General features: G+C 52.8%; 193 protein-coding genes and 2 tRNA genes. 124 read left to right on the top strand and 71 right to left on the bottom strand.

Annotated features, from left to right (window positions below; genetic code table 11):
* The 6 genes from HOJ08_01540 to hemC all read right to left on the bottom strand — a co-directional run.
* Positions 1 to 410, bottom strand: a 410-nt coding sequence (locus tag HOJ08_01540; protein ID MBT5672120.1) for a histone, incomplete at its 3' end; no start/stop codon positions are given.
* A 294-nt stretch (positions 411 to 704) separates the two neighbouring features.
* Positions 705 to 780 (bottom strand) — tRNA-Thr (locus HOJ08_01535).
* A gap of 56 nt (positions 781 to 836) precedes the next feature.
* Entirely contained in the window at positions 837 to 2,255 is a 1,419-nt protein-coding gene (locus tag HOJ08_01530) for a heme biosynthesis protein HemY (protein MBT5672119.1), read from the bottom strand.
* A 9-nt stretch (positions 2,256 to 2,264) separates the two neighbouring features.
* Positions 2,265 to 3,344, bottom strand: a complete 1,080-nt coding sequence (locus HOJ08_01525; GenBank protein MBT5672118.1) for a hypothetical protein — start codon at positions 3,342 to 3,344, stop codon at positions 2,265 to 2,267.
* Positions 3,344 to 4,126 carry a uroporphyrinogen-III synthase gene (locus tag HOJ08_01520; protein ID MBT5672117.1) on the bottom strand — a complete coding sequence of 261 codons (783 nt, stop codon included), beginning with the start codon at positions 4,124 to 4,126 and terminating at the stop codon, positions 3,344 to 3,346. Before HOJ08_01520 ends, HOJ08_01525 begins: the two co-directional genes overlap by 1 nt.
* Complete coding sequence (gene hemC, locus HOJ08_01515; protein ID MBT5672116.1) at positions 4,126 to 5,082, bottom strand: hydroxymethylbilane synthase; 957 nt, start codon at positions 5,080 to 5,082, stop codon at positions 4,126 to 4,128. Before hemC ends, HOJ08_01520 begins: the two co-directional genes overlap by 1 nt.
* 163 nt (positions 5,083 to 5,245) lie before the next feature.
* Here hemC and tsaD point away from each other — a divergent pair, with 163 nt between their 5' ends.
* From tsaD to HOJ08_01475, 8 genes are all read left to right on the top strand, one after another.
* Positions 5,246 to 6,286: a tRNA (adenosine(37)-N6)-threonylcarbamoyltransferase complex transferase subunit TsaD gene (gene tsaD, locus HOJ08_01510; protein ID MBT5672115.1), complete on the top strand. Its 1,041-nt coding sequence runs from the start codon at positions 5,246 to 5,248 to the stop codon at positions 6,284 to 6,286.
* The gene (locus HOJ08_01505) at positions 6,276 to 7,190 is read left to right on the top strand and encodes a DMT family transporter (protein MBT5672114.1); all 915 of its coding nucleotides are present in this window, start codon (positions 6,276 to 6,278) and stop codon (positions 7,188 to 7,190) included. The genes tsaD and HOJ08_01505 overlap by 11 nt, the downstream gene beginning before the upstream one ends.
* An 87-nt stretch (positions 7,191 to 7,277) precedes the next feature.
* Positions 7,278 to 7,958, top strand: a complete 681-nt coding sequence (locus HOJ08_01500) for a hypothetical protein (protein MBT5672113.1) — start codon at positions 7,278 to 7,280, stop codon at positions 7,956 to 7,958.
* Complete coding sequence (locus HOJ08_01495) at positions 7,958 to 8,953, top strand: NAD(P)-dependent glycerol-3-phosphate dehydrogenase (GenBank protein ID MBT5672112.1); 996 nt, start codon at positions 7,958 to 7,960, stop codon at positions 8,951 to 8,953. Before HOJ08_01500 ends, HOJ08_01495 begins: the two co-directional genes overlap by 1 nt.
* 67 nt (positions 8,954 to 9,020) lie before the next feature.
* A complete protein-coding gene (locus HOJ08_01490; GenBank protein MBT5672111.1) occupies positions 9,021 to 9,305 on the top strand; it encodes a YciI family protein in 285 nt (94 codons plus the stop codon).
* A 122-nt stretch (positions 9,306 to 9,427) separates the two neighbouring features.
* Positions 9,428 to 9,835, top strand: coding sequence for a Rieske 2Fe-2S domain-containing protein (locus tag HOJ08_01485; GenBank protein MBT5672110.1), 408 nt, complete (start codon positions 9,428 to 9,430; stop codon positions 9,833 to 9,835).
* A gap of 179 nt (positions 9,836 to 10,014) precedes the next feature.
* On the top strand, positions 10,015 to 11,949 hold the full coding sequence (gene acs / locus HOJ08_01480; protein MBT5672109.1) for an acetate--CoA ligase: 1,935 nt from the start codon (positions 10,015 to 10,017) through the stop codon (positions 11,947 to 11,949).
* A gap of 14 nt (positions 11,950 to 11,963) precedes the next feature.
* Entirely contained in the window at positions 11,964 to 12,233 is a 270-nt protein-coding gene (locus tag HOJ08_01475; protein MBT5672108.1) for a hypothetical protein, read from the top strand.
* A 13-nt stretch (positions 12,234 to 12,246) separates the two neighbouring features.
* Here the strand turns inward: HOJ08_01475 and HOJ08_01470 are convergent, their stop codons facing one another.
* From HOJ08_01470 to HOJ08_01460, 3 genes are all read right to left on the bottom strand, one after another.
* The gene (locus HOJ08_01470) at positions 12,247 to 13,584 is read right to left on the bottom strand and encodes a ferredoxin reductase family protein (GenBank protein MBT5672107.1); all 1,338 of its coding nucleotides are present in this window, start codon (positions 13,582 to 13,584) and stop codon (positions 12,247 to 12,249) included.
* 99 nt (positions 13,585 to 13,683) lie between these two features.
* A complete protein-coding gene (locus tag HOJ08_01465) occupies positions 13,684 to 14,205 on the bottom strand; it encodes a hypothetical protein (GenBank protein ID MBT5672106.1) in 522 nt (173 codons plus the stop codon).
* Between the two features lie 150 nt (positions 14,206 to 14,355).
* Positions 14,356 to 14,526 (bottom strand): DUF1674 domain-containing protein, encoded by a 171-nt coding sequence (locus HOJ08_01460; GenBank protein MBT5672105.1) that lies wholly within the window; start codon positions 14,524 to 14,526, stop codon positions 14,356 to 14,358.
* A gap of 111 nt (positions 14,527 to 14,637) precedes the next feature.
* On the opposite strand from HOJ08_01460, the gene htpX reads away from it, so the two are divergent.
* From htpX to purH, 7 genes are all read left to right on the top strand, one after another.
* A complete protein-coding gene (gene htpX / locus HOJ08_01455; protein ID MBT5672104.1) occupies positions 14,638 to 15,507 on the top strand; it encodes a zinc metalloprotease HtpX in 870 nt (289 codons plus the stop codon).
* Positions 15,508 to 15,576: 69 nt separating this feature from the next.
* Entirely contained in the window at positions 15,577 to 16,926 is a 1,350-nt protein-coding gene (locus HOJ08_01450; GenBank protein ID MBT5672103.1) for an MFS transporter, read from the top strand.
* A gap of 5 nt (positions 16,927 to 16,931) precedes the next feature.
* Positions 16,932 to 17,597, top strand: coding sequence for a ribulose-phosphate 3-epimerase (locus tag HOJ08_01445; protein MBT5672102.1), 666 nt, complete (start codon positions 16,932 to 16,934; stop codon positions 17,595 to 17,597).
* 15 nt (positions 17,598 to 17,612) lie between these two features.
* The gene (locus HOJ08_01440; protein ID MBT5672101.1) at positions 17,613 to 19,481 is read left to right on the top strand and encodes a hypothetical protein; all 1,869 of its coding nucleotides are present in this window, start codon (positions 17,613 to 17,615) and stop codon (positions 19,479 to 19,481) included.
* Between the two features lie 23 nt (positions 19,482 to 19,504).
* Positions 19,505 to 20,539, top strand: a complete 1,035-nt coding sequence (locus tag HOJ08_01435) for a glycosyltransferase family 4 protein (protein ID MBT5672100.1) — start codon at positions 19,505 to 19,507, stop codon at positions 20,537 to 20,539.
* A gap of 159 nt (positions 20,540 to 20,698) precedes the next feature.
* Positions 20,699 to 22,645: a polysaccharide biosynthesis protein gene (locus HOJ08_01430; protein ID MBT5672099.1), complete on the top strand. Its 1,947-nt coding sequence runs from the start codon at positions 20,699 to 20,701 to the stop codon at positions 22,643 to 22,645.
* A gap of 38 nt (positions 22,646 to 22,683) precedes the next feature.
* Positions 22,684 to 24,297 (top strand): bifunctional phosphoribosylaminoimidazolecarboxamide formyltransferase/IMP cyclohydrolase, encoded by a 1,614-nt coding sequence (gene purH, locus HOJ08_01425; protein ID MBT5672098.1) that lies wholly within the window; start codon positions 22,684 to 22,686, stop codon positions 24,295 to 24,297.
* On the opposite strand, the gene HOJ08_01420 is transcribed toward purH, so the two are convergent.
* Complete coding sequence (locus HOJ08_01420; protein ID MBT5672097.1) at positions 24,298 to 25,560, bottom strand: MFS transporter; 1,263 nt, start codon at positions 25,558 to 25,560, stop codon at positions 24,298 to 24,300. It abuts the gene before it with no gap.
* Between the two features lie 51 nt (positions 25,561 to 25,611).
* Positions 25,612 to 30,465, bottom strand: a complete 4,854-nt coding sequence (locus tag HOJ08_01415) for an NAD-glutamate dehydrogenase (protein MBT5672096.1) — start codon at positions 30,463 to 30,465, stop codon at positions 25,612 to 25,614.
* A 224-nt stretch (positions 30,466 to 30,689) separates the two neighbouring features.
* Between HOJ08_01415 and HOJ08_01410 the strand changes: the two genes are divergently transcribed.
* The 10 genes from HOJ08_01410 to HOJ08_01365 all read left to right on the top strand — a co-directional run bounded on the left by HOJ08_01410 (position 30,690) and on the right by HOJ08_01365 (position 40,868).
* Positions 30,690 to 31,691 carry a DMT family transporter gene (locus tag HOJ08_01410; protein ID MBT5672095.1) on the top strand — a complete coding sequence of 334 codons (1,002 nt, stop codon included), beginning with the start codon at positions 30,690 to 30,692 and terminating at the stop codon, positions 31,689 to 31,691.
* The gene (locus HOJ08_01405; protein MBT5672094.1) at positions 31,676 to 32,632 is read left to right on the top strand and encodes a flippase-like domain-containing protein; all 957 of its coding nucleotides are present in this window, start codon (positions 31,676 to 31,678) and stop codon (positions 32,630 to 32,632) included. Before HOJ08_01410 ends, HOJ08_01405 begins: the two co-directional genes overlap by 16 nt.
* A gap of 91 nt (positions 32,633 to 32,723) precedes the next feature.
* Complete coding sequence (locus HOJ08_01400) at positions 32,724 to 34,274, top strand: hypothetical protein (GenBank protein ID MBT5672093.1); 1,551 nt, start codon at positions 32,724 to 32,726, stop codon at positions 34,272 to 34,274.
* Between the two features lie 75 nt (positions 34,275 to 34,349).
* A complete protein-coding gene (gene rfbB, locus HOJ08_01395; protein MBT5672092.1) occupies positions 34,350 to 35,405 on the top strand; it encodes a dTDP-glucose 4,6-dehydratase in 1,056 nt (351 codons plus the stop codon).
* A gap of 33 nt (positions 35,406 to 35,438) precedes the next feature.
* A complete protein-coding gene (gene rfbA / locus HOJ08_01390; protein ID MBT5672091.1) occupies positions 35,439 to 36,314 on the top strand; it encodes a glucose-1-phosphate thymidylyltransferase RfbA in 876 nt (291 codons plus the stop codon).
* Positions 36,315 to 36,370: 56 nt separating this feature from the next.
* Positions 36,371 to 37,111 (top strand): class I SAM-dependent methyltransferase, encoded by a 741-nt coding sequence (locus HOJ08_01385; protein MBT5672090.1) that lies wholly within the window; start codon positions 36,371 to 36,373, stop codon positions 37,109 to 37,111.
* Positions 37,104 to 38,093, top strand: a complete 990-nt coding sequence (locus HOJ08_01380; protein MBT5672089.1) for a glycosyltransferase family 2 protein — start codon at positions 37,104 to 37,106, stop codon at positions 38,091 to 38,093. The genes HOJ08_01385 and HOJ08_01380 overlap by 8 nt, the downstream gene beginning before the upstream one ends.
* Positions 38,094 to 38,098: 5 nt before the next feature.
* Positions 38,099 to 39,055 (top strand): Gfo/Idh/MocA family oxidoreductase, encoded by a 957-nt coding sequence (locus HOJ08_01375; GenBank protein ID MBT5672088.1) that lies wholly within the window; start codon positions 38,099 to 38,101, stop codon positions 39,053 to 39,055.
* A complete protein-coding gene (locus HOJ08_01370; GenBank protein ID MBT5672087.1) occupies positions 39,055 to 40,167 on the top strand; it encodes a DegT/DnrJ/EryC1/StrS family aminotransferase in 1,113 nt (370 codons plus the stop codon). The genes HOJ08_01375 and HOJ08_01370 overlap by 1 nt, the downstream gene beginning before the upstream one ends.
* Positions 40,164 to 40,868, top strand: a complete 705-nt coding sequence (locus HOJ08_01365) for a hypothetical protein (protein ID MBT5672086.1) — start codon at positions 40,164 to 40,166, stop codon at positions 40,866 to 40,868. Before HOJ08_01370 ends, HOJ08_01365 begins: the two co-directional genes overlap by 4 nt.
* 20 nt (positions 40,869 to 40,888) lie before the next feature.
* Here HOJ08_01365 and HOJ08_01360 read toward each other — a convergent pair whose 3' ends face one another.
* The 3 genes from HOJ08_01360 to HOJ08_01350 form a co-directional block, all read right to left on the bottom strand.
* A complete protein-coding gene (locus HOJ08_01360) occupies positions 40,889 to 41,317 on the bottom strand; it encodes a CBS domain-containing protein (protein ID MBT5672085.1) in 429 nt (142 codons plus the stop codon).
* 105 nt (positions 41,318 to 41,422) lie between these two features.
* Complete coding sequence (locus HOJ08_01355; protein ID MBT5672084.1) at positions 41,423 to 41,968, bottom strand: hypothetical protein; 546 nt, start codon at positions 41,966 to 41,968, stop codon at positions 41,423 to 41,425.
* Positions 41,969 to 42,037: 69 nt separating this feature from the next.
* Positions 42,038 to 42,112, bottom strand: a tRNA-Gly gene (locus HOJ08_01350).
* 286 nt (positions 42,113 to 42,398) lie between these two features.
* Here HOJ08_01350 and HOJ08_01345 point away from each other — a divergent pair.
* From HOJ08_01345 to HOJ08_01335, 3 genes are read left to right on the top strand one after another with little or no spacing between them, the layout of a single operon-like run.
* The gene (locus HOJ08_01345; protein ID MBT5672083.1) at positions 42,399 to 43,355 is read left to right on the top strand and encodes a co-chaperone YbbN; all 957 of its coding nucleotides are present in this window, start codon (positions 42,399 to 42,401) and stop codon (positions 43,353 to 43,355) included.
* A 53-nt stretch (positions 43,356 to 43,408) separates the two neighbouring features.
* Positions 43,409 to 44,062 carry a peptidase S16 gene (locus HOJ08_01340; protein ID MBT5672082.1) on the top strand — a complete coding sequence of 218 codons (654 nt, stop codon included), beginning with the start codon at positions 43,409 to 43,411 and terminating at the stop codon, positions 44,060 to 44,062.
* Positions 44,063 to 44,083: 21 nt separating this feature from the next.
* A complete protein-coding gene (locus HOJ08_01335) occupies positions 44,084 to 44,281 on the top strand; it encodes a Trm112 family protein (GenBank protein ID MBT5672081.1) in 198 nt (65 codons plus the stop codon).
* Between the two features lie 12 nt (positions 44,282 to 44,293).
* On the opposite strand, the gene HOJ08_01330 is transcribed toward HOJ08_01335, so the two are convergent.
* Entirely contained in the window at positions 44,294 to 45,589 is a 1,296-nt protein-coding gene (locus HOJ08_01330; GenBank protein ID MBT5672080.1) for a UbiH/UbiF/VisC/COQ6 family ubiquinone biosynthesis hydroxylase, read from the bottom strand.
* Between the two features lie 294 nt (positions 45,590 to 45,883).
* On the opposite strand from HOJ08_01330, the gene HOJ08_01325 reads away from it, so the two are divergent.
* From HOJ08_01325 to HOJ08_01300, 6 genes are all read left to right on the top strand, one after another.
* Positions 45,884 to 46,222 carry a P-II family nitrogen regulator gene (locus HOJ08_01325; protein ID MBT5672079.1) on the top strand — a complete coding sequence of 113 codons (339 nt, stop codon included), beginning with the start codon at positions 45,884 to 45,886 and terminating at the stop codon, positions 46,220 to 46,222.
* A gap of 27 nt (positions 46,223 to 46,249) precedes the next feature.
* Positions 46,250 to 47,548, top strand: a complete 1,299-nt coding sequence (locus tag HOJ08_01320) for an ammonium transporter (protein MBT5672078.1) — start codon at positions 46,250 to 46,252, stop codon at positions 47,546 to 47,548.
* 509 nt (positions 47,549 to 48,057) lie between these two features.
* Entirely contained in the window at positions 48,058 to 49,335 is a 1,278-nt protein-coding gene (locus HOJ08_01315; protein MBT5672077.1) for an ammonium transporter, read from the top strand.
* Between the two features lie 239 nt (positions 49,336 to 49,574).
* Positions 49,575 to 52,016, top strand: coding sequence for a cell division protein FtsK (locus tag HOJ08_01310; protein MBT5672076.1), 2,442 nt, complete (start codon positions 49,575 to 49,577; stop codon positions 52,014 to 52,016).
* Between the two features lie 13 nt (positions 52,017 to 52,029).
* Entirely contained in the window at positions 52,030 to 52,692 is a 663-nt protein-coding gene (locus tag HOJ08_01305; GenBank protein ID MBT5672075.1) for an outer membrane lipoprotein carrier protein LolA, read from the top strand.
* A 30-nt stretch (positions 52,693 to 52,722) separates the two neighbouring features.
* On the top strand, positions 52,723 to 53,532 hold the full coding sequence (locus HOJ08_01300) for an exodeoxyribonuclease III (GenBank protein ID MBT5672074.1): 810 nt from the start codon (positions 52,723 to 52,725) through the stop codon (positions 53,530 to 53,532).
* Positions 53,533 to 53,542: 10 nt separating this feature from the next.
* Here the strand turns inward: HOJ08_01300 and HOJ08_01295 are convergent, their stop codons facing one another.
* Entirely contained in the window at positions 53,543 to 54,226 is a 684-nt protein-coding gene (locus HOJ08_01295) for a response regulator transcription factor (protein ID MBT5672073.1), read from the bottom strand.
* A 195-nt stretch (positions 54,227 to 54,421) separates the two neighbouring features.
* On the opposite strand from HOJ08_01295, the gene ribA reads away from it, so the two are divergent.
* The 3 genes from ribA to HOJ08_01280 all read left to right on the top strand — a co-directional run bounded on the left by ribA (position 54,422) and on the right by HOJ08_01280 (position 57,328).
* Positions 54,422 to 55,591 carry a GTP cyclohydrolase II gene (ribA, locus tag HOJ08_01290; protein ID MBT5672072.1) on the top strand — a complete coding sequence of 390 codons (1,170 nt, stop codon included), beginning with the start codon at positions 54,422 to 54,424 and terminating at the stop codon, positions 55,589 to 55,591.
* 173 nt (positions 55,592 to 55,764) lie between these two features.
* Positions 55,765 to 56,751: a hypothetical protein gene (locus HOJ08_01285; protein ID MBT5672071.1), complete on the top strand. Its 987-nt coding sequence runs from the start codon at positions 55,765 to 55,767 to the stop codon at positions 56,749 to 56,751.
* 40 nt (positions 56,752 to 56,791) lie between these two features.
* Positions 56,792 to 57,328 carry a L,D-transpeptidase family protein gene (locus HOJ08_01280; GenBank protein MBT5672070.1) on the top strand — a complete coding sequence of 179 codons (537 nt, stop codon included), beginning with the start codon at positions 56,792 to 56,794 and terminating at the stop codon, positions 57,326 to 57,328.
* Here HOJ08_01280 and HOJ08_01275 read toward each other — a convergent pair.
* The gene (locus HOJ08_01275; protein ID MBT5672069.1) at positions 57,325 to 58,044 is read right to left on the bottom strand and encodes a YggS family pyridoxal phosphate-dependent enzyme; all 720 of its coding nucleotides are present in this window, start codon (positions 58,042 to 58,044) and stop codon (positions 57,325 to 57,327) included. The genes HOJ08_01280 and HOJ08_01275 overlap by 4 nt on opposite strands.
* A 29-nt stretch (positions 58,045 to 58,073) precedes the next feature.
* On the opposite strand from HOJ08_01275, the gene HOJ08_01270 reads away from it, so the two are divergent.
* From HOJ08_01270 to HOJ08_01255, 4 genes are all read left to right on the top strand, one after another.
* Complete coding sequence (locus tag HOJ08_01270) at positions 58,074 to 58,703, top strand: thiamine phosphate synthase (GenBank protein MBT5672068.1); 630 nt, start codon at positions 58,074 to 58,076, stop codon at positions 58,701 to 58,703.
* A gap of 119 nt (positions 58,704 to 58,822) precedes the next feature.
* Positions 58,823 to 59,674 carry a hypothetical protein gene (locus tag HOJ08_01265; GenBank protein ID MBT5672067.1) on the top strand — a complete coding sequence of 284 codons (852 nt, stop codon included), beginning with the start codon at positions 58,823 to 58,825 and terminating at the stop codon, positions 59,672 to 59,674.
* Complete coding sequence (locus HOJ08_01260) at positions 59,655 to 60,233, top strand: 2OG-Fe(II) oxygenase (GenBank protein ID MBT5672066.1); 579 nt, start codon at positions 59,655 to 59,657, stop codon at positions 60,231 to 60,233. The genes HOJ08_01265 and HOJ08_01260 overlap by 20 nt, the downstream gene beginning before the upstream one ends.
* 7 nt (positions 60,234 to 60,240) lie before the next feature.
* Positions 60,241 to 60,894 carry a hypothetical protein gene (locus HOJ08_01255; GenBank protein MBT5672065.1) on the top strand — a complete coding sequence of 218 codons (654 nt, stop codon included), beginning with the start codon at positions 60,241 to 60,243 and terminating at the stop codon, positions 60,892 to 60,894.
* Positions 60,895 to 60,900: 6 nt separating this feature from the next.
* Here HOJ08_01255 and HOJ08_01250 read toward each other — a convergent pair whose 3' ends face one another.
* Both HOJ08_01250 and HOJ08_01245 read right to left on the bottom strand, forming a co-directional pair.
* A complete protein-coding gene (locus tag HOJ08_01250) occupies positions 60,901 to 62,751 on the bottom strand; it encodes a tetratricopeptide repeat protein (protein MBT5672064.1) in 1,851 nt (616 codons plus the stop codon).
* 49 nt (positions 62,752 to 62,800) lie between these two features.
* The gene (locus HOJ08_01245) at positions 62,801 to 64,372 is read right to left on the bottom strand and encodes a tetratricopeptide repeat protein (protein ID MBT5672063.1); all 1,572 of its coding nucleotides are present in this window, start codon (positions 64,370 to 64,372) and stop codon (positions 62,801 to 62,803) included.
* A 461-nt stretch (positions 64,373 to 64,833) separates the two neighbouring features.
* Between HOJ08_01245 and HOJ08_01240 the strand changes: the two genes are divergently transcribed.
* The 3 genes from HOJ08_01240 to HOJ08_01230 all read left to right on the top strand — a co-directional run bounded on the left by HOJ08_01240 (position 64,834) and on the right by HOJ08_01230 (position 68,848).
* A complete protein-coding gene (locus HOJ08_01240) occupies positions 64,834 to 66,000 on the top strand; it encodes a porin (protein MBT5672062.1) in 1,167 nt (388 codons plus the stop codon).
* 92 nt (positions 66,001 to 66,092) lie between these two features.
* The gene (locus HOJ08_01235) at positions 66,093 to 66,683 is read left to right on the top strand and encodes a DUF3576 domain-containing protein (GenBank protein ID MBT5672061.1); all 591 of its coding nucleotides are present in this window, start codon (positions 66,093 to 66,095) and stop codon (positions 66,681 to 66,683) included.
* Between the two features lie 92 nt (positions 66,684 to 66,775).
* On the top strand, positions 66,776 to 68,848 hold the full coding sequence (locus HOJ08_01230) for a tetratricopeptide repeat protein (protein ID MBT5672060.1): 2,073 nt from the start codon (positions 66,776 to 66,778) through the stop codon (positions 68,846 to 68,848).
* Here HOJ08_01230 and HOJ08_01225 read toward each other — a convergent pair whose 3' ends face one another.
* The gene (locus HOJ08_01225; protein ID MBT5672059.1) at positions 68,849 to 69,874 is read right to left on the bottom strand and encodes a glycosyltransferase; all 1,026 of its coding nucleotides are present in this window, start codon (positions 69,872 to 69,874) and stop codon (positions 68,849 to 68,851) included. It lies immediately after the preceding gene.
* 70 nt (positions 69,875 to 69,944) lie between these two features.
* On the opposite strand from HOJ08_01225, the gene HOJ08_01220 reads away from it, so the two are divergent.
* The 4 genes from HOJ08_01220 to HOJ08_01205 are packed head-to-tail and all read left to right on the top strand — an operon-like array spanning position 69,945 to position 74,343.
* Positions 69,945 to 70,094 carry a hypothetical protein gene (locus HOJ08_01220; protein ID MBT5672058.1) on the top strand — a complete coding sequence of 50 codons (150 nt, stop codon included), beginning with the start codon at positions 69,945 to 69,947 and terminating at the stop codon, positions 70,092 to 70,094.
* On the top strand, positions 70,081 to 72,654 hold the full coding sequence (locus HOJ08_01215; protein MBT5672057.1) for a leucine--tRNA ligase: 2,574 nt from the start codon (positions 70,081 to 70,083) through the stop codon (positions 72,652 to 72,654). Before HOJ08_01220 ends, HOJ08_01215 begins: the two co-directional genes overlap by 14 nt.
* On the top strand, positions 72,641 to 73,300 hold the full coding sequence (locus tag HOJ08_01210; protein ID MBT5672056.1) for a hypothetical protein: 660 nt from the start codon (positions 72,641 to 72,643) through the stop codon (positions 73,298 to 73,300). The genes HOJ08_01215 and HOJ08_01210 overlap by 14 nt, the downstream gene beginning before the upstream one ends.
* On the top strand, positions 73,297 to 74,343 hold the full coding sequence (locus HOJ08_01205) for a DNA polymerase III subunit delta (GenBank protein MBT5672055.1): 1,047 nt from the start codon (positions 73,297 to 73,299) through the stop codon (positions 74,341 to 74,343). Before HOJ08_01210 ends, HOJ08_01205 begins: the two co-directional genes overlap by 4 nt.
* A 32-nt stretch (positions 74,344 to 74,375) precedes the next feature.
* On the opposite strand, the gene HOJ08_01200 is transcribed toward HOJ08_01205, so the two are convergent.
* The 5 genes from HOJ08_01200 to mnmE form a co-directional block, all read right to left on the bottom strand.
* Entirely contained in the window at positions 74,376 to 75,347 is a 972-nt protein-coding gene (locus HOJ08_01200; GenBank protein MBT5672054.1) for a ParB/RepB/Spo0J family partition protein, read from the bottom strand.
* Positions 75,344 to 76,108 (bottom strand): ParA family protein, encoded by a 765-nt coding sequence (locus HOJ08_01195; protein ID MBT5672053.1) that lies wholly within the window; start codon positions 76,106 to 76,108, stop codon positions 75,344 to 75,346. Before HOJ08_01195 ends, HOJ08_01200 begins: the two co-directional genes overlap by 4 nt.
* Before the next feature lie 106 nt (positions 76,109 to 76,214).
* Positions 76,215 to 76,871: a 16S rRNA (guanine(527)-N(7))-methyltransferase RsmG gene (gene rsmG, locus HOJ08_01190; protein MBT5672052.1), complete on the bottom strand. Its 657-nt coding sequence runs from the start codon at positions 76,869 to 76,871 to the stop codon at positions 76,215 to 76,217.
* Positions 76,872 to 76,886: 15 nt separating this feature from the next.
* Positions 76,887 to 78,794 (bottom strand): tRNA uridine-5-carboxymethylaminomethyl(34) synthesis enzyme MnmG, encoded by a 1,908-nt coding sequence (gene mnmG / locus HOJ08_01185; GenBank protein ID MBT5672051.1) that lies wholly within the window; start codon positions 78,792 to 78,794, stop codon positions 76,887 to 76,889.
* Positions 78,795 to 78,894: 100 nt separating this feature from the next.
* Complete coding sequence (mnmE, locus tag HOJ08_01180; protein MBT5672050.1) at positions 78,895 to 80,280, bottom strand: tRNA uridine-5-carboxymethylaminomethyl(34) synthesis GTPase MnmE; 1,386 nt, start codon at positions 80,278 to 80,280, stop codon at positions 78,895 to 78,897.
* Positions 80,281 to 80,424: 144 nt separating this feature from the next.
* Here mnmE and HOJ08_01175 point away from each other — a divergent pair, with 144 nt between their 5' ends.
* From HOJ08_01175 to HOJ08_01160, 4 genes are read left to right on the top strand one after another with little or no spacing between them, the layout of a single operon-like run.
* Positions 80,425 to 82,446 carry a thioredoxin domain-containing protein gene (locus tag HOJ08_01175; protein ID MBT5672049.1) on the top strand — a complete coding sequence of 674 codons (2,022 nt, stop codon included), beginning with the start codon at positions 80,425 to 80,427 and terminating at the stop codon, positions 82,444 to 82,446.
* Positions 82,430 to 82,936, top strand: a complete 507-nt coding sequence (locus HOJ08_01170) for a methylated-DNA--[protein]-cysteine S-methyltransferase (protein ID MBT5672048.1) — start codon at positions 82,430 to 82,432, stop codon at positions 82,934 to 82,936. Before HOJ08_01175 ends, HOJ08_01170 begins: the two co-directional genes overlap by 17 nt.
* Positions 82,937 to 82,983: 47 nt before the next feature.
* Positions 82,984 to 83,679: a dienelactone hydrolase family protein gene (locus tag HOJ08_01165; protein ID MBT5672047.1), complete on the top strand. Its 696-nt coding sequence runs from the start codon at positions 82,984 to 82,986 to the stop codon at positions 83,677 to 83,679.
* 41 nt (positions 83,680 to 83,720) lie between these two features.
* Positions 83,721 to 84,695, top strand: a complete 975-nt coding sequence (locus HOJ08_01160) for a quinone oxidoreductase (GenBank protein MBT5672046.1) — start codon at positions 83,721 to 83,723, stop codon at positions 84,693 to 84,695.
* Between the two features lie 52 nt (positions 84,696 to 84,747).
* Here HOJ08_01160 and rho read toward each other — a convergent pair whose 3' ends face one another.
* From rho to HOJ08_01140, 4 genes are all read right to left on the bottom strand, one after another.
* Positions 84,748 to 86,004 carry a transcription termination factor Rho gene (rho, locus tag HOJ08_01155; GenBank protein ID MBT5672045.1) on the bottom strand — a complete coding sequence of 419 codons (1,257 nt, stop codon included), beginning with the start codon at positions 86,002 to 86,004 and terminating at the stop codon, positions 84,748 to 84,750.
* 226 nt (positions 86,005 to 86,230) lie between these two features.
* Entirely contained in the window at positions 86,231 to 86,686 is a 456-nt protein-coding gene (hemJ, locus tag HOJ08_01150) for a protoporphyrinogen oxidase HemJ (GenBank protein ID MBT5672044.1), read from the bottom strand.
* 30 nt (positions 86,687 to 86,716) lie between these two features.
* A complete protein-coding gene (hemH, locus tag HOJ08_01145; protein ID MBT5672043.1) occupies positions 86,717 to 87,805 on the bottom strand; it encodes a ferrochelatase in 1,089 nt (362 codons plus the stop codon).
* Positions 87,793 to 88,833 (bottom strand): uroporphyrinogen decarboxylase, encoded by a 1,041-nt coding sequence (locus HOJ08_01140; GenBank protein MBT5672042.1) that lies wholly within the window; start codon positions 88,831 to 88,833, stop codon positions 87,793 to 87,795. Before HOJ08_01140 ends, hemH begins: the two co-directional genes overlap by 13 nt.
* A gap of 452 nt (positions 88,834 to 89,285) precedes the next feature.
* Between HOJ08_01140 and maf the strand changes: the two genes are divergently transcribed.
* The 4 genes from maf to dnaQ are packed head-to-tail and all read left to right on the top strand — an operon-like array spanning position 89,286 to position 92,086.
* Entirely contained in the window at positions 89,286 to 89,897 is a 612-nt protein-coding gene (maf, locus tag HOJ08_01135; GenBank protein MBT5672041.1) for a septum formation protein Maf, read from the top strand.
* Positions 89,894 to 90,748, top strand: coding sequence for a shikimate dehydrogenase (locus HOJ08_01130; protein ID MBT5672040.1), 855 nt, complete (start codon positions 89,894 to 89,896; stop codon positions 90,746 to 90,748). The genes maf and HOJ08_01130 overlap by 4 nt, the downstream gene beginning before the upstream one ends.
* Before the next feature lie 28 nt (positions 90,749 to 90,776).
* Complete coding sequence (gene coaE, locus HOJ08_01125; GenBank protein ID MBT5672039.1) at positions 90,777 to 91,406, top strand: dephospho-CoA kinase; 630 nt, start codon at positions 90,777 to 90,779, stop codon at positions 91,404 to 91,406.
* Positions 91,407 to 91,411: 5 nt separating this feature from the next.
* Entirely contained in the window at positions 91,412 to 92,086 is a 675-nt protein-coding gene (gene dnaQ, locus HOJ08_01120; protein MBT5672038.1) for a DNA polymerase III subunit epsilon, read from the top strand.
* A 21-nt stretch (positions 92,087 to 92,107) separates the two neighbouring features.
* Here dnaQ and secB read toward each other — a convergent pair whose 3' ends face one another.
* Together secB and HOJ08_01110 are read right to left on the bottom strand one after the other, a co-directional pair.
* Positions 92,108 to 92,632 (bottom strand): protein-export chaperone SecB, encoded by a 525-nt coding sequence (gene secB / locus HOJ08_01115; GenBank protein MBT5672037.1) that lies wholly within the window; start codon positions 92,630 to 92,632, stop codon positions 92,108 to 92,110.
* 117 nt (positions 92,633 to 92,749) lie between these two features.
* Complete coding sequence (locus tag HOJ08_01110) at positions 92,750 to 93,259, bottom strand: FxsA family protein (GenBank protein MBT5672036.1); 510 nt, start codon at positions 93,257 to 93,259, stop codon at positions 92,750 to 92,752.
* A 186-nt stretch (positions 93,260 to 93,445) separates the two neighbouring features.
* Between HOJ08_01110 and HOJ08_01105 the strand changes: the two genes are divergently transcribed.
* From HOJ08_01105 to HOJ08_01055, 11 genes are all read left to right on the top strand, one after another.
* The gene (locus HOJ08_01105; protein MBT5672035.1) at positions 93,446 to 94,141 is read left to right on the top strand and encodes a Tim44 domain-containing protein; all 696 of its coding nucleotides are present in this window, start codon (positions 93,446 to 93,448) and stop codon (positions 94,139 to 94,141) included.
* A gap of 16 nt (positions 94,142 to 94,157) precedes the next feature.
* The gene (locus HOJ08_01100; protein MBT5672034.1) at positions 94,158 to 95,354 is read left to right on the top strand and encodes a murein transglycosylase A; all 1,197 of its coding nucleotides are present in this window, start codon (positions 94,158 to 94,160) and stop codon (positions 95,352 to 95,354) included.
* Between the two features lie 2 nt (positions 95,355 to 95,356).
* Complete coding sequence (locus tag HOJ08_01095; GenBank protein MBT5672033.1) at positions 95,357 to 95,935, top strand: DNA mismatch repair protein MutS; 579 nt, start codon at positions 95,357 to 95,359, stop codon at positions 95,933 to 95,935.
* On the top strand, positions 95,932 to 96,282 hold the full coding sequence (locus HOJ08_01090) for a helix-turn-helix transcriptional regulator (GenBank protein ID MBT5672032.1): 351 nt from the start codon (positions 95,932 to 95,934) through the stop codon (positions 96,280 to 96,282). The genes HOJ08_01095 and HOJ08_01090 overlap by 4 nt, the downstream gene beginning before the upstream one ends.
* 130 nt (positions 96,283 to 96,412) lie before the next feature.
* Positions 96,413 to 97,012, top strand: coding sequence for an imidazoleglycerol-phosphate dehydratase HisB (hisB, locus tag HOJ08_01085; GenBank protein MBT5672031.1), 600 nt, complete (start codon positions 96,413 to 96,415; stop codon positions 97,010 to 97,012).
* Between the two features lie 12 nt (positions 97,013 to 97,024).
* Positions 97,025 to 97,411: a DUF2628 domain-containing protein gene (locus HOJ08_01080; GenBank protein ID MBT5672030.1), complete on the top strand. Its 387-nt coding sequence runs from the start codon at positions 97,025 to 97,027 to the stop codon at positions 97,409 to 97,411.
* Between the two features lie 24 nt (positions 97,412 to 97,435).
* On the top strand, positions 97,436 to 98,065 hold the full coding sequence (gene hisH, locus HOJ08_01075) for an imidazole glycerol phosphate synthase subunit HisH (protein ID MBT5672029.1): 630 nt from the start codon (positions 97,436 to 97,438) through the stop codon (positions 98,063 to 98,065).
* Between the two features lie 27 nt (positions 98,066 to 98,092).
* Positions 98,093 to 98,839, top strand: a complete 747-nt coding sequence (gene hisA / locus HOJ08_01070) for a 1-(5-phosphoribosyl)-5-[(5-phosphoribosylamino)methylideneamino]imidazole-4-carboxamide isomerase (GenBank protein MBT5672028.1) — start codon at positions 98,093 to 98,095, stop codon at positions 98,837 to 98,839.
* A complete protein-coding gene (gene hisF, locus HOJ08_01065; GenBank protein ID MBT5672027.1) occupies positions 98,840 to 99,604 on the top strand; it encodes an imidazole glycerol phosphate synthase subunit HisF in 765 nt (254 codons plus the stop codon).
* 45 nt (positions 99,605 to 99,649) lie between these two features.
* On the top strand, positions 99,650 to 99,976 hold the full coding sequence (locus tag HOJ08_01060) for a phosphoribosyl-ATP diphosphatase (protein ID MBT5672026.1): 327 nt from the start codon (positions 99,650 to 99,652) through the stop codon (positions 99,974 to 99,976).
* Positions 99,977 to 99,989: 13 nt separating this feature from the next.
* Positions 99,990 to 100,355: a histidine triad nucleotide-binding protein gene (locus tag HOJ08_01055; protein ID MBT5672025.1), complete on the top strand. Its 366-nt coding sequence runs from the start codon at positions 99,990 to 99,992 to the stop codon at positions 100,353 to 100,355.
* 3 nt (positions 100,356 to 100,358) lie between these two features.
* Here the strand turns inward: HOJ08_01055 and HOJ08_01050 are convergent, their stop codons facing one another.
* A complete protein-coding gene (locus HOJ08_01050; GenBank protein ID MBT5672024.1) occupies positions 100,359 to 101,888 on the bottom strand; it encodes a YifB family Mg chelatase-like AAA ATPase in 1,530 nt (509 codons plus the stop codon).
* Positions 101,889 to 102,066: 178 nt separating this feature from the next.
* Between HOJ08_01050 and HOJ08_01045 the strand changes: the two genes are divergently transcribed.
* The gene (locus HOJ08_01045; protein ID MBT5672023.1) at positions 102,067 to 102,570 is read left to right on the top strand and encodes a hypothetical protein; all 504 of its coding nucleotides are present in this window, start codon (positions 102,067 to 102,069) and stop codon (positions 102,568 to 102,570) included.
* A gap of 3 nt (positions 102,571 to 102,573) precedes the next feature.
* On the opposite strand, the gene gshB is transcribed toward HOJ08_01045, so the two are convergent.
* The 5 genes from gshB to rsmI form a co-directional block, all read right to left on the bottom strand.
* A complete protein-coding gene (gene gshB, locus HOJ08_01040) occupies positions 102,574 to 103,527 on the bottom strand; it encodes a glutathione synthase (GenBank protein MBT5672022.1) in 954 nt (317 codons plus the stop codon).
* A gap of 114 nt (positions 103,528 to 103,641) precedes the next feature.
* Entirely contained in the window at positions 103,642 to 104,556 is a 915-nt protein-coding gene (locus HOJ08_01035; protein MBT5672021.1) for a tetratricopeptide repeat protein, read from the bottom strand.
* A 14-nt stretch (positions 104,557 to 104,570) separates the two neighbouring features.
* Positions 104,571 to 105,176 (bottom strand): BON domain-containing protein, encoded by a 606-nt coding sequence (locus HOJ08_01030; protein MBT5672020.1) that lies wholly within the window; start codon positions 105,174 to 105,176, stop codon positions 104,571 to 104,573.
* 73 nt (positions 105,177 to 105,249) lie between these two features.
* Positions 105,250 to 105,615, bottom strand: a complete 366-nt coding sequence (locus tag HOJ08_01025; protein ID MBT5672019.1) for a YraN family protein — start codon at positions 105,613 to 105,615, stop codon at positions 105,250 to 105,252.
* Positions 105,612 to 106,466 carry a 16S rRNA (cytidine(1402)-2'-O)-methyltransferase gene (gene rsmI / locus HOJ08_01020; protein MBT5672018.1) on the bottom strand — a complete coding sequence of 285 codons (855 nt, stop codon included), beginning with the start codon at positions 106,464 to 106,466 and terminating at the stop codon, positions 105,612 to 105,614. Before rsmI ends, HOJ08_01025 begins: the two co-directional genes overlap by 4 nt.
* A gap of 214 nt (positions 106,467 to 106,680) precedes the next feature.
* Between rsmI and HOJ08_01015 the strand changes: the two genes are divergently transcribed.
* Positions 106,681 to 108,171, top strand: a complete 1,491-nt coding sequence (locus HOJ08_01015; protein ID MBT5672017.1) for a penicillin-binding protein activator — start codon at positions 106,681 to 106,683, stop codon at positions 108,169 to 108,171.
* 3 nt (positions 108,172 to 108,174) lie between these two features.
* Here the strand turns inward: HOJ08_01015 and HOJ08_01010 are convergent, their stop codons facing one another.
* Genes HOJ08_01010 through rph form a run of 3 tightly spaced genes read right to left on the bottom strand, consistent with a single transcriptional unit; the run spans position 108,175 to position 110,734 of the window.
* On the bottom strand, positions 108,175 to 109,359 hold the full coding sequence (locus HOJ08_01010) for a coproporphyrinogen III oxidase (protein MBT5672016.1): 1,185 nt from the start codon (positions 109,357 to 109,359) through the stop codon (positions 108,175 to 108,177).
* Positions 109,360 to 109,362: 3 nt separating this feature from the next.
* Positions 109,363 to 109,983 carry an RdgB/HAM1 family non-canonical purine NTP pyrophosphatase gene (gene rdgB / locus HOJ08_01005; protein MBT5672015.1) on the bottom strand — a complete coding sequence of 207 codons (621 nt, stop codon included), beginning with the start codon at positions 109,981 to 109,983 and terminating at the stop codon, positions 109,363 to 109,365.
* Positions 109,984 to 109,999: 16 nt separating this feature from the next.
* On the bottom strand, positions 110,000 to 110,734 hold the full coding sequence (rph, locus tag HOJ08_01000; protein MBT5672014.1) for a ribonuclease PH: 735 nt from the start codon (positions 110,732 to 110,734) through the stop codon (positions 110,000 to 110,002).
* A gap of 210 nt (positions 110,735 to 110,944) precedes the next feature.
* On the opposite strand from rph, the gene hrcA reads away from it, so the two are divergent.
* The 5 genes from hrcA (at position 110,945) to HOJ08_00975 (ending at position 117,061) form a co-directional block, all read left to right on the top strand.
* On the top strand, positions 110,945 to 112,000 hold the full coding sequence (gene hrcA, locus HOJ08_00995; protein MBT5672013.1) for a heat-inducible transcriptional repressor HrcA: 1,056 nt from the start codon (positions 110,945 to 110,947) through the stop codon (positions 111,998 to 112,000).
* Positions 112,001 to 112,037: 37 nt separating this feature from the next.
* Positions 112,038 to 112,676 (top strand): nucleotide exchange factor GrpE, encoded by a 639-nt coding sequence (grpE, locus tag HOJ08_00990; protein MBT5672012.1) that lies wholly within the window; start codon positions 112,038 to 112,040, stop codon positions 112,674 to 112,676.
* 252 nt (positions 112,677 to 112,928) lie between these two features.
* Positions 112,929 to 114,920, top strand: a complete 1,992-nt coding sequence (gene dnaK, locus HOJ08_00985; protein ID MBT5672011.1) for a molecular chaperone DnaK — start codon at positions 112,929 to 112,931, stop codon at positions 114,918 to 114,920.
* A gap of 83 nt (positions 114,921 to 115,003) precedes the next feature.
* The gene (dnaJ, locus tag HOJ08_00980; protein ID MBT5672010.1) at positions 115,004 to 116,161 is read left to right on the top strand and encodes a molecular chaperone DnaJ; all 1,158 of its coding nucleotides are present in this window, start codon (positions 115,004 to 115,006) and stop codon (positions 116,159 to 116,161) included.
* 87 nt (positions 116,162 to 116,248) lie between these two features.
* Positions 116,249 to 117,061 carry a 4-hydroxy-tetrahydrodipicolinate reductase gene (locus tag HOJ08_00975; GenBank protein ID MBT5672009.1) on the top strand — a complete coding sequence of 271 codons (813 nt, stop codon included), beginning with the start codon at positions 116,249 to 116,251 and terminating at the stop codon, positions 117,059 to 117,061.
* Between the two features lie 46 nt (positions 117,062 to 117,107).
* On the opposite strand, the gene HOJ08_00970 is transcribed toward HOJ08_00975, so the two are convergent.
* Positions 117,108 to 118,004 (bottom strand): EamA family transporter, encoded by an 897-nt coding sequence (locus HOJ08_00970; GenBank protein MBT5672008.1) that lies wholly within the window; start codon positions 118,002 to 118,004, stop codon positions 117,108 to 117,110.
* A gap of 141 nt (positions 118,005 to 118,145) precedes the next feature.
* On the opposite strand from HOJ08_00970, the gene nth reads away from it, so the two are divergent.
* On the top strand, positions 118,146 to 118,781 hold the full coding sequence (nth, locus tag HOJ08_00965; GenBank protein MBT5672007.1) for an endonuclease III: 636 nt from the start codon (positions 118,146 to 118,148) through the stop codon (positions 118,779 to 118,781).
* A 48-nt stretch (positions 118,782 to 118,829) separates the two neighbouring features.
* On the opposite strand, the gene HOJ08_00960 is transcribed toward nth, so the two are convergent.
* Together HOJ08_00960 and HOJ08_00955 are read right to left on the bottom strand one after the other, a co-directional pair.
* Complete coding sequence (locus tag HOJ08_00960; GenBank protein MBT5672006.1) at positions 118,830 to 119,117, bottom strand: hypothetical protein; 288 nt, start codon at positions 119,115 to 119,117, stop codon at positions 118,830 to 118,832.
* A gap of 208 nt (positions 119,118 to 119,325) precedes the next feature.
* The gene (locus tag HOJ08_00955) at positions 119,326 to 119,874 is read right to left on the bottom strand and encodes a polymer-forming cytoskeletal protein (GenBank protein MBT5672005.1); all 549 of its coding nucleotides are present in this window, start codon (positions 119,872 to 119,874) and stop codon (positions 119,326 to 119,328) included.
* A 238-nt stretch (positions 119,875 to 120,112) separates the two neighbouring features.
* Here HOJ08_00955 and HOJ08_00950 point away from each other — a divergent pair, with 238 nt between their 5' ends.
* Positions 120,113 to 121,111: an adenosine kinase gene (locus HOJ08_00950; GenBank protein ID MBT5672004.1), complete on the top strand. Its 999-nt coding sequence runs from the start codon at positions 120,113 to 120,115 to the stop codon at positions 121,109 to 121,111.
* A 45-nt stretch (positions 121,112 to 121,156) separates the two neighbouring features.
* On the top strand, positions 121,157 to 122,443 hold the full coding sequence (locus tag HOJ08_00945) for an AmpG family muropeptide MFS transporter (GenBank protein ID MBT5672003.1): 1,287 nt from the start codon (positions 121,157 to 121,159) through the stop codon (positions 122,441 to 122,443).
* A gap of 12 nt (positions 122,444 to 122,455) precedes the next feature.
* Here HOJ08_00945 and phoB read toward each other — a convergent pair whose 3' ends face one another.
* From phoB to HOJ08_00905, 8 genes are all read right to left on the bottom strand, one after another.
* Positions 122,456 to 123,178, bottom strand: coding sequence for a phosphate regulon transcriptional regulator PhoB (phoB, locus tag HOJ08_00940; protein ID MBT5672002.1), 723 nt, complete (start codon positions 123,176 to 123,178; stop codon positions 122,456 to 122,458).
* A 4-nt stretch (positions 123,179 to 123,182) separates the two neighbouring features.
* Positions 123,183 to 123,914 carry a phosphate signaling complex protein PhoU gene (gene phoU, locus HOJ08_00935; protein ID MBT5672001.1) on the bottom strand — a complete coding sequence of 244 codons (732 nt, stop codon included), beginning with the start codon at positions 123,912 to 123,914 and terminating at the stop codon, positions 123,183 to 123,185.
* Positions 123,915 to 123,936: 22 nt separating this feature from the next.
* A complete protein-coding gene (locus HOJ08_00930; GenBank protein ID MBT5672000.1) occupies positions 123,937 to 124,737 on the bottom strand; it encodes a phosphate ABC transporter ATP-binding protein in 801 nt (266 codons plus the stop codon).
* A 41-nt stretch (positions 124,738 to 124,778) separates the two neighbouring features.
* The gene (gene pstA / locus HOJ08_00925) at positions 124,779 to 126,032 is read right to left on the bottom strand and encodes a phosphate ABC transporter permease PstA (GenBank protein MBT5671999.1); all 1,254 of its coding nucleotides are present in this window, start codon (positions 126,030 to 126,032) and stop codon (positions 124,779 to 124,781) included.
* On the bottom strand, positions 126,029 to 127,408 hold the full coding sequence (pstC, locus tag HOJ08_00920; GenBank protein MBT5671998.1) for a phosphate ABC transporter permease subunit PstC: 1,380 nt from the start codon (positions 127,406 to 127,408) through the stop codon (positions 126,029 to 126,031). Before pstC ends, pstA begins: the two co-directional genes overlap by 4 nt.
* A gap of 16 nt (positions 127,409 to 127,424) precedes the next feature.
* On the bottom strand, positions 127,425 to 128,486 hold the full coding sequence (locus tag HOJ08_00915; protein MBT5671997.1) for a PstS family phosphate ABC transporter substrate-binding protein: 1,062 nt from the start codon (positions 128,484 to 128,486) through the stop codon (positions 127,425 to 127,427).
* Positions 128,487 to 128,559: 73 nt separating this feature from the next.
* Positions 128,560 to 129,966: a PAS domain-containing protein gene (locus tag HOJ08_00910; GenBank protein MBT5671996.1), complete on the bottom strand. Its 1,407-nt coding sequence runs from the start codon at positions 129,964 to 129,966 to the stop codon at positions 128,560 to 128,562.
* Positions 129,967 to 130,002: 36 nt separating this feature from the next.
* Positions 130,003 to 132,276: an NADP-dependent malic enzyme gene (locus HOJ08_00905; protein MBT5671995.1), complete on the bottom strand. Its 2,274-nt coding sequence runs from the start codon at positions 132,274 to 132,276 to the stop codon at positions 130,003 to 130,005.
* 311 nt (positions 132,277 to 132,587) lie between these two features.
* Here HOJ08_00905 and mutS point away from each other — a divergent pair, with 311 nt between their 5' ends.
* Positions 132,588 to 135,326, top strand: coding sequence for a DNA mismatch repair protein MutS (gene mutS, locus HOJ08_00900; protein MBT5671994.1), 2,739 nt, complete (start codon positions 132,588 to 132,590; stop codon positions 135,324 to 135,326).
* Here the strand turns inward: mutS and HOJ08_00895 are convergent, their stop codons facing one another.
* Positions 135,327 to 136,172, bottom strand: a complete 846-nt coding sequence (locus tag HOJ08_00895) for an SDR family oxidoreductase (GenBank protein MBT5671993.1) — start codon at positions 136,170 to 136,172, stop codon at positions 135,327 to 135,329.
* A gap of 40 nt (positions 136,173 to 136,212) precedes the next feature.
* Complete coding sequence (locus HOJ08_00890; GenBank protein MBT5671992.1) at positions 136,213 to 136,998, bottom strand: hypothetical protein; 786 nt, start codon at positions 136,996 to 136,998, stop codon at positions 136,213 to 136,215.
* Between the two features lie 141 nt (positions 136,999 to 137,139).
* On the opposite strand from HOJ08_00890, the gene HOJ08_00885 reads away from it, so the two are divergent.
* The 9 genes from HOJ08_00885 to HOJ08_00845 all read left to right on the top strand — a co-directional run bounded on the left by HOJ08_00885 (position 137,140) and on the right by HOJ08_00845 (position 148,230).
* On the top strand, positions 137,140 to 138,270 hold the full coding sequence (locus HOJ08_00885; protein MBT5671991.1) for an alpha-hydroxy-acid oxidizing protein: 1,131 nt from the start codon (positions 137,140 to 137,142) through the stop codon (positions 138,268 to 138,270).
* Positions 138,271 to 138,300: 30 nt separating this feature from the next.
* Positions 138,301 to 141,198, top strand: a complete 2,898-nt coding sequence (locus HOJ08_00880; GenBank protein MBT5671990.1) for a [protein-PII] uridylyltransferase — start codon at positions 138,301 to 138,303, stop codon at positions 141,196 to 141,198.
* A 57-nt stretch (positions 141,199 to 141,255) separates the two neighbouring features.
* Positions 141,256 to 142,821 (top strand): murein biosynthesis integral membrane protein MurJ, encoded by a 1,566-nt coding sequence (murJ, locus tag HOJ08_00875; GenBank protein ID MBT5671989.1) that lies wholly within the window; start codon positions 141,256 to 141,258, stop codon positions 142,819 to 142,821.
* Between the two features lie 108 nt (positions 142,822 to 142,929).
* Positions 142,930 to 143,928 (top strand): tryptophan--tRNA ligase, encoded by a 999-nt coding sequence (gene trpS, locus HOJ08_00870; protein ID MBT5671988.1) that lies wholly within the window; start codon positions 142,930 to 142,932, stop codon positions 143,926 to 143,928.
* A 97-nt stretch (positions 143,929 to 144,025) separates the two neighbouring features.
* A complete protein-coding gene (locus tag HOJ08_00865) occupies positions 144,026 to 144,946 on the top strand; it encodes a sulfite exporter TauE/SafE family protein (protein ID MBT5671987.1) in 921 nt (306 codons plus the stop codon).
* Positions 144,943 to 145,695: a TIGR02186 family protein gene (locus tag HOJ08_00860; GenBank protein MBT5671986.1), complete on the top strand. Its 753-nt coding sequence runs from the start codon at positions 144,943 to 144,945 to the stop codon at positions 145,693 to 145,695. Before HOJ08_00865 ends, HOJ08_00860 begins: the two co-directional genes overlap by 4 nt.
* A gap of 2 nt (positions 145,696 to 145,697) precedes the next feature.
* Positions 145,698 to 146,213 carry a universal stress protein gene (locus tag HOJ08_00855; GenBank protein ID MBT5671985.1) on the top strand — a complete coding sequence of 172 codons (516 nt, stop codon included), beginning with the start codon at positions 145,698 to 145,700 and terminating at the stop codon, positions 146,211 to 146,213.
* A gap of 252 nt (positions 146,214 to 146,465) precedes the next feature.
* Positions 146,466 to 147,029: a NifU family protein gene (locus HOJ08_00850; GenBank protein ID MBT5671984.1), complete on the top strand. Its 564-nt coding sequence runs from the start codon at positions 146,466 to 146,468 to the stop codon at positions 147,027 to 147,029.
* A 100-nt stretch (positions 147,030 to 147,129) separates the two neighbouring features.
* Positions 147,130 to 148,230 (top strand): hypothetical protein, encoded by a 1,101-nt coding sequence (locus tag HOJ08_00845; GenBank protein MBT5671983.1) that lies wholly within the window; start codon positions 147,130 to 147,132, stop codon positions 148,228 to 148,230.
* 59 nt (positions 148,231 to 148,289) lie between these two features.
* Here HOJ08_00845 and HOJ08_00840 read toward each other — a convergent pair whose 3' ends face one another.
* Both HOJ08_00840 and ddpX read right to left on the bottom strand, forming a co-directional pair.
* Positions 148,290 to 149,357 (bottom strand): polysaccharide deacetylase family protein, encoded by a 1,068-nt coding sequence (locus HOJ08_00840; protein ID MBT5671982.1) that lies wholly within the window; start codon positions 149,355 to 149,357, stop codon positions 148,290 to 148,292.
* Positions 149,358 to 149,461: 104 nt separating this feature from the next.
* The gene (gene ddpX, locus HOJ08_00835) at positions 149,462 to 150,043 is read right to left on the bottom strand and encodes a D-alanyl-D-alanine dipeptidase (GenBank protein ID MBT5671981.1); all 582 of its coding nucleotides are present in this window, start codon (positions 150,041 to 150,043) and stop codon (positions 149,462 to 149,464) included.
* Between the two features lie 108 nt (positions 150,044 to 150,151).
* Between ddpX and tsaB the strand changes: the two genes are divergently transcribed.
* Positions 150,152 to 150,871, top strand: coding sequence for a tRNA (adenosine(37)-N6)-threonylcarbamoyltransferase complex dimerization subunit type 1 TsaB (gene tsaB, locus HOJ08_00830; GenBank protein MBT5671980.1), 720 nt, complete (start codon positions 150,152 to 150,154; stop codon positions 150,869 to 150,871).
* Positions 150,868 to 151,434: a GNAT family N-acetyltransferase gene (locus tag HOJ08_00825; GenBank protein MBT5671979.1), complete on the top strand. Its 567-nt coding sequence runs from the start codon at positions 150,868 to 150,870 to the stop codon at positions 151,432 to 151,434. The genes tsaB and HOJ08_00825 overlap by 4 nt, the downstream gene beginning before the upstream one ends.
* 43 nt (positions 151,435 to 151,477) lie before the next feature.
* Here the strand turns inward: HOJ08_00825 and HOJ08_00820 are convergent, their stop codons facing one another.
* The gene (locus HOJ08_00820) at positions 151,478 to 151,729 is read right to left on the bottom strand and encodes a sulfurtransferase TusA family protein (GenBank protein ID MBT5671978.1); all 252 of its coding nucleotides are present in this window, start codon (positions 151,727 to 151,729) and stop codon (positions 151,478 to 151,480) included.
* 98 nt (positions 151,730 to 151,827) lie between these two features.
* Between HOJ08_00820 and HOJ08_00815 the strand changes: the two genes are divergently transcribed.
* The 25 genes from HOJ08_00815 to HOJ08_00695 all read left to right on the top strand — a co-directional run bounded on the left by HOJ08_00815 (position 151,828) and on the right by HOJ08_00695 (position 177,461).
* Positions 151,828 to 152,241 (top strand): MucR family transcriptional regulator, encoded by a 414-nt coding sequence (locus tag HOJ08_00815; GenBank protein ID MBT5671977.1) that lies wholly within the window; start codon positions 151,828 to 151,830, stop codon positions 152,239 to 152,241.
* A gap of 139 nt (positions 152,242 to 152,380) precedes the next feature.
* Positions 152,381 to 152,794 (top strand): transcriptional repressor, encoded by a 414-nt coding sequence (locus HOJ08_00810; protein MBT5671976.1) that lies wholly within the window; start codon positions 152,381 to 152,383, stop codon positions 152,792 to 152,794.
* Positions 152,795 to 152,863: 69 nt separating this feature from the next.
* A complete protein-coding gene (locus HOJ08_00805; GenBank protein ID MBT5671975.1) occupies positions 152,864 to 153,766 on the top strand; it encodes a GNAT family N-acetyltransferase in 903 nt (300 codons plus the stop codon).
* Positions 153,763 to 154,593, top strand: coding sequence for a 1-acyl-sn-glycerol-3-phosphate acyltransferase (locus HOJ08_00800; GenBank protein ID MBT5671974.1), 831 nt, complete (start codon positions 153,763 to 153,765; stop codon positions 154,591 to 154,593). The genes HOJ08_00805 and HOJ08_00800 overlap by 4 nt, the downstream gene beginning before the upstream one ends.
* 87 nt (positions 154,594 to 154,680) lie before the next feature.
* Positions 154,681 to 156,126, top strand: coding sequence for a tRNA (N6-isopentenyl adenosine(37)-C2)-methylthiotransferase MiaB (gene miaB, locus HOJ08_00795; GenBank protein ID MBT5671973.1), 1,446 nt, complete (start codon positions 154,681 to 154,683; stop codon positions 156,124 to 156,126).
* A gap of 176 nt (positions 156,127 to 156,302) precedes the next feature.
* A complete protein-coding gene (locus HOJ08_00790; protein MBT5671972.1) occupies positions 156,303 to 157,307 on the top strand; it encodes a PhoH family protein in 1,005 nt (334 codons plus the stop codon).
* A 15-nt stretch (positions 157,308 to 157,322) separates the two neighbouring features.
* Complete coding sequence (gene ybeY / locus HOJ08_00785) at positions 157,323 to 157,856, top strand: rRNA maturation RNase YbeY (protein ID MBT5671971.1); 534 nt, start codon at positions 157,323 to 157,325, stop codon at positions 157,854 to 157,856.
* The gene (locus HOJ08_00780) at positions 157,849 to 158,763 is read left to right on the top strand and encodes an HlyC/CorC family transporter (GenBank protein MBT5671970.1); all 915 of its coding nucleotides are present in this window, start codon (positions 157,849 to 157,851) and stop codon (positions 158,761 to 158,763) included. The genes ybeY and HOJ08_00780 overlap by 8 nt, the downstream gene beginning before the upstream one ends.
* Entirely contained in the window at positions 158,763 to 160,364 is a 1,602-nt protein-coding gene (gene lnt / locus HOJ08_00775) for an apolipoprotein N-acyltransferase (protein MBT5671969.1), read from the top strand. Before HOJ08_00780 ends, lnt begins: the two co-directional genes overlap by 1 nt.
* 160 nt (positions 160,365 to 160,524) lie before the next feature.
* Complete coding sequence (locus HOJ08_00770) at positions 160,525 to 160,980, top strand: helix-turn-helix transcriptional regulator (protein MBT5671968.1); 456 nt, start codon at positions 160,525 to 160,527, stop codon at positions 160,978 to 160,980.
* Between the two features lie 217 nt (positions 160,981 to 161,197).
* Positions 161,198 to 162,364 carry a methionine adenosyltransferase gene (locus HOJ08_00765; GenBank protein ID MBT5671967.1) on the top strand — a complete coding sequence of 389 codons (1,167 nt, stop codon included), beginning with the start codon at positions 161,198 to 161,200 and terminating at the stop codon, positions 162,362 to 162,364.
* A 42-nt stretch (positions 162,365 to 162,406) separates the two neighbouring features.
* Entirely contained in the window at positions 162,407 to 163,132 is a 726-nt protein-coding gene (gene trmB / locus HOJ08_00760) for a tRNA (guanosine(46)-N7)-methyltransferase TrmB (GenBank protein MBT5671966.1), read from the top strand.
* 231 nt (positions 163,133 to 163,363) lie between these two features.
* Positions 163,364 to 163,852 carry a ribosome maturation factor RimP gene (gene rimP / locus HOJ08_00755; GenBank protein MBT5671965.1) on the top strand — a complete coding sequence of 163 codons (489 nt, stop codon included), beginning with the start codon at positions 163,364 to 163,366 and terminating at the stop codon, positions 163,850 to 163,852.
* An 84-nt stretch (positions 163,853 to 163,936) separates the two neighbouring features.
* Entirely contained in the window at positions 163,937 to 165,598 is a 1,662-nt protein-coding gene (nusA, locus tag HOJ08_00750) for a transcription termination/antitermination protein NusA (protein ID MBT5671964.1), read from the top strand.
* A 16-nt stretch (positions 165,599 to 165,614) separates the two neighbouring features.
* The gene (locus HOJ08_00745) at positions 165,615 to 166,367 is read left to right on the top strand and encodes an RNA-binding protein (protein ID MBT5671963.1); all 753 of its coding nucleotides are present in this window, start codon (positions 165,615 to 165,617) and stop codon (positions 166,365 to 166,367) included.
* The gene (gene infB / locus HOJ08_00740) at positions 166,364 to 168,886 is read left to right on the top strand and encodes a translation initiation factor IF-2 (protein ID MBT5671962.1); all 2,523 of its coding nucleotides are present in this window, start codon (positions 166,364 to 166,366) and stop codon (positions 168,884 to 168,886) included. The genes HOJ08_00745 and infB overlap by 4 nt, the downstream gene beginning before the upstream one ends.
* A 33-nt stretch (positions 168,887 to 168,919) precedes the next feature.
* The gene (gene rbfA / locus HOJ08_00735) at positions 168,920 to 169,375 is read left to right on the top strand and encodes a 30S ribosome-binding factor RbfA (protein ID MBT5671961.1); all 456 of its coding nucleotides are present in this window, start codon (positions 168,920 to 168,922) and stop codon (positions 169,373 to 169,375) included.
* Positions 169,365 to 170,300 (top strand): tRNA pseudouridine(55) synthase TruB, encoded by a 936-nt coding sequence (truB, locus tag HOJ08_00730; protein ID MBT5671960.1) that lies wholly within the window; start codon positions 169,365 to 169,367, stop codon positions 170,298 to 170,300. Before rbfA ends, truB begins: the two co-directional genes overlap by 11 nt.
* Before the next feature lie 13 nt (positions 170,301 to 170,313).
* Positions 170,314 to 170,583 carry a 30S ribosomal protein S15 gene (rpsO, locus tag HOJ08_00725; protein ID MBT5671959.1) on the top strand — a complete coding sequence of 90 codons (270 nt, stop codon included), beginning with the start codon at positions 170,314 to 170,316 and terminating at the stop codon, positions 170,581 to 170,583.
* Between the two features lie 92 nt (positions 170,584 to 170,675).
* Positions 170,676 to 172,811 carry a polyribonucleotide nucleotidyltransferase gene (gene pnp, locus HOJ08_00720; GenBank protein ID MBT5671958.1) on the top strand — a complete coding sequence of 712 codons (2,136 nt, stop codon included), beginning with the start codon at positions 170,676 to 170,678 and terminating at the stop codon, positions 172,809 to 172,811.
* 104 nt (positions 172,812 to 172,915) lie between these two features.
* Positions 172,916 to 174,313: a nitronate monooxygenase gene (locus tag HOJ08_00715; GenBank protein MBT5671957.1), complete on the top strand. Its 1,398-nt coding sequence runs from the start codon at positions 172,916 to 172,918 to the stop codon at positions 174,311 to 174,313.
* Positions 174,314 to 174,398: 85 nt separating this feature from the next.
* Positions 174,399 to 174,824: a transcriptional repressor gene (locus HOJ08_00710; protein MBT5671956.1), complete on the top strand. Its 426-nt coding sequence runs from the start codon at positions 174,399 to 174,401 to the stop codon at positions 174,822 to 174,824.
* 160 nt (positions 174,825 to 174,984) lie between these two features.
* Complete coding sequence (locus HOJ08_00705; GenBank protein ID MBT5671955.1) at positions 174,985 to 175,404, top strand: rubrerythrin; 420 nt, start codon at positions 174,985 to 174,987, stop codon at positions 175,402 to 175,404.
* A 90-nt stretch (positions 175,405 to 175,494) separates the two neighbouring features.
* Positions 175,495 to 176,859 carry a glycerol-3-phosphate dehydrogenase gene (locus HOJ08_00700; GenBank protein ID MBT5671954.1) on the top strand — a complete coding sequence of 455 codons (1,365 nt, stop codon included), beginning with the start codon at positions 175,495 to 175,497 and terminating at the stop codon, positions 176,857 to 176,859.
* Positions 176,860 to 176,861: 2 nt separating this feature from the next.
* Complete coding sequence (locus HOJ08_00695) at positions 176,862 to 177,461, top strand: DUF3501 family protein (protein ID MBT5671953.1); 600 nt, start codon at positions 176,862 to 176,864, stop codon at positions 177,459 to 177,461.
* A 23-nt stretch (positions 177,462 to 177,484) separates the two neighbouring features.
* On the opposite strand, the gene HOJ08_00690 is transcribed toward HOJ08_00695, so the two are convergent.
* The 8 genes from HOJ08_00690 to ubiE all read right to left on the bottom strand — a co-directional run bounded on the left by HOJ08_00690 (position 177,485) and on the right by ubiE (position 184,565).
* Positions 177,485 to 177,979, bottom strand: a complete 495-nt coding sequence (locus HOJ08_00690; GenBank protein MBT5671952.1) for a hypothetical protein — start codon at positions 177,977 to 177,979, stop codon at positions 177,485 to 177,487.
* Positions 177,980 to 178,051: 72 nt separating this feature from the next.
* Positions 178,052 to 178,846: a molybdopterin-synthase adenylyltransferase MoeB gene (gene moeB, locus HOJ08_00685; GenBank protein MBT5671951.1), complete on the bottom strand. Its 795-nt coding sequence runs from the start codon at positions 178,844 to 178,846 to the stop codon at positions 178,052 to 178,054.
* Positions 178,847 to 178,863: 17 nt separating this feature from the next.
* Positions 178,864 to 179,838, bottom strand: coding sequence for a cysteine synthase A (cysK, locus tag HOJ08_00680; protein ID MBT5671950.1), 975 nt, complete (start codon positions 179,836 to 179,838; stop codon positions 178,864 to 178,866).
* A gap of 60 nt (positions 179,839 to 179,898) precedes the next feature.
* Complete coding sequence (locus HOJ08_00675; GenBank protein MBT5671949.1) at positions 179,899 to 180,360, bottom strand: Rrf2 family transcriptional regulator; 462 nt, start codon at positions 180,358 to 180,360, stop codon at positions 179,899 to 179,901.
* A complete protein-coding gene (gene dut / locus HOJ08_00670) occupies positions 180,357 to 180,845 on the bottom strand; it encodes a dUTP diphosphatase (protein ID MBT5671948.1) in 489 nt (162 codons plus the stop codon). Before dut ends, HOJ08_00675 begins: the two co-directional genes overlap by 4 nt.
* Positions 180,842 to 182,062, bottom strand: a complete 1,221-nt coding sequence (gene coaBC, locus HOJ08_00665; GenBank protein MBT5671947.1) for a bifunctional phosphopantothenoylcysteine decarboxylase/phosphopantothenate--cysteine ligase CoaBC — start codon at positions 182,060 to 182,062, stop codon at positions 180,842 to 180,844. The genes dut and coaBC overlap by 4 nt, the downstream gene beginning before the upstream one ends.
* Positions 182,063 to 182,185: 123 nt before the next feature.
* On the bottom strand, positions 182,186 to 183,748 hold the full coding sequence (gene ubiB, locus HOJ08_00660) for a 2-polyprenylphenol 6-hydroxylase (GenBank protein ID MBT5671946.1): 1,563 nt from the start codon (positions 183,746 to 183,748) through the stop codon (positions 182,186 to 182,188).
* A gap of 7 nt (positions 183,749 to 183,755) precedes the next feature.
* Entirely contained in the window at positions 183,756 to 184,565 is an 810-nt protein-coding gene (gene ubiE / locus HOJ08_00655) for a bifunctional demethylmenaquinone methyltransferase/2-methoxy-6-polyprenyl-1,4-benzoquinol methylase UbiE (protein ID MBT5671945.1), read from the bottom strand.
* Positions 184,566 to 184,610: 45 nt separating this feature from the next.
* Between ubiE and mutM the strand changes: the two genes are divergently transcribed.
* The 9 genes from mutM to HOJ08_00610 all read left to right on the top strand — a co-directional run bounded on the left by mutM (position 184,611) and on the right by HOJ08_00610 (position 195,823).
* On the top strand, positions 184,611 to 185,468 hold the full coding sequence (gene mutM / locus HOJ08_00650; protein ID MBT5671944.1) for a bifunctional DNA-formamidopyrimidine glycosylase/DNA-(apurinic or apyrimidinic site) lyase: 858 nt from the start codon (positions 184,611 to 184,613) through the stop codon (positions 185,466 to 185,468).
* A gap of 156 nt (positions 185,469 to 185,624) precedes the next feature.
* Complete coding sequence (locus HOJ08_00645; protein MBT5671943.1) at positions 185,625 to 185,933, top strand: hypothetical protein; 309 nt, start codon at positions 185,625 to 185,627, stop codon at positions 185,931 to 185,933.
* A gap of 164 nt (positions 185,934 to 186,097) precedes the next feature.
* A complete protein-coding gene (gene rpsT / locus HOJ08_00640) occupies positions 186,098 to 186,361 on the top strand; it encodes a 30S ribosomal protein S20 (protein MBT5671942.1) in 264 nt (87 codons plus the stop codon).
* A 448-nt stretch (positions 186,362 to 186,809) separates the two neighbouring features.
* A complete protein-coding gene (locus tag HOJ08_00635; protein MBT5671941.1) occupies positions 186,810 to 187,277 on the top strand; it encodes a rhodanese-like domain-containing protein in 468 nt (155 codons plus the stop codon).
* 9 nt (positions 187,278 to 187,286) lie between these two features.
* Positions 187,287 to 188,720, top strand: a complete 1,434-nt coding sequence (dnaA, locus tag HOJ08_00630) for a chromosomal replication initiator protein DnaA (protein ID MBT5671940.1) — start codon at positions 187,287 to 187,289, stop codon at positions 188,718 to 188,720.
* Between the two features lie 228 nt (positions 188,721 to 188,948).
* Positions 188,949 to 190,061: a DNA polymerase III subunit beta gene (locus tag HOJ08_00625; GenBank protein MBT5671939.1), complete on the top strand. Its 1,113-nt coding sequence runs from the start codon at positions 188,949 to 188,951 to the stop codon at positions 190,059 to 190,061.
* 95 nt (positions 190,062 to 190,156) lie between these two features.
* Positions 190,157 to 191,311, top strand: a complete 1,155-nt coding sequence (gene recF, locus HOJ08_00620; protein ID MBT5671938.1) for a DNA replication/repair protein RecF — start codon at positions 190,157 to 190,159, stop codon at positions 191,309 to 191,311.
* A 53-nt stretch (positions 191,312 to 191,364) separates the two neighbouring features.
* On the top strand, positions 191,365 to 193,845 hold the full coding sequence (gene gyrB / locus HOJ08_00615; protein ID MBT5671937.1) for a DNA topoisomerase (ATP-hydrolyzing) subunit B: 2,481 nt from the start codon (positions 191,365 to 191,367) through the stop codon (positions 193,843 to 193,845).
* A 130-nt stretch (positions 193,846 to 193,975) separates the two neighbouring features.
* Entirely contained in the window at positions 193,976 to 195,823 is a 1,848-nt protein-coding gene (locus HOJ08_00610; GenBank protein MBT5671936.1) for a PBP1A family penicillin-binding protein, read from the top strand.
* On the opposite strand, the gene HOJ08_00605 is transcribed toward HOJ08_00610, so the two are convergent.
* The 5 genes from HOJ08_00605 to cobA form a co-directional block, all read right to left on the bottom strand.
* Entirely contained in the window at positions 195,820 to 197,019 is a 1,200-nt protein-coding gene (locus tag HOJ08_00605; protein MBT5671935.1) for a multidrug effflux MFS transporter, read from the bottom strand. The two genes, HOJ08_00610 and HOJ08_00605, sit on opposite strands and share 4 nt — an antisense overlap.
* 85 nt (positions 197,020 to 197,104) lie before the next feature.
* Entirely contained in the window at positions 197,105 to 197,815 is a 711-nt protein-coding gene (locus tag HOJ08_00600) for a M48 family metallopeptidase (GenBank protein MBT5671934.1), read from the bottom strand.
* A complete protein-coding gene (locus HOJ08_00595; GenBank protein MBT5671933.1) occupies positions 197,812 to 198,735 on the bottom strand; it encodes a dihydrodipicolinate synthase family protein in 924 nt (307 codons plus the stop codon). The genes HOJ08_00600 and HOJ08_00595 overlap by 4 nt, the downstream gene beginning before the upstream one ends.
* A 50-nt stretch (positions 198,736 to 198,785) precedes the next feature.
* Positions 198,786 to 199,235, bottom strand: a complete 450-nt coding sequence (locus tag HOJ08_00590) for a YcgN family cysteine cluster protein (GenBank protein ID MBT5671932.1) — start codon at positions 199,233 to 199,235, stop codon at positions 198,786 to 198,788.
* A complete protein-coding gene (gene cobA / locus HOJ08_00585; protein MBT5671931.1) occupies positions 199,232 to 200,041 on the bottom strand; it encodes a uroporphyrinogen-III C-methyltransferase in 810 nt (269 codons plus the stop codon). Before cobA ends, HOJ08_00590 begins: the two co-directional genes overlap by 4 nt.
* 181 nt (positions 200,042 to 200,222) lie before the next feature.
* On the opposite strand from cobA, the gene HOJ08_00580 reads away from it, so the two are divergent.
* Positions 200,223 to 201,233, top strand: a complete 1,011-nt coding sequence (locus tag HOJ08_00580; GenBank protein MBT5671930.1) for a hypothetical protein — start codon at positions 200,223 to 200,225, stop codon at positions 201,231 to 201,233.
* A gap of 39 nt (positions 201,234 to 201,272) precedes the next feature.
* Here the strand turns inward: HOJ08_00580 and HOJ08_00575 are convergent, their stop codons facing one another.
* Together HOJ08_00575 and HOJ08_00570 are read right to left on the bottom strand one after the other, a co-directional pair.
* A complete protein-coding gene (locus HOJ08_00575) occupies positions 201,273 to 201,974 on the bottom strand; it encodes a histidine phosphatase family protein (protein ID MBT5671929.1) in 702 nt (233 codons plus the stop codon).
* 10 nt (positions 201,975 to 201,984) lie between these two features.
* Positions 201,985 to 202,863 carry a hypothetical protein gene (locus tag HOJ08_00570; protein MBT5671928.1) on the bottom strand — a complete coding sequence of 293 codons (879 nt, stop codon included), beginning with the start codon at positions 202,861 to 202,863 and terminating at the stop codon, positions 201,985 to 201,987.
* Between the last annotated feature and the right edge of the window lie 316 nt (positions 202,864 to 203,179).

The following is a 203,179-nucleotide window of genomic DNA, read 5'->3' as shown; positions in this document are numbered from 1 at the left end:
GGCCGCTTCTTGGCTGCAACTTTCTTCTTGGCTGCTGGCTTCTTCTTAGCCGCAACTTTTTTCTTCGCTGCGGGCCGCTTCTTGGCTGCAACTTTCTTCTTGGCTGCTGGCTTCTTCTTCGCTGCAACCTTTTTCTTCGCTGCGGGCCTTTTCTTGGCTGCAACCTTCTTCTTCGCTGCAACCTTCTTCTTGGCTGCGGGCTTTTTCTTCGCTGCTACCTTCTTTTTGGCTGCGGGCTTTTTCTTCGCTGCTACCTTCTTTTTGGCGACAACTTTTTTCTTCGCAACAACTTTTTTCTTCGCTGCGGGCCGCTTCTTAGCGACAACTTTTTTTCTAGCGACAACTTTTTTCTTCGCGACAGATTTTTTCTTCGCGGCAGGCTTTTTCTTCGTGGTCGTCTTAGCAGCCATCATCTGACTCCTCTGTAATTCAAAGATCAAGAATTTCCCAAATTTGTGGGCACTAATACTAAACCGTGCTGAGCATTAGTCAGTTAAGGTTAACAAAAAGTAATCGTCAATGAATTTAATTGCACCATTACATCATCAAAAAATCAAATATCGTCATGCGCAAAAAATTTATTTAGAAAATTACGCGTCTATTTTGATGGCCAATTAATTGGCGCCGCCGTTTTTTGCGTGCATCGTTCGTGAAAAAAATTAAGAATTTCTCTGATTTTTATACGCTGGCATGCGAATAAAAAATGGTGCCGCCTGCAGGATTCGAACCTGCGACCCCCGCATTACGAATGCGATGCTCTACCAACTGAGCTAAGGCGGCAACAATTTTGGCACTAACGCGCGCACACTAGCGCGAAATGAATAAGACGGAAATCCCTAATCTTCATCCCCGCCTTTAAAGGACGGTTTCGTTAATTTGATACTATTATCATCCACGCCAATATGAGCACCATCTGTTCCGCTGATATCAGAAATAACCGAAACAGATTCTGGTGTATCCCAATGAAGACAATCAAACGATTGGCATTGCGGACAAGGCGCCGTCCAGGCTACAAACCCTGCCCCACAAGAACTGCAAATCCATCGATGATCCAATGCTGCATCTCCTGCGCGCATCAACCAACGACCGGCCGCATCACGGTCCCCTTTTTCATCTTCTTCGATGCTGGCAAGCAACCGGTATAGGCGCGCTGGTGGGGTGCCAGAATTCAAAAAATGTTTTTCCGCTGCCGCTGCATGCGCGCGCGCTTCATCCCACAAACCAGCATTATGGGCAGCGTTAGCAACGCCAAAATGGCTTTCTGGGTGATCTGGGTTAAGTTTGAGCAACCGTTCCATTAACCGCAGCCGGGCGCGCAAAAGATCATCGCCGTCGCCTTCTGCCAATTTGCCATACGTGCTGGCAATATCTGGATGGGGCTGGGTTTTGAAGGCGCGTTCCAAAATTCTTTTGGCCGAGCGTTTATTGCCCCTATCAATGTCCAGGGTGGCCAACCGCAGCACTGCGGGAACAAATGAAGGCGCGGCGCGACGCGCCCGTTTGGCGAGTTCCCGCGCTTCAACAATAAATTTTCTGTCTTCTGCTTCATGGCTTTGCTGGAGCAAAATTGCCCCACGATGCTGTGCCCCCGTGACACGATCAATCCCGCCGCGACGAACCGCCTGCTTCAGCGCATCTTCGGCTTCCCCCCAAAGTCCCGCCTTAACCGCCAATTCGAACAATGCGGTTTGAACCCATGGGGCATCAGGCTTGATTTCCGCTGCCCGTTCCGCATACGCCAGGGCACGGGCATTATCGCCGCAACGGCCCGCCTGAATTAAAAGGCCGCGCAACCCTAAAAATTCCATATCGGGACGATCAAGCATGGCGTTGAAATATTTTTCGGCGGCCTTTTCATCCCCCTCTAGCTGGGCGGCCTGGGCAGACAACAAAAGCGTCAGCGGCACCGCATCAAGAAGCCTTTCTGCACGCTGTGCTGCACGGTGTGCGCTCAACGCATCCCCTGCTGCAACGGCCACCATCCCACGGGAAAGATACCGCAATCCCTTTTCACGGCGTTTTTCCAAACGCCATTTTTTTAACCGCTGCGGTGCAGACAGGATTGTGGAAACTACACTGTAGATAAGGATGGCACTGATAACGACCGCAATCATGGCGCCCGCCATAAGCCCCACAGAGGTTTCTATCTGCCAGCCCCGAAATTCAAGAACCATCCTGCCCGGATCACCGGCAAACCAGCCCACGGCGGGGATCACAAGGACGGCCAGAATAAGAAACCAGATCACCCGAGACATGGCATTGCCCTATGGCTGCGGTGTTGAAGGCGTTGTTGGATGCTGGGATTTTTTGAGCATCATTAAAGCCCCGCCCAGTTCTTCTGCCAACGATGCCGCGTTAATCCTTGCCCGGGCCGCGGATCGCCACTGATCAAATGCACCACCATCTTTCAGGCTGCTGATATCCACGCTATCGGCCAAATGCAAAGCGCGCGCCAGATCACCAACCGTGCCACCGGGGCCGCTGGGGCCAAAGCGCTGCAAAATGGCATCAAGAGAACCATGAATTCCGGGCGCATCAGAGGGTTTAGCCGTATTTCCGGGCTTTTTTATTTCTCCAATTCGGCGCACGTTCACCATGCCCTTAAGGCGCGCCTTAATCCGCCCCCAAAGCCCGGTAGGGGTGCCCTCAGCCATAGATGCAGCCGGTTTATGAGCCGGTTTTGCGGGTGTCTTTGCCAAATCATCCTTCAATTCGTTTGCTGCCAGTGTGCCAAGGTTTCGCCACAACATCAGGACCCCGGGAATGCCTTTTTCTGCAAACGGCATCAGCGCATCCAGACGCGACACAAAATCTGGCGCAATCACGGTGCGAACCTGTGGTTCAAGGGCCCCAAAGGGGCGTCCCTGATCCAGAGCATAGATAAACGCAAAAAGGATCATGTCAGCATTTGATGTCGCCGAAACCGGAGCGGGCGTTGCAGCGGGCGTTAAAGCGCGCTGTTGGATTGCCGCCAATGCTGTCTCCAGCGCCGCAATGCGGGCATTCAATGCAGGGGAAACAGGTGGCATGACGGCCACAGGTAGCGCAATGGGCGCAGGGGGCGTGACAGGGGGCGAAGTGGCAATCGGGACCACCTGAATACCCGCCAATGCCATCAACGCATGGGCTTTGTCACGGATTGCAGGCACCCCAATCACACCCCCGATCACGACAGCAATAAGGATGAATGCACTGACGAGACCCGCCATAAAACCGAAAGAGGAAGGCGCATTCTTTTCGGCGTCTGTGTTTTTTGCAGAGCGTTTTTTTTGCGCCTGATCCGCTTTTGGGGCCTTGGCTTTTGTCGCCGGCCTACTTTTGCCACCCTCTCCACTTGATGCCATCAGGTTTTTCCTTTTTCCGAAAAACGCTTGATCGTCTCTAACAACGCAGCCTCATTGGGTTCATCGGCCATCCTGATTTCACCCCATGGAAGGCCAGCCGCGCCAACCGCAACCCCCTTGCTTAAGGCCGCAAGGCACATTGACGATGCATTGGAAACAATACCCGCCTGTTTCATGAGACTAACAAATTGACGCCCGGTTCGTGGGGAGAAAATCAACACGGTGCAAATTTCCCCGCCCTTGATCAGGGCCAAGGTGTCATCGGAAAATGTTGTCGCTAAATCGGCCTCATAAAATGTGACCCGCTGAGCTTCAAACCCGGCATCCTCCAGGACACCGGCCAAATCACCGCGGCGGTTGCGCCCGGCCACATGTAAAATGGCGCCCTTTGTCGGATCACAGGTTTCTGTGATCTGGCGCGCAAGATCATCCACATCCCCATCCGCACTTGTCACATGCTTAAACCCCGCCGCACGCGCCGCATGCGCCGTTGCGGCACCAACAGCAAAGACCGGAAGATCAAGGGGGACAGCATATTTCGGTGCATCAGACAAAGCAGCGGGAAAGCCTGAACAGCCAAAGCGAACCAATGCGCGAACCCCATTGGCCGACGTAAAAGCAAATGCCTGAACATTTTCAAAATCAACTTCCACATCATCGAGAAACCGGATTTTAAGCAGGGGTTCCACAACAGGTTCAAACCCCATAGCAGATAGTTTTTCTGCCAACGGCGATGCGTCATCAAGGGGACGCGTCACCAATGCGCGCGGGCGATCTGCCATTACAAATCCTTTAACGACTCAAAAAATGCTGTTCCGGCAAGGGCGCGCAATTCCTGGCCCGCATCACGGCCCATAGCTTCACCATCACCAATATTGCCTGTGCGCATCGCATCAAACCGGGCACCGCCATCGGGGGCAAAGACACGGGCAACAAGTGAAAGCCCGCCCCCATCATCGATCAATGCCAAAGCCGCAATCGGCGTGCGGCAAGAACCATCCAGTTCTGCCAAAAGGGCACGCTCCGCGGCCACAACGGTGCCCGTGGGCACATCATTCAAGGGGCCAAGCAAATCGCGCACCCGGGCGTCATCTTCACGACATTCAATGCCAACCGCCCCCTGGGCAACAGCTGGCAACATGTCATCGGTAGAGAGAATCACACTGGCCGCAGACGCCATGCCCAAACGATTGAGCCCGGCCATTGCCAGCAACGTCGCGTCCGCCTCACCGGCTTCCAGTTTTCTCATGCGGGTGCCAACATTGCCCCGGAAAGAAATAACATCAAGATCAGGGCGCACCGATAGCAATTGTGCGCGCCGCCGAAGCGAAGCCGTGCCCACCCGTGCACCTTGGGGCAAATTTTCAATGGCATTAATCGATGCATCTCGGACCAATAGCGCATCGCGGGGGTCTTCACGGACCAACATGCAAAATATGCCAAGGCCCAAAGGCAGCGCCGTTGGAACATCCTTCATGGAATGGACGGCAATATCAATTTCGCCTGCAAGAAGGGCATCTTCAATTTCTTTGGTGAACAATCCTTTGCCGCCAATATCGGCAAGGGGACGATCCAGAAATTGATCACCCGACGTTTTAATGATGGAAAGATCGACCGCCATACCCGGGTGTGCCGCCATCAAAAGGTCCCGAACCATATTGGCCTGAGCCAATGCCAACGGGCTTCCCCGCGTTCCGATTTTAATGATCCCGTTGAAATTTTCTGCGTTCGTGGCCATGACATCGTGTTTAATCGTCTGAACCACACTGTGCAAGGCAAACTGGACGTTGGCGCGCTTGTAGTGTTGGTCATCGTGACCATGCGGTGTAAGGTGCGCCCCTGAATTGAGGGCTTGTTGGTCGCCCCCTGAACTTTTAAAACCGACGGAACCCACACACACAATGATTATTCTTGGCATTGAATCGAGCTGCGATGAAACCGCCGCCGCCGTGGTGAATGACGCACGCGAAATTCTTTCCAATCGTGTTCTCAGCCAGTTGGAAGAACACGCGCCCTATGGCGGCGTGGTGCCAGAAATTGCAGCGCGTGCCCATCTTGATCATATTGATCGTCTGGTGCGCGAAGCGATCGAAGAATCAGCCATCACTCTGGCCGATATCGATGGCATTGCCGCCACCGGCGGCCCGGGCCTGATTGGTGGCGTCATTGTCGGGGTTATGACCGCCAAAACCCTGGCCCAGGTTCTGGATAAGCCATTGATCAACGTCAACCATCTGGAAGCCCATGCCCTGAGCGTGCGCCTTTGCAGCGATGTCGCCTTTCCGTACCTGCTTTTGCTGGCAACGGGGGGGCACTGCCAATTGGTCAGCGTTGAAGGGGTTGGCCAGTATCATTTACTGGGCACCACCATTGACGATGCCGTCGGAGAAGCCTTTGATAAAACGGCAAAAATGCTGGATCTCCCCTATCCCGGCGGGCCATCGGTTGAGGCGGCAGCAAAATCTGGCAATGGGGCCGCCTTCAAGCTTCCCCGCCCCATGAAAGGCCGGCCTGGGTGCGATTTTTCCTTTTCGGGCCTAAAAACGGCTGTCAGCAGGACCATTGATGCTTTGCCGCCGGGTGCGCTTTCCAACACAGATGTCGCCAACGTGGCCGCATCCTTTCAATGTGCCGTAACCGACATCATGGTAGAGCGCACAAAAGCTGCCCTTGATGTGTTTCGCGCCACCCATCCCGGTGCCCGCAATCTGGTTGTCGCAGGCGGCGTTGCCGCCAATCAAGCATTGCAGGCCGGGCTAGATGATATGGCCACCAGCATCGGCTTTGCCCTTTCAGCGCCGCCCCATGAACTTTGCACCGACAATGGGGCCATGGTGGCTTGGGCTGGCATTGAACGGTTACAATTGGGCCTGACCGATAAACTGGATTTCGCACCACGCCCGCGCTGGCCTTTAGAAGAAGTGCGCAGCAATGTCGTCTGAACCCGGGGTGAAGCCCCCCTTAAATGCCAATATGCGCGGCATATTGTGGGCTTTGCTGGCCATGTGTGCCTTTGCCACCGTTCCCGTTGGCGTGCGCATCCTGACCCCCTACCTGCCATCGACTGAAATTGTTGTTTTGCGCAATCTGATTGCTGTGGCGTTTCTGGTGCCATGGGCGTTAAAGGTCGGCTGGGTTGGTGTAAAGCCCAAACGGGTTGGCCTTCATGTCATGCGGGGCGGATTAAACGGCATGGGCATGATCCTTTGGTTTTGGGGCCTTGGCCTTGTTCCTCTGGCCAATGCCGTTGCCTTGCAATTCACCTTGCCCCTTTTTGCACTGTTGCTTGCGGTCTTGTTTCTGGGCGAACGGGTGGGCATACGCCGCACGACTGCCATGGCCGTTGGCTTTATGGGCGCATTGGTCATCATTCGACCGGGGTTTATCGACGTTAGCTTGGCTACCAGCGCGATTTTGCTATCGGCGGTTTTTTATGCGGCCACCCTGGTGGTGATGAAAACCCAATCGCTCAATGAAAAGCCCATGGTGATTATGTTCTGGTCAAACCTGTTTATTGCCCTGTTTACGCTGCCCCCGGCACTCTTTAACTGGGTATCGGTGCCCATGGAGGCCTGGCCATGGCTGGTGTTTCTCGCACTCGGCGGCTGGCTTGCCCATTATGCATTGACCAAATCCCTGGTAACGGCCGAAACCAAGGTGGTGGCATCACTGGATTTTCTGCGCCTGCCCGTTGTTGCGTTTGTTGCCTATCCCTTGTTTGGAGAATTCCCCGATGCCTTGACCTGGGTGGGGGCCGCCATCATTGCCGCAGCGACAACCTATATTGCCCGCCGTGATGCCGCATTGATTGATGAGGGTGCGAATACAAAAAACAAAGAAAAATAATAAAACTTAAATTTTTTGGCCCCTTGCGTCCAAGGCGGGGGACAGGAACAATACACACATAATTCTTTGAGATAGATAACAGGCGCCATGACCGACAAAACCGAAACCGCAGCCCAACCAGAAGCCGATGGCATAGAAGTCAAAGGCTGCTTTCCAACGCCTGTGATCATTGCCCAGACCCCCATGGATGGGGAAGAAAATTCACGGCTGGCAAAAACCATTTTGGCCCATGAAAAGGAAACCCCCGGTGTTACATTTTCCAATCTATCGGGATGGCAATCGGCCGACGATTTTGATCAATGGGGTGGCAAAGAAGGTATGAAAGTTCTGGGCATTGCCCATTCCATTGCAGATCGCCTGACCGGGGATCGGACCGGAAAACCGGTGAAGGTGAACTGGCGGATCAACGCCTGGGCCAACGTCAATCGCACAGGCCATGCCAACGATTTCCATGCCCACCCGGGGAGTTTTCTATCGGGATGTTATTATGTTGATGACGGTGGCATCGGTGATGACCCAGCCCTTGGCGGGGCCTTCCAGATCATGGACCCACGCGGCGTGATGCCGGCGATGTATTTGCCAGAATTGGCAATATCCCTTGCTGGATGCCAATCCGCCGGAGCGGCAGAAACCATCACGCCAAAGGTGGGTAAAATGATTCTCTTTCCGGCATGGTTAAGCCATGGGGTCAGGCCCTATCTGGGCAAAGGCACACGTATTTCGATCGCCTTTAATTTCTTCATCCCGCCCCAAATGGAATCTAAATAATGGCCAACCACCGTATCAATGTTATCGGCGGTGGTGCCTGGGGCACAGCACTGGCGGCAGTCGGCGCAGAAAATGGCGCCGATGTTTTGATCTGGGCACGGGAACCAGAGACCGTTGAGAGCATCAATAAAACAAGCGAAAATAAATTATACCTTCCGGGCATTGTCTTGCCGGGTGGCATAAAAGCGACCGATGATATTTCCAAAATGGGTGCGGGGGATGCCGTGCTTTTGGTTGCCCCGGCCCAACATATGCGAAGCGTCACAACCGCCCTTGCCCCCCATATAGATGAAGGCGTTCCCGCCGTTATCTGTGCCAAAGGGATTGAGGCTGAGACCAGCATGCTGTTATCAGATGTCGTTCAAATAACCCTGCCGAAAACACCGCTGGCCGTCTTGTCCGGGCCCACCCTTGCCGGAGAAGTCGCGCGCGGAAAGCCCACCGCCGTCACCATTGCCGCCAATGATAGCGCCCTTGGGGAACGGCTTGCTGGTCTGCTTGGATCGAACCGGTTGCGGCCCTATATCAGCCAGGATGTAATTGGTGCCGAAATCGGTGGGGCGGTCAAAAATGTGATTGCTATCGCGTGTGGCATTGTTGCCGGGCTGGACCTTGGTCAAAATGCCAGAAGCGCATTGATCACCCGTGGTCTGGCAGAGATGACGCGTCTTGCTGTCGCCCTTGGCGGTGACGTGCAGACACTCATGGGCTTGTCCGGACTAGGTGATCTGGTCCTGACCTGCACGGCGACCGATTCACGAAATTATTCTTTGGGTCTGGAAATTGGCAAGGGTGGCCGGGCCGCAGATATTTTGTTTTCGCGCCACACCGTCGCCGAAGGGGCCCACACTGCCGGGCCTGTCACCGCGTTGGCCAAACAGCTTTCCATAGACATGCCCATTGCCAATGCGGTGCGCCGGATCATCAACGAAGATGCACAAATCGAGCAAATTATTTCAGAGCTTTTATCACGGCCCTTTAAACACGAAATTTAACTAAACACTAAATTTAACGTGTTGTTTTCTGACAACGCACACCACTGAATTAAGACGGAGATCGAAAATGTATTTTGCCATCATCAACATTGATAAGCCCAAATCTTTGGACCTGCGCATGAGCACCCGCGAAGAACATCTTCAATACCTGCGTGATGCCGGGGATGCGCTTTATATTGCAGGGCCCGTTTTGATGGACGATGGCGAAACCCCCATGGGCAGTCTTGTCATAATTGATGCCGAAAATCTGGATGCCGCAAAAGAATTTTCCAAAAACGATCCCTATGCCAAAGCCGGTCTGTTTATATCCAGCACCGTAACCACGTGGCGCAAAGTTTTTCCAGAATCTTAAACCCCAAACATTTTGCCATTGAAGGCAGCCATTCGGTTTTTCAAAAAACGGTTGTCGAAATTGTCGAGGTGGTGAAGGAACATTATTTCGTCCACATGGTCGATACCAAGGCTTAAAATTTTATGTCTACACAGTTGCCTAGAAATGTGCGCCCAGGGGATGCGCTATGTACCCTTGATGATCTGGAAGACCCCGGCACAAAAGCGTTTAACATTGTTTATGACAATGGCCGTGAGGTTGAAATTTTTGTCGTCCGCAAGGCAGGCCACGCCTATTCCTACGTCAATGACTGCCCCCACCAGCACCTGCCGCTCAATTGGAAAACCGATATTTTCCTGAACCGGCCCAAGACCCATATTTTTTGTGTCATGCATGCGGCGGAATTTATCATTGAAACCGGCGAAATGATCTATGGCCCCATTTGCCCGGGGTGTCATTTGATTCCCGTGACCATTACCATGGTCGAAGGCGAAATCAGCCTGCCCGTTGATGGGCTGCCCGGGCAAACCATTCCCCACGGCCCCCAGTAAATCCCGTATTATTTCTAGGTTTAATCGCGTTTTTTTGCCAAAATTAGTGCCAATCGGCTGATTTTGGCCAAACCTGCGTTCTGGGGGTTGTTTCAAAGGCCCCCATGGATCAATACTTCTATCATCATTCAATCCCCCCAGCCTCAGGGCAAAACGGGGGAAAAGGGGGAGCGGAAACCATGACAGAGGAAATTATTCCTGTACCAAACCGTGTTGCCGAGGCGGCATGGGTGGACGATGCCAAATACAAAGAAATGTACGCACGCTCTATTGCGGACCCGGAAGGGTTTTGGGGCGATGAGGGCAAACGCCTCGATTGGATCACCCCTTATTCCAAAATCAAGGACACAAGCTTTGAGGGCGACGTCAATATTCGCTGGTATTCCGACGGCGAATTAAATGCGTCTGCCAATTGCATTGACCGCCACCTTGAAAGCCGGGGCGATCAAACCGCGATTATCTGGGAAGGGGATAACCCCGATGATGATGCCCATATCACCTACCGGGAACTCCATCGCGAAGTCTGCAAATTTTCCAACGTCCTGAAAGCCCAAGGCGTCAAAAAAGGCGACCGGGTTACCATTTATATGCCCATGATCCCCGAAGCCGCCTATGCCATGCTTGCTTGTACGCGGATTGGGGCCGTGCACTCGGTTGTGTTTGGCGGGTTTTCGCCCGAAGCATTGGCCGGTCGGATTACAGATTGCGAATCCACCTGCATCATCACGGCCGATGAAGGCGTGCGGGGCGGCAAAGCCATCCCGCTTAAAGCCAATACAGATGCCGCCATCGAAAAATGTGACGGCGTTGAAACCTGCGTTGTCATCCGGCGCACCGGGGGCGATATCAACTGGGTTGAGGGTCGCGATGTCTGGTACCACGAAGCAATGGAAGCCGCATCAGAAGATTGTCCGCCTGAAAAGATGAATGCCGAAGACCCGATGTTTATCCTCTACACCTCCGGGTCCACCGGAAAACCCAAGGGCGTGTTGCACACCACCGGTGGCTACATGGTCTATGCGGCCATGACCCACCAATATGTTTTCGATTATCATGACGGCGACATTTATTGGTGCACCGCCGATGTCGGGTGGGTCACGGGACACAGCTATATTGTTTACGGGCCGTTAGCCAATGGAGCCACAACGTTGATGTTCGAAGGGGTGCCTAATTATCCTGATGCATCGCGTTTTTGGCAGGTGGTCGATAAGCACAAGGTCAATATTTTCTATACCGCGCCCACGGCGATCCGTGCCCTGATGCAGGGCGGCGATGAACCGGTTACCAAAACATCGCGCAAAAGCCTGCGGCTGCTTGGCAGTGTCGGAGAACCCATTAATCCCGAAGCCTGGCGGTGGTATTTCGAAGTGGTTGGTAGTGGGCAATGCCCCATCGTTGATACCTGGTGGCAAACCGAAACCGGCGGCATTGCAATCACGCCACTGGCAGGTGCCACGGCGCTTAAACCCGGGTCTGCGACGCGGCCCTTCTTTGGCATCACGCCTGTTTTGTGCCACCAGGATGGGTCTGAAATTATTGGTGAAGGCGTTGGCAACCTGTGCCTTGGCGATTCATGGCCCGGACAGATGCGGTCCCTTTATGGGGATCATGAACGGTTCAAGGAAACTTATTTCAGCCAATTCCCCGGAAAATATTTTTCAGGCGATGGCTGCCGGCGCGACGCAGATGGTTACTACTGGATCACTGGCCGGGTCGATGATGTGCTGAATATTTCAGGCCACCGTTTGGGCACAGCAGAAGTGGAAAGCGCGCTGGTTGCCCATCCATCTGTTTCTGAAGCCGCCGTTGTTGGCTATCCCCACGACATTAAGGGGCAGGGCATTTATTGTTATGTCACCCTGATGGCCGGGGCTGAACCCTCAGACGACCTTCGTGCTGATTTGATCCAAGTTGTGCGAAAAGACATCGGCCCATTTGCCACCCCGGATATGCTGCAATGGGCGCCTGGCCTGCCTAAAACCCGATCAGGGAAAATCATGCGCCGCATCCTGCGCAAAATTGCTGAAAACGATTATGGCAATCTGGGTGACACATCAACGCTGGCTGATCCCGGCGTGGTCGACGACCTGATCAACAACCGACTTAACCGTTAAGGGAATCCCATATCGTGGACGAAAAGCTTGTCATAATTTTATTATCCACCCTGATGCCCGCATTGGCCGGGGGTTACGTTTTGTATTCCAACGGCAAGACCGTTAATTTTGCTGCCGTCGGCGGCACCACCATCTATGTCGCATCGGTGGCGATGACCTTTGGGCTGATGTATGGGGCGAAGCGTCTGAACATGCAGGCCAATGATTTAATTCTGCTGTTGCCCTTTGGGGTCGCCATTCTTTTTTACTGGCTGTTCAAAGGCTCAAGAATGGGCAACCGATAGCGCGGCGCGGCCATCAGACAAAATCAAAATGTTCCACGATGATTTGTTTGCCCGCAACCCCGTGGTCAGACAGATAATCCGTCGCGACGTCCACCATCATTGGCGGCCCACATAACATAAACAGTGTCGATGCATCGGTCACTTCATCAGACAAAAGCCCGTCAAGGGTTTCCCCTGAAAGCTGGCCCGTGGCCCCGGACCAACCAGGCTTTGGTTCCGATAACACCATGTCCACCTTAAGATCCAGCGTGCGCCCAAGGGATTGGAGTTCTTCGGCCATAACAATTTGGGCTTCGGTCCGATTGCCAAATATCAGATGGAATTTTCGCCTGTCCCCTTTGCCTGCCTGATCCCGAAGAATAGAAAGAATGGGGGCCAACCCCACCCCACCGGCAATCATGACAACCCGGCCATCCCGGTGCTGGTCTGCATCGGGCAAAGTAAACGCGCCATGGGGGCCATCCAGCCATGCCCGGGCACCGGGTTTGATGTCGCCGATATGGCTGGTGAAATCCCCCGCTTCCCGGATCAGAAATTCCACCACATCACCGTTATTGGGTGCGGACGATATGGAAAAGGGATGTTCGCCAATTGAAAACGGGGTTTCCCCAACCGTCAGCCATGCGAATTGTCCAGCGCGAAAGGGAAGGGCCCCACCCTTTTCCGGCGCAATGCGCAAAATCCAGCGTGCAGCACCCACTTCCTCAACCGTCCTCACCATATAAGGGTGATGGGTCAGCGACAGGGGACGTAACAGCCAAATGTGCAGCGCAGCAATCGCCGCAACCAATGCCAATATTATCCATACCAAAATTACAGGGTAGCCCGCACCGATGCCGCCCATGGTCCACATATGATGCAACCCGGCCAGAATGATCAGCACGGCGCCGATGCCGTGGCTGAGACGCCACCATTCATAATCAAGTCCGATCCGTCTGCGCCACAGCGCGCCTGCCATGATGACCAAAAGAAGCCCCCAGGCAATCACCCCACTGGCAAACAGCGGAGAAGCCGCCATGTCAATGAATTGACCAAAGGCCCTGGGCGGGTCCGTCCATAACATGTCGCCAAAATATAGAAAGGGGTGCAAAACCAGAAACAGGGTTAGCCACCGCGCGGCCCAATTATGAAACCACATCACCCGGTCTATCCCGACGCAGGCACCGATAAACCGAAACCGGCCCGACAAAAGAAACTGCACCAAAAGCATGGCGAGCCCGGCAATGCCCAGACCCGTCGCCAGCCCGGGCCAGCCCTCAGGCCAGCGCCCCCAAGCAATTCCGGCCCCAATGGGTGCAAGAACCAGAACGCCATAACCAAACACCAAACCGAATGCGGCACGACTGCGCACGGGTGTAAAACAAACGGATGAGCGGTTCTTCATAGGAATAGGTTAGAACGATTTGACCGCGTTATGAAGACCGGGGCGCACAAACATCATTAAGTGCTTTTAATCCCGACACCAATTGCCCCGGCGACGACCATCATATTGACGGCCATGGCCAGCGCGGATCAGCAGGGCTGAAAGATTTTGATGGTCGCCCGTCATGATGCGCGCCACCACCCGGCCCGCATATTTCCCATAATGAATTTGGTGAAGCCGCACGGGGGCATGGCCAATTTTTTCGATCACAAAATCCCGGGCCTTTAAAGCCAGAGATTCTTCCCCCGCGCATTGACCCCTGATTTCCGGGGTATCCACACCGGCAAGCCTGACACGGATTTCGATTTCCTGATCCACCCAAATTCGAGCACGGACCAAAATCGTATCGCCATCGTAAACCCGGATAACCCGCGCCATAACAGGCCCCGCCAACACACCCGGAACCCCGGGCCACGATGATGTCGACGAAAGAGCTGCTTTACTATTGGCCAGACTATTGGAAATCGTTGGCCCAACGCCCCCCATCAGGCTTAAGCACACACAAACAAGGCCAATAAAGATAGCAAACCGCTGAATCCTGTGAATCACGATTTCATCCTCAATCTTTGGAGCCCGAAGGCTCATAAGAAGAAGGGCGGCGCCAAACATTGCGCCCGAGGATTTATCCCCGAATTACCGATGCCCTATAGGCATAAACTCATAGAGCTTAATTAAGAACAAATCAAGTACAACTTGCGTTCAGAAGTCGATACAGCGACCGTTTTTTTCCCAATCCCCGAAACGGGTGGGATCAGGTCTGGGGGCCTCAGCCGCCGCATCCCCGGTTTTCTCTACCGATTCTGGTGCAGGCTTCTTGTTTAAAGCCGCAGTTTCGGGCTTTTCAGGCGTTTTTTTAGTCTTTTCTGTCATGTCCCTACCACATTATGTCTATATGTCCCTTGAATAGCGCCAGCGGGCCATCCAAGTCTAAATCCAAGTAAAGCCCACACCCCTTCATTACACCAAAACAGAGCGTTCTAGATGAGCTTTTTTCGCACAACCATCCTTCTTGCTGCCATCACCGCCCTGTTTCTGGTCGTGGGCTATATGATTGCAGGAGAGGGCGGCGCGCTGATTGCGCTGGCCATTGCATGTGCAATGAACGTGTTTGCCTATTGGAAATCGGACCGCATGGTTTTGTCCATGTATGGCGCGCGGGCCGTGAACGCAAAAACCGCGCCCGGATTTTATGGCATTATCGAACAACTGGCGCGCAAGGCAGATCTGCCCATGCCAAAGGTCTATATTATTGAGACAGACCAGCCCAATGCCTTTGCAACAGGGCGCGATCCAGAACATGCCGCCATTGCCGCCACCTCTGGGTTGATTGAGCGCCTGTCCCATGAGGAAATTGCCGGGGTCATGGCCCACGAACTGGCCCATGTCAAAAACCGCGATACCCTGATCCAGACCATTACGGCCACCCTTGCCGGGGCCATTGGCATGTTGGCGAGTTTTGCTTTTTTCTTTGGCCGGGGCAATCGCGGCCCCCTTGGCCTGATTGGCACCTTGATGGTGGCTATGCTGGCACCGATGGCGGCCATGCTGGTGCAGATGGCCATTTCACGCACTCGCGAATACGCCGCCGACCGCATGGGTGCAGAAATTTGCGGCCACCCCTTATGGCTTGCATCCGCACTGGAACGCATTCATACCATTGCCGCCGGGGTCGATAACCAAAGGGCAGAAGAAAATCCTGCCACGGCCCATCTGTTTATTATCAACCCACTCCATGGCCATATGATGGATGGATTGTTTTCCACCCATCCCGCCACCGAAACCCGGGTGCGCCTACTGCGTGAAATGGCGGGGGCAAAGCCGCCACAAGAAACCGAAACGCCCTGGGATTAAGTCCGGGAATTAATTCAGCCCCGAACATGCCTGCCTTTCCGCTTCCACCAATTTATGGTCAAATAGCCCATGTCCACGACAACTGCCAACACTGGCACCAACACCAGCGCCAAAACCACCGGGAACCCAAGAAAGGTTGCCCTTGATGCGCTATGCCGAATTCTCGACCGAAAAACCCCCCTTGAGGTTACCCTTGAATCCCATCCTGAATTTGGTGCACTGGAAAAACGTGACCGGGCGTTCGCCCGTTTGCTTGTCACCGATTGTCTGCGTCACGATGGTGAAATTAATGCACTGATCGATGCGCGGCTTAAAAAAGCGCTGCCCAACAGCGCGTCCAAGGTGCACCACCTGCTGGCCCTTGGCATCGTGCAATTATTATTTCTCAAAACCCCGGCCCATGCGGCAGTAGATACCGCTGTCACCATTGCCGCCACGATCGCAGGCGGGCGCTTCAAGGGGCTGGTCAATGCCATCCTGCGCGGCATTGTGCGCGATGGCGAAGATGCCCTTAATCAACTGGACGGGCCCCGGCTCAACACCCCCAATTGGTTGTGGCAATCGCTTGAACGTGATTTTGGTGCCGATGCCTGTCAACGCATCGCCCGCGTTCACATGACCGAAGCGCCGCTGGATATCACCCTTAAAGACCAAAAAAGCGCAGAAATCTGGGCCGAACGCCTTGAAGCCGAAATTTTGCCAACCGGCAGCCTGCGCCGCGCACCCGGCGGGGCCATCCCGGATTTGCCCGGCTTTGAAGAAGGGGCGTGGTGGATTCAAGACGCCGGGGCCGCATTGCCAGCGCGGTTGTTTGGAGATGTTAAGGGGAAAACCATTCTTGATCTTTGTTCCGCACCTGGTGGCAAAACATTGCAATTGGCAGCCATGGGGGCAGACGTCACGGCATTGGATGTTTCCAAAAACCGGCTGCGCCGCGTTGGCGAGAACCTAGAACGTACAGGCCTTAAAGCCAATTTGATCAATGAAGATGGGGGGCGCTTTAAACCCGATACCTTATTTGATGGTGTTCTGCTGGACGCGCCCTGCACGGCCACGGGCACCTTGCGCCGCCACCCCGACATTCCCCACATCAAAAGCAAAAATGATGCCGCATCGTTGGGCGATCTGCAAAACCGCCTGCTGGCAACCGCTGCGCGTTCGGTCAAACCGGGCGGCGATATTGTGTATGCTGTCTGCTCTTTGGACCCAACAGAGGGTGAAAAGCGGATTGAAGGCTTTCTTGATCGTCATCCGGACTTTACCCGCACCCCCCTTAGCGCCGATACTATCGGTGGAATGGAAACACTCATCACCCCTTCAGGCGATCTCAGGACTTTGCCCATGCATTTAGAAGAAAAAGGTGGCATGGACGGATTTTATGCCGCACGCTTGCAGCGTTTAAACGAAGCTGCTAGGTAAGCGTTGTGCCTAACCCTGTTCGCATAGCCCCCTCCATCCTTGCCGCCGATTTTGCGCGGCTGGGCGACGAGATCAAGGCCGTTACCAAAGCCGGTGCGGATTTTATCCATGTCGACGTTATGGACGGGCACTTTGTTCCCAACATCACCATTGGACCCGATGTCATCGGCGCACTGCGCGATACATCAGACCTACCCTTTGATGTCCATCTGATGATCTCACCCGTTGATTGTTATGTGCCAGCATTTGCCAGTGCGGGGGCGGACATCATAACCGTCCACCCCGAAGCCGGGCCCCATTTACACCGCACCCTGCAACAAATTCATGCGCTCGACAAAAAAGCAGGCATTGCCCTTAACCCGGCAACACCAGTCGATGTTATCGACAACGTCATCGACGATGTCGATTTGATCCTTGTCATGAGCGTTAACCCAGGCTTTGGCGGACAAGCATTCATCGATTCCCAACTGTCCAAGATCGAAGCAATTCGAAAACGTATTGATGCAACAGGTCGCAACATCGATTTAGAAGTTGATGGTGGGATTAATGCGGAAACCGCAAAACGCGCCGTCTCGGCCGGGGCCGATCTTCTGGTTGCAGGAACGGCCACCTTTGCCGGTGGCCCCGATGCATATGCCGCCAACATTGCCCGCCTGCGCGGCGCGGCCTGAATACGGAACGCGCCCATGTCTGGGCCAGCCCCCACAAACCATCCGCCCGATTTAGCGAACACCCCCAAAAAGCTCCAAAATCCGCCCTCTGGCTGGCATCTTGCAGTGGCCAAGCGGCCCATTGTGCGCAACCTTAAAGCATTGATTTATGGGGTAAAATCCCTGTTTTATGGGACGTCTTTCCACACTTTTACCCTCCGGGGCCGGGTTGCCAGCAAATTTTGTTTCATCCCCATCGATCCATGGCCCGGCAATGCCGATCGCGGACGCGACATCACCGGCGGCACATTTTCGTTTGCAGGGCATTCCCATCAGTGTGAGCCCACAATAAATAATGGGGGCCATAATGGGTTATGGGAAACCGAAACCTATGGCCCGGCATGGCGATCGGAATTGCACAAATTTGGGTGGCTGCGCGATCTTCGGGTTGCGGGCGGAGAGGCAACACGGATTGAAGCCCGCCGGCTGATATCGGACTGGATATCAGCTCAGGGGACATGGCACCGGTTTTCATGGCGGCCCGATATTCTCAGCGCCCGCGTCAGCGCCTGGATTTCCAGTGCAGACTTTCTCTGCCAGGGGGCAGGTCCTGAATTTATGGATGCATTCCTGAAAAGCCTTTCCCACCAATCACGCCATCTTTTACGTTTGGGAAATGGTGCCTGGGGAGACGGTCTTGCGGGGGCACGGCGCCTTTCTGTTTTGAAAGGCCAGGTTTTTGCCGCCAGTGCCCTTTTTGGAAATGACCGCCAGCTCCAGCGCATCCTTGGCCGTCTTGAGAAAGAGCTTTCTCGGCAAATTCTAGGAGATGGAGGCCATCATGAACGTAGCCCCGCGCAGCAATTTGCCATCCTTCGCGATCTGGTGGATATCCGCGCGGCCCTGATTGATTCTGGACACCTTCCCCCCCATGGCGTCCAGAATGCCATTGATCGCATGGCACCGATGCTGCGATTTTTCCGCCATGGTGACGGTGGGTTGGCCCTGTTCAACGATTCCGATGAGGGCGAAGCGTGGTTAATCGATATGGTGTTAAGCCGCGCCGATGCACCGGGCAAACCCCATGCATCGGCACCCCATTCCGGCTTTGAACGCATCACCGCCAATCGAACCTTAATCATCGCCGATGTTGGTGCACCCCCGCCCAATGGGGCACGGGACCATGTTTTTGCTGGAACCCTTTCCTTTGAAATGAGCATCGGCAAGGAACGCCTGATCGTCAATTGCGGGGGGGGGCCCGGTCTTGGGGCATCTTGGCGACAAGGGCTCAGGGCAACGGCGGCGCATTCGACGCTAAGCATTGGCGAAACCAATTCCACGGAAATTTTTGAGGCCCCGGGGCGCGGCAGTGAAATTGGAAAACACCCAGAATCTGTAACCAAGCGCCGCAGTGAAGACAACGGTGCCACCTGGCTTGAAGGACGCCACGATGGTTACGTGCGTGGCTTTGGGCTTATTCATGAGCGCAAATTATGGCTGGCTGCAGGCGGCGAAGAATTGCGGGGTGAAGATATTCTTCTTCCCCCAGGCGGACAAAACCCTGCACGCATTTATGCCCGCAAAAACCAAAATGAAAAATCAGGTCGCTTGTGGCCTTGGCGACGCGGTCGTCCCCGCAGTTTTCATTTACGCTTTCATCTCCATCCCGGCATTTCGGCATCCCCCATGCAAGACGGGGCTTCGGTGTTGCTCCGCCTGCCCTCCGGGGTGGGCTGGCAGTTCCATGCCGATGGCGGAAATGTTTCCGTGGAAAGTTCGGTTTATGTTGGGGACGGCGAAACCAGACGGTGCAATCAAATTGTTGTCACCGGGGGCGTTACCGCAACGGGGCCCAGACCCGGCGCTGTTATTCGTTGGGTTCTTAACCGGGTCGGCGAACAATGAATGCCTTGCTGACAGAAATTGGAATGGCCTTCACTGTCGCTTTCAGCGTTGGCATCTTCGCATCCAGCTGGATCATCACACGCTGGATAACCGCCTATTTGGTGCGACGCGCCATTTTAGACCACCCCAATGCACGATCAAGCCACGTCACGCCGACCCCCAGAGGCGGCGGGCTGGCCGTGTTAATCATTCTGATCCCACTGATTGCGATCATTAATTGGCACTATGACCCAACGAACAACGCCGTCTGGGCGATGCTGGCCGGGATCGTATTGCTAGCCGTGATTTCATGGATTGATGATCTTGGCCATCTTTCCGTCCTGCTGCGACTGGCCGGGCACGGTGTCGCCGTCGCCGTCGTCTTGACGATGATCCCGGAAAATCATCTGCTCTTACAGGGTCACTTGCCACTTTGGGCCGACCGCATCCTTACAGGCATCGCCTGGGTTTGGTTTATCAATCTGTTTAATTTTATGGATGGCATAGACGGATTGGCCGGCACCGAAACAGTGATGATCGGTTTGGGTGTTTTCATCATCATGCTTGTGATTGGTAGCGATGGCGGAAAGCCTGCCATTGCCATGGCCCTGATTGCGCTGGCATTGGCCGCCGCAACGGGTGGGTTTTTGGTTTTGAACTGGTCCCCTGCCCGCGTTTTTCTGGGTGATGTCGGCTCTGTTCCACTGGGGTTTATTACCGGTTGGATGCTGTTGATGCTGGCCATGTGGGGCTATTGGCTGGCAGCCCTGATTTTGCCTGCCTATTATCTGGCAGATGCCACCCTTACCATTGTCCGACGGGCCATGAACAAGGCCCCCATCTGGAAGGCCCATTCTGAACACTTTTATCAACATGCCGTACAACGTGGGTTTAGCCACGCCCGGGTGACCCTGTTCATTTTGCGGGGCAACATTATGCTGTTTGCTTTGGCCCTGACCTCCGCACAGGTGGTCAATTGGATCGGAGATATCCTGTGCCTGACGGGCGCCGTGGCCATTGTGATCATCATGCTGGTCTGGATGGCGCATGCCCAACCGGACGCAGGAGCCCAAAAATGAAAAAAATGGCTTTGATGCAAGCGGCCCGATAGACTCACCCCGTGGATTGGCCCAAAATAGCCGCCAAATTCAGGGCCCTTATTTGACCCATTTACCCAAGCAGACTATTCGAGACAAGATGCAAAACGAAACACCATCCGACGGAAGCGACACCCGTCCATGAAGCCAACATTCAGATCCTATATTCGCTCAGGGCTGGTGCTGTTTCATGACGGGTTCATGGCAGCACTGTCCTTTGTCCTGGCGCTCTATCTTCGTCTTGGGACAAACCCGCTTGAACACTCCGTCCAGCTGGTCACCATTGGCACCGCTGTCTTCACCCTGGTTTCCATGGGAATTTTTATCGCCCTAAAACTGCATCGGACCGTGTGGCGCTATACATCCCTTCCTGAAATCACCCAAATTATGCGGGCCGTCACGGCAATCGTTCTTCTGTTCCTTCTGGTGTTGTTTCTGGTCACGCGCCTTGAAGCCATGCCCCGTTCCGCGACAGCCATAAACTGGCTGGTGCTGGTGGCGTTGCTGGCTGGCCCAAGGGTTTTGTTCCGCCTGATCAAGGGCAGAACAGGGCGGGGGGGGACAATGGCACAATCTGAACGCATCCCGGTGCTGCTGATTGGTGCCGGGGATGGCGCAGAGCTGTTCCTGCGGGCCACCAATAGTGGCGACAACGCCCATTACCGCGCTGTGGGTATTGTTGATGCCAAAGAAAGCCGGATTGGGCGACACATCCACGGGCTGGAGGTGTTGGGAAATCTTGATGCCCTTGATCGTGTTATGGCGACGCTGACCCAAAAGGGACGCCGCCCGCAACGCTTTATTGTTACCGATCCCGCCTTTTCTGGCACCGACATGACGGCATTGATGGAAAAGGCCGATGGCTTTGGCGTCACCCTTGCGCGCCTGCCACGGATCACGGATTTCCGCACCGGCCAAATGGACAAGGTAGAACCCCGCCCCATTGCCATCGAAGACCTTCTCGGGCGCGCCCAACAGGTTTTGGACCGGGACGCCATGAAAAAGCTTATCGCTGGGCGCAGGGTATTGATAACCGGCGCTGGCGGCACCATCGGCAGCGAACTGGCGCGCCAAATCGCTGATCTGGGGCCCGTTCACCTGACCCTTGTTGATAACAGCGAATTCGCCCTTTACACCGTCGATCTGGAAATCACTGAACGGGCAGGCCGCCTTGAAACCCAGGCGGTTTTGGGCAATGTGCGCGACCGCCAATCGGTTGAAAATATTGTTGAACAAGCCAAACCCCATATCGTCTTCCACGCAGCGGCGCTTAAACATGTCCCCATGGTCGAGGCCCAGCCCATAGAAGGCCTGCTGACCAACGCCGGGGGCACACGCAACATCGCTGATGCCTGTCGCAAAGCGGGCGTTGAAACCATGGTTTTGATTTCAACCGACAAGGCAGTGAACCCGTCATCGGTGATGGGCGCCAGCAAGCGGCTTGCGGAAAGCTATTGTCAGGCCCTGAACCTGGAGGCCCAAAACGGGGGTGATGCAAAAAACACCACCCACTTCGTAACCGTTCGTTTCGGGAACGTATTGGGTTCCACCGGATCGGTTGTGCCCCTGTTTCAACGCCAGTTGGCCCATGGTGGTCCGCTGACGGTGACCCACGCTGATATTACCCGCTATTTCATGACAGTCCGTGAAGCGGTGGAGCTGGTATTAGAAGCGTCTTCCCTCAGGCCCGAAGACGATGGTGCAAATGGTGGCATTTGTGTTCTTGATATGGGAGAACCTGTAAAAATTATTGACCTTGCCCGCCAGATGATTTTACTGGCTGGCCTTGAACCGGATAGAGACATCGCCATTGAAATTACAGGGCTGAGACCCGGTGAAAAACTGAATGAAGAGCTTTTCCATGAAGCAGAAAAAACCGAGCCCACCCGGTATCCGGGCGTCCTGATTGCAAGACCCAGAGCCCTTGAACTGGCTGAAGTGACCAAGGGATTAGATGAAATTTTCAAGGCCGCCAATGAACACGACCGCGCCAATGCCCTTTCTATCCTGTCCAGACTTGTTCCCGAATACGCGCCGCCGTCCCATGGCAATGCAGCAACCATCAACCAGAAACGGGCAACACCATAATCGCCCCACAATTTTTTCACCATCCAACCAGAGGCTTTTTGAACCCACCCATGGCTGATTTTGATTCCATCCCCATTACCCGTGCCCTTCTTAGTGTTTCTGACAAAACCGGACTGATTGAATTGGGCCGCTTCCTTGTTGGCCATGGGGTAGAGCTTGTTTCTACGGGTGGCACCGCCGCAGCCCTCCGTGATGGGGGACTGGACGTCAAAGATGTGTCTGACGTGACCGGATTTCCTGAAATGATGGATGGCCGGGTCAAAACCCTGCACCCAACAATCCATGGCGGCATTTTGGCGCGGCGCAACAATGCGGGCGATCTTGAGTCTATGGCGGCCCACGGCATCCCGGCCATTGATCTAATTGTGATCAACCTCTATCCCTTCGAAGAAACCGTCGCCAAGGGTGCCGATTATGACACCTGCGTTGAAAACATCGATATCGGTGGCCCGGCCATGATCCGGGCGGCGGCAAAAAACCACCCCTTTGTCTCCGTCGTTACCGATACGGGCGATTATGATGCCTTAAAGCAAGAAATGGATGGCGAGCAAACCTCTGACAAAGGGGCCACCGGCCTTGAATTCAGAAAAACACTGGCCGCATCGGCCTATGCCCGGACAGCGGCCTATGATTCCGCCATTTCCGGCTGGTTTGCAGACACGCTGGGAACGCCTTTTCCAGACCGGGTCACCGTCTCTGGAAAGCTTTCCCAAACGCTGCGCTATGGGGAAAATCCCCATCAACAAGCCGCTTTTTATCTAGACCCCACCCATCCCCGGCCGGGTGTGGGCATGGCCGAACAAATTCAGGGCAAGGAATTAAGCTTTAACAACCTCAACGATACCGATGCGGCCTTTGAACTGGTGAGTGAATTTAGCCAGCCCGCCGTCGCCATTATCAAACATGCCAATCCTTGCGGCGTTGCCACGGGCGACGACCTGCTGGCCACCTATCTTCGCGCGCTGTCGTGTGATCCGGTCTCTGCCTTTGGCGGCATCATTGCGTGCAACCGGGTGCTGGAAGGCCCCATGGCCGAAGAAATTGCCAAGCTGTTTGTTGAAGTCGTGATCGCACCGGAAATATCCGATGATGCGCGCAAAATTTTATCTGCAAAAAAGAATGTCCGCGTCCTCGCCACAGGTGCCATGGCCAGCGCAGACACAGCGGGCATGACCGTTCGCACCCTGGCGGGCGGGTTTTTGCTTCAGGGCCGCGATCAGGGCCATATCGGGCCAGAAGATTTGAAAGTTGTGACCAAACGCCAGCCCACCGATGATCAGATCAAGGATTTGCTGTTTGCCTTTACCATCTGCAAACACGTCAAATCCAATGCCATTGTTTACGCAAAAGACGGTGCCACAGTAGGCATTGGGGCCGGGCAAATGAGCCGCGTTGATTCATCGCGCATCGCCGCATGGAAAGCCCAGGAAGGCGCCCAAGCCGCCGGTGAGGCGCAAACCCGCGCCATTGGGTCCGTGGTGGCATCGGATGCATTCTTCCCCTTTGCCGATGGCCTTCTAGCGGCGGCAGAAGCAGGTGCCGAAGCGATTATCCAGCCCGGCGGGTCCATCCGGGACGAAGATGTTATCAAGGCCGCAGATGAAGCCGGGCTTGCCATGGTGATGACCGGCATGCGCCACTTCCGGCACTGATCACGCTGTCTCTTGTGGCTCCTTCAGGGGCCAGATAATGATCAGGCCGACCACAAAGAAGATCAGCACCGTTGCCATGCCCACCCTTTGGGAATTGGCCATGACCGTCACCCACCCCAGAAGTGCCGGGCCAATAAAGGCCGTCGCCTTGCCAGAAAGCGCATAAAAGCCAAACATCTCTGTGCGCAGCTCTTTTGGGGCCATGCGTGCCATCAAGGACCGGCTGGCCGCCTGGGCTGGGCCAAAGAAAATGCCAAGCCCCATCCCCAAACCCCAAAACGCGGCTTTGGAAGTCACCACAAAAATCAGCCCGCCAAACACAATGAGCCCAAACAAGGCGATGATGATGGTGCGCTTTGCGCCGATCCAGTCATCGATCCAGGCAAACCCTGCGGCCCCAATCCCTGCGGTCAGGCTCATGGCAATGCCGAACAGAATAACCTCGTCCACGGCCATCCCCCATGTGCCGGCGGCATAAACACCGCCAAAGGCAAACAGGGTGTTTAACCCATCGGTATAAATCATTCGCCCAACCAGAAACCGCATGATTTCCTTGTGATCCCGTATGCGCCAAAATGTTTGAACAAGTTGCCGCAATCCGCGTTTTATAGACACGCCAATGGACACCCCACTGGATGGGCAATCGGGCACAAACAGAAACAGCGGCAGGGCAAACACGCCATACCAAAGGGCGGCAACCGGGCCCACAATGCGCACATGTTCAAGGGCGGATCGATCAAGGCCAAAGGGGGCGGGTGTTGCATAAATAAAGACCAGAAGAATTAATCCAAGACAAACAAGGCCACCCGCATAGCCCAACCCCCAACCCCAGCCCGACATGCGGCCCAAAAGGGGGCGGGGGGTAAATTCGGGCAGCATGGCATTGTAAAAAACCACGGCTGTTTCAAAGGCAAAATTGGCAATGCCCAAAAGAATAAGCCCCGGCAAAACAAACGCCGGATGGGGTTCCACAATCCATAAAAAACCCGTTGCCACAATGCACAACACAGTAAAGACCCCAAGCCATGGCTTGCGCGGGCCATTGTTGTCGGCAATGGCGCCAAGCACGGGACTGATGATGGCAATTGCGATGGCAGAAAGGCTGATCGCCATCCCCCACTGAGCCGTGCCTTCAACCGGATTAACGGAAACGGAACGGGTGAAATAGGCCGCAAAAACAAAGGTTAGAATGACTGCCGGGAACGAAGAATTTGCCCAATCATAAAGGCACCAAGCCGCCTGCACGCGTCGTGTTTTGTGCATTTTGTACGATTTAGGGGATTTATATGATGATTCCCCCATTCCCATCCCGGCCTAGCCCGTTACCAATTGTCGCAACTGGCGCAGTGCAACCGCCAACATGGAAACATCAATGTTGGCCGCGCCCTGCATGTCTGCCAACATTTGTTCACACCGGGCCACATGGTTTTTTCGATCATCGGCCCAGATATCCACCATGGCACCGGCAATACCAACGTCGCCCGCCACCTCCATGACATGAGCCACAATTTCATATTGCAGGCCATAAAGATCGTCCACGATGGCTTGGACGGCTTGGCGCTGCCATGGCGTTTGGCAATCCATACGCAGTGCTGCACCCCGCAGCCAATCGAACCCAAACCGATGGCCAACCCCAAAATAAATTTGAGCCCCTGCTGCGACTTCCCTCACGTTACCATCCGATATCCTGATGATATCCGGGGCAACGTTCAGGAAAGAAAGGTCCGTAACCGCGCCCGCCAATGGTTTTGGAACACCCCGGTCAACAAGGCCTTGGCGCATATCATTGGCCGTCGCCTGATCATCAGCGGAAACAATTTTGGACAGGGATTTAGCCAACGCCTTAATCCCCGGGCGATACAGTTCAATTGTAATCCCCATATCCAGTGGATGGTCGCCATTTTGTAGGAACCACAAGGTTGCACGCTCCATGAACCCAGCAATTTGTTGCAACATATCCAGCTGCAATGCCGCATCAACCTTGTTATCCAAAGCCTCTATGCCATCCCAGAGCGCGCCACAGTCAAAGGCGTCGCGAACAATGATAAATGCCTGTGCGACGGCAATCGCATCACAGCCGGACCGTTCCTTCAGGTCGTTCACAAACGTGAACCCGCCCCGATTTATGATCTGATTGGTAATAGATGTTGCCACAATTTCACGTGCCAACCGGTGATCAGTGATGGCCTTTTTATGGTTTTTGCGGATCGGTGTGGGGAAGTATTCGACCAAATCGTCCACCAAAAATTTATCATCAGGCAGATCGGAAACCATCAATTCGTCTTTGAGCGCAATTTTTGCGTAGGCCAGCAACACAACAATTTCGGGCCGGGTCAACCCGGCACCAGCGTTATCAAGTTGGGCAAGGGCTTCTTCGTCAGGCAGGCCTTCCACCACACGGTCAAGCAAGCCTATTTTTTCTAAAGAACGGATCAGACGAACCGCATTTGGCAGGCGCGTTGGTGCTTGTGATTGAGCAATACTGAGCGCTGCGGTCTGGAGATAATTATCCCGCAAAACAAGCTTTGATACTTCTGCTGTCATAGACTTCAAAAGTTTGTCCCGGGCCTTCATGGTCAGCTTTTTGGAATCCACCAATTGGCCCAGAAGAATCTTGATATTGACTTCGTGATCCGAACAATCAACGCCTGCAGAATTATCCACCGAGTCTGCATTCAGGCGGCCGCCATTTTGGGCATATTCAATGCGCCCTGCCTGGGTAATCCCAAGGTTTGCGCCTTCTCCCAAAACCTTACACTGAAGATCTGCACCATTGATCCGCACCCCATCATTGGCGCGATCACCGGCATCTGCGTTGTTTTCACCCGCCGCCTTAACAAAGGTGCCAATGCCACCGAACCACAGAAGATCAACTTCTGCCATCAACAGGTGGCGGACAAGATCGTCTGGGGAAAGGCTTCCCTGCGAAATGCCCAACAGTTTTTTTAATTCCGGTGAAAGGGGAATGGATTTGGCACTGCGTTCAAAAATGCCGCCGCCCTTTGAGATTAGTTTTTTGTCATAATCAGTCCATGATGATCGCGGTTTTTTGAACAGACGTTGCCTTTCAACAAAGCTTTTGTCCGGATCTGGATCGGGGTCAATAAAAATGTGCATATGGTTGAACGCTGCCACCAATTGAATGTGGCGCGAAAGCAGCATGCCGTTGCCAAACACATCGCCCGCCATATCGCCGACGCCAACCACAGTAAAATCCTGCTTCTGAATATTTTTGCCGGTTTCACGGAAATGCCGTTTGACCGATTCCCAGGCACCCCGTGCGGTAATCCCCATTTTTTTATGGTCATACCCAACGGACCCGCCTGATGCAAAGGCATCATCCAGCCAAAATCCATAATCTCTGGAGACACCATTCGCAATATCTGAAAAGGTCGCCGTGCCCTTATCTGCGGCAACCACCAAATAGGGGTCATCACCATCGTGGCGAACAACGTCTTTGGGGGGGATGATATGATCGCCGGAACGGTTGTCGGTAATGTCGAGAAGGCCCCGCATCAAGTCCTTGTAGCATTCAATCCCTTCGGCCAGGAACGCTTCGCGCCCGCCGGTCAATGGTGGGCGCTTCACAACGAAGCCCCCCTTTGCGCCCGTTGGCACAATCACAGGGTTTTTAACCACCTGTGCCTTCATCAGGCCGAGGATTTCAGTGCGAAAATCTTCACGCCGATCCGACCAACGGATGCCGCCACGGGCCACCGGGCCACCGCGCAAATGAATACCTTCCATGCTTGGAGAATAGACAAAAATTTCGCGCCAAGGCCTGGGCAGTGGCAAATCATCAATGCCATCACTTGCCAGTTTGAATGAAACATATGATTTAGGACAATCCGCACTATCTGGTTGGTAGTAGTTGGTACGAAGGGTCATTAAAACCAGATTGAGAAAGCGGCGAAGAATACGATCTTCGTCCAGACTTTGGACAGCTTCCAGCGCTGCTTCGTATTTAACTTTTAAAATCACCGCGCGGGCTTCGGCCTTTTTGCGATTTTTGGGATCAAACCTGGCAACAAAAAGATCCACCAACATCCGTGCAAAACCCGGATTGGAGGCCACCGTGCAGATCATATAATCCTGACTGAAGGGGGCGCGTATTTGCCACAAATATTTTGAATACGCGCGCAACAAAACAACATCACGCCAGCCAAGGGCCGCGGCGAGCACCAATTGGTTGTAGCCATCATCTTCAATATCGCCCCGCATGACGCAGGCAAAGGCCTCTTCGAACACTTCTTTTATTTTTGCAAATCCAGGCCCTTTTTGTTTCTCGTCCGGACATAAACACTGACGCAATTCAAAGTCGTGAATCCAAACGGTTTTATCCGGGCCACAGGCAACCGAGAAAGGAACTTCTGCCATCACCCGAAGCCCCATGTTTTCCAGCATGGGCAGAACATCGGAAAGGGGAATGGGCATATCTTGCTGATAAATTTTGAGCTGCAGCGCGTCACCTTCTGCGCCCTGGCGGCGATAAAGATTTAGGGCATGACCAGAACCGGACACCAGAGATTCAATTTTTTCAATGTCATGGATTGTCTGGGTGGCACTGAAACTTTCGCGGTAAGCAATGGCAAACGAATCTTTATATCGATCAAACAAAATCAGACCATCGCGTTCGCCATGGGCGGCGACAAGATCGTCCCGTAGTTCATCGGCCCAGGACCGCGCAGCGACAGCAAGGTCTGCTTCTATTTGATTGTGGTCATAGCGCAAGCTGCGCCCGGGATCGGTCTTGATGATAAAATGGACCCGAGCCAATGGCTCATCACCGATATGGGTGTAAAAAGTTGAAACGGTTCCGTTAAAGGCCGCACAAAGGATGGTTTCAAACTGCTCCCTGAGCGGTGTGCCAAACTCTTCTTTGGGTGTGTAGACGAGACAGGAAACAAACCGGCCAAATGGGTCCTTGCGCGTGAACAACGCAGTACGCTGTCGTTCCTGAAGGTGGAGAATGCCCAATCCGCTTTCTAAAAGATCGCCTTCAGAAATCTGGAATAACTCATCACGAGGATACGTTTCCAGGGTATGCAGCAATGCTTTGCCGTCATGGCTTGATGGCTTCAGCCCCGTTTTAGCAATAACCCGTTCAATCTTGCGCCGCAAAAGCGGGATAAACCGCGGGCTCAGGCTATAGGCATGGGATGTGAATAAGCCAATAAATCGGTGTTCCCCAACCGTCTTTCCCCGCGCATCCATGATGTTAATACCGATGGTATCCATATGGACCGAGCGATGAACCGTTGAGCGGCGGTTGGCCTTTGCAATGGTAACCAGTTCTGATGCCGCCAACTGGCGCCGCACCTTGCCAAACCCTGCGCTGTTATCGAGGGTAAACACCCGGGTTGATGGTTTGCTTAAGATGCCAAGACCGGAATTGCGAACAATGGCGCCTTCACCCTTGGCATCAGCCGTGGTGAAGTCATAGCGACGGTACCCAAGGAACGTAAAATGATCATCATCAAGCCACTTTAAAAATTCCCGGACCTCTTCTACACCGGCGCCGCCTTTGGCGGGCAGGCCATCAATAATCTCAGCCAATTTGTTGCGCATGGGCATCCAGCCCTTAACCGCAGAGCGCACATCATCCGTTACGGTATTGAGGGCGCGTTTTATCTCTGCAATTTCCGACGCGGTTGCTTGGCGATCTATTTCCATATGGATGATGGATTCCGCCCGGAAGCTCTCTTTGCTTTTGGCTTTATTTCCGGTATCGGAAATAGCCTTCACGGACTTAAGGGTGCCCGCCTTATCGCGGGTCACAGCAATAATGGGATGGATCACCAAATTGATCCCATAGCCCCGGAAATTCAGGGCCGCTCTTACCGAATCCACCAAAAAGGGCATGTCATCATTAATTATTTCGATAACGGTATGATTACCGTTCCAGCCATCACGCGCATATTCGGGATTAAAAACACGAACCAAGGCACGGCCCGGTTTGCGCTTGCCGAGAAACCCCAGAATGGACCGGGTCTGGCCTGCAAGGTCTTGGGGGGTCTGTGTCGCAATGTCTTCGTGGACAACCCCGGTAAAATAAAGTTGCGCAAACAGCTCAAACCGTTCGCCAGCACTTCCCTTTAAGCCCAACCGGGCTTGTTTGACGGTTTGCTCAATCAGCAAACCCGTCGTGTTCTCTAATTTTTTAGCCATTTATGTCTTCCCGACCCATTACACCACCCTAACGAATGGCAAACGCTTCTAAGCAGCGGAAATCATAATACAAACTTAGTTAATGCTCTATTGCGAGCGAATTAAGCACAAGTTGCTACAAACATCCTATATTTAGTGCTTTTCCTTCCCCCGAAGGGCATTTTCAGGGATACTGCGCCTCCCTTTCAAGGCAATAACAACAATAAGTCTGGTTTCCCACTTTCATGCTTGGCGCACTTTATGCCCTTATTTCTGCTGCATCCTTTGGGCTGAACAGCGCCAGCATACGCCGGGGGGTAATTGCATCCACGACGTTTCAGGCCTTGGCCGTCACCGTGCCTCTGGGTGTTCCCCTGTTTTTTATCGTTGCTGTCGTCGCAGGTGAGCTTGATGCCATTTTCACCTTTGATGGCATGGCTTATGTTTGGCTTTCACTGGCTGGTGTCTTTCATTTCGTATGGGGACGGTATTGTGGGTATCGAGCCGTCAAAGCCATTGGCGCCAATCTGGCCGGGCCGGTACAGCAGGTGAACCTGATCATGTCCGTAACGCTGGCCATCATCTGGCTGGACGAACAATTGACCCCTTTGCGCGTGTTAGGACTGATTTTGATCGCCATCGGCCCTGCGGTCATGGTTATGGGTCGACGCAAAAAAGCACAAAAAGCTAAAAAAGAGAGCGAAGCAAAAGGGTCTGAAGAAAACCCCGATGCCCCCAAAAAGTTCGAACCAAAATATATGGAAGGCTACATCTTTGCCGCACTGACAGCGACAGGCTACGGGCTCAGCCCAATTTTCGTGCGCTTAGGCCTTGAACACAGCGACAAGAGCATGGCTGCCGGACTTGTTTCCTATTTTGCGGCTTCGATCTTTTTTTGTCTTTTCCTTATCCCCAAAGGCCGTATTTCAGAAATCAGGGCAACCGATCGCAAATCCCTGCCCTGGTTTCTTTTTTCCGGCGTTGCCGTATGTGTTGCTCAAATGTTTCGCTACGCAGCACTGACCATTGCCCCTGTATCGGTTGTGTCGCCCATTCAGCGCACGTCCATTGTTTTCCGCACCCTGTTCAGCACATTGGTGAACCGCGAACATGAAATATTTGACGCAAAAATGGTGGTCGGTATGGTGATCTCACTTTTGGGTGCCCTGGCACTTGCTGTGTCCATTGACATGATTGCGCCCTATCTGGACCTGCCTCAGGAGCTCATGGAATGGCGTTGGCCATAAATAAAAAGACGTGGGTCTTGGGGGCGATTAAAGTCGCCATATCCGCTGGCCTCATTATCTGGGTTTTTTCAGACATTGATCTGGCGCTGTTGGGCGCACGGCTGAAATCTATCTCGATACCCGCCCTTGCCTTGGCCTTTGGGCTGGAAATCATCGCCATTGGCATCACCGCATGGCGATGGAAAATTATCCTTGGAACCCAGGAATTACCCATGAAATATTGGGACGTGTACAGGGTTACCTACATTAGCCTTTTTATAAATCAGGCGTTGCCCACTAATTTAGCAGGCGATGCCTTTAGAATGTGGCACATTTTCAAAGGCGGCAGCGCACCGCTGCGCGCCATGGTTTCTGTTGGCCTTGACCGAATTGCTGCCCTGGTTGGGCTGGTCATTCTCATCACCTTTGGCCTGCCCTTTCTGACTGAGCTGGAGGGTGACAGCCGGTTGCCAGCAACACTGGGCGGCCTTGTTCTGGCGGTTTTTACGAGCGTTGGCATAATGATCGTGTTTCACCGCATTCCTCTATGGCAACGGCTTTTTACCCTGCCTGTGATTGGTGCCCTGTTCACCTGGGCCAAAGACATCAGCACGGCCTCCAAAAAAACGTTTCTGGCGGGCGGGCAAACCGTTTTATGCCTGTTCCTATCTACCCTGGTCCATCTGCTCACTGTCTCTGCCATTTTGGCATTGGCAGCTGGGCTTGGGATTTACCTGGAACCCGGTTTGGCATTGGCATTGGTGCCCCCTGTCATCCTGGCCTCCGTTATTCCACTTTCTTATGCCGGTTGGGGATTGCGCGAAGGGGCAATGGCTTTCTTCCTTGGCTTTGCCGGCATCGCACCCGAAGCAGCGCTTAGTTTGTCTTTAATTTTTGGGGTCGGTCTACTGGCAACCACATTGCCCGGCGGGGTGATCTGGCTGATACAGCCCCGCCAATAAATTCATCTGATACCCCTGTTTGATTTTTTTATTGGGAATTCGTACCAAAAAACTTCTATTTTGGTTCCATGATACGAAGCCTCTACGTTGAGTGATCTTCCCTAAACACAAAGAAATGATTCCAATGTCCCTCCTACGACAATTTCTCCACCGCCACGGGCAAATCCTCATTCTGGCCATTGTCCTGATTTCCGGATTTGCGACGAACCTCAATTTTATTTCGACGGGCGCGCGCGGAAGTGACGACAACCTTCTTTTTTATATATCTGGTCTTAATGTTTTTCATGAAAAAGAAGTTCTGGCGCTTAACAACCGTGCGGTTAAGCACTTTAAACAAAAAGGAAAAACCCGCCCTCACGCCATGAAGCGCCTGATTTTGCACCGGGATTATCTAAATGAATATACGCTTCCTGGCATCATTCACTATGGGGTCAGCCGCGTATTCAAACCCCTGTTTGATCCCATACCATCGCTCTATCCAATGTATCTTGCGCAATCCATTACGATCGGGTTTGTTGCCTCTTTTGCCTTCGCATTAAGTCTGTTGATAGGGATTTTTTACTTTATCAGAAACAGCGTTTTTTCATGGGCACTGGGGGTAACGATCATTCTGTATGGGATCGCATTCTATTTGCCATTGAAAGACAATTCATTTGCGCATCTTGTCTTGCAAAATAGTTTTTGGGATATGGCAAAAAATACGATTGAAATGTTGCTTCATCCATCAACACAGTTTTCGCCCCTTTCATTCCCACCGCGCAGCAACTTTGCCCTCCTTATGATTGGCGTCTTCGCCTTACGCTGGAACAACGCATACTTCCTGTCCTATTTGCTGGTGATTTTGCTTTCTTTTATCCATCTAAGCTCGTCGGGCATGCTCCTTGCTTTGTTATTTGGAATGGATGTTGTTCTCCGTCCGGAAATTTTTCGCACACCCAAAATCGCTATCGCCCTTCTTGTTGGCATGACAAGTTTTGTCCTGCGCGAATCCATGTTCGATAGCCTGATCGGCACCAATGCCCTGTATTTTTTGATCGGGGGGACAATCGCCCTATGCGCGGTGGTCTTTGCTGTCCTAAAAACGTCTTCCCTGCACAACGCTTTGCTGGGGGATACGTCTCTTTATGCAGTGACACAAAAATGGCTTTTAGCGCGCGGTACGGTTGGGGCAGATTTGATCCTGCTGATTCTTGTGTGGCTCGCAATTGCGATCCTCACCTATGGTGTTATTTCGCAATTAAACACCGAACTCTTTGAACCCTGGTTTAAGGCATATAATTTCTGGGGACGGCTTGCTGGCAGGCTGCTTATGGTCATCGCGCCCGCAATGCTGTTTGGAATATGTCTGCTCACCCTTGGCAAACTCATGGCCAGAGAGGGGGCATTCAAACACCATAGTATTATTGTCGTTCCCGGCCTATTAACGTTCATGCTTGGAATCCTTGTTTGGCAAAGCGCCAACACAATCTCGGCAGATACCATGCCTCGGATTGCTTCTGATTTTTTCAAAGCCGAAAAGCGCATCAGCAAAGGCCCCATGCCCAAATTAAAGGCCATGGGGTTCAGTGAAGCCGTTCTGTATTATGCCATCAGCAAAACCGTAGATGGCCGCGGACGCCCTCTGGATCGTTTGTTGCGCTAGGGATAACTATGCAGACTATGGCATCATGAAGTATGTTGTGGTGCAGGTTTATTTATTTTATGTGGGTTAATGACTATGCGAATTCTTGTAACGGGGGGGGCAGGTTTTATCGGATCTGCATTTGTGCGACGCGCATTAGCCCAACCCGACCTTGATGTTATTAACATTGACAGCCTCACCTATGCGGCCACCCCCGGGGCACTTGCAGTCGCCGATGGGAATCCCCATTATAGATTTGAAAAAATTGATATCGCCAATCGTGATGATGTCCGCAGAATCATTTTTGACACATGCCCTGATGCCGTTGTTCATCTGGCGGCCGAAACCCATGTTGATCGATCCATCGATGGCCCGGCAAAATTTATTCAGACCAATATCATTGGCACTTTTAACCTGCTAGAATCTACCACAGAATATTTTGAAACCTTGGGCAACGATGCTCAAGAAGCTTTCCGGTTCATCCATGTTTCCACCGATGAGGTTTTTGGAAGTCTTGATGCCAATGGTCACTTCGATGCAACCAGCCCATACCGCCCAAATTCTCCCTATTCTGCCAGCAAGGCTTCTGCGGACCATTTGGTCCGTGCGTGGCACCGAACGTACAACCTTCCAACCATTGTCACCAACACCTCCAATAATTACGGCCCATTCCAATTTCCCGATAAATTAATTCCCGTCATTATTGGCAAGGCTTTGGATGAACAGCCCATTCCCCTGTATGGTGACGGCAGCAATGTCCGTGACTGGCTTTATGTTGATGACCACGTCGCGGGGCTCCTGAATGTTCTTGCCAATGGCATGCCCGGGGATACCTATGTTTTTGGCGGTGATGCAGAAAAAAGCAACCTTGAGATAACCAAAACGATTTGCCAGATGCTGGACAAAATGAAGCCCCGCGCCGGGACAGATGACTACCAGTCTCTAATTACCTTTATCAAAGATCGTCCGGGGCATGATTTCAGATATGCCCTTGATGCCTCAATGACAAAAAAGAAACTTGGCTGGCAGCCATCCCACAAATTTGACGCTGGCCTTGAAATGACGGTGCAATGGTATCTCGACAATGAAGATTGGCGGGAACAGATGAAAGTTGAATTATACGACGGTGCCCGACTTGGGTTGGGCCGTTAAACGTCCCACCAACCTTAATGAAAGCAAGCAACCATGTTTAATAAGGGCATCATATTGGCTGGCGGGCAGGGAACACGTCTTTTCCCAATGACCAAGGTCGTCAGCAAACAATTGCTGCCCGTCTACGATAAACCAATGATCTATTATCCCCTATCAACGCTGATGCTGGCAGGGATCCAGGATATCTTGATTATATCTTCCCCGGAATCGCTGCCTCTTATTCAACAGCTTTTTGGGGATGGGAAAAAATGGGGGCTGCGTTTTTCTTATGTCGAACAAAAAAACCCCGAAGGCATTGCACAGGCATTCCTTCTTGCAGAAGACTTTATTGACAACGATCCCGTCGCGCTTATTCTTGGGGACAATATATTTTACGGCAACGACCTAAGCGTTGCGCTGCAAAAAATTGCCGAAGACGTCGGTAAAAACACCATCTTTGGATACAAGGTTAAGGACCCGGAAAATTTTGGGATTGCTACCCTTGATGAAAATGACGCCCTGACAAACCTTGTGGAAAAGCCGAAAGCGACAGCCTCTAACTGGGCCGTGCCCGGGCTTTATTTTTATGGCGGTGATGTTGTTAGCGTTGCCAAGACCATAACGCCTTCAGCGCGTGGTGAGCTTGAAATCACGGATGTTAACCGATGCCTTCTTGAGCAGGGCAATCTGGATATTTCACTTCTGGGACGGGGGACGGCATGGCTTGACTGTGGCACGCCCGAAGCATTGCTTGAGGCTTCCGAATTTATCAAGGTCATCGAAAAACGCGCTGGCCTAAAAATTTCCTGTCCCGAAGAAATTGCTTTTCGCTCCGGTTTCATAAACAAAAAAGAATTTTCAGCCCTGGTTGATGAATACCGCGACAGTGAATACGGGTGCTACCTTGCCAGCATTCTCGATGAATTATAAACCTTCAATCAATATAGCCATCCATGGGTGGCCAGCCGCCGCCCCTAGAGGCATCCATGCAGCCTGATGAATTTGAAAAAATGGCTGAGATGGAAGACAGCATGTGGTGGTATCGCGGCCTGCATACCAACCTTGCCTGGGCCATAAAACGCCATCACCCAAACCAAAGCGAACGTCTTCTGGATGCCGGGTGTGGCACCGGCGGGATGTTAAAAATTCTCCATGACACGCGGCCATCCGCCGAGACCATTGGCATTGATGCATCCCCCTATGCCACAAAGGCCGCTGCGAAAAAATCGGGGGCTGTCACTCTGGTTGGGTCGGTCAATGCGCTGCCGTTCGATGAAGATGTTTTTTCGGCTATCATTTCATCGGATGTGCTCTATCACCAATGGGCCGATCCCGAGCTTGCCGCCAAAGACGCCTTTAGGTGCATTGCCCCGGGGGGTATTTTCGTTGTTCATGTGCCCGCATATAACTGGATGCGAAGTTACCATGACGACGCCGTTTACACCGCGCGCCGCTTTACAAGACGTCGCCTGTGTAAAATACTGGAAGATGCCGGGTTTATGATTGAATATTCCTCTTATTGGAACACACTTCTGTTTCCATTGATGGTTATACGCAGGAAACTGTTTTCAAGCACGCAGGCGGGGAAAAGCGATGTTACGGATTACCCTGCCGCACTTGAAGTTATCTTCAACGCTGTAATGCGCGTTGAACATTTTTTGCTAAAATGTGGACTGCGCTTCCCTTTTGGAGGCTCCATACTTGTTGTTGGGAAAAAAATTGGCTGAAAACCTTACTATTAGTGTCGTGATTCCCGTTTTCAACGGGGCTGAAACTGTGCCATCGCTGATAAATATGCTGGAAAAAATTTCGATCCCGGGCGGCATGGAAGTCATATTGGTGAATGACGGCAGCGAAGATGACAGCGCCCAAATTTGCGACTCCCTGGTCGAAACATCCACCTTGCCCATTACGTTTATCGATTTGGCCCGAAATTTTGGCGAACACAATGCTGTTTTAACCGGATTGCGATATGCCCGCGGTGACTACGTCATCACCATGGATGATGATTTACAACAACCCGCAGATGAGATTTCCAAACTTCATGCTTACGCGCAAGAAAACGATTTGGATGCCGTTTTTGGTGCTTTCGATGAAAGAAAATATGCCCCGTGGCGAAATTTTGGGGGGTGGCTGGCCGATAAAACATCGAACCTCCTGCTCGATAAACCCCATGGCCTGACCCTGTCATCCTTTCGCTGTCTGAGCCAGCGATTGGTTGGTGAATTGGCCGCCTATAATGGCCCTTATCCCTATATTGAGGGAATGATTCTAAAAAATACCAGCCACGTCGCCAGTATAACGGTGACCCACCTTGAAAGAACCATAGGCAACAGCAACTACACACTGCGCAAACTTGTGCGGTTGTGGATGCACATCCTGTTCAATTTTTCTATCCAGCCCCTGCGCATCAGCATGATCATTGGGCTGGGCCTGTTCGGACTGTCCTCGTTGGGGGCGGCCTATGTGGTTCTGGATTATTTTATGAGCGGTGCTGTCGCCCCCGGTTGGGCATCGCTGATGATCGTCATGCTGGTTTTTTTCGGCCTTCAATTTATATTTCTTGGATTGATCGGTGAATATACGGGCAGAACGTTTATGAGCATCGGTACCCTTCCGCAATCAAGCATCCGACGTATAAAAACTTCTGGTTCGGACGTGTCCCCAGAAAATGGGCATGCAGACACGCCCGACACACAAGAGCGGTGATTTAAATGAGAGTGCTTATCCTGGGGTGCTCATCAATTGCCAGCCGCCGCGTCATCCCGGCATTAAAATCAATCCCCTGTATTGACGGCATTGATATTGCCAGTCGGCACAAATCAGACGCCGCACCAAACCTGATTTCCCAAGACGGCACGGTCTATGACAGCATCGACGTTGCTCTGGCTGAAAGCGCGGCAGAAATCGTTTATGTTTCCCTTGAAAACAGCGCCCATACAGATGCTATAAAAGCCGCCCTTGAAACGGGCCGACACGTCATCGCCGATAAGCCCGCTACGCTCAATCTCAAAGACGCGGAGCGACTTGTTACATTGGCAGAATCAAAGAACGTCATATTTGCTGAGGCAACTGTCTTTCTGGATCACCCCCGGATTGCGGATCTATCCGCCATTCCTCGTGGCCCGAACCAACCCTATAGAATACATGCCTGTTTTTCATTTCCACCCCTGCCCAAAGATAACTTTCGATATGATCCCAATGGTGGGGGTGCCATCAATGATCTGGGGCCTTATGCCGCGGCAACTTGTCGGTATTTTTTTAAAATAGACCCCCTTGAAATGACCTGTTACGCCTTATCCCACAGTGATGACAAAAAAGTAGAAACAGCGTTTTCTGTGACGGCCGTATATGCGGGTGGCGGAATTTTTTCAGGAACGTTTGGTTTTGACACGGAATATCAAAACTGGATTCAAGGGACCGGGCATGGGCTTGCCATCAAACTTGATCGGGTTTTTACCCCGCCGCCAGACATGGCATTGGAAATTGGAATTCGCAGAAACAATGCATTCGAAACAATCACATCATCGCCCGGCGATTGTTTCACCGCTATGATCAATCGTGTTCTGAATGGCATAGAAACCAATGCATCGGCCGAATTTCATTCGGCACTTCTTCAAGATGCCCGGTTCTGTGATGGTCTTCGGTCACACATAAAAGAGAGTGTTTAATGACCATTGGTGTTTGGGACTATCGTGATGAATACAAGGAGCTGCGAGAAGAAATTCTTGCCGCTGTTGATGGTGTGTTTAAATCAGGCCGCCTTATTTTAGGAGAACATGTCGCGGCATTTGAACGTGAATTTTCTGATTTTTGTAATTTAGACACCCCCGGCGTCGGCGTTAACAGTGGGACTGACGCGCTGTTTTTGGGCTTAAAAACACTTGGTATTGGGCCCGGAGACGAGGTGATCACCGTTGCCAATACAGCCGTGCCAACCGTGGCTGCCATCATCGCGGCCGGGGCACGCCCACGCTTTATTGATATTGATCCCGACACCTATCAAATGAACGCGGGGCTTCTGGCTGGCGCGGTGACAGAGAAAACAAAATGCGTGTTACCCGTCCACCTTTATGGACAATGCGGCGACATGGACTCCATTACATCAACAGCAAAGAAACATGGTCTTTTCGTGCTGGAAGATTGTGCGCAATGCACCGGGGCGGCGCACAATGGCCAGCGCGCCGGAACCTTTGGCGACATAAGTGCATGGTCATTTTATCCAACCAAGGTTCTGGGTGCCTATGGTGATGGCGGCATGATCACCGCATCTGATCCGGCGTTGCTGGAACATGCCCGGTCTTTACGCATGTATGGCATGAAGGGGCGGTATTACGCGGAAGAAAATGGCTATAATTCCCGGCTTGATGAAGTTCAGGCCGCCATTCTTTCAATCAAGCTCCGCCATATCGAAACATGGGTTGCCCAACGCACTGCGATCGCCGCACGGTACCAAACAGACCTGCAATCGGGGGGCCTTGTCCTGCCGACAACGGCGCCGGGGAACCAACACGCATGGTATCTTTATGTCGTCCGGCACCCTAAACGTGACGCGATTATCGAATCACTTGCCCAACGCGATATCATGCTCAACATCAGCTACCCCTGGCCCATTCACACCATGAAGGCTTACGCCAAATTGGGATATAAAGAGGGCGATCTACCTGAAACCGAAAAAGCCGCGCGGGAGATTTTCTCGCTGCCAATGTACCCAGCATTTGCCAAAGCCGATCAAGAGCAGGTGTGTTCTGCGCTGCTTGAAATTTTGGAAACCCTGTCATGACCCTGCCAATCCATAATCTGGATGATTTCCGTAACGGTCTGCGCATCAGTGCTCAGACAGAGCCAACCGATCCGCAACCCATCATCGATCATCTGGAACAACGCCGAGAGAATCTTAAATTCGAAGCGAGCCTGGTGCCACTTTCCGAACTCCATGGTTGGCACAATGATCCTCAATCTGGTGCGCTCAGCCATGAATCGGGGCAATTTTTTGCCATCAACGGTGTGCGGACCAAGGCAGGAACCGCGCGCGAAGTTGCAGAATGGGACCAACCCATTATCACCCAACCAGACGGCGGCATCCTCGCCCTTGCCTGCGGGTTACGGGGTGATGAGATATATTTTCTGCTTCAAGCGAAACCCGAGCCCGGCAATATTGGCTACCTGCAACTTTCACCAACCATTCAGGCAACCCGAAGCAACCTGCGCCAAGCCCATAAGGGAAAACTGCCCCCACTGGGGGAGCTTCTTTTGGATGATGGCGAAGTCATTACCCTATACACCGCCAGCCACAATGAAGAAGGGGGGCGTTTTTGGCGCAAGACGAATGAAAACCGGATTCTTCTGGTGCCCGATATCGACGCACTGGCCCAACCCTATGATGGCCAGTTCATTGCCGCGAGCTTGAGCCAGATCAAGGCGCTCTGTTTATGCGATAATGTTTTAAGCCCCTTTGTAAAGACCATCATCGCGCCATTCTAAAACACCAAATTCTTGCGCTCTTATTGTGCGACGTAAGCCCTAAGGGCTTCGGCTTCGTGTTCGATTTCATCGACATGGCATTTCACCACATCACCGATAGACATCATGCCGCACAAGGCACCATTGGCCATCACTGGCAAATGGCGAATACGGTTTTGGGTCATAACATCCATCAATCCCGCCACCCCATCACCGGGCGCACAGGTGATCACCTCGCACGTCATCAATTCAGATGCCTTATGGTCCAGGGCCGTTGAGCCTTCTGTGGCGATTGCCGCAACAATATCCCTTTCGGATAAAATGCCATCGGGCGTTTTATCATCGGCACTGATAACCACGGCGCCAATACGGGCGTCATGAAGCAGGCGTGCAATTTCGCCAATAGGCGTTTCTGGAGATGCGGTAACAACGCTACTACCCTTTAAACGGAGAACAGTATCCACAAGCATGGTTTTCCTCCTCTGCTTGTTAAGCGTTAGAGGAGTGTAGCAGATTTGGCAGTAAAAAAAACCCCTGGCCCGAGATCGGGGGTTACAGGCTAAACCAGACAGACATCAGTTTTTGGGCTTTGGGGCCAATACGCCAACGGCGATGACAAATCGGTTTTCATCGATCCGCTGGAACATATGCAATTCAAACCATTCCATAAATTTTGGAAGCCAAAAACCAGCCCGTTCCTGAATAAGATGGGCGTTGCGTCCATCAGGTAGGTTTTTACCCGCCGGGCCGCCATGCACTGTGAAAAAACCGATTTTCTGTGTAACACGCTGAAGATCGTCCAAGACGCTATCGAGACAATTGGGCTCGATATGTTCCAACACATCAATGCAAGCAACCAATTCGCGCGGTTCCGGTTTCCCCGACCATTTAGGGATCGCTGGGTCGTAGTGGTGAAATTTAGGACAGGGGGATAGTTTTTCCTTACAGATCTCGCCTAGTCGGCCCTTGCCTGCCCCATAATCCAGAATGTGTTGAATGTTATTCTTTACAACAAGTTCCGCTAACATCGGAGCCGTTACCACAGAAGCAAGCCCGTAATCCGGGTTTTCGTGCAGTTTTTCCTGTTGTCGCCGGTATTCTTCGCTGATCAATTCAGGCATCTTCACAATCACCCACAAATGGGCCCCCACAAGTAGCGAGCAACCACAGCACCCGTTTGGCAGAAATATTGGAGCGGGCGAAGAGATTCGAACTCTCGACCCCAACCTTGGCAAGGTTGTGCTCTACCCCTGAGCTACGCCCGCATCCATATTTTCCCCAAAGGATATGACCAAACTGGCCATATTGGGAAGGCCCGCGATCATAATAAAAGAACCCGGCTTTGCAAGCCCTCTCTCTGTCTTTTCCACAGAACGGCAAATGAACTGCAAAAAATGCCCTCTGCCCCACCTTTTACCCGCCTATCCACCACGTTATGGTACAAAGCATATTGGTTGACCTTCGGCCCGTGGGACCCCATTTGATAGGGTGGAACACCCAAAATGGCCCGCAAAACGCAAAAATCCAAGAAAATGAGGAAATTACAGCACGATGAATACCATAATCGGAGATACGGGTAACGGCGAGACGCCCATTGCCGAAAACACAGACAATGGGGCATTGGTCCGTGATGTCGATACAGCCTCTTTTGCCGCCGAAGTCATTGAGGCCAGTCAGAAGATCCCCGTTATCGTAGATTTCTGGGCACCTTGGTGCGAACCGTGCAAACAATTAGGCCCAATGTTGGAAAAGCTGGTCACCGCTGCCGGGGGCAGCGTGCGTCTGGTCAAAATCAACATTGATGATAACCAACAGCTGGCCCAACAATTGCGCGTCCAGTCTGTCCCGATGGTTTATGCCTTCGTTCAGGGCCGGCCCCTTGACGGGTTTTCTGGTGCCTTGCCGGAAAGTGAATTGAAAGCCTTCCTCGACCGGGTCATCGAAGGCGCGGCCAAAGCCGGGTTAGAAACCCAGGGAGAGCCCACAGCGGGCCAAATCATCGAGAAGGCCAAAGAAGCGTTGGCCAAAAAAGATGATGGCAACGCGATGCAATTGTTCGCCCAGGCTTTGGAACTTGATGATGAAAGTGTCGAAGCCCTGGCCGGGCTTGCGCGCTGTTATATTGCTGCGGGTGAAATTGAGGCGGCCCAGGGCCTGATTGATTCAATCCCCGAAGACAAGGCCAGCCACGCCGATGTGGTCGCCGCCAAAAGTGCATTGGATCTTGCGACCCAAAGTGGCGATGCCGGTGAAACAGATGAATTCGAAGCGAAGCTGGCGACAAACCCTGATGATCATCAAGCACGGTTTGATCTGGCAATGGCACGGTTCGCAGCCGATGATCGGGCCGGTGCCGTGGATGAACTTTTGGAACTTGTTCGCCGCAACCGCGAATGGAACGATGGCGCGGCCAGACTTCAATTGTTCAAAATGTTTGATGCCTGGGGTGGCGATGATGAATTAACCCAGGATGGACGCACCCGCCTTTCAACGCTTTTATTTTCCTAGAGGCCATCGTGAGCGACGATCCTTTTGCACCTCGTTTCGAAGATCTGGCGGAGATCATTCCGATCTTTCCTCTGGCCGGTGTGTTGCTGTTACCAGGCGGGATGCTGCCACTGAATATATTTGAACCGCGCTATCTTGCCATGACCCGCGATGCCATCCGAACCCAAACCCGTTTAATCGGAATGATTCAACCCATCGGTGGCCCTGACATCCGCAACCCACTGACACCCGGACAAGAGAACGGTCGGGTGGGGCCAGAAATTTATCCCACGGGTTGCGCCGGGCGCATCACCAACTTCGCCGAAACCGATGACGGGTGTTATCAAATCACCCTTTCAGGGATTGCGCGTTTTCATATTGCCGATGAACTCGCCCTTGAAAATGGCTATCGCCGGGTGCGCCCGGATTTTGGCCCTTTTCGTGCGGACATGGAAACCCCTACCTCCGGGGGGGCGGCAAGCACGCGGCTTCTGGGCGCGCTTGAACATTACTTTACCCTACAGGGCATTCAGCCAGATTGGGCGACACTGCGCAAAATGGAAACCACTGAACTGGTAACGTTTCTATCCATGGCTTGCCCCTTTGATGCATCGGAAAAACAAGCCCTGCTTGAGGCCCAAGACACAGAGGCCAGAATGCACGTATTACTATCCGTGCTGGAAATGTCCGGCGTTTTAGACGATGGTGGTGCTGGCACCCGGCATTAATTTTTATAATGGAACCTGATCATGGCATCCTCTGACGACACCAATACAGTTGACCCAAAGCTTCTTGAAATTCTTGTTTGTCCCCTGACCAAGGGGCCACTTGATTATGACGCGAATGCCCAAGAGCTGATTTCAAAGCGCGCGGGGCTTGCCTATCCTATCCGTGATGGCATCCCTGTCATGCTGGCCGATGAAGCCCGCAAGCTGGATGATGCGTAACCTTTAAATTTTTTAAAGCACGTCCCCCCGAACCAACCGGGGCAGGTCGCCGGTGATGCCCATGGCTTCACGCATAAACAACCGGCGCGCCGGACCGATGGCATTGACAACATCAATCCCCACACCCCGAAACAAACGCAAGGGCGCATTATTGGTTGAGAACAACCGGTTTAATATATCTGTCGCCCCGGCCAATGCGACCGCATCAAAACCGCGCCAGTGTTGATAATCTTCTAAAACCGTTTTCATACCGATATCAAGCCCAAGCCTGGAGGCGTCCACCACCACCTCTGCGAGCGCGGCTGCATCGCGGATGCCAAGGTTGAGGCCTTGGCCCGCAATGGGATGGATGGCATGGGCCGCATCCCCAATTAATGCCAGGCGATCTGCAATATACGTTTCAGCCAGACTAAGCCCCAAGGGATAAGACCAGCGTGGACCCGTTGCACACACGCGGCCCAGATGGTCGCCGAACCGGCGCGCAAGTTCGCCATTAAAATCGGATTCATTTAATTTTAAAAATGCCGGGACCAGATCGCTTCGGTCACTCCACACGATCGATGATCGGTGATGGCCATCTAAATCATCGGTCATTGGCAAAATCGCAAAGGGCCCTGGTGCCAAAAATTTTTCGTACGCCACACCCAGATGGGGCTGGTCATGGATCACGGTTGTCACAATGGCGGATTGATCATATTGCCACGATGTCGTGTTTATTTTTGCGCCGTTGCGCAATCGTGATGCCCGCCCGTCCGCCGCCACAACCAATCGCGCCGTTATCACCGTGCCATCATCAAGGCACACCTTGGCGCCTGTTTTTCCCCGTTCAATATTTTTAACAACCGCAGGGGCCATAAATTTCAGGCCTGACAGGGAGGGCAATTTTTCCATTTGTGCCCGACGGATAATCCGGTTTTCAACAATATGCCCCATGGGCTGGGCATTTGAAGCAGGGTGAAGTTCTTTGTGATCAAAATGCAGGAATGCGGGCGTTCCGCCATCGGTCACGTCAATATCCAGTATGGGCGCCGCATCCTGAGACATTGCTTCCCATAAACCAATGGTTTCCAAAACCTGGCGCGATCCCAATGATAGCGCTGAAACCCGGCCATCAAAACCGGCATCCGCAAACCCGGCAGGATCAAGTCGTTCCACAACCGTAACGGTTAGGCCAGCAGATTCCAGAGCCACGGCAAAGGTCATGCCTGCCATGCCCCCACCAACGACGACAACATCACAAGGCGCCGGTTTGCCACCATTTAAAGCCGTTTTTGGGCTTTTTTGGCTTTTTTGTTGTTCTTTTATCATCGCTCTATTGAAGGCCTACAATTGCTTTTACCTGTCCCTGACAGTGTCCCCCGTCCGGCACCTTGGGTCAAAACCATTCTGGGTGATTAATATTTAGTCGTTTATCTTTCTGTGCCTAATAAACAGGCTGTTATGCCCCGTTTAGGCGGCCTTTATTGTATGTTCGCCTTTGCCATACCCTTTAATCAACTGATATTAAACAGTTTTCCTAAATTCTCAGAAACCGGCACGGCACTTGTAAAGAATAACCCGTTCCCATAACGGGACAGTGTCAAACGCGAAAGGGAAAAACGCATGAAAATGATCGTGGCCATTATCAAGCCCTTCATGTTGGAAGCGGTCCGCGACGCCCTCGGAGAAGTTGGTGTTCAAGGCATGACCGTTACCGAGGTCAAGGGATTCGGCCGACAAAAAGGCCATACCGAAATTTATCGTGGCGCAGAATACGCCATTGATTTTTTGCCCAAGGTTAAAATCGAAGTCGCGGTTGCCGACGACATTACGGGCAACGTCGTCGAAGCCATTCAAACCGCCGCAGGATCGGGAAAGATCGGCGACGGCAAAATATTTGTTCATGAAATTATCAAGGCCATTCGCATTCGTACCGGTGAACTCGACGGCGAAGCCCTTTAGAGGGGATGGGCAATGAAGGAGAAAACAATGAATAATCTCAAACATCTTTTCGGGGGCCTGTTTGTCCTCGTGGCCAGTTTGGCCCTCGGCGTCACCGATGCCCTGGCCCAGACGGCGCCGCCAAAGCTGGACACAGGCGATACCGCCTGGATGCTGACCGCAACCGTGCTGGTTCTGTTGATGACCATCCCCGGTGTCGCCCTTTTTTATGGCGGCATGGTGCGTAAGAAAAACGTGCTGGGAACCGTCATGCAAAGTTTTGCCATTACCTGCCTTGCAACCATCATTTGGATGGTCATTGGTTATTCACTGGCATTTAGCGCCGGCAATGCCCTCGTTGGCGATCTCAGCAAAATGTTCCTGACCGGACTTGGTGTTAACGATCTTTCGGGCACCATCCCTGAATCTGTGTTCATGGTGTTTCAGATGACCTTCGCCATCATTACCCCTGCCTTGATTGCTGGCTCGCTTGCTGATCGCGTAAAGTTTTCATCCCTCATGTGGTTTGTTGGCCTGTGGTTAATCACCGTCTACGCCCCCATTACCCATTGGGTCTGGGGCGGTGGATTTTTGGCAAAAGATGGCGTTCTTGATTTTGCTGGCGGCACCGTGGTCCACATCAACGCAGGCATCGCAGGCCTTGCAGGTGCCATCATTTTAGGCAAACGCAATGGATACGGCGTAGAAAACATGGCGCCCCATAATCTGGTCCTGTCCGTCATTGGTGCCGCCCTTTTGTGGGTTGGCTGGTTCGGCTTCAATGCAGGGTCCGCCGTCGCTGCCAATGGCACCGCTGGCATGGCCATGGCCGTGACCCAAATTGCCGCCGCTGCTGCCGCCCTTTCCTGGATGTTCCTGGAATGGGTCCTCAGGGGAAAACCTTCCGTGTTGGGCATTATATCTGGTGCCATTGGCGGGTTGGTTGCCATCACACCGGCTGCTGGCTTTGTGGATCCAAAGGGTGCGCTTTTTATCGGCATCCTTTCCGGCATCATCTGTTATTGGGGTGCCACGGTCCTGAAACGCACCCTTGGCTATGATGATTCCCTCGATTGCTTTGGCATCCATGGCATTGGCGGCATCGTCGGCGCATTGCTGACCGGCGTGTTCGCAGTCAAGACCATTGGTGGAACCAGCGGCGCCCTGGAAGGCAACGTTGCCCAGGTCTGGATTCAGTTAAAAGCCATCCTCATCACCATTGCCTATGGCGGCACTGTCTCGCTCATCCTGTTTAAAGGGATCGATATGGTTATGGGACTGCGCGTTACGGACGAAGAGGAAATGCAGGGTCTGGATCAGACCCAGCACGGCGAAAGCGTTCACTAACCAAGCTATGCCTCCCCTGCTCCGGTAAATTTATCGAGGCAGGGGAGGACCCCTGAGGATATATTTTATTCCCCTTCTTCGAAACTGGCCCGGAAAGCACAACTTCCGGGCCTTTTTTTCTTTTTGGCTATAATTTAGGCAATTGTCAGTAAATCGCGGTGGCTTCAAAGCCTTCCCAAGGGGGCATATTTCCAATAACCTATTGAAATTACAATGAATTCAAAATTCGGCACAATATTTGATATGTGTTAGAGAGGTTCGGGGCACCGGAGATCAATCCCGGGGCGTTCTGGACCAACTAGAATTTGGCAAAAATCGCCTTAATACATTGATAATATGGGTAAATTTTAAAGTGTTTCGGATAAAACCAAAAATCTGTTTTATCCCAAAATGATTAGTTTTTAGGCAAATCAAAACGGCGCGGTGCATAAATGCGCGTCAAAACAAATTGAAGAAGAAGAACAAGGGGAAATTTAATGTCAACAAGACGCATGCTCGCCGCCCTTATTATGGGGATCATGACGGCCACGCTCATGGCCGTACCTGATGCTTTGGCCCAAGGCGCACAAAAAATGGATGGCGCCAATACCGCATGGATATTGACCTCTACCGCTTTGGTATTGTTCATGACGCTGCCAGGATTGGCGCTATTTTATGGCGGCCTGGTTCGTGCCCAGAATGTGCTTAGCGTTTTGATGCATTGTTTCACCATTGCCTGCATCGTTTCCGTGTTGTGGCTCGTTGGGGTCTACAGCCTTGCCTTCAGTGATGGCGGCGCGCTCCAGAGCTGGATCGGCGGGACGGGAAAGGTGTTTTTATTGGGCGTTACCCCCGATACCTTGTCCGGGTCCCTGCCTGAAGTTGTCTTCTTCATGTTCCAGATGACCTTTGCCATCATCACCCCGGCGTTAATCGTTGGTGCCTATGTAGAGCGCATCAAATTTTCTGCCATGGCGTTGTTTTCCGCGATCTGGGTCGTTCTGGTATACGGGCCTGTCGCCCATTGGGTTTGGGGCGGCGGCTGGCTTGCAGAACTTGGCGTTCAAGATTTTGCGGGTGGCCTTGTGGTCCATGCCACCTGTGGCACGGCTGCCCTGATCATTGCCAAGGAATTGGGCGTTCGTCGCGGCTTTCCGACAGAAATGCGCCCACCCCACAGCCCCGGTCTGGTGATGTCTGGTGCCGCCATGCTGTGGGTTGGCTGGTTTGGATTTAACGGTGGATCGGCATTGGCAGCCGACGGTGCTGCGGGCATGGCCATTACGGTTACCCATATTTCGGCCGCCACCGCCGCGTTGGTCTGGATGGCGATTGAATGGACCAAACACGGCAAGCCCACCCTGGTCGGTATTACCACCGGGGCCATTGCCGGGTTAGCCACCATCACACCAGCATCGGGCTTTGTTGGACCCATCGGGGCCCTTGTCATTGGCGTGGTCGCCGGACTGCTTTGCTATGTGTCTGTCGGACTGGTCAAAATGAAATTTGGCGTCGACGATGCCCTGGATGTTCTTGCTGTCCACGGTGTGGGTGGTGTCACCGGCACATTGCTGACAGCGATCTTGGGGGCAACTGCCTTTGGCGGGCTTGGCCTGTCCAAATTGACCATCGCCAGCCAGTTTTGGGTCCAGTCCATTGGCGTCCTCGCCGTTGTTGCCTGGACGGCCATCGTCACCTGGATCATTGTCAAAATCATCAAAGCCACAACCGGGCTTCGGGTTGATGAAGAAGAAGAAGCAGAAGGCCTGGACATCCGTGCCCATGGTGAACGCGGCTATATGCTGTAAATCTCTAGCCCTAACCCGCCCTACCCCGTGAGCATAAGGCGGCACCCCTTTGTGGGTGCCGCCTTTTGTTTGCGTGATCAAGCCCAATTTGGGGATAGCGTTAATAGGGGCTTTTCCACAGCGCCAGAGGATAGTATTGTGAGTTCATTGTTTTGACCCACAAGATGTGGGGGCAGTGACTTGCCTCTATAAAGCCCAACACCAGGCCAACACCAGGCCAACCCTTATCGAAAGAGGCCATGGCGCGAACCACCACCGATGTAAGCAAAATCCCATTTCTTCCCGCAAGCGTGGCCGCTTTTCTGCGTCGTCGTATGGTCGAGCTGGGGGGGGCGGCCCTGTTTATTTTTGGCCTGGCAAGCTTGCTTGCTTTCTTCAGCTTTTCATCAACGGACCCGTCCCTCAACAAGGCCGTTGATGGAACCGTTTCCAATCTCATGGGAATTTGGGGTGCTATTGGTGCCGATATTGGGCTCCAATCCATGGGCATTGCCGCAAGTTTGCCCGGCATCGCCATGTTGGTCTGGGGATGGCGCGTGGTTACCAAACGGCCCATCCCCCGTGCCTGGCTTAAAATTACGGTCATGCCTTTTGCCCTCCTGTTTATCGCCATGGGGGCTGCTGGCTTTGCACCCCCTGTTGATTGGAGCCTTCGTGCGGGCATGGGCGGTTATCTGGGTCAGCTTGTGTTGGGCCAAACGGCCGGGTTGATTGGGGAAACCGGGTTGCGCCTACCCATTGTTTTGATCGGCATGCCCTTTCTTCTCATCGGATTGATGCTGGGCCTTTACACCCTTGGTTTCAGCCCAGCCGAATGGCGCGCCTTTGGACGCACGATGTGGCGTGGCACCCGGGTTGGCGGACTATTCCTTGGCGCCCGTGCCACAGCGGGTTGGCAAATGGGCCGTAATTTTGGCGCCAATGGCATTCGAAATTGGGGCCGGACAAAGACCCGGACAGAACCCCGTATGGGCCTTCGCTCCAATCGTGCGCCCAACGCAATCGACATTGACGAAACAGATGTCACCCTTTCCCCAGATGAAGACATCGGCCCTTCAAGCCTTTTAGAAACACCCAAGCCAGAAGCGCCCACAGAACCATTGGTAACCCCCAGATCAACCCCCGCACGCCAGGGCCGCCGAGCCGATGAAGGCCGCCAGACGATGCTGGATCTGGTTCGTGATGGGAATTACGAACTGCCCCCCCTTGATCTTTTGGCCGAGCCCCCGGTTCAAGTGGTTGAGCCTGAACATGCCAAGGAATCCCTTGAAGCCAATGCCCGGTTGCTTATGGGAGTTTTGGAAGATTTTGGGGTAAAGGGACAAATCCTGAAAGTACGCCCGGGCCCCGTGGTGACCCTTTATGAACTGGAACCCGCTGCGGGCATCAAGTCATCAAGGGTGATTGGTCTCGCCGATGATATCGCGCGCTCCATGAGTGCGGTCAGCGTCCGCATTGCCGTGGTACCCGGACAAAATGTTATCGGCATTGAACTGCCCAATGCCCGACGCGAAATGGTTTCGCTTCGTGAATTGCTCTCGTCTGAAGCGTATGAACGCACCGCATCCAAACTGACATTGGTATTGGGCAAAGACATTGGTGGCGCACCGGTCATGGCAGACCTTGCCCGCATGCCCCATCTCTTGATTGCAGGCACCACCGGGTCTGGTAAATCCGTCGCCATTAACACCATGATCCTGTCCCTTCTATACCGCCTGACCCCGGACGAATGCCGCTTCATCATGATTGATCCCAAAATGCTGGAGCTGTCTGTCTATGACGACATTCCCCATCTATTGGCACCGGTTGTGACGGAACCGGGCAAGGCGGTGGTGGCCCTGAAATGGACCGTAAAGGAAATGGAAAACCGGTATCGCAGCATGTCTGAATTGGGGGTGCGCAATGTTGCTAATTATAATCAGCGCGTCGCAGAAGCCAGCAACAAGGGCCAAACCCTGACCCGCAGTATCCAGACCGGATTTGATCCTGAAACCGGAAAGCCCGTCATCGAAGAACATGCCCTGGACCTGAAACCCATGCCCCTGATCGTCGTTGTGGTGGATGAAATGGCCGATCTGATGATGGTTGCGGGCAAAGAAATAGAAGGGACGATACAACGCCTGAGCCAGATGGCGCGGGCCGCAGGCATTCACCTGATCATGGCAACCCAACGGCCATCGGTTGATGTCATCACCGGCACCATCAAGGCGAATTTCCCAACGCGGGTCAGTTTCCAGGTCACCTCCAAAGTGGACAGCCGCACCATCTTAAGCGAAGGCGGGGCCGAACAGCTTTTGGGACAGGGCGACATGTTGTACATGGCAGGGGGCGGGCGCATCACCCGGGTCCACGGCCCGTTTGTTTCAGATCAGGAAGTAGAAAAAATTGTCGCTGCCCTGAAGTCTCAGGGAGAGCCCGAATATATTGACGCTGTCACCATCGATGAAAGTGCAGACATCAGTGCCGGGGCAGGGGGCAATGGGAACAACGATGCCCTTTATGATCAGGCGGTATCTTTGGTGCTGCGGGAACGCAGGGCGTCTACCAGCTTTATCCAGCGCCATCTGCAAATCGGCTACAACCGGGCGGCACGCATCATGGATCAGATGGAAGCGGACGGCGTCGTCAGTTCCGCCAACCACGCTGGCAAACGTGAGGTCCTGCCCGGCGGCACCCTTTAGAGGCGCCTTGATCATGCCATCCTTTGAACCGAGCATCCCAACCATGACCCTGACCCGATTTTTCACACCCCTCATTTTTTTGGCCCTATTCGCGGGCCTACTAGGGCTGGCCGGGCCAGCAACCGCACAGACGGTACAGGGGCGTAACCATGAGGCGCTTTTAAAGGTCGAGCGTTATCTGGATTCCATTCGCACCATGCAATCAAAATTTTATCAGGCCGGGGCCGATGGCTCTGTTACACGGGGCACCATTGCAATGAAACGCCCCGGTCGATTGCGCATTGAATACGCGCCCCCATCACCGGCCCTGATCATTGCCGACGGCAGATGGTTTATCTTCTATGACAAGGAACTGGAGCACCCCAGCTACACACCCATCGATGACACGCTGGCCGGGTTTTTGGTGCGCAAAAAAATTCGCCTTTCCGGTGATGTGAAAGTAACCCGCTACGTCCATGAAAAAGGCGTCATTCGCGTCTCCATTGTACACCGCGATGAACCGGAACAGGGCTCTCTTACATTTCTTTTTTCTGACAATCCCCTGAAGCTTTTGCAATGGCAAGTCATCGATTCCCAGGGGGGCGAAACACGGGTTTCCCTGATTGACCCAGAATTCGGTATGCCCCTAAATTCAAAATTATTTGAATTTAGGGCACCAAAAACTGATTCGGAATAAACCCCACGCATAAGAGATTTACATCACCCCATGACCCTTAAGATTGCCACCTGGAATATCAATTCTGTTCGCCTGCGTATCGACCTTGTCGAACGCCTGACCCAAACAGCAAAGCCCGATGTTTTGTGCCTGCAAGAAACCAAGGCAGAAAATAAAGTCTTTCCCTATGACGCCCTGAAGGCAATGGGCTGGGAACATATTCTGGCATCGGGCATGAAGGGCTATAACGGCGTCACGATTTTGTCGAAGATTCCTTTTGAAAGCACTGAGGCACCTGAATGGTGTGACAAATCTGATGCCCGCCACGCCGTTGCCACCCTGAAGGGCGGGATTGAGATTCACAATTTTTATATTCCCGCCGGCGGGGATATTCCCGACCCCGATCAAAATGAAAAATTTGCACACAAGCTTCGGTTTCTGGATGAAATTACGGCCTGGTTTTCAAAACGAAAAGCCGCCAAGGCAAGTGCCAAGAACAAAATGGTTCTGGTTGGGGATTTAAACATTGCCCCCCTTGAAAGCGATGTCTGGTCCCACAAACAACTTTTAAAAGTTGTCAGCCATACCCCCGTGGAAGTGGAACGGCTGGATCGATTGCAAGGCTCGCACGATTGGGTTGATGCGGTGCGTCAGTTTTTTGGGCCAGAAAAAATCCTGTATTCCTGGTGGAGTTACCGGGCAAAAGATTGGAACACCGCCGACAAGGGGCGGCGCCTTGATCATATCTGGGTTACCCCAGCACTTTCCAAAGATGTCAAAGCTGTAGAAATTCTACGCGACGTACGCGGATGGCCACGACCATCGGACCATGTGCCCGTCATGGTGACCCTTAAATCATAAATGCCGTGTGTTAAGAGCCGAGACGATAGCCGCCTTTTTCTGTGATCAGAATTTCGGCATTGGATGGATCAATTTCAATTTTTTGCCGCAACCGGTAAATATGGGTTTCCAGCGTATGGGTCGTGATGCCCGCGTTGTAGCCCCAAACCTCATCCAGTAATTTATCCCGGCTAACCGCTTGATTGCCCGTGCGATACAGGTATTTCAGAATGGCGGTTTCTTTTTCGGTCAGGCGAATTTTTTTGTCGCTTTCATCAACCAGAATTTTGCGGGCGGGCTCAAACCTGTAGGGGCCAATGGCAAACACGGCTTCTTCGCTGAATTCATGCTGGCGAAATTGTGCCCTGAGACGTGCCAGCAAAACAGCCAGCTTGAACGGTTTGGTGACATAATCATTGGCGCCGGAATCCAGGCCCAGAATGGTGTCGGCTTCTGAATCTTGGCCCGTCAGCATAATAATCGGGGCTTTGACCCCATGGCGGCGCATCAGACGGCAAAGATCACGCCCATCCATATCCGGCAAGCCAACATCCAAAATCAGGGCATCAAAGCGATCATTCTTTGCTGCTTCCAGACCTTCGCCACCGGTGTGCTTAACCGTGGTCTCAAATTCCTCATGCAGATGGAGCTGTTCTGCAAGGGCGTTTACCAGTTCTGTGTCATCATCGACAAGAAGAACGCGTTTACCGGCCATAGTTCACCCTATATTCTCTAATTCGTATCAATCCTGCTTTAGACTGTGCCGATCATAGCCGAAACAATGTGGAAGGATAGGAAAACAGCTAAGATGTGGCCCCTATCGCCTTTTGTTTAGACCCGTGATACACACTGTTTTAACGTATTAACCGCCAGCTTAATCTCTAGCCAAGGCCTATCAGACACCAGATCAATGACCGATCAAAAAAAGCCCCCATCATCGCAACCCGCGACTGCTAATGCACCGGCAAGCCCGAGCGGCACCGACCCTCTGGTTGCCGTAGACCGGGCTGTGGCCGAACTGCGCCGTGGTGGATTCGTTGTCATCAACGATTCCCAAGATGTTGCGCTGATTGTTCAGGCCGCCGAAGCCGTAACACCCCATAGCCTTGATCAATTGGGTGTTTTGGCCAAAGGGGACCGATGCCTGGCCTTAACCCCCCAACGCGCCAGTGCCCTTAAAATTGACCATCCCAATGACGGTCCTGTTCTTTTGGGACTTGGCGATGGCTCTGCCGCACAAGAAGTCCGCGATGTCGCTGATCCCGGGGCAACCGTTTCATTCCGGTTGCCACCCGTTATTGATGCACTGGACCAACATGTGCGCCTTTGTGCAGAAGCCGCGGTCCATTTGACAAAACTCGCCCGTTTGCTGCCCGCAGCCCTGGTCGCAACCATTTCAGAATCAGAAAATGGTGGCAAAACATTTGCCCAATCCAATGATTTTTTCATCGTTGCTGCCCAAAACATCGTCGAATACGATCAGCGCGCTGCGCGGTCGCTCCGCCCCGTCAGCCAGGCAAGGGTGCCGTTGGCCGGTGCCGAAGATGCCCGCATCGTGGCTTATCGCCCGACCGATGGCGGCATTGAACATCTGGCCATTATTATCGGCGACCCAAAACCCGGCGACAGCGTTCTGACAAGGCTGCATTCCGAATGTTTTACCGGCGACCTGTTGGGCAGCCTCAGATGTGACTGTGGCGACCAACTACGCGGTGCCATTGAAGAAATTTCTGCGGCAGGGGCGGGGATTCTCATTTATCTGGCCCAGGAAGGCCGCGGCATCGGGCTGGTCAACAAGCTGCGTGCCTATAATCTTCAAGATCAAGGGTCCGATACACTGGATGCCAATGAACAGCTGGGGTTTGATGCCGATGAGCGCATCTATCTGCCAGCAGCCGAGATCCTGCGTGACCTGAATTTTACCCGGGTTTCCCTTATGACCAACAACCCGGAAAAAGTAGAAGCCCTAACCCGTTGCGGTATCGAAATAAAAAAACGTGTCGCCCACGTGTTTCCCACCAATGCCCATAACGAGGCCTATCTTCAGACCAAAAAGGCCCGGGGCGGACACCTGTTCTAGGACACGGGCCCTGTCGATCTCCCACCATACAAGCGAAAAATCTGCCTAAAGCGCCGAAATAGGGGCATTTTCTACCGGGTTTGCGGCGCGCATAAATTTTTAGGCATTGAATTCATTGGGGTTTTTTCTGGCATCAACCTTGCGTACTTCAAAGGCAACAACGCGTTTGAACCATGAGTGTGCCCTTGTCCCAAATCCTGAACACCCAACCACCGGCCCTTGGGGCCCTTAACGGCCTTGTTCCCGGAAAAGAACCCGAGGCGAAGGGTGCTCAGCCATGGCAGGACAAGGAATTCGGCTTTGCCGATATTCTGGACACCATCAACCCCTTGCAGCACATCCCCCTCGTCAACACCCTGTACCGTGCCATCACGGGTGATGAAATTGGATCAGCCGCCAAGGCCGCCGGCGGCAGCCTGTTTGGCGGCATCCCGGGGTTAATCGGCTCTATCGTCGATACGGTGGTTGAAGAAATCAGCGGCAAGGATGTCAATGAGCATATCGCCACTTTGTTCGATGAAAATGGCCAAATAGACGAAGATATCGCCGAAAACAGCGGCACAGATGTAGCCGAAATTACCGGCCAGGGGCGCGATACGGGCACAAACATCGCAACCAATGTCATTGCTGGTCCGCAACAATTTGTTCAACACGCGCCAAAACTTCCAACCAAGATGCCACACGCCATTCAAACACCGGCCCTGAAGGATCTTTCGCCTGCGGCCACAGACCAGCACATGCAAAACCTCATCAGCACCCTCAAAAAACAAGCTTCGGGGGATTCCATTGGGACGCTTAAGGGCAATATCTCTGGCAAGGGAAATAGCTTCCTGCCGCCAGCCCGGGCATTGGCGGCCAATCCCGGACTGATGCATTCCATGAAAAGTGGCAATTCCCCCTATTTCAGGCCCGGCGGCAACATCAACAACAATGCCTGGGTAAAAATGATGAATACCGCCCGCAGCGATACGCAGATTCCCACAGCACCGGTTTCTGGGCCCAAGGGCCTGACGGCCCAGGTCATGGCCAAGGCAACCACTGCTTATGGCGATGGGGCCAAACTGCGGGGTGAAATTACGGGCGCCACCTCTAATGGTGCGCCTTTAGGGACGCCAGCGGGAATTCCAGCCGGCCTGGTCTCAACCGGTTTGCGCCGCTAAGCGCTTTCCTGAACGCAACCCCGAAGGCTATAACCTAGACATGCGAATTCGCGTGACCCCCCATGGGCAAGGGGCCAATTTTGGCACCCTTTCCTGGAACGACAATCTGGTGCCCTGTGTTCTGGGGCGCGGTGGTGTTAGCGCACACAAACAAGAGGGCGATGGCCAAACCCCCATTGGCGTTTTCGCCCTGCGCAAAGTTTTGTATCGATCAGATCGAATGGCCTTGCCCCAAACCAGCCTTCACACACAAATCATCAAACCAAACGACGGCTGGTGTGACGACCCATCAGACCCGGCCTACAACACAGCCATCCAATTTCCTTTTTCATCCAGCGCTGAACAAATGTGGCGCGAAGATTGCCTTTACGACATGGTCGTCGTCATCGGACATAACGACAATCCACCCATCAAAAATGCAGGTAGCGCGATCTTCATTCATGTCTCAAAAACGGATGCGCTAACTTCCAAAGTTCTGCCAACGGAAGGCTGCATTGCATTGGAAAAAAAAATGCTGGTTGAATTGATTGAAGCTACCGGGCCCAATGATGACATTGAAATCACGGAGTCTGATTAGCCAGATTTAGGAACACGCGTCCCAAAGATCGCCGTCCCAACCCGAACATGGGTTGCCCCAAAAGCAATGGCCGTTTCAAAGTCACCGCTCATCCCCATAGAAAGGGTTTGAAGGTTGTTCCGCGCCGCAAGTTTTGCAAGCAGGGCAAAGTGCATTGCCGGTTCTTCTGTTGCCGGCGGGATGCACATCAACCCTGATAGGGTTAGGCCATGTTCATCTGTCATGGCCTTAACCATGGCATCCACATCCCCGGGCGCGACGCCCGCTTTTTGCGGTTCTTCCCCCGTATTAACCTGCAGTAAAAAATCGGGGGACGGTTTTCCTGAACGATCCAGTTCAAGGCGAATTTTTGACCCAAGGCGTGCGCGATCAACGGTTTCAATGCAATTGAACAATTCGAGCGCATCGGCTGTCTTGTTAGTTTGCAACGGCCCGATCAAGTGCACCCGCGCATCGCAATAGGTTGCTTTAAGTGTCGGCCACTTGGCTTGGGCCTCTTGGACCCGGTTTTCGCCAAACACCCTTTGGCCTGCGTCTAGCGCTGCACGAATGGCGGCTTCATCATGGCCCTTGCTGACAGCAACAAGGGTGATATCTTCGCTCTTGCGCCCAGCGGCGCGGGCAGCTTCATCAATGCGGGCACGAACCTTATGCAGATTTTCAGAAATTTCTTCAGCGGTCGTTATTTCCGCATTTGGCACGTCACTGGTTTTCATGAGGCAAATCCAATCAAGGCAAAATATAAATGGCCATCATGACCATAGCAAAGACTGCGATGCATCTCAATTTTCAGGCGCGCAAACATTTGTCCCGGACCCGATCCATGGCGCCGCTGATTTTGATGACCGATCCTGATCGCCTGCCCAACCCGATTTCAGTTCTGGAAAATTTGCCCGCAGGAGCAGGGGTTATTTATCGACCTGGGGCAACGAATTTGGATCAGGGCAGTGTTGCATTAGGCCAAAAAATTAGGGATGCGTGCCGCCAGCGGGGCTTGCGCTTCATTGTTTCAGGCCCAGCCCAATTTGCCCTGCGTCTTCAGGCCGATGGGCAACACATTCCACAATGGCAGATGAAAAAGGGTGGCCGGATGATAAGGCCGCGCAAACGTTGGATCATAACCGCATCGTGCCATGATGTTGCATCCCTGATTGCGGCTTCGCGCGCCGGTGCTGATATAGCGCTTTTATCCCCGGTCTTTAAAACCAAAAGCCATCCGGGTGCGCGGACCCTTGGTTCCTTAAAGTTTTCAGCGCTGGCCCAAGCCAGTCCCATACCGGTCTATGCCTTAGGCGGAATTGATGCCAATACTGCGCGGCGCCTTAAAGGTGCAGATGCGTGCGGGATTGCAGGAATCGGTGCCCTCGCGCAATAAGAACGCCCGGTTTCATTAAAAATCATCCCAAAAAAATAGACCCCGGTTATTGACCCCGATGGGGGCAGGGATTATCTGTAGAGGGTGGAGACGTAACGGCCAACCCCAGGAGGCCCACCTTGAGTGAAGCCCAGCCTGTAAAAGATTCCGATATGGCGGTTTTCCACCTAAGCACAGCTGAACTTGGCTGCATGACCGATGCGGTCAACTGCACCCTTGCCGATGAACGCCACCTCAAAGAACGCATTGCCATCTTCCGTGAAGGCAACAACCTGACGCCCGGCTTGAACATTGGGGCCGATACCGGCTGGTTCAATGGAATGGTTGCCGACATATTGAGCAATCAGGTTTCCGTGGTCGTCAACGATATTGGCCTGACCCGGGGCGTCGCCAATATTATTGATGCCCACACCGAATTTCCCGGTGACTGGCTGGCCCAACAAAACCTGTACATCACCCCCGGCGCACGAAAAGGGTTTGCGCCCCATTGCGATCCCCATACGGTTGTCGTCGCCCAACTATACGGCCACAAGGAATGGGCCATTTATGACAAGGTTCAAGACAATCCTTTAACCACCAATGAAACCCGGCTGGTTGCTGAACCCGGTGAAGTTATCCCGGAACGAACCCGTTTTACGGTAGAAGCTGGGGATTGTTTTGTGCTGCCCCGTGGCGTTTATCACGATGCCTGTGCCTATGACGGCCCATCTGTGCACATGGCCATCGGCATCATTGGGGTGCGCCCCGTTGATTACCTGTGGATGCTGGCCGAAGCCGGCGTTCATAACGCTGATATGCGTGCAGACATGGAACCACAAGCAGCATTGGAACAAGCCAGCGAATTTTTATCCCACATCCAGCTTTCCCCGCTCCCGATGCCAAGAAACCCCATCAATGAAACCACAACACCGGATAACGCAAAAGCGGGCTTACGTTTTGAGGGGGCCCTTAATGCTGTATCAGGTTCTTAAAGGCGCTTTCGATCAACCCTTCATCGACATGGTTGAAACCATTGTTGCCGATATTCCTGCGCAAAAAGGTGCCACGGTTGAAGAAGATGATTATTCCACCCGCGATTGCGACCTGCACTGGATTGATTATGGAACCAAGGGTTTTGATTTAATCCATCCCCACATCAAAGAAGCCCTGAAGCAAATTGGCGAAGTTGACCCCGGCACCTGGGAATATGAAAATATTCAGTACACAGCCTATGGTCAAAAGGGGTTTCACGATTGGCATATCGATACCTTCAGGCGCAGTTACAATCGTTATGACTTGCCGCTTGGTAAACGCTTTGTCGGAAAATCCCGCAAACTTTCTGTGTCCATCTTGCTGAATGGTCGCGATGAATTCACCGGTGGGAATTTTGAAATTTCCATGTTTCCCAACGGGACCAACACCGTGGGAACCCCGCTGGATGATTTTTCCAAAGCGGGCGACATGGCAATTTTTGATTCCAAATTGTGCCATCGTGTGGCACCGGTTGAAACGGGCTTAAGAAAATCACTGGTTTCATGGATATGCGCGTGAGGAAGAGATGAAATTTTACAAACAACGCCTCCCCATCATCAGCGAATATGAACGCTATCCCGTGCCCGTCAAACAGATAGAGCCTTTCACCACCGCTGAGGCAGCGGATGCCTACGCCATGCTAAAAGATCCTGACATTCAGAAAAAACATGGTGAGCCCGACAAAACCTATCCCGGTGCCGTGTGTTATTACAATCTGCCCCCGATGGCGCCATTGGCCGAAAAATTAAAACAGCACATCCGGCCCTTTCTGGATTTTGATATTGTTGAAACCTATCGCTATGCCCGGCTTTATGGCATGGGCGACAAGCTGGATATCCATGTAGACCGGGGGGCCTGTTTCGTTAGCGTATCGGTTTGCTTTGGCTATGATTACAACGATTTTCTGAAACCTGGCCAAGCTTGGGCATTGGGCGCGCTGGACCGCAAGGCCGATGATTCCGAAACAGAAATCATTTTTAATCTGCAGCCGGGCCAAGGCATGCTGTACCCCGGTTGTTCCGCCCCCCATTGGCGCGATGTCTTTCTGGGCCAACATTGTGGTCAGGCATTTTTCCATTACGTGCCCACAGATGATGCCGTGTTTGAAGAATTTATGGAAGATACAGAGACCAAGAAAAAGCGCCTGGCCGAAGCGGGCGGCGAAGCTAAAAAGAATTAGGCAAGATCACGCAAGCCCAATGGCCTTGGTAATTTCTTTGAAAGGCCATACACCGTCTTTGGTCTGGCGATGCAGCACCATCGATCCATACCACGGCATAACTGGCCCGAGACACTGCGCATACCGCCACCCTGGCAAATTCGGCACCATCACATGAGCCTCAACCCCCAGCGCGCCCGCACAATGGGCCACCGTTCCTGTCGTTGAAACCACCACATCAAGTTCACTAAGCAACGCGGCGGTTTCATCGTAATCCTTAGCCTCTGTCACATCTGGCCAGTGATGGACTTGGATGCCCGTATTTTTGAACAATTGTTCCACTTCATCTGCCGCCTCTGAAAGATGGCTGAGCGATATCCAGTGTCCCCCCTTGGATACCAATGATGACAACAATGGCACCATATCAGCAAGACTGAGCGACCGTTTCATCTCAGTATTTCCACCGATTCCACCACGCCACATAATGCCAGTTTTTTTCCCCGGCCCCAACGTATCCAGCCGTGCCCGCAGCGCTGTGCGGCGAGATTGATCCGCCAGCAAATAAGATTTACGAGGAAAGTCTTCCAGGCGGTTGCGAAATATCTGACCCAATGAACCCAAAAAAACCCGGTATGTTTCATCATAATTTTTAGGCAGGGGTGATTCTTTGCCTAATCGAGAAACCACCTGACACTGAGGGAACGACCGCTGGAACAAACCAACCAATCTTGGCTCGATGGTAATTATCACATTTTTTACCGCGTCTAAGACATCGGGGATCATTGACGCCAGCATAATTTCATCTCCCAGCCCCTGTTCTCCCTGAACCAGCAAATTTTTACCCTCGATGGCTGCGCCAAATGGACGGCGGACCATGTCCGCATCTCCTAACCACCAATCTTCTTTGGGGCCCCGCAACCAGCCATTTTTTGGGTCCTTATTTTGAGGGTCGCGGCCTTCATAACCAAGCCAACCCTGTTCATAATCACACAGAAAAAAATGTGCAGAGCCCAAGTTAAATTTGGCGAAAGCAGTTTTAGGATTGATTGCAAGGGCGCGCTTGAAACTTTCAACAGCATCTTCGAAGCGCATCAAAGCAATATTGCAAAGGCCTATATTATTGTGAGCCTCAGACATTTTTGGATCCCGAGCCAAGGCCTTTTCATAGGCCACAATGGCTTCTTTGAAACGCTGCATTTCCTTCAGGGCATTCGCCAAATTGTATTGCGCGCCTGTATAATCGGGATCAAGGGCTAGGGCCTTTGAATAATTTTCTACCGCTTCTTCATAACGTTCAGCCTTGCACAGAACATTGCCCATATTGAAGAACGCCTCTTCGTAAGAGGGCTTCAAACCTAGGGCTGAGCGAAAACTATCAATAGCTTCTTCCCAACGTTCCAATCGTTCGTAGGTCGTGCCCAAATTGTTGTGCGCTTCCCAGAAATCAGGACGAAGGGCGATCGCCTTTTGATAATTTTCTATGGCTTCTTCAAACCGTGCTTCGGCCTTCAGCGCATTGCCCAAGTTGTAGCGTGCAATAAACAAATCGCTGTTAAATTTCAGTGCGGTTTCGAAACATTTTACGGCGTGCTCGAGCTTCCCTTGGGACATTAAGACGTTGCCTTCGGCATTGTGGGCATCAGCACTTTCGGGGCGAACCTTGATGGCACGGCGAATGGACCGCCTTGCATCGGTCAATTTTTCAAGCTGAGCCTCTGCCATGGCACAAAAAAACAGGGCCGCAAAGTTTTTGGGGTCGCGCTTCAAAATTGCACGATATCCATCAAGCGCGGCTTTAACGTCACCCTTTTGGTGTAACGCCTGGGCTTCTTCTAGTTGTTTGGCCAGTTGTTCAGAGTGTGTAGTTGATTGAGACATGGTTTTTTTTAGCATTTTTAGAATAGGTGATGAAACGAATTGTCGCCAATCACCCCAAACCAAGGGATTTAGCAATTTCATCCAAAGGCCAGCCATCCAACGATTGTTCTGTTTGTCGGTACAGATTGGTCGACCCATACCACAGCATTTTAGAACCTTGATGGGGGGCATAACGCCATTCGGGGTAAAACGCCACGAGAACATGGGTTTCAACACCAAGGGCACCCGCACAATGCAATACTGTCCCTGTAACAGACACCACGGCATCAAGTTCGCTGATAAGCGCCGCCGTTTCATCATAATCACGGGCTTCCGTTATTTCTGGCCAGTGATGCACCCGGATACCCGTGTCCTTGTCCAATTGATCCGTTTCTTCACCTGCCGATTCCAAGTGGTTCAATGATATCCAGTGCACGCTGGAGGCACTGCCCTTTTCCAACAATAGTGTCATATCCGCCAAATCCATTGATCGTCGCCCCTCTTCGGCGCCACCAACCCCGCCACGCCACATAACGCCGATCTTACGCCCCGGCCCAAGCGCATCAAGGCGCGCGCGCACGGTTGCACGACGAACCGGATCTGCCACCAAATACGTGCGTTGCGGAAAGTCTTCTGCGCGATTGCGGAAGAAACGATCAAGCGAACCGATAAGGATGCGGGTATCAAATTCGGAGGTCAAAATTCCATAAGGGATGCCCCCCCGACGGCCACAAACGCGGCAATCCGGGAAGGACCGCTGAAACAATCCTGCCAACCGAATATCGACGGCCAGGGTGACCCTTTTATGCTGCGCCAAAAAATCAGGGAGGATGGAAGCGTGCATGATTTCATCACCAAGGCCCTGTTCCGTCTGGATCAGTATATTTTTACCCGCAAGGCTATCCAAATTCTCGCCATCAAATTGCGGAACAGACATCTTTTTTGTCCAGTCGCTGTCGGCAAGCTCTAACGTTTTGGGGCGGGCTTCATACAAGGGCCAGCCCTCTTTGAAATTCCCCTGATACAGATAGGACAGGCTAAGTAAAAAACATGCCTGCTTTAGATCTTTTTTAGCAGCCGTGTTTTCCGGGGCCAGCGTAACGAGCGCGTTGAGTTTTTCCACCGCCGCTTCGTATCGCATAAGTTTTAGCAATGCGGAGCCAAGGCAGTGCAGGGCTTCGGGAAAATTTGGTGCCAGTGCCAGCGCTTTTTCACAACTTTCTACCGCTGCTTCATATTGCTCCAGCGCCATCAACGCGTTGCCGCGATTAATCAGGGCTGCAACCAGATCGGGGTCATGGGAAAGGGCTGTATCAAAGCTGGCAAGGGCGTCCTCAACACGATCAAGGTCCATGAGCGCATTGCCGCGGTTGCTGTGGCCCCCCGCCGATGTTGGTTTAAGTGCAAGCGCCCGATCATAGCTGTTCAGGGCCTCTTGGGGTTGGTTCAATGCCAGCAAAACATCGCCAAGGTTATTATGGGAAAGGGCATGGTCTGGATACGCAAGCAGCAGCTTGCCATAGGCTTCTTTTGCCTGATCCAGATGCCCCGCCCCATGATGCGTGGCGGCTTGTTCCCCCATCGCCTCGACCGAGGGTGCGGACTGATTTGGGGGCAAAGCGTCTGAATCAGAAATTGGCATATCAAATAAACCTATAAAACCTATAAAATCTGCCAAACCTGCCGGATCTATCGGCCATTTTATCCTGTTGGTCACTGATAACAGCAGGAGAAAACTAAACCCGCAACCGCTTTCACCTAATTTCCGCCAAATTATCCCTCATTTCCCCCTGCACGCGTCAATGTCGCAACAGCAAACGTGGGAAAATGCCTTGGCCTTCAATTTATTGTGGTCTTGGCATGAAAATTAACCACATCTAGTGATATGTGATATTTTTACAACATTTTACCTGGCTTTTTCCTAAAATCCGCCGGTTTGTAATTGTGGCATTTATGCAACTGTTCTGTGAATTTTTACCACAAAGGACATCTTATCTTTGCATTACAAGCGCTTCCGGGATAGTTAATCAATAGGGCCGCTCTGTATGCGCGGCCTAATGACAGAACTGTCTTAAACAAAAACCTAATTAGGGGTAATAAACAATGGATTTTAAGAAAGCACTTATCGCGTCAACCGCGATCTGCGCCGTTGGCGCCATTGCTGCCACGACCGCTGATGCGGCTGACAAGCCTAAGCTCAAGATCTCGGGCTATGTTAACACCTACATGGGTTTCGGCGACCAGAATGCCTCACAGGGCACGACCGGCACACCAACCTTTGGTGGCTCAGGCGGAACATCAGGGGCCGATGGCTTCAATATCGTTCAGTATGGCGAAATTCGCTACAAAGTATCGGGTAAGACCGATAGCGGCCTGAAGTGGGGCGCCTATTTTGAAGACATCATGAACGATTCATCTGCCAAGCAGAATTCTGACACCACCTCCGATAGCCAAAAAATCAATGCTTCCAAGGTTGCTACTGACGAAGTCAACATCTGGCTCTCCGGTTCTTGGGGCAAGCTTGAAATTGGTGGCCAAGATGGCGCCGCCGACAAGATGTATGCTGGCCCAGGCAAAATCGAAGCCATCGGCACGGCTGATTTCGGCATCTATGCTGATACTTCAGGCGAACGGCTTGATGGTGGCAAAGACAAGGATAACGCAACGGATTCATCCGATGCCACGAAGATCACCTATTACACCCCCCGTGTAAATGGCTTCCAGGCTGGTTATTCCTACGTGCCAAACACGGCAGCTGCCGGTTCCGAAGTAGAACGTAATTCTGCGACCGAAGCTGAATTCCATGAAGCCAGTATCGGCTACAAGGGTAAAGCTGGTGGTGCAAAGTTTGAAGTCGTCGGCAACTTCACCCGCGGCGAAGGCGAAAGCACAGGTACCGATCCTAACCAGTCCTACCGTATCAGTGGCCGGGTCTCTACAGGCCCATGGTCAGTTGCAGCGTCTTATGTTGATCGTAATCAGCATGACTATGCAAAGGGCAGCGATGAAAAGGCCTTTATGGTTGGTGCGGCATACAAAACTGGCCGTATGACCATTGCCTTGACCCATCTCCAATCAGAACTCACGGCAACCGAAACTGCTTTTAATGATGATTACAAGCAGACTTCGTTGAGCGTTGGCTACAACCTTGGTGGCGGTCTTAAGATTGCTGCAGGTATTGCCAAGTTTGATATGGATGCGGATGCAACTGCTACAACCAACTCCAACGACGGCACCGTTGCCCTCGTCAAGATTGGCGCCAAGTTCTAGGCGTCTTTTAATACCTTCTGGTCCTTCTGGACCTAGAGAGAGTGGCAGGCTAGAATATCTAGCCTGCCATTTCTTTATTGGAACAGCGTTTCATGACACTCCATCGATTTAAAACCTGCGCCACCTCTTTTCTGGCCCCCTTTATTTTGGCCGGGGTGCTCGCCGGAGTTCTGGCCGGGCTTTCCGCTTGTTCCGGAAATGAGGGTGCAAACTACGAATATGATTATCCAACCGTCAGTTCTGACAAATTCCAGCGCCAGCGTCTGGAGGAATTAGAAGGTGGGGATGAAACGGTGTTTGGGGAACTTTCTATCGGAGGGCCCAAAAAGCGGGGTGGAGCAGCGGCCGGCGAAGGATTCGCCACCGTCAATTATTATCTATGGCGTGCAACGCTGGAGACCCTGTCTTTAGGCCCGCTTGAAAGTGCGGACCCCTTTGGCGGTGTCATTATTACCGATTGGTTTACCCTGGAAGAAGAACCTGGCAGCCAATACCGGGTCACGGCTTATATTCTGGGCCGCCAATTGCGCACAGATAACATCAAAATTGCCCTTTATGTCCGCCCCAAAGGCACCGGAAAAGCAAAAATGGACCCCCACCGCGCATCGGCTGTCGCGGAAGCCAAGCTCGAAAATGTCATTCTGTCCAAAGCCCGCACCATCCGCGCGACCCAGTTCAAATAACATCCCGCTCAAAATCGCGCCTTTCCGACAAGCCCTGATCCCGCTAAAATCATACGAAGTCAGGATTTTGGGTAGAAAAAGGCCACGTTTTCATGAATGACCATACCCCTGCACCCGGTGGCTGGAAGGTCGCTGGGCCAAAACGCGCCAAACAAATTAGCCCTGAACAATTGGCCCGCGACCTCGATGCAAAGCGGGAAGAGGCTGAACATATCTATCTTGGCGGCAATCCTGAATTGGCCGAGCAGAAATACCGCGGCCTGATCAATGAAGTCCCCGATATGGCCATTGCCCATAATGGCCTTGGTGATGTTCTGGTGGCGTTAACGCGCTTTGAAGAGGCATTGGCCAGTTACGATCAAGCCCTATTGTTAAAACCTGATTCTGCAGGCGGGCATAACAATCGGGGCAATGTTCTGTGGGATTTAAATCGTTTCGATGATGCATTAAAAAGTTTTGACACTGCACTTTCCCTTAATCCCCAACTGTTCGAAGCCTTTAACAACCGGGCCAATGCTTTGCAAAGCCTTGGCCGATATGAAGAAGCCCTTGAAAGTCTGGATCAGGCGCTGGCCCTTGATCCGATGCTTGTTCCTGCACTCAACAACCGTGGCAATGCCCTGAAAAGCTTGGAGCGGTTTGAAGAAGCCCTTGAAAGTTATGGCCAAGCATTGGCCATTAATCCCGATCTGGTCGAGGCTTATGCCAATCGTGGCAATATTTTAAAACGAATTGGCCGTTACGATGAAGCGCTGGACAACTTTACCGAGGTTCATAAGCGCAAGCCCGATCACCCCTTCAATGCCGGGGCCATGGTCAGCACCAAAATGTACATCTGTCACTGGAACGCGCTGGATGAGGATATAGAAATTCTAGGAGAACTGGTTCGCTCAGGGAAACCCGCTGTCCAGCCCTTTACCTTCCTTGGCCTTTCCGCTTCTCCCGAAAACCAGTTGCGGTGCACGGAAACCTTTGTTCAACAGGACTGTCCCGAAGCGCCCGCCCCGTTATGGCAAGGGGAAACCTATAACCATGACCGGATTCGCATCGCGTATGTGTCAGCAGATTTCCACGATCATCCCATGGCCATTTTAATGTCAGGCTTGTTCGAAAGCCATGACCTAAGCCGTTTTGAAACCTATGCTTTTTCCTTCGGGCCGGATCGCCCGGGGCATGCGCGAACCCGACTGGAAAAGGCATTTGATCATTTTATCAATGTGCCTGAAAAAACACCTGAAGAAATTGCACAATTGATCCGCCATCACGAAATCGATATCGCCATTGATCGCAAAGGGCATACCCGTGATAGCCGGCCAAAAATATTTGCTCTCAGGCCTGCGCCCATCCAGGCCGCCTGGTTGGCATATCCCGGAACTTTTGGGGCCAGCTATATGGATTACATTGTTGCCGATCGCTTTGTGATCCCCGAAGACCAGCAAAACTATTATTCAGAAAATGTTGTTTATCTACCCGATTCCTATCAGGTCAATGATTCAAAACGATCCATTGCTGATCACACCCCAACCCGGGCCGAAGCAGGGCTTCCCGATGACGGGTTTGTTTTTTGTTCCTTCAACCAGAATTATAAAATTCTACCCGCCATGTTTGATATCTGGATGCGTCTGTTAAAACAGGTGGAAGGCAGCGTTTTCTGGCTTTGGGTGGGTCACCCCAAGGCCATTGAAAATCTTCAAAAAGAAGCTGCCGCCCGTGGTGTGGACCCCCAAAGGCTGGTTTTTGCGTCCCGCATCAAACATGCCGATCATTTGGCGCGCCACCGGCTGGCCGATCTGTTTCTTGATACCCTGCCCTTTAATGCCCACACCACGGCCAGTGATGCGCTGTGGACGGGGCTGCCTGTTGTAACCTGCGCAGGCACCACCTTTGCTGGAAGGGTGGCGGCAAGCCTGCTCAATGCCGCAAATATGCCCGATTTGATTACCAATTCATTGGAAGATTACGAAGCGCTGGCCCTGAAACTGGCAACAGATGATGCCGCCCTTCAGGACGTTCGCACGCGCCTGCAACAAAACCTGAATTCCTGCCCCCTGTTTGACACGGATTTAACGCGCCGTCATGTAGAGGCCGCCTATGAAACCATGTGGCAAAAACATCAGGAAGGCGCGCCGGCCCAAGGGTTTTCCGTAACCCCCGTAAAAGCCTGATCAAGCCCCGTCCCACAAATCGCTCAGTTGCCCAATATTGGTGGCAATGTCTGATCGCCAACACAATTCAAAGCCACGCGCGCGCATTTCTTCTGGAACCGGGCCTGCGATCAAATCTTTGATTTCTTCTACATCATCAAACAGAACACCGCCGCCTTCACCGATGTAATCCGCCATATCCGGGCGGATATTGGCAACACAGACCCCAACCCCCGAGGCTTGCGCTTCCGCCACGGCCACCGGCCAGCCAACGGTTTTCATGACATCATTTGCCGTATAGACCAGCCAGCGATGTTTTTTATAGACGGCCGGCATGGCTTCGGGTTCCACCGGGTCAATAATATTGCAATGCCCGCCCAGCGCCTCATTTTTTTCCTCCAATGCCGTTTTTGAATACCCAATGGCATGCAGGTTGAGGGTCAGATCGGGTTTAAGGGCGGCAAGGCGAAGAAAGCTTTCCATATCTTTTTTCCCCAAAGCAGCCCCCATGTTGATGATTTGGTCGCCATTTTCTGAGGTGTCATAGAACCGGGCGATATCGGCAACAGGAAAGGTTGTCACAATTTTTTCTTCCCCCACGCCCGCTTCCAGAAACAATTCCTTCATAAAGGGAAAAATCAGAACGCCCTGACAAAGCGGGGAATTAAACATCTCAGCATAGTTGGCAATATCGGCGACATGGGCTTCCCTGCCTTTGTGACTTGCCCCCATAACATCAAAGCTGTGGGCGCGAATTGTGAAGGGAAGATTGTAGTGTTGGCAAAATGGGAAAATCCTGGATGCGACGGTCAGGTAGTGAAAATGCACAACATCCGGTTTGAAAGCGGTGTTAATTTCATCCAGTTTTTGCTCAATCTCATCGCCGCCCACCGTAAAGGCGCGGTGATTTTTGTAGGGCAGATTCGCGTGGTTAAGCGCAAATATTTCCAGCTCATAAAGATGGGAAACATGTTCAATTTCGTTGTAAATATATGTCTCAGAAAGCTGGGGATATTCCTGAAGAACGTATAAAACTCTCTTTTTCAAAGGCCCAAATCCCGTTTCTAAATGTTTTTACCCAATACCCTAACCACCGATTGGTACAACGGACACCATCATGCCCAAATTTCTAATCAGACGACACGCCGTTGAGCATTTTTCCAAACAAGCAGGCCTTGCGCTAGACCCCCTGACAATAGACAATCTGCACCTGATTTCATTCAATTTTATTCCCACCGACACCCGCGATCAACATGCCACGTTATAACGCAAAAATCATCGAAGCCAAATGGCAGGCCGCCTGGAACACATCAGGGGTTTTCTCTACACCCGATGTTTCATCCCGGCCCCAAGCTGGCAATAAATGTTACGTTCTGGAAATGTTTCCCTATCCATCGGGGCGCATTCATGTGGGCCACGTCCGGGTCTATACGCTGGGCGATGTCATCGCGCGTTTCAAAAAGGCCCAGGGACACGCCATCCTTCATCCCATGGGATGGGACGCCTTTGGCCTTCCTGCCGAAAATGCCGCCATCGAAAACAACGTTCATCCAGCCAAGTGGACCCATGAAAACATCGCCACCATGCGAGATCAGCTGAAATCCATGGGGTTATCCATTGATTGGGACCGTGAAATTGCCACCTGTGACCCCGATTATTACGTCCACGAACAGAAAATGTTTCTGGCCTTCATGGAAGCAGGGCTGGCCTATCGCAGGGAATCCTGGGTCAATTGGGATCCTGTGGACAACACAGTGCTTGCCAACGAACAGGTGATTGATGGCAAAGGCTGGCGCAGCGGTGCAGAAGTAGAAAAACGTAAATTAAATCAATGGTTTCTACGCATTACCGCCTTTGCAGATGAATTACTGGATGATCTGGCCAAGCTGGAACGCTGGCCCGATCGGGTCCAAATCATGCAAGAAAACTGGATCGGGCGCAGCAACGGTGCCCGGGTTAAATTCCGCCTGCGAGAGCGCGATGAAACCCTGGAAGTCTTCACCACCCGGCCCGACACCCTTTTTGGGGCCGCCTTCGTTGCCATTTCCCCCAACCATCCCCTGGCCGACACCTTAAGCACCGATAATACCGAACTGGCGGCCTTTATTGCGGAATGCAACCGCATGGGCACATCGGAAGCTGCCGTAGAAACGGCAGAAAAACAGGGCTTTAATACCGGGCTTTCCGTGCACCACCCCTTCAAGGCTGGGGAAACATTGCCGGTCTATGTCGCCAATTTTGTCTTGATGGATTATGGCACCGGGGCCATTTTTGGCTGCCCCGCCCACGACCAGCGTGATCTTGATTTCGCGCGGAAATATGACCTTCCCATCCTGCCGGTGGTTATCCCCGAAGATACAGATGCAAATGCGTTTGTCGTTGATAGCGAGGCCTATACCGGGGATGGCATTCTTGCCCATTCTGATTTTCTGGATGGGTTGGGCGTCGAAGCGGCAAAAACCCTGGCCGCAAAAACGCTTTCTGAAAAAGGAATGGGCGCGTTGGAAACCACCTATCGCCTGCGCGATTGGGGGGTTTCACGCCAGCGGTATTGGGGATGTCCCATCCCCATTATTCATTGCCCCGATTGCGGACCTGTCGGTGTGCCGGATAAGGACCTGCCCGTAACCTTGCCCGAAGATGTGGATTTCGATTCCCCGGGCAATCCACTTTTGCGTCATCCAACATGGAAAAATGTGGCCTGCCCAAAATGCGGCCATGACAGTGAACGCGAAACAGATACCTTTGATACCTTCTTTGAATCATCGTGGTATTTTGCCCGCTATTGTGCGCCAAAGGCCCAAGACCCTATCGACAAAGAAGCCGCCGAATACTGGCTGCCTGTTGATCAATATGTCGGGGGCATTGAGCACGCTGTCTTGCATCTACTTTATTCACGGTTTTTCACCCGAGCCTTGAAGCATTGTGGCTATCTTTCTATCGATGAACCCTTTGACGGTCTTTTGACCCAGGGCATGGTCTGCCATGAAACCTATCGTGCCCAAGATGGCCGCTGGTTATACCCCGAAGAGGTGCAGCGTGACGGCAATGACAAAAATCCCACGACCAGTGACGGAACACCGGTTACCATTGGCCGATCGGAAAAGATGTCCAAGTCACGCAAGAATGTGGTGGACCCCGAAGCCATTATAAAATCCTATGGTGCCGATACCGTGCGGTTGTTCATCGTTTCAGATTCTCCCCCTGAACGTGATCTTGACTGGACCGATTCTGGTATTGATGGCGCATGGCGTTATCTGAACCGTCTCTGGCGCATGGTTGATGAAGCGATCATCACCAAACCCGGGGAATCATCCGCCCTTGAAGCTTGTAAGGGCGATGCCCTTGAAGCACGGCGCGCAACCCACAAGGCAATCGTTGATGTCACAGGGGATCTTGAAAAATTGCGGTTCAACCGCGCCGTTGCCCACATCCGTGAATTTTCAAATGTCATTGGTGACTTGAAGGGTGAAGATGATCCTACCCGCGCTGTGCGCCGTGAAGGGCTTGAAGTTCTCGTGCAATTGGCGGCACCGTTCATTCCCCATATTGCCGAAGAATTATGGTCCAACCTTGGCCACACAACGCCGTTGGTAGAAACGCCCTGGCCCGTTGCGGATAACGCTCTGGTCATTGATGAAAGCGTAACCATTTCTGTTCAGGTCAATGGAAAGCTTCGCGGCACTTTGGAATTACCACTGGATGCAGATCAAAAACTGGCAGAAGATGGGGCCATGGCACTGGAAAATGTCCGCACCGCAATCGGTGATAAAACAGTGCGTAAAATTATTGTCGTTCCAAATCGGGTTATCAATGTCGTGGTTTAAACCCCAAAAACCAATTCGTTTTTTTGTGACAGGCCTGCAATGGCCAACGGTAATCACTGCCTGTTTGTTTGTTGCCGCCTGTGGGTTTCAACCCCTTTATGGTGAGCGCCAGAATGCTGCCAATAATGCCCTTTTGGCGGCCATACAAATTGATCCCATCAAGGAACGCGAAGGGCAGCTTTTATATCAGTATCTTACAAAGAAAATGCACATGCGTGGCAAATCTGCAAACCCACGATGGCGGCTTAAAATTAATTTAACAAAAAGCATCCAGGGTCTTGGCATCCGGAAAGACGAAACCACTACCCGCAACAACCTGATCCTTAATGCACAGTTTGAGCTCTATGATAAAAAATCTGGCAAGGTGATTCATTCAGGCCAGGCCGTCAGCACCAATAGCTACAATGTTCTTGAATCCCGATTTGCCTCAATTGTCTCTGAACAAAATGCTGTTCAACGTGGCACGAAAGACCTTAGTAACAACATCAAAAATCGGACGGCTGTTTTTCTAGTCCATTTGAACAAGGCAAATGCGGCAAGGGCAAAACCAGCGCCAGCCGGGCCAAGCAATAACCCGGCTCTTGATTCCTATGGCAATCTAAATTTCCCCGCCCAACCCGGATATGGAACCCCACAAAATCCATGAAAATTTCACCCGCCCGTGCTGATGATTTTATCAATACCCTTGGCGATGACACCCGGGCCATTCTTCTTTACGGTCCCGATTCAGGGTTGATCCGGGAACGCGCCAGATTTGCCATTCTTAAAATTACCAATGTCGTAAACGATCCTTTTCTTATTTCTGAACTCACCCCGCCAGAGTTGCGCAATGATCCCGCCCGGCTTGCCGACGAAGCCCTGGCTCTTCCCTTTGGTGGTGGTCGCCGTGCCGTGCATCTAAAGAATGCCGTCGATGGCCTTTCCACCATTATCACTGAAACCGTTAATCGGCTTTCTGAATGTCCCGCGCCGGCCCCTTCTCTTTTAATCGTAGAGGCCGCAGAGCTTTCTCCGCGTTCCAGCCTTCGGCGTTTGTTTGAAGGAAATGAATCCTGTGCTGCAATTGCCTGCTACCTGGATGAAGGTGCCGGGCTTGAACGCGTTATCACGGATGCTTTGCGCGATCACGGACTGAAGCTCGATGGCGATGCCCGATCATGGTTAGCTGGCCATCTTGGTACAGATCGACAGCTCACCCGCCGCGAGCTGGAAAAGCTTGCCCTATACTGCGCCGGGAAATTAGACGTCACGTTAGAAGATTGTCTGGCCGTGGTTGGCAGCGGTGGCAGTTCAGATATTGATGAGGCAATTTATGCTGCTGCCAGTGGTGACCTTGGAGCGCTTGATCAGGCCCTGGCGCGTGCATCCCAGGAAGGCCAAAGCCCCATTGCAATTCTCCGCGCAGCGCAGCGTCATTTTCAACGCCTCCATTTAGTGTGCAGCCAGGCCCACAAAGGGTCTGACATTGGAAGCGCCATGAAATCCCTGAGACCCCCTGTTTTTTTCAAGCTCGCGGATCGTTTTAGAGCACAGACGCGGACCTGGACCCTTCCTCGCCTAACCGCGGCGTTGGGCCTGTTAACAGATGCCGAAATACGGTGCAAATCTACGGGCCAGCCCGCTCACCTGATCTCAGCGCGCGTTCTCATGCAGATCGCCAATGCAGCACGGCACGGTCAAAGGTCATAATTATCGTTTAATATCAATTACTTATTGATATTTTAGGAACTGGGTGGGGTGCGTTTGAGACGATGCAAAACATCATCCAACTGTTCAAGGGTTTCAAAATGTATGGAGATATCGCCTGCTTCACCCTTCAGGGATATCGCGACCTTAAGGCCCAGAAGGGTCGATAGATCATGTTCCAGCGCCAATGTATCGGCATCTTTCCCACCAGATTTCGCCGCTGCTTTTTTTGGCACCGTCGCTTTCGATGATTTTTCCTGAGATGCCAGTTTTTCAGTTTGGCGAACATTAAGTCCGCGCTTCAAAACATCATGGGCAAGCGCTATGGGATTATGTGCGCTCAATAGCGCCCGGGCATGGCCCGCACTCAGCCTGCCATCATCCACCATTTCTTTCACCGGGTCTGGCAACCCAAGCAAGCGAAGCATGTTCGCAATATGGGGGCGGCTTTTTCCAACCGCACGCGCCAAATCTTCCTGGGTGTGGGAAAAATCATTCATCAGACGCTGATAGCCATCGGCTTCTTCAAGGGGCGACAAATCCTGGCGTTGGATATTTTCCACAAGGGCAATTTCCAACGCTTCTGCATCATCCATGTCGCGCACCACGACAGGAACATCATGGACCTGGGCCAGCTGGGCCGCCCGCCAGCGGCGCTCACCCGCAATGATTTCAAATCGTTCGCTATCGCCTGCAACGCGTCGCACCAAAAGTGGCTGAAGCACGCCTTTTTCACGAACGGAATTAACCAGTGCCTGCAAATCTTCTGCGCGGAAATTGCGCCGTGGCTGCAAGGGGCTTGGTTGTAACTGGGAAACAGGCATGCGCCGTGACGTCCGGAGCTTGTCAATCTCTGCATAATCCGCTTCTTCTTCACCAAACAACGCAGCCAGCCCCCGGCCAAGATTGCGCTTTGCGGGTTTTGCCCCGGGAATGGGTTCAGACTGAGGATTGTTCCCAGCTTCGGGACCCGTTTCTGAGCCCAATTCTGGATCATCGCTACTCATGCAACCCGCGCCTCCTCGCGCTTGATAACTTCCCGGGCAAGCTGAATATAGGCTTGGGACCCCGGACACTTAAAATCATAAAGCAGCACTGGCTTGCCATGGGATGGCGCCTCTGAAACCCGAACATTGCGGGGAATGATGGTGTCATAAACTTTGCTCCCCAAAAAGTCCCGAACATCGGATGCCACCATATTTGTCAAGTTGTTGCGTGTATCAGCCATGGTCAATACCACTCCTTGTAGTTCAAGGGTTGGGTTCAGACTTTGACGCACCCGCTCAATGGTTTTCAATAGATGGGTCAGCCCTTCAAGGGCGAAGAATTCACACTGCAAGGGAACCAGCACGGCATCCGCTGCAACAAGTCCGTTCAGGGTCAAAAGACTAAGAGACGGCGGGCAATCGACCAGAATGTAGTCATAATCCCCGCCACCCCCTGCCAGGGCATCGCGCAGGCGATATTCCCTGCGCTCCATATCAATCAGCTCCAATTCAATGCCCGCCAGATCCACGGTGCTGGGCACCACATCCAGGCCCGGGACATCGGTTGAAATTGCGGCATCGAAGACTTTCGCCTCTCCGGTCAGAAGGTCATACGTGCCCTTTTTCCGCCGATTATGGGGAATTCCAAGCCCTGTTGAGGCATTGCCCTGAGGATCAAGATCGAGTACCAAAACCCGGGAACCCACTGCTGCAAGCGCCGTTGCCAGATTTATAGCCGTGGTTGTTTTACCAACCCCGCCTTTTTGGTTGGCAATAATCATGATCCGTGCCCTGGACACCGATGTCAGAACGGATTCCGCACTGTCCCCCGCTCCATGAGGCTCTTTAGGCTCTGGATTTTCTATATTCTGTGTATTTTCGGTGGATTCATCCACGTTTTATGCCTTTAATCCTCAGGACGACCCCCTCTGGGTCGCTTTCGCTGGGGATTGTGTCAGCCTCTATCTTCCAATTTTTTCGCGCTGCGGTCAATTCCTGATCACAGGTTCGCCCTTTAAGCAGCAATGCCAAAGGATCAGACAAGGTCAGAAAGGGTTCTGCCAAATCAAGGAGTTTTGGCAAGGGCGCAAACCCCCGTGCTGTGATGACATCTACTTCAAAAGGTGAAATTTGTTCGAGGCGTTGGCGATGGATTTCAACATTAACCCCACAAACCCGCGCTGTTTCCCGCAAAAAAGAACATTTTCGACCATTTGATTCCACCAAATGAACCGCCAAATCCAGACCCTGCCCCGCCGCTAAAATCGCCAGAACCAGTCCTGGAAATCCACCACCACTGCCCAAATCAAGAAGGATAACGGGTTTATCTTTCTTTGGCAGCAAGGGCAAAAGCTGTGCTGAATCCAGAATATGGCGGTGCCAGATGTAGCCCAAACTCTCAGGACCCACCAAATTTACGACTTTTTGCCATTTTACGACGTGATCGTGATACCGGATCAAAGCATCCAATGTTTCACGTGAAACATTTACATCTCGGGAAAAATCATTCTCACCGTATGGGGTGTCGATTGGGTTATTGGCCATTTAAGAAGGCCCCCACTATGCCGAAGCAGCAGAAGTGCCGCGACCCGTCGCTTTCAAGCGGCGGACATGGCCCAAAAGTGCGGTCAGGGCTGCGGGCGTTATCCCGGGAATCCGGGATGCATGGCCAAGAGTTTCGGGGCGGACCCGTTCCAATTTTTCGCGCACTTCATTAGACAGGCTGCCAATTGTTCCATAGTCAAGATCGGCCGGGATTCCAAGGGCTTCGTCACGGCGGAACGCAGCAACATCAGCGTTTTGGCGATCCAGATAAACCGCATACCGGCAATCTGTCTCCACCTGAGCCGTTACCTTTGGATCAATCTTGGAAAGCTCAGGCCACAGGCCTTTCAATCGATCAAGGCTGATATCACCGTTGGCCAGCAATCTGGCCGCGGTACGGCGAACGCCATCGCCAGCAACATGAATGCCGTGGCTTTCAAGCACCTTCGGAGAAGCAGAAAGCGTTTCCAGTAAAGCCCGTGCATCCGCCAAATGAGATGCCCTGAACCGATAGGCTTCTGCGCGAATTGGGCCAACACAGCCAATGGCATTGCCCTTTTCCGTCAGGCGCTGGTCGGCATTATCAGCCCGAAGATGCAGCCTGTATTCGGCTCGGGACGTAAACATTCGGTACGGCTCGCTCACGCCCTTGGTCACCAAATCGTCGATCATGACCCCGGTGTAGGCTTCTGCCCGATCAAGAATGAACGCACTTTCAGGGCTCAGTCCATCATTGGAAACCTTGCGCGCCGCATTGATTCCAGCAACCAGCCCCTGTGCTCCGGCTTCTTCATACCCGGTTGTGCCATTAATTTGCCCTGCTAGAAAAAGCCCAGGAATTCTGCGGGTTTCAAGGCTATGGGATAGTTCTCTTGGATCAACATAATCATATTCAATGGCGTAACCGGGGCGGAACATTTCAACCCGCTCCAAACCCGGAATGGTTTTCAAAAGGCCCTCTTGGACGTCTCTCGGCAGAGATGTGGAAATGCCATTTGGATAGATTGTGGGATCATCCAGCCCTTCTGGCTCCAGAAAAATCTGATGGTGCTCACGATCGGCAAAGCGAACCACCTTATCTTCTATAGACGGGCAATACCTTGGGCCTTTGCTTAGAATTTGGCCGGAATAAATGGGTGCGCGATCAAGGTTGGCCCGGATCAAATCATGGGTTTCAGGGGTTGTCGTGGTGATATGGCAGGGGATTTGCGGCGTCGTGATCCGATCAGTCAGGGAAGAAAATGGCTCTGGCGGGTGATCGCCTGGCTGAACATCAAGCCCTGAAAAATCAATGGTTCGCTTATCAAGGCGCGGTGGCGTCCCTGTTTTAAGGCGCCCCAAAGCAAACCCGAAACGCAACAGCGTCTTTGAAAGGCCAAGCGCGGGTGCATCGCCTACCCGGCCGCCGGGGGTTGTTTCTTCACCCAGATGGATCAAACCCCGAAGAAACGTCCCGGTGGTCAAAATAACCGCGCCTGCGGCAATGTCGCGGCCCTTTTCGGTCCGAACCCCCGCAATACGGCCCTGATCCAAAATCAAGTCATCAACCGCTTCACCCATAATATCCAGGTTTTCCAGCTCCCCCAGCAAATCCTGAATGGCATTGCGATAAAGCGCCCGATCCGCCTGAGCCCGAGGCCCCCGGACCGCTGGGCCTTTTGACCGGTTTAGGATGCGAAACTGGATGCCGGCGCGATCAATGGCCCGGCCCATAAGGCCATCCAACGCATCAATTTCGCGCACCAAATGGCCCTTACCAAGGCCGCCAATTGCAGGATTGCACGACATCTCGCCAACGCTTTCAATGCGATGGGTGACAAGAAGCGTCGATGCACCCATACGGGCAGCGGAAGCCGCAGCCTCGCACCCGGCATGGCCACCGCCTATGACCACCACGTCATATTTGTCATGTAATTGTGTCATGGTTGCGGGCTTACCCCCTTGATTTAACCCTGTCAAAGGTTTTCGGGCGATGTTTCACGTGAAACACCTCAACGTCCGGCTCAACATGCCGACCTTTGGGTTATTTCCCGATACAAAATTCGGAAAAAATAAGGTCCAGCACGTCTTCAACATCCACAGTGCCCGTAATCCGCCCAACAGCGCGGGCTGCAAGCCTCAGGTCTTCAGCCAAAAGTTCCGGGCTATCGGCCCGCATCGGCGTTTCGATCCGATCAAGGGCCTCAAGGGCCTCAACCAGCGCGGTGCGATGGCGCATTCGGGTCAGGGGCGCCGATCCTGGCGACACATCAATCCCCTTAGAAGCGGCACTTTTTATGGCATCAAGCAATGCATCGAAGCCATTACCCGTCAAAGCCGACACAACAAAGGCCGGAACCGGGCCTAATGGGCCCTTAATATCAGAGCGTTTGGCATTTGCTGTAAGATTGCCATCAGCCAAATCGCCCTTATTAAAGACCGCAATGGTTTCGCCCATCATCAATGCAACCGTGGCTGGGTTCAGATCGGGCCAAGTGGCGGCATCAAAAACGGCCAAACGAAGGTCTGCACCCTCTGCCCGAACAAGGGCGCGGCGTATGCCCTCTTCTTCCACTTTGTCCAGAGAATCGCGAATGCCTGCGGTATCGGCCAAGGTAACCGGCAACCCGCCCAAATTAAGATGAAGTTCCACCACATCACGGGTGGTCCCGGCAGTTTCTGAAACGATTGCCACATCGCGGCGGGCCAATGCATTCAGCAAACTGGATTTTCCAACGTTGGGCGCACCGATAATGGCAATTTCAAAGCCATCCCGCAAACGCTCGCCTTGGCGATTATCATCTATATGTTGTGTTATCTGATCCTTGAGACGCAAGATTTTGTTATCAAGCCCCTCAAGAAGGTCTTTGGGAATCTCTTCATCGGCAAAATCAACCACGGTTTCAACATGGGCCAGCATTGCCACCAGGTCTTGGCGCCACCCGTCATAGCGATCCGCCAACGCACCTGAAAATTGTCGCTGGGCTTGTTGGCGTTGGGCTTCGGTCTCTGCCGACACAAGATCGGCCAGTGCCTCGGCACGGGTCAGGTCCAATTTGCCATTTTCAAAGGCGCGCCGGGTAAATTCACCGGGCTCAGCCATACGCACGCCCTCAAAGCCTGAAAGCGCGCTCGCCACGGCCTCGATGCTCGCGCGCCCCCCATGAATGTGAAGTTCAACAACATCTTCGCCGGTAAAGCTTTGTGGGCCCGGAAACCAGATGGCGATGCCATCATCAAGAACGATATCCTTGTCCCCCGCATCGGGCCGCATAAACCGGGTTCGGGTGGCCATCCTTGGCACCGGCAAGGGTTTTCCCGAAAGACGCATCAACACCTGCCCCCCCTGAGATCCAGAAATGCGGATCACGGCGATGCCTGCAGGCGGCGCGCCAGAGGCCAGCGCAAAAATGGTGTCAGGGAAATCCATGGTCGTTTAGCACACCGTATCGATTAAAAATAAGCTACATTTATTTGGCGGCGCGCATCACATCACCACCCATCTTCCGCTTACACGTTTATGCGTAATGATGCTAGGGGCTCATTTTGAATTTACAGGATTACACAGACTTTTATGGTTAACGAACTCAACAAAGAAACCAGTCCCTATCTCTTGCAACATGCCAATAACCCGGTTCATTGGCGGGGCTGGAGCGCGGAAACTTTGGCGCTGGCAAAATCAGAAAATAAACCCATTTTGCTTTCCATCGGGTATGCGGCCTGTCACTGGTGCCATGTCATGGCCCATGAAAGTTTTGAAAACGAAGCCATCGCTGAAGTGATGAACAGCCTTTACATCAACATCAAGGTTGACCGCGAAGAGCGCCCCGATCTTGATGCCATTTATCAAGCAGCCTTGGCGCTCATCGGCGAACACGGTGGCTGGCCATTGACCATGTTTCTAACCCCCGAAGGGGAACCCTTTTGGGGAGGCACTTATTTTCCCCCCGAAGCCAAATATGGCCGGCCAGGGTTCGGCGCAATGCTGATACGGGTCAATGATCTTTATAAAAATAAAGGCGATGAAATCGCACAAAATGTTGCCACCCTGAAAGACGCGCTTGCAAAACGATCAGAGCCCATCAAAGGTGATCTGATTGGCCCGGAAATTACTGAACGCTTAGGTGAACATCTTTTAAAGGAATTTGATCCCGTCAATGGCGGCATTGGATCGGCCCCAAAGTTTCCCAATGCGCCCGCGTTGGAATTGGTCTTTGGTGCAGGGCGCAGATCAAAGAATTCTGAAATGACCGATGCCGTTTTGTTCGCCCTTGGCAAAATGTGTCAGGGCGGAATCTATGATCATGTCGGCGGTGGCATTTCACGCTACGCCACCGATGATGCCTGGCTGGTGCCCCATTTTGAAAAAATGCTCTATGACAATGCACAATTATTAGAACTGCTGCGCCTTGTTCACAGCCTGGATTCGAACCCCCTGTATTCAGAACGCATGGCTGAAACAGCAGATTGGGTTATCCGCGAAATGGTGACCGATGGCGGCGGGTTTGCAGGTACACTGGATGCAGATAGCGAAGGGGTAGAAGGCAAGTTTTATGTTTGGGACACATCCGAACTTGACGATGTTTTAGGCGATGATTCTAAATTTTTTAAAGAAACCTATGATGCTAGCGATGCTGGAAACTGGGAAGGCAAAAATATTCTCAACCGAACGTCATCCCCTGATCCTCTTGATAATAAAGAGGAAAATAGGCTTTTGGTCTGCCGTAAAAAACTATTGGAGGCACGTAGCAAACGCGTGCGTCCGGGACTTGATGACAAAATATTGGCCGATTGGAATGGCATGATGATCGCAGCGCTGGCGCGCGCAGGCGGTGCCATGGATCGACCGGACTGGATCATGGCAGCAACCGGGGCTTATGATTTTATCGTTTCAAATATGGTCGTAAATGCGCGCGATGAAAACCGCCTCGTCCATAGTTACTGTGCAGGGCAACAAGGCAACGATGCCATGCTGGACGATTACGCCGCCATGGCACGCGCCGCCCTTATTCTTTACGGCATAGATGGTAATCAATCGCGTCTTGATCAGGCCATTGCCTGGACAAAAGTTTTAGATAATCATTACGAGGATGAAAACGGCGGATATTATTTCAGCGCCGATGATGCCGATGACCTGATTTTGCGCACCCGCAATGCCAATGACAGCGCAACACCATCGGGGGCCGGAATCATGGTCGACGTTTTTGCCCGCCTTTGGCTTATGACCGGCAACGATCACTATCGCAAACGGGCCGAAGAAATAGTTGCGGCCTTTTCTGCCGCCCTTGAAAGCAATGCATTCTCCCTTGCAACATTAATTAACGCCGCCGGTCTTCTTCATCACGGCGTTGAAACCATTATTGTTGGTAAATCCCAAGACCCGGAAACAAGCGCACTGATCTCAGCCGCACTTTCAGCACCAGAACCGAACCTGGTACTACAGGTGATTGATCCAGATGCCACCTTGGCCCCAGGCCATCCCGCCTTTGGCAAAACACAGCTGGATGGAAAACCAACAGCCTATATTTGTCGAAACCAAACTTGTTCTGAACCCATCACAGAAGCGAAAGCATTAAGCCATGGTCTCTGCACGTAAACCCGGCTTCACGAATCAAGACCCCGTATCGCGGCTAACAGTGGCCAGCCCCGTTGGAAACCTGACACTGTTTGAAACGGGCGGAGCTATCACGGGGCTTACCTGGGCAGTGGGAAAAGGTTTGCGAAATGCAAAACCAACGCCGGTTTTAGCCGACGCACGAAAACAGATCGCCGCCTATTTCAAAGGAGAATTGAAAACGTTTTCCCTGCCCATGGCACCGGATGGCACACAATTCCAACGCAAGGTATGGCAAGGATTATCAAACATACCCTTTGGGAAAACGCTGTCTTATGGGGCATTGGCCAAAAAAATATCTTCAAGCCCGCGCGCCGTTGGCGGGGCCTGTGGGGCCAACCCCATTCCCATCATCATCCCGTGTCATCGCGTGCTTGGGGCAAATGGCTCCTTGCACGGATATTCAGGCCACGGGGGGATAGAAACAAAGGCCCTGCTTCTTCGTCTTGAAGGTGCGCCGGTGAGCGGCTAAAACAACCAATACAGTCAGCTTCATTCAAGAAAAAAGGGGGAATCATTATGCCTGAAATCACAATTAATGCCGTAGATGGCGGAAAGTTTTCTACCTATCTGGCCCTTCCCCAAAAAGCCCCGGCCCCGGCCATCATTTTGGTTCAGGAAATATTTGGTGTTAATGACGTCATGCGCACCCTTGCCGATGGGTTTGCCGCTCAGGGATTCATTACCCTTTGCCCCGATCTTTTCTGGCGCCTAAAACCCGGCATCCAGATTACAGACAAAACAGAAGTAGAAATGGAATTGGCATTCGACCTTTATCAGGAATTTGATGTCCCAAAGGGTTTGTTGGACATCAAAGCGACCCTGGACCATATCCGCCGATCTGAGGAATGCACGGGAAAAGTCGGTTGTGTTGGCTATTGTCTGGGTGGATCGCTTACCTATTTCGTCTCTACCGGCACCAATATCGATGTCGCTGTCGGCTATTATGGGATTGGCATTGAAGACGGTCTGGGACAGGCCGCAAACATCACCCGCCCGTTGATGCTGCATATTGCTGGAAACGATGATTTCGTATCACCAGAAGCCCAGGCATTGATCAAAGCCGAACTTGGCAAAAATGATCTGGTGACGCTGCATTCATATCCCGGCGCTGCCCATGCCTTTGCCCGTCTCGGGGGCACCACATACAATCCAGAAACAGCGGCAATGGCAAATCAGCGAACCTTAGCATTTTTAAAAGATAATCTAGATTAGGGCACAACCGGTCACGCCCGCATAACCTACGGAGAACCACAATGGTCAAAGCTGTTCGCATTCATGAATACGGCGGGACTGATGCCCTTGTCATAGACGACATTGATATTAGCGAACCCGGTGCCGGCGAAGCACTGGTCCGCCACACAGCCATCGGCCTTAATTTCATAGATACCTACCATCGCACCGGTCTCTACAAACTGCCCGAACTACCCCATACCCTTGGGGTGGAAGGTTCCGGTGTGGTTGAGGCCATAGGCGATGGCGTCACAGATGTCGCTGTTGGTGACCGGGTCGCCTATGGCGGTGGGATCGGATCATATTGTGAGCGCCGTGTTATGGCGGCCAACCGTCTGGTCAAACTGCCCGATACAATTTCCGATGAACAGGGCGCGGCCATGATGCTCCAAGGCATGACCGCACGGTATCTGGTTCGGCGCACCCATCCGGTTAAAGCCGGGGAAACCATTCTGGTCCATGCCGCCGCTGGCGGGGTTGGGCTGATTTTGTGCCAGTGGGCCAAACATTTGGGCGCCACCGTCATCGGCACCGTGTCATCGGACGAAAAAGCGGAACTGGCCCGAAACCACGGTTGTGATCACCCCATTATTTATACCCGCGAAAATTTTCTCGATCGGGTGCGTGAAATCACCGATGGCAAGGGCCTGCCGGTGGTTTACGATTCTATTGGCAAAGATACCTGGGAAGACTCCCTAAATTGTTTGCACCCCCTTGGCATGATGGTCAGCTTCGGCAACGCCTCAGGCCCAGTACCACCCTTTCCTCTACTGACACTTTCACAGAAAGGGTCTCTGTTTGTGACACGACCAACCCTTATCCATTACGTTGCCGCACGCGAAGACCTGTTGGTGGCCGCGACCGATCTTTTTGATGTCGTCAGCAAAGGTGTTGTGAAAATCGAAATCAACCAGCGCTATGGGCTTGATGAAGCCGCCCATGCACACGGGGAATTGGAAGCCCGGCGCACAACCGGTTCTTCGATCTTGATGCCATAAAAAAAGGGCCTGAAGATTTTCCTCAGGCCCTTTTTAAAAGCATTCCAACGTTTTAGGTATTCATAGAATCAAAGAAATCGTCGTTGTTCTTTGATGCCTTCAGTTTATCCAACAAAAATTCCATGGCATCGACAACGCCCATGGGCATCAGAATTCGACGCAGCACCCACATCTTGGAAAGGGTGCCCTGATCGACCAGCAGTTCTTCTTTGCGGGTGCCTGAGCGGGTAATGTCGATAGACGGGAAGGATCGTTTGTCGGAAAGCTTACGATCAAGAATAATTTCCGAATTGCCCGTGCCCTTGAATTCTTCAAAGATCACTTCGTCCATCCGCGAACCGGTATCTACCAACGCGGTTGCGATGATGGTCAAAGACCCACCTTCTTCAATGTTACGCGCGGCACCAAAGAAACGCTTGGGCCGCTGCAGGGCATTGGCATCAACACCACCGGTCAGAACCTTCCCCGAAGACGGCACCACCGTGTTGTATGCGCGTGCCAAACGGGTAATTGAATCTAGCAAAATCACAACGTCGCGTTTGTGTTCAACCAGCCGCTTGGCTTTTTCCAAAACCATTTCCGTTACCTGAACATGGCGGGTAGCAGGCTCATCAAACGTGGAGCTCACGACTTCGCCTTTAACGGTGCGCGCCATGTCGGTCACTTCTTCCGGGCGTTCATCAATCAACAAAACGATCAGATAACAGTCTGGATGATTCTTGGCGATGGAATGGGCAATGTTTTGCAACATCACGGTTTTACCGGTACGCGGCGGTGCGACAATCAAGGCGCGTTGGCCTTTGCCAACGGGACAGATCAGATCAATCACCCTTGGGGTCGGATCTTTGAGCGTGGGATCATCCATTTCCATGGACAAACGCTCATCGGGATAAAGCGGTGTCAGATTATCAAAATTGATGCGATGGCGAACCTCTTCGGGGTCCCCAAAATTAATTTGAGACACTTTCAAAAGGGCAAAATACCGTTCGCCATCTTTGGGGGATCGAATTTCGCCTTCAACTGTGTCGCCAGTTCTTAATCCAAAACGCCTGATCTGGGATGGGGATACATAAATATCATCGGGACCTGGCAGATAATTTGATTCTGGTGAACGCAGAAAACCAAAACCATCTTGAAGAATTTCAACCACCCCAATCCCTGTAATGACCGTGTCGTTTTCTGCAAGCGCCTTCAGGATGGCAAACATCATGTCTTGCTTGCGCAAAGTTGAGGCGTTTTCAATTTCCAACTCTTCGGCACAGGCCAAAAGATCAGCCGGGGATTTTTCTTTAAGTTCTTGAAGGTTCATGAGAAATGACAATCTGAATGTGAGGTGGGATTGGGAAAAAGAAACACGCGTTAGACGGAAAACCCCGGAATGCTGAAACCATAAACTTGAAATGTAGCGGAGATGACCGAACCGGGGTCTGAAACGGCATTTATGGGATGGGGAACCGCGCTGGGCCGCGCGTTGTTATGTCGATAACCCTCATTAGCCCAAAATGCAGATGGAAGTCAATTAACCTTATTCGCCCTCAGAAGGGCCGGACAATAACCAGAATAATAATTCCGATCATTATGACAGTCGGAACCTCATTCATCATGCGGAAGAATTTTGCAGACCGGGTGTTGCGATCCTCATCAAAGGCGCGGCGCCACGCACCCATCACCATGTGCAGGGCCGCCAACCCGATGACCAAAACGATTTTTAAATGCCACCAGTATTCGGCGCCGCTGATCACACCGGGCGTTGCCAGCAAAAGGCCACCCAGGACAAATACAGCGATCATCGCCGGGTTCATAATCAATTTAAGCAACCGCAATTCCATGAGTTTTAACATGATGGATCGATCCGAATCGGCGGGTACCTCTGCGTGGTAAACAAACAATCTGGGCAAATAGAGCAGCCCTGCCATCCAGGCAATCACAGCGATAATATGAAGGGATTTAATCCACGGATAGAAGGTGGTAAGCAATTGATCCATAACCATTTATGCCTTTATTGCGATATCAAAACAAAATTATAGGGTGGATGGTGCATCCCGCAAGGGACAATCCTTAAATGCCGTGCCACAGCCGCCACCCGAAATCCAAGCATTATCCAAAATCATCTGATCCGATCCAGCCGCCTTTTCCACCAAAGACCCCAAAGCCCGGATAAAATCGGGTTCAATTCCGGGTGTCGGGGTCCGAATATAACACGGCGCCCCCATATCGCGGGCCAATTTCGCATATTCGATGTCCAATTCAACCAAGGTTTCTGCATGTTCAGACACAAATGCAATGGGTGCGATGACAATGCCCGCCCCCGCATCGGCTGCGCGCCTGATTTCGCCATCGGTCGGCGGGCCAATCCATTCCAAAGGCCCAACCCGGCTTTGGTAACAAACTACGGTTTCAACATTGTCCAGCGCTGTGCCTAAGCCTTGTTTGATGGCAAAAGCGGTCTTTTCCACCTGATGGGCATAGGGATCGCCCGCATCGATCACCCGTTTTGGCAATCCATGGGCAGATAGCAAAAGGCGTAGCCGTTGATTTGGCCCCACTTTTTTCCAGGCTTCATCAAGACCCTTGGCAATCAGGGTGCAATGGGCACGAATAAAATCAGGAAATTCTGGATAACAGCAAATCTGGCGTGTCGGCACATCAAGGCCCGCCGTTTTGGCAGCTTTTTTCCAATCTTTGACCGAAGATGCAGTCGTTGTCCCTGAATATTGTGGGTATAGGGGCAACAAGATGATTTGATCCGGATCAAAATCCAGCAATTCACGGGCAGCTTCTCCCGAAAATGGATGCCAATAGCGCATGGCGATGGATGCCTTCCACGAAATATCCGGGGAAGATTGATGAAGATAGTTTTCAAGCGCCCGGACCTGGGCTTGCGTCTCGGCAACGATGGGAGACCCGCCGCCGATTTCATCATAAATAATCCGGGCTGTCGGGGCGCGGCGATGAGAAATCAGTTTCGCCACCCCCCATCGGATGGGTTGGGGTAGGCGGATAATGTCTGGATCATTAAACAGATTGAACAGAAATGGCTTAATGGCATCAGGCCCATCGGGACCGCCAAGATTAAACAGGACAATGCCTATTTTTTTTAAGCGCGCCATTTACGAATTTCTTCAATCAAATCCGCCACATGATCGGGCGGTGTGATTGGAATAATGCCGTGGCCCAGATTAAAGATAAAGGGTTTTGATGCCAGACAATTCATAATTCTGCGGGCCTCGGCTCGCATCGGTTCATTCCCGGTCACCAGTAAAATTGGATCAAGATTACCCTGAACCGTCGCGTTTGGTTGGATGTGATCGCGGGCAAATTCCAGCGGAACGGTCGAGTCGATTGAAACACCATCTATGTTTTCAAGATTTGCGATCTGTTCATACCCAAATGCACAACGGTTTGGAAAAGCAAGAATAGGAACATCAGGGTGGGCGCGTTTTACAATTTCGGCAATTCGCCTGATGGGCATGACACACCAGGGTTCAAATAATTCCGCTGGCAAAATTCCAGCCCAGCTATCAAAAATTTGCACCACTTCGGCACCGGCTTCGATTTGAGCACAAAGATGATCGCCAATGGCATCAACCAAGATATCAAATAATGCAGATAATCCATCTGGATTTCCAAATGCCCACGACTTCAAGGTTGCATAATCTTTCGATGCACCACCCTCAATCATGTAGGACGCAATGGTCCAGGGAGCGCCGGCAAAGCCAATCATCGTCGTCTTTGGGGGCAACGCTGCTTTAACACCCCGAATGGCTTCATAGACCGGCTTTAAATGATTTCGAACACTCTCTTTTGAAAGTTTTAAAACCGCCTCTGGTGATTCCAGTGCTTCTAACACCGGCCCACGTCCTGGCTGAAAACCTACTTTTTGTCCCAGTGCATCAGGGATCACCAAAATATCAGAAAAAATGATGGCACCATCCAGATCAAAACGACGAATGGGTTGCAAGGTTGCTTCAATCGCTAACTCTGGTGAATAACAAAATTGTAGAAAATTCTCAGACTTCGATCTGGTTTCCATATATTCAGGAAGATACCTTCCGGCTTGGCGCATAAGCCAAACAGGGGGTACTGATTGCACGTTTCCACGTAATGCAGAGAGCAAAGGTTTATCAGATAAAGACATATCGTTCATTTTAGGGTCACTTCAATTTCATTTAAAAGAATCTATAAATAATAGGTTGTTGTTGTTGTTGGGCCTGTGGGTATGGGGATAAAGAGATTCGCTAAATGTTATCCCCATAAAAATATTTTTGCTCAAATAAAAACAAACCTATGGAAAAAACGGGGATAAAAAAAACTAACGATAGATGAGCTGCATTTATTAGCACTTTTAAAAACGTGAATCATGTGAATAGATTTTTTGGAAAGACCACAATCCCCATTTCAAGACGGGGTGCAAACTTTTTATCCTCCAGTGGAAAAACAAAAAATGATTGTCTCATGACAAGGATCGTTTGAACGCCCCATGTATAAGTATGGGTTTACCCACATTTTGGGACTCGGGTAAAACAGGTTATTGTGGGGTTATACACAGGCATCAAAAAACCACCATGCCCACCAGTATAGATAAAGGTTATGACCAAAAATAACGCACCCTCACTTATCCTTGCATCAAGCAGCACCGTACGGCGGACCCTTTTGGAAAATGCCGGAGTTTCGTTTCAGGTTATTCCAGCAAATGTCGATGAAGATGCTATTAAGCAATCGATGTTTGCTGATAATGCCAAGGCCATTGATGCAGCACTTGTCCTTGCTAATTTGAAGGCGGTCAGGGTTTCCAATCAAACCCCGGACGCTCTGGTGATCGGGGCGGATCAAATTCTGGATATGGATGGCGTCTGGTTTGACAAGCCCCCTGATATGGATCATGCAAGAAGCCATCTGTTGAAACTTCGGGGTCGTTCCCATGAATTGGCAACCGCCGTTTCAATCTTCAGGAATGGTCAACAGATATGGCATCATCTGGAAAGCCCAAAATTGATCATGCGGGATTTCAGCGATGAATTTTTAGACCGCTATCTGGAAGAAACAGGGGATCAATTGCTTAATTCAGTTGGGGCCTATCAATTGGAACGCCATGGGGTACAATTATTCTCGACAATAGAAGGCGATTTTTTTTCCATTCTTGGGCTGCCACTCTTGGCGGTTCTACACTTTTTGCGTGATCATAACTTGGTGCAATCATGACCATCAGTGGCAAGGCAAAACTGGCAGGCGTTCTGGGCTGGCCCGTGGCCCATTCCCTATCGCCCAGGCTTCATAATTACTGGCTGGAACACTATGGCATCGATGGCGCCTATGTGCCTTTGGCTGTGTCGCCGGATCATTTTGCACAAACCCTGCGGGTATTGGCGCAATCAGGATTTGAGGGGGTGAATGTCACCGTGCCCCATAAAGAAGCCGCCCTTAAAGCAGTTGACGAAGCCGATGAAGCAGCAAGGCGCATCGGGGCCGTTAACACGGTTCGGTTTGATGGCGGCACCTTGATCGGCACCAATACGGACATCCTTGGTTTCACCCGAAACCTTGCTCATCATTGCCCGGATTTTGACGCGAGCATAGGCCCAGCAATGGTCATTGGCGGCGGCGGTGCGGCCCGGGCTGTGGTGGCCGGTCTATTGGATTTGGGCGCACCTGAAGTGCGGATTGTTAATCGGACTCTGGCCCGCGCTGAAGCGCTGGCAATCAGTCTTGGTTCGCAAACAGGATCAAATATCCGGGTTGTCAATTGGGTGGAGCGTAATCACACCCTTGAAGATGCCGCCATTGTCGTCAACACCACGACCCAAGGTATGGTGGGCCAAGGACCGCTAGATCTGGATTTAAATCACCTGGACCCAAAAGCTGCGGTTTGTGACATTGTTTACAACCCAATGGAAACCCCCCTGTTGGCCGCCGCGCGTGTCCGGGGAAACCCGGTGGCAGGGGGTTTGGGCATGCTTTTGCATCAGGCCCAGCCGGGGTTTGCCAGCTGGTTTGGGGTTGAACCCGAGGTTACGGAAGCACTGCATGCCTTCGTTGCTGATGGGATCGGTTAAACGGCGCGCACGCGCGTACAGGGGCTCAATGGCGTCAAAGACAAAAACAACCAGAATGCTGGGGCTGACCGGCTCTATTGGGATGGGCAAATCAACGGCGGCCAATATGCTGCGGGCAATGAAGGTTCCGGTCTTCAGCGCTGATGCGTATGTGCATGGTCTTTTGGGCGTTGGCGGTGGGGCGGTGCCGCTCATTGCCAAGGCTTTTCCAAAGGCCGTCATTGAAAATGCCGTTTCGCGGGACATCCTTGGCAAGCTTGTTTTTGATGATGACGTCGCCCTTGCGCGGCTGGAATCAATCCTGCACCCAATGGTGCGGGATGGAGAAAGGCGCTTTATATTTTGCCAAAATATGGCGCGTGCAACCGTGGCGGTCCTTGAAATTCCCCTTTTGTTTGAAACCGGCGGGGAAACGCTTTGTGATGGGGTGGCGGTATTGACGGCACCCGCTTTTATTCAAAAACAAAGGGTCTTGGCACGCAAAGGGATGAACCAGGCGCGCTTTGAAGCAATTAGACGACGCCAAATGGGGGAAACAGAAAAATGTTCCCGCGCCGATTTTGTGATTCCCACTGGTTTGGGCCGAGCGCGGACTTTTATCGCTTTGGAAAATGTTGTAAAAAAAATGAAGCATCAAAATGGCGGTAGAGGCTTATAGAAACCATGCGTGAAATCGTTCTGGATACGGAAACAACGGGCCTGGACCCGAACGCTGGGGACCGCATCGTTGAAATAGCTTGTATCGAGCTGGTCAATCGGATGCCCACGGGCAACCACTATCAGGTTTACGTCAATCCTGAACGCGACATGCCCGATGGGGCCTTTCGAATTCACGGACTTTCCGCAGACTTTTTGTCACAACACCCCATTTTTGCCGATTGTGTTGATGGCTTTCTGGAATTTATCGAAGATTCCGATTTTGTGATTCACAACGCTGAATTTGATCTGAAGTTTCTCAATTCAGAGCTGAAAATAGCGGGCCTGCCAACGCTCGAAAGCCACGGTGTCACCGATACAGTGCGCCTGGCTCGGCGTAAGTTTCCAGGCGCACCTGCCAATCTGGATGCGTTGTGTAAAAAATTCGGTATCGATAATTCTGCGCGAACGGTTCATGGCGCATTATTAGATGCGGAATTATTGGCCGAAGTTTATCTGGAACTTATGGGTGGACGCCAAGCAGGCCTTGGGCTTGGCAATGAAGCCAAAACAGAAACCAACGAAAGTGGCCCGGCGACAAGGGTCAATCGCGAACCGCGTTCCCATCACGCATCCGATGCAGAAACCAAAGCCCATGCAACGTTTGTAGAGGGTTTAAAAAACCCAATCTGGAAGAGCTGATTGCGGCAACGCCCGAAAAAATCAGGTTTCGGTGTTTTCAGGCTGTCCCGTATTCTCCGCCAGACTTGCGGCGTACATGGCGTTGAAATCGATGATATCAATTAACAATTGTGGATAACCGCCATCGCGGGTGACATTGGCAATGATGTTTCTGGCAAAGGGAAACAGCATGGTTGGGCAATGGACGTTGATGACGCCATCTTCATGTTCAGGCGGCACGTTGTCGAAGGTGAACAACCCGGCATAATCAAGGGCGACCAGAAACAGGGCTTTTTCCCCGCGCATCGCTTTTCCTTCGAATTTCAGGACGACCTCATGGGTGGCATCGGACAGTTTGCGTGATTCGACGGCACAATTAAAACTGACCTCTGGGGCGTCTCCGGATTCATCAATCGAGTCCAGGGCATCTGGATTTTCAAAGGAAAAATCCTTGATGTACTGGGCATGGGCATGAACCATTGGCTCTGCGCCCTGTATCGCGTCCTGTGATCCGTTTTGTGACCCGCTGGCGTCTCCGTTTAATCCAGCTTCTGGTGCATCAGCCATTTATATCCGTCCTTCGTATTGAAAATTTGATTATGGGCAGTGGCTATCATGGTTTCAATGCAGGTGCAATAAAACCGGCTTTGATTAAAGGGTGCGACTGAAATTTTGCGCGCGTTTTTAGGTTTCATCCCCAGGTTTTCTTTTGTGAATTTCCGGATGAACCGGGGGAACCTCGTGGAATTGTCCTTCAATGGCATCATCATCATGTGGGTGATCGGCCTGATGGGGTTGCCCGGACGTGGGTCCGGACCATTGTCCATAAACATGGGTGTGGCCAGATCGCGTAATGGCTTGCCAGACAAAGCGGCCAATTAAACCCCGAAGGCCCGGCACAAGAAGGGCCAACCCCATTGCGTCGGTGACAAAACCGGGGGTTAACAACAAAATGCCAGCGACCAGAATACAGATGCCATCGAAAAGTTCTTCCGCTGGAAAGGCCCCTTTTGAAAGGGTTTCTTCGGCTCTGGCCAGAACCCGGAACCCCTGGGTGCGGAACAGGGCTGTTCCTGCCATGGCAGTCAGGATGACAATGGCGACGGTTTCCCAGCCACCGATCAATCCGCCAACCTGGATCAGGATGGCGATTTCGACGATGGGGACGATGATAAATACGAGAAAAAGGATCATATTGCCTCTTAAAATCGGGGCTTTAAGGCCCTATGTCCAGAACGGATATTATCTTTATAATTTACTGTCTCTAAAACCGTGTTATGGCGTACATGATACAAGTGGTAGGCAGAACTGGATTTTAAAGGGGCCAAGGGCTAACGTAGGTGACGTTTTCCCGGAACATCCCGGAACATAAGGATAAACATGGGCAGTAGCTTCCAGTTTTTTGACATTATTTTCTTTGCCCTAATTGCGGCATTTGTAATCTTGCGCCTTCGAAGCGTGCTCGGAAAAAGAACGGGGCACGACCAACGCGATTCCGATTCTTATCAAACAGAACAAAGCCGTTCGCGCCCGGCCAACGATGATGTTCTTGATGAAGACGAAGAAGAAGACAATGTTGTCAGGATGCCCGGCCGCAATGGACAGACCATTGAGGGCGATACCCCCCTTGGGGCAGGGTTGACCCAGATTCAGGTTGCTGATCCCGGGTTCGATCCCGCCGACTTTGTCGCAAAAGCCAATTCAGCCTTTGAATATATCGTTGCCACGTTTGCTGCGGGGGATGCGGATAAATTAAAGCCGCTTTTATCAAAGGATGTCTTTGCAGGGTTTGAATCTGCCATCAATGACCGGGCAGAAAAAGAACATGTCCTGGAAACTGAACTTGTGCGCATCAAGGAAGCAGAATTTCTTGAAGCAAACATGTCAGGCCGTACCGCGTCCATCAAAATCAAATACACCACAGAACAGATCAATGTGACCCTGGATGAAGACGGCGAGGTCATTGATGGCGATCCTGATCGCATTGCCGAAGTGGTAGACATCTGGACCTATGAACGTGACACCCAATCTTCCAATCCGAACTGGGTGCTGGTTGCGACTGAAACGCTGCAGTAACCAGAATCCATTCTTGATGCCATATAGGGCTGTTTTCAGGCCTTTTTTCGTTATGTCCGTTTTGGCGATGGCGACGGCTTGTGCGCCTGTGATGGTGGATACCCCGGATCAAATCACTTTAAGAAAAACAGATTTCAGTGACTTGCCGGGTTGGGACAAGGATCACCCTCGTGGTGCGCTTCTGGCTTTTTCCAAATCCTGCACGAAACTTTTAGCCCGCGCGCCGAAGGCCCGGGTTGGCCCAAAGGGCTTGGCCGGGCGGGTTTCAGATTGGCAGGCCTCGTGCCGTGCGGTGTCACGGTTTGACCCGAAAAAATCGACCGAACAAACACGGGCATTTTTTGAAAAACATTTTAGGCCCTATGCGGTGACCGGCAATGATGGCGCCAAGGGGTTGTTCACCGGATATTTCGAATTTTCCCTGCAGGGCTCGCTCAAACCAACGCAGCGATACCGCTTCCCTCTTTATCGTCGGCCACCTGATCTGGTCACTGCAGACCTTGGCACCTTTTCGGAAATCTGGCGGGGGCGCAGCATTGCCGGGCGCGCATCCGGTGGCAGGCTGGTGCCCTATGCGGATCGCAAGGCAATCTTGGCGGGCGCATTAACAGGTAAGGGGCTAGAGATTGTCTGGGTCGATAATGCGGTCGACGCGTTTTTCCTGCAAATTCAGGGTTCGGGCAGGGTGCGTCTTAAAAATGGCCGGATGATGCGCCTAGGCTACGCGGGAAAGAATGGCCACGCCTATACGTCCATCGGCAAGGTTTTAATCAAAGCGGGCGCGCTTACGATTGAAACCACCTCCATGCAATCTATTCGGGCCTGGCTTCGGGCCAATCCGGATCGGGCGGCAAGCGTGCTCAACCGCAATCGATCCTTTGTTTTTTTCCGTGAACTAAAGGGTGATGGCCCCATTGGTGCACAAGGGGTGGCGTTGACGGCCAATCGATCGCTGGCTGTTGACCGGGCCTTTTTGCCTTTGGGCGTTCCCATGTGGCTGACAGCAAACGATCCCGGCGGCGCATTGGCCCCAATTCAACGCCTTATGGTGACCCAGGATACCGGCGGGGCCATCCGGGGCCCGGTGCGGGGCGATGTATTTATGGGTTGGGGGGATGCTGCGCGCAATCGCGCAGGAAAAATGCGCATGAACGGGCAATACTGGATTTTGCTTCCTGTTTCGGTTTCGAAACAAATGGCGGGGGTTCGTTAAAAATGGTCCGCAAGAATACAAAAAAAGCCAAATCAAAACCCGCCAAAGAAACAGCAAATCAGGATGCAGCACTTTGGGACCAGATCAAGGGATCGGTAAAACCCCTAAAAAAACCACAAAATAGGGTCAAACAAACCCCTGATTCACCAATAACTGTGCCAAAAGCCATAAAAAGCCCGATAAAACCGGCAAATAGGCCGCAAATTGTGGTTCAGCGCCCGATACAGGTGCCCAAAGCATCGGAATTGAACCCAGGGGTGACCCATTCGATGGATAAACGGTCCGGTGACAGGCTGCGACGGGGCAAAATGAAAATTGATCGCCGGCTTGATCTTCATGGGATGACCCGGATAGAGGCGTATCATGCCCTTGGTCAGTGTATTAGCGGCAGTGCCCAGGCAGGAAAACGCTGTGTATTGGTGATTACGGGTAAAGGCAGCGGTATTTTGCGTACCGGTGTGGCGCGCTGGTTGAATGAGGCTTCCCTTAGGCCCCATATTTTGGCGTTTTCTGAGGCCCAGCCCAAAGATGGCGGCAGCGGCGCATTTTATGTCTATCTGAAGAAAAGGCGGGGGCCATGACGCCACTGGGGGCAAAGCTTAGGGATTTGCGCCAAAAACGCGGCATTACCTTGAAAAAAATGGCCCAGGACCTTCAATTATCGCCAGCTTATCTATCATCGCTGGAACATGGGCGTCGCGGCCAACCCAGTCCGGTTCTGGTGATCCAGATTTGCCAATATTTCCATCAAATATGGGAAGACGCAGATGAAATTGAACGCCTGGTACAGTTATCTCACCCCCGGGTGGTGGTAAATACCAGCGGATTGGAGCCCGAAGCGACGGAGCTTGCCAATCTTCTTGCCGAACGGATTGGCGGGCTAGACCTTCCAACCGTGAAGCGTCTATTGGCGCAACTTCGAAGCTGAGGTGTGGATTTGCGTATGATCCCGCTTTTCCTAAGCCGCCCTACCTGCTAAAAGGCGCTGGCGGCGGCCTTGCAACAGGCCTTTTCTGATTTGGGCCGCATGTCTTGAAAAGGAGACCGCCATGGCGGAAATGCGTACCGCCCGTGTTGAACGGAACACCAAGGAAACCCGAATTGCCATTGAGGTTAACCTCGATGGTACCGGTGTTTATGACATCTCAACCGGCGTTGGGTTTCTTGATCACATGCTGGAACAACTGTCACGCCACAGCCTGATCGATATTATGGTGAAGGCCGAAGGCGACACCCACATCGATTTTCACCACACCACTGAAGACACAGCCCTGGCGCTGGGTTCGGCCATTTCAGATGCATTGGGCGATCGCGCGGGCATTGGCCGGTACGGCTCGGCACTGATTCCCATGGATGAAACGCTGACCCGCGTTGTGCTGGATGCATCCAATCGCCCCTACTTGATCTGGGAAGTAGATTTCCCAATTCCAAAAGTTGGGGATATGGATACAGAACTGTTCAAGGAATGGTTTCAGGCTTTATCCCAGAGTGCAGGTCTGACGTTGCACGTGGAAAATCTTTACGGGGCCAACAGCCACCACATTATTGAATCTTGCTACAAGGGTTTGGCCCGTGCACTGCGCCAAGCCGTAGAAATTGATGATCGTAAATCCGGTGCCGTGCCCTCGACCAAGGGCGTGCTCGGGGGATCGCTGTAGCGGGCGGGCAAGATGCGGATTTATACCATCCATTTGCCGCCTCCCTTTACCGCCCCTGATCGGGCACCAGAAGTCGTGCGCGATGGGTTTTCTATCGGTGCCTTTCTGTTCACAGGCATATGGGCTTTGTGGCAGGGCATGTGGGTGCGCGCCATTTTCCTGTTTGTGTTGGGCGGGGTGCTGGCGGGCATGGCTGCATTTATTGGTCTTGATGAATTTGGGCAAACCCTTGTGTCGTTGGCATTTATGGCTTGGGTTGGCATGGAAGCGAACGATTGGCATCGTGGATATTATGCCAAACGGGGCTGGCGTGAAGCAGGTCCGGTAGCGGCAGCAAACAGTAATGGTGCATTACGCCGGTTTGGTGATTTAATGGCCCTGGATTTAGAAATCGCATAATTCAAAAGAGATGAGCATCACCCAATTATGACCGTTGCCATTATTGATTACGGATCAGGAAACCTGCGATCAGCAGCCAAAGCATTTGAACGCGCAAGCGATGGTGTGGACGTTTTGGTCACGAACCGGGCCAGCGATCTTGATGATGCCAGCCACATTGTGTTGCCCGGTGTGGGTGCTTTTGGTGATTGTGCATCGGGCCTCGATTCAGTCCCTAGCATGATGGCGGCCCTGAAATCAAATGTCATCGATCAGGGAAAGCCGTTTTTGGGAATTTGCGTCGGCATGCAGTTGATGGCAGACCATGGTTTGGAACACGGCACCCATGAAGGCTTTGGCTGGATTGGCGGCGACGTGGTTGCCATTGAACGCGATAATGATTTGAAAGTTCCTCACATGGGTTGGAACGAGTTGGAATTTGAAACCCCCCATCCCCTGTTGGATGGAATCACGCCCGGTTCGCACGTGTACTTTGTGCACAGCTATCAACTGGTTCCCAAAATCCCGTCAGAAATTCTGGCCACGGTAGATTATGGTGGGGCCATTACGGCTATGGTGGGGCGTGATAATATGGTTGGTACCCAATTCCATCCGGAAAAAAGTCAGGCTTTGGGATTGCAAGTTATAGCCAATTTTTTCAAATGGACGCCCTAATCGCTTAAAACAGAAAGTGACAGTTTTATGATTTTATTTCCGGCCATAGATTTGAAAGATGGTTCCTGTGTGCGGTTGTTCCAGGGCGATATGGATCAGGCAACGGTATACAATCCAGACCCCCGTGCCCAGGCATCGGCCTTTGTCGATGCCGGGTTTTCGTGGCTTCATTTGGTGGACCTGAACGGCGCCTTTGAGGGCCACCCCGTAAATGACAAGGCAGTGGAAGCGGTCCTTTCAGAAATATCGATGCCAACGCAATTGGGCGGCGGCATCCGCGATCTGGAAACCATTTCCATGTGGCTGGACAAGGGCGTGGAGCGGGTGATCTTAGGCACGGTTGCATTGGAAGACCCCGATTTGGTCAAAAAAGCATGCAAGACGCATCCAGGAAAAATTGTCGTTGGCATTGATGCAAGGGACGGTTATGTGGCCGTGGCGGGCTGGGCAAAAACATCCAGAGTCAAAGCGCTTGATCTGGCCCTCAAATTCGAAGATTGCGGGGTCAGCGCCATCGTCTATACCGATATCACCCGGGACGGTGCCATGATGGGGGTCAACATTGATGCTACCACCGATCTGGCATGGGCATTAACAACGCCGGTAATCGCATCGGGCGGCGTTTCCGCATTGTCAGATCTGGAAGCATTAAAACAGGTCGAAGATTCCGGGATTGAAGGGGTCATTGTTGGCCGTGCTTTATATGACGGGCGCATTGATCCAAAACGCGCACTGGAAATTCTGGGCGCACCGCCCGTTGGTGGAAGCGCATAAATGTTAAAGGTTCGCATCATTCCCTGTCTCGATGTTCACGATGGGCGTGTGGTCAAGGGCGTCAACTTTGTTGATCTTGTTGATGCCGGCGATCCGGTGGAACAGGCAAAAGTCTATGATGCGGCGGGTGCTGATGAATTGTGTTTCCTCGACATCACGGCCAGCCACGAAAACCGCGACACGCTTTATGATGTTGTGCGCGGCACGGCGGAACAATGTTTCATGCCGTTAACCGTTGGCGGTGGCGTGCGCAAAGTAGACGACATCAGAAAATTATTACTGGCAGGTGCGGATAAGGTTTCCATTAACACTGCAGCCGTAGACCGCCCGGAATTTGTAAAAGAAGCGGCTGAAAAATTTGGTGCACAATGCGTTGTGGTGGCCGTGGATGCCAAAACAACTGCGCCCGGAAAATGGGAAATCTTCACCCATGGTGGGCGCAATGCAACGGGGCTGGATGCGGTTGAATGGGCCGTGCGCATGGCGTCCCTTGGGGCCGGTGAAATTTTGCTCACCTCCATGGATCGCGACGGCACAAAGGAAGGCTTTAATTTACCCCTGACCCGCGCCGTGGCAGATGCGGTGCCGGTGCCGGTGATCGCATCGGGCGGGGTGGGCACGTTGGATCATATGGTAGAAGGCGTGCGCGAAGGCCACGCATCTGCGGTGTTGGCCGCATCGATTTTCCATTTTGGAACTTTTTCTGTGGGTGATGCCAAAGCCCATATGGCCGCAGCCGGTTTGCCGGTGCGCCTTGATCGGTGATAAAAGAAACGGTGTCTGATTTTCAGATGCTTAAGGGATAAAACCATGACGCAAGCTTCAGAAGTTTTACAAAGGCTGTATGCCACCATTGTTTCGCGCAAAGGAACGCCGCCCGACCAATCCTATACCGCGTCCCTGTTTGCTGGCGGGCCAACGCTGATCTGTGAAAAAGTCATGGAAGAAGCGGGCGAAGCTGTGGTGGAAGGCTTGAAGGGCGATGGGCCCGCATTGACCCGTGAAAGTGCAGATGTGTTGTATCACCTGATGGTGCTCTGGGCCGAACATGGGGTGACCCCCGAAGATGTTTACGGGGAATTGCAAAAACGCGAAGGCGTTTCCGGCCACGTCGAAAAAGCATCACGGGATAAATAAGGAACGCGTCATCATGGCTTATGATCCGGAAAATATTTTTGCCAAAATCCTTAAAGGCGACATTCCCTGCGATAAAGTTTTCGAAGACGATTATGTGTTGGCCTTCCGCGACATCAACCCACAGGCCCCGGTTCATGTTTTGGTGATCCCAAAGGGGGAATATTGTTCTTTCGATGATTTTTCTGAACATGCCAGCAATGATGAAATTAGCGGCTTTAACCGCGCGGTTGGCAGCGTTGCCCGTGATCTGGGTCTAGCGCTTGATGGCTATCGCCTGATCGCCAACACCGGCCCCAACGGTGCCCAAGAAGTCCCCCACTACCACGTCCACATCCTGGGCGGCGCCCCGGTTGGCCAAATGGTCAGCGGCGGCAGCTGATCCCTACCGTCCCGGGATCACCCGTCTGAAACTGATGGCTTCGGCGATGTGGATGCGTTGGACGTTTTCGATGGCTTCCATATCGGCGAGCGTTCTTGCTACCCGCAACACCCGGTGATAGCCCCGCGCTGTCATGCGCATTTTTTCGGCAGCTTCGGTTAGCAAGGCCCGGCCGGCATCATCGGGGGTGGCAATGCGTTCCAGCAATTCGCCATCGGCCTCTGCATTGGTGCGAATGTTTTGGCCGGGTGCTTCGGCTTCCAGCCGCGCGGTCTGGATGGCGCGTGCTGCTGCCACGCGCGCGGCAACGTCAGATGATCCTTCTTTTGGGGCGGGCAGGGAAAGATCGGCCACAGCCACGGCGGGCACATCAACATGAATATCAATGCGGTCAAACAGGGGGCCGGAAATGCGGCCCTGATAGTCATCGGCGCAGCGCGGGGCCCGGTTGCATGCTTGTGCCGCATCCCCAAGATAGCCGCATCGGCACGGGTTCATGGCGGCAACCAATTGGAACCGTGCGGGCCAGGTGGCGTGGACGGCGGCCCGGGCAATCACGGCGCGTCCAGATTCCAAAGGCTGGCGCAGGCTTTCCAGGGTTTGGCGGGAAAATTCCGGCAATTCATCCAGAAACAAAACCCCCATATGCGACAGCGATACCTCACCGGGGCGCGCACGCGGGCCGCCGCCGATCAGCGCTGGCAGCGACGCTGAATGGTGGGGGTCTCGAAAGGGCCTGTGGCGCAAAATTCGCCCGCCTTCCAAGGTGCCGGCCAGAGAATGGATCATGGAAACATCAAGCGATTCTTTTGGGGAAAGGGGCGGCAAAATGCCCGGCAACCGGCTTGCCAGCATGGATTTACCCGCACCCGGTGGGCCCATCATCAACAAATTATGGCCCCCTGATGCGGCGACTTCCAACGCACGCTTGGCATTTTCCTGACCTTTAATATCGCCAAGATCAGGGATGCCCGCGCCCATAATCGTTTCTTCCTGAGCGAGCGGCGTGGGCGGGCTTAAGACCTGGGTGCCCTTGAAATGATTGATCAGGGCGATCAGGGAATCGGGTGCGACAACTTCCAGCCCCTTGACCCATGCTGCTTCACCGCCACAACTGTTTGGACAAATCAGGCCACGGTCACAGGATGCGGCATGAATGGCTGCAGGTAAAACACCGGCGACCCGGCTGATGCGCCCATCAAGGGCCAGTTCCCCCAAGGCGACATAATTGGCGATTTCGTCTTCGGGTAAAACATCCATGGCGGCCAACAGGCCAAGGGCGATGGGCAGGTCGTAATGGCTGCCTTCCTTGGCAAGATCGGCGGGGGCTAAATTGATGGTGATGCGTTTGGGCGGCAGGGCAAGCCCCATGGCGTTCAGCGCTGCGCGTACCCGTTCGCGGGATTCGCCCACTGCCTTGTCCGGCAGGCCGACAATTGTAAAGGCGGGCAATCCCGATGCGATTTGCACCTGAACATCAACATCGACAACATCGATGCCCTGAAACGCAACGGTATTAATGCATGCCACCATGGCCAGCCTATCCCAGATTGTTCTTATTTTTAAAACCCCGGCCAGGCCAAGATTGAACGCTCTATTTACCGGCCCCACTCTATCCGGGGTTGCATATCCCTGTCATCCTTCTTGGTTTTGCCATATTTCAGAGCCATAATCAGTTCACATACTGGTTTAATGGTAGGGGGTTGATTTTATGGCACGGCAATTTTGGTTTAAGACGGAATGTCTGGTTTTGGCGATGGTCCTGGCACTTGTGGTCGGGTGCTCAACCAAGAGCGGCTCTAGCTACACCCCGGATGAGGCTGGCAAGACCATGAGCGTGTCCCACGCCCAGGTGTTGTCATCGCGCGCCATTACCATTGAAGGCTTGAAAGATAACAGGTCGACCGGATGGGGCACCTTGATTGGGGCCACCATTGCCGGGGCCGCCACCTATGGCCTGACAGAGGCAGACACCCCGTTGGGGGCGGCGGTTACCATCATTGCCGCGGTTGGCGGCGCGTTGGTGGGGACCATGGCCGAAGAGTATAAAAATAAATTTCCCGGTGCCGAATACATTTTAAGCCCCAAAAAAGGCCAATCCTATGCCGTTGTTCAAACCATGACCGGGGATGACAAGATTATGGCGAGGGGCACCAAGGTTGTCGTGATTCGCAGCCGCTCAGGCATTGTCCGGGTGGTCCCAGACAAAAAATAGCGCTTATGCCTTGCGGGCGTTGATTCGGGCCTCTATGGCATCCCAGATTTGGGATTCTATCTGTACGCCATCGAAACGATTTATTTCCTGAATGCCCGTGGGTGAGGTGACGTTGATTTCTGTCAGGGTGTCGCCAATAACGTCAATGCCCACAAAAACGAACCCCATTTCATAAAGCGATGGCCCGATGGCCGCACAAATTTCTTTGTCCCGGGCCGTTAACGGGGATTTTTCTGCGCGCCCCCCAACATGAAGGTTGGCCCGCGCTTCACCCGCTGCGGGCACTCGGTTGACCGCGCCTGCAGGGATGCCATCGACTAAAATGATGCGTTTATCGCCGTCGCGAACTTCGGGCATATAGCGCTGGATGACAATGGGTTCGCGGTACAATTCCGTGAACATTTCCAGCAATGCGTTCAGGTTTTCATCACCGGGTTTGATATGAAATACCCCGGCCCCACCATTGCCATACAGCGGTTTGACGATGATGTCTTCATAGGCTTCGCGAAATTTTAGAATCTGTTCACGGTCGCTGGAAATTAGGGTTTCTGGCATCAGGTCGCTGAAATGGGTCACAAACAACTTTTCCGGGGCATTTCGAACATGGATGGGGTCATTGACCACCAGGGTTTGGGGGTGGATATGCTCCAAAATATGGGTTGCGGTGATGTAGGCCATGTCAAAGGGCGGATCCTGGCGCATCAAAATGACATCCAGGGTGGCAAGATCGATGGTTTCTTCGGGCCCAACAATAAAGGGGGCCTCTTTATCGTGGCTAACTTCGAAACGTCTTGCCTTTGCCGTGACTTTGCCCTGTGTCAGGCTCATTTCCTGGGGAAGGTAATGATACAGCGCATGTTTGCGCGCGCAGGCCTCTACGGCCAGCATATAGGTTGAATCTGCGGCAACATCGACCCCTTCAAGCGGGTCCATCTGAAAGGCAACGGCAAGGCTCATGATTATGGCTTTTTCCTGCAAGTCCCTGAATATGACCCTAAATCTAGCATGGCGCTAAAATTTTGGGGGACCTTTTAATTTTGGAGCACCTTTTAGGGAAAGGACTATTTTGGCCTAGTTTAAGGTGGTGAAATCTTCTCGGCTGCGGATTTTTTCGGCAACCATCACCGCTTTTTGATGGCTTGCGGGGTCTTCAACGTGATCCAGATAGGTATCAAGAGCCAGCAATGCAGCATCAAAATCGCCCGTTTCGGCATAATAAAAGCCTAAATCTTCATATAAATCCCAGGTTTGTGGCGCCATGAGCAATATTCGTTCAGATATCAAAATGGCTTTATCAAGGTGACCGCTGGCGGCATGAGATAACCGTAGGTCATTTTGAATTCGTAACAATATTTGACGGTTTTCAAGGGGGGCATAATATTCAGGCAACAATTCCGCCCCATTGCCATGCAACCCCTTCAGCAAGGCCCGCAATTCGTGGGCGGTTTCTATAATTTGACCATAAAAGGGATCAAAAATGATGCGTTCTGTGCCGCCATCCAGCGCGATCAGGAAATGATCGGGAAACCCAAGACCGTAAGCGGTCCAACCCTGGGTTCGGGCAGAATGAATATAAAGAATGCCCAACGCCACCCCATCACCCTTGCGCCGTTCAATGGTGTTGATCAAATTTGAATGTTCCGGGGTTTCATGAATGAGTGCATCACCCCGATACCCCTCTTGGGTGTCAATGACGGCCCTCAGGGCCGAAAGCCGTGCGGATGCATTGGCAGCATTGCTGCCTGTCATGGCGATCGATTGGGCAAGTTCTGTGAGGTGATCCCGGCAGTGTTGGAGGCGTTTTTGTATGGGGTCATAAATAGAGGCGGTGGGGCTTGTGGTTCGGGGTTGATCCATTCCTGCGAGCACCAAAGCGCTTTCGCCAAGATCAATGTCACCATCGGGGGTAGAGGCAATGTTTGTAAGGAAGCTGTGATCCCCATCATGGGGGGCAATCGCTGAAAGGCGGGACGTGGGGGAATTCACTGCGTGGCTGTATCCTATTTGGTGGCAGCTTTACGCCTGGGATCATTTTTCAAAATAACGTGGTTTACCACACGCGCCACATATTGAATGTTTCGGGCAAGGTTGAGCACAAGGTCAAGTTCTTCCCTGTTTTGAGCGACGCCAAGGAGGTAAACCGTGGTGCGTACGGCATCAATAGAATAATTGATGCCAATGATTTTTTTATCGAACAGAAGTTTGGAGCGCAGCTGTGCGGTTATCCAGGTATCACGGGGGAAGCTTCCGGTTTTGCCAGAGCCATCAACAAGAATTTCATTGATCACTTCGGCGACACCTTTGGCCTTCCAGGCAGTGGCTACGGCCTGATTGCGCTTGGCAGCACTTTTAGCAACCCCTGTAAGAAGAACGCGGCCTTCGTAAATACCAATATTCAGCGCCTGATGAAGCACGGGATCATCATTGAGAAGATAATAATTAATTTGCGTGCGAATGCGGGTATCAATCAAGGCGGCCTCTACACCCCGTTCCTGATTGGCCGCGATCCCAACGCCAGCACCGGCCCCAACAACGGCCCCGGTACAGCCACCGAGAAGGGGAAGTGCGAGGATTAAAAAGAGGGCAGCGATTTTTGATTTAGGCATAGTCTAATGATTCACAATGTTTGAACCATTGTCCAGTGTCAGGTTAAATTTTTTTAAATCATTTTATCATTATTTATTGCCAGGCATCCTGGATATGGATGGGCCACCGCCAGGGTTGCATCAACACAGCATCAAAACGCCCACTAAATTTAACGAATTGCGGATGAGAAGATAGAAATCCGCCGGCCGCCGCTTTGACCCGATTTTTTTTGGTCGTCGTTATTGCATAAGCCGCATCTTCCAATTGAATGCGGTATTTAACTTCTGCAAAGACAATGGTTTTTCCACGAACGGCAACGATGTCAATTTCGCCAAACCGGGTGCGATACCCCCGTGAGATGATTCGATACCCTTTAAGATTTAAAAAAACCCCCGCAAAAAACTCGGCGCGTAATCCGTGTTTTTGTGCTGATTTCCGGGATTTTTGGCTGGGTTTCATGGGTCTTCTTCTGGGTTTGCCTGAGAAAGCGCCAGAGCATGGGCATAGACCTTGCGTTTAGAAACCCTGGTGAGCGCAGTGACATCAGCAACGGCATCGCGCAGGCTTTTCGTTTCTAGGGCGGTGACCAATTGTCGTTCAATTTCGGCATCGTCTACGCCATCACTGTTTTTATTGCGCCCAATAACGACAACGATTTCTCCTTTTGGTGCGCCCTGTTCGGCATAATGGGCGGCTAATTGATCCAGGGTTTGGCTCCGCGTTTCCTCATAAAACTTAGTCAGTTCACGGCAAACCGATGCAGGGCGGGGGCCCAGCACCGCATTGGCATCGGCAAGCATTGCACCAAGACGGCGGGCAGATTCAAACAAGATCAAAGTCCCGGGGATGGCGACCAGTCCTTCAAGGGCCCGTAGTCTGGCTGCTTTTTTGGGCGGTAAAAAACCAGCAAAATGAAATGCATCGCTGGGCTGTCCAGAGACAACCAGTGCGGCAAGCACGGCGGATACACCGGGGATGACCTGTATGGAAACGCCCTGTTCACGGGCATCTTGGGCCAATTTATACCCGGGATCTGAAATCAGGGGGGTGCCAGCATCAGACACCAGAGCAATCCTTTCGCCGCCATTCATGCGCGCGATCAACCGGGGCCGCATGGCGGCTGCATTGTGCTCGTGATAGGAAACCAGAGGTGTCTTGATGGCGTGGGCAGATAATAATTTTGCGGAAACGCGCTTGTCTTCACAGGCGATGCAATCGACGGAACGAAGGGTTTCAAGGGCGCGTAAGGTAATATCCCCCAAATTGCCAATGGGGGTGGCAACAAGGTAAAGCCCGGCTGGTAGCGGCATGTCTTTGGACGCGCCAACCTTTGCCTCAATCTCGTCTGTTTTCTGGTCCACCCTTTACCCCTGCTAGGTTTACTTGTTCCGGTGTGATGATTACCCTAACCCGAACCATAAATGCATCACACTATATCTGCTTAATTAATGTGTTCAGGGTGATCGTTTGAAGCTGAGAATGCCACACCGAATTTTGCATATTGCGCCGATGGCTTTTGTCCTGATGTTCGCAATGGTAGTTCTTGGCGGCTGCGAAACGCTTAAGGGGCTTGGCGGGCCATTAGAATCATCGCGCGCTATACCCAAACCGGTTGTACCAAAGCCAGTAGCTGCCCCGCAAACGGCATCTTTACCGTCTCCTGCGACCAAGCCAAAACCTCCAATAGCATCTTCACCAAATCTGCCCCCGATCATTGAAAAAAACATCGTTCTAACCCCGCCATCGGGTGTCAGGCCTGTGGCCCGGGTCGGTCTTTTGCTTCCTTTGTCAGGTCCCGAAGCAGCCATTGGCAAGGCGTTGCTTAATGCGGCACAACTGGCACTTTTTAGCATCGGTCACGACAATTTGGCGCTCTTGCCTGTCGACACCAGGGGCACCCCCGAAGGCGCAGCGCTTGCGGCACGCGCGGTCATGAATGACGGCGCCAGTTTAATTTTAGGACCCCTTTTTGCATCAAATGTTGCGGCCGTTGCCCCCCTCGCTCGGGCCCGGGGTATTCAGGTCATTTCATTTTCCAATGATCGCGCAGTTGCCGGGAACGGTGTTTACGTTATGGGATTTACACCTGAAACCCAAATTGGCAGGGTGATTGCTTATGCCCATGCCAGAGGCGTTCGTCGCATTGCATCAATCGTTCCCACCGGTGCATTTGGAAACCGGGTTGAAGAGGCGTTGAGATCGGTCTCGGCGCGCCACGGGATTGAGGTAAATTCGGTTATTCGATACGACAACATTGAAACGGCAACCCTTTCCCCATTGGTGCGTCGTCTTGCCAATTATGGTGTCCGTAAATCTGCCCTTGTTGAGCGTCGCCAAATGCTGGAGGGGCTAACCGATGAGGCATCAAAGCGGGCATTGAAACGATTGGAAAAACGGGAAACCATCGGCGGTGTTGATTTTGATGCCGTCTTGATGCCCGAAGGCGGCCAGGCTCTTCGGGCGCTAGCACCGCTGCTGCCTTTTTATGATATTGATCCTCGAAAAGTACGCGTGCTTGGCAGTGTGCAGTGGAACGAACCGGTGATGGCGACAGAACCGGCATTGTTCGGGGGATGGTTTCCATCTCCGCCGCCACGGGCGCGTCGTGTATTCGATGAAATGTATAAAAATACATATGGCAGGCGTGCTGCCAAAATCGCATCCCTTGCCTATGATGCAACCGCGCTTGCGGCTGTTTTGGTTCAGGGTTGGGACGGGACAATTGCCCCCCCGGCTTTGGCTGCCAGCCGTGAACCCGGTATTGTGCCCGGTGCCCCTTCCTCGGGCGCCAATGCAATGTTTTCGCCGGCGATCTCTCCGGCCATGTTCATTACCACCAAGATTTTTTCTGCTAATGCCCTGACGGCGGCCAATGGGTTTTCTGGCGCCGATGGTATTTTCAGACTCATGACGGATGGCCTTGTACAGCGTGGGCTTGCGGTGGTTGAAATTCGCTCCAGGCGGTTTTCCGTCGTCAGTCCCGCCCCGCTGACATTTGAAAAAAATGGAAAATAAGCTTCAGGCGAGAAGGGTTGCCAGCAAACCGTCAAGGTTGAGCCGGCCCTTGGGCGTTGCCTTCAAGTGAGCATCTTCATAAACAAGAAATCCACCGTCAATTAACCGGTCCATTCCAGGTTTGCTCAAGGTGTTTGAAAAGCTGTCATGGGCAACGGCTTCAAAATCTGTCGCCCGAATGCCGGTGCTTAGGCGCAAACCCATCATGACCATTTCTTCGATGCATTCTTCGCGATTGAGCGGCGTCATATGGCGCGTGCCATTTTTGCGTTCACGAACCGCTTCCAGCCAAACATTGGGCAGTTGCAAATTTTCGGTGGCGGTTTTCACACCATCCAACGTAAGCCGACCGTGCGCCCCGGGGCCCAGGCCTGCGTAATCGCGGTAGCGCCAATAGGTAAGGTTGTGGCGGCATTCTTCTCCGGGTCGGGCGTAATTGGAAATTTCATAAGCGCCCAGCCCGTATTGTTTCAAAACGGTTTCGGTGACTTCAAACAATTGTGCGGCATCTTCGTCATTGGGCAGGGTGAATTCGCCGCGGCGATGGGCTGCAAAAAATGGCGTGCCCCGTTCCATGGTCAATTGATAAAGGGACAAGTGCCCCGTTTCCCCCGCATCAAACAAACGGGAAAGTTCATCGCGCCATGATGCAATGGATTGGCCGGGCCGGGCATAAATCATATCGGCGTTGACCCGGGGGAAATATTGCTGCGCCAATCCAAGGGCATCCAGGGCTTGGGTGCCCGAATGCTGGCGACCCAGAAAATGCAGCGCGTCATCATCCAGTGCCTGAATACCAAGGGACAGACGGTTAACCCCGGCCTCGGCAAAGGCTTCAAATTTTTTGCTTTCAACCGATGTTGGATTGGCCTCCAGCGTGATTTCCAAATCCTGGCCAGGGTGCCGGTCAGGCCAGAGCGATCGTGCGTGTTTGATGATGGCATCGACGGTTTGGGGTGCCATCAAGGATGGCGTGCCGCCACCAAAAAAAATGCTGGAGATTTTTTTGGCCGCGCTTTTGTCCTCTAACCTTTCAGCCAAGTCATCCATTTCGCAAAGGATCGCATCCCGAAATCCGGCATGGTCAAGTTGCTCGGCGACATGGCTGTTGAAATCGCAATAGGGACATTTGGAAAGGCAATAGGGCCAATGGACGTAAAGCGCAAAATCTGTATCTGAGTCTGTCATGACTCATGTGTCCTTTAGACAGCGAGCCATGATTTTTGCAAACGCGTCAGCCCGATGGCTGATGGCATGTTTGGCTTCGGGGTTCATTTCACCAAAAGTAAGCGTTTCGCCATCAGCAACAAAAATAGGGTCATACCCAAAACCGGCATTGCCACGTTTGGGCCAGACAATCCGTCCCCGAACTTCGCCCTCAACCGTTTCACAATGACCATCGGGCCAACAGAGCGATAGGGCACACACAAAACGCGCATTGTCATTATTGGAATTGGTCGCAACCATTTGGTCATGGATACGTTGCATGGCCAGATCGAAATCTTTATCGGGCCCTGCCATGCGCGCAGAATATATTCCGGGCGCACCATCAAGGGCCTCAACTTCAAGGCCGGAATCATCGGCAAGCGCCACCATGTTTGATGCCTGTGCCGCGGCCCGGGCTTTGATCTCGGCATTGGCGATAAAGCTGGTGCCGTCCTCGATTGGTTCCCCAAGACCAAGATCAGCAGCGGCCCGCGTTTCAATCTTGAACGGGGTCAGCAATGTAGAAATTTCCCTGACCTTGCCCGCATTGTGGGATGCCACGACCAAGGGCCCGGATTGAAGTTTGCGTGAGGGATCGGACGTCATGGGTTCAAAATATCCGTCAGGCCTTTTTAAAGGCCTCAATACCAAGTGCCGCACACTGGGCGGCGGCCAATTCTGATACCCCTTTGCGGGCTAAGCTCAGCATGGCATCAAAGTCTGCTTGGGGAAATGGCTTGTCTTCGGCGGTGCCCTGAATTTCGACGAAATGGCCTTCGGCAGTCAGCACAAAATTGGTGTCCACCTGGGCGTTGCTGTCTTCGGCATAATCAAGATCAAGAACGGCCGTGTCTTTATACAACCCACAGGAAATAGCGGCAATTTGGCCGGTCATTGGAATTTTTTTCAAGTTACCTTTGTCAACCAACCCCTGAAAGGCCTGATAAAGCGCAACCCATGCCCCGGTGATGGCCGCCGTTCGGGTGCCGCCATCGGCCAGCAAGACATCACAATCGATCCGAACCTGGCGTTCACCCAGTGCCTCAAGATCGGTGACCGAGCGCAACGCGCGGCCAATCAGCCGCTGGATTTCCTGGGTTCTGCCCGATTGCTTGCCTCTGGCCGCTTCGCGGTCGGAGCGGGTGTGGGTGGAACGGGGCAGCATGCCGTATTCCGCTGTGACCCAACCGCGCCCGGAATCGCGCATAAAGGGCGGTACACGCTCCTCAACGGAAGCCGTGCATAAAACATGGGTATTGCCGAAACGGATAAGACAGGAACCTTCAGCGTATTTATTGGCACCAAGTTCCAGGGTAACTTCCCGCAATTGATCAGGCGTCCGGCCCGATGGACGAATACTCATGATAAACACTCCTGTTGGTTAAGCTGATTTGCCCGTTTTGGCCCATTTTCTGACCGTTCTTGTGCCACATGACAACCAATCATGCCAGCCCGGTTGTGGTGGTTGGCCCAAAAATAGATTTTGGGGGGGTGGTTGACGGAAGGGGGGTCGATAACTAGATTTCGCCTGAACCATACAGAATGATACAAGATCAGGTCCAATGTTATGCCGACAAGCGACAGACCCGTTACCGAGCTTAGCGATCGTTCGCGGGAAATTTTTCGTTTAATCGTTGAAACCTTCGTGGAAACGGGGGTTCCTGTCGGTTCGCGTACGATCTCTCAAAAGACAGGCCTTGAATTATCGCCTGCATCAATCCGCAATGTCATGGCTGATCTTCAGGATGCGGGCCTTCTGTTCGCACCCCATACCTCTGCGGGCCGGTTGCCCACCGATGCGGGCCTGAAGCTTTTTGTCGATGGCATTCTGGAACTGGGCGGGCTTTCGGCCGATGAACGCGACGGCATCGAAGCCTTATGTGCCGGCGCTGGAAAAAGTGTTGAAGAAGCCCTTAGTGAAACCACGACAGCGCTTTCCGGGCTTTCCAATTGTGCGTCCATTGTGCTCGCCCCCAAATACGAAGCGCCCCTTAAACACATCGAATTTGTAAAGCTATCCGAAGGCCGCGCCCTGGTGGTGATGGTGTCTGAAACCGGCGTTGTGGAAAACCGGATCATAGAAGTGCCGCTGGGTATTCCTATTTCAGCAATGGTAGAGGCCGGCAATTATCTGACCCGTCGTCTTGCGGGGCACACCTTGGCAGAAACCCTGTCTGAAATTCATCTTGAAATCGATGAACATCGTGCGCATCTCGATAATCTGGCCAGTGATTTGGTGGAACGGGGTTTGGCGCATTGGTCCGGGGGCAATCTGCAGCAGGGTTATTTGATTGTGCGTGGACAGTCGAACTTGCTTGAAAACATTACGGCGCTGGAAGATCTGGAACAGGTCCGTGATTTGTTTCAGGTCCTTGATGCCCGGGAAAACCTGGCTAAATTGATTGATCTGACCCAGTTGGCCGAAGGCGTGCAAATTTTTATTGGTGCAGACAATGCCCTGTTTGCCCATGCCGGTTGTTCCATGATTGTTGCACCGTTCAATGATTCTTCGGAAAAAATTGTTGGTGCGATTGGCATCATCGGTCCAACCAGAATGAATTACGCGCGCATCGTGCCGATGGTCGACTACACCTCTAAAGTTCTCAGCCGGATCATCGGCTAAGCCCGCATTATTTTATTTCGTTTTAAAGGAAGTTCGTATGAGTGAAAAAACAGAAACCCCCGCAAATGATTCTGGTGAGCCAGATCAGGAAAGCCCCGATGTTGCCGTCAATCCGAAAGATGCAACGGATGGTTCAGGTTCCCAACCTGAAGAAGCGCCAGATCCAGAGGCAGAAATCGCAAGTCTGCAAGATAAACTGCTTCGCTCCATGGCCGAGTTTGAAAACTTCAGGCGTCGCTCAGATCGGGAACGCGAAGATACGGCCAAATACGCCATTGCCAATTTTGCACGCGATTGCCTGACCACGGTTGATAACCTCCGGCGTGGGCTCGACAGCATTGATATGGACGCGCGCAAGGAAAACGCTGCCCTTGAAACGCTAGCCCAAGGCATGGAATTGACGGAACGAGAGCTCTTGGGGGTTCTTGAGCGCAATGGTGTTGCAAAGATTGAAGCAATGGGCGCGCTGTTTGATCACGATTTACATCAGGCGATGTTTGAAATTGATGATCCCGAACGCGCGGCGGGTATCGTGGCTCAGGTGACACAGGAAGGCTATGTCTTGAATGGCCGCTTGTTGCGCCCGGCAATGGTTGGGGTGACCAAAGGGGGCCCAAAACCAGTTGTATCCCCAATCGCCAATGAGGAAGCAATAATCGATACGGATGCGAAATAAAGCGAACACGCCGTGCGCCGGGGTAATCTGGGGCCTGTAATTCAAAGCAATACAGTTTCTTTGGGGTTTTTTAGGAATTCTTTGGCTTGAATGCACCCAAAGGGGTTGCAGGGGTCAAAAAGCGCCCCATATACCGGCTACACCTAATAAATTTGATCTGATGCGTATTGAACGATACGCCGCAGAAACCGGGGATTTTGCAGCCGTCTATGGGGGGTTGCAGAACCAGCGTAAAGATAAGGAAAAGGAACAATGGGTAAAGTTATCGGTATTGATCTTGGCACAACGAATTCCTGTGTCGCGATTATGGAAGGCTCAGACGCCAAGGTTCTGGAAAATTCGGAAGGCACACGGACCACGCCATCCATGGTGGCATTCACCGAAGGGAAAGAACGCCTCGTGGGGCAAGCTGCCAAGCGTCAGGGCGTAACCAACCCCGAAAACACCCTGTTTGCCATCAAACGGCTGATTGGGCGCGCCTTCAACGATCCAACGACCGAAAAGGATCGCACAATGGTGCCCTACAACATCGTTAAGGCCGAAGGCGACGATGCCTGGGTAGAATGCCGTGGTGAAAAATATAGCCCCAGCCAAATTTCCGCATTTATTCTTCAAAAAATGAAAGAAACCGCCGAAAGCTATCTCGGTGAAACGGTGGAACAGGCCGTTATCACGGTTCCTGCCTATTTCAACGATGCCCAGCGCCAGGCAACCAAGGATGCGGGCAAGATTGCGGGCCTTGAAGTGCTGCGGATTATCAACGAACCGACTGCAGCGGCCCTTGCCTATGGTCTGGATAAGGAAAATACCGGAACCATTGCTGTTTACGATCTTGGCGGCGGTACGTTCGATGTTTCAATTCTGGAAATTGGCGATGGTGTCTTTGAAGTAAAATCCACCAATGGGGATACCTTCCTTGGCGGTGAAGATTTTGATTCAATGATCATTGATTATCTGGCCGATGAATTCAAAAAGGATCAAGGCATTGATCTTCGTGGTGACAAGCTGGCACTTCAGCGCCTGAAAGAAGCCGCAGAAAAGGCCAAGATCGAACTTTCTTCGGCCATGGAAACAGAAGTGAACCTGCCGTTCATTACTGCCGATGCATCGGGGCCGAAGCATCTTAATATAAAGATGAACCGGGCCAAGCTCGAATCCATCATCGAAGTTCTGGTCGAACGCACCATTGCACCATGTGCAGCGGCATTGAAGGATGCGGGTCTCAAGGCATCAGAAATTGATGAAGTTATTTTGGTTGGCGGCATGACCCGCATGCCTAAAATTGTTGAGACCGTAAAAAAGTTTTTTGATCGCGAACCCCATAAAGGGGTCAATCCCGACGAGGTTGTCGCCATCGGTGCGGCCATTCAGGCTGGCGTGTTGCAAGGCGACGTCAAGGACGTCCTGCTTTTGGATGTGACTCCGTTAAGCCTTGGTATTGAAACCCTTGGCGGCGTGTTCACGCGATTGATTGATCGCAACACCACCATTCCAACAAAGAAAAGCCAGGTGTTTTCAACAGCCGAAGATAATCAGACCGCGGTGACCATCCGGGTTTTCCAGGGTGAACGTGAAATGGCTGCAGACAATAAACTGCTGGGCCAGTTTGATCTTGTCGGCCTGCCCACGGCACCGCGCGGTGTTCCGCAAATTGAAGTTGCCTTTGACATTGATGCCAATGGCATCGTCAACGTGTCAGCCAAAGATAAAGCCACGGGCAAGGAACAGCAGATCAGGATTCAGGCATCCGGCGGTCTTACCGATGAAGCCATTGATGAGATGGTCAGGGAAGCCGAAAGCCATGCGGAAGAAGATAAAAAACTTCGCGAGACCGTTGAACGTCGCAATCAGGCAGAAACGCTGATTCACACAACGGAAAAAACCTTAAAGGAAAACGAAGACAAGGTTTCCGAAGAAGATAAAAAAGAGATCGAAGACGCAACAGCTGCTTTGAAGACAACGCTGGAAGGTGAAGACCAAGATGCCATTCAGGCCGGGCTTGAAACGTTGGCACAGGCATCTATGAAACTGGGTGAAGCCATGTACAAAGCAACCCAGGAAGCAGAAGCCGCAGCAGCCGAAGCATCAGGGGATGATGCAGAAGGTTCCGCCGATGGCCCGGGTGATGGCGAAACGGTCGTCGATGCAGATTTTGAAGATGTAACGGCAGATGCATCAGATGCACCGGGCAGCGATGCAAAAGAAGATGCCAGCGAAACTGATAACAAAGATAAACCCTCCTAAAGCACGAAAATATCCTGCCGCCATTAGCCATTGGTGATGGCGGCAGGATAAAAAAATAAAATAAAGTCGGGGCCAAAAAAAACATGCCTACTCAAGATGCCTACGAAATGCTTGGCGTTGATCGTAATGCAAGTAGTGATGACCTTAAAAAGGCGTACCGTAAACTTGCTATGAAATACCATCCCGATCGCAATTCTGGCGATAAGGAAGCCGAGCAAAAATTCAAGGAAATCAACGAAGTTTACGACATCCTCAAGGATGACGAAAAGCGCGCCGCCTATGATCGTTTTGGGTATGGGGCTTTCGATGGCACCGGTGGCATGGGTGGACAAGGCGGCGGCAATGGTGGCTTTTCAGGCGGCTTTGGTGACATCTTTGATGAAATGTTTGGTGATTTTGGCGGTGCACAATCGCGTGGCGGCCAAGATGGCGGAAGCACGCGCGGGTCTGATCTGCGCTACAACATGGAAGTGTCCCTGGAAGACGCCTTCGCTGGAAAGCAGGCGACCATTCGCGTCCCCACGGCGGCCACCTGTGAAACCTGTACTGGTTCCGGTGCTGCCAAGGGATCAAAGCCCACCACATGTGGCACTTGTAAGGGCCGCGGTCGGGTGCGGGCCCAACAGGGGTTCTTTACGATCGAACGCACGTGTGCGTCTTGTCAGGGCCAAGGTCAGGTGATCGACAAACCTTGTGGTAATTGTCAGGGAATGGGGCGGGTTAACCGTGAAAAAACCCTTTCCGTTACCATTCCGGCAGGCGTTGAAGATGGCACCCGCATCCGCCTTTCCGGCGAAGGCGAAGCAGGCATGCGTGGCGCACAATCAGGGGATTTGTACATTTTTCTATCCATTAAACCCCATGTCTATTTCCAGCGCGAAGGGGCCAATCTTTATATGCGCGTCCCCCTTCCCATGACCACGGCAGCACTTGGTGGAAGTGTCGAGGTGCCGACCATTGATGGCACAAGGGCCAGAGTAAAAATTCCAGCAGGCGCGCAATCGGGCCATCAACTCCGTCTTCGCGGCAAAGGGATGAGCGTAATGCGGGGATCATCACGCGGCGATATGTATATTCGCGCCACGGTGGAAACGCCTGTTAAGCTTTCCAAGCGCCAAAAAGAAATGTTGAAGGAATTTGCAAGCGAAAGCCCTGCGTCACGCACCAGTCCAGAATCCGAAGGCTTTTTTGCCAAGGTTAAGGAAGCCTGGAGCGACTTGACCGAAAACGAAAAAAAATAGCCATCTTCGGGAAAAACCTTCCCCCTGTTCCCGGGGGCGTGTTTAAATCCCTGCGCATTTGAGTAACCGTATTAAAGGGGCGGGATAATGGCTGATCTAGGCATAGGAATCGTTGGCGCTGCTGGGCGCATGGGCCGCGCATTAACACGCGCTGTGGCTGAAAGTGCTGGGTGTCGGGTCGTTGCGGCAACGGAAAGTGCAAATCATCCATTGTTGGGTCACGATGCTGGCGTTCTTGCCGGCATGGATGCCTTGGGTGTTGAACTTTTTGAGGATGCAAACGCTTTGTTTGAAACGTCCGATGCCGTTTTGGATTTTACCATTCCAGCCGTCACCGTTAATCATGGGGCCCTTGCCGCTAGTGCTGGCACCATTTTGGTGACTGGCACCACAGGTCTGGATGCGGATCAGCAGGCCAAGATAATGGCGGCTTCTAAAAAAGTGGCCATTGTTCAGGCGCCGAATTTTTCTGTTGGGGTCAATCTGGCCATGGCATTGGTGGAACAGACAGCCCGGGTTTTGGGTGAAGAATTTGATATCGAAATTGTTGAAATGCATCATCGCCACAAGGTGGATTCGCCATCAGGTACCGCCCTTGGCCTTGGTAAGGCGGCAGCCCTTGGTCGCGGCGTCAATCTGGATGCAGTCTCAGAACGGGGTCGCGATGGTATTTCAGGCGCCCGTGCCCCGGGCGCCATTGGCTTCGCCAGTCTGCGTGGCGGGGATGTGGTTGGCGATCACACGGTGATGTTTGCGGGCATGGCAGAACGCATTGAAATAACCCACAAAGCGGGCGGGCGTGAAATCTTTGCCCGTGGTGCCGCCCGTGCAGCCCTTTGGGCAGCGGGAAAACCAGCCGGGCTCTATTCCATGCAAGACGTTTTGGGTTTTAAGTCATAAGGGCCTAATCCGCCCTCACTTTAGTCCGCGCGTTGCCGCCCTCACTTTAGTCCGCGCGTTGCCGCACGAGTGCAACACCACCAATGATCAATGCCAAGGCCAGCAATTCATAGAACCCAACGGTTTCCCCAAGCCACAAGACGCCCAGGCCTGCGCCGATCAGGGGGATCAGGTAATTGATCATGGATGTGAAGGTAGGCCCTGTTGATGCCAACAGTCTGAAATAAACCACAGATGCCAGACCCGTTGAAACAACGCCTAGAAATGCCACCGCCCAAATTGCATCTGCACCGGGCCGCATCTGCCAGGGGGCCTCAAACATGAAGGCCATGGGTATCATGACGCATGCCGAGGCCGCCATGGTTCCCGCCCCCAGTGTTACTGCGGGAAGGCGGACAGCAAGTTTGCGGGCGTAAACGGCGGTGGCGGCGTAACTGGCGGCTGCACCGATTACGGCCAATTCATGGATGGTGGCCCCGCCCAGTTCTTTTAAAATGGCCGGCCCCACCAGCAAAATCAGACCAGAAAAGCCCACCGCAATGCCAACCATAGTCTTCCAGCTTGTGATGCGTTCAATCCCGAAAACCTGTGCCAGCACGACGGTGAAAACAGGCATGGCACCGATTAAAATGGCGGCCAGCGAAGAACTGATTTCCAGCTCGCCCCACCCGACAAGGCTAAAGGGCAGGCCATTGCCTAAAACACCAATCACCAGAAAATGGACCCAAACCAATCGTCCTTCTTTATTCCAAAGGCTTGGCATCCGATGGCCTGAAAGGCGTACAAGGGGAAACAGCATCATCACGGCAATGATAACGCGCACGGCCGTCATGGTCATGGGCGGCACATCGGTCACGGCAATCCGGATCAGGGAAAAAGACGACCCCCAAATCAGCGAAAGACCGACAAGCAGCAGATAGTCACGAAGATAGCGATCGGCCAAGGTAGAGTTTCCATTAGAGGTGAAATTCAGGGGCCACACAGGGCATGCGATGCCTCTATCTAGGGTGCTGGTGGAAGCCTGTCAAAGTATTGCGGGTTTGCAGCGGGCATAACAGCCATTAAACTCACAGCCATGAAAAATATGAAAAAAACTGATATCGATGAATTCTTTCGCCGTCTTTCGGATCGTGATCCCGAACCCAAGGGGGAACTTGACTATGTCAACCACTACACCCTTTTGGTGGCGGTTGTTCTCTCGGCACAGGCGACGGATCTCGGGGTCAATAAAGCTACAAAAGCATTGTTTGCAAAGGTGAAGACGCCCCAAGCCATGCTTGACCTTGGCCTTCAGGGATTGGTGGGCCATATCAAATCCATTGGGCTGTTCAATACCAAGGCAAAAAACATTATTTCCCTTTCGGAAAAGCTGATCGGCGATTATGGCGGCAAAGTGCCCAAAGACCGCGCCGCCCTTGAATCCCTTGCAGGGGTTGGGCGAAAAACGGCCAATGTGGTTTTGAACATTGCCTTTGGCGAACCTACCATGGCGGTCGATACCCATGTTTTCAGGGTTTCAAACCGCACAGGCTTGGCCCCTGGAAAAACAGTGTTAGATGTTGAAAAAAAATTGGTGAAGGGCATTCCGGATACGTGGATGATCCATGCCCATCATTGGCTTATTTTGCATGGGCGCTACACATGCCTTGCTCGAAAGCCGAAATGCCACGAATGTCCGGTCGCAGATTTATGCCTGTTTAAGGGGAAAATTCTGGCTTAAAGGGTTTAGCTGCGCCAGCGCAGGGTTGTTTGTGGCGGCCATGGTATTTTATCCCGCATCCTGCACGTTTTGGTGCTTGGCTTGCTCAGCACATTGCCGGGTTGAGCCCAGATTACCCCGCGCGTTTAATTCAGTATGGGTAACCAGATACAATGCATCCTTGGCGTGGAAGAATATATTGAGAATACAGCGCTGGGTTCGGTATTGCCATAGCGCCCCGGGGTCATCAATGCGCTGGAAATGGGGGGGCCCCAAAAGCTTGGTAATTTCTATATTGCTAAGCCCCAAAAGCTTGGCCGGAGAATGTGCAAAAATTGATTTTTTAAGATTCTGCACGGGCACTTGGCCAGATTTCACAGATGTTTTTAGCGCAGGGATAGAAGCAATCTGGCCATCTGGATATTGTAGAGCTGGGTTTTGGATAGAGGGTGGATTTGCAATGGATGTTGCACGTTCATCTGTGGCACTGGTACAGGCCGAAACAAGAAATGCCAAAAATAATAGTGTCAGGACAGGGCTACGCAACGGTCACGCTCGGCTATCGTCAGCTTTTTGCATCAGTTTTGTCGCTGATGAACCGGACTTCGCCGGAGATGACCCCACCTGCTTCAATTTCGATCTGGCCATATTTTAATTTGCCCTTGATATGGCCCGAAGAACGAATGCGCAGGCGTTTCTGGACCGTGAGATTCCCTTCAAAACGGCCTGAAATTTCAGCTTCTTCAATTTCTGCATTGCCTTTGAATAATCCGCCCTGTGCAATATCAAGGTTGCGGCAACCGGTCAGCGAAGCTTCAACCCTGCCTTCAACGACCAAGCGATCACACGCGGCGATCTCTCCATTGAGAGAAATTTCCCTGCCCACCACCAACGTCTTGCCTTCGGACCCATAGGGCCTGGTGCTTCCCCTTGCGGGGCCCATGCCCGGAATGTCGGCAAGGCGGCTGGTGCTTGCCGTTTGGGCAGTGGCCGGCAGTGGCTTATGCAGGCTTAACCCCTGTGATGAATTTTGCGGCGGCAAGGGATTGGCCTTATTGACCCCATCTTGGGTGCCGGTCGTTTTTGCATCATCGTCCTTTTTGCTGCCTAGCATGACGGTGTTCCTTTGTAGAAGATAACGTTGGCCTAGATTACCCCATTCCCATAGATGACGGGAAATAATATCGTTCTCACACCATTGGAAAATTTATAAGAAGGTATTCTGTTGCTTTGCCCCCTGATACAGGGAATGTATACTCAATGCCATGGTTCGCGACTGAGCCAGCATGTTCAAAATATAAAAGGGGACCATCAACGTGAGCAACGGAAAACCCACGGCAATTGTCGATGCAATGGTATCGGAACGTCGTTTCGATGTTTTGGGAATTGGCAACGCCATTGTCGATGTCATCGCTCATGCAGAAGATGCATTCCTTTCCGAAAACAGCCTGAACAAAGGGACCATGACCCTGATTGATGGCACCGAAGCAGCCGAATTATATGGTCGCATGGGCGCTTCGGTGGAATCTTCTGGTGGCTCGGCTGCCAATACCATTGCCGGATTATCGGCCCTTGGCGGCAAGGGTTCCTTTATTGGCAAGGTTAGAGACGATCAGCTTGGGGGAATTTTTCGCCATGATATTCGTGCTGCAGGGGTTTCTTTCGAAACATCCGCCGCCTCAGACGGCCAACACACAGCCCGATGCCTTATTTTTGTGACACCCGATGCCCAGCGCACCATGCAGACCTATCTTGGTGTTTCAGCAACCCTTGACCCCGGTGATATTGACCCCACCGTGATTGCCGATTCAAAAGTGATCTATCTGGAAGGCTATTTGTGGGATCCGCCCATGGCCAAGAAGGCTTTTCAGGAGGCGGCAAAAATCGCCCATAAGGCGGGCAACATGGTGGCATTGACCCTGTCTGATCCATTTTGCGTTGATCGCCATCGTCTGGACTTTCTTGATCTGGTCGAAGAACACATCGATATTCTGTTCGCAAACGAATCAGAAATCCTGTCCTTGTATGAAACCGAAGACTTTGACGAAGCCCTGCAAGAGGTTCGAAAGCATTGCCAAATTGCGGCGTTGACCCGTTCAGAAAAAGGATCGGTTGTCGTGTCAGGGGATGAAATACATGTCATTGATGCAGAACCTGTTGAAAAGATTATCGATACGACCGGTGCCGGGGACCTTTATGCAGCAGGATTTTTGTATGGCCTGACCCAGGGCCGCGATCTTCATGATTGTGGGCGGCTGGGTTCGATTTGTTCCGGTGAAATAATCAGCCATTACGGTGCCCGGCCTGAGGCCGACCTGGCCGTGCTGGCAGCAAAGGCATTTGATAACTAGGACCCATTTTCAGGTGGCGCGCAGTCCGGCTGGGGGAAACAGATAATGGGCAGATGGCTCGATGCGGTGGCGGTTTATCGCGATCCCCGCATGGCCCTGATCGGGGTTCTCGGATTTTCCAGTGGGTTGCCGTTGGCGCTCAGCTTCGGAACCCTGTCGGCCTGGTTGGCAAGCACCGGGATTGATCGCACGACCATTGGCTTGTTTGCCCTTATGGGGCTTCCGTATGCATTAAAATTTTTATGGTCGCCCTTAATTGACGGGCTGAAAATTCCGATCCTGACCCGGCGTCTGGGCCGGCGTCGCAGCTGGATGGTGACATCTCAGCTTTTGTTGTTCCCAACCATCATCGCCCTGGGCCTGACCAATCCCGTGACGGATATTGGACACACGGCCCTTTTGGCCCTGATGGTGGCCTTTTTATCGGCAACCCAGGACATTGTGATTGATGCCTACCGCGTGGAAATTCTGGCTGCTCGGGAACAGGGGGCAGGCGCCGCTGCGGTACAGCTTGGGTACCGGGTTGGTATGTTGGTTTCTGGTGCGGGCGCGCTTTATATCGCCGATGCATTTGGATGGCCGGCAGCCTATAGCGTCATGGGGCTTGGCATGGGGGTTGGGCTTTTGGCCATCTTGTTATCGTCAGAGCCAAAACAATCAGCGGCCTATCTGAAAAAAGAAAGCAGGCAAACAAACCTTAATCGCTGGATGGCCGATCACGTTGTGGCGCCCTTTGCAGATTTTCTGAAACGCCCCGGTTGGATGGCGGTGTTGTTATTTATCGTGCTTTATAAATTTGGCGACGCCGTGGCCGGGGTTATGGCCAATACGTTTTTTGTCTCCATTGGATTTTCTCTTTCTGCCATCGCTTCTGTGACCAAAGTTTTTGGCATTGGGGCAACCTTAATCGGGGCCGTGGCAGGCGGGGTTGTGGTGCTCCGTTATGGCCTGTTCCCGGCCCTGTTGTGGTGTGGCGGGCTACAGATGCTTTCCAATCTGATGTTTGCGGTTCAGGCGTCTGTGGGTGCCGACATGGGGCTTTTGGCCCTGACGGTCGGCATTGAAAATATTTCCGGCGGCATGGGCACGGCGGCCTTCGTTGCCTATCTTTCCAGGCTTTGCCATTTTGATTTCACGGCCACACAATATGCGTTGTTCTCATCCCTTGCTGCCGTTGGGCGAACGGTGTTGTCCTCTGGCGGCGGCTGGCTTGCAGAACGCCTTGATTGGTTTTGGTTTTTTGTCACATCGGCCGTGTGCGCGGTGCCCGGGCTTTTAATTCTGCTCTGGATGATGCGCCGACCGGAAATGTTCGACAGCGAAGCAGATTAAAGCGCCATCGTTTTAGGCGTGGGGATGATCCAGCGCGTATCCGCTTGATCGGACGGTGCGAATAACATCAGGTGCAGCTCCATCCATGCTCAGTGCCTTGCGCAGCCGCCGAATGTGGACGTCAACGGTGCGGGCTTCGATCTCGCCTTCGTCATGCCATAGGGCATCCAGCAATTGTTCGCGGCTGAACACACGACCCGGCTGGCCCATAAAATGATGCAGCAATTTAAATTCCGCCGGGCGCAAATCAATCGCAGTGCCATTGCGTGTGACCCGCTGTGTCCCTGTGTCCATGGTGATGTCCAAATAGGTTAGAACGTCTTCGGAAAGCGTCGGGTTGGCTCGCCGTAGCACGGCATGGATGCGCGCGATCAGTTCCTTGGGCGAAAATGGCTTGGTGACATAGTCATCCGCACCTGCATTTAATCCCTGAATTCGGGCGTTTTCTTCACCCCGCGCTGTCAGCATGATGATGGGGACGCCTTTGGTGTCAGGCCTTTGGCGCAATTGGCGACATATCTCGATGCCCGAAACCAGCGGCAGCATCCAGTCCAGAAGGATCAGATCAAAACGCTGTTCCCGGGTGATCAACAATGCTTCTTCGCCATCCATGGCCGTGGTGACATCAAAACCGGCCCTGTCCAGATTGTATTGTATCAAGGTAGCGATATCGGCTTCGTCTTCGACGACAAGGACAGAGGATCTTTGTTTGTTTGGCCCGTGTTCGTTTGGCATTTTCCTATTCCGGCTTTTTTAAATCTTCCGGGGTCACAACAAACAGACTGGCCGAATCCCCTCCCTTGGGCCTTAATTCTTCCAGTCTTTCACCCTCCACCATGTAATAGATGGTTTCGGCAACATTGGTGATGTGGTCGCCGATGCGCTCGATATTCTTGGCAATGAACATCAGGTGGGTACACGGCGTGATATTGCGGGGGTCTTCCATCATATAGGTCAAAAGTTCTCGGAACATGCCATCGTACAGATCATCCACTTCTTCATCGCGCGCCCAGACTTCCTTGGCTTTTTCGGCGTTGCCTTCGGTGAAGGCATCCAAAACATCCTTGATCATATGCTGGACGATTTTGCCCATGCGCGGCACGGTGGATATGGATTTGGCTGGGGGGAAATCACAAAGGGGAATGGCGCGCTTGGCGACATTGGCGGCATAATCGCCCACCCGTTCAATGTCGGGGGCCATTTTTAATGCGCCGACAATGTTGCGCAAATCTCTGGCCATGGGCTGGCGCAACGCCAAAAGACGGATGACCTGTTGGTCAATCTCGGCTTCTATTTCATCAATCTTGCGGTCTTCACGCACCGTGACGGCGGCAAGCTCTGGATCGCGTTGTGAAATTGATTCGATGGCAGACGCCAAAAGGGCTTCGGCTAATCCACCCATCTTCAGAATGTTTTCATTCAGATGGTTCAGTTCTTCATCATAGGATTTGACGATATGTTCTGAAGACATAGCAAACTTCCTTATGGCTGGTTCAGCCGTAGCGACCGGTTATATAACCCTGTGTCCGTTCCTGGGCAGGGCTTGTAAAAATCTGTTCAGTGTCTCCCCATTCCACCAGATGTCCAAGATGGAAGAAAGCCGTATGTTGGGAAACGCGTGCGGCTTGTTGCATGTTATGGGTGACGATGACGATGGTGTAATTCCCCCGCAAGTCTTCCATCAATTCTTCAATACGTGCCGTTGCTATTGGGTCCAGCGCCGAACAGGGTTCATCCATCAAAATGATATCAGGATTGACGGCAATCGCACGGGCAATACAAAGGCGCTGTTGTTGGCCGCCCGACAGCGATGTTCCGGTGGCATCCAATCGGTCACGAACTTCTTCCAGTAACCCTGTTTTTTCAAGACAGGTAAAGACAATTTCATCCAATTCGCTTTTGGATGCAGCAAAACCATGAATGCGTGGCCCATAGGCAACATTTTCATAAATGGATTTGGGGAAGGGGTTGGGTTTTTGAAAGACCATGCCAATGCGTTGGCGTAACTCCACCACATCCAGTTCGCGATCATAAATATTTTGGCCATCGACCAGAACTTCGCCGCTGATGGCGCAGGTGGCAATGGTGTCATTCATGCGATTGAGGCAACGCAAAAAGGTGGATTTTCCGCAACCCGACGGGCCGATCAATGCCGTGATTTCATGTTCGGGCATGGCGAGGTCCACGGAAAACAACGCCTGTTTATCGCCGTAAAAAACATCCAGTCCACGGGTTTCCAGTTTTACAGGTCCGGGCGCGCCATTGGGGGCCGCTTTGACAGAGGGGCCGGTCATGGAAATGGGTGTTGTTGTGTTGGGCATGGGGTCCTCTTGATTTACCAGCGGCGTTCGAATTTCTTGCGTAAGTATACCGCGAGCCCGTTCATGGCGATAAGGAAGATAATCAAAACCAGGGTGGCAGCGGCAGTTTTTTCAACAAAGGCCCGTTCCGGACTGTCGGCCCAAAGATAGACCTGCACCGGCAATACGGTTGCGGTGTCTGTAAAACTCTTTGGAATATCAACGATAAAGGCGACCATGCCAATCATTAACAATGGTGCGGTTTCACCAAGGGCCCGGGCCATGCCGATAATGGACCCGGTTAAAATGCCGGGCATGGCCAGCGGCAATACATGATGGCTCACCACTTGAAGCGGCGATGCCCCAAGCCCCACAGCGGCTTCGCGGATGGATGGCGGCACGGCGCCCATGGCGGCCCTGGCTGTAATGATGATGGTTGGCAACGTCATCAGCGCCAAAACAAAGCCACCCACCAAGGGTGCGGAACGGGGCAATCCAAAGAAACTGAGGAAAACCGCAAGACCTAAAAGGCCAAAAACAATGGATGGCACAGCAGCCAAATTATTGATGTTGACCTCGATTAAATCGGTCCAACGATTTTTAGGCGCAAATTCCTCAAGATAAATGGCCGCTGAAACGCCCAGGGGAAAAGACAAAAGCAAGGTGATGGTCAGGGTCAGCACCGAACCAACGACGCTGGCCCAGATGCCGGCTAGTTCCGGTTCACGGGAATCCCCTGAGGTGAAAAACTGCGTGTTAAAGGTGGTGTGAACGTGCCCCTTGGCCTGAAGGGCATCCAGCCATTTCAATTGTTTATTGGAAAGGCGGCGGGCATCTTCTGGCACATCCCTGCTGATTTTTCCTTTCATCAGCATGTCGATGTCATCGGATGCGGGCATGGCAACAGTCATTGTTTTGCCGATAATGGCGGGTTGGGACACCACCATATTGCGCAAACGATCGCCGCCGCCGGAACTCATGATCCTTAAAAGATTTCGCCGGTCACGGCGGTTGCGCACACGGGGGAAGATTTTTCGCAGGGACTGTAAAACCATGGCGTTGTAATCGGCCTGAAGCCATTCTTCGCGTTTGCCGGTTTTCTCAGGATCAATGATTTCAGGATCAAAGAAAACATCCATACTGATTTCTGTGGTGACGAACGCCGGAATGGCGCGCACCGTAATGGTGCCGATCAAAACCACCATCGCCAAGACGGCAGCCCCAATGGCGGCAATACCGTAAATGCGAAAGCGCTTTTCAGATGCGTGGCGTTTGGAAAGATTACTCATTCGTATTCCTCCCGGTATTTACGCACAATCTTCAGCGCAATCAGATTAAGCGCTAGCGTGATGCAAAACAGGGCCAACCCAAGGGCAAAGGCTGCCAGGGTTTTTGGCGAATCAAATTCCTGATCACCGACCAATAACGTCACAATCTGGACCGTGACCGTGGTCACGGCCTCCAAGGGGTTGGCCGTCAGCTTTGCGGCCAGACCAGCGGCCATGACAACGATCATGGTTTCGCCAATGGCCCGGGATATGGCCAAAAGGAACGATCCCACAATGCCCGGCAAGGCAGCGGGGATAATGACCTTTTTGATGGTTTCAGATCGGGTGGCACCAATGGCGTAAGAACCATCGCGCAAGGATTGGGGCACGGCGTTAATCACATCATCGGACAGCGAAGACACAAAGGGGATAATCATGATGCCCATGACCACCCCGGCCGCCAGCGCACTTTCCGATGCGACACTTAACCCCAAGGATGCCCCCGCATCCCGGATGGCAGGGGCCACGGTCAGGGCGGCAAAAAATCCGAACACGACCGTTGGAATGCCTGCCAAAATTTCCAGCGCGGGTTTCAGAATGCCCCGTGCCGTCGGACTGGCATATTCCGCCATATAAATGGCTGACATTAACCCGATGGGGCCTGCCACCAACATGGCAATGGCGGTGATCAACAAGGTCCCCGTGAACACAGGCACGGCACCAAAACTGCCACTGGAGCCCACCTGATCGGCGCGCATCGCCGTTTGAGGGGACCATTGCAGGCCAAACAGAAATTCATTGAGAGACACGTGTTCAAAAAAGCGCAGGGATTCGAAAATTAAACTGAGCACAATGCCAATGGTGGTGAACACCGCCAGCGTAGAACTGATAATCAGCAAGACCATGATCAGCCGTTCAACCCGCGGGCGGGTCCGCAATGCTGGGGCAATGCGTGCCCGTGTGATGGCGAGGCCAATAGCACCCATGCCCAATGTCAGCGCACTTATGGCCATGATGCCGGTGGCGCGAAGGGTTGAATAATGATCGGCTGCACCACGCAAAACGGCATCGGGCTTGCTGCTAGATGCTCCGACAGCGATATTCTGGATGTCATTATACAAAAGCGCCAAACGGTTTTGAGGCAACGTCTGCATATCCGCAGGCAGGCCACTAATCACTAACTGCTTGATAATAAAGGGCTCAATGCCCACCCAAAGCCCCAAAATGCCAAGTGCGGGCAGCCCGGCCCAAAATGCCACATAGGTGCCGTGATAGCCCGGCAGGGAATGCAATTTTTTGGCATCACCCCCCGCTGTTTGCAGCGAACGTGCGCGTCCCATGTAAAATCCGGCCATTGCCAGAAGTAAAATTGTGCCAGTTAAGGTGGCTGCATTCATGAATGCGATGCCTTCTCTAGTTGCCTTTGATGGAAAGCGGTTTCATCGCGCGGGCATCCTTTGCCATTTTGCGCCGCCCTTTTCTGGACAGGGGAATCAAGCCTTTGTCTGTCAGATAGCCGGTATCGCCCCAGGCTTTGGCGGATGTGAACTGTTTTATAAACGCCTTGATGCCCGGAATTTTTCCAACATGGGCTACTTTGACGTAAAAATAGAGCGACCGTGAAATGGAATATTTACCATCGGCAATGTTTTCAAAACTTGGGGTCACGCCACCGATGGTGTTGCCGCGAACCTTGTCCCGGTTCTGGTCCAGAAAGCTGAACCCGAAAATGCCAAGGGCAGCCGGATTGGCTTCTAATTTCTGGACGATCAAGTTGTCATTTTCACCGGCTTCAATAAAGGCACCATCTTCGCGAAGGGTATGGGCGACATTTTTGAAGGCCCGTTTATTTTTTTTGCGAAGGAAAGCAAGCGATGGGAATGTCTTTGCGCCCCCTTCCATTGCCAGTTCAACAAAGGCATCCCGCGTGCCTGATGTGGGCGGCGGCCCTAAAATCTCAATCCGGGTTGCGGGCAAGGCAGGGTTGATTTGATTCCAGGTTTTATACGGGTTTTTTGTGAGCTTGCCCTTAATGGGGACGTCTTTGGCAAGGGCCATGAAAATCTGTTTCAAGCTCAGCGCCATGGGCTTTCCCTTGCGCGCATTGGCAATAACAATGCCATCAAAACCAATTTTAACTTCCGTAATGGCGTTCACGCCATTTTTGCCGCAGCGTTTCACTTCGGATTGTTTGATGCGTCGTGAAGAATTCGTGATGTCTGGGTGGCGAACGCCAACGCCAGCACAAAATAATTTCAACCCCCCACCCGATCCGGTGCTTTCAACAACGGGGGTCTTGAATTTTGTCGTTTTACCAAACTGTTCAGCGACTTTCGCGGAAAAGGGAAAAACGGTGGATGATCCAACAATATGAATTTGATCCCGCGCCACTGCAGTGCCGGCAAAAACGGCAAGGCCAATGAAAGCGACAGTGGCTGTGGTAGCGGCTGCGGCGGTTAAATTTCCAAATGACATCTTCTGATCACTCCATATCAATCTATGGAGATAGAGATAATACAAGACCGTGACAGCAATGTTACAGGGAGGGCTATTTTTCCAAATTTATCGGCAAACGGACGGAAAAGGTGCTGCCTTTGTTTGGCGCGCTGGAAATATCAAGGGTGCCCCGGTGGCGCGTTGTGATGTGTTTGACGATTGCCAAGCCAAGCCCGGTGCCACCAATCGCCCGTGAACGGGCGGCATCGGCCCGGTAAAAGCGCTCCGTCAGGCGTGGCAGGTGTTCTGTGCCAATGCCGTCTCCTTGATCGATGACATCAATTTGCACATACCCGCTCTGGGCACCCGTTATGGGATGGGCATGAATTTTGACGTCGCTTTTGGGCGCGCCATATTTAATGGCATTGTCGATCAGGTTTTGGAACAGCTGGGTCAACTGGTCTTTGTCCCCAACAATTTTTGGCAGGTCCGGCGCAAAATCCTGCACCAAGACCATGTCTTTTGTTTCTGCTTCCAGTTTCAGCCCTTCCGCGATATCGCCAAGGATTTCAGATAGATCGACACGGTCACTGGGTTGGGTGTGTTCGGCCAATTCAATGGCAGACAGGGACAAAAGGTCTTCCACCAATCGGCCCATGCGGCTGGCCTGGGATGCCATCAGGCCCAAGAATTTTTCCTGTGCGTCTTCATCCGAGCGCGCCGGGCCGCGCAGGGTTTCAATAAAACCAACAAGAGATGCCAGTGGCGTGCGGAGTTCGTGGCTGGCATTGGCAATAAAATCGACATGCATTTGTTCGGCCATGCGGCGCTCAGTCAGATCATAAAGCACCACAAGTGCCGCCGCCCCACCATGGGGTATTTCGGTTTTGTCGGTGGGTGTTTCGGTTTGGGAACTCAGCGGCACGATATGGACAGAAAAATACATTTTCGTGGCCCCTTGCAGGGTCAGGCTGACGGCTTCTATCTCTTGTCCAGCAAGGACATCATCGGCCAGCGCCAGAACGGCTGGATCACGAATGGCCCCGGCAAGATCGGTGCCTGTTGGGTCTGTGCCAATTAAGGTTCGTGCCGTGCGGTTTGCCTGTAATACTTTTCGGTCCTGATCCAGTAGCAGCAACGGCTGGGGCAGGCTGTCGAAAACCGTTTGGCTGGAAATGGTGCCACCTTTTAAAGATTGCGCGTTGCGTTGCCATTCGCGGGCAATTCTTCTGAACCGGGCGGCCAGTTCTGCGCTATCGCTCCAGCCCGAAAGCGCGGGCTCAGGCGGCAAGGTATTGCGCGCCAATGCATCGCCATATTCGGCCAAAGCATCAAGATCACCAACGATGGGCGCTGCAATCAAGGCCGCGATTAAAAAACATGCGCCTGCCGCCATAAGTGCCAAAAAAGGTGTGAGGAATCCGCCCAGGCCAAGGACGGCCAGAACGGCCCATCCCGGGGCTGCAAAAACAAGCGCTGCCGGTAAAAGCTTTGTAAGAGAAGGTGTGCGTCTTGCCATGATTTGGAAAAGCACTCCTGTTTTGTAAACTGGTGCCTAGTCGTTGTGGAGGGATTCGTGAACCCCAAGGGCAGCCAAGGTCACCATTTGGGAAACGGTTGTTCCCATTTGGACAATCTGGGCCGGTTTTTCCAGGCCCAACAACAACGGCCCAATCACTGTACCGCCGCCCAGTTCCTGCATCAATTTTGATGAAATATTGGCAGGATCAAGGGCCGGCATAATCAAGATGTTGGCGGGTCCTGATAGACGGCAGAAGGGATAATGCTGGCGCATCAATTCCGGATCAAGCGCCACGTCTGCGGCCATTTCCCCATCATATTCAAAATCAACCTTGCGACTGTCCAGAATATCCACCGCTTCGCGGATGCGTTTACCGTTGTCGCGAAGGGGCTCACCAAACGTTGAAAAAGACAACAACGCAACCCTTGGCGTGTGTCCCAATTGGCGCGCCTTGGCGGCGGCTTGCATGGCGATATCAGCCAGTTCTACCTGATTGGGCACTTCATGAACGGAGGTGTCGGCGATGAAAACGGTGCGCCCGGGGGTAATCAGCATGGTCAGTCCGAACACGCGCTCACCCGGGCGCGGGTCCAAAACTCGGCGGACATCGTTCAGGCACACAAATGAGGATCGCGTCAGGCCGGTTACCATGGCATCGGCATCACCATGGGCAACCATACAGGCGGCAAAAATATTGCGATCTTGATTAACCAAACGCTGGCAATCGCGATACAGCATGCCGCGGCGTGCCAGCCGTTCAAACATAAAATCGGTAAATTCCTTGGAGCGATTTAATTTTCCGGCATTGGAAATTTCAAAATCTTGTGCGTTGGCAATGCCAAGGCGTTTCATGGTTTCCAAAATTCTGTCTTCATAGCCGACCAGGATTGGCGTGCCATAGCCCGTTGCCTTAAAGGCGGCTGCGGCGCGAATGGCTTTTTCTTCTTCGCCTTCTGCAAACACCACGCGGCGCGGATTTGCGCGGACTTCGCGCGAAATCAGATGAAGTGCGTCCGCTGTGGGGTCCAGCCTTCCTGAAAGCCGGGTTTTGTATTCCGCCATGTCCTCAATGGGCAGCTCTGCAACACCCGTATCCATGGCGGCCTGTGCCACGGCGGGGGAAATGGCTGAAATCAGGCGGGGATCGAAAGGCACCGGAATCAGATATTCAGGGCCATAGCGCATTTCAGCACCCTGATAGGCGGTGGATACTTCATCGGGGACATCTTCACGGGCAAGGGCTGCCAGCGCATGGGCGGCGGCAACTTTCATTTCATCGTTGATGGCCCGGGCCCGGACATCCAGCGCACCACGGAAAATATAGGGAAAGCCCAGGACGTTGTTGACCTGATTGGGGTAATCGGACCGTCCTGTTGCAATGATGGCATCGGGGCGGACGGCACGGGCTTCTTCGGGTTTGATTTCGGGGTCCGGGTTGGCCATGGCAAAGATGATGGGTTTTTTGCCCATGGATTTGACCATGTCTGCGCTGACGGCGCCCTTGACGGAAAGACCAAAAAACACATCGGCCCCTTTCATGGCATCAGCCAGGGTGCGCGCTTTGGTGGGGACCGCATGGGCAGATTTCCATTGGTTCATGCGTTCTTCGCGGCCCTGATAAATAACCCCTGCGGTATCGCACATGATGACGTTTTCATGGGGCACCCCGATGCTTTTTGCCAGTTCAACGCAGGCAATGGCACCGGCCCCTGCCCCGTTCACCACCATCTTGATGTTTTTGATGTTGCGTCCCGTTACATCCAGCGCATTTAAAAGCCCGGCTGCGGCGATGATCGCAGTGCCGTGCTGGTCATCGTGAAACACTGGAATATCCATAATTTCGCGCAGGCGCTGTTCAATAATGAAACATTCCGGTGCTTTGATATCTTCAAGGTTGATGCCGCCGAAACTGGGGCCCAAATAACGCACCGCATTGACGAACTCATCAACATCGGTGGTGTCGAGTTCAAGATCGATGGCATCGATATCGGCAAACCGTTTGAACAGGACGGATTTACCCTCCATGACCGGTTTTGATGCCAGCGCGCCCAGATTGCCAAGCCCTAAAACTGCGGTGCCGTTTGTAATGACCGCGACCATATTGCCCCGTGCCGTGTAATCGAACGCTTTAGAGGGGTCTTCAGCAATGGCAAGACAGGGTGCAGCGACCCCCGGGGAATAGGCAAGGGACAGGTCACGCTGGGTGACCAGCGGCTTGGTTGGGGTAATTTCAATTTTTCCTGGGCGCCCTTGCATGTGGAAGGCAAGCGCCTCCTGATCCAAAACCCGGTCCGAATCGTCTGACATGATCTCCCTTTTCTGCCGATTTGTTCAAATTTCGGCACTGTATTTTCTATTCCGATTTAGCTCCGAAGAACCAAGATGATGGGAACTTACCGGGTTTTTCTCAATTGCCAAGGACGAACTATAACCGAAGCCCCCGCTATGATAAGCTGGATTGCCCGCAAAAATTCAGGGGTTTAAAGGGTGGGGAGGCTTAAAGCGTGTCAAAAAAGGCACTAAATACAGCAGAAAAACAGCGGATTGGCCAAGGTTTAGGCAAGGGTTCTGATAAGGCCTCAGTAGCTTCTGTGGCCTCTGATGCGCCTGTGACTCCCATGATGGTGCAATATCTTGGGATCAAGAAGGATCATCCCGATAGTCTGCTTTTTTACCGGATGGGGGATTTCTACGAGCTTTTCTTTGATGATGCCCATGCCGCATCAAAGGCACTGGATATTGCCCTGACCCACCGGGGCAAGCATCAGGGCGAAGATATCCCCATGTGTGGTGTCCCGGTTCATTCGGCAGATAACTACCTGGCTAAATTGATCAAGGGCGGGTTTAAGGTCGCCGTTTGCGAACAGATGGAAGACCCCAGTGAAGCCAAAAAACGGGGGGCAAAATCAGTGGTCGCCCGGGATGTTGTGCGCTTGATCACGCCGGGAACCTTGACGGAAGAAACCCTTCTGGACCAGCGCAGCAATAATTTTCTGGCAGCCCTGGCAGAAGCGGAAGGGGTTCTGGGCCTTGCATGGCTTGATATTTCCACCGGCGATTTTCTGACCCAGCGACTGGAACCGTCATCCCTTGCCGCAACCATTGCTCGCATTAAACCGGGCGAATTGCTGGTCTCAGACCGGCTTTCAACAAAACCGGATATGGCCCAGGGCCTGCAGCGGGCGGGAGAAGAAACAGAAACCGCCATCACGCTCCAGCCATCCAGTTTGTTTGATTCACAAAATGGTGCCCGGCGGCTTGAACGGTTTTTTGGTGTCGATGATCTGGACGGGTTTGGCACGTTTGGTCGTGCCGAACTTGCGGCTGCCGGGGCCTTGGTGGATTACATCGAACTGACCCAAAAGGGATCATTTCCCCGGTTGCAGCCCCCGCGCCAAATTGCCGAGGGCGCGATCATGGAGATCGATGCCCAAACCCGGCGCAATCTGGAATTAACCATCAGCGCATCAGGCACGCGTCGGGGCAGTTTGATTGACGCCATCGATCGCACTCGCACCAGTGCCGGCGGCAGATTGTTAGGCATGTTGTTGGCGGCCCCCCTGACAGACCCAAAAGCAATTAACGATCGCCTTGATGGGATTGCGTGGTTTGTCGATGATGAAGGCCATACCCAAGGCCCCCGCAAAACTGTGGCGGCATCGCTTTCGGGCAGTCCCGATATAGAACGTGCCCTTGCGCGCATTACCGTCGGGCGTGCAGGGCCACGGGATCTGGCAGCCATTTGCAATGGGCTTGATGCGGCCATGAAACTGGTTGCGGCCCTCGATACGGGTAATGCTGCCAGCAGTGATTTGGCACCTTTGCCGCCGCTGGTAAACCAATGGCTGCACGATCTTGGTGAACATGGCGAATTGACGGGGTTGTTGCGAAAGGCACTGGCCGAAGACCTGCCATTCTTTACCCGCGATGGCGGGTTCATTGCCCAGGGTTTTGATGCTGCCCTTGATGAAACCCGAAAATTAAGAGACGAAAGCCGCCGTTTGATTGCCGGGCTGGAACGTGATTATAGGGAATGCACGGGCATTGCCAACCTGAAGGTGCGCCACAACAACGTGTTGGGATATTTCATTGAGGCGCGCCCCGGCCAGGCCGATGCCATGATGTCGGCCAAAGGCCCCGACAGGGACCCGGGCGTGACCCTTGATGAGATGGATCATTTCTTCCATCACCGCCAAACCCTGGCCTCTGCCGTTCGGTTTAACACCGATGAACTGGTTGAACTTGAAACCCGGATCGCCCGCGCGGGCGTGCGGTTCATGGCCCAGGAAATAGAAATTTTTGATCGCCTTATTGCGGCCGTGTGTGCAAGGGCAGAACACATCGCCCTCGCTGCCCGGGCCCTTGCCTGGTTCGATATCGCCGCAGGCTTTGGGGAACTGGCCCGCGATGGACGCTATGTGCGCCCAATTGTTGATAATAGTTTCGACTTCAAGATCACCAAAGGGCGTCACGTTGTTATCGAAGATGCGCTACGTCGTGCGGGCGAGTCCGAATTTGTGCCCAATGATTGTGATCTGTCACCGGGCAATGGTGCATCTGATGATCTGGCGCCTGCCAGTCGTCTGTGGCTGCTGACCGGCCCAAACATGGCGGGCAAATCGACCTTCCTTCGGCAAAATGCGTTGCTTGCGATCCTTGCCCAAATCGGGTGTTTTGTGCCCGCTGACGGCGCCCATATTGGCATTGTTGACCGGTTGTTTTCCCGGGTGGGGGCGGCAGATGATCTTGCCCGGGGCCGATCCACCTTCATGGTCGAAATGGTGGAAACCGCAACCATTCTTAATCAGGCCGGTCCACGCGCAATGGTTATTCTCGACGAAATCGGTCGGGGCACGGCAACCTTTGATGGGTTGTCCATTGCCTGGGCGACCATTGAACATTTGCACGAAGTAAATAAAAGCCGCGGCCTGTTTGCCACCCATTACCATGAACTAACCCAGCTTTCAGGAAGCCTTTCGGGCCTGTCGAACCACGCCATGCAGGTCAAGGAATGGCAGGGCGAGGTTTTGTTTCTGCACGAAGTTGCCCCGGGTACGGCGGACCGTTCCTATGGCATTCATGTTGCGCGGTTGGCAGGTTTGCCGGTTACCGCCCTTGATCGTGCAGAAGAAGTTCTGGGTGCCTTGGAAGACAGCGAAAAAGCAGACACGGTTTCCAGGCTTTCAGATGACTTGCCTTTGTTTGCAGCGATGCCCAAAGCTTCCAGCACCCTGCCCAAAGAAAGTGCCCTGGAAGCAGCACTCAGGTCCATCAACCCCGATGAGCTGAGCCCGAAGGAAGCACTGGAACTCGCCTATAAATTGGTTGGGTTGATGGCCGACAAAGATCAGACCTGATTATTTTTTATCCCATTCTCTTGACGATTGTTGTTTCCCTGCAGGGGCCAGATAGACCGGCGCTTCCAGCGCACCTGCGGCGCTTTCATTAGGGTCAAGGGCTTCATCCCAGTTCATCCCGACATAACGCCCGCCGGTCTGATTATCAGATAAATCCGACGCCAGCCATTGGATGGGGCGGCGCATAACGGCAGGGTCCACCAATTTTCGTTCTGTCAGAAAATTCTTTGGCACAAATGCCGTTGCCGCCGCACCGCCGGGGATCAGGGAATTAGACGTCACCCCGGTTCCTTCAAGTTCCTGAGCAAAGATTAAGGTTTCGGCCTCAATGGCGCCTTTGGATGGCCCGTAAGGGGCATTGCCTTTGCGCTGTATGGTGCCCAGTGACGTGGTGACATTCACAATACGGCCCCAGCCTTGTTCGAGCATGTGCGGGGTGATGGCGCGGCACATGTAATAAGTGCCACAGACATTGACATCGATCACCTGGGCCCAGCGTTTGGGGTCGGTTTCCCAAAAATTGATTGATGTGTCAGGAGCACCCTTTGGAACAACATTCAATTGGCCAAGGGCAGCGTTGTTGACCACCATGTGCAGATCACCGAAGGCTTCCAGCGTGTCATCGCGGGCGCGTTCACACTGGCTATAATCTGAAATGCTGTATGGCAGGGCCAGGGCCTTGCCCGCGCCATAACGGTCACTGACTTCTTTGACCGTGGCGTTCAGTTCATCGACATCGGGGCTTAACAGGCCTGCGCGGCCGCCCGCTTCGATGATTGCTTCTGCCATTTCACGGCCCATGCCCCGGCTTGCGCCGGTGACGATGGCGACACGGGAGTTGTTCATTGTTTGCGCCATTTTTTGGATGCCTTCCTTAAATTAACGGTTAAATATCAAAGAGTTTGCCAAGACCCTGGGGTTTGGCGATAGAATCACTGTCCTGCCCTTTTCGGGCCCGGATGCGGTTTAGGGCGGCCCAGATAACGGCCTGATTGGAATTAATGCAAGGCCGGCCAAATTTTTGTTCCGCAATCGGAATGATTTCAATCTGGGTGGTGTTGGTGCACGATAAAAACACACCATCTGCATCACTGCCCGCCCCCATCAGGGCCTTTTCCGTGGTTTCCAGCCATTTTTCAGGGGGCACGTGGATATAAAAATTGCCCCCGCCCAGTCCCAGCGCGATGTCGTTCAACACCTCAAAGCCCAGGCTTTCCAGATAAATCTTTTCGGCATCATTGGTGCTCTGAACATAGGGCGTGACCAAGACCATGGATTTGATGGCCACCGCGCGCAACGCATCGACGACCGCTTCGCCGGTGGACATTGCTTCGGCGTCTGTTTCTTCGGCAATCAGTTCAAGGACGCGCGTCTCTTCTTCCGGGCCGTCGGCCATGGCGCCCCCGGTGCAATTGAAGACAATGACATCACATTTGGAATCATTAAGCGCGCCTGCGGCTTGTTTGATGGCGTCATGAATTTCCCCAAGGGGCTTGTGCCACGGCCCGGTCATGCGCAGCCGGGTGGTATGGAGACCAATTTCAGCAGGGAGATAGTGGCGCAACTGGGGTTCTGCCAACCGATTGGATGACGGAATGATGATGCCGACCCTTGCTTTTGGCGTCTCCAGGATTGCGGCACGGGTGGCCAATGGTTCGGTCACAGCGTTCATGCAGGCTCCCCTGATTTTTTGTTATCATTGCACAGGCTTTTTCTATGGCACTTTATCCTGTATCCATAACTTGATAACCGATTAAAATCTGTACGACAAATCCGGATTATAAAGACCGGGGAATATTCAGGAGAAATTGCAGTGGACGATATTAAAAAAGCAGCGACCCAGCAGGAAATCATCATCGAGGCCAAAAAAAGGCTATCGCCTGCCGTGTGGGATTTTTTATCGGGCGGGGGTGAATCTGAAACAACCCTGAAACGCAATCGTTACGCACTCGATACAATTGCCTTTCGTCCCCGTGTTCTAATTGACGTGGCAACGCCCGATGCAACATCGACCTTTATGGGGCATAAATTGCGGATTCCGGTGATTTGCGCGCCCATTGGATCGCTGCACATGATGGACCCCGGCGGCAACCTTCCGGTGATGAAGGCCATGGAAACCTTTGGCTCAATGGCGACCATTTCAATTATGTCCAACCCACGGCTTGAAGAATGTGCGGCATCGGTAGAGGGCCCAAAAATGTTTCAGTTATATGTGCGTGGCGATATGGATTGGGTGGAACGCACCCTGGATCGTGTGGTTGCGGCAGGGTTTGATGCATTGGTTATCACGGCCGATGTTGCCCATTACGGCCGCCGCGAACGGGATCAGTATAATCGGTTTAACCGCCGGACCTTTGTTCAACGGGCAAACCTTGAAGGCATTGATCCCGATGCGGAATGGAAATTTCGCTCTTCTCTGACATGGGATTTTGTTGAACATTGTAAAAAATATTCAGGGCTGCCCGTCATCGTAAAAGGCATCGCCACAAAAGAAGATGCGCAAATTGCGATAGACCGTGGTGTTGATGTGTTGTGGGTATCGAACCATGGCGGACGGCAGCTTGACCATGGGCGTGGGGCCATTGAGGCACTGGAAGAAGTGGCATCGGTGGCCAAAGGCAAAAAAGAAATTATCGTTGATGGCGCTTTTGTGCGTGGATCGGACATGATCAAGGCGCTGGCTTTGGGTGCAACCACTATTGCTGTGGGCAAGCTTCAGGGCTGGGCATTGGCAGCGGGTGGTGAAGAGGGGCTGGTGCGGGCCTTTGAAATTCTGGAAGCAGAAATCACCGTGACCATGGGCCTTTTGGGAATCAATAATTTGTCAGAATTAACGCCGGAGTATTTGCATCGCGGTGCCATGCCCATGAACCCGCCAACGCCCTGGAGTCCCTTCCCGGTGGTGACGGAAGCATTTGAGCGTTGGGACAAGGGCACCTATTAATACGACCGGATTAACCTTATACAGGGGCTTATGACCGATCTTGTTTCCACCTCGTCTAAACCAGATGTTGCACCCCCTAGTGTTGCAATGGCGGGGTTTGCAGACGCCCTTTCTAAAATTGCAAAAAGCGATCAGCCAACATCAGAAATGCGCCCGGCCGTTCTGGATGCAGCTCGGGATGCGCTTGATCATGCCCATGCATGGATAAGAAATGAATTTTATGAACATCGTTTAACGGGCGCCGATGTTGTCGCGGCCAATACCGATGCCATGGATAGCGTGCTTGCGGCGCTGTTTTATTTTACAAGTAAAACCGTATATCCCCGTGCTAACCCAACAGAGGGTGAGCGCATGGCGCTGGTCGCGACCGGGGGGTATGGGCGTGGTGAGCTGGCACCCCATTCCGATATCGATCTTTTGTTTTTGCTGTCTTACAAGCAAAATTCCTACACCGAACAGGTCATAGAATACATCCTCTATATCCTTTGGGATTTGGGCTACAAGGTGGGCCAGGCCATCCGGTCGGTTGATGAATGTATCCGTCATGGCCGTGCTGATATTACCATCCGGACATCTTTGTTAGAGACCCGGCATATTGCAGGGGATCAGCCATTATTTGGAACATTGCGCCAACGGTTCCGCAGCGAAATAGCGGATGGCACCGGCCCCGATTTTGTCGAGGCGAAACTGGCCGAACGCGATGCTCGCCACCAACGTACCGGCGATTCGCGCTACGTTCTGGAACCCAACATCAAGGAAGGCAAGGGCGGGCTTCGTGACCTTCATACCTTGTTCTGGATTGCCAAATATATTTACGGGGCAAAAGACATAGCGGCCATGGTTGCCCTTGGGGTTATCTCTGCGCGCGAGGCAGCACGCTTTGCCAAGGCCCAAAAATTCCTGTGGACCGTGCGCTGTCACCTGCATTACCAAACCGATCGAGAAGAAGACCGGCTGACCTTTGATTTGCAGGCGCTGGTCTCAGACCTGATGGGATACACCGATCATTCCGGGGCGCGTGCCGTTGAACGCTTCATGAAACACTATTTCCTGTATGCCAAGGAAGTGGGCGGGTTAACCCGGATTTTCTGCGCGGCTTTGGAAGAACAGCACAAACGCCGTGCGCGGATTCGCATGCCAACCTTTGGTATTGGTCGGCGCGAAGTGGATGGCTTTGTTATTGAAAAAGGCCGCATCCGCACAGAAGACGATGAAATTTTTCGCGCCGATCCCATTGCCCTGTTGCGGTTGTTTCATATTTCTCATAGCGAAGATTTGGACATTCATCCAGCAACCCTGCGCCTGATTACCCGCTCCTTGCCCTTGATCGATGATCAATTGCGCCAAGACCCGGAAGCCAACCGGTTGTTTATGGAAATATTGACCAACAAGAAAAACCCGGAAATTACATTGCGCCGCATGAATGAAGCGAGCGTCTTTGGCCGCTTCGTTCCAGATTTTGGTCGGGTGGTCGCGCAGATGCAGCACGACATGTACCATGTCTATACCGTGGACGAACACACCATCCTGGCGATTGGTATTTTGCATCGCATTGGTCTGGGTGAACTGAAAGACGACATGCCAGTCTCCAGTGAAGCGTTTCACAAGATCACTGCAAAACGTGCCTTGATGGTTGCCTTGATGCTGCATGACATTGCGAAAGGCCGGGGCGGTGATCATTCGGTTTTGGGGGCGCAGATTGCCCATACACTGGGGCCGCGTTTTGGATTAAGTGAGGAAGAAACCGAAACGGTTTCCTGGTTGGTGGGCAGCCACTTGCTTATGAGCAACACGGCATTTAGGCGCGATATCGATGACCCGAGGACGCTTGCGGATTTTGTTGAAGAAGTGCAATCGCCAGAACGCCTGCACCTGCTTTTGTGTCTGACCGTTGCTGATATCCGCGCGGTTGGTCCCAATGTCTGGAATGGGTGGAAGGCTGCCTTGTTGCGGGAATTATATTACGCCGCAGAAGATGTGATGTCGGGCCAGCTATCAGCACGCGGTCGCGAAGACAGGGCAAGGGCAGCGCGCGATGCATTGCGCACAGCCCTCACCTCTTGGTCTGATGAACAGTTTGATGCGTATGCTGGCCGGATTCCTGCACCCTATTGGTTGGCCTTTGATAGCGACACCTTGCTGCGTCATGCGGAGCGGATTGCAGCGGATAGCGAGCCGTTTGAAAATGATGATCGAGTGCCTTTGGTCATTGATACAAAGATTGACCAGTTTCGGGATATCACGGAAGTGACGGTTTATACATTGGATGATGCCGGGTTGTTTTCCCGCATTACCGGGGCCATGGCGCTTTGCGGCGCAAACATTGCGGATGCCAAGATTTTCACCATGGCAGATGGTATGGCGCTTGATTCTTTCTGGATTCAGGATGTGAACGGAGATGCCTTTGACAATCCCCGTGCCCTGCAACGACTCAATGATGCCTTGAAACAAATCATTTCGCGCCAACGTCGCCTGCCCCGCACCTTGGAAATAAAGGCCACCCTGCCTGCGCGCACCCGTGTGTTTCGGGATCAGCCCCGGGTCATGATCAATAACAAAGCATCGGCGACCAACACGGTGATTGAAGTCAACGGCAGGGACCGGCCCGGCTTTCTTTATGATGTTACAGCGGTGCTGACGGATCTTAATCTGCAAATTGCATCGGCCAAAATTTCTACATACGGCACCCGCGCTGTCGATGTTTTTTATGTAAAAGACCTGTTTGGCCTGAAGGTTTCCCATGAATCACGCCTGCCATTGATCCGCGAGCGTCTTATGGAAGCAATTGAAGAAACGAATGCGAAAGTGGCTAAGGAAAACCAGGTGGCTGTTTCCACAACACCCCCTGCGATGCAAAAACCTGTTAAAAAATCCGGAAATTCAAAACCGTCCCCTAAAGCCCAGGCCCAAAAACCTGATGAGGGATAGACCGGTATTTTTCAGGTATGCTTTTCTTATGTCGTACCTTCGTCTAGATTCTGAACCATGGCGCTGATTCGATCTATTACCACCGTCGGTGGGTTTACACTGATTAGCCGCATTGCCGGATTTGTTCGCGATATTCTGTTCGCCGCAATTTTGGGTGCGGGCCCGGTGGCCGATGCCTTTTTCGTTGCCTTTAAATTTCCAAACCTGTTTCGCCGCTTGTTTGCGGAAGGCGCTTTTTCTGCGGCCTTCGTGCCAACCTTTTCGGGGCTTTTGGTTTCTGCGGGCGATAAAATAGCCAGGCGCTTTGCCGAAGATGCGCTCTCGGTCATGTTGTTAGCGCTGTTTGTGCTTGTGGCGTTGGTTGAGGTTTTCATGCCCTATGCCATGATGGTGATCGCGCCCGGGTTTGTGTCAGACCCAGAAAAATTTGGCCTGGCAGTAGAGCTTGCCAGGATCACATTTCCATATCTTCTGTTTATATCGCTGGTTTCCCTGATGGGGGCCGTGCTGAACGCCCATGATCGTTTTGCCGCCGCTGCCGCATCCCCCATTGTGCTCAACATGGTCTTGATCACGGCCATTTTGGGCTGGGGGTTATTTGCAAAAACGCCGGCCCATGGTTTGGCATGGGGGGTTGCTGCAGGCGGCATATTTCAGTTCATATGGCTGGGCTTCGCACTTGGTCGTGACGGCATTTTTCTGCATCTACGAATGCCTCGATTAACCCCCGAAGTAAAAAAGCTGCTGCGTCTTATGTTGCCGGTGGCTTTGGGGGCGGGGGTTTACCAGATTAATATTCTGGTTGATCTGGTGATTGGCTCATTGTTGCCGTCCGGCACGATTTCATTTTTGTATTATGCCGACCGGGTCAACCAATTGCCCTTAGGCGTTGTTGGCATTGCCGTCGCCACGGCATTATTGCCCTTGCTGGCGCGCCAGATCCGGGCAGGCAATGAGGCCGAAGCGCTTGCCAGCCAAAATCGGGCGGTGGAATTTGCCATGGCCCTGACCATTCCGGCGGCGTTTGCTCTGGTTGCTGCGGCCCAGCCGATCATCATTGTCTTGTTTGGCCGAGGGGCTTTCAATGAAGCGGCCCAGACCGCCACGGGCTGGACCTTGGCGGCTTACGCTCTTGGGTTGCCGGCCTATGTCTTGGTGAAAATACTATCGACCGGATATTTCGCCCGCGAAGACACCAAAACGCCGGTTAAGGTTGCGGTTATCGCTCTTTGTATCAACGTGGTATTGAACCTTGTTCTGATGGGGCCTTTGGCCCATGTGGGCATTGCCATCGCGACGTCGGTGTCGGCTTGGGTCAATTGCGCGCTTCTGGCAATGGGGCTGCGGAAAAATGGACGGTTCAGGCCGGATCGGCAATTGCGGCGTAGTTTGCCACGGGTTCTGGCGGCGTCCGTTGCGATGGCCGCGGTGGTTTGGGGGGTGTCCCTTGCCATAGGCGACATGTTAACGGGTTCTGAGACGGTCCGCTTTGCGATGCTTGGGGCAATTGTTATTTGCGGGGCGGTGCTCTATGGGGCATTGGCCCATTTATCAGGGGTGGTTTCTATCGCAGATTTTCGCCATGCTTTTGGCCGAAATACAGATGCTGATAAAGTGGAATAAAGCCAACGTGGCCCCCCATTTCCAGGCCCGGTCTTGACCAAGGGTCTGGTTGGGGCCATAAACTCCGCCCATAAGGGCATAGATGTTAATTACCAGTCGGATTAAATGATGAACCGGATTTTCTCAGGGGTACAGCCAACCGGGAACTTGCACCTTGGCAACTATCTCGGCGCGATCAGAAACTGGGTCGACCTGCAACATGATTACGACTGCATTTTTTGCATCGTCGATCTTCATGCCCTGACGCTTCCCCAAGACCCCGGCAGTTTGCGGACCAATACCCGCGAAGTAACCGCGGCCTATCTTGCCGCAGGGATTGATCCTGAAAAATGCACTATTTTCAATCAGTCTGCGGTGCCGGGGCATTCAGAACTGGCGTGGCTTTTGGGCTGTGTCACGCCGCTGGGCTGGCTCAATCGCATGACCCAGTTCAAGGAAAAAGCGGGTAAGCATCGGGAAAATGCAGGGCTTGGCCTTTATTCATACCCGGTGTTGATGGCCGCAGATATTCTTTTGTACAAGGCGACCCACGTTCCGGTTGGCGAAGACCAGAAACAGCATCTGGAGCTTTGCCGCGATATTGCCGGTGCGTTTAATCGCCAATTCGGGTCCGACTATTTCCCCCTGCCAGAGCCACAAATTCTGGGTGAGGCAACTCGGGTTATGAGTTTGCGTGACGGCACTGCAAAGATGAGCAAATCTGACCCATCGGATAATTCGCGCATCAACATGACCGATGACGCCGATTTGATTGTTCAGAAAATTAGAAAGGCCCGGACCGATCCTGAACCCCTGCCCGATAGCGTTGAAGGCCTGGAAGGCCGGGCAGAGGCGGCTAACCTGATCGGTATTTATGCAGCCCTTTCCGGTGATGCCCGCAGCGATATTCTCAATACGTTCGGGGGAAAACTGTTTTCTGAATTTAAGGGCGCTTTGTCAGACCTTGCCCTTGATAAACTTGGCCCTATCGGTGCTGAAATGCAGCGGTTGATGAAGGACCCGGCTTATGTGGATGGGGTATTGCGAACGGGCGCAGAACGCGCAAAGGAAATTTCTGAAAAACATATGTCAGAAATTCACGAATTGATCGGCGTCTTGCGCGTTTGAGCTGTATTTTTTCTTGCGCTTTTCCGTTCACAGGCGCAAAACAAATAACAGAATTTAATCGTTAAACAACCTGTCTAGCCGGGGCTTTCTTATCCCGATGCAGATTTATCTGCCAATTGCTGAAATTTCTCTCAACGTGTTCCTTCTTTTAGGGATGGGCGGCGGTGTTGGTTTTTTGTCGGGCCTGTTCGGGGTTGGCGGCGGGTTTCTGATGACGCCGTTGTTGATCTTTGCGGGCGTTTCCCCTGCTGTGGCGGTCGCCTCTGAGGCCAATCAGGTGGTGGCGGCCTCGGTTTCCGGGGTTCTTGCCCATACGCGTCGGGGCAATGTCGATTTCAAAATGGGTGGCGTGTTGTTGATGGGCGGCCTTGTGGGGTCTGGCTTCGGGGTTTGGCTTTATTCAATCTTAAGAGCCATGGGCCAGCTCGATCTTGTCATTTCATTGTCTTATGTTTTGTTCCTGGGCACCATTGGCACTTTGATGCTGATCGAGTCAGTTCGTGCCAGCTTGCGGCGCCGCAATCCCAGTGCCCCGCGCAGAAAGTTGCACCAGCATACCTGGTTCCATGGCCTTCCCTTCAAGGTGCGGTTTCGGAAATCAAAACTTTACATCTCCATCTTGTTGCCCCTTGGCATTGGATTTTTTGTGGGCATTCTTTCGGCCATCATGGGCGTTGGTGGCGGCTTTGTCATGGTGCCGGCAATGATTTATCTGTTGGGGATGCCAACCATGATGGTGGTCGGGACGTCCCTGTTTCAGATCATTTTTGTTACCGCCAACGTGACGTTTTTGCAGGCAGTTAACAACCAGACCGTGGACGTTATGTTGGCGCTTACCTTGCTGGCGGGCGGGGTTGTCGGCGCACAGTTTGGCAGCCGGTTCGCGGGCAGGCTTCCGGCAGAACATCTCCGTGCCCTTTTGGCGCTTGTGGTGTTGGCGGTTGGGGTCAAGATGATTTTGGGTCTGGTGATTGAGCCAACCGATCTGTTCTCCCTTGATGTGGGGGCAGCACTATGAAGGCTCGCTTGTTTATCATTGGCGTATTATTTCTGGGTGCATTGTTTGCGACGGTTCCAAGAGCCGTACTTGCCCAAGGTCTGGTCGCCGATCTTTCCCGCCATGAGGTCAATATTACCACCGGGTTTGTTGGCACAGATGTGCTTCTGTTTGGCGCGGTTGAAACCGAAGGGGACGTTATTGTCGTTGTTCGGGGCCCGAACAAGCGAACGGTGGTACGGCATAAATCCCGCGTCGGCGGAATCTGGATCAATGATTCCGAAGTAAGCTTTGCCAATGCCCCAACGTTTTATAGGGTGGCCAGCAGCCGGCCCGTTGCAGACCTGCTCAAACGGGCGGATCGGACGCGCCACCGCATTGGTCTGAATAATCTGCGCTTAAGGCCGGAACGTGCAAGCGACCCCAAACGGCTGGCATCCTTTCGCGCTGGCCTTATTCGTAACAAGGTCCGTTCAGGGGTTTATGGCGAAAAACCGGGCCGTGTGGCACTTTTGGGGCCGCATCTTTTCCGTTCAACGCTCCATTTTCCTGCAAATGTCCCCACAGGAACCTATTTGGTTGAAGTCTATTTGGTACGCAACGGTAGCGTGATTAGCGCCCAGACGACGCCATTGCGCGTGGCGAAGGCCGGACTGGGTGCTGAGATATATCAATTTGCCCACCGCAATTCAGCGCTTTACGGCATAATAGCAATTCTTATCGCACTCCTTGCCGGCTGGTTGGCGGGCGTGGTCTTCAGAAAGGTCTAGCCATGGCTTCAGACGAAAATATTCAGGGCACCAACACCTCCAGTGGCCCAGATGAGCAGGAACGCATTTTCCTGGTGGTCGTTGATGCCACGGAGGAACATCACAAAGCCCTTCGCTTTGCGTGCCGCCGTGCCAGACATACCGGTGGGCGGGTGGCCATGTTTTACGTCATCGAACCCGCAGAATTTCAGCACTGGATGGCCGTAGAAGACCTGATGCAAGAAGAACGCCGCGAAGAAGCCGAAGCGATTTTCCATCACGCTTCTGCTGATGTTCAGGCATTGTCGGGCAAGACCCCGGCCTATTATCTGCGTGCCGGTAAACTCCGTGAAGAGCTTCTGAAACTGGTTGATGAAGAAAAAAGCATTTCCGTTTTGGTGTTGGCAGCAGCATCGGGCACAAAGGGCCCAGGCCCTCTGGTAATGGCACTTGGCGGCAAAAGTGCCGGTGAATTGCCCATCCCCGTTACCATTGTACCGGGCAATCTTTCCGATGAAGAAATAGACGCACTGACTTAAGGCATCTTTGGGTCCCATTATTTCGTTTTTATTGTGTCCGCAGATTTTTTCTTGCGTTTTTACGGACAACCCTTGGCCGTTAACCACGCTATCACTTAACCCGTTGATTTAAAGCATAAAATTTAACTTGATTTTGGCTCAATCATTTCCCAAATTAAGGACAACTTCTTGCGATGTCCGGCGGGTTGAAAAAAGCTCAGACCGGGGCGTGAACATCTTAATGCCACAAACGATTGGTGAGTTCAGCAAGTCATGTTTATTCAGACCGAACAGACGCCTAATCCTGCGACGCTCAAGTTTTTACCGGGCGAAACGGTTATGGAAACCGGTACGGCAGATTTCAGAACGACTGATGCGGCCGAGCGTTCGCCGCTGGCCGAAAGACTGTTTCTGCTGGACGGGGTTGAGGGCGTTTTTTTAGGCGCAGACTTTATCGCGGTTACCAAAGGCGATGCGCGTGACTGGTCGGTGGTAAAGCCTGAAATTCTTGGCGTGATCATGGAACATTACACCATGGGCACCGCGATGATTAATGAAGCGGTGGAATCTGGCGAAGATGATGTCCAGGCGGTTGCGGGTGAAGATGCCGAAATTGTTGCCAAAATTGAGGAACTCCTTGAAACACGTGTTCGCCCCGCAGTGGCCCAGGATGGTGGCGATATTGTGTTCAGGTCCTTTGAAGAAGGCATTGTTTATTTGAAGATGCAGGGCGCCTGTGCGGGCTGCCCCAGTTCTTCTGCGACCCTGAAGGTGGGGATTGAGAATTTATTGAAGCATTTCATACCGGAGGTAAAGGAAGTCCGTCCTGCAGAGTAACAACAAGGCCAAGAGGCCGGATGCAGGATAATGTCAAAAGAAGCGGCTAGTTGGGGCTGGCCATTTTTCGCGGTCTATCAAGACCAGTGGGAGTGGCAGAATGAATAAAACGAACAAGAGAATAGTCATGTTTTTGGTTGAGACGATAAAAGGCAGCGGCCGGTTTACGGCACGGGTGTCATCTCCGCTACGGGTCCAGATGGCCCGTTTTGCGCTTGGCGTGGCTTTGGTGAAAGAGCCTCGAGCCATCGTCGCGTGTGCCCTGGTGGGTGCAGTGGCATTTGGCATGGCAATGAAGCCAGTGCAAATGTCTGATGTCGGGTTTGCCGATTTTGACATGGAAATGGGCAGTGTCTTCCGTACGGCAAATATCACGATCCGAAAACCCACGGGCGTGACCGTGGTGCCGGGCAGTGCAGGAAAACTTTACAAAAAATTTAGCGCCATCGGTTATCGCCTTGAAGATATCCGTACCGGTGCAGGGGTGCCCCGTGTCTTTGTTAAAGCCATGCCTAACGACATTCGCCACCTTCGTTCTATTGATACCCGCAAGGCAGTTTTTATCAAAATGATGCTGCCGCTTATTTTGCGCATCAACGAAGAATTGACGGCATCTCGGGCGCGCATTGAAAAATTGACAGCGATGTTGTCTCGGGGTGAAACGATCGCCAGCAAGAGTGCATCCTGGCTTGATGCGCAGTATGTGCGCTATGGCGTAAAGCCCGGTCAGGCGAAAAGCCTTCTGCTAAAGGTCGATGTGATTCCACCTTCACTGGCGCTTGCCCAGGCGGCCGAAGAAAGTGGCTGGGGAACATCTCGGTTCGCCCAGGAAGGTCGAGCCTTGTTCGGCCAGCGCACCTATAAAACAGCGGCAGGAATCAAGCCCAATGCGGGCGCGCAAGAACATACATTCAATGTGAAATCATTTGATCGGCTTTTGGATGGTGTGCGGTCTTATGCGCTGAACCTTAATTCGCATCGCGCGTATGTTCATTTCAGGCAGGTCCGTTCAGACCTGCGCGCAGCGTTCAAAGATATGGGCTCGTTTCGTTTGGTTGAAACACTGGGCCGGTATTCTGAACGCGGCGATGACTATATTGAAACCATCAAGGCCATTGTCAGGGTCAACAATCTTCGCACCCTTGATAAGGCCAAACTTAGTCAATCCCTTGATGGGGCCAGAAAAATGGAAGATGCCTGATCAACTTGAAACCTAATTTATAAAAAACCCCGGGACGTTCTCCGGGGGTTTTTTATGCGTTATTTTTTGGGAATAAAAAACTGATGCCCAAACCATCGCCAGCGCCCGCCTGGGGCAGACAGGGTACAGTTGACGCGCCCGTGTCCCGGTGAGAAGGCGTTCGGAAAACGAACCTCGACCCGGCCAGATCCTAAATGCATTGGCGCGACCTTGCCGTGCCGGGATGAATAACAAGCGATGCGCTTTATGTCCTTGATCTGTTTGCCTGCGGTAAACCCAAAGGCGGGTGGGTTGGCCCCCAGGGTTGGATCAACCGGCGAAATATCTGTGGCAAAAAGAGAAAGCGCATTTGCGGCCATACGAAAGCGACTGAGGCTGCCATAATTTTCATTCATGGCAAAACGGGGCAGATAATTGAAATTCGCCTGTCCGTGCAAGGTGCCTGAATGCTGGCCAAAGGATGCAACAAACCCAGCTTCCCGCGCCGCGGCCATTGCCGCTTGATTGGCTTCGCCGTAAGGGTAGGCAAAAAGGGTCGGGCGCGCGCCTAATTCTTTTTCAAACCGGGCGTTGGATTTTTGCAGCTCAGACCGCATTCGGGCCGGGCTTAATACTGGCATATGGGGATGGCTTGCGGTTTGGCTGCCGATGGTCACGCCACCATTTGCCAGTTCGCGGATTTGGTCCCATGACATATAGGATTTGGTCCCACGTTCAATGGCATCCGTGGCGACAAACAGGGTAAAGGGCAGCCCTGCTTTGCGCAGCCGGGGCCAGGCTTCGCGATAAACAGAGGTGAAAGCATCATCAATGGTGATGGCCAGGGTATGATTGGCAAGTGGCAGGCCCTGTCTTAGTGCGGAAAGAATTTCGCTTAAAGGAAGGATGGTGTATTTGCCAGATGTCAGCTCTTTCATGTGGGCTTCAAACTGATCAATCCGGATATTGGTTGTTGGCAGGGCTTTTTCACCAAATCGGTGATACATGATGACCACGGCTGAATTGGTGCCGATTTTTGATGCGGTTTTGATTTCCTGGGCTTTGGACACACCGGACCAAGCGCTGATCAGGAGACTGATCACGCCAGCCAAAAGCGCATTTGAAAGCGTTGTCGTCAGCTTGTTCATGCTAATTTTCCCCAGAGCGCCACAGTTATGTATTCGCCGTGTCTATTATGGACGGGGGACATTATGAGACAAGCATTGATCTTTCGTTACGATTGGCCATTTTGTTATTTAGGCATCATTGGTTCAGGAAGGGCGAGATCGCTGATGAGGGCATAATCTCTGGAATTGAACATTTGGTAATGCCACCATTCATTGCGATAAAAATCCCACCCAGCGGCCGTCATGATGCCAAGCAGGATGTGGCGGTTGCGCATGGATTGGGCCGAAAGTTCAATCGATCCATGGTGGGAAAGCGGGGTAAAATCATCAAAGCCAGTGCCCATTTCAAGCATTTTTCCCCGGGAATCTACCAATGTCAGGTCCACGGCAACACCCCGGGAATGGGGTGATCCCCGGTTTGGATCGGCCAGAAAGTCAGGATCGGGGGTATGATTCCACAACACCCATTGTGCTTCTGTTGGCCGAAAGGCGTCAAAAACACGAAATCGATAGCCAATTTCCCGGGCCAATACGACGGCGCGGCTCAAAAGTTCTGCGGCGTCTGCGTGCAGATAGCATCCGGGGCGGCTATAAACAGGGGTGTCTGTAAAGTTGGCGGCACTTGCATAAATAATGTCGATGTCCACATCGAAATTATTTTGTGTGATTTCGACAAGACCGGAATCAGAATGCGTGGCAGGTGTCATCATGGTAAAGGCAAGACTATCATGGCAAGGACAGGAAAGAAATCATCCGCGCCTGAAAAGGTGTGAACAAGAAGTGCCGAATAGAAAGTAATCGGATAGGGAATGGGTATGAATGTGCTGGGCCTTGATTGCGCGACCACGGGGTGTTCCGTTGCATTGATGCGGGATGGAAAAATTGTGGCGGCATCAAACCGTGTGATGGACCGTGGGCAGGCAGAAGTTCTCAATGCCATGATGGGTGACGTCATGGCGAAAGCCGATACCGGTTTCAAAGCATTAGACAGGATCGGCGTTACCGTTGGCCCCGGCTCCTTTACAGGGGTGCGCATTGGCCTTGCCGTGGCACGCGCGCTTGGGCTTGGGCTTGGCATTCCGGTTGTGGGCGTGACGACCTTTGCGGCCTTTGCCCGCGCCGTGCCCAAAGAAGAACGGGTGGGCCGCAATATGGTGATTGCAGTGAATGGCAAACGCCGGGACGTTTTTGTTCAAACCTTTGATGAAGCCTGCAACCCCATTTCAGAACCAGACACGATTGCTTCTGTCGCAAATGATGCATTGCCGTCTGGGCCAATGTTGATTGCAGGAGACGGTTCGGAAATTTTGCGCAACCTTTTGATGGCCTCAAAGGACATGGCCGGGGAAATTGAAAATCGCATCCGTTTTTCATCAAGGATCACCCCGCCCGATGCGGCCCATGTGGCGGCGATGGCAGCAGAGATGGCAGAGATGGATGCGCCAGAGTTAACGGGGAAGGGCGCATCAGTTCGCCCGTTGTATATTCGCCCCCCCGATGCGGCGCTGCCGACAAAATCCAGACGGCGTTCATGACCGGTCCCGTTTCCGATCCAGATTCTAACCCTGTTCCCTCGCATCGATTGCCCCAGGGCATTGCATTAATTGCTGCTGCAATGCCCCATCATCCGGTGATTGCCGAATTGCACCGGCAGTCTTTTGATGAAGCCTGGAGCGAGGCAACCATCCGCAGTGTTCTGGCCATGCCCGGGGCCTTCGGACTTTTGGCTGTTGGTGCGGGATCAGGTGGGGAAAACCTTGATGTTTCTAGCCCAGAACCTGATTTATTCGGGTTTGCTCTGTGCCGGGTGGTGGCGGATGAGTGTGAGCTATTGTCTTTGGCCGTTGCAAAATCTGCCAGGGGCCGGGGCATCGGTGGCGGGCTTGTGGATGTTGTCATCGACCAGCTTCGCCGCATGCAAGCCGAAGATACGCTGATAACCAAACTGTTTCTGGAAGTGGCAGAAGACAATATTGAGGCTCAGCGGCTTTATAAAAAGCGGGGCTTTGGCCCCATAGGGCGTCGGCCTGGGTATTATCACCGCGACAATGGCCCGGCCATGGCGGCCCTGACCTTTGCGGCAAATCTTTCAGATTAGGCGCACTCTTTAGTTCGGTCAGGCCCCCTTTTCGTTCGGCCTTTCAGGCCCGGGCCTTGCGCAGGGTCAGGATATGATCGTCTTCGGGGGATGTTGCTTTGGGGTCTTTTGGGGCCAGGGAAATGACCTCATGGCCGTGTTCGCGCACAGACCGGGGGACGTTATCGAGGGGTTCTTGCCCCCGCAATTGCACCACGGCAATGTCACCGGGCGCCATGCGTTCGATTAACAGTTTGGTTTTGACGAACGTCAAGGGACAGACGTCAGTGGTAATATCAAGTAAATGTTCAGCCATATTTCTTAAAATAAGTATTGATTGATGAAATTCTCAAATATATATTTCGGTATTGCTGTTGTATAGCGTTCAAAAAAGCCAACTATAGGAAGAATTCAATGTCTGAATCTTCAGAATCAAACGATATTCTATTACTTACCACAGAAATAGTCTCTTCTCATGTGGCAAATAATGCCGTGGCGATTAATGAATTGCCGGAACTGATCCGCCAAGTTTATGCCACTTTGGCCAATATCGAAAGTGCCCCCCTGTTTCATGTGGATAGACCCCAACCGGCCGTGCCGGTGAAACGGTCTGTGACACCCGATTACATCGTTTGTCTTGAAGATGGCCGCAAGCTGAAGATGCTGAAGCGACATCTCAAGACGTCTTACAATATGACCCCCGATGAATACCGGGAACGATGGGGGTTGCCTAATGATTATCCCATGGTCGCCCCGAATTATGCGCTCCAGCGCTCTTCTCTGGCTAAAGAAATTGGCCTTGGGACCAAACGAGCGGGCAAGGCATAGGACTGATTCTGAAAAAGAATCGGGATTTCAATATTGTGAATCCCAATTTCTTCAAGGGTGTGGTAACACACCTGATGTAGGATGCTCACGAGCAGGTGTTCTGAGCCACACAGTATAGGAGCCGCACGGCAGTGTTATTATGTCGTCATTAGAAAAAATCTGTATCGCCAAAGGCATGAAAATGACCGAGCAGCGGCGGGTTATTGCTCGGGTGTTGTCTGAGGCTGAAGATCATCCAGATGTGGAAGAGGTTCATCGCCGCTCGTCAGAGATCGATTCCCGTATTTCCATCGCAACGGTTTACCGTACGGTTCGGTTGTTTGAAGAAGCCAATATTTTACAACGCCATGATTTCGGCGATGGGCGTTCCCGCTATGAAGCCCGTGCAAGCGATCACCATGACCATGTCATTAATGTGCGTACCGGCGAGGTTCTGGAATTTCACAGTGAAGAAATAGAATCTTTGCAGCGTAGCGTGGCCGAAGAATTGGGCCTTGAGTTGGTGGGACACCGGATGGAACTTTTCTGCGTTCCCAAGCCCGTAAAACAATAGATCATTCCCCACCTGCCCAGAAATAGATGCCGTGTTGCATTTGGGCGCAGGTTTCAGGAGGGCATCGTCTTGACCACAGAATCACAAAGAGAAGCAGAAAGCAAACGTACGGCTGTTAAAGGGCCATATTCGGGCGTCTTGCGCGCCGGTGACCTAGAGGTACGCCTTGCACGGAATGAGGCAGAAATCAGGGCCTCCCAAAATCTGCGCTATCGTGTTTTTTACGGGGAAATGACGGCCCATCCCAGCGATGACATGGTTCGGGAAGAAAGGGATTTCGATGATTTTGATCCCTTATGTGACCACCTTCTTGTTATTGATCATTCCGGCAGTTCCAACGCGGAAGGGATGGTTGTTGGGACCTACAGGCTGATCCGTCGCCCAGTCGCTGAAAAGCTGGGCCAATTTTACAGCGCCACAGAATTTGATATTGCCAACATTACAGCCCTTAAAGGCGAAATCCTTGAATTGGGTCGCAGTTGTGTTGCCCCTGAACACAGAACCCGGCCCGCCATGCAACTTTTGTGGGAAGGCATTGCGGCATATGTATTTCATTATGATATCGAGATTATGTTTGGCTGTGCGTCGCTTCCAGGCACGGATATTCAGGCGTTGGCTGAACCCCTATCGTATCTCTATCATTTCCATTTGGCCCCCAAACCGTATCGACCCCGTGCCCGTGCCGAACGCCACATCAACATGGACATGGTTAAGCCAGAATCGATGAATGCGCGCCGCGTCATGGCAAGCTTGCCCCCGTTGATCAAGGGGTACCTCAGGCTGGGTGGCTTCATCGGGGATGGCGCGGTCGTGGATGAACAGTTCAACACCACCGATGTCTGCATTGTTGTAAAAACAAATCTGGTGACCAAAAAATATTTCCGCCATTTTGAACGGACCGCTCGCTTGGTGGACGAGGGTGCGGAAGAGGGCAAAGCCGGGGATGTAAGCCGTAATGCAGGGGGTGCATGATTCCTAAAGGATCAATTTTAAGGGCTGTAATCAGGCTATTGGCTTATGTGATGGTGACAATTCTGTTGTTGCCGTTCCAAGTGCTGAGCGTGATCGGGGGATTGCGTTTTTCCCGCCGCCTTCCGATCTTTTATCACAAACTTTGCATGAAAATTTTGGGCATTGATGTCGCCGTGCATGGCACACGCACAGATATTCGCCCGGTATTGTTTGTTGGCAATCATACCAGTTATCTGGATATTCCGATTTTGGGTTCCGTCATCATGGGATCGTTTGTTGCCAAGTCTGAGATTGCCAATTGGCCAGTGTTTGGATGGTTGGCAAAGTTACAACGGACCGTTTTTATAGAGCGCCGCGCAGTGCGCGCCGCTGATCAGCGGGATGAAATAGGCGCCCGTTTGCAGGCAGGCGACAGGCTGATCCTGTTTCCAGAGGGCACCTCGAATGATGGCACCCGGGTTTTGCCCTTTAAAAGTGCCCTGTTTGCGGTCGCAGAACGCCGGATTGAGGACGAACCGCTGTTGGTGCAGCCGTTTACCATCGCCTATACCCAAATTGATGGCCGGCCCATGAAATTCGATTGGCGGGCACTGGTTGCCTGGTATGGGGATATGCCCCTGATGCCCCATCTTTGGACGGTTTTGGGCATCGGACATATTCATGCCGAAATATGGTTCCACGACCCGGTCACCATTGAAGGCCTGATAGAGGGGGCCCCTTCGCGCAAAGCGTTGGCAGAATATTGCCATCAGACAGTGGCCAAAGGGCTTGATGGGGCCAACGAAGGCGCCACATTGCTTGACTCTTCGGAGGCAAATGTTACTTAGAAAGTCAGCCTGAAAGCACCAGATGCAAAACGGCCTGTTTCCACGCCTCGTCATCAGGATACCCGCCAAAAGCGGTAAAACGCGGATTTGACAAAGAAGCTATTTATCAAAACCTATGGATGTCAGATGAACGTCTACGATTCGGGTCGTATGGCGGATGTTTTGGCGCCCGCGGATTATGAATTGACCGAGGCCCCGGAGGGTGCGGATCTGATCATTTTAAACACCTGTCATATTCGGGAAAAAGCCGCTGAAAAAATCTATTCCGAACTGGGCCGATTGCGTGCGTTAAAAGAAAATGCCCAGGAAGCGGGCCGATCCATGTTGATCGGTGTTGGCGGGTGTGTCGCCCAGGCAGAAGGCGAAGAAATGGTTCGCCGCGCCCCTTATGTTGATCTTGTTTTTGGTCCCCAGACCTATCATCGTTTAGGTGACATGGTGACCCGGGCGGCGGCGGGTACCCGGGTGGTGGAAACGGAGTTTCCCGAAGAACCCAAATTTGATTCCCTGCCCGTTACACGATCAAAAGAATCAGGCTCGAAACCCGGAAATCAGGGCACAAGCGCCGCCTTTTTATCGGTTCAGGAAGGCTGCGATAAATTCTGTACTTTTTGTGTCGTGCCCTACACCCGGGGGACAGAATATTCCCGTCCGGTGTCAGACATTCTGGATGAAGCCCGCACCTTGATTGCTGCGGGTGCAGTCGAGATCACCCTGCTTGGACAAAACGTAAATGCCTATCACGGGATCGCATCAGATGGGTCCAATCAAGAATGGGGCTTTGGTCGTTTGATCCGGTCTCTCGCAGAATTAAAAGGGCTTGCGCGTATCCGTTACACCACGTCCCATCCCCGGGATATGGATGATGATCTGATCAATGCCCATCGTGAGATCAAGACCCTGATGCCCTATCTACATCTGCCGGTTCAATCGGGTTCCGATAGAATTTTAACGGCAATGAACCGCGGTTATGGCGTGGATGAATATTTTGATATTGTTGCAAAGCTGCGAGATGCCCTTCCCGACATTGCCCTTTCCTCAGATTTTATTGTTGGCTTTCCCGGTGAAACCGATGATGATTTTAAAGCAACCCTCGATCTGGTGGAAAAGGTTGGTTATGCCCAAGCGTATTCCTTTAAATACAGTGCCCGGCCCGGCACCCCGGCGGCCAGCCTTGATGATCAGGTGCCAGAGCCTGTGAAAGCAGAACGGCTGGCTCGATTGCAAAAAATTCTTGGCGATCAAAGCAGCGCTTTCAATGCAGCCTGCGTTGGAAAAACATTCCCGGTTCTGTTTGATCGACCCGGGCGCTATCAAGGCCAGGTGGCTGGGCGAAGCCCCTATCTTCAGGCCGTTAATGTGTCGGTTACGCCAGACGATGGATCAGATGTTGATCGGATCGTGTCAGACCTGTTTGGCACCATTCGCAATGTCACGATAACGGAAAGCCGTCCCAATAGTTTGAAGGGCGCTTTGGTTGATGATCCAGCGAACAATAACCCGGCCGATCATCCATTGCAGGTGGACGCATGAGCCGCCCGACAGATAAAAAAACCACAAAAAAAACCACGAAAAGAAATGTGGAAAAAGCCTCTAGAAAACCGGGCTCTAAATCAGCCAGTTCTAGATCGGCGGCCAAACCCAAACAAAACCTTGGAACAAAAAAATTAAATAGTCGGGGAGATGTTTCATCCCCAGATAAACCCCTGATGGTTCAGTTTGATGACAACGCCGCATTGACGCTTTTATTTGGCGATCATGATCGCAATCTTTCCCGGATCGAAAACGAACTGGATGTTGCCATTAATGCACGGGGCAATGCCGTTGCGATAACGGGGGCCTATTCCAGAAAGCAGGCGGCAAGGGATGCCTTGATGGTTCTTTATGACCGGATCAAAAAGGGCGGCAACCCCGATCAAGGAGAGGTGGACGCCGTTGTTCGTCTGGCGGCGGTGGATCAATTGCAGCTTCCGGGAACCACAAAAGGCGGGGGCTCAGGGGGCTCAGGCCTTGGAACGCAACGCCGACATATTATTGCCCGCACGCCAACCCAGGCCGCCTATATTGAAGCCATGAATACCCATGAACTGGTTCTGGGGCTTGGGCCAGCGGGCACGGGCAAGACCTATCTTGCGGTGGCCGTTGCGGTGTCCATGCTGCAGGCCGGAGAGGTGGACAGAATTATTCTTTCCCGCCCCGCTGTCGAAGCGGGCGAAAGGCTCGGTTTTTTGCCGGGTGATCTGCGCGAAAAAGTCGATCCCTATTTGCGCCCGCTCTACGATGCGCTTTACGATATGCTGCCCGGTGATCAGGTTGTGAAAAGACTTGAAAATGGTGACATCGAAGTTGCCCCTCTGGCCTTCATGCGGGGGCGCACGTTGGCGCATGCTTTTATTATTCTTGATGAGGCCCAGAACACCACCAGCGTTCAGATGAAAATGTGTCTGACCCGCCTTGGTGAAGGCTCGCGCATGGTCGTGACGGGAGACCTCAGTCAGGTTGATCTGCCTTTGGGTTCCCGGTCTGGTCTGGATGATGCCGTGGAAGCATTGAGCGGCGTCGAAGGGGTGGAATTTATCCGTTTTTCGGATCGCGATATGGTGCGCCATCCTTTAGTGACCAAGGTCGTGCAGGCCTATGAAAAAGTCGAAAGCCGCCGCAATCAGGCAAAGGCAAAACGGATGCAAACACAGAATTCTGATCAGGACAGCTGAGCTGCAATGTCTGATTTGACTTCTGATGTTGAAATTGATGTGGCAATTAATGCCGGTGCCTGGACCGATGCGGATGCGGATATTTGCGCCGAAGTTATTCGCGCCGCCCGTGCGGCCCTTAAAACTTGCGAAATAGCAAATGGCGAGCTCAGTATTGTTTTGGTTGATGATGCTTTCATTCAGACCCTGAACCGGGATTACCGTTCCCTTGATGCCCCAACCAATGTTTTGGCATTTGAAAATGGGGATGATTCAGAACAAACCCCTGAAGGCGCCCCCCGGCTTTTGGGCGACGTTGTTGTGGCCTTTGAAACAACGGCCAGAGAAGCACAGGACGGCGGACTCTCTTTTGGGGATCATCTTTCTCATCTTGTTGTCCATGGTGTCCTGCATCTTTTAGGGTATGATCACATCGATGACGACGATGCCCAAATCATGGCGCATCTGGAGGTGGCGGTGCTGTCAGAGATCGGGGTTTCTGATCCTTACGTGCGACGTGAAATTGATCAGGGTGACCTTGGCCCGGATGGAAAAGAGGAAGATGACTGAAAACGCTGGTTCTGGCCTGCCCCGTGAGAACGGGGCCGAAATCAGGCATTCTAATATATTTCATAGATTTGTCGCCTGGGCGCGCCAACGATTGCGCTGGTCACGTAATGGCGATGCATCAATCCGTGACGCCCTAGAAGAGCTCATCGAAGAACATGCTGATGTAGACACGCCCATCAATGCAGATGAAAGCCTGTTGATCGAGAATGTTTTTAAACTGCGCGATATCAATGCCGCCGATGTCATGGTGGCGCGGGCTGAAATTGTCGCCGTTGAAGCAGGCGCGTCTCTTGATGATCTGATCAGGGTCATGACCGATGCCGCCCATTCCCGCGTTCCCGTATATCGGGAAACGCTGGATGATATTTTGGGCATGGTCCATATCAAGGATATTCTGGCGTATACCGGAAACCGTGATGGGTTTGATATGTCCAGCGTCATGCGCAAGGTTTTGTTCGTGTCGCCGACCATGCGGGTTCTGGATCTTCTTTTGCAAATGCGTCTGGCGCGGGTCCACCTGGCACTGGTGGTGGATGAATTCGGGGGTGCCGATGGTCTGGTGACCATTGAAGACCTGGTCGAGGAAATTGTCGGCGATATTCAGGACGAACATGATGTTGATGATGTGGCCATGATCACCCGCCCCGATGGTTCCATGATCGCCGATGCCCGGACGGACCTGGAGACATTTGAAAAACAGGTCGGTGCCGTGTTGACCGATGATGAACGCGAAGAAGACATTGAGACCCTTGGGGGTCTTGTCTTTACGCTGGTTGACCGGGTGCCCAGCAGGGGAGAGGTCATCAGGCATTCTTCCGGCATCGTCTTTGAAGTCATTGAGGCTGACCCTCGCCGGATAAAACGGCTACGGCTTCGCAATCTGCCCAGCGATTCTGGAAAAGCTTGATGATCTCTGCCGTTGAAGGCATGGCCCGGCACCTCCAATCCATTGTCGGTTGGCACCGGGGTCTTGTGGCGGTCTTGCTCGGTGGGTTTGCGGTTCTGGCGTTGCCACCGGTTTATCTGGTGCCTGCATTGTTTGTTTCCTTCACCGGTCTGGTGTGGCTGATTGATGGCAGTGCCACAAAGCGCGACGCCTTTTTCGCTGGATGGTGGTTTGGCTTTGGCCATTTTGTTTGTGGCCTTTACTGGATTACCAATGCGCTTTTGGTTGATGCTGCCCAATACGGCATTTTGGCACCCTTTGCCGTGGCGGGGCTTTCTCTTGGGTTTGCCCTGTTCCCGGCCCTTGCTGCAATGGCAGCTTTCCGGGCCCCTCAGGGTTTTGGGCGCGTTGTTATTTTGGCACTGTCCTGGGCCGTTATGGAATGGGTGCGGGGCACCATTCTGACCGGGTTTTCCTGGAATCTTATCGCGACCGCGTTTGCGTTTTCGCCACTTTGGATTCAAAGCGTGTCCGTGATTGGCAGTTATGGGTTGAGTCTTGTTGTTGTCTTTCTTGCAGCCCTGCCGTCTACGCTTAGCTCTGGCGAGCGGGCGCATGATGGCGGCATACGGGCCCGTTTTACCCCGGTTCTTTTTGGGCTTGTCGTGTTCGGGCTTTTGATTGGTGGCGGTGCGGTGCGTTTAGGTCAGACACCCATTATATCCGAGCCAGCAGCGTTCCCCAAAACCCGACTACGCATTGTACAGGCGAACATTGATCAGCGCTTGAAATGGCAGCGTAATCTTGGCCGCGCGCATTTTGAAAAATATTTACGTCTAACGCACAGCCCCGGTCCGGTACCGGGTCAGGCCCCGGACGTGGTAATTTGGCCCGAAACGGCCGTGCCGTTTACTTTGAATGGCAGCGATCGCCAGATCAGGACGTTGATGATGGGGGTGCCCAAAAATGGGCTGCTGATTACCGGTGCCGTCCGCACAACGCCACCGGGCATTAAACCATTTCGGGTTCGTAACAGCCTTGTGGCCCTGAATGCCAAGGGCATCATCGCTACCTACGACAAGCATCATCTGGTGCCTTTTGGTGAATATGTGCCCCTTGGCCGTTATCTGCCCCTGAACAAGATTACGGCAGGTCGCACCGATTTTACGGCAGGTCCTGGGCCGCGCACGCTTTCTTTGCCGGGCTTGGCACCTTTTTCCCCGCTGGTTTGTTATGAAGCCATTTTCCCGGGGCGTGTCACAGCATCGTCTGACCTATCGGGTCCCCGGCCCCGGTGGCTGCTTAACGTGACCAACGATGCCTGGTTCGGACGTTCATCGGGTCCATACCAACATTTGGCAGCCGCCAGGATGCGTGCCGTGGAAGAGGGGCTTCCCATGGTGCGGGCCGCCAACACCGGCATTTCCGCTGTCTATGATGCCTATGGGCACCTATTGGGCAGTTTGCCGCTCGGTGTCGGCGGCGTTCTTGATGTGGCGCTGCCGCCAAGTTTGGCGCAAAGGACAATTTTTTCGAAGACAGGGAATATATCTTTTGCTATACTGCTCGCGTTGGTTTTGTTGTTTTATAGAATGCAACTTCGCATTTACAGGCCCGTTTAAGTTGTAAATTGGGCTAAAAACAAGGAAAAATTAGCGCTTCCCAAATTTGCCTGTTGAGGATTAAGAACCATTACTTTATGGTTAGTTTGCGGTTGACCGATTTAGTCGTGTTAGCGTGCCGGTTGTTGAATTTGCACTTTTACACAAGAAGAAACATCACATGGTCAAAGCAGTTAAAAAAGCCACGCCTCCCCCCAAACGGGGGACCAAAGGCCGTCCCAACGAAATAGATGTCTATGTTGGGGCAAGGGTTCGTTTGCGCCGGGGATTGCTGGGAATGAGCCAGGAAAAACTGGGCGATGCTTTGGGCCTAACCTTTCAGCAGGTTCAAAAATATGAACGCGGCACCAATCGCATAGGCGCCAGCCGCCTGTTTGCCTTAAGCCAAATTCTGGATGTGCCCATCAACTTTTTCTATGAAGGCATGCCGCCTGCCGTTGCCGGGATACGGAAAAAGGCATCGGGGCTGTCTGAAGGCGCCCCCTCCGCATTTGCTACCGATCCAATGGCCAGTCGGGAAACGGTGACCTTGCTCCGGGCTTATTATCAGATCAGTGATGAAAAGCAGCGCCGCAAGGTGCTGGCACTGGTGCGCTCTATGGGTGAGTCGACCTGATCAGTCTATTTGATTGTCCTGCCTGAACAGGCGTTGTTCTGATCAAGATAAAATACCAGATACCATAAAAAACGGAATCCGCTTGACGGTCCCCCTCTGGATTGTCACAAAGACCGCCACAAGGGGGCCTTGAGCGCAAATTTGTGCGCCCGCGTTTCTGACGATGAAATCAGAAGCATGATTTAAATTGGTCCTAGATAAACCAGCGGAGGGTCTCGTGGCGTCGAGCAATTATCTCTTTACCAGTGAATCAGTTTCCGAAGGGCATCCCGACAAGGTATCGGATCGTATTTCCGATGCCGTTGTTGACCATTACATGGCCCTTGATCCCCAGTCCCGGGTTGGTGCCGAAACGTTGGTGACAACGAACCGGGTGGTCATGGCCGGCGAAATCCGTGGGCCGGAAACAAGCAAGGAAACCTTTGAAGAGATCGCCAGGACCTGTATCCGGGATATTGGGTACGAACAAGACGGGTTTCATTGGAAAAATGCCGAAGTGGAAGTCATTATCCATGCCCAGTCTACGGATATTGCCGCAGGGGTTGATGCCAGCGGCAACAAGTCTGAAGGGGCCGGGGATCAGGGCATCATGTTTGGCTATGCGTGCCGTGAAACCGATGTGTTGATGCCGGCACCGATTCATTATTCCCATGCGATTCTAAAATCCATGGCAGATGCGCGCCATTCTGGTGCGATCACCGGATTGGGTCCTGATTCCAAAAGCCAAATTACCATGCTTTATGAAAACAACATGCCTGTGCGGGCAACCTCCGTCGTTGTCTCAACCCAGCACGATGAAGGTCTGGATCAGGCCCAGGTCCGCGACATTGTTCGCCCCCATGTTGAAAATATCCTGCCCGATGGCTGGATGTGTGATGAAGATGAATTTTATGTCAATCCCACCGGACGGTTTGTCATTGGTGGTCCTGACAGCGATTGTGGCCTGACAGGGCGCAAGATTATCGTTGATACCTATGGTGGGTCATCCCCCCATGGCGGCGGCGCATTTTCAGGGAAAGACCCAAGCAAGGTCGATCGTTCAGCGGCCTATGCCGCGCGCTATTTGGCCAAGAACGTGATTGCCGCAGATTTGGCAGAACGGTGCATCATCCAGATTTCTTATGCCATTGGCGTTGCCAAACCGTTATCGGTTTACGTCAACACCCAGGGCACCGGGCGCGTGGATGAATCAAAATTGGCAGCCGCCCTTGGTGAAGTCATGGACCTGACCCCCCGGGGCATCCGTGACCATTTGGCATTGGACAAGCCGATTTATACCCGGACATCGTCTTATGGGCATTTTGGCCGCGAACCAGAAGCAGATGGCGGCTTTTCCTGGGAAAAGGTTGATCTGACCGAGGCCCTGAAATCCGCCCTGACTTAATCGCGGCATATTTTGGGTTGATCATTAGCCGGGGCCGGAAAAATGACCGCGTCTAAAAAACCATCTGATCGGAAACGCGTTCTTTACGGACGCCGCCAAGGCCGTCCATTGCGCCCCTTGCGCAAACGGCTGTTGCGTGATTTGTTGCCCAAACTTTCGCTAGATTTGCCGGATGCGGATCAATCGGGTGATCCACATATTGAACCTTCGGGGTGTTTTCCGAATGCCCCGGATGCTGTTTGGTTCGAAGTTGGGTTCGGCGGCGGGGAACATCTTGCGCGCCAGGCCATCAATCACCCAGATATCGGATTTATCGGATGTGAGCCGTTCATCAATGGCGTGGCATCCTTGCTGGCAAAGATTGATGGGGAAAAAATCGAAAATATCAGGATTTTGATGGATGATGCCCGTCTGGTTCTCGGTCGTTTGACCCAAGCCAGCCTGGATCGGGTTTTTGTGCTGTTCCCCGACCCTTGGCCCAAGACCCGCCATGCCCGGCGTCGCTTTATTGGCCCACAAACGCTGGATTCTCTGGCCCATGCCATGAAAGACGGTGCCCAATTGCGGGTTGCCAGTGATGATCGGGGGTATCAACGTTGGGCGCTTTCCGCCCTTTTGGCCCACCCGGATTTCCAATGGATGGCCCAAACCGCAGATGACTGGCGAATTCGCCCCTCTGACCAGCCGCCAACCCGTTACGAAGAAAAGGCCCGCGCTCGGGGGGCAGCGCCGGCTTTTTTGATCTTTGAAAGGTGTTCCAGAGATTAAATTTGGCCCAATTTAGGTCTTTGTGCCAAAAAACTTGAAGAAAAGGCGGAAATGACTATATTTCCCCATATCTTCAGATGGTCTCCATAAAGAAGGACGTAGCGGAGTGGGTCCACCGGCCCGCTTTTTTTATTATCTAATTTTTGTGGACCACAAAAAAACCAGAGAAATTTGGCCCCGGGTGCTTTGCCTGTAGGTGTTGCGGTTCGGGGCGGGAAATTACGAACGACGATGAATCAGGTGCAAGACAAGATTGCAGCGCTGATAGAAGCCCCTCTTGAAGAGATGGGTTATGATCTGGTGCGCGCACGCCTTGGCGGGGGGAACACCCCGTTGCTTCAGGTCATGGCAGAACGCCGTGACGGCAAGGGCATGACCGTCAATGACTGTACAGAAATCAGTCATGCGATTTCGGCCTTGCTGGATGCTGAAGACCCAATCGTCAGCGCGTATACCTTAGAGGTCAGCTCGCCGGGGATTGATCGGCCGCTGGTTCGGGTCGGAGACTTTGAACGGTTTGCCGGTTTTGAAGCAAAGATAGAGACAATGGAACCCGTTGATGGGCGTCGCCGGTTTTCTGGAAGGCTTAAAGGAATTGATCAGGGCGTGGTGACAGTTGAATTACCAGAGGGTCCTGTGGAAGTGCCGTTTGAATTGATTGCAACAGCACGTCTAATTTTAACGGACGATCTGATTGCGGCATCAGGCGGGCTTCAATAAGCGGGTCGCATTATGGGCCTTAACGAAATTTTTTAACGAACGGCTTCAGGGCACGAAGCACAAAGTGAGTGGGAAAAGATGACGATGGAACAGACCACTGGAAAAACGCCACGGGCAGAAGAGACAACGGGTCTCGTCCGGCCGGAACTTATCCAGGTTGCCGAGGCAGTCGCGCGGGAAAAGGCGATTGATCGTGAAGAAGTTTTGACCGCCATGGAAGAGGCGATCCAGAAGGCAGGCCGTTCACGGTATGGCCAGGAACATGATATCCGGGCGCACATTCATCGCTCTACCGGAGAAATTTCGCTTGCGCGTTATGTTGAGGTGGTTGAAACGGTCGAAGATGAAATGATCCAGACCGATCTTGCATCTGCACAGCGCACCCAAAAAGACATTGCCGTTGGCGAATTCATTATTGATCCTTTGCCGCCCATCGATTTTGGGCGCATTGCGGCCCAGACAGCCAAACAGGTTATTGTCCAAAAGGTCCGCGAAGCCGAACGCGAACGTCAGTATCAGGAATATAAGGATCGCATTGGCGAAGTGGTCAATGGGCTGGTCAAGCGCGTGGAATTTGGCAATGTGACCGTTGACCTTAACCGTGCCGAAGCGATCATGCGTCGCGATGAAAGCCTACCCAGGGAAAACCTGCGGGCATCGGAACGGGTCCGTGCTTATATCTATGATGTACGCGAAGAACAGCGTGGACCACAGGTTTTCCTGTCGCGTACCCGCCCCGAATTCATGGCCAAACTGTTTGCTCAGGAAGTGCCTGAAATCTATGACGGTATTATCGAAATTAAATCCGTTGCACGCGATCCTGGCTCTCGCGCCAAAATTGCCGTGATTTCAAATGACAGCTCTATCGACCCCGTCGGTGCCTGTGTTGGTATGCGCGGCAGTCGTGTTCAGGCCGTGGTTGCCGAACTTCAGGGCGAAAAAATTGACATTATCCAGTGGTCGCTTGATCCCGCAACGTTTGTTGTGAATGCATTGGCACCTGCAGAAGTGGCCAAGGTCGTGATTGACGAAGATCAGAACAAGATCGAAGTGGTGGTTCCAGATGACCAGCTTAGTCTGGCTATTGGGCGTCGCGGTCAAAATGTCCGCCTTGCATCCCAGCTTTCGGGTTGGGACATCCGCATTATGACCGAAGCTCAGGAATCTGAACGCCGTCAGGAAGAATTCAAAACCCGCTCTCAACTGTTTATTGAGGCGTTGGATGTTGACGAAGTGATCGCCCATCTTCTGGTTACCGAAGGCTTTTCTTTATTGGAAGAAGTGGCCTTTGTGCCGGTTGAAGAATTGGCATCCATTGAAGGCTTTGATGAAGATGTGGCAAAAGAATTGTCGACCCGTGCTCAGGCCTATCTGTCAGAGCAGGAAGAAGTATTCGCTACAAAGCGCCGCGAGCTTGAAATTGCCGATGATCTTGCCGAACTGGAGGGTTTGACCCCCCAGATGGTGGTTGCTCTTGCGGAACAGGGGATTAAAACCCTTGATGCGCTCGGGGAACTGGCTGGATATGAACTTTCGGGTTCTGAAGCGGAAGAAGAAGGCGGTGAGAAGGAAGAAGGCATCCTTCAGGACTTTGGCGTTACTGAATCAATTGCGAATGAAATCATCGTTCGTGCACGTGCGCATTGGTTTGTTGAAGAAGACGCCGCCGCCGAAGCCGAAGCCGCCGCTGAAGCGACAGATACAGAAGATAAAGACGCTGAAACTAAAACAACCCTGGAAGACTGATCTGGGAATTATGGACGTGCGTGGAACAAAAAATAAGACGCCCCAAAATACGGCCGGAAAAGCCAGTCATAAGGGGAAATCAGAGGAATCACTGCGGCGATGCCTGGTGAGCGGGGAAACTGCGTCTCGTGATGCGATGATCAGGTTTGTCCCCGGTCCTGATTTTGGTTCCAAACACGGTGTTGTCGTGGATCTTGATGAACGTCTTCCTGGTCGTGGGTTGTGGATCATGGCGCGTCATGATGTTTTGGCTGAAGCGGCATCAGGTCGGCATTTCTCCCGTGTTCTTGGTGCGCCTGTAGAAATTTCCCCTGATCTTGCGGAGCAAGTTGAATCCGGACTTGTTTCACGGGTTGGAAGTTTGATTGGCATGGCGCGCCGTGCGGGTCGGGCCGTGGCTGGATTTGAAAAAGTTAAAGGTGCGCTGAAATCGGGCGATGTACGCATTTTGCTTGCAGCCTCAGACGGTGCCGACGATGGGCGCGCAAAATTGCGTGCATTGGCAGGGGATACGCCTATTGCGGGGGCCCTTGACGCGAGTGAGTTGGGGAAAATTTTTGGACGCGATGGCACTGTTCATGGTGCCATTACCGATGTGCGCCTTGCGAAGCGTATTCGTCGTGAAAGTGCGCGTCTTGCTGGATTGCGACCTGGTCTGGAGACGGAATTACAGACTGAATTACGGCCTGAATTACACAACGAATCAAAAAATCCCGGTATTCTGGACGTGCCAGAAGCGTTGGTTAAGGATAGAGTGGACAAGGCATGACCGAAACGACCAAAGATAAGAAGACAGACAAGGAAGCGGACAAGAAAAAACCGTTGTCCATTTCTCGTCCTGGCAAGCTTGAGCTTAAGAAAACCGTCGAGCAGGGTCAGATTAAGCAGAGCTTTTCCCATGGCCGCACGAAGGCCGTGACGGTTGAGGTGCGCAAGAAACGCACCTATGCCCCGAATGCTGGCGGCACGATGGCAGAGGTTAAGTCCCAAGGGAATCCTCTGGCAGCAGGCCAAGACGTTCCTGCGGGCGATGAACATCTGACCAGTCAGGAAAAAGTTGTTCGGGCCAAAGCATTGGAAGGCGCGATCATAGACGAAGAACGGCGCAGCCGCGAAGAAGCCGCCCGCCTAAAAGAAGAAAAGAAGAAAAAAGCCGAAGCAGCAGAAGCCAAGCCAGAATCCAAAGCAGAGGCAGCACCTGATATCGCGGCCCTTGAATCTTTGGCGCCTGCAGAAGGAGAAACTGCCAGGGCCCCCCGCAAGGGCAAGGCCGAAGCGGCACCCCGCGCTGAAGTGGGACGTGTTGAAGAAGAAGAAAAAGCAGGGAAAAAGGGTGCAAAGGCTGACAAGGGTCGTCCCGCACTGACCTTGCGCAAGGAAGATGACCCGCGCCGCCGTGGCAAGCTTACCATTGCCAAAGCCCTTGATGATGAAAGTGGCGAGCGCGTTCGATCCCTGGCATCGGTGCGTCGCGCGCGCGAACGGGAACGGCGTGCACAAGCAGGCCAGGCCCGTGGTGAAGCGGTCAAGATTATCCGTGAAGTGGTGGTTCCTGAAACCATTACCGTCCAAGAGCTTTCCAATCGCATGGCGGAACGCGCTGGCGATGTCATTAAAAAGCTTATGGGCATCGGTGTGACGGCGAGCATCACCGAGACCATTGATGCCGATACGGCAGAGCTTGTGATTGCTGAATTCGGCCATGTTATGAAGCGCATCAGTGCTGCGGATGTGGAAGAAGGCATGGGCGGCGAGGAAGACGCCCCTGAATCCCTGAAAAAACGTCCCCCCGTGGTGACCGTGATGGGTCATGTTGATCACGGCAAGACGTCCCTTTTGGATGCATTGCGCAAAACCGATGTTGCATCCGGGGAATCTGGCGGCATTACCCAGCATATTGGTGCCTATCAGGTGACCGTTAAATCAGGTGAAAAAATCACCTTCCTGGATACGCCGGGCCATGAGGCCTTTACGCAAATGCGTGCTCGTGGTGCCAAGGTGACGGATATCGTTATTCTGGTCGTGGCGGCCGATGACGGCATCATGCCACAGACCATTGAAGCCATCCATCATGCCCAGGCGGCAGAAGTGCCGATGATTGTTGCCATCAACAAAATCGATGTTGCCGGTGCTGATGCGGAACGCGTCAAAATAGATCTTTTGCAACATGATGTTGCCCTGGAAGGATTGGGCGGCGATGTTCTGTGGATTGAAGTGTCGGCAAAAGAAGGCACCAATCTGGACAAGCTGGAAGAGATGATTCTTTTGCAGGCAGAAATTCTGGAACTGAAAGCCAACCCGGATCGTTCTGCTCAGGGTATTGTGGTCGAGGCCAAAGTTGAAAAAGGTCGCGGCAATGTTGCGACTGCGTTGGTTCATCGTGGCACGCTTCGGATCGGGGATGTGTTTGTCGCCGGCAGCGAATGGGGCCGAGTACGGGCGATTTCCAATGATCATGGTTCCAAAATTAAACTGGCTTCGCCATCCATGCCTGTTGAAGTTCTGGGGCTTAATGGCGCGCCCATTGCCGGCGATGAATTCATGGTCGTGGAAAATGAGACCAAAGCCCGTCAAATCGCAGAATACCGCCAACGCGCTGTTCGTGATGCGGCGGCTGTTGCTGGCACACGCGATAGCGTTGAAGAGATGCTGGCCTCTATTGCCTCAGGCGAGGCAAAGGAACTTCCGGTTGTTATCAAGGCGGATGTGCAGGGTTCTGTTGAAGCCATTGTTAGCGCCCTTGGAAAAATCGGTAATGACGAAGTGCGGGCGAATGTCTTGCATTCCGGCGTGGGCGGTATCAATGAATCCGACATCACCCTGGCACGGGCTTCTAACGCTTTGGTATTCGGGTTCAACGTTCGTCCTAATCCGCAGGCCCGTGTCATGTCGGAACGTGATGGTGTTGAAATCCGTTATTATTCAATTATCTATGATCTTACCAATGACGTGACCCAGGCCCTGACAGGGATGCTGGACCCCGATACCAAGGAAACCCGTCTTGGCAGTGCAGAGGTCAGAGAGGTCTTTTCCATCACCAAGGTTGGTAAAATTGCGGGTTGTCTTATCGCCGACGGCGTTGTCCGCCGCGGCGCCAAAGTCCGCCTTTTGCGGGATAGTGTGGTCATCCATGAAGGGGATCTTGAAACACTCAAGCATTTCAAGGATGAAGTGAAAGAAGTTCGCGCCGGTTCCGAATGTGGTATGGCTCTGGAAAACTACCACGACATTCAGGCAGGCGACGTGATCGAGTGCTTCGAGGTAGAGCAAGTCGCGCGCACCCTGTAAGTGGTGCGTGTCACACGATAGTTGGTCGGTCCCATGAAACACGCACAAAACAATGTACCTTCTCATGCTCCCAGTCAGCGCCAGTTGCGTGTTGGGGAGGAATTGCGTCACACCTTGGTGAATGTCATTCGCCAAGGCCATTTTCACGACCCCGATTTATTTGATGCCGCCATTACCGTGACCGAAGTTCGGATTAGCCCGGATCTCAAGAATGCCACGGCTTATGTGACGCCATTGGGGGGCGGGGACATGGAAAAAACCGTGGCGGCCCTTAATCGTGCAGTGGGATATTTTCATCGGGAAATTGCCCGCCAAATAGCACTTCGGTTCGTGCCCAGGCTTTCTTTCGTCCCCGACACATCGTTTGATTATTCTTCCCGTATTGACGCATTGTTGAACAGCCCGGAGGTCGCCCGCGACATTCTGCCTGAGGACTCATCTGAATCTCGCGAGCCAGAAGACGATTCAGGAGAAAAGAATGGGGCGTAGGCGCAAACCCCCGGTTGGTGCGCGCCCCTTAAATGGATGGGTTATTGTCGACAAACCCATCGGGATCAGCTCGGCTGGTGTTGTTTCCCGCCTGCGGGCTGCGCTAAAGCCCATGCGAATTGGTCACGGGGGAACCCTTGATCCTTTGGCCAGTGGCGTATTGCCCGTGGCCCTTGGGGAAGCGACCAAGACGGTGTCTTACATCATGGATGGGACCAAAACGTATCATTTCACGATTCTGTTTGGGGAAAGCCGTGATACCGGGGATGGTGAGGGCAAAGTGACCGAAACCAGCACCGTGCGGCCTGAAACGGCGGCTATTGAGGCCATTTTGGGCCAATTTATCGGCGTTATTGAACAGGTGCCCCCCAAATATTCGGCCATCAAAATCAATGGAAAGCGCGCCTACGATCTGGCCCGCTTGGGTGAAGCGGTCGAAATACCCTCCAGAATGGTTGAAATTAAGGCTTTAACGCTGATTTCCCGTCCTGATCCCGACCATGTGGCGCTGGAATTGGTCTGTGGAAAGGGGACATATGTCCGCTCATTAGCACAGGATTTGGCGGTAGCCTTGGGCAGTGTTGGGCATGTAGCAGAGCTTCGGCGAACCCAGGTTGGACCTTTTGGAATAAATGCCGCAATTGGGCTGGATAATCTATGCACTTTGGGGCATAGTGCGCGCGATTTCGAATATCTTCACCCGATCGAGACCGTGCTGGACGACATCCCGGCGCTGGCCCTGACCGGTGACGAAGCCGCTGCAATGAGGCAGGGCCAGTCTGTGAAGGTGTTTGGGACACGGGATAATGATCCCACCACGCTTTCCGACGGTGCTGTTGTTTGTGCCATGGACGGGACAAAGCTTGTTGCCTTGGCCCGCATATGTTCAGGCGAAGTACACCCGGTGCGTGTTTTAAACCTTTAAGACGGAGTATCTGATGTCGATTACACCAGAAAAGAAAGCCGAACTGGTTGGCGAATATGCGACCGGTTCCACTGATACAGGTTCCCCAGAAGTCCAGGTTGCCATCCTTTCGGAGCGCATTACAAACCTGACAGAACATCTGCAGGAACATAAACACGATCACCATTCCCGACGTGGCCTGCTCATCATGGTGAGCAAGCGGCGCCGCCTGTTGGATTATTTGAAATCAAAGAACGAAGACAGATACCAGACTCTGATTAAGCGCTTAGGTTTGCGCCGCTGAGTTGGCCCGGCTTTGGCTGGGATATTGGGGGTCGGCTTGGCCGACCCCACGTAGGTTGGTAGGACGATATAAAGAACGAAGGAAGAGATAGAATGTTTAATGTTGTAAAGAAGGAAATAAATTGGGGTGGGCGCACGCTGACACTGGAAACTGGCCGCGTTGCGCGCCAGGCTGATTGTGCAGTTTTGGCGACCTACGGAGAAACCACGGTACTGTGTACCGCCGTTGCCCAGAGAGAACCGAAACAAGGAATCGATTTTTTCCCCCTGACAATTAATTATCAGGAAAAGGCATTTGCCGCGGGTAAAATTCCCGGCGGCTTTTTCAAGCGCGAAGGGCGGCCTTCAGAAAAGGAAACCCTGACATCGCGATTGATTGATCGCCCGATCCGTCCCCTGTTTCACCCGCAATTCCGTAACGAGACCCAGGTCATTTGTACGGTTATTGCCCATGATCTTGAAAACGATCCGGATATGGTGGCACTTGTTGGTGCATCTGCGGCACTCACCCTTTCAGGAATTCCCTTCATGGGACCCCTGGGCGCTGCTCGGGTTGGTTATATTGATGGCGAATTTGTGCTCAACCCCCTGACGGATCAGATGGAAGATTCCATTCTTGATCTTGCCGTTGCTGGCACTCAGGAAGGCGTTTTGATGGTTGAATCCGAAGCCGAAGAATTGAGCGAAGAGGTCATGTTGAACGCGGTGATGTTTGGTCATCGTGGGTTCCAGCCGGTTATCAACGCCATTATTGAGATGGCCGAAGAAGCCGCCAAGGAACCTTGGCCAACAACAGAAGTCCCTCCAGAACAGGCAGTTGTTGCATCTAGGGTTCGTGAACTGGCCGAAGAAGGTCTGCGCGCAGCGTATTCTGAGCCTGACAAAAGCAAGCGTGTTATTGCCATTGATCAGGCCAAGGCCACAGCCATGGACACTATGAAAGATGACGAAGATATGTCTGGCGACATGGTCAAGGGTGCCTTTAAGAAGCTTGAAAAAGACATTGTGCGTAACGCCATTTTGGATTCAGGCATTCGTATTGATGGGCGTGATACCAAAACCGTGCGGCCAATTACTTGCGAAGTGGGTGTTTTGCCCCGGGCGCACGGCAGCGCATTGTTCACCCGTGGTGAAACCCAGGTTCTGAACGTCACAACGCTCGGCACTGGCCAGGATGAACAGATCATCGATGCCCTGGATGGGGATTATCGGGAACATTTTCTTCTGCATTACAATTTCCCGCCTTATTCGGTTGGCGAAGCAAGTTTCTTGCGCTCTCCGGGTCGTCGTGAAATTGGCCATGGTAAACTGGCATGGCGCGCAGTGCATCCAATGCTGCCCAGCAAGGAAGAATTCCCCTATACCATGCGGGTGGTTTCAGAAGTTACCGAATCCAATGGTTCGTCTTCTATGGCAACCGTGTGTGGCACGGCACTTTCCATGATGGATGCAGGTGTGCCGCTGAAAAAGCCGGTCGCTGGCATCGCCATGGGCCTGATCAAGGAAGATGATCGCTATGCGGTTCTGTCGGATATTCTGGGTGATGAAGATCATCTGGGCGATATGGATTTCAAGGTGGCAGGGACCGATGAAGGCATTACCAGCCTGCAGATGGACATCAAGATTACGTCCATCACGGAAGAAATCATGCAAATCGCTCTGGGCCAGGCCCGGGAAGGTCGTCTGCATATTCTTGGCGAAATGTCGAAAGCACTTTCTTCTGGTCGTGAAGAGGTATCGGGCAATGCGCCCCGTATTACCGCCTTCCAGATTCCCAAGGACAAAATCCGTGATGTCATCGGTACTGGCGGCAAGGTTATTCGTGAAATCTGCGAAACCACAGGCGCCAAGATCGACATTGAAGATGATGGCACCATCAAGGTTGCTGCCGTTGACGGTGAAGCGGCGGACCGGGCCATTGAATGGGTCAAGTCCATCGTTGCAGAACCCGAAGTGGGCGTGATCTATACGGGCAAGGTGGTCAAGGTTGTCGATTTCGGCGCCTTTGTTAATTTCCTTGGCAACCGTGATGGTCTTGTCCATATCAGCGAATTGGCCGAAGGGCGCACCAACAAGGTCACGGATGTGATCAATGAAGGTGACCAGGTCAAGGTTAAGGTTCTGGGTATTGATGATCGTGGGAAAGTACGGTTGTCCATGCGCGTTGTTAATCAGGAAACCGGCGAGGATCTTTCTGAAGATGCCGCCGATACGCCTGCAGCTGAGTAAAACTTCTTCGGGGCTGGCCGGAATTCACGTTTCAGAATTCCGGCCGTGCCTCGTTTGATTTTAGTTGATGATAGGGGCCGGGCTCTCCGGTCGAGTGACATTTAATGAAGCCTTTGCAGCCACTGATGATTTCTGGAAAAGAGGTTATGCCTCTGGTGGAAGGCGGTAAGGGTGTTGCCGTGTCCAATGGCATTACCTCTGGTGCATGGGCAGCATCGGGTGGCATTGGCACGATTTCAGGGGTCAACGCAGATTCGTACGATGACGATGGCGCTGTCATCCCCCCTGTTTTTCTCGGCAAGACCCGGCGCGAACGTCACGAAGAACTGATCGTCAATGGTATTCGGGGCGGCCTGACACAGGTAAAAATTGCCCATGAAATGCAAGGCGGCGAAGGCCGTATCCACATGAACATCCTGTGGGAAATGGGTGGCGCTGAAGAAATTTTAAAGGGCATTCTAGACAGTGCAAAAGGCATGGTCCACGGGGTTACCTGTGGCGCTGGCATGCCGTACCGGTTGGCAGAAATCTGTGCTGAATACGGGGTTTATTACTATCCCATCGTTTCTTCGGCCCGGGCCTTCAGGGCGCTGTGGAAAAGGGCGTATCACAAGAATGCCCAATGGTTGGGTGGCGTTGTTTATGAAGACCCCTGGAAGGCCGGTGGCCATAATGGGTTGTCCAATGTTGAAGACCCCGAAATACCTGAAAATCCGATGCCACGGGTTATGGATCTGCGGAAATTGATGGTGGAGTGTGGCCTGGATTCTACGCCGATTGTTATGGCAGGTGGTGTTTGGGCGCTTCAGGAATGGGAAGACTGGTTGGATAATCCTGATCTTGGCCCCATGGCCTTTCAGTTTGGGACACGGCCGCTTTTAACAAAAGAAAGCCCGATTTCTGATGCCTGGAAAACTCGGCTTCTGACGCTGAAAGAAGGGGATGTTTACCTCAACCACTTCAGCCCAACCGGATTTTATTCTTCTGCCGTCAGAAACACATTTTTAGACGAACTCAAAACCCGCTCAGAGCGCCAGGTTGCATATTCCACCAAAGCGGATGGCGATCTTAATACGGCATTTGCTGTCGGTGCCAGGGGCCGCGAAGTCTTTTTGGCCGCATCTGATAAACCTTCGGCCGAAGGGTGGGTGGCAGAAGGCTACACCGATGTTTTGCGCACCCCTGATTCAACCCTGATTTTTGTGACGCCAGATCGATCGCATAAAATTAGGCGGGATCAAATTGAATGTATGGGCTGTCTCAGTGCATGCCATTTTTCCAATTGGTCACAAAATGAATCGGGGACGACCGGGCGCAAGGCTGATCCCAGATCTTTTTGCATCCAGAAAACCCTGCAAGCCGTCAGTCATACCTCGGACATTGAAAACGAGTTGATGTTTTCGGGCCATAATGCCTATCGCTTCAAAAGCGACCCTTTTTACGCCAACGGGTTTATTCCTACGGTCAGGGAACTGTTCGAGCGGATTGTTTCTGGCCAATAGAAATTATTTTTATAGTTATTCTAAAAACTGACCTATGATATTGGCAGAGCATATTTATGGGGCTCCTTTGATGGCCAAAACAAATATGAATAATGACCCTAAAAACCGTCCCTATGCGGATGTTTTGGATGTTTTAAAGCGGTGCGATCTTCGGCCAACGCGCCAGCGCATGGCCTTGGCCAGACTCTTAAGCGATGCGGGCGATTGCCATCTGACTGCCGAACAGCTTTATGATCGTGCCCAAAAAGCCAATATCCGTGTTTCATTGGCGACCATTTACAACACCTTGCACCAATTTACCCGCGCCGGGATGTTGCGCGAAATTGTTGTGGATACGGGCCGTTCTTACTTTGATACCAACACAACCGAGCATCATCATTTCTTCTTTGAAGACCGCGCAGAACTGGAAGACATCAGTGGCGGTGATGTGGTGATTGCATCAATGCCAAAACCCCCAAAGGGGACAGAGGTGGAACGAATTGATGTGGTCATCCGGGTCCGTAATTCCTGATCCATCCTCTTTTGAAATCTCTGATAGGCGGCGCTAAAATAGTTTAGATTTATTCTAAACTATTTGACTTGTGCCTTTGTGAATCCTAAAATAAACAGTAATTTGCTGCATGCACGGGAGCAAACCCATCGCAGCCATAATTAAAAACAAGGAGAACACCATGCCCGCACTGAAGGGAACCAAAACCGAAGAAAACCTGAAGGCCGCCTTTGCCGGCGAATCCCAGGCCAACCGCCGCTATCTCTATTTTGCACAGAAGGCCGATGTGGAAGGTTACAACGACGTTTCTACCGTTTTCCGTTCCACCGCCGAAGGCGAAACGGGCCATGCGCACGGCCATCTGGAATATCTGGAAGAAACCGGTGATCCTGCAACGGGCGAACCCATTGGCAATACGTCTGCTAATCTGAAGGCATCTGTTGCCGGTGAAACCCATGAATACACAGACATGTATCCATCCATGGCCAAAGCCGCACGCGACGAAGGCTTTGATGAAATTGCTGACTGGTTTGAAACTCTGGCAAAGGCTGAAAAGTCCCATGCCGGCCGGTTCCAGAAAGCGCTCGATACCCTCGGTTAATTCCGCAGGCTCTCTTAAGACGCCGGGCGGGTACGATAACCGCCCGGCGTTTTTTTATCTGGCCCGGCAAAGGCCATAAAGGGGATCAAGATGAGCGAAGGTGGTTTGGGCGCACCCGTGCGTCACCCAATAGATTGGCACAACCCGGATTTTTACGACGAAGCAAAGCTGGACGAAGAGCTGCGCCGTGTGTTCGATATTTGTCATGGGTGTCGGCGCTGTTTTAACCTGTGTGATTCGTTCCCCCAATTGTTTGATCTGATTGATGAATCAGATAGTGGTGAGCTGGATTCGGTTGCCAGCAAAGATTTCAAACCCGTGGTCGATGCCTGCACCCTGTGTGACATGTGTTACATGACCAAATGCCCTTACGTGCCACCCCATGAATTTAATCTGGATTTTCCGCACCTTATGCTGCGCTATCGCGCGGTTGAATTGAAAAAGGGGGACATTGGATTTGCCGCCCGGCAATTGACAGAAACCGATCGCAATGGCCGCATGGCCCGGTTTGTGGCGGGGCTGGCCAATTGGGCAACCTCAACCAAAAACTGGCTAACCCGCCCATTATTGCGGTTGATCGCAGGTGTTTCTGCAAAGGTTGAAATGCCCAAATGTTTCAGCAAAACATTTGGCGATCGCGCGCGTGCATCATCGGTGGCTATTAATACAACCGCCCCCGGATATGGGCGCAAGGTGGTTTTGTTTACCACCTGTTTTGTGAATTATAACAATCCAGGCATCGGTGAAGCGGTGCGTTTGGTTCTGGCGCGCAATGGCGTTGAAATGGAAGTGGGCTATCCGGGATGTTGCGGGATGCCGCAACTGGAACATGGTGATCTGGCCCGGGTTGCAAAAAATGCAAAGGCCGCTGCCCTCTATTTTGCCCCGTGGATTGAAAAGGGCTATGACATTATCGCGCCCACGCCATCATGTGCGTTAATGCTGAAATTTGAATGGCCCCTGATCGTGGCTGTTGATGATCCAGATCGTGACGCGGTGATGGCGTTGTCTGGGGCGACCCGCGATATTTCTGAATACATTGTCGATATTGCAGAAAACGAAGGCCTTGCCCCCGGCATGTCCTCGGTACCGGGTGGGGTTACCCTGCATCTCGCCTGTCACGCACGCGCTCAAAACATGGGGCCAAAAGCCGCGCAAATGCTTAAATTTATTCCCGAAATAGATGTTTCCGTGATTGAGCGTTGCTCTGGCCATGGCGGCAGTTGGGGTATTATGGATGAAAATTTTGATACGGCCCTGAAGGTTGGGCGTCCCGTGGCCCGCAAAGCGTTAGAGGCAGAAAATGCATATGTTGCCTCAGAATGCCCCTTGGCTGGCAAGCACGTGGTTCAGGGGATGGAGATGTTAGACGGTGGGGTTGCCCCGGAATCAGGGACCACCCATCCAATAGAAATTATGGCGCAGTCCTATGGCCATGCAGATAGGGACGATTAAAGATGGGCACACGTTTAGAAATTAGCCGTAACGATGTGACGCTGGACTTTGATGCCTATGGTGCGGCCCGGAAAGAAAAGCGCGCAGCAATCGGGGCCATTAAGGCCAACCGTAGAATTTCCGTGGGGCCATATGCCACGTTCTTTTTTGAAAATTTTGACACCATGCTCCATCAGATCCAGGAAATGCTTTATGTGGAACGGGGCGGTGAAGAACAGGTGGCCGGCGAATTATCAGCCTACAACCCATTGATTCCAAAGGGCCATGAGCTGGTAGCAACAGTGATGTTTGCCATTGAAGACCCGGTCAAACGCGCCCATGAACTGGGACGATTGAGCCATGTCGAAGAAACCATCACCTTGGAAATTGGAACAGAGGTGATCAAAGCCGTGGCTGAAAAAGATCTGGAAAGAACCAAGGAAAGTGGCAAAACGTCATCCATTCACTTTTTGCATTTTCCCTTTAGCCCCGTTCAGATAAAAGCATTTTGTGATGATAATGCACGGGTGGTGCTGTCCATTGCCCATGACCATTATGGCCATATGGCGGTGTTGCCAAAGAACGTCTGCAAAGCATTGATGGAAGATTTCAGCAAAGACTGATGCCCACAAGTTGGGGTGGGGTCTTATTTTTTGATCTGTTCCTTGGCGAGAATGCCCCAGAGACTGGCACGGGTTGCCCATCCTTTTATCCCTTGAACGCGTATTCGACACCACGGGCCGGAACAGGCCAGCACCTTTGCGATAACGCCTGAGCGTGTTTTTGCCATTGCCGGTGAAGTTGCTTCGGGATTGCGACGCAGAACGGTCATCTTGCCTGTGGTGATCACGGTGCGTTTTCCAGACAGCATTGAGCGGTGCATCCACCCCACTGTGCCGCGCCAGTCTTCTACTTTTCGCCAAATATTAAATTCAGCAATGATCTTGATGGGTAGCCCGGATCGTTTGTAGACCCACTCCACAGGATAGCGCACCCCGGGACCCGTCCTTAAATTGGCTTCACGGGAACGAAGGGATGCAAACCTTGGCAGGGGGCGACCGGTGCCCCGTTTGATGTGTTTCTTTGCTTTCGCACTTTTGTTGGGTGATGCCGCATCCGCCGGATAAATGACCCCCGTCATACCCGCACCAAATGACGTGCCAATCAGCACGGAGATAATCAGGACAGGGCCGATGGTTTTAACGGTCACGGGCTAACTTTCGTGAATGGAAAGATCGGTAATGGTGGGTTTGGTGCCGCACAGGGCGCATGCCGGATCGGGGCGCGCCGTAATTTTGCGATAGGTGGCATCAAGGGCATTAAAAACAACCAGTTTGCCGGCCAGACTTTCGCCAATGCCGGTGATTTCCTTGATGACCTCGGTCGCCTGCATACAGCCAACCGTGCCTGCGACCGCACCCAATACACCGCCCTCTGCACAAGATGGGATCAGGCCATCGGGCGGGGGCTCTGGAAAAATACAGCGATAACAGGGGCTTTCCCCGTCATGGGCTTTAAAGGTGCTGACCTGGCCCTCAAACCGGAACAAGGCCGCAGAGACCAAGGTTTTTTTGGCAAAGAAACAGGCATCGTTGAGCAGGAACCGGGTCGCAAAATTGTCTGACCCATCGGCGATCACGTCATAATCACTGATCAAAGCCATCACGTTTTCGGGGTTCACGCGCACGCGGTGGGCATCCACCACGACATCGGGGTTGATGCCATGCAGGGTCGCTTTGGCGCTTTCTACTTTGGCGGTATCGATGCTGTCTGTGGTGTGAATGACTTGGCGCTGCAGGTTAGAAAGATCAACCGCATCATCATCGACGATGCCTAAATGCCCAACGCCTGCGGCGGCAAGATACAGCAACAAGGGAGACCCCAATCCCCCGGCACCAATCACAAGAACGCGAGCATCCAACAGCTTGGTTTGCCCCACACCGCCGAGTTCTGGCAGAACGATATGGCGTGCGTAGCGTTTGAGCTGCTGGTCGGAAAAATCCATCATTTTCCTGAAGCGGTTGTCTAAAGATTATCGAATAATAGAGTTGAAAGATACCGCTCCGCAAAGGATGGGACAATAACGACGATGGATTTCCCCGCATATTCTGCCTTGGCGCCAATTTCAATCGCAGCTGCCAAGGCAGCGCCAGATGAAATACCAACGGGAAGCCCTTCCATCCGGGCCGATTTTCGGGCTGTGGCAAAGGCTGTTTCGTTGCCGATACAAATGATGTCATCGATCAGGGATATATCCAGATTGGCTGGAATAAAGCCCGCCCCTATCCCCTGAATTTTATGGGGCCCGGGCAGGCCGCCAGAAAGAATGGGGCTGTCTTCGGGTTCAACGGCGATCATTTCCAGATCGGGTTTGCGGGCTTTTAAAACACTGCCGATCCCGGTCAAGGTGCCCCCGGTGCCGACGCCACTGATCACCACGTCGACTTCGCCGTCGGTGTCGTTCCAAATTTCTTCAGCCGTGGTATTGCGGTGTATTTCCGGGTTTGCGGGGTTTTCAAATTGCTGAAGGATGACGGAATTTTCCGTGGTTTCGTGGAGTTCTGATGCGCGTTTAAGCGCGCCATTCATGCCCTCTGCGGCTGGGGTCAATTCCAGTTCTGCCCCCATGATCAAAAGCATTTTGCGCCGCTCTAAAGACATGCTTTCGGGCATACAGAGAATCAACCGATAGCCTTTGGCTGCGCAGACAAACGCCAGCGCAATGCCAGTATTGCCAGACGTTGGTTCAATGATGGTTGTCCCGGGCCCGGCCGTGCCATCGCGTTCTGCTGCCTCGACCATGGCCAGACCAATACGATCCTTCACAGACCCTAGGGGATTGAAAAACTCAAGCTTGGCATAAATTTTTGCGGTGCACCCGTCTTCGCGTGACAGGCGTGGCAGGTAAACCAATGGGGTGTCGCCAATGGTTTCAAGAATGGAATTATAAACCCGTCCCCGGCCGATCCCTTTAACGCCTGTATCTGTGTCGTCTGTCATGGTGTTCTCTCTGGCAAAGTGTTTGGGCACCCTGTCCCTGTTTTATGGTTATTTCGTAATTTATATGATGAAGTCCAGCCGGTTGGCAGCTTCACTGTCAATGCCCGCATCATTGGCTTTGCGGCACAATTCTTCGATGGTGACTGTATCCAGGCGGCTGATCATGTCGTCTTGCAGGTCATGCCATAGGGGCCACACGATTTTTTGGCCAAGGGTGGAACCGGGGGCATCTTTGCTGTTTTCTGCCCCATTTTCTGACGTGTTGGCATCGACCACCCGGGCAATATCACCAATGGTGATGCGGCGGCGTTCCCTTGCCAGCCGATAGCCCCCCCGGGGCCCCCGAACGCCAGAAAGAATTTTTGCACGCACCAATTGTTGCAGGACTTGTTCCAGATAGCGTCGCGGAATGCCTTGGCGCGCAGTGATTTCCCTGCTCTGGACTGGCTGACTGCCGGCGTTATAGGCAATGTCTAAAACCGCCTCAATGGCGAACAACAATTTTTTGGGAAGGCGGATCATGAAAGAGGTGCCTCCTTTTTTCCCGATGACTGCTTTTTGATACCGGTTGACCCAAAGCCGCCACTACCCCGTTCGGTGTCGGCAAGGGTTTCGGCCTGTTCCCAAATTGTCCGACTGACCGGGGCGATGACCATCTGGGCAATGCGATCCCCGCGGTTGATGGGAAAGGGGTCCGTGCCCAAATTGATCAGGCTTACTTTTATTTCACCGCGATAATCGGCATCGATGGTTCCGGGTGCATTCAGAACGGTAACCCCGCATTTAACGGCGATGCCCGAACGCGGCCTGATCTGGGCCTCATAGCCATCAGGCAGGGCGATGGCAAACCCCGTGGGAACAAGGGCGCGCGCACCCGCGCTCAGGGTGATGGGACTTTCAATGGCTGCAGCAAGATCAAGCCCGGCGCTGGCATCGGTGGCATAGGCTGGAAGGGGAATGCCCTCAGCATTTGGAAGGCGCGTGATTGCAACCCCGACCTCGTTCATTGGGGAACCGATAAATGTCGGGTGATGGCTTCGGCCAATCGTTCTGCAACGGCTTCCTTGGTCATGGATGGCCAGTTTTCCACACCGGATTCTGTGATCAGGTGAACGGTGTTGTTATCACCACCGAAAACGCCAGTGTCGGGGGAAACGTCATTGGCAACAATCCAGTCGCATCCTTTGCTGGCCCGTTTGGCTTTGCCGCCATCAATCACATCTTTGGTTTCAGCGGCGAACCCAATGACCAGGGCTGGGCGTGTATTGCCAGGCTTGCACGTCATGGCAAGAATGTCGGGGTTTTCCACCAGCTCAATTTTGGGGGTGCCGCCAGCTTTCTTGATTTTATGGGCTTCAGGGGTTTTAACCCGCCAATCGGATACGGCCGCAGCCATGACGGCAATATCAACCGGGCCCAAGGTGGCATCACCGGTGTTGGTCGCAACAACCGCATTCAGCATTTGCTCAGCGGTTTCAGTGCGGATGACGGTGACGCCATTGGGGTCAGGCTCTGTGACGGGCCCTGAGATCAAGGTTGTTTTTGCGCCCAGACGCGCCAGTGCGTTGGCAATGGCGTGGCCTTGTTTCCCCGATGATCGATTGCCAATAAAGCGCACCGGATCAACGGGTTCAAAAGTGGGGCCTGATGTCACCAAGGCACGACGGCCTTTTAAGGGTGCACTTGCTTCAAAGTATCCAATCACGCCATCAAGAATTTCTGTCACGTCGGCCATGCGGCCATCACCCGTTTCGCCACAGGCCAGATCGCCCTTGTTCGGGCCAATGATGATCACACCGCGTTCACCCAGAAGTGCCATGTTGTCGCGGGTTGCCGGATTTTCCCACATGGCAACATTCATGGATGGCGCCACCATGACGGGCTTGTCCGTGGCCAACAGGGCAGTGGTGGCAAGGTCGGTGGCGAGGCCTTGGGCCATGCGGGCAAGAATATTGGCAGTCGCGGGGACCACCAGAACGAGGTCTGCTTCACGGGACAGGCGAATATGGCCCATCTCGCTTTCATCGGTCAGGGAAAACAGGTCGGAATAAACCTTGTCGCCTGTTAGGGCAGAGAGGGAAAGCGGCGTTACAAACTTGCTGCCCGCATCGGTCAGGATGGCGCGCACGCCGGCACCTTGGGCTCGCAATGCACGGACCAGATCAAGGGCCTTGTACGCAGCGATGCCGCCAGACACGATTAAAAGGATGCGCTTATTTCCCAGCACGTTTTGTAGTCCATCTCAATTTACGAAATTTAAGTGTAATATATAAGGCGGCCCGCGTCATCGTGCAACCTTAAAAAACACGCACATAATAACCCAATCGCACTGATGAATGCTTAAGGGCTATTGCTTAAGAAGGGCCGCCAGAATTCCGGCAAGCAGGGCACAAATAATCCAGAGGGGTAAGCGGGATGGCTGGGGGGCGGCAAAATTGCCCTCTAATAGCCGGGACAAGGTGTCGGGATGCAGTTTGTGGCCCTTTTCCGCAAGGACTTCTGCCAGTCGTTCCACATTCGCAACGAATCGGGGCAGGCGTTCAATTCCCTTGATGGCATCCTGGGCGACGTCGGTTATGCGGGCTTCGGGGCCTAATTGTTCTGCCATCCATGTTTCAATCAGAGGTCTGGCCAGTTCCCATATATTCACGTTGGGGTTCAGGGTGCGGCCCACGCCTTCGGCCACCATCATGGTTTTCTGGAGCAACAAAAGCTGGGGTTGCGTTTCCATCTGGAAAGTTTCCGTCACGGCAAACATTTGGCCCAGTAATCTGGCTAGAGAAATTTCGTTCATGGGCAGGCCCAGGATAGGCTCGCCAATGGCTCGGCACGCCTGCATGAAGATATCCCGGGGCTGATCGGCAGGAATGTAGCCGGCACGGAAATGCACATCTGCGACCCGTGCGTAATCCCCATCCAGAAATCCCAACAGCATTTCGCCCAGATATCGCCGCGTGGGGGCATCAAGGCGTCCCATGATGCCGAAATCGACCGCGATTAACCCGCCATCGGGTGCGACGAACAGATTGCCGGGATGCATGTCACCATGGAAAAAACCATCCCGGAACATTTGGCGGAAAAATGCGCAGGCGGCTTTTTGAAGAACGTCTTCAGGATCAATCCCGGCTTGGATCAGGGTTGCGCGTTCATCAATGGGAATGCCGTTGATGCGTTCTAGCGTTAACACCCGCTGGCCTGTGCGTGTCCAGTCAATGGTGGGAACCTTAAAAGTGTCATCCCCTGCAAAATTATCGGCCAATTCAGAAGCGGCCGCCGCTTCAAGACGCAGGTCCATTTCAATGGCAACAATGCCTGCAAAGGTTTTCACAACTTCCCGGGGTTTAAGGCGGCGCAAATCGGGCCGAAACTGTTCTACTTTTTCAGCAATCCAGGCAAACAGGGCCAGATCTTTGGCGAAGGCTTCTTCGATGCCGGGGCGCAGGACTTTTACGGCGACGGCAGCACCTTCGGTTGTGGTGGCAAAATGCACCTGGGCAATGGATGCAGCTGCAACAGGTTCGTCGGTGAAATTTTCATATAGGGTTTCAACAGGTTCCCCCAATTCATGGGTAATTGCCGCCCGCGCGATGGCGCTGGAAAAGGGGGGCAGTTTGTCTTGAAGTGCCGAAAGGTCAGCGGCGATTTCTTCGCCGATCAGGTCGGATCGGGTGGCAAGGGATTGGCCAAATTTAATAAAGCTGGGGCCCAGTTGCGTCAGGGCCGCTGCTAAATGTTGGCCTTGTCGTGTCCCAAGGTCATGGGGTTTGGGAAAAAACCAGGCAATCAGGCCCATGGTTTTAAGCATCCATGGGGCAATGCCAATCTGGATAAGCGGGAACAGCGCGTCATAGCGCGCCAACGTCACAGCAATGTTTAGCAGTCTAGCAAGATTGGTGATGTTTTTGACCATAATGCCCTTAAAGCCGCCAAGCGGAATGAATGGCGGCGATGCCGCCGGTTAGGTTGGTAACGGTGACTTGCTCCAGTCCTGCGTGTTCAATCATGGCCTTAAGCGTTTCCTGGTTGGGGAAACGCCGGATGCTTTCGGCCAGATAGCGATAGGATGTATCGTCACCCGCGACCCACCCACCTATCCGGGGCATAATATGATCTGAATAGCCATCATATAAAGGCTTTAGCAAAGGCCATTTTGGGTGTGAGAATTCAAGACATAGAAAATGCCCCCCCGGTGCCAATACCCGCCGCGCCTCAGCCAGGGCTTGTTCTGGGTTGGTGATGTTGCGCAAGCCGAAGGCAATAATATAGGCATCAACGCTGCTGTCATCCAAAGGCAGGGCCTCACCATTGGCACAGGTAAAATCTATGGTATCGGCCATTTGGGCCTGTTTAACCCGCCCTTGGCCGATTTCCATCATGGCGGGGTTAATGTCCATGACTGAAATATGTCCCCCAGCCTGGCTCATGGCATCTGTTCCAACGCGTTCAGCGATGCGCATGGCCATATCGGCGGTGCCCCCTGCGACATCAACCACCCGCATGGCGGGCCGTGGCATCAGCCTATCAATGGCGGCGGCTTTCCAAATGCGATGGGCCCCCAGACTGGTGATGTCATTCATCAGGTCATATTTTGGGGCAACACTGTCAAAAACCGCGCGCACCCGGGCGACTTTTTCGCCAATGGGGATGTTTTCATCGCCAAACGGGACCGTTTTAGGATTCTCTCTTGGGGCGTGTCCTGGAGGATTTTGTTTAGTTGTGGTCGTCATGGCGGCGACAATAGCCCAAGGGGATGATTTCCGCTACGGTGCGTCATGCCTGAATTACCCGAAGTTGAAACTGTTCGTCTTGGCCTTGCCCCTGCTTTGGAAGGTCAAAAAATCGCCCATGCGGAGGTGCGCCGGAAAGATTTGCGTATTCCATTCCCGAAGGGATTGGCGAAGTGGCTTTTGGGACGCCGCATTGAGGGTCTGAGGCGGCGGGCAAAATATTTGTTGGTTGATTTTGTCGATACCGATGAAATGTTGCTTATTCATCTTGGCATGTCTGGGCACATGACCGTCACCGGCCCCGGGGGCACGAACCAGATGGCCCAATCCAGCCCCCATGATCATGTGGTTATTGAAACAACAAACGGTGCCCGGGTGGTGTTTAACGACCCCAGACGATTTGGCCTTATGACCCTGGTGGATCGGAACAAGGCCCATCTGCACCCCTTGTTGCGTGATCTTGGGCCGGAGCCGCTGGACGCAGTCTTTAACGCCGATCTATTGGTGGACAGGCTGGCTGGCCGGGGGACTGCAATCAAGGCAGCGCTTCTGGATCAACATGTGGTCGCCGGGCTTGGTAATATCTATGTGTGTGAAGCATTGTTCCGGGCGGGTATTTCGCCAAAGCGCAAGGCAGGGAATGTTGGGCCGGTGCGCGCCCGGCGGTTGGTCCATGCCATTAAGGATGTTTTGACCGAAGCCATTGCTTCGGGCGGATCAACACTTAGGGACCATGTTCAGCCAACAGGGGAGCTGGGATATTTCCAGCATAATTTTTCCGTCTATGGGCGTGAAGGCGAAGCCTGTCCCGGGTGCGATTGCGATGGTGTGAAAACAAAAGGTGTGCGGCGGATCAAACAAGGGGGCCGCTCTACTTTTTATTGTCCGTCCCGCCAGCGATGATGGTAGCGTAATTGCATGGTGTCATTTCTAAAAAATAGACGATCTCAGACCTTCGTCCGCAGGCTTCGGTCCACTGTATGTTTTATGGCCGCATGTTTTATTTTAGCATATGGAGTGTCTGGTCTGCTTGCTTATCCTGCATCTAGTGATTCATCTTTGACCCAGCCACGTGCGGCACCTTTTTTGACATCCCTTGACGACATCCCTTTGATGACAGGGTTAACAGAACAGGTGAACGAAGGCGTTGCCTTTGAAACCCCGGCGGGGCGTATCATTGATGCCGAAGTACGGGGCCCGCACGGCGATTTGGGTACCATCCTTTCCTTTTATGATGCGACTTTGGCGTCTTTGGGCTGGCAGATGCTGGGCCATGGGCGCTATTTGCGGGAAGGAGAGGTTTTGCAGATCACCCCATCCCGGTTTGCTTCTGGGGTTAGGGTCCATTTTTCCCTTAGGCCTCAATGACTTTGATAGATGTTCGCATCCTTGAAACGGGGCCTTGACGGACGCGGTGGTGGGGACTATAACCACGCCCTCACGCCCTTTTAGACATGGACTTCTGCTGTGAATTCCGCCGTTTGGGGCAGAAATTAAAGGCCAGATAAAGTAGGCCAGAAAGCAAAGATTTAATGGCTAATATTGATTCAGCCAAGAAGCGCATCCGCCAGACTGCCCGCAAGACAGCGGTCAATCGTAATCGGGTCAGCCGTGTTCGCACTTTCGTAAAGAAAGTGGAAACGGCAATCGCTGCTGGCGACAAAGTTGTTGCGCGTGAAGCGCTTAGGCTGGCTCAGCCGGAAGTTATGCGTGGCGTCACAAAGGGTGTCATGCACAAGGCGACCGCATCCAGAAAAATTTCCAGACTTAATTCAAGAATCAAAGCACTTTCATAAATCCATTTTGGATTTTAAAGTTTTGTGAAGCGCATCCTTCGGGGGGCGTTTTTCTTTTGTGTGTTATTTAAATCATTTGGATAAATTTATTTTGTATTTTAAATTATTTTTGACGTTCCTGTTACGATCACGTTGCATGTCATCGTTCCCACGCGTAGAGTCAAAAATCAGTTCTCCGCACTCTATAAAAAATAATTTCAGAGGAAACCCGAAGCCAGCGCGCAACAACAAAATTGTTTTTTGCGCGGGGTTATTTTTTTCCAAATTTTTCTTTGATTAATATTTTTTTATCTGGTGTGTAACGAAGTTTTTACAGTAGATTTTTTATAATATTTTTTAGACGATGTTTGTTGCGTAAAGTTTCTGGGGTATGTCCCAAGGCGTATTTATAAAAATATCCGACGGCCTTCTTTGTCGTTCCGGAAATAAAAAAATGGGGAGTGCGTAAATGTTGGGGGAAGGTCCCATAACCGGGATTGAGGAAGGTGTTGCGCCAGGAGATGGCTACGCGGGAGATGTTACGCCGCAGCAAGCCTGGAGCATCATCGAGGAATCTGGCAATGCGGTCTTGATTGATTGCCGGACGCAGCCCGAATGGGCTTTCGTTGGTATTCCCGATATCTCTACACTTGGCCGCAAAGCCACGTTTATTCCCTGGCAGGTATTCCCAACGATGCAAATTAATGCCCAATTTGTAGACCAGGTTCGGGCGGGCGGTGCAGAGGAAGACGCGCCGGTTCTCGTGATTTGTCGTTCGGGTTCTCGTTCCCGGTCCGCATCCGTTGCGTTGACGGGGGCTGGGTTTGGGCGTTGTTACAATATCGCTGGTGGATTTGAAGGCGGGTTGGATGGTGATAAGCACCGTGGCGGCAAAGACGGCTGGAAAGCCCAAGGTTTGCCATGGATTCAGGATTAAGGCAGGGAAATGCAGGATAGTTCAAAGCCCGGAAATACACAGTCTAGCAGTGCTGTGTGGGCGCGCGTAAGGGTTAAGCTTGAGGCTGAGTTCGGCGAAGCGGCATTTAAAAGCTGGTTGGGGCCACTTGAATTGGGGTCTCTTGTTGATGGCAATGCTGTGGTCGTCGTGCCGACCCGTTTCATGGGGGATTGGGTCAAACGGCACTATCTTGACCGTATTTCAGTGATTCTTGGCGAAGAACACGATGGCCTGAAAAGCGTTGATGTTGCGGTGCGCCAAGCAAAGGTTGCCGCATCCCATGCGGCCGGTGCCGCCGCACGTGAACCGGCACCTAAGTTTAATGGCATGAGCGCCGGGGGTTCGGCTGTTCGGTCCGTTTCGCAAAGTCAGATCCAGGGGGGGCAGGGCTCTGTCGATATGAGCGCGCCTTTGGACCCGCGGTTTCAATTCGACAATTTTGTGGTTGGTAAATCCAATGAATTTGCCTATGCCGCAGCAAGGCGGGTGGCTGAATCAGATCAGGTGCCGTTTAACCCGTTGTTTCTTTACGGCGGCGTTGGTCTTGGTAAAACGCATCTTATGCACGCCATTGCCTGGCATATTCGCCAACGGGACCCATCGCGTCGGGTGATGTATCTTTCTGCTGAAAAATTCATGTATCAGTTCATTCGTGCGCTGCGCTACCAAGACACCATGTCCTTTAAGGACCAGTTCCGTTCCGTGGACGTCTTGATGATTGATGATGTTCAGTTTATTTCCGGACGGGAAACCACCCAGGAAGAATTTTTCCATACCTTCAATGCCTTGGTGGATCAAAATCGCCAGGTGGTTATTTCTGCTGATAAATCCCCATCGGATCTTGAAGGCATGGAAGAACGCCTGCGCTCGCGTCTGGGTTGGGGCTTGGTGGCCGATATTCACCAGACCGACTATGAACTGCGGCTTTCAATCCTGCAAACCAAGGCCGATGGCATGGGCGTTGATGTCCCCTTAAAGGTTCTGGAATTTCTGGCGCATAAAATTACGTCTAATGTGCGTGAACTGGAAGGTGCGCTGAACCGGGTTGTGGCCCATGCGACCCTTGTTGGCCGTGATATTACGCTGGAAGCGACCCAGGAAGTGCTCCACGATCTTTTGCGTGCCAATGATCGTCGCGTGACCATCGAGGAAATTCAAAAACAGGTTGCAGAGCATTTCAACATTCGAATTGCCGACATGCATTCTGCGCGCCGTGCCCGTGCCGTGGCACGGCCCCGTCAGGTTGCAATGTATCTGGCCAAGCAATTGACCACCCGGTCATTGCCGGAAATTGGCCGTAAATTTGGCGGCAGGGACCACACGACGGTGATGCATGCGGTCCGTAAAATCGAAGAATTACGGTCTTCTGACCAAGGTTTTTCGGAAGACATAGAGCTTTTGCGGCGAATGCTGGAAAGCTGATCCAAAAAGGGGCTATTTCAGCCCCTTTTTCTGGTCTCTTAAACAACGAACATGCCATCCTTTTTCCTTGGGAATATAAGGGCGTTTGCTATACTCATAGCCGGATAGGGTTATGGCGTGCATCTTGTACAAAATAAGATGCATTCTTATCCCTTAAGAGTTGAAAATTGATCCCTGCTGGCAAGTGGTGTCGGGCGGGGCGACCGAAGAAGGCAATATACGCTCGCCATGCAATTTACCATTGAACGTGCTTCTCTGCTTCGCTCTCTTGGCCATGTCCAGAGTGTTGTAGAACGGCGCAACGCCATTCCCATCCTTAACAATGTCCTGATTGAGGCCGCCAACGGCGCGATCAAGCTGACGGCAACGGATATGGAGCTTGCCATTGCGGAATCTGTGCCCGCAGAAGTTGCGACGCCCGGATCCTTGACCGCACCGGCGCACACCTTTTACGACATCGTGCGAAAGCTCCCTGACGGCGCGCAGGTTTCTGTGGAAGAAGGCGACGGCAGGCTTACCCTACGTTCGGGCCGTTCCACATTTCAGTTGGCCTGTTTGCCGCCGGCGGACTTTCCAGCCCTTGGCACTGATGACCAGCCGCACAATTTTTCTTTGTCCGCATCTGCAGCGCGGGCATTGATCGATCACACGCGGTTCGCAATTTCAACTGAGGAAACCCGTTATTATCTTAACGGCATTTATCTTCATGCGGCGGATCAGGATGGGATCAAGGTGCTTCGTGCTGTTGCCACAGATGGCCACAGGATGGCGCGGTTTGATGTGCCTATGCCTGAAGGGGCTGCGGATATCCCGGGGGTTATTGTTCCCCGGAAAATGGTGTCTGAATGGCGCAAGCTGATTGATGAAGCTGAGAGCGATATTGTGGTTGGGTTGTCTGAAGCCAAAATCAACCTGTCTTTCGATGATGTTGTACTGACGTCTAAATTGATTGATGGCACCTTCCCCGATTATCAAAGGGTTATCCCCGATTCAAATGAGCGCCTGTTAGAGGTGGATCGCAAAGATTTTGCCGAAGCGGTTGATCGTGTTTCTACGATCTCTACCGAGAAATCCCGCGCGGTAAAATTGGCCATCGACAAAGGGGTTCTTACCCTGTCGGTCACCAGTCTGGATCAAGGCCAGGCAGAAGAAGAGCTTGAGGTCAGTTTTGATGCCGAGGGGCTAGAGATTGGCTTCAATTCCCGTTACCTGCTGGATATTGCCGAACGGATTGAGGGTGATAAAGCCCGATTCCGGCTGAACGATTCAGCATCCGCTGCCATTGTCAGTGATGTGGACGATGCCAATGCGCTGTATGTCATCATGCCGATGCGTGTCTAGTCTGGGCCATTTATGCCCAATATTTTGATTCTTGAGGAGGCCCGACGCTGAACGTCTCTTCCCTTAAAGCGGTGCTACCCCTCGATGGGGCACCCCTGACCGAACTTGCAGCCCATTTTGCAGTTACCGGCCTCACCCTGACAGCTTTTCGGAATTACGAACGGATGCGCCTTGATCTTGATGGGCGGCCGGTGGTGCTGACCGGGTCCAATGGCGCCGGTAAGACCAATATTTTAGAAGCGATTTCATTTTTGGGGGCTGGACGGGGCCTGCGCAGTGCGCGATTGATAGAGGTTGATCGCCAGGTTTCTGGGGCATCTATTGCCCCTTGGGCGGTGGCGGCCGTGTTGGAAAACCCCATGGGACGGTTCGAGGTGGGCACCGGGAGAGATGGCCAAAGTCTGGCATCGCGGCGCATTGTGCGCATTGATGGAAAACCACAGTCCGGTCCGGCGGCGCTGGCTGAACGGGTGCCGGTTTTGTGGCTGACCCCGGCACAGGATCGCTTGTTTCATGACCAACCGGGATCGCGCAGGCGATTTTTGGATAAACTGGTCGCCGTGCTGGACCCGGCCCATGCGACGCGCATCAGCGAGTATGAAAAAAGTATGCGCGAACGCGCGCGCCTTCTTCGTGATGGCCGCCTGAATGGTGGTGCAGATGCGTCTTGGCTGACAGCCCTTGAACATACCATGGCCACCAGTGGCATTGCCATCGCGGCTGCGCGTCAATTGGCAGCAGCAGATTTAACCCAGGCGGCAGATTCTGGCATTGGCCCGTTTCCAGCAGCGCTTATCGCCGTTGTAGGTGAAACGGAGACCTGGCTTGATGAAGGCCCTGCCCTTGCGGCCGAAGAACGATTGGCGAAAGCTTTGGCAGACTGCCGCCAGCGCGATGGCGAACATGGCGGTGCGGGGGTTGGCCCACACCGGTCAGATATGGTGGTTGAACACCGCGATCGCGCACTGGGCGCCGCACAATTATCCACGGGCGAACAAAAGACCCTGTTGATTTCAATTATTCTGGGTGCAGCAAGGCTTCAGGCGACGTTGCGGGGGTTTGCACCGATTATCTTGCTGGATGAAGTAGCAGCCCATTTGGATGACACCTATCGCCAAGCCCTCTATCAGGAAATTGCGGCCCTGGGTGCGCAGGCGTGGATGACGGGGGTGGACGCTGACCTGTTTTCTGGGCTCGGTGATGCCGCCCAATTTTTCAAGGTTGATGATGGTGCGCTGAAGGCGCCCTGACGGTATGCGTTGATTGTGTGACGTGGTGTAAAAGTATTTAAAACGGCAAAGGTATGAAGATGGCGGAAGAATCCAATCCCGATAAAGAACTGAGCGAAATTGAAAGCGCCGATGAATATGGCGCTGATTCCATCAAGGTCCTGCGCGGCCTTGAGGCGGTGCGCAAACGCCCGGGCATGTATATCGGCGATACGGACGATGGCACCGGATTGCATCACATGGTCTATGAGGTGGTGGACAATTCCATCGATGAGGCCATGGCCGGGTTTTGCACCCGCATTAATGTGTGCCTGAATGTCGATGGCTCCGTCACGGTTTCTGATGATGGCCGGGGGATTCCGGTTGAGATTCATGAAGAAGAAGGCATCTCTGCCGCCGAAGTGATCATGACCCAGCTTCATGCCGGGGGTAAATTTGACCAGAACAGCTACAAGATATCCGGTGGGTTGCATGGGGTTGGCATCTCCGTGGTGAACGCCCTGTCATCGTTGTTGGAACTTTGTATTTGTCGCGATGGCAAGGAACACAAGATGCAGTTCCGCGATGGTGATACGGTTGCCCCCTTAAAAGAAACCGGCACGGCACCCCTTGGTGAAGATGGCACCCCACGCAGTGGTACTGAGGTAACGTTTCATCCATCGGCCGAGGTGTTTTCCGATAACATCCGGTTTGAACATGACATTTTGCGTTCCCGGCTGAGGGAGCTGGCCTTTCTGAACTCTGGCATTGCCATTGTTTTGACGGACAACCGCGAAGTAGAGCCCATCACTGAAGAAATGCTTTATGACGGCGGGCTGAAGGCCTATGTGGAATATATTGATCGTTCCAAAACGGCGATCCATTCACCGCCCATTTCCCTAACCGATGAGCGCAATGGCATCGTTGTCGAAGTCGCCATGCAATGGACCGATGCCTATCACGAAAACATGCTGTGTTTTACCAACAACATTCCCCAGCGCGATGGTGGCACCCATTTGGCCGGGTTCCGTGGCGCGCTGACGCGAACCATTAATGCGTTTGCGTCATCTTCTGCGCTGGCCAAGAAAGACCGGATGCAATTGACCGGCGAAGACGCCCGCGAAGGGCTGACATGCGTGTTATCGGTTAAGGTTCCGGATCCTAAATTTTCATCCCAGACCAAGGAAAAACTGGTTTCATCTGAAGTCCGCCCCGTTGTGGAAAGCATTGTCGGTGATCGTCTCAGCCAATGGTTCGAAGAACACCCCAATGAAGGCAAACGCATCATGGCCAAGGCATCGGAAGCGGCTGCTGCGCGCGAAGCCGCCCGTAAAGCGCGGGAATTGACCCGGCGCAAGGGTGCTTTGGATATATCTTCTCTGCCGGGTAAATTGGCAGATTGTCAGGCGCGTGATCCGGCCGTTGCCGAAATATTCATCGTCGAAGGGGATTCCGCCGGGGGCTCTGCGAAACAGGGCCGCAATCGGGCCAATCAGGCGATCCTGCCGTTGCGGGGTAAAATTCTGAATGTGGAACGTGCCCGTTTTGACAAAATGCTGTCATCAGTAGAAATTGGCACCTTGATTACGGCGCTCGGTGCAGGGATCGGGGCTGATGATTTCAATATAGAAAAGCTGCGCTATCACAAGGTCATCATCATGACCGATGCTGATGTTGATGGGGCCCATATTCGCACGTTATTGCTGACTTTCTTCTATCGCCAAATGCCGGCGTTGATTGAACGGGGGTATCTCTATATTGCCCAACCGCCCCTGTATCGGTCGAAACGAGGCAATTCAGAAGTGTATCTGAAAGATGATCGCGCCCTTGAAGATTATCTCATCGGTGCCGGGATTGAAGATGCCGTTCTGACCCTTCATGACGGCCAGCAATTGGCCGGCGATGATCTGGCGGCAGTTCTGGATGATGCCCGGGTGGCACGCAACCTTTTGGCGCCTCTGGCCCGAAGGGTTGGCTCTTTGGCGTTGGTGGAACAGGCAGGTATTCTGGGCGCATTCAACCCGGATGTTTTTGCGGATGCAAAAAATGCCGAAACCGTTGCAGAATTTACAGCAAGACGTCTGGATGGCATTGTTTCCGCCCTAGAACGCGGCTGGTCTTCAAATATTGAAACCGATGGCACCATGTCTTTTGAACGCATTCTGCGGGGCGTGCCGGAACGGCTCAAGATCGATGCCAAGGTGATCTCCATGGTAGAGGCAAGCAAGCTTGATGCTATGGCTGGAAAATTGCAGCAGATTTATGCCCGTCAATCCACGCTGGTGCGCAAAGAAGTGATCACCGACATTACCGGGCCCACCGGCTTGGTGAATGCGGTCATGGACGTTGGCCGCAAGGGCATGGCAATTCAGCGATATAAAGGTCTTGGTGAAATGAACCCGGAACAGCTTTGGGAAACCACGTTGGACCCCGATGCGCGGACCCTGCTTCAGGTTCGGATCAGCCATGCCGAGGCTCAGGAAGATATTTTTTCCACATTGATGGGTGACGTCGTGGAGCCCCGGCGTGAATTTATTCAGACCCATGCGCTGGAAGTGGCCAATCTCGACGTTTAATCCTCTTGCTTGATAATCGGCATCGGTGATGGCAAAAAAACCTCCTTCTAAATCCCCCAAAAAACCCGCTGGTAAAAAGCCCACTGGTAAAAAGGGAGCAAAGCCTCCCCCCAAACGGGGGGTATTTCGCGTGTTGGTGAAATGGGCATTGGTGGCAGGGATTTGGGGGGCCATTGCGGTCTCATCCCTGATTGCCTGGTACGCCTATGATCTGGGGCCAGTGACCGGGTCTATTCCAAAACTGGAACGCCGCCCATCGGTGACACTGTTGGCAGCAGACGGCACACCCTTTGCCCGGTTTGGCGAGGCCCGCGCCCGGCCCATCGTTGTTTCAAAGTTGCCAAAACATGTGCCCCAGGCCGTGGTCGCCGTGGAAGACGCCCGCTTTTATTCCCATTTCGGCGTGGACTTAATCGGCCTTGCCCGTGCGGTGGTGGTCAATCTATGGGCAGGCAGAATCAAGCAAGGTGGCTCTACCATTACCCAGCAGCTTGCGAAGAATTTGTTTCTGGGCCCAGAGCGTGTTTTCAAGCGAAAAATTCAGGAACTGGTGTTGGCCCTGTGGTTAGAGCATCACCTGAGCAAGGATGAAATCCTGTCGCTTTACCTTAACCGGGTCTATCTGGGGGCGGGTAATTTCGGGATTGCGGCGGCGGCGCGCAGTTATTTTAACAAGCCCGCAAAAGACCTGCAGCTAAACGAAGCAGCAATGCTGGCGGGGCTTTTAAAGGCACCGTCGCGTTATGCGCCCAACCGTCATCGGGGCCGTGCCACACGGCGCGCCGCGGTGGTGCTTGATCGTATGGTGGCAGCGGGGTTTATCACCCCCGCCCAGGCCCGGGTGGTGAAGCTCAACCCGGCCCGGCTGGGTCGTCAATCGGCACGGGTTGGGCGCTATTATGCCGACTGGGCATTGAATCAGGCGCGGGGCTATGTGGGTTCAGCCAAGGGGGATCTTGTGGTCCAGACCACCCTTGATTTGCGGCTTCAGCGCGCCGCTGAACGGGCAGTTCAAAAGCTGATGGCTGGCCCGGCGAAGGGGCGCAATGTTGGTCAGGCCGCCCTTGTGATCATGGCCCCCAATGGGGCGGTCAAGGCCATGGTTGGGGGAAAAAATTACGGAAAAAGTCAGTTTAACCGGGCCACTCAGGCGCTTCGCCAACCGGGGTCCTCTTTTAAACCCTTTGTCTATCTGGCCGGTCTGGAATCGGGGTTAACGCCAAAATCCATCATCAAGGATGCCCCGGTTCGGATGGGCAGTTTTGCGCCGCGAAATTACAATGGGAAATTTTATGGCCCGGTTACCCTGACCGATGGGCTTGTTAAATCGCTGAACACTGTGGCGGTGCGGGTCCTGCAACATGCCGGTGTTGATCGGGTTATTCGCCGCGCCCGAAGGTTGGGCATAACATCAAAACTTCGCCGCGAAGGCGGCCTTGCTTTGGGGGCATCTGAAGTTAGCCTGATTGAACTGGTTGGGGCATATGCCCCGTTTGCCAATGGCGGAAATGGTGTTTTTATTCATGGCGTTACGCGGGTCAAAGATACAAGTGGCAAGACACGCTATGTGCGGTCCGGGTCCGGGCCGGGCCGACGTATAGAACCCGGCATGTTGGCCGATATGAATAAGATGATGACGGCAGTGATGGAACGGGGAACCGGGCATCGGGGGCGTTTTGGTCACCCAATCGGGGGCAAGACCGGAACCACCCAAGATTACCGGGATGCGTGGTTTGTTGGCTACAGCGCCAATTATGTGGCTGGGGTGTGGCTTGGCAATGACAATGGAAAATCAATGAAGCGGGTCACCGGCGGCAGCCTGCCCGCCAAGATTTGGCGCGATGTGATGGTTGAGGCCCATGAAGGCAAGCCAGCCATTCCCCTTCCGGGGGCAAAAGGGGGAAGTTTTTGGGGCCGTTTATTTGGCAATTCTGACCCGGCCCCTGATCGGGATGCGTATCCGTCTGATTCTGATTAAGCCCCGGACGGGGTCCGGGGAACGATCACGATTAGGGCCAGAACTGCGATGACGGTCCCTGAGAAAACACAGGCCACCATGGGCACGGCACTGTCGGTGCTGAGCGCCCCAAGACTTGCCACCATGGCGCCGCCGCTTGCTTGTTGGAAAAATCCGATCAAAGCGGCTGATGACCCCGCTTTGTCTGGAAATGGTGCCATGGCCCCGGCCAGAGAGTTGGGCAGGGCAAGCCCAACACCGATCATGAATATAAATTGCGGGATGATGAGGATCAAAACCCCAAGGGGTGCCAGCAGCGTCAAGGCCAACATGGTGGCGCTGGCGCATAGGCAGATCATCATGCCAATCCAGACCAGCCGCTGATAGCCAATGGTCAGGGTGATCTTCATGGACAAAACAGTGCCGACCAAATACCCGCCAATCACGGTCATGAACAACACACCATAGGCTTCGGGCCCATACCCCAGCAATTTAATGAAAACAAAGGACGATCCGGAATGGAATCCGAACATCGCTGCAAAAACAGCAGAAAAGACAAGGGTGTAGCCTAAAAAGGTCCGGTTTTTAAGCAATGCAGCGGTATTGGTCATCAGGCGCGTGGGGCGCAGCGCTTCGGGGTCCAGGCGCTTTAGACTCTCATTCAGGCCAAAAAACACGGCCAAAACCAAGATGGTGCTGAACCCCGTCAACACGGCAAAGATGGATCGCCAGCCTAGCCATGCCTGTAACACCCCGCCGATCAGCGGGGCAAAGGCAGGGGTGATGGTAAAAACGGCAGCAATCAGGGAAAGAACTTTTGCGGCCTCATTGGGGGTATAGATGTCGCGCACAATGGCCCGGGCCAAAACCTGGGCGGAAGCAGCGGCCAACCCTTGAAGCAGGCGGGCAATGATCAGGGTTTCAATGTTGGGTGCCAGATAACAGGCAAGGGAGGTGGCCGTATAAAGCAACGTGCCCACCAACAACACCGGGCGGCGACCAAAGCGGTCTGACACGGCGCCATAGAACAATTGCCCCACTGCAAAGCCAAAGGAAAACAGGGCAACGGTCATCAGCACGATCCCGCCGGCAACGCCGAATACTTCGGCCATAGCAGGAAGGGCGGGCAGGGTCATGTTAATGGACATCGCCCCGATGGCGATCAGCGCCGTCAGAAGCAGGGTCATGGAAAGGGATTCAGGCCGGAGACGGGACATAAGAAAAAACCCGCGCTATTGCGCGATGTAACCAATTTTGGGTGCAGCAATGCGCTCAGCCATAGCGCACTTGGGCGAGGTGCGCTCAGCCATAGCGCAACAGCCCGGTGCCTTCTTCGGTCAGCCAGTCCCGGGCTTCGTCAACATTTTCGGTCAGGCTGCGGACGATTTTTTCAAACTGTTTGCCGTGGTTCAATTCTTCCAGATGGGCGACCTCATGGGCGACAACGTATTCAAGGACGATCTTGGGCGCCATAATCAGGCGCCATGAAAAATTAATCCGCCCCGTCTCAGAACAGCTGCCCCAACGGGACCGGGGATCGTTTAGACGGATTGGTGGCGGGGGGCGGCCAATTTTTTCAGCCTTGCTGGCACTTAAGGTTGCCATCAATTGCTGCGCTTCGTGCCGGAGCCATCCCCGCACGCTGTCGGCCATTTTATGTTCGGGGCCTGGAACGTAGAGAATATTTTGATCAAAAATGGGCGCGGCACCGGCCAATGGAAAATAGCGAATACACAGTTTTTCGCCCTGAAATGGAATCAGGGATTCATCAGCAAATGGGGTGAGCGGGGGCAGTGAATCAAGGCGTCGAATAAACCAATCGCTTTTTTCACGAGCAAATTTAATGCCTGATGTATAGGACACGCTGCGCGGCAGGGTCAGGAGGACGCAGTCCGCTTTGGCATCAATGCGCAAAATCATATGCCGTGCTTTGCGGTGATGATGGGAGCGCAGGCATATTTTTCGCCCATCTATGTTCAAGACATCTTCGCGCGCGGGTTTGGCATTGCTCATGACAGTACCACCCCGCCGGATTTGGCATGGGCCATAAAGGCATCGATGCCATCATCAGTGATTGGCACCATGGGGGGCACCACCTGTGCCCATCGGGGCAGGTTTAAATGTCGCGCCAAAAGCAGTTTCATGGCTGGAATCATGGAAATGCCATCAAAAACATCGCGCAAGGCAGATACTTTTTCCTGGGCCTTAAAGGCAGCAGGGCTTGCGCCGGATTTTTCCCATTCGCTATACAGTGCGGCAATGGCAGGGGCGGTAATATTGGCACCTGCCGCAATGCAGCCCTTTCCGCCAGCTTCTAATATGTCCAAAAGCAGTCTTTCTGTGCCGGAATAGATGCTGAGTTCAGGATAGTCCCGTGCCAACCCCACCATGTTTTCAACAGATGCGGATGAATCTTTTAGTCCGGCAATGGTGTCAGGCCAGGTCTTGATCAAACGGTCAATAACGTTGCGCGTGATGGGCACCGCAGAGGTTTGAGGGAAGTTATAGAGATAAAGCCTGAGGGCGGGGTTATCGACGCGGGTGATGATTTCGTCATAAGCCGCATAAAGGCCATCGTCGCTGATATTTTTAAAATAAAAGGGCGGCACCACCAGACATCCCACGCAGCCAAGGCTTGTTGCATGTGCCGTCAGGGTGATGGCATCGTCAAGGGCGGCAGCCCCTGTTCCGACAATAAGGCGATCTGGCGGGATGCCCTGATCGATAACGCCTTCTAAAAGGCGCATGCGCTCAGATGCCGAAAATGAAAATGCTTCTCCTGTGGTGCCCAAAAGCCCAATGCCATTGCACCCATTGGCCAAAAGCCAATGGCAGTGATCGGCGGTCAGTTTAGAATCCGGGGAAAAATTTTCATCCAGCGCAGTCAGTGCCGCAGCAAGGACGCCTTTAATGGGGGCAGCGTTATCAACCATGTTCTGAGTGTACCTGATCGGGGGCATTTGAAAAGCCATCAGGTGAAAAGTTATTCAGGCCATTTGACAATGTAGTCATCAAGTTCGTCTCCGGCTTCTTCTTCGTCGACGGTTTTTCCCTTCACAGAGATGCCGGCACGATGGACGGATTGTGGATCACCAGATACCAAAGGGTGCCAATCTTCCAAATCTTTGCCTTCATGAATCAATCGATACGCACAGGTGCTGGGCAGCCACGGAAAGCCCGGCACCATTGCCGGGCGCAGAACGATGCAATCGGATACTTCTTCTTTGCGCCGATCATAAAATTTGCATTGGCAGGTTTTGGAATCCAGGCCACGACATGCGACAGAGGTGTATGAGACTTCTGCGGTATCCCAGTCCTCAAGCTTTAAAAGGCAGCATTTTCCACAGCCATCACAAAGGGATTCCCATTCGTCGCGGGTCATTTCCGTCAGGGTCTTGCGTTTCCAAAAGGGGATGTCTGTTTTTTCCGTCATGGGATGTTTTGCCCATTTCCAAGCGCCCCAATCCAATCAAGGGGTGCGCGCAACCCGACATTGGCACCAATAACCACGACGGCGGGTGGCAACATTACCGCTTTTTGGATGTCGGCGGCGGCATTGATCAGGGTTGTATCCAGAACCTTTTGATTGGCCAGGGTGGCATTGCTGATGACACAAACCGGTTCATCCGTATCGCGCCCGGCATCCATCAAGAGCTTGGCAATGTGTTCAATATGGCCAAGGGCCATATAAAGCACCAAAACCTGCGCAGATTTTGCCAGCGCCTCCCAATTCAGATTGTCTGGCACATGGCCATCACTGGCATGGCCGGTGATAAAGGTGATGGCGGTATTGGTGTCGCGATGGGTTGCTGGAATGCCGGCATAGGCCAGCCCCCCGATCCCCGCCGTGATCCCCGGCACCATGCGAAAGGGGACCGATGCCTGGGCCAGGGTCTGTGCTTCTTCACCACCGCGGCCAAAAATGCAGGGGTCTCCGCCTTTAAGCCGCAACACACGCCGCCCGTCCTTTGCCAGTTCCACCAGTTTCCGGGAAATATCTTGTTGATCGGCAGATGGCCGCCCCCCCCGTTTTCCGGCAAAGACCCGTTCTGTCTCAGGTGAGGCCAAAGCCAAAACCGCATCACTGACCAACGCATCGTAAACGATCACATCGGCGGACCGCAGGGCGGCCAAGCCCAAAAGGGTCAAAAGACCCGGGTCCCCGGGCCCGGCCCCAACCAGCCACACCCAGCCGGGCTCAATCTGGGGCAAGGCCAGATCATCGGTTTCGTGTTCCATGTCTTTGGGATGCTTTTCGGGCATGTGTGTTTCCGGTGTTGAATTTAACGAAAATTCCCGGCCAGCCTATGACAGGGTTGAAGAAAGGGCAATCATCGAAGGGGGCAAATGATCCAAGTGGGTTTACCCACATCGTCCAAGTGGGTAGTTTGGGTGAAAATATCGCGTATAGGTTGGAAAAATGCTCGACTATTCACCGCTCATCGGGATTTCCGGCGGCACATCCCTGCTTCTTTTGCTGGCCGCCCTGGCCCTTGATTTCGTGGTGAGCGTACCAGGGTTTTCATTGGGCCCAAAATCCTGGAATTCACCCCACCGTGGGGTAGGCAGCATTTTTATTTGGCTTGAAAAAAAGCTTAACCGGGAAAATCGATCAGAAGCCAACCGCGTTGTTCGGGGTGCCATTGTTGCGTTGATTGCCCTGAGCTTCAGCATTGGGGTCGGGTTAGGCCTTTGGTGGATTGCCCACCATGTTCCATATGGGTGGGGTCTGGAATTTCTGCTGCTCTTTCTGGTTGTTGGCCAAAGGCGGGTTTTGTTCCCGTTGCGCCGTGTGGGGCGTGAATTGCATAAATCTGGCCCAGATGTTGCGCGCGAAATTTTTGCCGGGTTGTGGCCGGGCTACGATCGTGAAATGGATAAATACGGCTGCGTTCGCTTTGCCATCGAAGAAGGGACATTGGCATTTGGTCGATCTGTGATCGGGCCGGTGTTCTGGTTTGTTCTTTTAGGCCTGCCGGGATTGGTGGTTTACTGGTCCGTCTGTGTTATGGCCGGGGCGCTGAATTCTATTGGTGGCCGGGCCGAAGCCTTCTCTATGGCAGCCGCCCGGCTGGATGGCGTTTTCCATTTTTTCCCGTCACGCATTGCGGCCATCTTGTTATTGGTTGCGGGATTTTTTGTGCCCCATGCGAGCCTTAAAAAGGGTCTTTCGGTGATGTTAACCGATGGCAGCCGCCACCCGGCATTTGCCGGGGGATGGATTCTGGGGGTGACGGCCGGAATATTGGGGCTGGCGCTCTGTGGGCCATCCAGCCGTTATGCGGGCGTGCTTCAAAACAACTGGATTGGGGATGGGCGCGCGCGTGCCGGGTATGACGACATTCGGCGCGCCTTATATCTTTCTATTGTTGGCTGTTTGGTCCATGCCAGCATTGTGGCTGGATTGCTGTTGTTCAGGCTTGTGGTTTAACCCATCAAAATTTAACCCACCAAAATTTAACACATACGTTTAACCGCGAGGATGCATGATCTTGGGCACCCCGGGCGTTGGGCTGTGGTTGACGACGCCAATGCGCCAGGGCTGAACGGACCCAGAAGGTGGGTTGTCGCCGGGCAAGATGTGATCAATCCGGGTGAGCGACAGGGTATCGATTTGAAAATTCAAGGCGGCATCCGGGTCAAGGCCAAGGGCCACGGCCAATGCGGCGCGAATGGATCCGCCATGGGCAAATGCGATAATGTCGCTGCCTTCATGGGTGCGGTTTAATTGGTCTGTTATGCATTGGACCCGGTTTATAACGGCAGCAAAACTCTCGCCTGCGGGCGGTTGGGCTCTCGCCGGAGCTTTCCAGAAATCATCAAATCCATCACCTAAATGGGCTTTTAATTCGTTATAGGTCATGCCTTGCCAGTCGCCGAAGTTTTGTTCAGCGAGTTCTGGATGGGTCAAAAGTTCAGGGGCGTTATGTCCGCGCGCTTTGAAATGGGGGATAATTGCCTGGGCGGTTTGATGGGTGCGCTTTAGGTGCGATGCGACCCAGACCCCATCACTGGGAAGATGTTTCGCCAGTTGTTTAAAATCATCTGTATCCGACACGATGGCATCGATGTCGCTTTGACCGTATAGGCGTCGTTCCGGGTTATCGACGGGGGCGTGTCTGATCCACCACCACCTGGTCGTTTTTGTTTTGGTGGTCGTTTTAGGGCTCATGGGCGCGGCATCAGATCAGGGCAACAATGGCCAGCAGCATGCCCAGTTCCGCGCCTTGCTGAATGGCACCAAGGGTGTCGCCGGTTATCCCGCCAAATTTTTCACGGGCAAACCAGAAAAATTTAAACGCGCCTAAGGCCCCAACCGCAAGGGCGACAATGCCAACAACGGGTTTTAGGAAAAACAGCGCAATGGCGGCACCCAGCATGATGGTTAGAATCATCTGGTTCCAATCGGGACGTCCGGCCATTGCCGTAAAGCCGGTTTTTTTAGCGGGGGGCAAATAATGAAGGGCAACGGCCATAACGGCCCAGGATGCCGCACAGGATGCCCCAAGGGCCGCCGTTACGGCGCCCGGAGAGGCAATCAGGGCGATTGCTGCAACACGAACAGAAAACGAAATTACCAAAACAATGGTGCCGTAACTGCCAAATTGTTCGGCTTTAAGATTGCTTAGGTGCTGTGTTTTTGAACCCCCCGCGACCAAGGCATCCGCCATGCGGGCAAGCCCGCCTTCGCTGGAAGCGCCGCCGCAATAAATCATCGTGCTAACGGCTAAAATTGCGGCAAGCACGGGCGGTAAATTCAGGCCATTCAGCAAGGCATAAATCAGGGCGGAAAACAGCCCAACCCCTAAGCCGACGATGGGGAACCCCCGCACCATGCGGCCCAATTGTCCCTTTTTGGGCTTGGCCGGTTTCACCCCGATCATCAAAAGGGGTGGGGCAATCAGGGCCATTGCGGAAACAGTGACCGCCTCGGACCAGCCAGAAAGCGTGCCAACAATATCGATGCCCCCTAAAGCCCCAATATCGCGATCTGTATCGCGATCTGTATCACCATCTGTCGGTTTCTTGCGCCCGGGGCCTTTTTTTGCGGCTTTGGCCATTTATATATGCCTGCTTCAGTTTATGTGTTGGCCATAGACTAGGCCGTTATGTCCAATGTTTCCATGGTTTTGCCGCGAAAACAGGCGTTTAATCCTATTTTTGAAAACAGGGATTTATCGTCCCTATCTTGTTCATCCATTGTTATGACATCAACAAGTTCTTATATGTATGGGTGTGTCCGTCGTCATATAAAATGGAACATCTGGCGGCCTGATCTAAGAGAGGGTCTGGCCCATCTGGTTGATCATATTAAGCGGCGTATTTGCGGTATTGCAAGCGCCGGGTTTCCATGGTTTTCCGTTTGATCCTTTCCCT

It is taken from the genome of Rhodospirillales bacterium (assembly GCA_018666775.1).
Classification (GTDB): Bacteria; Pseudomonadota; Alphaproteobacteria; order SMXQ01; family SMXQ01; genus JABIXC01.
This window is presented reverse-complemented; position numbering and strand designations above follow the sequence as displayed.

What these genes read in the sequence shown, in the direction of transcription:
- HOJ08_01205 (MBT5672055.1), top strand. Translation starts at nt 73,297, where the DNA reads ATGAAAATTTCACCCGCCCGTGCTGATGATTTTATCAATACCCTTGGC.
- HOJ08_01045 (MBT5672023.1), top strand. Translation starts at nt 102,067, where the DNA reads ATGGCACGGCAATTTTGGTTTAAGACGGAATGTCTGGTTTTGGCGATG.
- HOJ08_00945 (MBT5672003.1), top strand. Translation starts at nt 121,157, where the DNA reads ATGGGCAGATGGCTCGATGCGGTGGCGGTTTATCGCGATCCCCGCATG.
- HOJ08_00705 (MBT5671955.1), top strand. Translation starts at nt 174,985, where the DNA reads ATGCCCGCACTGAAGGGAACCAAAACCGAAGAAAACCTGAAGGCCGCC.
- HOJ08_01405 (MBT5672094.1), top strand. Translation starts at nt 31,676, where the DNA reads ATGGCGTTGGCCATAAATAAAAAGACGTGGGTCTTGGGGGCGATTAAA.
- HOJ08_00625 (MBT5671939.1), top strand. Translation starts at nt 188,949, where the DNA reads ATGCAATTTACCATTGAACGTGCTTCTCTGCTTCGCTCTCTTGGCCAT.
- truB (MBT5671960.1), top strand. Translation starts at nt 169,365, where the DNA reads ATGGGGCGTAGGCGCAAACCCCCGGTTGGTGCGCGCCCCTTAAATGGA.
- HOJ08_01220 (MBT5672058.1), top strand. Translation starts at nt 69,945, where the DNA reads ATGCCCAAATTTCTAATCAGACGACACGCCGTTGAGCATTTTTCCAAA.
- HOJ08_01080 (MBT5672030.1), top strand. Translation starts at nt 97,025, where the DNA reads ATGCGGATTTATACCATCCATTTGCCGCCTCCCTTTACCGCCCCTGAT.
- HOJ08_01105 (MBT5672035.1), top strand. Translation starts at nt 93,446, where the DNA reads ATGGGCAGTAGCTTCCAGTTTTTTGACATTATTTTCTTTGCCCTAATT.
- gyrB (MBT5671937.1), top strand. Translation starts at nt 191,365, where the DNA reads ATGAAGATGGCGGAAGAATCCAATCCCGATAAAGAACTGAGCGAAATT.
- moeB (MBT5671951.1), bottom strand. Translation starts at nt 178,846, where the DNA reads ATGATGGATTTTTCCGACCAGCAGCTCAAACGCTACGCACGCCATATC.
- HOJ08_00690 (MBT5671952.1), bottom strand. Translation starts at nt 177,979, where the DNA reads ATGACGGGGGTCATTTATCCGGCGGATGCGGCATCACCCAACAAAAGT.
- HOJ08_01310 (MBT5672076.1), top strand. Translation starts at nt 49,575, where the DNA reads ATGGCGCGAACCACCACCGATGTAAGCAAAATCCCATTTCTTCCCGCA.
- gshB (MBT5672022.1), bottom strand. Translation starts at nt 103,527, where the DNA reads ATGAGCCTTGCCGTTGCCTTTCAGATGGACCCGCTTGAAGGGGTCGAT.
- HOJ08_01410 (MBT5672095.1), top strand. Translation starts at nt 30,690, where the DNA reads ATGCTTGGCGCACTTTATGCCCTTATTTCTGCTGCATCCTTTGGGCTG.
- HOJ08_01435 (MBT5672100.1), top strand. Translation starts at nt 19,505, where the DNA reads ATGGCCTTCACTGTCGCTTTCAGCGTTGGCATCTTCGCATCCAGCTGG.
- HOJ08_00930 (MBT5672000.1), bottom strand. Translation starts at nt 124,737, where the DNA reads ATGACCGGCCCCTCTGTCAAAGCGGCCCCCAATGGCGCGCCCGGACCT.
- HOJ08_01345 (MBT5672083.1), top strand. Translation starts at nt 42,399, where the DNA reads ATGAATACCATAATCGGAGATACGGGTAACGGCGAGACGCCCATTGCC.
- mnmG (MBT5672051.1), bottom strand. Translation starts at nt 78,794, where the DNA reads ATGACACAATTACATGACAAATATGACGTGGTGGTCATAGGCGGTGGC.
- rfbB (MBT5672092.1), top strand. Translation starts at nt 34,350, where the DNA reads ATGCGAATTCTTGTAACGGGGGGGGCAGGTTTTATCGGATCTGCATTT.
- HOJ08_00675 (MBT5671949.1), bottom strand. Translation starts at nt 180,360, where the DNA reads ATGATCCGCCTTCCCAAAAAATTGTTGTTCGCCATTGAGGCGGTTTTA.
- HOJ08_01280 (MBT5672070.1), top strand. Translation starts at nt 56,792, where the DNA reads ATGCGAATTCGCGTGACCCCCCATGGGCAAGGGGCCAATTTTGGCACC.
- HOJ08_01270 (MBT5672068.1), top strand. Translation starts at nt 58,074, where the DNA reads ATGGCCATCATGACCATAGCAAAGACTGCGATGCATCTCAATTTTCAG.
- HOJ08_01505 (MBT5672114.1), top strand. Translation starts at nt 6,276, where the DNA reads ATGTCGTCTGAACCCGGGGTGAAGCCCCCCTTAAATGCCAATATGCGC.
- nth (MBT5672007.1), top strand. Translation starts at nt 118,146, where the DNA reads ATGAAAAAAACTGATATCGATGAATTCTTTCGCCGTCTTTCGGATCGT.
- HOJ08_00800 (MBT5671974.1), top strand. Translation starts at nt 153,763, where the DNA reads ATGATTCCTAAAGGATCAATTTTAAGGGCTGTAATCAGGCTATTGGCT.
- pstA (MBT5671999.1), bottom strand. Translation starts at nt 126,032, where the DNA reads ATGAGTAATCTTTCCAAACGCCACGCATCTGAAAAGCGCTTTCGCATT.
- HOJ08_01010 (MBT5672016.1), bottom strand. Translation starts at nt 109,359, where the DNA reads ATGACAGACTCAGATACAGATTTTGCGCTTTACGTCCATTGGCCCTAT.
- HOJ08_01420 (MBT5672097.1), bottom strand. Translation starts at nt 25,560, where the DNA reads ATGCACAAAACACGACGCGTGCAGGCGGCTTGGTGCCTTTATGATTGG.
- pnp (MBT5671958.1), top strand. Translation starts at nt 170,676, where the DNA reads ATGTTTAATGTTGTAAAGAAGGAAATAAATTGGGGTGGGCGCACGCTG.
- HOJ08_00850 (MBT5671984.1), top strand. Translation starts at nt 146,466, where the DNA reads ATGTTTATTCAGACCGAACAGACGCCTAATCCTGCGACGCTCAAGTTT.
- HOJ08_01320 (MBT5672078.1), top strand. Translation starts at nt 46,250, where the DNA reads ATGAATAATCTCAAACATCTTTTCGGGGGCCTGTTTGTCCTCGTGGCC.
- trmB (MBT5671966.1), top strand. Translation starts at nt 162,407, where the DNA reads ATGACCGCGTCTAAAAAACCATCTGATCGGAAACGCGTTCTTTACGGA.
- HOJ08_01165 (MBT5672047.1), top strand. Translation starts at nt 82,984, where the DNA reads ATGCCTGAAATCACAATTAATGCCGTAGATGGCGGAAAGTTTTCTACC.
- HOJ08_01240 (MBT5672062.1), top strand. Translation starts at nt 64,834, where the DNA reads ATGGATTTTAAGAAAGCACTTATCGCGTCAACCGCGATCTGCGCCGTT.
- HOJ08_00605 (MBT5671935.1), bottom strand. Translation starts at nt 197,019, where the DNA reads ATGTCCCGTCTCCGGCCTGAATCCCTTTCCATGACCCTGCTTCTGACG.
- HOJ08_01140 (MBT5672042.1), bottom strand. Translation starts at nt 88,833, where the DNA reads ATGTCTTTATCTGATAAACCTTTGCTCTCTGCATTACGTGGAAACGTG.
- HOJ08_00780 (MBT5671970.1), top strand. Translation starts at nt 157,849, where the DNA reads ATGACTGAAAACGCTGGTTCTGGCCTGCCCCGTGAGAACGGGGCCGAA.
- HOJ08_00915 (MBT5671997.1), bottom strand. Translation starts at nt 128,486, where the DNA reads ATGTCATTTGGAAATTTAACCGCCGCAGCCGCTACCACAGCCACTGTC.
- HOJ08_01160 (MBT5672046.1), top strand. Translation starts at nt 83,721, where the DNA reads ATGGTCAAAGCTGTTCGCATTCATGAATACGGCGGGACTGATGCCCTT.
- HOJ08_01385 (MBT5672090.1), top strand. Translation starts at nt 36,371, where the DNA reads ATGCAGCCTGATGAATTTGAAAAAATGGCTGAGATGGAAGACAGCATG.
- HOJ08_01130 (MBT5672040.1), top strand. Translation starts at nt 89,894, where the DNA reads ATGACCATCAGTGGCAAGGCAAAACTGGCAGGCGTTCTGGGCTGGCCC.
- HOJ08_00815 (MBT5671977.1), top strand. Translation starts at nt 151,828, where the DNA reads ATGTCTGAATCTTCAGAATCAAACGATATTCTATTACTTACCACAGAA.
- mutS (MBT5671994.1), top strand. Translation starts at nt 132,588, where the DNA reads ATGATGGTGCAATATCTTGGGATCAAGAAGGATCATCCCGATAGTCTG.
- HOJ08_00825 (MBT5671979.1), top strand. Translation starts at nt 150,868, where the DNA reads ATGACCGGTCCCGTTTCCGATCCAGATTCTAACCCTGTTCCCTCGCAT.
- rpsO (MBT5671959.1), top strand. Translation starts at nt 170,314, where the DNA reads ATGTCGATTACACCAGAAAAGAAAGCCGAACTGGTTGGCGAATATGCG.
- mnmE (MBT5672050.1), bottom strand. Translation starts at nt 80,280, where the DNA reads ATGGATTTCCCTGACACCATTTTTGCGCTGGCCTCTGGCGCGCCGCCT.
- HOJ08_01335 (MBT5672081.1), top strand. Translation starts at nt 44,084, where the DNA reads ATGGCATCCTCTGACGACACCAATACAGTTGACCCAAAGCTTCTTGAA.
- HOJ08_01255 (MBT5672065.1), top strand. Translation starts at nt 60,241, where the DNA reads ATGAAATTTTACAAACAACGCCTCCCCATCATCAGCGAATATGAACGC.
- HOJ08_01500 (MBT5672113.1), top strand. Translation starts at nt 7,278, where the DNA reads ATGACCGACAAAACCGAAACCGCAGCCCAACCAGAAGCCGATGGCATA.
- HOJ08_00865 (MBT5671987.1), top strand. Translation starts at nt 144,026, where the DNA reads ATGCAGATTTATCTGCCAATTGCTGAAATTTCTCTCAACGTGTTCCTT.
- HOJ08_00895 (MBT5671993.1), bottom strand. Translation starts at nt 136,172, where the DNA reads ATGAACAACTCCCGTGTCGCCATCGTCACCGGCGCAAGCCGGGGCATG.
- HOJ08_01285 (MBT5672071.1), top strand. Translation starts at nt 55,765, where the DNA reads ATGAGTGTGCCCTTGTCCCAAATCCTGAACACCCAACCACCGGCCCTT.
- rsmG (MBT5672052.1), bottom strand. Translation starts at nt 76,871, where the DNA reads ATGGCCAATAACCCAATCGACACCCCATACGGTGAGAATGATTTTTCC.
- ddpX (MBT5671981.1), bottom strand. Translation starts at nt 150,043, where the DNA reads ATGACACCTGCCACGCATTCTGATTCCGGTCTTGTCGAAATCACACAA.
- HOJ08_00590 (MBT5671932.1), bottom strand. Translation starts at nt 199,235, where the DNA reads ATGACGGAAAAAACAGACATCCCCTTTTGGAAACGCAAGACCCTGACG.
- hemC (MBT5672116.1), bottom strand. Translation starts at nt 5,082, where the DNA reads ATGGCCACGAACGCAGAAAATTTCAACGGGATCATTAAAATCGGAACG.
- HOJ08_00845 (MBT5671983.1), top strand. Translation starts at nt 147,130, where the DNA reads ATGAATAAAACGAACAAGAGAATAGTCATGTTTTTGGTTGAGACGATA.
- HOJ08_01090 (MBT5672032.1), top strand. Translation starts at nt 95,932, where the DNA reads ATGACGCCACTGGGGGCAAAGCTTAGGGATTTGCGCCAAAAACGCGGC.
- dnaQ (MBT5672038.1), top strand. Translation starts at nt 91,412, where the DNA reads ATGCGTGAAATCGTTCTGGATACGGAAACAACGGGCCTGGACCCGAAC.
- rbfA (MBT5671961.1), top strand. Translation starts at nt 168,920, where the DNA reads ATGAAACACGCACAAAACAATGTACCTTCTCATGCTCCCAGTCAGCGC.
- HOJ08_01095 (MBT5672033.1), top strand. Translation starts at nt 95,357, where the DNA reads ATGGTCCGCAAGAATACAAAAAAAGCCAAATCAAAACCCGCCAAAGAA.
- HOJ08_00855 (MBT5671985.1), top strand. Translation starts at nt 145,698, where the DNA reads ATGGCTTCAGACGAAAATATTCAGGGCACCAACACCTCCAGTGGCCCA.
- HOJ08_00770 (MBT5671968.1), top strand. Translation starts at nt 160,525, where the DNA reads ATGGTCAAAGCAGTTAAAAAAGCCACGCCTCCCCCCAAACGGGGGACC.
- dnaK (MBT5672011.1), top strand. Translation starts at nt 112,929, where the DNA reads ATGGGTAAAGTTATCGGTATTGATCTTGGCACAACGAATTCCTGTGTC.
- grpE (MBT5672012.1), top strand. Translation starts at nt 112,038, where the DNA reads ATGAGTGAAAAAACAGAAACCCCCGCAAATGATTCTGGTGAGCCAGAT.
- phoB (MBT5672002.1), bottom strand. Translation starts at nt 123,178, where the DNA reads ATGCCAAACGAACACGGGCCAAACAAACAAAGATCCTCTGTCCTTGTC.
- HOJ08_01370 (MBT5672087.1), top strand. Translation starts at nt 39,055, where the DNA reads ATGACCATTGGTGTTTGGGACTATCGTGATGAATACAAGGAGCTGCGA.
- cysK (MBT5671950.1), bottom strand. Translation starts at nt 179,838, where the DNA reads ATGACAGACGACACAGATACAGGCGTTAAAGGGATCGGCCGGGGACGG.
- phoU (MBT5672001.1), bottom strand. Translation starts at nt 123,914, where the DNA reads ATGTCTTCAGAACATATCGTCAAATCCTATGATGAAGAACTGAACCAT.
- trpS (MBT5671988.1), top strand. Translation starts at nt 142,930, where the DNA reads ATGAACCGGATTTTCTCAGGGGTACAGCCAACCGGGAACTTGCACCTT.
- hrcA (MBT5672013.1), top strand. Translation starts at nt 110,945, where the DNA reads ATGCCGACAAGCGACAGACCCGTTACCGAGCTTAGCGATCGTTCGCGG.
- lnt (MBT5671969.1), top strand. Translation starts at nt 158,763, where the DNA reads ATGATCTCTGCCGTTGAAGGCATGGCCCGGCACCTCCAATCCATTGTC.
- HOJ08_01415 (MBT5672096.1), bottom strand. Translation starts at nt 30,465, where the DNA reads ATGGCTAAAAAATTAGAGAACACGACGGGTTTGCTGATTGAGCAAACC.
- HOJ08_01275 (MBT5672069.1), bottom strand. Translation starts at nt 58,044, where the DNA reads ATGAAAACCAGTGACGTGCCAAATGCGGAAATAACGACCGCTGAAGAA.
- HOJ08_01245 (MBT5672063.1), bottom strand. Translation starts at nt 64,372, where the DNA reads ATGCCAATTTCTGATTCAGACGCTTTGCCCCCAAATCAGTCCGCACCC.
- HOJ08_00710 (MBT5671956.1), top strand. Translation starts at nt 174,399, where the DNA reads ATGAATAATGACCCTAAAAACCGTCCCTATGCGGATGTTTTGGATGTT.
- cobA (MBT5671931.1), bottom strand. Translation starts at nt 200,041, where the DNA reads ATGGAACACGAAACCGATGATCTGGCCTTGCCCCAGATTGAGCCCGGC.
- dnaJ (MBT5672010.1), top strand. Translation starts at nt 115,004, where the DNA reads ATGCCTACTCAAGATGCCTACGAAATGCTTGGCGTTGATCGTAATGCA.
- rpsT (MBT5671942.1), top strand. Translation starts at nt 186,098, where the DNA reads ATGGCTAATATTGATTCAGCCAAGAAGCGCATCCGCCAGACTGCCCGC.
- dut (MBT5671948.1), bottom strand. Translation starts at nt 180,845, where the DNA reads ATGAACGAGGTCGGGGTTGCAATCACGCGCCTTCCAAATGCTGAGGGC.
- HOJ08_00715 (MBT5671957.1), top strand. Translation starts at nt 172,916, where the DNA reads ATGAAGCCTTTGCAGCCACTGATGATTTCTGGAAAAGAGGTTATGCCT.
- ribA (MBT5672072.1), top strand. Translation starts at nt 54,422, where the DNA reads ATGACCGATCAAAAAAAGCCCCCATCATCGCAACCCGCGACTGCTAAT.
- dnaA (MBT5671940.1), top strand. Translation starts at nt 187,287, where the DNA reads ATGCAGGATAGTTCAAAGCCCGGAAATACACAGTCTAGCAGTGCTGTG.
- HOJ08_01055 (MBT5672025.1), top strand. Translation starts at nt 99,990, where the DNA reads ATGGCTTATGATCCGGAAAATATTTTTGCCAAAATCCTTAAAGGCGAC.
- HOJ08_01015 (MBT5672017.1), top strand. Translation starts at nt 106,681, where the DNA reads ATGTTCGCAATGGTAGTTCTTGGCGGCTGCGAAACGCTTAAGGGGCTT.
- htpX (MBT5672104.1), top strand. Translation starts at nt 14,638, where the DNA reads ATGAGCTTTTTTCGCACAACCATCCTTCTTGCTGCCATCACCGCCCTG.
- HOJ08_00575 (MBT5671929.1), bottom strand. Translation starts at nt 201,974, where the DNA reads ATGAGCCCTAAAACGACCACCAAAACAAAAACGACCAGGTGGTGGTGG.
- HOJ08_00810 (MBT5671976.1), top strand. Translation starts at nt 152,381, where the DNA reads ATGTCGTCATTAGAAAAAATCTGTATCGCCAAAGGCATGAAAATGACC.
- HOJ08_01360 (MBT5672085.1), bottom strand. Translation starts at nt 41,317, where the DNA reads ATGCTTGTGGATACTGTTCTCCGTTTAAAGGGTAGTAGCGTTGTTACC.
- HOJ08_01305 (MBT5672075.1), top strand. Translation starts at nt 52,030, where the DNA reads ATGCCATCCTTTGAACCGAGCATCCCAACCATGACCCTGACCCGATTT.
- murJ (MBT5671989.1), top strand. Translation starts at nt 141,256, where the DNA reads ATGGCGCTGATTCGATCTATTACCACCGTCGGTGGGTTTACACTGATT.
- HOJ08_01195 (MBT5672053.1), bottom strand. Translation starts at nt 76,108, where the DNA reads ATGATTATTGCCAACCAAAAAGGCGGGGTTGGTAAAACAACCACGGCT.
- tsaD (MBT5672115.1), top strand. Translation starts at nt 5,246, where the DNA reads ATGATTATTCTTGGCATTGAATCGAGCTGCGATGAAACCGCCGCCGCC.
- infB (MBT5671962.1), top strand. Translation starts at nt 166,364, where the DNA reads ATGACCGAAACGACCAAAGATAAGAAGACAGACAAGGAAGCGGACAAG.
- HOJ08_01175 (MBT5672049.1), top strand. Translation starts at nt 80,425, where the DNA reads ATGGTTAACGAACTCAACAAAGAAACCAGTCCCTATCTCTTGCAACAT.
- HOJ08_01170 (MBT5672048.1), top strand. Translation starts at nt 82,430, where the DNA reads ATGGTCTCTGCACGTAAACCCGGCTTCACGAATCAAGACCCCGTATCG.
- coaE (MBT5672039.1), top strand. Translation starts at nt 90,777, where the DNA reads ATGGCGTCAAAGACAAAAACAACCAGAATGCTGGGGCTGACCGGCTCT.
- HOJ08_01025 (MBT5672019.1), bottom strand. Translation starts at nt 105,615, where the DNA reads ATGAAACCCAGCCAAAAATCCCGGAAATCAGCACAAAAACACGGATTA.
- HOJ08_01050 (MBT5672024.1), bottom strand. Translation starts at nt 101,888, where the DNA reads ATGGTGGCATGCATTAATACCGTTGCGTTTCAGGGCATCGATGTTGTC.
- HOJ08_01365 (MBT5672086.1), top strand. Translation starts at nt 40,164, where the DNA reads ATGACCCTGCCAATCCATAATCTGGATGATTTCCGTAACGGTCTGCGC.
- rfbA (MBT5672091.1), top strand. Translation starts at nt 35,439, where the DNA reads ATGTTTAATAAGGGCATCATATTGGCTGGCGGGCAGGGAACACGTCTT.
- HOJ08_00820 (MBT5671978.1), bottom strand. Translation starts at nt 151,729, where the DNA reads ATGGCTGAACATTTACTTGATATTACCACTGACGTCTGTCCCTTGACG.
- HOJ08_01250 (MBT5672064.1), bottom strand. Translation starts at nt 62,751, where the DNA reads ATGTCTCAATCAACTACACACTCTGAACAACTGGCCAAACAACTAGAA.
- secB (MBT5672037.1), bottom strand. Translation starts at nt 92,632, where the DNA reads ATGGCTGATGCACCAGAAGCTGGATTAAACGGAGACGCCAGCGGGTCA.
- rimP (MBT5671965.1), top strand. Translation starts at nt 163,364, where the DNA reads ATGAATCAGGTGCAAGACAAGATTGCAGCGCTGATAGAAGCCCCTCTT.
- HOJ08_00695 (MBT5671953.1), top strand. Translation starts at nt 176,862, where the DNA reads ATGGGCACACGTTTAGAAATTAGCCGTAACGATGTGACGCTGGACTTT.
- HOJ08_01525 (MBT5672118.1), bottom strand. Translation starts at nt 3,344, where the DNA reads ATGGCATCAAGTGGAGAGGGTGGCAAAAGTAGGCCGGCGACAAAAGCC.
- HOJ08_00975 (MBT5672009.1), top strand. Translation starts at nt 116,249, where the DNA reads ATGGCTGATCTAGGCATAGGAATCGTTGGCGCTGCTGGGCGCATGGGC.
- HOJ08_01485 (MBT5672110.1), top strand. Translation starts at nt 9,428, where the DNA reads ATGTCTACACAGTTGCCTAGAAATGTGCGCCCAGGGGATGCGCTATGT.
- HOJ08_01325 (MBT5672079.1), top strand. Translation starts at nt 45,884, where the DNA reads ATGAAAATGATCGTGGCCATTATCAAGCCCTTCATGTTGGAAGCGGTC.
- HOJ08_00910 (MBT5671996.1), bottom strand. Translation starts at nt 129,966, where the DNA reads ATGGCAAGACGCACACCTTCTCTTACAAAGCTTTTACCGGCAGCGCTT.
- HOJ08_01235 (MBT5672061.1), top strand. Translation starts at nt 66,093, where the DNA reads ATGACACTCCATCGATTTAAAACCTGCGCCACCTCTTTTCTGGCCCCC.
- HOJ08_00600 (MBT5671934.1), bottom strand. Translation starts at nt 197,815, where the DNA reads ATGAGCAATGCCAAACCCGCGCGCGAAGATGTCTTGAACATAGATGGG.
- HOJ08_00860 (MBT5671986.1), top strand. Translation starts at nt 144,943, where the DNA reads ATGAAGGCTCGCTTGTTTATCATTGGCGTATTATTTCTGGGTGCATTG.
- ubiE (MBT5671945.1), bottom strand. Translation starts at nt 184,565, where the DNA reads ATGACGACCACAACTAAACAAAATCCTCCAGGACACGCCCCAAGAGAG.
- rho (MBT5672045.1), bottom strand. Translation starts at nt 86,004, where the DNA reads ATGAACCTTCAAGAACTTAAAGAAAAATCCCCGGCTGATCTTTTGGCC.
- tsaB (MBT5671980.1), top strand. Translation starts at nt 150,152, where the DNA reads ATGAATGTGCTGGGCCTTGATTGCGCGACCACGGGGTGTTCCGTTGCA.
- HOJ08_00880 (MBT5671990.1), top strand. Translation starts at nt 138,301, where the DNA reads ATGACCGATCTTGTTTCCACCTCGTCTAAACCAGATGTTGCACCCCCT.
- hisB (MBT5672031.1), top strand. Translation starts at nt 96,413, where the DNA reads ATGCGTACCGCCCGTGTTGAACGGAACACCAAGGAAACCCGAATTGCC.
- HOJ08_01430 (MBT5672099.1), top strand. Translation starts at nt 20,699, where the DNA reads ATGAAGCCAACATTCAGATCCTATATTCGCTCAGGGCTGGTGCTGTTT.
- HOJ08_00570 (MBT5671928.1), bottom strand. Translation starts at nt 202,863, where the DNA reads ATGGCCAAAGCCGCAAAAAAAGGCCCCGGGCGCAAGAAACCGACAGAT.
- HOJ08_01355 (MBT5672084.1), bottom strand. Translation starts at nt 41,968, where the DNA reads ATGCCTGAATTGATCAGCGAAGAATACCGGCGACAACAGGAAAAACTG.
- HOJ08_01210 (MBT5672056.1), top strand. Translation starts at nt 72,641, where the DNA reads ATGTCGTGGTTTAAACCCCAAAAACCAATTCGTTTTTTTGTGACAGGC.
- hemJ (MBT5672044.1), bottom strand. Translation starts at nt 86,686, where the DNA reads ATGGTTATGGATCAATTGCTTACCACCTTCTATCCGTGGATTAAATCC.
- HOJ08_01440 (MBT5672101.1), top strand. Translation starts at nt 17,613, where the DNA reads ATGTCTGGGCCAGCCCCCACAAACCATCCGCCCGATTTAGCGAACACC.
- HOJ08_01375 (MBT5672088.1), top strand. Translation starts at nt 38,099, where the DNA reads ATGAGAGTGCTTATCCTGGGGTGCTCATCAATTGCCAGCCGCCGCGTC.
- HOJ08_01200 (MBT5672054.1), bottom strand. Translation starts at nt 75,347, where the DNA reads ATGAGTAGCGATGATCCAGAATTGGGCTCAGAAACGGGTCCCGAAGCT.
- maf (MBT5672041.1), top strand. Translation starts at nt 89,286, where the DNA reads ATGACCAAAAATAACGCACCCTCACTTATCCTTGCATCAAGCAGCACC.
- hemH (MBT5672043.1), bottom strand. Translation starts at nt 87,805, where the DNA reads ATGGCGCGCTTAAAAAAAATAGGCATTGTCCTGTTTAATCTTGGCGGT.
- HOJ08_01450 (MBT5672103.1), top strand. Translation starts at nt 15,577, where the DNA reads ATGTCCACGACAACTGCCAACACTGGCACCAACACCAGCGCCAAAACC.
- HOJ08_01495 (MBT5672112.1), top strand. Translation starts at nt 7,958, where the DNA reads ATGGCCAACCACCGTATCAATGTTATCGGCGGTGGTGCCTGGGGCACA.
- HOJ08_00790 (MBT5671972.1), top strand. Translation starts at nt 156,303, where the DNA reads ATGGTTCAGTTTGATGACAACGCCGCATTGACGCTTTTATTTGGCGAT.
- rdgB (MBT5672015.1), bottom strand. Translation starts at nt 109,983, where the DNA reads ATGACGTCCGATCCCTCACGCAAACTTCAATCCGGGCCCTTGGTCGTG.
- HOJ08_01530 (MBT5672119.1), bottom strand. Translation starts at nt 2,255, where the DNA reads ATGTCTCGGGTGATCTGGTTTCTTATTCTGGCCGTCCTTGTGATCCCC.
- HOJ08_01100 (MBT5672034.1), top strand. Translation starts at nt 94,158, where the DNA reads ATGCCATATAGGGCTGTTTTCAGGCCTTTTTTCGTTATGTCCGTTTTG.
- HOJ08_00950 (MBT5672004.1), top strand. Translation starts at nt 120,113, where the DNA reads ATGGTATCGGAACGTCGTTTCGATGTTTTGGGAATTGGCAACGCCATT.
- HOJ08_01060 (MBT5672026.1), top strand. Translation starts at nt 99,650, where the DNA reads ATGACGCAAGCTTCAGAAGTTTTACAAAGGCTGTATGCCACCATTGTT.
- HOJ08_00955 (MBT5672005.1), bottom strand. Translation starts at nt 119,874, where the DNA reads ATGCTAGGCAGCAAAAAGGACGATGATGCAAAAACGACCGGCACCCAA.
- HOJ08_00890 (MBT5671992.1), bottom strand. Translation starts at nt 136,998, where the DNA reads ATGAACGCTGTGACCGAACCATTGGCCACCCGTGCCGCAATCCTGGAG.
- mutM (MBT5671944.1), top strand. Translation starts at nt 184,611, where the DNA reads ATGCCTGAATTACCCGAAGTTGAAACTGTTCGTCTTGGCCTTGCCCCT.
- HOJ08_01300 (MBT5672074.1), top strand. Translation starts at nt 52,723, where the DNA reads ATGACCCTTAAGATTGCCACCTGGAATATCAATTCTGTTCGCCTGCGT.
- pstC (MBT5671998.1), bottom strand. Translation starts at nt 127,408, where the DNA reads ATGAATGCAGCCACCTTAACTGGCACAATTTTACTTCTGGCAATGGCC.
- hisF (MBT5672027.1), top strand. Translation starts at nt 98,840, where the DNA reads ATGTTAAAGGTTCGCATCATTCCCTGTCTCGATGTTCACGATGGGCGT.
- HOJ08_01490 (MBT5672111.1), top strand. Translation starts at nt 9,021, where the DNA reads ATGTATTTTGCCATCATCAACATTGATAAGCCCAAATCTTTGGACCTG.
- HOJ08_00595 (MBT5671933.1), bottom strand. Translation starts at nt 198,735, where the DNA reads ATGGTTGATAACGCTGCCCCCATTAAAGGCGTCCTTGCTGCGGCACTG.
- HOJ08_01030 (MBT5672020.1), bottom strand. Translation starts at nt 105,176, where the DNA reads ATGCCTAAATCAAAAATCGCTGCCCTCTTTTTAATCCTCGCACTTCCC.
- HOJ08_01315 (MBT5672077.1), top strand. Translation starts at nt 48,058, where the DNA reads ATGGGGATCATGACGGCCACGCTCATGGCCGTACCTGATGCTTTGGCC.
- HOJ08_01110 (MBT5672036.1), bottom strand. Translation starts at nt 93,259, where the DNA reads ATGATCCTTTTTCTCGTATTTATCATCGTCCCCATCGTCGAAATCGCC.
- HOJ08_00700 (MBT5671954.1), top strand. Translation starts at nt 175,495, where the DNA reads ATGAGCGAAGGTGGTTTGGGCGCACCCGTGCGTCACCCAATAGATTGG.
- HOJ08_01330 (MBT5672080.1), bottom strand. Translation starts at nt 45,589, where the DNA reads ATGATAAAAGAACAACAAAAAAGCCAAAAAAGCCCAAAAACGGCTTTA.
- HOJ08_00840 (MBT5671982.1), bottom strand. Translation starts at nt 149,357, where the DNA reads ATGAACAAGCTGACGACAACGCTTTCAAATGCGCTTTTGGCTGGCGTG.
- hisA (MBT5672028.1), top strand. Translation starts at nt 98,093, where the DNA reads ATGATTTTATTTCCGGCCATAGATTTGAAAGATGGTTCCTGTGTGCGG.
- HOJ08_01460 (MBT5672105.1), bottom strand. Translation starts at nt 14,526, where the DNA reads ATGACAGAAAAGACTAAAAAAACGCCTGAAAAGCCCGAAACTGCGGCT.
- HOJ08_01295 (MBT5672073.1), bottom strand. Translation starts at nt 54,226, where the DNA reads ATGGCCGGTAAACGCGTTCTTCTTGTCGATGATGACACAGAACTGGTA.
- HOJ08_00635 (MBT5671941.1), top strand. Translation starts at nt 186,810, where the DNA reads ATGTTGGGGGAAGGTCCCATAACCGGGATTGAGGAAGGTGTTGCGCCA.
- HOJ08_00905 (MBT5671995.1), bottom strand. Translation starts at nt 132,276, where the DNA reads ATGTCAGACGATTCGGACCGGGTTTTGGATCAGGAGGCGCTTGCCTTC.
- HOJ08_01520 (MBT5672117.1), bottom strand. Translation starts at nt 4,126, where the DNA reads ATGGCAGATCGCCCGCGCGCATTGGTGACGCGTCCCCTTGATGACGCA.
- HOJ08_00580 (MBT5671930.1), top strand. Translation starts at nt 200,223, where the DNA reads ATGCTCGACTATTCACCGCTCATCGGGATTTCCGGCGGCACATCCCTG.
- acs (MBT5672109.1), top strand. Translation starts at nt 10,015, where the DNA reads ATGACAGAGGAAATTATTCCTGTACCAAACCGTGTTGCCGAGGCGGCA.
- nusA (MBT5671964.1), top strand. Translation starts at nt 163,937, where the DNA reads ATGGAACAGACCACTGGAAAAACGCCACGGGCAGAAGAGACAACGGGT.
- ubiB (MBT5671946.1), bottom strand. Translation starts at nt 183,748, where the DNA reads ATGGTCAAAAACATCACCAATCTTGCTAGACTGCTAAACATTGCTGTG.
- HOJ08_01230 (MBT5672060.1), top strand. Translation starts at nt 66,776, where the DNA reads ATGAATGACCATACCCCTGCACCCGGTGGCTGGAAGGTCGCTGGGCCA.
- HOJ08_01260 (MBT5672066.1), top strand. Translation starts at nt 59,655, where the DNA reads ATGCTGTATCAGGTTCTTAAAGGCGCTTTCGATCAACCCTTCATCGAC.
- HOJ08_01215 (MBT5672057.1), top strand. Translation starts at nt 70,081, where the DNA reads ATGCCACGTTATAACGCAAAAATCATCGAAGCCAAATGGCAGGCCGCC.
- rsmI (MBT5672018.1), bottom strand. Translation starts at nt 106,466, where the DNA reads ATGCCGCTACCAGCCGGGCTTTACCTTGTTGCCACCCCCATTGGCAAT.